At 46.1% G+C, this 230,686-nt stretch carries 186 protein-coding genes and 1 tRNA gene (2 of these 187 only partly in view); 97 read left to right on the top strand and 90 right to left on the bottom strand.

Translation table 11 applies throughout. The features are described from left to right. From ubiE to ACFFJH_RS07190, 4 genes are all read right to left on the bottom strand, one after another. Window positions 1–48 carry the 5' portion of a bifunctional demethylmenaquinone methyltransferase/2-methoxy-6-polyprenyl-1,4-benzoquinol methylase UbiE gene (gene ubiE, locus ACFFJH_RS07205; RefSeq protein ID WP_390211284.1) on the bottom strand. It extends 711 nt beyond the left edge of the window, so 48 of the gene's 759 nt are visible here — the first part of the coding sequence; the start codon lies at window positions 46–48; its stop codon lies off the left edge, out of view. Between the two features lie 171 nt (window positions 49–219). Then, window positions 220–651 carry a gamma-butyrobetaine hydroxylase family protein gene (locus tag ACFFJH_RS07200; protein WP_390211282.1) on the bottom strand — a complete coding sequence of 144 codons (432 nt, stop codon included), beginning with the start codon at window positions 649–651 and terminating at the stop codon, window positions 220–222. A gap of 260 nt (window positions 652–911) precedes the next feature. Further along, entirely contained in the window at window positions 912–1,325 is a 414-nt protein-coding gene (locus ACFFJH_RS07195) for an HIT family protein (RefSeq protein WP_390211281.1), read from the bottom strand. Window positions 1,326–1,335: 10 nt separating this feature from the next. After that, on the bottom strand, window positions 1,336–5,328 hold the full coding sequence (locus ACFFJH_RS07190) for a DUF3683 domain-containing protein (RefSeq protein WP_390211280.1): 3,993 nt from the start codon (window positions 5,326–5,328) through the stop codon (window positions 1,336–1,338). Between the two features lie 492 nt (window positions 5,329–5,820). Here ACFFJH_RS07190 and ACFFJH_RS07185 point away from each other — a divergent pair, with 492 nt between their 5' ends. Continuing rightward, window positions 5,821–7,719, top strand: coding sequence for a response regulator (locus tag ACFFJH_RS07185; RefSeq protein WP_390211279.1), 1,899 nt, complete (start codon window positions 5,821–5,823; stop codon window positions 7,717–7,719). Between the two features lie 107 nt (window positions 7,720–7,826). Here the strand turns inward: ACFFJH_RS07185 and ACFFJH_RS07180 are convergent, their stop codons facing one another. Continuing rightward, complete coding sequence (locus tag ACFFJH_RS07180; RefSeq protein ID WP_390211278.1) at window positions 7,827–9,287, bottom strand: aminopeptidase P N-terminal domain-containing protein; 1,461 nt, start codon at window positions 9,285–9,287, stop codon at window positions 7,827–7,829. A gap of 434 nt (window positions 9,288–9,721) precedes the next feature. Between ACFFJH_RS07180 and ACFFJH_RS07175 the strand changes: the two genes are divergently transcribed. The 4 genes from ACFFJH_RS07175 (at window position 9,722) to ACFFJH_RS07160 (ending at window position 13,447) form a co-directional block, all read left to right on the top strand. Beyond that, a complete protein-coding gene (locus tag ACFFJH_RS07175) occupies window positions 9,722–10,741 on the top strand; it encodes a tetratricopeptide repeat protein (protein ID WP_390211277.1) in 1,020 nt (339 codons plus the stop codon). Between the two features lie 44 nt (window positions 10,742–10,785). Further along, a complete protein-coding gene (locus ACFFJH_RS07170; protein ID WP_390211275.1) occupies window positions 10,786–11,202 on the top strand; it encodes a hypothetical protein in 417 nt (138 codons plus the stop codon). Window positions 11,203–11,262: 60 nt separating this feature from the next. After that, window positions 11,263–12,237: a CE1 family esterase gene (locus tag ACFFJH_RS07165; RefSeq protein WP_390211274.1), complete on the top strand. Its 975-nt coding sequence runs from the start codon at window positions 11,263–11,265 to the stop codon at window positions 12,235–12,237. Window positions 12,238–12,328: 91 nt separating this feature from the next. After that, window positions 12,329–13,447: an SEL1-like repeat protein gene (locus ACFFJH_RS07160; protein WP_390211273.1), complete on the top strand. Its 1,119-nt coding sequence runs from the start codon at window positions 12,329–12,331 to the stop codon at window positions 13,445–13,447. Between the two features lie 248 nt (window positions 13,448–13,695). Here the strand turns inward: ACFFJH_RS07160 and ACFFJH_RS07155 are convergent, their stop codons facing one another. After that, window positions 13,696–14,187 (bottom strand): YqaA family protein, encoded by a 492-nt coding sequence (locus ACFFJH_RS07155; RefSeq protein WP_390211270.1) that lies wholly within the window; start codon window positions 14,185–14,187, stop codon window positions 13,696–13,698. Between the two features lie 259 nt (window positions 14,188–14,446). On the opposite strand from ACFFJH_RS07155, the gene ilvA reads away from it, so the two are divergent. From ilvA to rapZ, 6 genes are all read left to right on the top strand, one after another. Continuing rightward, complete coding sequence (gene ilvA, locus ACFFJH_RS07150) at window positions 14,447–15,982, top strand: threonine ammonia-lyase, biosynthetic (protein WP_390211269.1); 1,536 nt, start codon at window positions 14,447–14,449, stop codon at window positions 15,980–15,982. A 223-nt stretch (window positions 15,983–16,205) separates the two neighbouring features. Continuing rightward, the gene (queF, locus tag ACFFJH_RS07145; RefSeq protein ID WP_390211268.1) at window positions 16,206–17,066 is read left to right on the top strand and encodes an NADPH-dependent 7-cyano-7-deazaguanine reductase QueF; all 861 of its coding nucleotides are present in this window, start codon (window positions 16,206–16,208) and stop codon (window positions 17,064–17,066) included. Between the two features lie 262 nt (window positions 17,067–17,328). Beyond that, the gene (locus tag ACFFJH_RS07140) at window positions 17,329–19,956 is read left to right on the top strand and encodes a sensor domain-containing phosphodiesterase (RefSeq protein ID WP_390211267.1); all 2,628 of its coding nucleotides are present in this window, start codon (window positions 17,329–17,331) and stop codon (window positions 19,954–19,956) included. 220 nt (window positions 19,957–20,176) lie between these two features. Beyond that, a complete protein-coding gene (locus ACFFJH_RS07135) occupies window positions 20,177–20,641 on the top strand; it encodes a PTS sugar transporter subunit IIA (protein WP_390211266.1) in 465 nt (154 codons plus the stop codon). A 184-nt stretch (window positions 20,642–20,825) separates the two neighbouring features. Beyond that, window positions 20,826–21,770 carry an HPr(Ser) kinase/phosphatase gene (gene hprK / locus ACFFJH_RS07130; protein WP_390211265.1) on the top strand — a complete coding sequence of 315 codons (945 nt, stop codon included), beginning with the start codon at window positions 20,826–20,828 and terminating at the stop codon, window positions 21,768–21,770. A gap of 6 nt (window positions 21,771–21,776) precedes the next feature. Further along, window positions 21,777–22,640, top strand: coding sequence for an RNase adapter RapZ (gene rapZ / locus ACFFJH_RS07125; protein WP_390211263.1), 864 nt, complete (start codon window positions 21,777–21,779; stop codon window positions 22,638–22,640). 86 nt (window positions 22,641–22,726) lie between these two features. Here the strand turns inward: rapZ and ACFFJH_RS07120 are convergent, their stop codons facing one another. From ACFFJH_RS07120 to mutM, 7 genes are all read right to left on the bottom strand, one after another. Beyond that, on the bottom strand, window positions 22,727–23,890 hold the full coding sequence (locus ACFFJH_RS07120) for an ABC transporter permease (protein WP_390211261.1): 1,164 nt from the start codon (window positions 23,888–23,890) through the stop codon (window positions 22,727–22,729). After that, the gene (locus ACFFJH_RS07115; RefSeq protein WP_390211259.1) at window positions 23,887–24,741 is read right to left on the bottom strand and encodes an ABC transporter ATP-binding protein; all 855 of its coding nucleotides are present in this window, start codon (window positions 24,739–24,741) and stop codon (window positions 23,887–23,889) included. The genes ACFFJH_RS07120 and ACFFJH_RS07115 overlap by 4 nt, the downstream gene beginning before the upstream one ends. A 1-nt stretch (window position 24,742) precedes the next feature. Beyond that, a complete protein-coding gene (locus tag ACFFJH_RS07110) occupies window positions 24,743–26,218 on the bottom strand; it encodes an alpha/beta hydrolase (protein WP_390211257.1) in 1,476 nt (491 codons plus the stop codon). A 315-nt stretch (window positions 26,219–26,533) separates the two neighbouring features. Next, the gene (gene mutY, locus ACFFJH_RS07105) at window positions 26,534–27,793 is read right to left on the bottom strand and encodes an A/G-specific adenine glycosylase (protein ID WP_390211256.1); all 1,260 of its coding nucleotides are present in this window, start codon (window positions 27,791–27,793) and stop codon (window positions 26,534–26,536) included. A 51-nt stretch (window positions 27,794–27,844) separates the two neighbouring features. Next, window positions 27,845–28,900: a WD40/YVTN/BNR-like repeat-containing protein gene (locus ACFFJH_RS07100; protein WP_390211254.1), complete on the bottom strand. Its 1,056-nt coding sequence runs from the start codon at window positions 28,898–28,900 to the stop codon at window positions 27,845–27,847. Window positions 28,901–29,020: 120 nt separating this feature from the next. After that, the gene (locus ACFFJH_RS07095) at window positions 29,021–30,946 is read right to left on the bottom strand and encodes a dynamin family protein (RefSeq protein ID WP_390211252.1); all 1,926 of its coding nucleotides are present in this window, start codon (window positions 30,944–30,946) and stop codon (window positions 29,021–29,023) included. A gap of 202 nt (window positions 30,947–31,148) precedes the next feature. Next, complete coding sequence (mutM, locus tag ACFFJH_RS07090) at window positions 31,149–31,970, bottom strand: bifunctional DNA-formamidopyrimidine glycosylase/DNA-(apurinic or apyrimidinic site) lyase (RefSeq protein WP_390211250.1); 822 nt, start codon at window positions 31,968–31,970, stop codon at window positions 31,149–31,151. Window positions 31,971–32,485: 515 nt separating this feature from the next. Here mutM and ACFFJH_RS07085 point away from each other — a divergent pair. The 8 genes from ACFFJH_RS07085 (at window position 32,486) to ACFFJH_RS07050 (ending at window position 41,033) form a co-directional block, all read left to right on the top strand. Beyond that, window positions 32,486–34,288: a tetratricopeptide repeat protein gene (locus ACFFJH_RS07085; protein ID WP_390211248.1), complete on the top strand. Its 1,803-nt coding sequence runs from the start codon at window positions 32,486–32,488 to the stop codon at window positions 34,286–34,288. A 60-nt stretch (window positions 34,289–34,348) separates the two neighbouring features. Further along, entirely contained in the window at window positions 34,349–34,972 is a 624-nt protein-coding gene (lolB, locus tag ACFFJH_RS07080) for a lipoprotein insertase outer membrane protein LolB (RefSeq protein ID WP_390211246.1), read from the top strand. 98 nt (window positions 34,973–35,070) lie between these two features. Continuing rightward, on the top strand, window positions 35,071–35,943 hold the full coding sequence (gene ispE, locus ACFFJH_RS07075) for a 4-(cytidine 5'-diphospho)-2-C-methyl-D-erythritol kinase (RefSeq protein ID WP_390211244.1): 873 nt from the start codon (window positions 35,071–35,073) through the stop codon (window positions 35,941–35,943). A gap of 98 nt (window positions 35,944–36,041) precedes the next feature. Continuing rightward, window positions 36,042–36,118 (top strand) — tRNA-Gln (locus tag ACFFJH_RS07070). A 148-nt stretch (window positions 36,119–36,266) separates the two neighbouring features. After that, window positions 36,267–37,223, top strand: a complete 957-nt coding sequence (locus tag ACFFJH_RS07065) for a ribose-phosphate pyrophosphokinase (RefSeq protein ID WP_390211241.1) — start codon at window positions 36,267–36,269, stop codon at window positions 37,221–37,223. A 117-nt stretch (window positions 37,224–37,340) separates the two neighbouring features. Further along, on the top strand, window positions 37,341–37,928 hold the full coding sequence (locus ACFFJH_RS07060) for a 50S ribosomal protein L25/general stress protein Ctc (RefSeq protein WP_390211239.1): 588 nt from the start codon (window positions 37,341–37,343) through the stop codon (window positions 37,926–37,928). A 414-nt stretch (window positions 37,929–38,342) separates the two neighbouring features. Further along, a complete protein-coding gene (gene ggt / locus ACFFJH_RS07055) occupies window positions 38,343–40,028 on the top strand; it encodes a gamma-glutamyltransferase (protein ID WP_390211328.1) in 1,686 nt (561 codons plus the stop codon). A 222-nt stretch (window positions 40,029–40,250) separates the two neighbouring features. Continuing rightward, window positions 40,251–41,033: an oxygen-binding di-iron domain-containing protein gene (locus ACFFJH_RS07050; RefSeq protein WP_390211236.1), complete on the top strand. Its 783-nt coding sequence runs from the start codon at window positions 40,251–40,253 to the stop codon at window positions 41,031–41,033. Window positions 41,034–41,096: 63 nt separating this feature from the next. Here the strand turns inward: ACFFJH_RS07050 and ACFFJH_RS07045 are convergent, their stop codons facing one another. After that, window positions 41,097–42,842, bottom strand: coding sequence for a cation:proton antiporter domain-containing protein (locus ACFFJH_RS07045; protein ID WP_390211234.1), 1,746 nt, complete (start codon window positions 42,840–42,842; stop codon window positions 41,097–41,099). Between the two features lie 357 nt (window positions 42,843–43,199). On the opposite strand from ACFFJH_RS07045, the gene ACFFJH_RS07040 reads away from it, so the two are divergent. The 5 genes from ACFFJH_RS07040 to ACFFJH_RS07020 all read left to right on the top strand — a co-directional run bounded on the left by ACFFJH_RS07040 (window position 43,200) and on the right by ACFFJH_RS07020 (window position 47,983). Further along, window positions 43,200–44,300 (top strand): metallophosphoesterase, encoded by a 1,101-nt coding sequence (locus ACFFJH_RS07040; RefSeq protein WP_390211231.1) that lies wholly within the window; start codon window positions 43,200–43,202, stop codon window positions 44,298–44,300. 190 nt (window positions 44,301–44,490) lie between these two features. Beyond that, window positions 44,491–46,320 carry an ATP-binding protein gene (locus tag ACFFJH_RS07035; protein WP_390211229.1) on the top strand — a complete coding sequence of 610 codons (1,830 nt, stop codon included), beginning with the start codon at window positions 44,491–44,493 and terminating at the stop codon, window positions 46,318–46,320. Between the two features lie 27 nt (window positions 46,321–46,347). Further along, window positions 46,348–47,043 carry a response regulator gene (locus ACFFJH_RS07030; protein WP_390211325.1) on the top strand — a complete coding sequence of 232 codons (696 nt, stop codon included), beginning with the start codon at window positions 46,348–46,350 and terminating at the stop codon, window positions 47,041–47,043. 91 nt (window positions 47,044–47,134) lie between these two features. Further along, window positions 47,135–47,407: a hypothetical protein gene (locus ACFFJH_RS07025; protein WP_390211227.1), complete on the top strand. Its 273-nt coding sequence runs from the start codon at window positions 47,135–47,137 to the stop codon at window positions 47,405–47,407. Window positions 47,408–47,542: 135 nt separating this feature from the next. Next, window positions 47,543–47,983 carry a hypothetical protein gene (locus ACFFJH_RS07020; protein WP_390211225.1) on the top strand — a complete coding sequence of 147 codons (441 nt, stop codon included), beginning with the start codon at window positions 47,543–47,545 and terminating at the stop codon, window positions 47,981–47,983. 131 nt (window positions 47,984–48,114) lie between these two features. Here ACFFJH_RS07020 and ACFFJH_RS07015 read toward each other — a convergent pair whose 3' ends face one another. Further along, entirely contained in the window at window positions 48,115–48,624 is a 510-nt protein-coding gene (locus ACFFJH_RS07015; RefSeq protein WP_390211223.1) for a hypothetical protein, read from the bottom strand. A 438-nt stretch (window positions 48,625–49,062) separates the two neighbouring features. Between ACFFJH_RS07015 and ACFFJH_RS07010 the strand changes: the two genes are divergently transcribed. Together ACFFJH_RS07010 and ACFFJH_RS07005 are read left to right on the top strand one after the other, a co-directional pair. Beyond that, window positions 49,063–50,130, top strand: a complete 1,068-nt coding sequence (locus tag ACFFJH_RS07010; RefSeq protein ID WP_390211221.1) for a 3-deoxy-7-phosphoheptulonate synthase — start codon at window positions 49,063–49,065, stop codon at window positions 50,128–50,130. An 83-nt stretch (window positions 50,131–50,213) separates the two neighbouring features. Beyond that, entirely contained in the window at window positions 50,214–50,855 is a 642-nt protein-coding gene (locus ACFFJH_RS07005) for a DUF2242 domain-containing protein (protein ID WP_390211219.1), read from the top strand. A gap of 260 nt (window positions 50,856–51,115) precedes the next feature. Here ACFFJH_RS07005 and ACFFJH_RS07000 read toward each other — a convergent pair whose 3' ends face one another. Next, window positions 51,116–53,356 carry a penicillin-binding protein 1A gene (locus ACFFJH_RS07000; RefSeq protein WP_390211217.1) on the bottom strand — a complete coding sequence of 747 codons (2,241 nt, stop codon included), beginning with the start codon at window positions 53,354–53,356 and terminating at the stop codon, window positions 51,116–51,118. Window positions 53,357–53,551: 195 nt separating this feature from the next. Here ACFFJH_RS07000 and ACFFJH_RS06995 point away from each other — a divergent pair, with 195 nt between their 5' ends. Next, window positions 53,552–54,235 carry a hypothetical protein gene (locus ACFFJH_RS06995; protein WP_390211215.1) on the top strand — a complete coding sequence of 228 codons (684 nt, stop codon included), beginning with the start codon at window positions 53,552–53,554 and terminating at the stop codon, window positions 54,233–54,235. 47 nt (window positions 54,236–54,282) lie between these two features. On the opposite strand, the gene ACFFJH_RS06990 is transcribed toward ACFFJH_RS06995, so the two are convergent. From ACFFJH_RS06990 to metK, 5 genes are all read right to left on the bottom strand, one after another. After that, window positions 54,283–56,028: an ABC transporter ATP-binding protein gene (locus ACFFJH_RS06990; RefSeq protein WP_390211214.1), complete on the bottom strand. Its 1,746-nt coding sequence runs from the start codon at window positions 56,026–56,028 to the stop codon at window positions 54,283–54,285. Window positions 56,029–56,070: 42 nt separating this feature from the next. Continuing rightward, a complete protein-coding gene (locus ACFFJH_RS06985; protein WP_390211213.1) occupies window positions 56,071–57,822 on the bottom strand; it encodes an ABC transporter ATP-binding protein in 1,752 nt (583 codons plus the stop codon). A 201-nt stretch (window positions 57,823–58,023) separates the two neighbouring features. Further along, window positions 58,024–60,096: a prolyl oligopeptidase family serine peptidase gene (locus tag ACFFJH_RS06980; RefSeq protein WP_390211211.1), complete on the bottom strand. Its 2,073-nt coding sequence runs from the start codon at window positions 60,094–60,096 to the stop codon at window positions 58,024–58,026. Between the two features lie 133 nt (window positions 60,097–60,229). Further along, window positions 60,230–61,132, bottom strand: coding sequence for a M14 family murein peptide amidase A (locus ACFFJH_RS06975; RefSeq protein WP_390211208.1), 903 nt, complete (start codon window positions 61,130–61,132; stop codon window positions 60,230–60,232). Between the two features lie 88 nt (window positions 61,133–61,220). Then, entirely contained in the window at window positions 61,221–62,399 is a 1,179-nt protein-coding gene (metK, locus tag ACFFJH_RS06970; protein WP_390211207.1) for a methionine adenosyltransferase, read from the bottom strand. A gap of 308 nt (window positions 62,400–62,707) precedes the next feature. On the opposite strand from metK, the gene ACFFJH_RS06965 reads away from it, so the two are divergent. Beyond that, entirely contained in the window at window positions 62,708–63,568 is an 861-nt protein-coding gene (locus tag ACFFJH_RS06965; protein ID WP_390211205.1) for a lysophospholipid acyltransferase family protein, read from the top strand. Further along, window positions 63,565–64,464: an LpxL/LpxP family acyltransferase gene (locus ACFFJH_RS06960; RefSeq protein WP_390211204.1), complete on the top strand. Its 900-nt coding sequence runs from the start codon at window positions 63,565–63,567 to the stop codon at window positions 64,462–64,464. Before ACFFJH_RS06965 ends, ACFFJH_RS06960 begins: the two co-directional genes overlap by 4 nt. A 48-nt stretch (window positions 64,465–64,512) precedes the next feature. Here the strand turns inward: ACFFJH_RS06960 and ACFFJH_RS06955 are convergent, their stop codons facing one another. The 3 genes from ACFFJH_RS06955 to hppD form a co-directional block, all read right to left on the bottom strand. Then, window positions 64,513–65,307 (bottom strand): type IV pili methyl-accepting chemotaxis transducer N-terminal domain-containing protein, encoded by a 795-nt coding sequence (locus ACFFJH_RS06955; RefSeq protein WP_390211202.1) that lies wholly within the window; start codon window positions 65,305–65,307, stop codon window positions 64,513–64,515. Between the two features lie 198 nt (window positions 65,308–65,505). After that, the gene (gene phhA / locus ACFFJH_RS06950; protein WP_390211201.1) at window positions 65,506–66,390 is read right to left on the bottom strand and encodes a phenylalanine 4-monooxygenase; all 885 of its coding nucleotides are present in this window, start codon (window positions 66,388–66,390) and stop codon (window positions 65,506–65,508) included. Window positions 66,391–66,521: 131 nt separating this feature from the next. Further along, the gene (gene hppD, locus ACFFJH_RS06945) at window positions 66,522–67,640 is read right to left on the bottom strand and encodes a 4-hydroxyphenylpyruvate dioxygenase (RefSeq protein WP_390211200.1); all 1,119 of its coding nucleotides are present in this window, start codon (window positions 67,638–67,640) and stop codon (window positions 66,522–66,524) included. 207 nt (window positions 67,641–67,847) lie between these two features. On the opposite strand from hppD, the gene ACFFJH_RS06940 reads away from it, so the two are divergent. Beyond that, window positions 67,848–68,348, top strand: a complete 501-nt coding sequence (locus ACFFJH_RS06940; protein ID WP_390211198.1) for an Lrp/AsnC family transcriptional regulator — start codon at window positions 67,848–67,850, stop codon at window positions 68,346–68,348. 107 nt (window positions 68,349–68,455) lie between these two features. Here ACFFJH_RS06940 and ACFFJH_RS06935 read toward each other — a convergent pair whose 3' ends face one another. Next, on the bottom strand, window positions 68,456–70,336 hold the full coding sequence (locus ACFFJH_RS06935) for a beta-N-acetylhexosaminidase (protein WP_390211197.1): 1,881 nt from the start codon (window positions 70,334–70,336) through the stop codon (window positions 68,456–68,458). Between the two features lie 394 nt (window positions 70,337–70,730). Between ACFFJH_RS06935 and ACFFJH_RS06930 the strand changes: the two genes are divergently transcribed. Further along, entirely contained in the window at window positions 70,731–71,990 is a 1,260-nt protein-coding gene (locus ACFFJH_RS06930) for a putative Na+/H+ antiporter (protein WP_390211196.1), read from the top strand. 158 nt (window positions 71,991–72,148) lie between these two features. On the opposite strand, the gene ACFFJH_RS06925 is transcribed toward ACFFJH_RS06930, so the two are convergent. The 5 genes from ACFFJH_RS06925 to ACFFJH_RS06905 all read right to left on the bottom strand — a co-directional run bounded on the left by ACFFJH_RS06925 (window position 72,149) and on the right by ACFFJH_RS06905 (window position 78,426). Continuing rightward, window positions 72,149–73,198: a PstS family phosphate ABC transporter substrate-binding protein gene (locus tag ACFFJH_RS06925; RefSeq protein ID WP_390211195.1), complete on the bottom strand. Its 1,050-nt coding sequence runs from the start codon at window positions 73,196–73,198 to the stop codon at window positions 72,149–72,151. A 63-nt stretch (window positions 73,199–73,261) separates the two neighbouring features. Next, complete coding sequence (locus ACFFJH_RS06920; protein ID WP_390211193.1) at window positions 73,262–74,119, bottom strand: hypothetical protein; 858 nt, start codon at window positions 74,117–74,119, stop codon at window positions 73,262–73,264. A gap of 205 nt (window positions 74,120–74,324) precedes the next feature. Continuing rightward, a complete protein-coding gene (locus ACFFJH_RS06915) occupies window positions 74,325–75,629 on the bottom strand; it encodes a multifunctional CCA addition/repair protein (protein WP_390211323.1) in 1,305 nt (434 codons plus the stop codon). A gap of 7 nt (window positions 75,630–75,636) precedes the next feature. Then, window positions 75,637–76,344: a glutathione S-transferase family protein gene (locus tag ACFFJH_RS06910; RefSeq protein WP_390211322.1), complete on the bottom strand. Its 708-nt coding sequence runs from the start codon at window positions 76,342–76,344 to the stop codon at window positions 75,637–75,639. A gap of 57 nt (window positions 76,345–76,401) precedes the next feature. Beyond that, window positions 76,402–78,426 (bottom strand): lytic transglycosylase domain-containing protein, encoded by a 2,025-nt coding sequence (locus ACFFJH_RS06905; RefSeq protein ID WP_390211192.1) that lies wholly within the window; start codon window positions 78,424–78,426, stop codon window positions 76,402–76,404. Window positions 78,427–78,460: 34 nt separating this feature from the next. On the opposite strand from ACFFJH_RS06905, the gene ACFFJH_RS06900 reads away from it, so the two are divergent. Then, the gene (locus ACFFJH_RS06900; RefSeq protein WP_390211190.1) at window positions 78,461–79,072 is read left to right on the top strand and encodes a 5-formyltetrahydrofolate cyclo-ligase; all 612 of its coding nucleotides are present in this window, start codon (window positions 78,461–78,463) and stop codon (window positions 79,070–79,072) included. A 414-nt stretch (window positions 79,073–79,486) separates the two neighbouring features. Next, a complete protein-coding gene (locus tag ACFFJH_RS06895) occupies window positions 79,487–80,098 on the top strand; it encodes an OmpW/AlkL family protein (RefSeq protein WP_390211188.1) in 612 nt (203 codons plus the stop codon). Between the two features lie 145 nt (window positions 80,099–80,243). Here the strand turns inward: ACFFJH_RS06895 and glcF are convergent, their stop codons facing one another. The 9 genes from glcF to rplM all read right to left on the bottom strand — a co-directional run bounded on the left by glcF (window position 80,244) and on the right by rplM (window position 88,400). Further along, window positions 80,244–81,788 (bottom strand): glycolate oxidase subunit GlcF, encoded by a 1,545-nt coding sequence (glcF, locus tag ACFFJH_RS06890; RefSeq protein WP_390211185.1) that lies wholly within the window; start codon window positions 81,786–81,788, stop codon window positions 80,244–80,246. Window positions 81,789–81,794: 6 nt separating this feature from the next. Continuing rightward, on the bottom strand, window positions 81,795–82,859 hold the full coding sequence (gene glcE, locus ACFFJH_RS06885) for a glycolate oxidase subunit GlcE (protein ID WP_390211183.1): 1,065 nt from the start codon (window positions 82,857–82,859) through the stop codon (window positions 81,795–81,797). A gap of 29 nt (window positions 82,860–82,888) precedes the next feature. Continuing rightward, the gene (locus tag ACFFJH_RS06880) at window positions 82,889–84,367 is read right to left on the bottom strand and encodes an FAD-linked oxidase C-terminal domain-containing protein (RefSeq protein ID WP_390211182.1); all 1,479 of its coding nucleotides are present in this window, start codon (window positions 84,365–84,367) and stop codon (window positions 82,889–82,891) included. A 177-nt stretch (window positions 84,368–84,544) separates the two neighbouring features. Further along, window positions 84,545–84,895: an iron-sulfur cluster insertion protein ErpA gene (gene erpA, locus ACFFJH_RS06875; protein ID WP_390211181.1), complete on the bottom strand. Its 351-nt coding sequence runs from the start codon at window positions 84,893–84,895 to the stop codon at window positions 84,545–84,547. 66 nt (window positions 84,896–84,961) lie between these two features. Then, complete coding sequence (locus tag ACFFJH_RS06870) at window positions 84,962–85,348, bottom strand: bactofilin family protein (RefSeq protein WP_390211180.1); 387 nt, start codon at window positions 85,346–85,348, stop codon at window positions 84,962–84,964. Between the two features lie 87 nt (window positions 85,349–85,435). Beyond that, window positions 85,436–86,125 (bottom strand): DUF6776 family protein, encoded by a 690-nt coding sequence (locus ACFFJH_RS06865; RefSeq protein WP_390211179.1) that lies wholly within the window; start codon window positions 86,123–86,125, stop codon window positions 85,436–85,438. A 60-nt stretch (window positions 86,126–86,185) separates the two neighbouring features. Beyond that, window positions 86,186–87,235 carry an N-acetyl-gamma-glutamyl-phosphate reductase gene (gene argC / locus ACFFJH_RS06860; protein ID WP_390211178.1) on the bottom strand — a complete coding sequence of 350 codons (1,050 nt, stop codon included), beginning with the start codon at window positions 87,233–87,235 and terminating at the stop codon, window positions 86,186–86,188. A gap of 334 nt (window positions 87,236–87,569) precedes the next feature. Continuing rightward, window positions 87,570–87,962 carry a 30S ribosomal protein S9 gene (gene rpsI / locus ACFFJH_RS06855; protein WP_189346785.1) on the bottom strand — a complete coding sequence of 131 codons (393 nt, stop codon included), beginning with the start codon at window positions 87,960–87,962 and terminating at the stop codon, window positions 87,570–87,572. 9 nt (window positions 87,963–87,971) lie between these two features. Further along, entirely contained in the window at window positions 87,972–88,400 is a 429-nt protein-coding gene (gene rplM / locus ACFFJH_RS06850; protein WP_189346784.1) for a 50S ribosomal protein L13, read from the bottom strand. Between the two features lie 619 nt (window positions 88,401–89,019). Between rplM and ACFFJH_RS06845 the strand changes: the two genes are divergently transcribed. Then, a complete protein-coding gene (locus tag ACFFJH_RS06845; protein ID WP_390211177.1) occupies window positions 89,020–89,484 on the top strand; it encodes an OsmC family protein in 465 nt (154 codons plus the stop codon). A gap of 140 nt (window positions 89,485–89,624) precedes the next feature. Here ACFFJH_RS06845 and ACFFJH_RS06840 read toward each other — a convergent pair whose 3' ends face one another. The 3 genes from ACFFJH_RS06840 to ACFFJH_RS06830 are packed head-to-tail and all read right to left on the bottom strand — an operon-like array spanning window position 89,625 to window position 91,888. After that, the gene (locus ACFFJH_RS06840) at window positions 89,625–90,368 is read right to left on the bottom strand and encodes a BPSS1780 family membrane protein (protein WP_390211176.1); all 744 of its coding nucleotides are present in this window, start codon (window positions 90,366–90,368) and stop codon (window positions 89,625–89,627) included. A 6-nt stretch (window positions 90,369–90,374) separates the two neighbouring features. Beyond that, window positions 90,375–91,355, bottom strand: a complete 981-nt coding sequence (locus ACFFJH_RS06835; RefSeq protein ID WP_390211175.1) for a homoserine kinase — start codon at window positions 91,353–91,355, stop codon at window positions 90,375–90,377. A gap of 32 nt (window positions 91,356–91,387) precedes the next feature. Then, the gene (locus tag ACFFJH_RS06830; RefSeq protein WP_390211173.1) at window positions 91,388–91,888 is read right to left on the bottom strand and encodes a hypothetical protein; all 501 of its coding nucleotides are present in this window, start codon (window positions 91,886–91,888) and stop codon (window positions 91,388–91,390) included. A 301-nt stretch (window positions 91,889–92,189) separates the two neighbouring features. Here ACFFJH_RS06830 and ACFFJH_RS06825 point away from each other — a divergent pair, with 301 nt between their 5' ends. After that, window positions 92,190–94,883: a polysaccharide deacetylase family protein gene (locus tag ACFFJH_RS06825; RefSeq protein ID WP_390211172.1), complete on the top strand. Its 2,694-nt coding sequence runs from the start codon at window positions 92,190–92,192 to the stop codon at window positions 94,881–94,883. 144 nt (window positions 94,884–95,027) lie between these two features. Here the strand turns inward: ACFFJH_RS06825 and ACFFJH_RS06820 are convergent, their stop codons facing one another. Then, the gene (locus ACFFJH_RS06820) at window positions 95,028–95,765 is read right to left on the bottom strand and encodes an LOG family protein (RefSeq protein ID WP_390211170.1); all 738 of its coding nucleotides are present in this window, start codon (window positions 95,763–95,765) and stop codon (window positions 95,028–95,030) included. 13 nt (window positions 95,766–95,778) lie between these two features. Between ACFFJH_RS06820 and polA the strand changes: the two genes are divergently transcribed. From polA to paeA, 9 genes are all read left to right on the top strand, one after another. Continuing rightward, complete coding sequence (gene polA, locus ACFFJH_RS06815; protein WP_390211168.1) at window positions 95,779–98,565, top strand: DNA polymerase I; 2,787 nt, start codon at window positions 95,779–95,781, stop codon at window positions 98,563–98,565. A gap of 73 nt (window positions 98,566–98,638) precedes the next feature. Next, a complete protein-coding gene (locus ACFFJH_RS06810) occupies window positions 98,639–99,049 on the top strand; it encodes a hypothetical protein (RefSeq protein WP_390211166.1) in 411 nt (136 codons plus the stop codon). Between the two features lie 124 nt (window positions 99,050–99,173). After that, window positions 99,174–100,100, top strand: coding sequence for a DUF6414 family protein (locus ACFFJH_RS06805; protein ID WP_390211164.1), 927 nt, complete (start codon window positions 99,174–99,176; stop codon window positions 100,098–100,100). A gap of 211 nt (window positions 100,101–100,311) precedes the next feature. Continuing rightward, the gene (gene bla / locus ACFFJH_RS06800) at window positions 100,312–101,226 is read left to right on the top strand and encodes a subclass B3 metallo-beta-lactamase (RefSeq protein ID WP_390211162.1); all 915 of its coding nucleotides are present in this window, start codon (window positions 100,312–100,314) and stop codon (window positions 101,224–101,226) included. Between the two features lie 167 nt (window positions 101,227–101,393). Beyond that, on the top strand, window positions 101,394–103,115 hold the full coding sequence (locus ACFFJH_RS06795) for a M28 family peptidase (protein WP_390211159.1): 1,722 nt from the start codon (window positions 101,394–101,396) through the stop codon (window positions 103,113–103,115). A gap of 175 nt (window positions 103,116–103,290) precedes the next feature. Beyond that, entirely contained in the window at window positions 103,291–103,851 is a 561-nt protein-coding gene (locus ACFFJH_RS06790; protein WP_390211158.1) for a hypothetical protein, read from the top strand. 227 nt (window positions 103,852–104,078) lie between these two features. Then, complete coding sequence (locus ACFFJH_RS06785; protein ID WP_390211156.1) at window positions 104,079–105,413, top strand: M28 family peptidase; 1,335 nt, start codon at window positions 104,079–104,081, stop codon at window positions 105,411–105,413. Between the two features lie 303 nt (window positions 105,414–105,716). After that, window positions 105,717–106,190, top strand: a complete 474-nt coding sequence (locus ACFFJH_RS06780; protein WP_390211155.1) for a hypothetical protein — start codon at window positions 105,717–105,719, stop codon at window positions 106,188–106,190. Window positions 106,191–106,385: 195 nt separating this feature from the next. After that, window positions 106,386–107,693 carry a polyamine export protein PaeA gene (gene paeA, locus ACFFJH_RS06775; RefSeq protein ID WP_390211153.1) on the top strand — a complete coding sequence of 436 codons (1,308 nt, stop codon included), beginning with the start codon at window positions 106,386–106,388 and terminating at the stop codon, window positions 107,691–107,693. 147 nt (window positions 107,694–107,840) lie between these two features. On the opposite strand, the gene ACFFJH_RS06770 is transcribed toward paeA, so the two are convergent. Next, window positions 107,841–109,559 (bottom strand): serine hydrolase, encoded by a 1,719-nt coding sequence (locus ACFFJH_RS06770; protein ID WP_390211152.1) that lies wholly within the window; start codon window positions 109,557–109,559, stop codon window positions 107,841–107,843. A gap of 401 nt (window positions 109,560–109,960) precedes the next feature. Here ACFFJH_RS06770 and ACFFJH_RS06765 point away from each other — a divergent pair, with 401 nt between their 5' ends. Both ACFFJH_RS06765 and ACFFJH_RS06760 read left to right on the top strand, forming a co-directional pair. Next, a complete protein-coding gene (locus ACFFJH_RS06765; protein WP_390211151.1) occupies window positions 109,961–110,491 on the top strand; it encodes a DUF3455 domain-containing protein in 531 nt (176 codons plus the stop codon). A 204-nt stretch (window positions 110,492–110,695) separates the two neighbouring features. After that, window positions 110,696–111,475, top strand: a complete 780-nt coding sequence (locus tag ACFFJH_RS06760) for a substrate-binding periplasmic protein (RefSeq protein WP_390211150.1) — start codon at window positions 110,696–110,698, stop codon at window positions 111,473–111,475. A gap of 190 nt (window positions 111,476–111,665) precedes the next feature. Here the strand turns inward: ACFFJH_RS06760 and ACFFJH_RS06755 are convergent, their stop codons facing one another. After that, on the bottom strand, window positions 111,666–113,972 hold the full coding sequence (locus ACFFJH_RS06755) for a TonB-dependent receptor plug domain-containing protein (protein ID WP_390211149.1): 2,307 nt from the start codon (window positions 113,970–113,972) through the stop codon (window positions 111,666–111,668). Between the two features lie 260 nt (window positions 113,973–114,232). On the opposite strand from ACFFJH_RS06755, the gene ACFFJH_RS06750 reads away from it, so the two are divergent. The 6 genes from ACFFJH_RS06750 (at window position 114,233) to ACFFJH_RS06725 (ending at window position 121,293) form a co-directional block, all read left to right on the top strand. Then, window positions 114,233–114,916 (top strand): glutathione S-transferase family protein, encoded by a 684-nt coding sequence (locus ACFFJH_RS06750; protein WP_390211147.1) that lies wholly within the window; start codon window positions 114,233–114,235, stop codon window positions 114,914–114,916. A gap of 13 nt (window positions 114,917–114,929) precedes the next feature. Next, window positions 114,930–115,661 carry an SOS response-associated peptidase family protein gene (locus tag ACFFJH_RS06745; RefSeq protein WP_390211146.1) on the top strand — a complete coding sequence of 244 codons (732 nt, stop codon included), beginning with the start codon at window positions 114,930–114,932 and terminating at the stop codon, window positions 115,659–115,661. Window positions 115,662–115,843: 182 nt separating this feature from the next. Further along, window positions 115,844–118,657 (top strand): M16 family metallopeptidase, encoded by a 2,814-nt coding sequence (locus tag ACFFJH_RS06740; protein WP_390211145.1) that lies wholly within the window; start codon window positions 115,844–115,846, stop codon window positions 118,655–118,657. 379 nt (window positions 118,658–119,036) lie between these two features. Continuing rightward, on the top strand, window positions 119,037–119,225 hold the full coding sequence (locus ACFFJH_RS06735) for a hypothetical protein (protein ID WP_390211143.1): 189 nt from the start codon (window positions 119,037–119,039) through the stop codon (window positions 119,223–119,225). Between the two features lie 75 nt (window positions 119,226–119,300). After that, complete coding sequence (locus ACFFJH_RS06730) at window positions 119,301–120,269, top strand: metallophosphoesterase family protein (protein ID WP_390211142.1); 969 nt, start codon at window positions 119,301–119,303, stop codon at window positions 120,267–120,269. A 118-nt stretch (window positions 120,270–120,387) separates the two neighbouring features. Next, a complete protein-coding gene (locus tag ACFFJH_RS06725) occupies window positions 120,388–121,293 on the top strand; it encodes a DMT family transporter (protein ID WP_390211141.1) in 906 nt (301 codons plus the stop codon). A gap of 23 nt (window positions 121,294–121,316) precedes the next feature. Here the strand turns inward: ACFFJH_RS06725 and tcdA are convergent, their stop codons facing one another. Continuing rightward, entirely contained in the window at window positions 121,317–122,189 is an 873-nt protein-coding gene (gene tcdA / locus ACFFJH_RS06720; RefSeq protein WP_390211139.1) for a tRNA cyclic N6-threonylcarbamoyladenosine(37) synthase TcdA, read from the bottom strand. A 222-nt stretch (window positions 122,190–122,411) separates the two neighbouring features. On the opposite strand from tcdA, the gene ACFFJH_RS06715 reads away from it, so the two are divergent. Next, window positions 122,412–122,948: a hemerythrin domain-containing protein gene (locus tag ACFFJH_RS06715; protein WP_390211138.1), complete on the top strand. Its 537-nt coding sequence runs from the start codon at window positions 122,412–122,414 to the stop codon at window positions 122,946–122,948. 83 nt (window positions 122,949–123,031) lie between these two features. Next, window positions 123,032–123,667 (top strand): pyridoxamine 5'-phosphate oxidase, encoded by a 636-nt coding sequence (gene pdxH / locus ACFFJH_RS06710; protein WP_390211137.1) that lies wholly within the window; start codon window positions 123,032–123,034, stop codon window positions 123,665–123,667. 107 nt (window positions 123,668–123,774) lie between these two features. Here pdxH and ACFFJH_RS06705 read toward each other — a convergent pair whose 3' ends face one another. From ACFFJH_RS06705 to ACFFJH_RS06695, 3 genes are all read right to left on the bottom strand, one after another. After that, window positions 123,775–126,453, bottom strand: a complete 2,679-nt coding sequence (locus tag ACFFJH_RS06705; protein WP_390211136.1) for a bifunctional acetate--CoA ligase family protein/GNAT family N-acetyltransferase — start codon at window positions 126,451–126,453, stop codon at window positions 123,775–123,777. Window positions 126,454–126,536: 83 nt separating this feature from the next. After that, the gene (locus tag ACFFJH_RS06700; protein WP_390211135.1) at window positions 126,537–127,472 is read right to left on the bottom strand and encodes a histone deacetylase family protein; all 936 of its coding nucleotides are present in this window, start codon (window positions 127,470–127,472) and stop codon (window positions 126,537–126,539) included. Between the two features lie 206 nt (window positions 127,473–127,678). Continuing rightward, entirely contained in the window at window positions 127,679–129,064 is a 1,386-nt protein-coding gene (locus tag ACFFJH_RS06695; protein WP_390211321.1) for a DUF3422 family protein, read from the bottom strand. A 464-nt stretch (window positions 129,065–129,528) separates the two neighbouring features. On the opposite strand from ACFFJH_RS06695, the gene ACFFJH_RS06690 reads away from it, so the two are divergent. After that, a complete protein-coding gene (locus tag ACFFJH_RS06690; RefSeq protein ID WP_390211133.1) occupies window positions 129,529–130,044 on the top strand; it encodes a peptidylprolyl isomerase in 516 nt (171 codons plus the stop codon). A gap of 138 nt (window positions 130,045–130,182) precedes the next feature. On the opposite strand, the gene ACFFJH_RS06685 is transcribed toward ACFFJH_RS06690, so the two are convergent. Then, window positions 130,183–131,571: a hypothetical protein gene (locus ACFFJH_RS06685; protein WP_390211131.1), complete on the bottom strand. Its 1,389-nt coding sequence runs from the start codon at window positions 131,569–131,571 to the stop codon at window positions 130,183–130,185. A 249-nt stretch (window positions 131,572–131,820) separates the two neighbouring features. On the opposite strand from ACFFJH_RS06685, the gene ACFFJH_RS06680 reads away from it, so the two are divergent. Beyond that, window positions 131,821–132,312 carry a GNAT family N-acetyltransferase gene (locus ACFFJH_RS06680; RefSeq protein ID WP_390211129.1) on the top strand — a complete coding sequence of 164 codons (492 nt, stop codon included), beginning with the start codon at window positions 131,821–131,823 and terminating at the stop codon, window positions 132,310–132,312. A gap of 29 nt (window positions 132,313–132,341) precedes the next feature. Here ACFFJH_RS06680 and msrA read toward each other — a convergent pair whose 3' ends face one another. Next, window positions 132,342–132,878 (bottom strand): peptide-methionine (S)-S-oxide reductase MsrA, encoded by a 537-nt coding sequence (gene msrA / locus ACFFJH_RS06675; RefSeq protein WP_390211127.1) that lies wholly within the window; start codon window positions 132,876–132,878, stop codon window positions 132,342–132,344. 25 nt (window positions 132,879–132,903) lie between these two features. Continuing rightward, window positions 132,904–133,602, bottom strand: a complete 699-nt coding sequence (locus tag ACFFJH_RS06670; RefSeq protein WP_390211126.1) for an ArsR/SmtB family transcription factor — start codon at window positions 133,600–133,602, stop codon at window positions 132,904–132,906. 74 nt (window positions 133,603–133,676) lie between these two features. On the opposite strand from ACFFJH_RS06670, the gene ACFFJH_RS06665 reads away from it, so the two are divergent. From ACFFJH_RS06665 to ACFFJH_RS06625, 9 genes are all read left to right on the top strand, one after another. Continuing rightward, entirely contained in the window at window positions 133,677–134,867 is a 1,191-nt protein-coding gene (locus tag ACFFJH_RS06665; RefSeq protein ID WP_390211125.1) for a cytochrome P450, read from the top strand. 10 nt (window positions 134,868–134,877) lie between these two features. Beyond that, window positions 134,878–135,225: an antibiotic biosynthesis monooxygenase family protein gene (locus ACFFJH_RS06660; RefSeq protein WP_390211123.1), complete on the top strand. Its 348-nt coding sequence runs from the start codon at window positions 134,878–134,880 to the stop codon at window positions 135,223–135,225. Next, window positions 135,218–135,925: a DUF6058 family natural product biosynthesis protein gene (locus ACFFJH_RS06655; protein WP_390211122.1), complete on the top strand. Its 708-nt coding sequence runs from the start codon at window positions 135,218–135,220 to the stop codon at window positions 135,923–135,925. The genes ACFFJH_RS06660 and ACFFJH_RS06655 overlap by 8 nt, the downstream gene beginning before the upstream one ends. Before the next feature lie 225 nt (window positions 135,926–136,150). Further along, the gene (locus tag ACFFJH_RS06650) at window positions 136,151–136,423 is read left to right on the top strand and encodes a hypothetical protein (protein WP_390211120.1); all 273 of its coding nucleotides are present in this window, start codon (window positions 136,151–136,153) and stop codon (window positions 136,421–136,423) included. A 386-nt stretch (window positions 136,424–136,809) separates the two neighbouring features. Then, complete coding sequence (locus ACFFJH_RS06645; RefSeq protein WP_390211117.1) at window positions 136,810–138,165, top strand: hypothetical protein; 1,356 nt, start codon at window positions 136,810–136,812, stop codon at window positions 138,163–138,165. A 62-nt stretch (window positions 138,166–138,227) separates the two neighbouring features. Beyond that, complete coding sequence (locus tag ACFFJH_RS06640; RefSeq protein WP_390211115.1) at window positions 138,228–138,950, top strand: hypothetical protein; 723 nt, start codon at window positions 138,228–138,230, stop codon at window positions 138,948–138,950. Window positions 138,951–139,174: 224 nt separating this feature from the next. Then, window positions 139,175–142,003 (top strand): ATP-binding protein, encoded by a 2,829-nt coding sequence (locus tag ACFFJH_RS06635; RefSeq protein ID WP_390211113.1) that lies wholly within the window; start codon window positions 139,175–139,177, stop codon window positions 142,001–142,003. A 179-nt stretch (window positions 142,004–142,182) separates the two neighbouring features. Next, window positions 142,183–143,775, top strand: a complete 1,593-nt coding sequence (locus tag ACFFJH_RS06630) for a DUF3667 domain-containing protein (protein WP_390211110.1) — start codon at window positions 142,183–142,185, stop codon at window positions 143,773–143,775. Window positions 143,776–143,801: 26 nt separating this feature from the next. Beyond that, window positions 143,802–144,341, top strand: a complete 540-nt coding sequence (locus ACFFJH_RS06625) for a DUF1697 domain-containing protein (protein ID WP_390211108.1) — start codon at window positions 143,802–143,804, stop codon at window positions 144,339–144,341. 12 nt (window positions 144,342–144,353) lie between these two features. On the opposite strand, the gene ACFFJH_RS06620 is transcribed toward ACFFJH_RS06625, so the two are convergent. Next, complete coding sequence (locus ACFFJH_RS06620; protein WP_390211105.1) at window positions 144,354–145,226, bottom strand: ATP-grasp domain-containing protein; 873 nt, start codon at window positions 145,224–145,226, stop codon at window positions 144,354–144,356. Between the two features lie 632 nt (window positions 145,227–145,858). Between ACFFJH_RS06620 and ACFFJH_RS06615 the strand changes: the two genes are divergently transcribed. Next, on the top strand, window positions 145,859–147,760 hold the full coding sequence (locus ACFFJH_RS06615) for a M20/M25/M40 family metallo-hydrolase (protein ID WP_390211102.1): 1,902 nt from the start codon (window positions 145,859–145,861) through the stop codon (window positions 147,758–147,760). A gap of 88 nt (window positions 147,761–147,848) precedes the next feature. Here ACFFJH_RS06615 and ACFFJH_RS06610 read toward each other — a convergent pair whose 3' ends face one another. After that, complete coding sequence (locus tag ACFFJH_RS06610) at window positions 147,849–148,703, bottom strand: SPFH domain-containing protein (RefSeq protein ID WP_390211100.1); 855 nt, start codon at window positions 148,701–148,703, stop codon at window positions 147,849–147,851. Window positions 148,704–149,156: 453 nt separating this feature from the next. On the opposite strand from ACFFJH_RS06610, the gene ACFFJH_RS06605 reads away from it, so the two are divergent. After that, window positions 149,157–150,077, top strand: coding sequence for a DMT family transporter (locus ACFFJH_RS06605; RefSeq protein WP_390211098.1), 921 nt, complete (start codon window positions 149,157–149,159; stop codon window positions 150,075–150,077). 110 nt (window positions 150,078–150,187) lie between these two features. Beyond that, the gene (locus tag ACFFJH_RS06600; RefSeq protein ID WP_465247583.1) at window positions 150,188–150,655 is read left to right on the top strand and encodes a cytidine deaminase; all 468 of its coding nucleotides are present in this window, start codon (window positions 150,188–150,190) and stop codon (window positions 150,653–150,655) included. 68 nt (window positions 150,656–150,723) lie between these two features. Here the strand turns inward: ACFFJH_RS06600 and ACFFJH_RS06595 are convergent, their stop codons facing one another. After that, a complete protein-coding gene (locus ACFFJH_RS06595) occupies window positions 150,724–153,543 on the bottom strand; it encodes a coiled-coil domain-containing protein (RefSeq protein WP_390211094.1) in 2,820 nt (939 codons plus the stop codon). Between the two features lie 410 nt (window positions 153,544–153,953). On the opposite strand from ACFFJH_RS06595, the gene ACFFJH_RS06590 reads away from it, so the two are divergent. Together ACFFJH_RS06590 and ACFFJH_RS06585 are read left to right on the top strand one after the other, a co-directional pair. Next, the gene (locus ACFFJH_RS06590) at window positions 153,954–156,434 is read left to right on the top strand and encodes a M1 family metallopeptidase (protein WP_390211091.1); all 2,481 of its coding nucleotides are present in this window, start codon (window positions 153,954–153,956) and stop codon (window positions 156,432–156,434) included. Window positions 156,435–156,444: 10 nt separating this feature from the next. Next, window positions 156,445–156,948, top strand: coding sequence for a DUF6702 family protein (locus ACFFJH_RS06585; RefSeq protein WP_390211089.1), 504 nt, complete (start codon window positions 156,445–156,447; stop codon window positions 156,946–156,948). Window positions 156,949–156,985: 37 nt separating this feature from the next. Here ACFFJH_RS06585 and ACFFJH_RS06580 read toward each other — a convergent pair whose 3' ends face one another. Beyond that, window positions 156,986–157,111: a hypothetical protein gene (locus ACFFJH_RS06580; protein WP_390211088.1), complete on the bottom strand. Its 126-nt coding sequence runs from the start codon at window positions 157,109–157,111 to the stop codon at window positions 156,986–156,988. 97 nt (window positions 157,112–157,208) lie between these two features. On the opposite strand from ACFFJH_RS06580, the gene ACFFJH_RS06575 reads away from it, so the two are divergent. Then, the gene (locus ACFFJH_RS06575) at window positions 157,209–159,272 is read left to right on the top strand and encodes a TonB-dependent receptor (protein WP_390211085.1); all 2,064 of its coding nucleotides are present in this window, start codon (window positions 157,209–157,211) and stop codon (window positions 159,270–159,272) included. 130 nt (window positions 159,273–159,402) lie between these two features. Beyond that, a complete protein-coding gene (locus tag ACFFJH_RS06570) occupies window positions 159,403–161,562 on the top strand; it encodes an AsmA family protein (RefSeq protein ID WP_390211084.1) in 2,160 nt (719 codons plus the stop codon). Between the two features lie 145 nt (window positions 161,563–161,707). On the opposite strand, the gene ACFFJH_RS06565 is transcribed toward ACFFJH_RS06570, so the two are convergent. From ACFFJH_RS06565 to argJ, 4 genes are all read right to left on the bottom strand, one after another. Continuing rightward, window positions 161,708–164,758 carry a TonB-dependent receptor gene (locus ACFFJH_RS06565; protein ID WP_390211082.1) on the bottom strand — a complete coding sequence of 1,017 codons (3,051 nt, stop codon included), beginning with the start codon at window positions 164,756–164,758 and terminating at the stop codon, window positions 161,708–161,710. Between the two features lie 493 nt (window positions 164,759–165,251). Continuing rightward, complete coding sequence (locus ACFFJH_RS06560) at window positions 165,252–165,644, bottom strand: NUDIX domain-containing protein (RefSeq protein WP_390211079.1); 393 nt, start codon at window positions 165,642–165,644, stop codon at window positions 165,252–165,254. A gap of 34 nt (window positions 165,645–165,678) precedes the next feature. Further along, window positions 165,679–166,542: an ATP-binding protein gene (locus ACFFJH_RS06555; RefSeq protein WP_390211078.1), complete on the bottom strand. Its 864-nt coding sequence runs from the start codon at window positions 166,540–166,542 to the stop codon at window positions 165,679–165,681. A gap of 122 nt (window positions 166,543–166,664) precedes the next feature. Next, entirely contained in the window at window positions 166,665–167,903 is a 1,239-nt protein-coding gene (gene argJ, locus ACFFJH_RS06550; RefSeq protein ID WP_390211076.1) for a bifunctional glutamate N-acetyltransferase/amino-acid acetyltransferase ArgJ, read from the bottom strand. Between the two features lie 275 nt (window positions 167,904–168,178). On the opposite strand from argJ, the gene ACFFJH_RS06545 reads away from it, so the two are divergent. Next, window positions 168,179–169,894, top strand: coding sequence for a cation:proton antiporter domain-containing protein (locus ACFFJH_RS06545; protein ID WP_390211075.1), 1,716 nt, complete (start codon window positions 168,179–168,181; stop codon window positions 169,892–169,894). 106 nt (window positions 169,895–170,000) lie between these two features. Beyond that, on the top strand, window positions 170,001–170,168 hold the full coding sequence (locus ACFFJH_RS06540) for an SDR family oxidoreductase (protein WP_390211074.1): 168 nt from the start codon (window positions 170,001–170,003) through the stop codon (window positions 170,166–170,168). A gap of 687 nt (window positions 170,169–170,855) precedes the next feature. Here ACFFJH_RS06540 and ACFFJH_RS06535 read toward each other — a convergent pair. The 11 genes from ACFFJH_RS06535 to queA form a co-directional block, all read right to left on the bottom strand. Then, window positions 170,856–171,596 carry a hypothetical protein gene (locus ACFFJH_RS06535; RefSeq protein ID WP_390211072.1) on the bottom strand — a complete coding sequence of 247 codons (741 nt, stop codon included), beginning with the start codon at window positions 171,594–171,596 and terminating at the stop codon, window positions 170,856–170,858. A gap of 111 nt (window positions 171,597–171,707) precedes the next feature. After that, a complete protein-coding gene (locus ACFFJH_RS06530) occupies window positions 171,708–172,037 on the bottom strand; it encodes a DUF6966 domain-containing protein (protein WP_390211070.1) in 330 nt (109 codons plus the stop codon). Window positions 172,038–172,373: 336 nt separating this feature from the next. After that, entirely contained in the window at window positions 172,374–175,460 is a 3,087-nt protein-coding gene (locus tag ACFFJH_RS06525; protein ID WP_390211068.1) for an efflux RND transporter permease subunit, read from the bottom strand. Then, complete coding sequence (locus tag ACFFJH_RS06520; RefSeq protein ID WP_390211067.1) at window positions 175,457–176,725, bottom strand: efflux RND transporter periplasmic adaptor subunit; 1,269 nt, start codon at window positions 176,723–176,725, stop codon at window positions 175,457–175,459. Before ACFFJH_RS06520 ends, ACFFJH_RS06525 begins: the two co-directional genes overlap by 4 nt. A 275-nt stretch (window positions 176,726–177,000) precedes the next feature. After that, on the bottom strand, window positions 177,001–177,978 hold the full coding sequence (secF, locus tag ACFFJH_RS06515) for a protein translocase subunit SecF (RefSeq protein ID WP_390211066.1): 978 nt from the start codon (window positions 177,976–177,978) through the stop codon (window positions 177,001–177,003). Between the two features lie 53 nt (window positions 177,979–178,031). Further along, window positions 178,032–179,900 (bottom strand): protein translocase subunit SecD, encoded by a 1,869-nt coding sequence (secD, locus tag ACFFJH_RS06510; protein WP_390211065.1) that lies wholly within the window; start codon window positions 179,898–179,900, stop codon window positions 178,032–178,034. A 104-nt stretch (window positions 179,901–180,004) separates the two neighbouring features. Further along, window positions 180,005–180,325 (bottom strand): preprotein translocase subunit YajC, encoded by a 321-nt coding sequence (gene yajC / locus ACFFJH_RS06505; protein ID WP_390211319.1) that lies wholly within the window; start codon window positions 180,323–180,325, stop codon window positions 180,005–180,007. Window positions 180,326–180,531: 206 nt separating this feature from the next. Then, window positions 180,532–183,174, bottom strand: coding sequence for a hypothetical protein (locus ACFFJH_RS06500; protein ID WP_390211064.1), 2,643 nt, complete (start codon window positions 183,172–183,174; stop codon window positions 180,532–180,534). A gap of 57 nt (window positions 183,175–183,231) precedes the next feature. Beyond that, window positions 183,232–184,332 (bottom strand): M48 family metallopeptidase, encoded by a 1,101-nt coding sequence (locus ACFFJH_RS06495; protein WP_390211063.1) that lies wholly within the window; start codon window positions 184,330–184,332, stop codon window positions 183,232–183,234. A gap of 343 nt (window positions 184,333–184,675) precedes the next feature. Continuing rightward, complete coding sequence (gene tgt, locus ACFFJH_RS06490) at window positions 184,676–185,809, bottom strand: tRNA guanosine(34) transglycosylase Tgt (protein ID WP_212676065.1); 1,134 nt, start codon at window positions 185,807–185,809, stop codon at window positions 184,676–184,678. A gap of 221 nt (window positions 185,810–186,030) precedes the next feature. Further along, complete coding sequence (gene queA, locus ACFFJH_RS06485; protein WP_390211062.1) at window positions 186,031–187,074, bottom strand: tRNA preQ1(34) S-adenosylmethionine ribosyltransferase-isomerase QueA; 1,044 nt, start codon at window positions 187,072–187,074, stop codon at window positions 186,031–186,033. A 372-nt stretch (window positions 187,075–187,446) separates the two neighbouring features. On the opposite strand from queA, the gene recG reads away from it, so the two are divergent. From recG to ACFFJH_RS06450, 7 genes are all read left to right on the top strand, one after another. Further along, a complete protein-coding gene (gene recG / locus ACFFJH_RS06480; protein ID WP_390211059.1) occupies window positions 187,447–189,525 on the top strand; it encodes an ATP-dependent DNA helicase RecG in 2,079 nt (692 codons plus the stop codon). 230 nt (window positions 189,526–189,755) lie between these two features. Further along, window positions 189,756–190,670 (top strand): SDR family NAD(P)-dependent oxidoreductase, encoded by a 915-nt coding sequence (locus ACFFJH_RS06475; protein WP_390211058.1) that lies wholly within the window; start codon window positions 189,756–189,758, stop codon window positions 190,668–190,670. A 251-nt stretch (window positions 190,671–190,921) separates the two neighbouring features. Then, window positions 190,922–191,866, top strand: coding sequence for a hydrogen peroxide-inducible genes activator (locus ACFFJH_RS06470; protein WP_390211057.1), 945 nt, complete (start codon window positions 190,922–190,924; stop codon window positions 191,864–191,866). Between the two features lie 100 nt (window positions 191,867–191,966). After that, window positions 191,967–192,842, top strand: a complete 876-nt coding sequence (gene ubiA, locus ACFFJH_RS06465) for a 4-hydroxybenzoate octaprenyltransferase (protein WP_390211055.1) — start codon at window positions 191,967–191,969, stop codon at window positions 192,840–192,842. Window positions 192,843–193,020: 178 nt separating this feature from the next. Then, on the top strand, window positions 193,021–193,335 hold the full coding sequence (locus tag ACFFJH_RS06460) for an ElaB/YgaM/YqjD family protein (RefSeq protein WP_390211054.1): 315 nt from the start codon (window positions 193,021–193,023) through the stop codon (window positions 193,333–193,335). 15 nt (window positions 193,336–193,350) lie between these two features. After that, entirely contained in the window at window positions 193,351–193,734 is a 384-nt protein-coding gene (locus ACFFJH_RS06455; protein WP_390211053.1) for a phage holin family protein, read from the top strand. After that, the gene (locus ACFFJH_RS06450) at window positions 193,731–194,084 is read left to right on the top strand and encodes a hypothetical protein (RefSeq protein ID WP_390211052.1); all 354 of its coding nucleotides are present in this window, start codon (window positions 193,731–193,733) and stop codon (window positions 194,082–194,084) included. The genes ACFFJH_RS06455 and ACFFJH_RS06450 overlap by 4 nt, the downstream gene beginning before the upstream one ends. Before the next feature lie 60 nt (window positions 194,085–194,144). Here ACFFJH_RS06450 and ACFFJH_RS06445 read toward each other — a convergent pair whose 3' ends face one another. From ACFFJH_RS06445 to ACFFJH_RS06435, 3 genes are all read right to left on the bottom strand, one after another. Next, on the bottom strand, window positions 194,145–195,002 hold the full coding sequence (locus tag ACFFJH_RS06445) for a PA4780 family RIO1-like protein kinase (protein ID WP_390211050.1): 858 nt from the start codon (window positions 195,000–195,002) through the stop codon (window positions 194,145–194,147). Between the two features lie 74 nt (window positions 195,003–195,076). Beyond that, window positions 195,077–195,901 (bottom strand): pyrroline-5-carboxylate reductase, encoded by an 825-nt coding sequence (gene proC / locus ACFFJH_RS06440; RefSeq protein ID WP_390211047.1) that lies wholly within the window; start codon window positions 195,899–195,901, stop codon window positions 195,077–195,079. Beyond that, complete coding sequence (locus tag ACFFJH_RS06435) at window positions 195,891–196,607, bottom strand: YggS family pyridoxal phosphate-dependent enzyme (RefSeq protein ID WP_390211045.1); 717 nt, start codon at window positions 196,605–196,607, stop codon at window positions 195,891–195,893. The genes proC and ACFFJH_RS06435 overlap by 11 nt, the downstream gene beginning before the upstream one ends. Window positions 196,608–196,678: 71 nt before the next feature. Here ACFFJH_RS06435 and ACFFJH_RS06430 point away from each other — a divergent pair, with 71 nt between their 5' ends. Then, window positions 196,679–197,722, top strand: a complete 1,044-nt coding sequence (locus ACFFJH_RS06430; RefSeq protein ID WP_390211043.1) for a type IV pilus twitching motility protein PilT — start codon at window positions 196,679–196,681, stop codon at window positions 197,720–197,722. Window positions 197,723–197,782: 60 nt separating this feature from the next. Next, window positions 197,783–198,919, top strand: coding sequence for a PilT/PilU family type 4a pilus ATPase (locus tag ACFFJH_RS06425; RefSeq protein ID WP_390211041.1), 1,137 nt, complete (start codon window positions 197,783–197,785; stop codon window positions 198,917–198,919). Window positions 198,920–198,985: 66 nt separating this feature from the next. Here ACFFJH_RS06425 and ACFFJH_RS06420 read toward each other — a convergent pair whose 3' ends face one another. Continuing rightward, a complete protein-coding gene (locus ACFFJH_RS06420; RefSeq protein ID WP_390211040.1) occupies window positions 198,986–199,492 on the bottom strand; it encodes a hypothetical protein in 507 nt (168 codons plus the stop codon). A 101-nt stretch (window positions 199,493–199,593) separates the two neighbouring features. On the opposite strand from ACFFJH_RS06420, the gene ACFFJH_RS06415 reads away from it, so the two are divergent. Both ACFFJH_RS06415 and ACFFJH_RS06410 read left to right on the top strand, forming a co-directional pair. Further along, window positions 199,594–200,157, top strand: a complete 564-nt coding sequence (locus ACFFJH_RS06415) for a hypothetical protein (protein ID WP_390211039.1) — start codon at window positions 199,594–199,596, stop codon at window positions 200,155–200,157. A gap of 223 nt (window positions 200,158–200,380) precedes the next feature. After that, complete coding sequence (locus ACFFJH_RS06410; protein WP_390211037.1) at window positions 200,381–201,106, top strand: ZIP family metal transporter; 726 nt, start codon at window positions 200,381–200,383, stop codon at window positions 201,104–201,106. Between the two features lie 9 nt (window positions 201,107–201,115). On the opposite strand, the gene ACFFJH_RS06405 is transcribed toward ACFFJH_RS06410, so the two are convergent. The 4 genes from ACFFJH_RS06405 to ACFFJH_RS06390 form a co-directional block, all read right to left on the bottom strand. Beyond that, complete coding sequence (locus ACFFJH_RS06405; RefSeq protein WP_390211318.1) at window positions 201,116–201,976, bottom strand: sulfurtransferase; 861 nt, start codon at window positions 201,974–201,976, stop codon at window positions 201,116–201,118. 25 nt (window positions 201,977–202,001) lie between these two features. Next, window positions 202,002–202,910 (bottom strand): DMT family transporter, encoded by a 909-nt coding sequence (locus ACFFJH_RS06400; protein WP_390211036.1) that lies wholly within the window; start codon window positions 202,908–202,910, stop codon window positions 202,002–202,004. A gap of 100 nt (window positions 202,911–203,010) precedes the next feature. Then, window positions 203,011–204,126, bottom strand: coding sequence for an aromatic ring-hydroxylating oxygenase subunit alpha (locus ACFFJH_RS06395; protein WP_390211035.1), 1,116 nt, complete (start codon window positions 204,124–204,126; stop codon window positions 203,011–203,013). 281 nt (window positions 204,127–204,407) lie between these two features. Next, window positions 204,408–207,002 carry a DUF1631 family protein gene (locus ACFFJH_RS06390; protein ID WP_390211034.1) on the bottom strand — a complete coding sequence of 865 codons (2,595 nt, stop codon included), beginning with the start codon at window positions 207,000–207,002 and terminating at the stop codon, window positions 204,408–204,410. Window positions 207,003–207,305: 303 nt separating this feature from the next. Here ACFFJH_RS06390 and ACFFJH_RS06385 point away from each other — a divergent pair, with 303 nt between their 5' ends. The 5 genes from ACFFJH_RS06385 (at window position 207,306) to ACFFJH_RS06365 (ending at window position 211,512) form a co-directional block, all read left to right on the top strand. Next, the gene (locus ACFFJH_RS06385; protein WP_390211033.1) at window positions 207,306–207,560 is read left to right on the top strand and encodes an exodeoxyribonuclease VII small subunit; all 255 of its coding nucleotides are present in this window, start codon (window positions 207,306–207,308) and stop codon (window positions 207,558–207,560) included. After that, on the top strand, window positions 207,557–208,444 hold the full coding sequence (locus tag ACFFJH_RS06380) for a polyprenyl synthetase family protein (RefSeq protein WP_390211032.1): 888 nt from the start codon (window positions 207,557–207,559) through the stop codon (window positions 208,442–208,444). Before ACFFJH_RS06385 ends, ACFFJH_RS06380 begins: the two co-directional genes overlap by 4 nt. 2 nt (window positions 208,445–208,446) lie before the next feature. Further along, window positions 208,447–210,285, top strand: coding sequence for a 1-deoxy-D-xylulose-5-phosphate synthase (gene dxs / locus ACFFJH_RS06375; RefSeq protein WP_390211031.1), 1,839 nt, complete (start codon window positions 208,447–208,449; stop codon window positions 210,283–210,285). 403 nt (window positions 210,286–210,688) lie between these two features. After that, window positions 210,689–211,165 (top strand): hypothetical protein, encoded by a 477-nt coding sequence (locus ACFFJH_RS06370; RefSeq protein ID WP_390211029.1) that lies wholly within the window; start codon window positions 210,689–210,691, stop codon window positions 211,163–211,165. Window positions 211,166–211,251: 86 nt separating this feature from the next. Continuing rightward, window positions 211,252–211,512 carry a hypothetical protein gene (locus tag ACFFJH_RS06365; protein WP_390211028.1) on the top strand — a complete coding sequence of 87 codons (261 nt, stop codon included), beginning with the start codon at window positions 211,252–211,254 and terminating at the stop codon, window positions 211,510–211,512. Window positions 211,513–211,645: 133 nt separating this feature from the next. On the opposite strand, the gene ACFFJH_RS06360 is transcribed toward ACFFJH_RS06365, so the two are convergent. From ACFFJH_RS06360 to ACFFJH_RS06345, 4 genes are all read right to left on the bottom strand, one after another. Then, the gene (locus ACFFJH_RS06360) at window positions 211,646–213,091 is read right to left on the bottom strand and encodes an NAD(P)(+) transhydrogenase (Re/Si-specific) subunit beta (RefSeq protein WP_390211026.1); all 1,446 of its coding nucleotides are present in this window, start codon (window positions 213,089–213,091) and stop codon (window positions 211,646–211,648) included. Further along, window positions 213,091–213,426, bottom strand: a complete 336-nt coding sequence (locus ACFFJH_RS06355) for an NAD(P) transhydrogenase subunit alpha part 2 (RefSeq protein ID WP_390211025.1) — start codon at window positions 213,424–213,426, stop codon at window positions 213,091–213,093. The genes ACFFJH_RS06360 and ACFFJH_RS06355 overlap by 1 nt, the downstream gene beginning before the upstream one ends. A 251-nt stretch (window positions 213,427–213,677) precedes the next feature. After that, complete coding sequence (panD, locus tag ACFFJH_RS06350) at window positions 213,678–214,040, bottom strand: aspartate 1-decarboxylase (protein WP_390211023.1); 363 nt, start codon at window positions 214,038–214,040, stop codon at window positions 213,678–213,680. A gap of 190 nt (window positions 214,041–214,230) precedes the next feature. After that, window positions 214,231–215,346 carry a Re/Si-specific NAD(P)(+) transhydrogenase subunit alpha gene (locus ACFFJH_RS06345; protein WP_390211021.1) on the bottom strand — a complete coding sequence of 372 codons (1,116 nt, stop codon included), beginning with the start codon at window positions 215,344–215,346 and terminating at the stop codon, window positions 214,231–214,233. A gap of 645 nt (window positions 215,347–215,991) precedes the next feature. On the opposite strand from ACFFJH_RS06345, the gene ACFFJH_RS06340 reads away from it, so the two are divergent. The 3 genes from ACFFJH_RS06340 to ACFFJH_RS06330 all read left to right on the top strand — a co-directional run bounded on the left by ACFFJH_RS06340 (window position 215,992) and on the right by ACFFJH_RS06330 (window position 218,967). Beyond that, on the top strand, window positions 215,992–216,486 hold the full coding sequence (locus ACFFJH_RS06340; RefSeq protein ID WP_390211020.1) for an NUDIX hydrolase: 495 nt from the start codon (window positions 215,992–215,994) through the stop codon (window positions 216,484–216,486). A gap of 157 nt (window positions 216,487–216,643) precedes the next feature. Then, entirely contained in the window at window positions 216,644–217,750 is a 1,107-nt protein-coding gene (gene mnmA, locus ACFFJH_RS06335; protein ID WP_390211019.1) for a tRNA 2-thiouridine(34) synthase MnmA, read from the top strand. Window positions 217,751–217,833: 83 nt separating this feature from the next. After that, window positions 217,834–218,967: a site-2 protease family protein gene (locus ACFFJH_RS06330; RefSeq protein WP_390211017.1), complete on the top strand. Its 1,134-nt coding sequence runs from the start codon at window positions 217,834–217,836 to the stop codon at window positions 218,965–218,967. A gap of 152 nt (window positions 218,968–219,119) precedes the next feature. Here ACFFJH_RS06330 and ACFFJH_RS06325 read toward each other — a convergent pair whose 3' ends face one another. The 7 genes from ACFFJH_RS06325 to ACFFJH_RS06295 form a co-directional block, all read right to left on the bottom strand. Next, a complete protein-coding gene (locus ACFFJH_RS06325) occupies window positions 219,120–222,314 on the bottom strand; it encodes a S9 family peptidase (RefSeq protein ID WP_390211015.1) in 3,195 nt (1,064 codons plus the stop codon). A gap of 32 nt (window positions 222,315–222,346) precedes the next feature. Further along, window positions 222,347–223,168: a hypothetical protein gene (locus tag ACFFJH_RS06320; protein WP_390211013.1), complete on the bottom strand. Its 822-nt coding sequence runs from the start codon at window positions 223,166–223,168 to the stop codon at window positions 222,347–222,349. 341 nt (window positions 223,169–223,509) lie between these two features. Beyond that, window positions 223,510–224,109 (bottom strand): 3'-5' exonuclease, encoded by a 600-nt coding sequence (locus ACFFJH_RS06315; protein ID WP_390211012.1) that lies wholly within the window; start codon window positions 224,107–224,109, stop codon window positions 223,510–223,512. Window positions 224,110–224,175: 66 nt separating this feature from the next. Beyond that, entirely contained in the window at window positions 224,176–224,331 is a 156-nt protein-coding gene (locus ACFFJH_RS06310; protein WP_390211011.1) for a hypothetical protein, read from the bottom strand. Between the two features lie 144 nt (window positions 224,332–224,475). Next, window positions 224,476–225,228: a head GIN domain-containing protein gene (locus ACFFJH_RS06305; protein WP_390211009.1), complete on the bottom strand. Its 753-nt coding sequence runs from the start codon at window positions 225,226–225,228 to the stop codon at window positions 224,476–224,478. Window positions 225,229–225,294: 66 nt separating this feature from the next. Continuing rightward, window positions 225,295–225,639 carry a hypothetical protein gene (locus ACFFJH_RS06300; protein WP_390211008.1) on the bottom strand — a complete coding sequence of 115 codons (345 nt, stop codon included), beginning with the start codon at window positions 225,637–225,639 and terminating at the stop codon, window positions 225,295–225,297. Window positions 225,640–225,839: 200 nt separating this feature from the next. Continuing rightward, window positions 225,840–226,715: a c-type cytochrome gene (locus ACFFJH_RS06295; RefSeq protein ID WP_390211006.1), complete on the bottom strand. Its 876-nt coding sequence runs from the start codon at window positions 226,713–226,715 to the stop codon at window positions 225,840–225,842. 350 nt (window positions 226,716–227,065) lie between these two features. Between ACFFJH_RS06295 and glyQ the strand changes: the two genes are divergently transcribed. The 4 genes from glyQ to gmhB all read left to right on the top strand — a co-directional run. After that, window positions 227,066–228,049 carry a glycine--tRNA ligase subunit alpha gene (glyQ, locus tag ACFFJH_RS06290; protein ID WP_390211004.1) on the top strand — a complete coding sequence of 328 codons (984 nt, stop codon included), beginning with the start codon at window positions 227,066–227,068 and terminating at the stop codon, window positions 228,047–228,049. Between the two features lie 43 nt (window positions 228,050–228,092). Beyond that, window positions 228,093–230,177, top strand: coding sequence for a glycine--tRNA ligase subunit beta (gene glyS / locus ACFFJH_RS06285; RefSeq protein WP_390211003.1), 2,085 nt, complete (start codon window positions 228,093–228,095; stop codon window positions 230,175–230,177). 128 nt (window positions 230,178–230,305) lie between these two features. After that, on the top strand, window positions 230,306–230,503 hold the full coding sequence (locus tag ACFFJH_RS06280; RefSeq protein WP_390211002.1) for a hypothetical protein: 198 nt from the start codon (window positions 230,306–230,308) through the stop codon (window positions 230,501–230,503). A gap of 3 nt (window positions 230,504–230,506) precedes the next feature. Next, on the top strand, window positions 230,507–230,686 hold the start of the coding sequence (gmhB, locus tag ACFFJH_RS06275; protein WP_212674810.1) for a D-glycero-beta-D-manno-heptose 1,7-bisphosphate 7-phosphatase. 381 nt of this gene lie beyond the right edge of the window; 180 of the gene's 561 nt are visible here — the first part of the coding sequence; it begins with the start codon at window positions 230,507–230,509; its stop codon lies off the right edge, out of view.

Here is a 230,686-nt window from a genome sequence, read left to right as displayed (position 1 = left end):
ACCGAAATGGGTAGTCGTCCCATCCATTTTATTTACTTGCTCGCTCATCTTGGTACTCTGCAGAGAATGAAAGATTAGGATTTCTACGCGGTGTTTCAGACTTGTCGACGAGACTGAAACTGCGTTACTAGAAATCGACAGGCGGGATTATAGAGCCGAATCTGGAATCCGACTCGGACTTAGGTCAATATTTCTGCGGTAGAAATTTCAAAAAATTACCTATGAACCGCATTTCGGTCCAGTTTTAGGTGCGGGAACCGCATCACGCCCTGCTTCACCGGCATAACCAGCCGCTTGCAAGCGTGCCAAATAGTCTTGCCACAATACTGATTGATGCGTGCCTAGCCAATACAAGTATTCCCAGGTAAAAATGCCGGTACTGTGATCATCAGTAAAAATCGGCTTGATCGCGTAATTGCCGACTGGCTCTATCCCCGTGATACTGACCAAGCGCTTACCGATTTGTAAGACTTCTTGGCCTTCACCATGACCACGTACTTCGGCTGATGGAGAATACACACGCATGAGTTCAAATGGCAGTTCAAAACGCTTGCCGTCATCGAATTCGATTTCTAACAAACGCGATACCGTTCTGGCATTGAGTGCGGTGGAATGGACTTTGTGGGTGATTGGTGGAGGTAGATGGTTCATGTTTTTTTATTCGATAGGGAATTGTTTTAGTCGACTGCAGACGAGATTTCCGTCATTCCTGCATGCTTTTAGCAGGAATCCAGTGTCTTGCGTTGATCAAGCTACGCCACTGGGCTCCTGCCTTCGCAGGAGCGACACTTAATATTTACGCAAATATTTTAAGACATGCTGATACTTAGGTCCGGTGCAAGCCGTGCCGCACAAAAATCGATCTCGCTTGCACGAAGTTTGGGTGGCGCGGGTTGCACCCGCCCTACATTTTAGATTGCAAATTCACGCCGAATAACTTCACGCAAAGCGGGCAACAAAGCGCGTTTAGCATCTACTTCGGCAGAAGTTCTATCCGTCGCCGCCCACACAGGATTCGGAAAATGCGCATCGTCTTGGTAGCGTGGAATCACATGCCAGTGCAGATGCGGCACCATATTGCCTAAGCTGGCCAAATTGATTTTATGTGGCTGCATCACATCGCGTATCGCCTGTTCGACTTTGCACAGCGCTTGCATCATGGCGGAACGATAAGGGATGGCTAAGTCCGTCATTTCTTTGACATGCGCATTCCAGATCACCCGACAAAATCCGGGGTAGTTCGCGTCGTCGATTAAGACGACGCGAAATTTTTCGGTCTTCACGATCAACTCGCCGCCATCCACTTCACATAATTCACATTGCATGGATCTCACCTTATACCAGGACGCGCTCAATACCGCCGTTGTTCGCTTTGGCAACATACTCTGGCATCCAGTCTTCACCAAGAATATGGCGCGCCATTTCAACTACGATGTAATCGGCTTGGGTGCCGCTATCGTCGTTGTAGCGTGAAAGACCTTGCAAACACGACGGACAAGAAGTCAAAATTTTCACGTCGCCCTTGAAACCATCGTTACGCAATTTATCTGCACCTTTGCTCATCTCTTCTTCTTTACGGAAGCGCACTTGCGTCGAGATATCAGGGCGACTTACCGCGAAAGTGCCAGACTCACCGCAGCAGCGTTCGTTCTTTTCTATCTTCACGTTATCGACCGTCGTAATCAGGCTATTAATGGTCTTGCCCGACTCTTGCAATTTCATAGGATTGTGGCAAGGCTCGTGATACATATAACGCGTGCCCGTGACACCTTCTAGTTTGACATTTTTCTCCATCAAGAATTCGTGAATATCGACGATGCGACAGCCGGGGAAAATCTTATCGAATTCATAGGTCGCGAGTTGATCGTAGCATGTGCCGCAAGACACGACGACCGTTTTAATATCGAGATAATTCAGCGTATTCGCCATGCGATGGAACAGCACGCGATTATCCGTCATCATTTTTTCTGCTTTATCAAACTGGCCAGAGCCACGTTGCGGATAACCACAGCACAGATAGCCCGGCGGTAACACGGTTTGTACGCCCACATTCCACAACATCGCTTGCGTCGCTAATCCCACTTGCGAGAACAAACGCTCCGAACCACAGCCAGGGAAATAAAATACTGCTTCCGTGTCCGCCGTGGTGGTTTGTGGATTACGGATAATCGGTACGATTTTATCGTCTTCAATATCGAGCAAAGCACGTGCCGTCTTCTTCGGCAAATTGCCCGGCATTTTTTTGTTGATAAAGTGAATCACCTGCTCTTTAATTGGCGCTTTACCGACCGTCGCCGGTGGCGTTTTGGTTTGTGACTTGGCGAACTTTTTAAAGAACTCGTGACCAAAGCGCTGGGCTTTATAACCCCAGCCTATCATCACTTGACGCGTCGCATTGATGGTTGCCGGATCAGTCGCATTCAAGAAGAACATTGATGCAGCTGTGCCGGGATTGAATTTCTTTTGTCCCATTTTACGCAAGAGATTGCGCATGTTCATCGACACATCGCCAAAATCAATATCGACTGGGCAAGGATTCACGCACTTATGACAAACCGTGCAGTGATCCGCCACGTCAGAAAATTCATCCCAATGTTTAATCGAAATACCGCGACGCGTTTGCTCTTCATACAGGAAGGCTTCGACCAACAGAGACGTCGCCAAAATCTTATTGCGTGGTGAATACAAAAGATTTGCACGTGGAACATGCGTAGAGCAAACTGGTTTGCATTTACCGCAACGCAAGCAATCTTTCACGCTATTCGCAATTGCGCCGATATCGCTTTGTTGCATGATTAAAGACTCGTGTCCCATCAGGCCAAACGAAGGCGTGTAGGCATTGCGTAAGTCGGCAGCGAAGTCAGGCAGATTCAACAATTTGCCTTTATTGAAGCGACCTTCTGGGTCGATGCGCAATTTGTACGCACGGAAATCTTTGATCTCGTCTTCGGTCAAAAACTCTAACTTCGTAATGCCGATACCGTGTTCACCTGAAATAACACCATTCAAAGAACGTGCTAACACCATGATGCGCGCAACCGCATAATGCGCCACTTGCAACATGTCGTAATCATCGGAATTGACTGGCAAATTAGTGTGGACGTTGCCATCACCGGCATGCATGTGCAAGGCAACGAAGACACGGCTACGCAAGACTTTTTTGTGGATCGCCGTGCATTCATCCAAGATCAATTTGAACGCAGCACCGTTGAATATTTGACGCAAAGGCGCACGCACTTCTGTCTTCCAAGAGATTCTTACCGTGCGGTCTTGCACCACATCAAACAAACGTGCATCTGGCTGCTTTTGCAAGCGTTGTTCAAATACGAAATCGAGTTTATCTAAACCTAATTTGTTCAACTCCACACGCGCATCGCGCAAGGGTTGATCGAGCTGCGTCAACAAATACGTCCAACGTGCTGCAATATCACTCAGCAATTGATCCGCTTGTGAAACGCGATCTTCGAGCAATTCTGCCGCTGGAATATCATCGCCATCGGCATCTTCGCTTTTACCCAAAGGAAGGTTGCCACGCAGGACAAACTCTTTTAATGCAGCGATACACGCCAACTTATTTTGTATCGAGAGTTCAATATTGATACGTTCGATGCCGTCGGTATATTCGCCCATGCGATCGAGCGGAATCACCACGTCTTCGTTGATTTTGAACGCATTGGTATGCTTAGAAATCGCGGCGGTTTTGGCACGATCTAACCAGAATTTTTTACGCGCTTCCGGGCTCACGGCGACAAAGCCTTCTCCGACACGAGCGTTCGCCATGCGGATGACTTCGGAAGCGGCTTGCGCGACGGCGTTTTCATCGTCACCGACGATGTCGCCGAACAATGCCATCTTAGGGATGACACCACGTTTGGATTTGGTGGTGTAGCCAACCGCTTTTAAATAGCGTTCATCCAAATGTTCCAAGCCCGCGAGAATCGCGCCGCCTTTTTTGGTTTCGCCATCGAGGTAATCTTTGATCTCAACGATGCTAGGAATGGCATCACGCGCTTGTCCAAAAAACTCCAAACAAACCGTGCGGGCAAATTTTGGCATGCGATGCAAAATCCAACGTGCCGAGGTGATCAAACCATCGCAGCCTTCTTTTTGTACACCCGGCAAACCCGCGAGGAATTTATCGGTCACGTCCTTGCCCAAACCTTCTTTGCGGAAAGTGCGTCCGGGGATATTCAACAACTCTGTTTTAAATGGTGTCTTTTCGCCTGGATGGGTCCATTCCAATTGAAATTTCGCCACTTCCGCATCATGGATCTTGCCGAAATTGTGCTCAAGGCGCGTGACTTCCAACCAATCGCCATTCGGATCGACCATGCGCCATGACGCCAAATTGTCGAGCGCAGTGCCCCACAACACTGCCTTCTTGCCACCGGCATTCATGGCAACATTGCCGCCTATGCAGGACGCTTCAGCCGAGGTCGGATCAACCGCGAACACAAAGCCCGCTTTGTCTGCCGCATCTGACACGCGCTTGGTAACCACACCAGCACCAGAATAAATGACAGCGTAATCACGATCCGTGCCCGGCAAGCGCAGCATTTCTACAGCGCCGAGTTGTTCAAGTTTTTCGGTGTTAATCACTGCTGACATCGGCGTTAAAGGAATCGCGCCACCGGTGTAGCCCGTGCCACCGCCGCGTGGAATGATCGTCAAACCTAGCGTGATACACGATTTGACTAAGCCCGCCATTTCATCTTCGGTATCTGGGGTCAAGACGACAAATGGATATTCCACCCGCCAGTCGGTCGCATCCGTCACGTGCGAAACGCGGCTCAAACCGTCAAATTTGATATTGTCTTTGGCCGTATGTTTGGCTAATAACTTACTCGCTTTTTTACGTAGGTCGTAAGTATCACGAAATTCTTTAGAAAAATCGGCCACCGCCTTGCGCGCTGCGTTCACCAAAATCTCCACCGAATTACTGCGATCCGCATCTTCGGCATTAATGGAGTCGGTGGCGACACGACGTTTTTCTACTTCGTGCAAACGATGATTCAAAGCGTCGATCAAAGCTTGACGACGCTTGGGATTTTCCAGCATATCGTCTTGCAAATAAGGATTGCGGCGCACGACCCAAATATCACCCAACACTTCGTACAACATACGCGCAGATCGCCCCGTCTGCCGTTTGCCGCGCAAACTATCGAGCAAACTCCATGCATCTTCGCCTAGCAAGCGAATCACGATTTCACGGTCTGAAAATGAAGTGTAGTTATAAGGAATTTCGCGCAAACGCACAGGCGCTGCGCTAGCTTGGGCATCGTTGTCGTGATGCGGTGGTAGTCCTAAATGGTGGGCTGGAGCATTCATCTGCAAATGGTTAGACGGATATTAAAAACTCATTCTAGCCTATTGCGCTGCACCATGCTGAATCAGCCTTTACTTTTTTGCGGGTATCTTTTGATATATTGTGAAAAAGCCTGAGGAAATTCTGTTGAATTTCAAAAACTTTGAATATTTGGCATGAAATATGTGTCTTTTGCCAGATTTCTATCGTCGAATTTCAAAGCGCCTAAATTGGGTCTGTTTTTATCACGCATCGAAATACCGATTTTTCTGCTTAGTTCTGCTTAATTGATGCTAATAATAGTTACGTTGAAATAGCGGCTTTGCGCTCAAGCTCAGGTAAGTAGCCGTCTTTGGTCAAGCTATAACGTCGTTCGACTACCGCCTACCGTCAACCATCTGGTAGAAATAGCCGTATCCAAACAAGGCGGGTAAACTCTGCTTAACCTTAGTATTCTTAGTTTGCGTTCCGAGGAATAGGAACTGCAACTACTCCACCTCGTACAGGCCTACATCATGGATAGCAAAGAAATCTCGAACGCGTTATTGACACCTCCAGCCATGTTTGGATGGGATCGCATCAAAGTCGTTCTGGTGGGCACCCTCATACTCAGTATTATGATGAAGTTCACCTGGGCATCTTGGTGGGTGACGATTTTTATCCGTCTATTTTTTATCGCGATGATGCAATTAGCTGTATATGGCATTGTCGAGCGTTGGCCGAAACGCTTGCCACGCTGGGTCGCACGTTGGGTGCTTCAAATCGCGGCAGTGGCAATCGTGGTGCCATTTGCGGCTGCACTGGCCTATACCTTAACGACTATAGGCGACCCAGTTCCTTGGTACCAAGTCCAGGCAAAATTAGATGGATGTGGTCAGATGATAGGTGCTGGATTACTATTCTCGCCGTGGATTGCGATGTCGGCACTGTATCGCCACATCAATGGACAAGCACAGAGGCAAGCACTCTCGTTTGAGTTAGAACGTAGTGAGTTAGCACGCGATGCACTCGATTCGCGCCTGCGTCTATTGCAGGCACAAGTCGAGCCCCATTTTTTGTTTAATACTCTCGCGAATATACGCGAGTTGGTCGACTCGGGTTCTCCTCAAGCATCAACGGTATTGGCTAGCCTAATCGCGTATTTACGCGCGGCAGTGCCAAATCTGAGCAATGCAAAAACTAGCCTAGGACAAGAGCTGGAATTAGTGCGCGCCTACCTAGAATTAATGCATATGCGTATGCCGGATCGATTACAGTATGCATTCCATGTCGATGAAACGGCGCTCAAAGTACCCTGTCCTCCCATGACTTTACTGACCTTGGTAGAAAACGCAGTGCGTCATGGCATAGATCCGAGTGAGGAAGGTGGACAAATCGAGGTGAGCGTGCAATTAAAAAATGATCGTTGCGTGGCACAAGTGCGCGATACTGGCATTGGCTTAAGTAGCGACCAACAAAGCAAAGGCCTAGGCACTGGCTTAGCCAATCTGCGTGAACGTCTCCATTTAGTATTTGCAGATCAAGCACAACTCAGCTTAACTGCCCTTGAACCGCATGGCTTTCTGGCAGAAATTAACTTTCCAGTCCAACAGACTACTTCAACAAGCTATTTGTCATGGGAAATCAATATGAGCTCATCCCGCCCTACCGCACTGATCGCCGATGACGAACCTCTCTTGCGGAGCTCACTCACTCGCATGTTGGCGCAGACTTGGCCCGAATTAAGCATCGTCGCAGAAGCGCGCAATGGACGCGAAGCGGTCGAACAATACCAAGCACATAAGCCGACAGTATGTTTTCTCGACGTGCATATGCCAGGCATGACCGGCATCGAAGCTGCTCGACAAATCGGACGTGGCGTCCATTTAGTCTTCGTCACGGCCTATAGTGAATATGCGGTGGAAGCCTTCACCCAGGGCGCCTTGGATTATCTCGTCAAACCAGTCGATCCCGCGCGTCTCGCCGATACCGTTGCACGTGTACGAGAGCGTATAGGAAGCGCACAAGAAGCGCCCGACATCGAGAATTTATTGGATAAATTAGAAGCGCGATTACAGAAGAAAGCGGCACCAGAACCCTTGCGCTGGATTAAAGCCATGGTCGGTCAATCATTGCGCATGATCCCAGTCGCGGATATCGACTTCTTACGTTCAGATGAAAAATACACCTTAATCGCTTGGCGCGGCGAAGACGGCAAACCCGCTGAAGCCTTAATTCGCAGCTCACTCAAAGAACTGCTAGACCAACTCGACGCCACCCACTTTGTTCAAGTACATCGTTCAGTGGTGGTGAATATGAATATGGTGAGTCACGTGATGCGCGGGGAAAACGAGACGGCTACCGTGTTTATGAAAGGACGCACTGATAAGCTACCGGTGAGTCGTAGTTATTTGCACCATTTTAAGCAGATGTAGATTCTCGGCCGCTGATTTATCAGGTAAGGCCAAGTCAACGATCCATTGCAGCATTTAACTTAGCTACCGCATCCTGCTATGAGGATGCGGTAGCTAACAAGCCAAATTCAATTCCGTTTCTTCAACACCGCTTCCAAATCTTTCACCGTGCGCGGCAACTTGCCACTCATGTTGCGATTGCCTTCTGGCGTCACTAAGAGTACGTCTTCGATCCGTACGCCTATGCCGCGCCATTTGGCGTCTACATCGTTTGCATCTTTGGGAATATAAATGCCAGGCTCGACTGTCAATGCCATGCCCGGTGCCAAGACGCGCTGGCCACCACGTTTGCCGGCTTCCATTTGATAGTCGCCAGTATCATGTACATCAAGGCCTATCCAATGGCTAATCCCATGCATGGTGAAACGGCTGTAGGCACCGCTTTTGAAAACACTGTCTTTATCGCCTTTGAGTAAGCCAAGATCGACTAGACCATCACTCAGAATGCGCATGGCGGCGTCGAAGCCTTCATGATGAAGGCGACCGGGTTTAACTAAATCGATGGCCGCATTTTGCGCTTTCAATACTAATTCGTAGATGGCTTTTTGTTCCTTAGAAAACTGCCCCGACACTGGCCAAGTGCGCGTGACATCGGCCGTGTAGTAGCCGACTTCAGCACCCGCATCAAGGAGCATAAGTGACCCCGCTTCGATATCGTGATCATTGGTCAAATAATGCAAAACACAGCTATTTCGTCCTGTGCCAGCAATCGTATCGTAGCCAGTAAATCGAGCGCCTAAACTGCGCACTGTACCTTGAAAACCACCCGCAACTTCGCCCTCGTTCGCAGCAGTGAGCGATGCTTGCATTGCGGCCAAGTGTCCGGCCACCGTGACGTCGACTGCGCGTTGTAGCATGTCGATTTCTGCTGGCTGCTTGATCACGCGCATTTCTGCGATAAGGTGTCGTCCATCGACCAAAATACGCTTATGGGAAGAATGATTATTGTCGCTGCCAAAGGGATAAATCCAATCGAGCATTTTTCTACGGAAATCTTCATCAAAATTGGATACCAGCACAACGCGCTGCGCCTTGCTCACGACATTTTTTAAACTCTCTTCCGCGGCGGGAAAGGACTCCGCTTTATTGGCACCGAGTTTTAATGCGCCCTCAACACCCAGTCGCGCACCATCATAAGCTTCACGACGCTGGTCGCGCTTGCGTACATACAAGGTGTAGGCTTGATTGCTATCCGCATCCAATACCGCGACCGCTTCCGCTTCTTCGACTCCCGTTAAATAGTAAAAATCCGAATCTTGCCGATACATGTGCGTGCTGTCGCCATTACGATTTTGTTCTGGCATCGATTTGATGACAGCAATGGTGCCGGGGCCCATTTTTTTGAGCTCAGCGAGCAAACGAGCGCGATTTTCAGAGAAAAAACTAGCGGGTAAACGCACCGCATGAAAGCCTTGTTTAGTGACGACTGTGGGCACTGCGGGAACTGCTGGTGCAGCAACACTGTTTAGACAAAATGGCGCAGTGAATACGCACAGCAAAGTAGACAGAGAAAAAAGACGGGAATACATCGTGAAGACTCCAATTTAGAATTGACCAGCAAAGTCATTTGCCAAGCGGCGAAAAACCACACTCTGCATCCTACGTCAAAAGTCGAATCCCAAACAATGCATTTACTTAAATAGTGTTGCCCTGAGCAAGTAATTTTCGTTTTAAGTAGCACATTTTTAACAACAAATACCATCCCAAATGGCTAACGCTAGTGATCTTCCACCCGTCTCATCATCCATCCCACTATTCGATTTTCACCTGTAACACCTGTAACTCATCGAACGCCAACCGCAACTCATGGTGAGCAAACCGTAACCCGTCCGATTTTGATAGTAAGCCTAGGGGCTAGCGGCGGATACTTCATTATCGATTGCAGCTTGAATTCACAGCTTAAATTCGCAGCTTGCAATCATTTCTAGCACTAGGCACCGATTCATCAATCAAGGAAATGACTATGACGACCTTCACTCCACCGCCATCTCGCATACGCCATGCCACCATGGTATCGCTGTTATTGGCGCCGTTACTAAGCTCCGTGCTAGTGACGAAATCAGCGCAAGCACACGAATACAGCGCCCTCATCAAAGCAAAAAAATATGCCGAAGTGGAACGTGCGATTAGTAGCAAATTGGCGACTGATGCCAACTATGCCGATGCTTTGGTCGCCAAAGTAGATTTGATTTTAATTACTGGCAAAGTCACACAACTCGATGAAGGCGTGAAGCTAGCCGAGCAATGCATTACCAACAATCCCAAAAATTCTGAATGCCATGAAGCACTGGGCAATGTGCTAGGCATCAAAGCAGAAAAAGGCGGCATGATGGCGGGTATTAGCTCGCTAGGCAAAATACGCGACGCTTTCAAAAAAGCCATAGCACTAGATCCCAAGAATTTCTCTGCGGCCAATTCCTTAATGACTTTTTATTTGGAAGTACCTAGTTTAATGGGTGGCAGTAATTCAAAAGCGAAAGATGTGATTGCAGAAACACAGAAAGTCAGTCCAGCGGCGGCGAGCCTACTGCAAGCAAAGTTTGATCTCAAAGATGAAGAACTGGAAAAAGCGAAAACTGGCGTTTTAGGGGTGAATAGTAGTGGCAACCCTGTCATCGCACAATTACAGAACGATATTGCCGTCGACATCGCTCAAACCTTCGTCAAAGAGAAAAAATTTCTGGATGCGGAAAAGATGTTTCGTGAAGTCATTCAACGCTTTCCTGATTCCGCAGTCGCGCACCTCGGACTTGGCAGATCATTACAAGAGCAAGGCAAAGCAAAAGAAGCGCTGCCTCATTTAGAGAAATCCTTAAGTATGGAGAACACTGGCGCCGTGCTTTATCGACTCGGTAAAACTTGGCAAGCCTTGGGCGATAAAACCAAAGCCATTTCTTTCTTTGAAAAAACTCTAGCCTACACCCCCGCCGTAAGCGCAAAAACTCGCGCAGACGCAGAAGAGCAGTTAAAGCTGCTGAAGTGAACTCCGTTCCAACAATCTACGAAAACAAAACACTAGGAAAAATCATGAATGAAGTCTCTCTCACTCGCCTTTATGTATTACGCGCGATGTACTTGTTGGTCGTTGTCGGGCTGGCGCTAAGCTTATGGCCAGGCGTATTCGCCTCTAAAAAACCGTTCTCAGCATGGGAATTTTTTCGCGGGGTAGAAACGACTATGATGGCGGCATTTTGGTTACTATGTGTGCTAGGTATTCGTTATCCTTTACAACTCTTACCTGTGCTGATGTGGGAATTATTGTGGAAGACAATTTGGTTAATTGCCGTACCATTACCACTCTGGTTGAATGGAACACTCGATGACAAATTACTGCCGAATGTGTTTGCAATTGGGGCAGTCATACTCGTGTATGCCGCGATTCCTTGGTCTTATGTTTATCGTCACTATCTAAAAAAACAAGGTGATCAATGGCGCAAAGCATAGCCATAAATCGGGACAGCCACTGAGTCATCACCAGCAGTCTACCTATACAAAAGCTAAATCATGAAAAAAATTCTACTAAAAAGTTCGTATGCGTTACTCGGTTTGGTCGCGCTTGCAGGTGGCTTGTTTGTTTGGTTTCTCTACACGCCCGATCCAGAAATACCGCCCTTGTCTGGCATCTTCACCAAGAGCACGATTGAAGTCGACGGCAAACAATACACTTACCGCACTTACCTGCCGAAGGGCATGCGCAAAGCTGCGCCCTTAGTCATCGTCATGCATGGTTCGGGGCAAAATGGATCGCAGATTCGCTTAGAGACGGGTTACGGCTTTGACCGTCTTGCGGATCAGTATGGTTTCGGCGTGGTTTACCCTAGCGCCAGTTCTTTTGATTGGAACGACTGTAGCAAAGTGGGCGATTTTAAAGTTGATGGACGCGAACTAGACCACGTTAAATTGTTGACCTTGCTCACCGATAAACTGATTGCAGAAAACGGCTTCGACCCCAAACGCGTTTTTGCAACGGGCGTGTCATCGGGTGGCTTTATGTCCTTGCGCTTAGCGGTAGAAGCCCCCACGCACTTTCGCGCGGTGGCGGCGGTCTCGGCGAATTTGCCCGTGGCGGATAATTTTAAATGCGCTACTACCGGATCAAGCACATCGGTCATGCTGATGAATGGTACTGAAGATCCTATCGTTCACTATGACGGAGGTGAAACCAGTCTGTTCGGTCTGTTCTACAAAGGCGGCATACTCAAATCGTCGCGAGAGTCTGCACGGTTTTTCGCCAATCTCCATCAAATTGGTGATGCGCCTTTAATTAGTAACGACGAAAAATCCAATGTCGAGCGCGCACTTTGGCGAAGTGACAGAACAAGCGAAGGCAAAAAAGAAGTGGAACTCGTGACCATCGCCGGTGGTGGCCACGGCATGCCGCAAGCCTACTGGAAACGCCCACGCTTACTTGGCCCTTCACCCATGACACCCAACGGACCAGCATTGATTTGGGATTTCTTTTCACGACAAAGCGAATAGACCAATTTGATGTAGGAATATGAATTATAGGTTGCGCTATTCAACATTCACAACACACACACAACATTCACAACATTCTTTGAGAACTTTCATGTTTAAAACTATTCTTATGATGACAGCACTTCACCTGAGCCTTGCCGAACCGATCCAAGCGCAAACCATTGGCGATGCCCAAATGGCGTTTAACAAAAAGGACTACGGCACTGCGCTCCAGCTTTATCAACCGTTCGCAGAAGCAGGAGATAGCATCGCGCAACATCGCATGGCGTTGATGTATTTCAATGGCTTAGGGCGGCCAAAAGACTTTCAGCAAAGTTTGTACTGGTTTACTAAAGCAGCAGACAATGGGCTATTAACTGCGAACTACAATATTGGTTTGCATTACGCCAATGGCTATGGCGTTGCTGTCGATCTTGCCAAGGCCCTAAGCTATTACCTCAAAGATGCCGAGAAAGGCTTGGCGTCAGCGCAATCGAACCTCGGACAAATGTATGAGAATGGACTAGGCACCGAAATTGATATCGCTAAAGCCTTGTATTGGACACGTAAAGCGGCGGAGCAAGGATTAGCGGCCGCGCAACACAATCTCAGTACTTTCTACATCAACGGCAAAGGTGTAGAAAAGAATTTAGAACAAGCGGCCATATGGGCATCCAAGGCGGCCCAGCAAGGTGAAGCCAAAGCACAAAATAATCTTGGCAACTTCTATGCTGATGGTATTGGCTTTGCCAAAGACGATACGCAAGCATTCAATTGGTTTAGCAAAAGCGCAGACCAAGGCTTCATTGACGCACAGAGCAATCTTGCTAGCTTCTATGAATTGGGACGAGGTGTGAATAAAAATATCTCGCAGGCCATCCTTTGGCATCGTAGAGCGCTTCAACAAGGCAGTGTGGTTTCCATGCACCGCCTAGCAGCAATCTACCTAGATGGTCGTGCTGGACAAAAAGATTTACCACAAGCGTTTGATCTATTTAGTCGCGCGGCCAACGCAGGCTACCCACCGTCACAAACGAATTTAGCAACTATGTATGCGCGTGGCGAAGGTGTCAAGTCGGATATCGTTAAAGCCTATTTTTGGTTTACTTTAGCTGCCGAAAAAAATGATGCCCAAGCGATAGAAAGCCTCGCCATCGCCGAGAAACTCATCACAAAAAAACAGCGCGCTGAAGCACAGGTTTTGCTGAGTAACTCGAAAAAGGTGAATTAAATCGGTGATGTTGATGTATCTTTTTCTTTATTTATGTTCGTAAAGATGCACCATAAATATTTAGAATCTTTTATGATTATTTCTCCACGCATCTATATTTGAGCTATCGAAATTTGGATCGGGAAGCGCACCTGTGCTAACACATAATGGGCATCATAGATTCAAATTTCGGTCACGGAGTCGGTTTTACGGAGGTCTCTATCAAAAAGTGCAGACGCAAAACCCCATAACCCAAGCCCACATGAAACCTAGCCCAACCAAGAAGCAATGCCATGCCAAAATCCTTCTGGAACACTCAGGAGCAAATAGGTCATAACGAGATAACGTAAAAATTTGCCGATTGCCATATACAACATACATGGCAAGGCGGGCAGTTTTAGCCAACCACCCACGGCGCAAATCGGATCGCCAATAATAGGCAGCCACGCGAGTAACATGGTCTTTGCACCGTAGCGCTCCAACCAGCCAAACCAGGGACTTTTTCGTTCTTTGGCGAAGGTCTGCTTTGCTTCATAGCCGATAAAATAATTCAGCATGCCGCCTAAAGTATTTCCTACGGTGGCGACGAAGATGGTCAACCAGAACAATTCTGGATTAGCTTTGATCATGGCGAATACCGCTGGCTCAGAGCCCATCGGCAATAAAGTTGCCGAAACAAAGCTAATCACAAAAACTGCCGTCAAACCGATTTTTGAAATAGCGAAAACACTAAACAACCAAGCAATAGCCGCTTCTATCATGGCTTTTTCATTAAGGATGAGGAGGGATACATTATAATGATTCGAACAGGACTTAAATAATTTGCGCTTATTTCAACGCCGGTGTCGGGCACTACCCTTGTCCGCAGGCAGAAATAAGTTGATAGCCGGTGCCATCGCGCTGGCGACAAGGTCGATACTGCGCTTATCAATACAGTATCGCTACACCCGCTAAAAAAGCGGTGTTGCATGATGTCCGAATTTGACATTTGACTCTCGTTTTTGAAAATAGAATTCATCCATGGCTACCGATTATCTGAAAAAAATCCTAACTGCCCGCGTCTATGACGTGGCATTTGAAACTCCGCTGGAATTGGCACCCACGCTTTCGAAGCGTATGGACAACCAAATTCACTTTAAACGCGAAGACATGCAAAGTGTCTTCAGTTTCAAACTACGTGGTGCTTACAATAAGATTGCGCACTTATCTTCAACACAACTCAAGCGTGGCGTGATTTGCGCTTCGGCTGGTAATCATGCACAAGGTGTGGCATTAAGCGCGAGGCGCGTTGGCTGTAAAGCAGTGATTGTGATGCCAACCACCACACCACCAGTCAAAATTGATGCGGTGCGCGCACATGGTGGCGATGCCGTCGAGATCGTGTTGCAAGGTGAATCGTATAGTGATGCCTACGATCATGCTTTGACCTTAGAAAAAAAACGCAAACTCACTTTCGTGCATCCGTTTGATGATCCGGACGTGATTGCGGGTCAAGGCACGGTCGGTATGGAAATTTTGCGTCAACATGCAGGCCCTATCCACGCGATTTTTGTCGCCATCGGTGGTGGTGGTTTAATTGCTGGTGTTTCTGCTTATATTAAAGCGGTGCGCCCTGACATCAAAATTATCGGTGTGCAAACCGTGGATTCCGATGGCATGTATCGCAGCCTGAAAGCTGGCAAACGAGTGACACTCAATGATGTTGGTTTATTCTCCGACGGTACTGCAGTCAAGTTAGTTGGAGAAGAAACATTCCGTCTCGCGAAGCAGTATGTGGATGAAGTGATCTTAGTCGACACGGACGAAGTTTGCGCTGCGATTAAAGATGTATTCCAAGACACACGATCGATTTTGGAACCCGCTGGTGCCTTGGCTGTCGCAGGCTGCAAAGCGTATATTGAACGCGCCAAAGCAAATAAAAAGCCGCTAAAAAATGAAACCATGGTGACCATCGCTTGCGGTGCGAATATGAATTTCGACCGCCTACGTTTTGTCGCGGAACGCGCTGAGGTCGGTGAAGCACGCGAAGCGGTGTTTGCCGTCACCATCCCAGAAATCCAAGGTAGCTTTAAACGCTTCTGCGAACTAGTTGGCCCACGCAACGTGACAGAGTTTAACTACCGTATCAGCGATAAAAAAGAAGCGCATATTTTCGTTGGTGTTCAAGTTACCAATCGCGAAGAATCCAGCAAAATCGCCAAGAATTTTATCAAGCACGGCTTCCCGACTTTGGATTTAACCGATGATGAATTGGCCAAACTTCACATCCGTCATTTGGTCGGTGGCAAGAGTGAATTAGCTGAAAACGAGCTGTTATATCGCTTTGAATTTCCAGAACGTCCTGGCGCCCTAATGCGCTTCTTAAACAGCATGGCACCGAATTGGAATATCAGCTTGTTCCACTACCGCAATCACGGCGCCGACTACGGTCGTACTTTAGTCGGTTTACAGGTACCGAAAAAAGAGATGAAAGCATTTAAAGAATTTTTGAATGGCCTAGGATATCGCTATTGGGATGAAAGCGAAAATCCTGTTTATAAACTTTTCCTAGGATAAAAACTATGACGCTGGGAATGTCTTTTCACTTATCACTTATCACTTATGACGTATCACTCACTAAGTTTAAAAATGTAGGGCGGGTGTAACCCGCGCCGCCAGACCATCAATCAACTGAATAGCGCGGGTTGCACCCGCCCTACATGAATACTTTGACTTAGTGATATTGAATTTGAGATTAATGTTAAGCATCCAGATCTAATTTTTGATAGAAATACGCACTATGAGCACTTCCAATAATTCACCAGAACAATCGCAACTCGGCAAAACATCGGCGTATCAAACGCACTATGATCCTAGCTTAATTTTTCCAATTCCTCGTGCCGAAAAGCGTGCTGAAATTGGTCTAAAAATTGTCGATGGCATGGCAGTCAATCTACCTTTTTTCGGGATGGATTTTTGGAATGCTTACGAAGTCTCTTGGTTGAATTTACGTGGCAAGCCGCAGGTGGCGATACTCAGCGTCTTTGCCCCTGCCGACTCGCCAAATATCATTGAATCAAAATCCTTCAAACTGTATTTGAACTCATTTAATCAAACCAAATTGGCGGGTACGGATGCACTACTGAGTTTGCTGCAAACAGATCTCTCGAATGGATTCGGCGCGCCCGTGCAAATTACTCTCACACCACAAGAGCAATTTGGAAAAGCCGAATTTCATGAATTAGATGGTTTGCTATTAGATCGTTTGGATATCGAAGTCGATCACTATTCGCCTATCCCTGAAATCTTAAGTGCGGATCACAGCCAAGCAGCGATTGAGGAAAGCTTAGTGTCGCATTTGCTGAAATCGAATTGTTTAGTCACCGGCCAACCTGACTGGGCTAGCGTACAAATTCAATACGTCGGTGCACCTATCGATCAAGAAGCCTTATTGCGTTACCTGATTGGCTTTAGAAATCACAATGAATTTCATGAGCAATGCGTAGAGCGTATTTTTTGCGACATCATGCAACACTGCAAACCGCAAAAACTTTCTGTATACGCTCGTTACACGCGTCGTGGAGGATTAGATATCAATCCTTGGCGTAGTAATTTTTCTACGGGGAAAATGCCTTCCAACTTGCGTAATGCCCGACAATAAGTGCGATAGAAAGTACAACGAAAAATCAGTATTTTTTTGTGTTTTATCTGATAAAAGTCAAGTTCAGCTTGTTTTGCTGTTTCGCATACGACACATTTTTTTGTAAATTTTCTTTCACTAAAAAAGATGTTTATACTTGCTGATCACTACTGCTTAGAGTACATTTACTTGTTTTTTTCATAAATTCGCTGCGGTCATAACTTGGTGAATTTGCTAAGCTTACCGACTATTTAATTAGGCACTTTGTACTGACCACGTATCTATGTATCTTCAGAATTGGCAATCGCTGCTGGAACAACATGCACAAGACGCTATCATCGTTTTAATCGAGGGAACGATAGTTCATGCCAACCCATTAGCAATTAAATTAATACGTGCAAAAAATCTCAATGAAATTGCAGGAATGCGTTGGAGTAGCTTTTTGCTATTCAAACAGGCAAATAAACTCAAAACACATTTGCAATCAGGGAGTAGCATATTACCCAACGCGATTGCCGAATTTTGTGAGCTACAAACTCGCGATGGTCAATCCCTAGAAGTCGAAGTCCGTCTGCATAGCTTTCCCCTACAACGCCAAACCGCCTATGTCTTACGTTTGCGTGACTTGCAAACCCAGCCAATTGCCAAAACCTTCCAACTACAAACCTTCAGTGCAGGCTTGGCGAGCAATGGTTTAAATCATGAAGCATTACATCACGAGAAAGAAATTCTCGAGATGATTGCATTAGACAATCCGCTGACACAAATCTTGCAAGATGTTTGCGATCGTATGGAGCGCTTGCTCGACAATGGCTCGATTTGCGCGATTATGCTGTATGACAGCGACACAGAAAAATTAAAGCTAGCGGCAGCCCCCTCAATGGAAGCCGAATTTCTGAATGAGATCGACCATTTGGAAATAGGTTTGGGCAGTTGGTCCTGTGGTGTTGCCATACAAACGGGCAATATCAAAATCGTGGAAGACATCGCTGCCAGCGAACTCTGGTTTCAGAATAAGCAAACACCAACCCGTTACGGTTTTCGCTCTTGCTGGTCGGTGCCGATCAAAACAGCATTCAATACCTTACTAGGCACGGTCGATATTTATCACCGAACCCATCGTCACCCGAGTGACGATGAACAAACCTTGATCATGGACGCTATGCATGTCATCGCGCTGGCCATCGACAAGAAAAATATGGAACAAAGTTTGGCCACCAGCGAGGATCGTTATCGCTCGGTGGTGAACAACTTGACCGAAGGCATTATGGTCATCGCGCCTGGCGGTAAGATCTTGACCTGCAATCCAAGCGCTCGACAAATTTTAAAAATAACAGACATTGAAAGCATGGGGCGGCGCCACCGCTACTTCAAACGAATTTTTCGAGAAGATAGCAGTGAGATAAAAATTGGGGAAGATCCCGCATCACTCGTACTGAAAAATGGTGAGCCCATCACTAGTTTGTCTCTTGGTTTAGAGCTAATTGATCAAACTATAGTATGGCTGTTAGTCAATGCACAACCGATCAATTCCTCACGCAATAACAAAACTGAAGCGGTGTTAATTTCCTTCACCGACACTACCGAAGTACGCGAAACAGAACGTCAATTGCAATATATCGCAACACACGACGCATTAACGGGATTGCCCAATCGCCATCAGTTACATCAACGACTGGAATATGCGCTGTCACATGCCGATGAACAAAAAGTCGCAGTGATATTTCTGGATCTCGACCACTTCAAAAACGTCAACGATACCGCAGGTCATGCCGCGGGTGATGGCTTGTTATGTGATGTGGCGAAACGACTCTCTTCATGCATACGCGCGACGGATATGCTGGCGCGCCTTGGTGGTGACGAGTTTGTGATTGTGGTCGAAGAATTTGCGACGGCCCAGCATCTAAAGGAATTAGCCGATCGCATCTTGATCAAGATGAGCGAACCCTTTGTGATCGAACAGCATCAGTATCACTTAGGGACCTCGATTGGTATCAGTGTATTTCCACACGATGGCACAGATGGACCTACCTTACTACGTTGTGCTGATTCTGCTATGTATCTAGCCAAGGAACTTGGGCGTAACAACTACCAATTTTTTACTTCCGACTTGATGATACGAGCTCAACACCGCTACACCTTAGAGCGCAATCTACGACGCGCCTTAGTGGATGATGAGTTCCTCTTATATTATCAACCTAAAGTCAGCTTGGTCGATGGCAGCATCATCGGTGCGGAAGCCTTAATACGTTGGCAAATGCCGGACATAGGTCTGGTCGCGCCGAATGAATTTATCCCCTTTGCCGAAGAAATTGGCCTGATTGTCCCGATTGGTCGTTGGGTACTTACCAAAGCCTGCGAGCAAGCACAACAATGGCGTCAAACATATAAGATAGATTTCAAAATCAGTGTCAATATCTCACCACGTCAATTTCAAGACCCCAAATTGCCACAGTTTATTTTGGAAGTTTTACTGCAAAGTGGCTTACCAGCTCATGCATTGCAATTAGAAATTACCGAAGGCTTGCTGATGGTCGAAGCTGAGCATCTGAGTTCGGTATTTGATGCCATCAAAACGCTAGGTATTAGCATATCGCTCGATGATTTCGGCACTGGATTTTCGTCTTTATCTTACCTACAACGTTTCCCTATCGATAATCTAAAAATCGATCGTTCATTTATCCGCGAAATTCCTGAAAATCAAGATTCTGTCGTACTCACTAAGGCGATTATTGCGATGTCTAGCGCCTTAGGTATGAGTGTTACAGCTGAAGGAGTTGAGAATCTGGAGCAGATGGAATTTTTAAAAGAAGCCGGTTGCGATGAGATACAGGGATTTTATTTCAGTCGCCCTGTTTCAGTTGATAGTTTTTCTGCACTATTGCGTCAGCATAGTATCACCCGACTTTAAGCTCATCTAGGCTGATTTAAAGTAAAAAGGACAACTAAAAGTACCGCTAACAAAATTCGGAAGGAAATTCGCTTCGCGCTTAAAAGAAGCCTATAATCGCGGTCTTATCTTACCGCCCAATTAGCCAAGCTTACACGGTAGCATCATCTAGGCAATTTCGCACAGTACATTGGCAAAATATAACAGGTGGTCAACTTGCAATAGGCTCACATTAAGTAACATGACGAATATCGCAAAAATTCTTCCCCTTGAGAATGTCTTATTGGACTTGGATGTCTCCAGCAAAAAACGCGCTTTTGAACAAGCTGGCCTGCTTTTCGAAAATAATTGCAGTATCGCCCGTTCTACCGTGTCCGATAATTTATTTGCCCGCGAACGCCTTGGTTCTACCGGTTTAGGGCATGGCGTGGCGGTGCCACATGGTCGTATCAAGGGCTTAAAAAATCCTATCGCAGCGTTTGTTCGCTTACAAGATGCTATTCCATTCGAATCGCCAGATGGATTGCCGGTCAAAGTCTTGATCTTTCTCTTAATGCCCGATAATGTGACACAACAGCATTTAGAAATTTTGTCAGAAATCGCCGAGATGCTCTCAGATGACGCCTTCCGCGATGCCCTGCAAACCGAACAAGATGCGAGTTTAGTCTACAAGCGCATTATTACTTGGGAACCAAAATCGCTATAACTAAGTAGCTATAATTTAATCATCTAATTAGATGAACTTAAGCGCGATGCACACTAGTTGCAGCTGAATTGAATCAATCCTCTGCGACACGCTCGGTAATTTTTCCTAGCGATTTTCTCAAGATCGATATTTGAAGTTTGACGTTTGACGTTTGACGTTTGTTTGATGAAGCCGAGTAAGCCTTATGCCACTAACGACAGAATTAACCATACAAAAAATCTTTGACGACAATCGCGATACACTACAACTGGGCTGGTTCGCTGGTTTTTCTGGCGGCGACAAACAGATTACCGATGATGCCACAGCGTCGTCTGATCAAGTCGGTCACTTGAACTTAATCCACCCTGGCCGTATACAAGTTCTCGGCCATCAAGAAATCGATTATTTCCACCGCTTGTCGCCTGGATCGCGCGCCAATCTGATTAAAGAATTAGTAGCTGGCCAACCGCCGGCGCTAATCGTAGCGCAAGGTTTAGAATCGCCACAGACATTTTTAAATGTCTGTGACGACAATAATATCCCCTTGTTTTCGACCCCCTTACCCGCAGCCCAGGTTATTGATTATTTGCGCGTCTATCTTTCTAAAAAGCTGGCGCCGCAAGTCACTATGCACGGCGTATTTATGGATGTATTAGGTGTCGGCGTTTTGATTACCGGTGAATCTGGTCTAGGCAAGAGTGAGTTAGGTTTGGAATTAATTTCACGCAGCCACGGCCTTGTGGCCGACGATGCCGTCGAGTTTTCGCGCATAGCTCCAAATATGATAGAAGGTCGCTGCCCTCCTATCCTGCAAAATTTATTAGAGGTGCGCGGTCTAGGTTTGCTAGATATCAAAGCCATTTTTGGTGAGACCTCGGTGCGTCGTAAGATGCGTTTAAAATTGATTGTTCATCTGGTTCGTCGTAGCACCTTGGAAGAAAACTATGAGCGTCTACCGATTGATTCTCAAACTGAAGATGTGCTTGGCTTACAAATCAAGAAAGTAGTTATTCCGGTTGCCGCAGGCCGCAATATCGCGGTGCTGTTAGAAGCTGCAGTGCGCAATACCATACTGCAATTGCGTGGCATTAATACTCTAGAAGAATTCATGGACAGGCAACGCCGTGCAATGGACGAAACGCTGGGATAAAGTATTATGCAGATCTTATTAATTTCAGGCATCTCCGGTTCGGGCAAATCGGTTGCATTGAATGTCATAGAGGATGCCGGCTTTTATTGCGTAGATAATTTACCACCCAGCCTGCTTATCGAATTACTCAGCACTTTGCAAGCAGAAGGTGTCAACAACGTCGCTATCGCGATTGATTCGCGCAGTATTCAACAACTGCAATCCATGCCTGCCAATATACAAAAGCTACGCGCAGCGGGACATGAATTAAAAGTGCTGTTTTTGACAGCGAGCTCAGAAACGCTGATCGCTCGTTTTTCAGAAACACGACGCAGCCATCCCCTATCTCATCATTTACAACAACAGCAATTCACCTGCCAGCCTTTAAGTCTGACTGAATGCATCGCGAAAGAACGTGAATTACTAGAACCTTTACAGTTTCTCGGTCACGTAATTGACACCTCTTACTTAAGCGCCAATACGCTACGTAATTGGATTAAGGATGAGATAGGTGTTGAACAAGCACCGCTGATATTAATGTTTGAATCCTTCGCCTTTAAAGTCGGCGTTCCACTCGATATCGATTTTGTGTTTGACGTCAGGATACTGCCCAATCCGCATTACGACCACGCCTTGCGACCGCTGACCGGTCGCGATCAAGCGGTCATTGATTTTCTCGAAGCGCAACCAATGGCACAGGATCTATATACGGACATTCGCCGCTTTATCGAAAAATGGTTACCTTCATTCAAACACGATAATCGCAGCTATTTAACGATAGGCATAGGTTGCACAGGTGGGCAACATCGTTCTGTGTACATGGTAGAGAAACTAGCGAAACATTTTCAACAAACCGAAAAGGTTTTAATACGACATCGCCAAACACACTAATGTCTAATCCTAAAATCAAAAAAGCCGTTCAGCATTTTTCAACATTTAGCTGAACGGCAGTTTTGCATCATGCTACATAACAGTATTTACTCCATCACGACCTGACGCATTTTCTTAGAAACGAACGACAGACTCGCAATCACTATCCCAGTGCATACTAGCAAAGCAATGGCAATCGAGTTCAGGCTGACCAATTCACCTTTCAACACTTGATTCATCATTTGTGTTTGCGCCATAACGGGCACCCAGCCCAACCACGCAGGTTCTTTACCCGGATTTAAAATAAAGAATAAGGGCAAGAACGACACTGTCAAACTCAATAACTGATTACGTACATTGGCTTCTTTAAAGGTTTTGCATGTCAGCGACAATGCCACCTGCAAAGACGATAGTGCTGCTGCTAAAGGCAGCAATACCACCAAAAATGCCAAGGCATCTTTTACACCAAACTGAAACTCGGCACGTAAGGCTTCATTCGCAATTACGGATTGCGCGGGGAAGAAACTAGACACGGTCAAAATTACAATCAAAACACTGACCGAAGCCACCGCCGCTGTTTTACCTACCGCTAATTGCAAGCCAGAGACAGGGTTCATCATCAAAGGCTCCAGTGAACCACGTTCACGTTCACCCGCCGTGCTGTCAATCGCGGCAAACATCCCACCCATCACAATCGCCATGATCAAGACCATAGGCAACATACCGGTAATCGTCACCTTGCGCTCATCAGGACGACTAATATGACGTTCCTTCACCGTGATCGTTTGTAGCAGATCAGGCGAAATACCGCGCATCATCAAATCCAAACCACTACGCTCTTGCACATAACCATTCAATAAGCGACGCAGCGGCCCCAAGCCCATCTCAGCCTGACGATTCGACGTGTCATAGGCGATTTCTAATTCAACGCGTTTAACTTGCGCCAAGCTGTTTTCAAAGTTCTCGGGGATCAGTAAAACGGGTTTAGTCAATTCCTTATTGCGCGACTTTTCTTCATAGTCGGCAGGCGCTTGTTTAATTTGATAGCCTTGGCGCAAGATGTAATTTTCTAGGCCTGGTGCATCTTTCATATTCACTGCCATCACGGTACGATCAACTGCCTGAGATTCAACCTGCGACATTACGGTAGAGAACACAAACAACAACACTGGCACCAAAAGCAATGAGCTCGCCAATACCATCATTAGAGTGCGACGATCACGCATCGCATCAGAAATTTCTTTCCAATAAATCGCTAATATTTCTCTCATGCCAAACTCCCTTGCTTCAATGTTGCTGCCGCGTTGCTGGTACTTGCTTTCGCAGAATCGGCAGTATTGGATTGCTGCTTGTCTAAGAACGCCAATTTGACGAAGGCGTCTTCAAAATCATTTTCCTGCGCCTGCAACATCAACTCAGAGACGGTGCCAGAAGCCACGGTTCTGCCTTGCGCCACGATCACGACTGTGTCACACAAACGCTCCACTTCTTGCATGATATGAGTGGAAAAGACGATGCATTTGCCGCCACCTTCAGGTGTTCTTAACCAGCGCAAAAATTCACGCAACGCACGAGTTGCAACCACGTCCAAGCCATTGGTTGGCTCATCCAAAATAATGTTTTTAGGATCGTGTATCAAAGCGCGCGCCAAGGCGATCTTCATTCTCTCTCCTTGACTAAAACCCTCAGTTCTACGCTCTAGCAACTTATGAATCTCCAACCAATGCGCTAACTGATCCGTACGTTTTTCTATCAAGGCTTTATCCATGCCGTGTAGCTTGCCGTAGTACTGTATATTTTCACGGGCAGTCAGGCGTGGATACAAACCACGAGCATCCGACAAAATACCGAGGCGCGCTTGTGACGCCATTTGCCCTTCTTTGACTTGCACCTCATCTATCTTGATAGAGCCGCTATCCATTTTTAACATCGATGCAACCATACGCAGGCTAGTCGTTTTACCTGCGCCATTGGCGCCAAGCAAACCTAAAATCGCGCCATCTTGTGCCGTAAAACTGACGCCATTCACTGCCTTCACTTTTTCGGAACTACGCACACCAATACCAAATTTAGGCTTACCTAATTTGACAAATTCTTTGTGTAAGTCTTCTACAATAATCATCTTATTCTCCTGCTTTCTTCGCTTCGGCCGTGGCCGCGCTATCGTTACTTGATACTGGTGGTAACCAAACCAATGGCCGTGGAATTTGACGGACACAACTCGCATCCACTTTTAACGCCTCATCATCGCTCTTCGCAGCGAGAAACTTATCGACAAGCTCGCGCACACAACCATACATGAGTACACCATGTCCCAAATTGTCCACGCTGATATGACGAGCTTTGCTACCGAGTGCTTTGGTCATTTGCTCGCCATTACGGGTAGGCGTCACTGGATCAATCCCGCCACTCAAGAGCAATACTGGTGACTTAGAAACGGGCGTTGTAAAGAATTCTTTGGGGATGTCTGCGCGCGGCCAATTGGCACAAACTTTGTCATACATCTCCCCCATTCTGGCGGTAAATTCATCATTGCTCGCGCTTGCTGCACGTGGCTTTGCATAGGCTTCGCTACACCAAACTGAATAATGCATGCCCATGGTTAAACCGCCAGGTCCAGCTTGATTAAAGCTACCACTCAAACTTAATAAAGGATCGAGCTTTCCTTTTTCTGCTTGCGTAATGGCATACGGCAAAGCGGCTGTCATGGTCGGTGAATACAAAGCTTTAAACACCATACCAATCAAATCATCGCTCAGTATTTTGGTACTGACAGTGCTGAGGGTACGTGAATTTGTAAAAGTAAATTGACGCGGCGTATTGCTCAACAGTCGTTTCCACGTGCCGGCCAAATCAGGATAAGCGGCATTACAACGCGTATTTTTCAAGCAATCTGCAAACACGCCGTCTAAGGCTGGCTTAGCATCAGATGCCAATAAATTCAGATCGGGTGGTACCACACCATCGATCACCAAACGGCGCACTGATTGAGGAAATTGACGTAAATATTCCAAGCCTACGCGCGTACCGTAAGATGCACCGACCAAATTAACCGCACTGTAATTTTGCGCAACACGAATGGCTTCTAAATCTTGAACGGCGATACTCGTGCTATAGAATCGCAAATCACCATGAGGCAATTTCTGCAAACTTTGCATACAAGCCTGCGTCAATTTCAAGGCCCCCTCTTTATCGAGAATCTTCTCGCTCGCTTCTAATTCAGTACAACGCAAAGGAGCGCTTTTCCCAGTGCCACGTTGATCAACAAATACTAGATCGCGACGACGATTGAGCTTACCCAAAACAGCATCACCAAAACCCGCTGCTTCGACCGCACTTTGGCCTGGACCACCGGCTAATAAAAATACGGCGTCGGGTAATTTATTTCTATCTTTGGATGGCAGCACGACATAATGCACGTCGATTTTTTTACCATCTGGTTTTGCTGGATCAAGTGCTCTCTGTATTTGTCCACATCGCACCTCCTGTGGAAAACTAGAAATACGGCAAGGCTTAGTGTCGGCCAGAGCGGACTGCCCATAGGCTGACAAACTCAAAGCGGAAAGACAAAGTACGCGTCTAAATGCTGGATTGATCAAGATACACTCCTTAGCTACAAATTCGGAAAAATGACTCTAACAACAGAGCGTCATTCTAGCGATAAGTATAAGAAAAATGTGCAAATGTGACCAAATCCGAACACGCGTGACGAAGTACGAAAAATCAGGAATGAATTCAGATTGAGCTTAAGTTCTCAATTAAGTCTTAGACTAAGTACGAGGCTAAGTTCGAGACGGAGTTTCAGATTGAATTAATGTCTCGCGCTTTTTGCCGATGCGTTAGAAAACACCACATGAACTAAAAGCGAGCCCCCAATTAAGCAAAAATTATCCAAAATTTGAGCAAAACTAATCTCACTTTAAGCTTAGCAAAAGTGCTTTCACAGGAGCCGGTAAAGCCGTCTGCTCCATTTGAGCTAAGGGATACCATGCGACATTTTGTTCACCAACAAAATGAAAGCGTTGCGATAAGCGAAAATGTAGGGGGCGTATATACAATTTAAAATGAGTAAAACCATGCGTCAGCTCGGGTAAATCCGTCGATGACGCAATATCACCAAAGCGTTGCACAGATTCCACCACGCGTTGTTCCAAACGTAGCAGAGAAGGATCTGCCAACAAGCGGGACTCGCCATTCGTGTCATTTATGTCATTCGTTTCGTTCATCTCATGCGCTTGAAACAAATCTGGCGCTAGCGCTTTACCATCACCCGCTTGCATACCATCAAGCTCAGGTAAAGACAACAAGCCACCCCAAATACCACTATCTGGCCTTTGTTCCAACAAAATTTCACCCTCGTGTTCTAAGACTAGAAGCACCGTATGTTTTTCTTTTTGTTCGCGCTTCGGTTTACGCACAGGCAATTCAGCCGTACGGTGCGTAGCATGCGCCACGCACACTGCTTGCAAGGGGCAACGCTGGCAAGCTGGGCTACTGCGAGTACATAAGGTAGCCCCCAAATCCATCAGGCCTTGCGTATAAGATTGAATATCCTGCTTAGGCAACAAAGCATTCGCCCGCAACCATAAATCATCTTCTACAGGTTTGGCGCCGGGAAAACCTTCTATGCCAAATACGCGAGCAAAGACACGCTTAACATTGCCATCAAGAATCGCAGCCAAAGTACCGTAAGAAAACGCAGCCACCGCCGCCGCCGTGGAACGACCGATACCAGGCAACTCTTGCAACAAGGCAGGATCATCAGGAAAATGGCCCTGATATTTTTCCACGACCTGTTTAGCGCATTGATGCAAATTACGCGCTCGCGTGTAATAGCCCAAACCAGCCCACAAGGCCATAACCTGTTCGCTTGGCGCCGCAGCTAAATCATGCACGGTGGGGAAATTTTCTAAAAATCGCTGGTAATAAGGAATGACCGTCGTAACCTGAGTTTGTTGCAGCATGATTTCAGACAACCAAACGCGGTAAGCGTCATTGGTCTGTTGCCACGGTAGGCTATGGCGCCCATGCTGCTTTTGCCAAGTGATCACCGCATTTGAAAAGCTGGGATCGTAATACGGTGATTCTTCTTGTACTGCCTGATTGATACGAATCACTTTTTTGACACGCTTCTCATCTTGCCTACCATCAGACTTCGTTAATGCTTTTTTCATGTAACCACAATTCGATTCGAATTCAATTTAGCTTTTTGGTTTTACATTAGCCTACTTCGCCAGACGCTTACCAGCGTACTTCATCACCAAGCCCTTAGGTCCGACCGCCCAACCATGTAAAGCATCAGCAAAACCAAGTGCGTTCAGCGGCGTGTCACCCAATACTTCCCAAGTTTTGCCCGCATCATTGGTGAAGCCAGAACCGGCCAATCCACCCACAACAAAGGTATCACTTTGTCCGGGTACGGCCATCACTACCGATAAAAATCCCATAGGCAATGCTGGATTTGCATTCCAAGTTTTACCGCCATCATGGCTGACTACCGCATTGAGGGTTTCACCTTTCGCCTTTTGATAATCGCCACCGACAGCAAAGCCAGTTTGTCCATTGGAAAACGCGACAGAAAATAAACCTTTCGGTGGCGCGGCGGCGGGTATTGCTGTCTCGGCTACGCTCCAAGTTTGACCGCGATCAGCGGAATGAAATACGCGAGTTTTTTCCGCCCCGCCAGTAGCGAACCAGACATCCTGTTTGCCATAAACCGCAATACAAGTGCCGCTCGCAGCAAAAGCACCTTCGTTCGCTAAAGCCTTTAATTGGTTCAAATCACGCGCCGCGTTTTGCCAAGTTTTGCCACCATCATGAGTGATCAATACTTGAAATTGACCATTGATAGGGTCACCGAAAATCACACCGTTTTGGGCATCCCAAAAATCAATCGCATCCCAAAATCCACTCGCATCGCCATTCACGGTCATCAGTTCCCAATTGGCACCACCATCAACCGTTTTGTAAATGGTCGAGGCTTTGCCTGGGCCTGCGCTCATCGCGATGGCGGTAAATTTATCAATACCTTGAATATCGCGGAAATCTAAAGCCGCCGCCTCTGGCATCTTGTTCGCTATAGACACATTTTCCCAGCTCTCACCATCCACCGTGCGCAATACGGTTCCTTTGGCACCACTGGCCCAGGCGACATGCCGATTCACCACGGAAAGCCCGCGCAGCTCTACGGTGACGCCACTGTCAATTTTTTTCCAAACCTCTTGCGCAAAAGCAGACCAACTAAGCGCCAGACATGTGATCGCAACCGCGATTTGCTGCATTTTTTTTCTTGAATTTGATGTCATTTTTCTTTTATTCCAAATAGAAAAGACGCTGGTCATGATGAACCAAGCGTCTGTCAAATTGAACTACAAATTTTCCGCAAATAATTGACGGTCAGCTTACACCGCACTCATCTCGGAAGCCAATGCCTTGTTGATGTTATTGCGCAATTCCTCTAAGGTCTTTTTCTGCACTTCGACTTCAGCATGCATGTTTTCAAAGCTGGCAATTTTCTCTTCCAAACTATCAGTAGCAACGTGAATACGCTGTATCGATTGCATACGGTTTTTTAATTGATTTTTGTGTTCGCGGATTTGTGCTTCTATCGGTGCCATCACCACTTTTTGCCAGGCTTCTACATCACGGTTTGCTTGCGAAAAACTTTGTTTAACCCGCGCAGAAATCGAATCAAAAAACTTTTGCATCAATACTTTTTGCGAAGTCGTCATCAAAGTGATGGTGCTAAATTGTCTTTGAAAAACCTGCTCAATCGCGCTGATTTCCTGTATGTATTTATCCAGAGAAAATGGCATAGGCGAAGTCAAGGCTAAACCATGTTCGGTAGAAAATTTGCGGTACATGATGGACATCATTTCTGATATCTCATCCGTCTTACGATTAGATGCCGTCAAATTCAATTTAACTTGTTCAAAAAAGTCTTTAATCGCTTCTTTTAAACCCAGAGAGAATTTACTCTTCTCCATCGCTTCACGCGCCGTCGAAATTTCAGCCTTCAACATATCCATGCCCAGGGTAGTGTAAACCTCGGTAGAGAGACGGGTAAATACGGCACGCGTACCTTGCATCTTAATTAAGCTGGCATCGAATTCCTGCTTTTCCATCGTGACACGCTTCATCATGTGTTCCACCACATTCTGATTTTTACCACGCAAGCTCTTGAGCTCATGCAATTGTTCATTAACGCCACGAGCGCGAGCCACGATGATGGCATGCTGGCCGTCTGCGATCTCTTGGATGTCGTTGCTGAGCTGAGTGCGAATAATATTTTTCTTAGACGGAATTAATTCTTTAGAGAGCGCGTATTCCAATTTTGGCAAACGACTTTTCGCTAATAATGGCGCGTCTTTATTGATTTTCGCGACCAAACCTTTTTGCGCAGAAATGGGGAAAACCTGATTCTCTTCTATCGATAAATTATGAGAAACTGTCTCAATTTGGTGCTGAATTTGAGACTCTACCTCCTCGACCGTGCGCAATTCATCCCACATACTGTCGATTTTATTCAAGACCACCATGCGTCCCGGGCCACCACCAATATGGTTGCGCCAGACATCAATATCGCTCTTGGTAACGCCAGTATCCGCCGCCAAAATAAATAAAACTGCATGCGCATTTGGGATCAAATTTAAGGTCAATTCTGGCTCAGTACCAATCGCATTTAAACCCGGCGTATCAACGATAATCAAACCTTGCTTTAACAATGGATGCGGAAAATTAACAATCGCATGACGCCATTGAGAAATTTCGACCAAGCCATCTTCGTCAACTTCTAATGCCGCATCGGGATCGGTTTCATCATACAAACCATAGGATTTGGCGACTTCTTTCGTCACTTTTTTAGTCAAACTGACTTGTTTAAAAGCTTCCAACATACCATCGCCCGACTTCGGATCAAGTGGCAAGACTGTCCAGATATGATGATGGCCTTTATATTCAGTGGTACTTAGCGTTTCACTGCGCGTTTCTATCGGCAGCAAACGTATGCAAGGTGGAATGGTTTCGTCATACATTAATTCGGTCGGACACATGGTGGTACGACCAGCAGAAGACGGCAATATCCTTTGCCCGTAGTCAGCAAAAAAGATTGCATTAATTAATTCTGATTTGCCGCGTGAAAATTCGGCCACAAAAGCGATAGTCAATTTATCATCGACTAAACGCTCTTTTAAACGCGCGATTTTTTGATCAAGGGCACTATCAGCAAAATCAGATCCAGCAATCCAAGCGCGGTACTGTTCTATGGCCTGTGCCACGTCTTTACGCCAGCCACTGTATTCCTGGAAGTTCTGAACCAAATTACTCATATCATCCTCAAAATTTTTCTTGTAACGCTTTATTAGCGCTCATCTCGCGACTACTTGTTCGCACATTTTCTATAGCAAAGGACATTATTCATTCATCTACTTATCCTATGGCTATTTCATATTTCATATTTCATCAGTCATAACAATACAGCGCATAATCATGACTTTTACCACAATGCCGCAAAGAAAGTCGTATTCTGGCTCATTTTTGACAATTTACACAATAAAAGCTGCTCCTTTGCCCTTGCTTTATGTGTCTAATTATTCCTTGACAAACACGGCAGGGCTCCCCAGCGCGATCATAAACGAAATAATTCTGTTGAAAATACCCAGTTTTGCCATCAGCACCAACAAAATCCTTCAGAGTGCTACCACCTTGCACAATAGCAGCCGCCAAAATTTGTCGTATCGCTATCACTAGTGACTGATATCGCTTAAGACTAATACGATTAGCCGCGGTCTTAGGATTAATTCCAGCTTGAAACAAGCTCTCCGATGCATAAATATTTCCCACACCGACCACAATATCGCCCGCTAACAAAACTTGTTTGATGGCTGCGCTGCGCTGACGTGTCTGTTTAAATAACAATTGAGCATCAAATCCGTCTTGTAGTGGCTCTACCCCCAAGTGACGCAATAGCAAATGGGATTCAATCGCTCCGTCGGCGGCATCATGCCACAACATCGCACCAAAACGACGCGGATCAGTCAAACGTATTAATTGAGTTCCCAATACGATATCCACATGATCATGTTTTTGTGCAGGGGTCCCCGTTGGCATCACTCGTAAATTGCCAGTCATCCCCAGATGAACCAATACCGTTCCAGTCGCGAAATGTAACAAAAGGTATTTACCTCGCCGCCCCGTCTTTTGCAAACGCTGTCCCACTATTTTTTCTTTCAATTGTGGTGGAAAAGGCCAACGGAGGCCTTCGCGCCGCAAGATAAGATCGGTGACGACTGTGCCTTCTATATGCGGAGCTAGTCCTAATCGTGTGACTTCAACTTCTGGTAATTCAGGCATGTAAAACTCGTTTAAATGTCATGTAAGCGTCAATTTGTAGGCAGTTTGTATACGCATCGCCAAACAAAAGGTCAAGTTAAATCCTAATCAGTGTCCTATCGATGTCCACTTAGTATCCAATCATTGTCCATTCAATAGCCGCGCGTACTTTAAAAAACATATTAAGTCCCAAGCTAAGTACTTAGCTTTCATTATTGCGCCTTGTTACAAAGTTCGGCGGACTCAGCTATGACTGATACAATTTGCCATAAGTTCGCTTAGAAACCAGCGTAAAATCAAACTGCAATATCCAAGACCTTGTCAGCTCAAAGTTGTACGCCCAATTTAGTAAGCCCGCTCAGACCAACTATCGTCAAACAATGATGATTGGTAGTTTCAACAAAGGAATAGCATTGAAGAATTTGTTTCTCACTCAAGCTCCCATTATGGCTATTGTACCTAGACTTATGCCAACAACACGCACCAGACAGACCAACTCCACACAATTCAAGATAAAAGGACAAATTATCAGGCCCTTGAGTACCACACACACCAAAAGTCTGCTACTACAATCCTTAATCGCGACACTGATCTGCGGTACATTAGCTAGCGTTCCCGCATTCGCGCGCCAAAGCGGTGCCACCATCATTAAGAACAAACCGGCATCTGCCAACACGCTGACTGAAGACAAACAAGCATTACCCAAAGTCGCGTTAAGCAAAGATATTCTCTATAAATTAACCACTTCAGAATTAGCGGTTCAACGAGGTGAGTGGCAAAGCGCTTTTGTCACGATACTGTCAGTCGCACAGCAAACACGCGACCCACGCTTAGCGAAACGCGCTATGGAAATAGCGATGGGTGCGCAGCAAATGGATGAATCCATGGCAGCCTTGCGTCTGTGGCGAGAACTAGCACCCGACTCGACTGAAGCGGAACAATATTATCTAAGCTTAATGGTCATACAAAATAATTTTGATGCCATCCAAAAGTTATTTTCACCAAAGCTAAAAACTAGTAATGGCGCCGATCAGATTGCGCTCATTTATCATGCACAAAGAGTGCTGGCGCGCATGCAAGACCAGCAGCAAGCATTCAAAACTTTAGAAACTATTTTGCAGCCCTACGCCGATTCATTCGATGCTCATATCGCCTTATCACGCGGCGCTTACCGCAATAAAGACCGGGCGCGTGCTTTAAGTGAAGCACAGGCGGCCAGCAAATTACGTGAAGATTCTGAATTAGCGATACTCACCTTAGCCCAAGCCTCGGAGCCACAAGAGGGTCTTCAGCTAGTCGCTGCGTATTTACAAAGGCTGCCGCAAGCCAAAGAAGTTCGCCTAGCGTATGCCACTATGCTCATTGAAAACAAACAATTGGCGACTGCCAAGGAAGAATTTCTTATCCTGTTAAGAGAGCAAGAAAGCAAGGGAGAATCCAGCACTCAGAGTTTGTATACACTGGGTGCGATCACGATGGAGCTAGGGCAAACCAATGAAGCAGAAAGCTACTTCGATACTTTCCTCAAACGCGCAACGGAAGATGATGACAGCAGTCCAGTCTATGTCAATTTAGCGCAAATTGCTTTGCAAAGAAAAGACAAAAAAACTGCCGACCAATGGCTAGCCAAAGTAGAACGTAAAGAAGGCAAAAATCCTGCTTGGTTTGCGATACAAATGCGACGTGCCTTATTGATTGCGAGCGATGGACACTACACCGACGCGCGAAAATTCTTACAAACGGTAACGCCAGAAAAAGACGCGGAAAAAATCCAGATATTGCAGACCGAAGCGCAAATCATGAAGGATGCAGGTCAAACTTTAGAAGCCTTTGTGCTCTTGCAATTAGCTTTAAGTGAATACCCAGGGAGTACCGAATTAATTTACGACTTCGCAATGCTGGCAGAAGCGCAAAAGCAATATCCAGAAATGGAAGCAGCGCTCAAACAACTCATCCAAATGGCACCGAATAATGCACTCGCCTACAATGCCTTGGGCTATTCTTATGCTGACAGAAATATCGAACTACAAAGTGCTCAGCAATTGATAGAGGCTGCCAATCAACTCAATCCGAATGATCCCTATATTTTAGATAGCTTGGGCTGGGTGAAATTTCGACTCAAAAAATTACCTGAAGCTGAGCAGTATTTACGCAGTTCTTTTGCCTTACGCCAGGATGTCGATGTCGCAGTGCATTTGGCGGAGGTGCTGTGGGTACAAGACAAAAAAACCGAAGCGATGCAGCTATTTAGTGATGCGCAAAAAAAAGACAGCAAAAATAGCCTACTCAAATCTACGCTGGAGCGACTCGGATTAAGACCAGAACTAAGCCTACCATAAGCTATTTTGACACTCATAAGCCCATCTAGAAAAACGCATGACAAGAAAGACTGGTCAGTAATGAATATCGCTCCTTTGCGCCCACAAAACAATTACCGCAGCCTCGTATACGGCCTGTGTCTGATGATTTACTGCGCGCTTTTGAGCGCCTGCAGCAGCACAAAGCCACTCACACCGCAACAAGCAGCAATGCCTCGCAACTTGCAAGAAAATGTGCAATGGAATGGACGTATATCGCTGCGCTATCAAGAAGATCAGAAAGAGCAAAGCGTCACCCTTAACTATGATTGGCAACAAACACCAAGCGAGTTACATATCAGTCTCAGCTCTGCACTGGGTCAAACGGTCGCCAAGCTCCATCAGACGCCAAGCAGCGCCAGTCTGGAGCAAGCCAAACAAGAAACACGCTATGCGAGCAATATTGAACAGTTACTCGTCGACCATTTAGGCTGGTCTATTCCTATTGATGATTTAAAAACCTGGCTACAAGGATTTGATTTGCAAGCCAATAAAAGCGCGGTAGCCATTCCGGCGCAAGATAATTTTCAATTCCAGTCTAAGGGCTGGCAACTACGTTTTGTTAATTGGCAGGAAGACGCTGGGCAAATTCGCCCTAAGCGAATAGATCTTGAAAAAATGACAGAACAATTTGGTCTGGTGAAAATCGCTATCATTATTATGTAAGCAGCCTCACCTCAAACTAAATTAAGTATTCATCGTAAGCACTAACTGCGCTCAAGCACCAACTGCTCTCTTTCAGCCCACCTCATTTGCAATCTAACATGAGCACTTCATCACTCACCAAGCGTCAATGGCTGGCCTGTCCAGCGCCGGCAAAACTAAACTTGTTTTTGCACATCACAGGCCGACGGGAGGACGGCTACCACCTATTACAAAGCGTATTTCAACTAATCGACCGGTGTGACACGCTTGATTTTCAGGTGCGGGACGATGGCCACATTCAAAGAATGAATCACATAGATGGTGTGCCCGAACCAACAGATTTAGTGATTCGCGCTGCCCGTTTGCTACAAAGTCATAGCAAGAGCACTTATGGTGCGGATATTTACCTCCATAAAAATTTACCCATGGGCGGTGGAGTCGGAGGCGGCTCATCTGATGCGGCGACTACCTTGATGGCATTAAATCACTTATGGCAATGTGGTTTAGATCAAGCACAACTCATGCAGCTAGGCTTACAACTAGGTGCGGATGTGCCATTTTTCATCTTTGGTCAAAATGCTTTTGTGGAAGGTATCGGTGAACAACTGCAAGCGATCACCACACCTGTAAAGTGGTTTGTCGTGATAGAACCAGGCGTACACGTACCTACACCGACTATTTTTTCTGCCAAGGAGTTGACAAGAGATACGAAGCCCGTCAGAATAACGGACTTTTCCAATGCAGCGAAAGTTGAATGGAAAAATGATCTGCAAGCTGTTGCTTGTGCTTTACATTCTGAAATTGCGAACGCTATTAATTGGCTCAAGCAGTATGAAATAAATCAGGGTGATGCCAAGATGACGGGATCAGGTTCTTGTGTTTTTTGCGCTTTTCCAAATGAAGATGCAGCAAAAAAAGTATTACAACAAGTTCCTCACCACTGGACATCTTGGATTGCTAAAGCATTGCAACAACATCCTATAATTTTATAGATTGCAGCATAAAAAATTTGGTCGATTACTGATTTCAAGATAAAATAGCGGCTTCGCTGATTATCAAGGCAAAATAAGTAATTGATAAACGGTTGTGTAGGGGAATCGCCAAGCTGGTTAAGGCACCGGATTTTGATTCCGGCATGCAAAGGTTCGAATCCTTTTTCCCCTGCCATTTAATTCCCAAGCCGCCGCATACAAATGATGCGGCGGCTTTTCGGTTTTTACGGCAGTATTTTCAGTAATCATTACAACAAGAATTCCAACCGTGATGCTGAGTATTGTTCTCTTGAAGTGGCTTTTTTATTCCCTTAGGTGATCTCATGGCACACGCTCTCGACAACATGATGGTCTTTACCGGTAATGCCAATCCTGCTTTAGCGGCAGGCGTTGCGAAGCAACTCGGCATTCGTCTCGGTAAGGCTGACGTTTCCAAGTTTTCTGATGGCGAGGTGATGGTCGAAATCAACGAAAACGTGCGTGGTAAAGACGTTTTCGTATTGCAATCAACTTGTGCTCCAACCAATGACAACTTGATGGAAATCATGTTGATGGTGGATGCATTAAAACGCGCTTCTGCTGGTCGTATCACTGCTGCTATTCCGTATTTTGGTTATGCACGTCAAGATCGCCGTCCACGCTCTGCTCGCGTCGCGATTTCTGCCAAAGTGGTAGCGAATATGTTGGAAGAAGCAGGTGTTGGTCGCGTGTTGATTATGGATTTGCATGCTGATCAAATCCAAGGCTTCTTTGATATTCCAGTCGATAATATTTATGCATCACCGATCCTGTTAGGTGATTTGGTTGCCAAGAATTACGATGATTTATTAGTCGTTTCTCCTGACGTTGGCGGCGTAGTTCGTGCGCGCGCTTTAGCAAAACGTTTAGGTTGTGATTTGGCAATTATTGATAAGCGTCGTCCAAAAGCCAATGTATCCGAAGTGATGAATATCATCGGTGAAGTTGAAGGTCGTAACTGCGTGATCATGGATGACATGGTTGATACTGCTGGCACTTTGACCAAAGCAGCTGAAGTATTAAAAGAACGTGGTGCGAAAAAAGTGTTGGCATATTGTACGCATCCTGTTTTATCTGGCCCAGCGATTGATCGCATCAATTGCTCACCATTGGATGAGTTAGTAGTGACAGATACTATTCCTCTGTCACCTGCTGCGCAGGCTTGTCCTAAGATTCGTCAATTGTCATGTGATAGTCTGTTAGCGGAAACTTTCCGCCGTATCACAAAAGGCGAATCTGTTATCTCTTTGTTCTCTGAATAAAGAAACCGTTTTCGGCTGAAAAGCATTTCGATGTTTTTCAGCTTTTTCACTTTCCTGGTCGCGGGAAAGTCAACGCAGTGTTAATTTGAAAAACATTGCTTATTTTGGAGCATTAAAATGAAAGTAGTCGCATTTGCACGTAAAGAACAGGGCACTGGAGCGAGCCGCCGCCTGCGTAATGCTGGTCAAACACCTGGCATCATCTACGGTGGTACAGAGCCAGCAGTGAATATCTCTTTGGATCACAATGCATTGTTCCATGCATTGAAAAAAGAAGTATTCCACTCTTCCATTCTCGACATGGATGTTGATGGTAAAGTAGAAAAAGTATTGTTGCGCGATTTCCAAATGCACGCGTTTAAACAATTGGTATTGCACGCTGATTTCCAACGCGTTGATCCAAACAAAAAGATCCACGTAAAAGTACCTCTGCACTTTGTTAACGCAGAAGTTTCTCCTGCGGTTAAATTGTCTGCAGCTGTTATCAGCCACGTAGCAGTTGAATTGGACGTAGAATGCTTGCCAGCAGACTTGCCAGAATTCATCGAAGTTGATCTGTCCAAATTGGAAGCCGGTCAATCCGTACACGTATCTGCATTGAAATTGCCAAAAGGCGTTACTGCTGTAGTACACGGTGATGATGCAACAGTTGCTATCGCTGTTAAACCAGCTGGCGCAGCTTCTGCAGAAGCTGAAGCAAAATAATTTAAAAGATTTATCTTTTAAATTGAAAAGCCACCCTCGCCGGTGGCTTTTTTTTCACCTATAAATCTCGTCACTAAGTTGCTAATTAGGTTGCTAATTAAGTTGCAAACTAAGTCGCCAACTAAGTCAGCACATCAACCACATCCAAAACCATCCGTAGTTAATTGACTTTCCTTATTTTTATGTGCCTCACAATTAGAAAATCAAGACTCGACTTATTGCTGATAGTTAGCGACAATTAAGTTTCTTCATAACAAAAGCTCAGCCAGTTTCATGATGGACCATCATCACCGAGCCCTGCATTATTAAAGGAAACGCACAGTGTCCTCGTTCAAAAAAATCCGTTTTTCGCTTATTAGTAAAACAGTTACTAAAACGATAGTTAGCACGATCCTAGTTTCTCAATTTGGATTAATCGCCCATAGCAGCTTTGCACAGGGAACTGGCGCACAAATTCAATACGACACCAGCTATGACATTCTTAGCCCGGTACGCGCCAAACACGGCATGGTATCGAGTGAACAAGTTCTGGCAAGTCAAGTCGGTTTAGATGTCTTGAAACGCGGCGGCAATGCCGTTGATGCGGCTGTCGCCGTTGGTTTTGCTTTAGCGGTTGTCCTGCCGCATGCGGGAAATATTGGTGGTGGTGGTTTCATGTTGATTCATGATGCAAAAAGTGGCAAAGACATTGCACTCGATTTTCGTGAGCTAGCCCCCGCCCTTGCTCATCGCGATATGTTTTTGGACGCGAATGGCAAAATTATTCCCGGTAGCTCGACATCCACTCACTTGGCGGTAGGTGTTCCGGGTACGGTCGCAGGACTGGATCTGGCCTTACGTAAATATGGCACCTTGCCTCTAAAAGATCTCATCGCACCATCAATTAAATTGGCCGAACAAGGATTCGAGGTCACGCCTTATCTGGCACAGCTATTAGAAGCAAGTCGTAATCAATTAGGTAAATGGCCGTCTAGTCGCGCTATCTTTTTCAACGGCGACAGGCCACTGCGCGCAGGCGAAAAGCTAGTACAAAAAGACCTCGCTAACTCATTGCGTCTCATTGCACAGCATGGTCCCAAAGTATTCTACGAAGGCATAATTGCACAGAAAATTGTGGCCGAGATGAAAAATCACGGCGGCATGATTAGTGCAGACGATATGAAGCATTACAAGGCGATAGAACGAGAAGCAGTAAAAGGTAACTATCGCGGCTATCAAGTAGTGTCTATGCCACCACCTAGTTCGGGCGGCGTCCATATCATTCAAATGTTGAATATGCTGGAACATTTCCCCATAGGACAACAAGGGTTAAATAGCGCACAAACTATTCACACCATGACCGAGGTGATGAAGCTAGCGTATGCAGATAGAGCCGAATATTTGGGCGATCCCGAATTTGTTAAGGTCCCGCTCCTTGGTTTAACGTCCAAGAAATATGCAGACGAATTAGTCAAAAAAATTGACCTGAGCCGCGCCACACCATCTGCACAAATCAAACCTGGCAAACCCTTACCTTACGAGAGCGATCAAACCACCCATTATTCGGTGGCCGATAAATTCGGCAATGTCGTCGCCACCACTTACACACTTAATCTTTTATTCGGCAGTGGCATCGTTGCGACGGGGACAGGGATTACCTTGAACAATGAAATGGATGATTTCTCGGTTAAAGCAGGTGTGCCGAATGCCTTTGGTCTGATTGGTGGAGAGGCCAATGCAGTTGCGGCCAAAAAACGTCCATTAAGTTCCATGACACCGACCATGGTACTCAAAGATGGCAAACCGTTCTTAGTCACAGGCAGCCCTGGAGGTAGCCGAATTATCACCACGACCTTGCAAATCATTTTAAATGTCATTGACCATCAACTTAACGCGGCGGAAGCCACTATCGCACCACGCATACATCATCAATGGGAACCAGATATCACTCGTTTGGAACGGGGCTTTAACGTTGATACACTAGAACTCCTGAAGCAAAAAGGACACAAATTTTCTGTAGGACGATCCATGGGTAGAACCCAGACCATCAAGATCGGCGAAGAGGGATTTGAAGCATTTGCCGATCCACGCAATCCTGATGGGCGTGCCTTAGGTTACTGATTTTTTAAACATGAGCTTCAAGCAACGACAAAAGCCCTGATATTTCAGGGCTTTTTTGTTATCGAGAGTGCAATCCATCTACATATTTCTTGTGTGGCCGCAGCAAAAACTTAATCCAAATCAACTTTTTAGTTTTTACTTCCATTAGAATGAATCCCTAATATCCAAAATTTAGCTATCAACTTTAGAAACTTACTCTAGTGATCAATAACAGGAGTCATCGTGGCAATTGAACTTTTTAATAATGGCAAGCATAGCTGCATCATGTTCAATGACCTAGTCACTGGCTCCACAGAAGATGCAGTACAAGCGAATCAATTTTTGATCGTCTCGGGTGGTCATGGTGCCTTGATTGACCCTTCCGGCAATATCACCTACAACGCGCTAACTTTAGCGATGCAAAAATACTTACCGAAGAAAAATTTAGAATTTCTCTTCGCCTCGCATCAAGACCCGGACATTATCGGCGCCCTCGACAAGTGGTTATACAGCACCGAATGCCATTTATACGTTTCACAATTATGGGCGCGCTTTGTTCCGCATTTTTGCAACTTAAATCGGGCGGATGGACGGATTATTGGTATTCCTGACGAGGGTATGCCGGTACGAATGTCTCATTCGACACTGTATGCGATACCTGCCCATTTCCTACATGCTGAAGGTAATTTTCAATTCTACGACAGCACCTCAAAAATTCTCTTTTCTGGCGACATGGGCGCGTCTCTGGTAGAAGCCAACAGTATCCATAAACCTATCGCCAGTAAAGATGAATTTTACGATCAGCTCCATACGATGAGCGGCTTTCATAAACGCTATATGGTGTCAAATAAAGTTTGTCGCTTTTGGGTGAATATGGTGCGCCAAATGGATCTCGCCATGCTAGTCCCACAGCATGGCCGCTACCTGACAGGTGAAGCTATTCCTGCCTTTCTCGATTGGATAGAAAGCCTGCAATGCGGGATTGATTTATTCACTCAAGAACACTATCGTTTTCGCCCTGTATAAACTAGAACAGAGCTAGTTATTCGAGCCATATCTTAAAAAAACAATCATCCAATATTAAGGCTGTCACTTGCTATGCGGGTGCTTGATGGAAACGCGCAACTCGCGCTCATGATCAATGATGTTATTAATCTCGCCTTCAGGTATGGAAAGCGCATTCAGCGCGAAAAAGGACAGTTGCAAGCCGGCCTCTAAAGTTTCAGACACAACGGCAGTCGCTCCGGCACTACGCAATTCCTGAGCATGAAATTCATCACGCGAACGAGCATAAATAGGTAGCTCAGGATATTCGCTGCGCGCAGCTCTAACCGCGTGCATAGCAGCCGCAGGTTGATCCATAGTGACCAACAATGCAGCCGCATGTTGCATATGCATTTTGCGCAGTAATTCTGGACGCGCCGCATTGCCATAAAATACCGAGCGTCCGCTTTTACGCAAACCCGCGACGACATGGGCATCGTGTTCAATCGCGACATAGGCCACAGCTTGTTTGTCCAAAATATCAGCGAGTAATTGCCCAACGCGACCAAATCCAGCAATCACGACATGCCCACTGAGTTCATCCGGCAAACTGGTTTGATGCGCCGAATCGACATGGATTTTTGCGTCTAGCATTCGCCCTAGCTGCTGACCGAGCTTGGCGAACATCGGCGTCAGAAGCAAACTAATACTCACCATTAACAAACTAAATTGAGACAGCGCCGGGCTTAAAATATTCGAGGAGGCCGCTACACCAATAATCACAAAAGCAAACTCGCCACCTTGACTCAATAAAAAACCGCCCTCAATCGCTTTACCCCAAGTCAGTTGTCCTCGGCGCATAATCAAAGCAATCACAGTCGCCTTGATCAACACTAAACCGCATACAGCAGCCAAAACCCAGTGATAATTTTGTGCAAAGGCCGCAACATTAATTTCCATCCCAACCGACATAAAAAACAATCCCATTAAGAGCCCTTTAAACGGCTCTATGGTGACTTCGACCTCATGTCGATATTCGGTCTCTGCCAATAATAAACCGGCGAGAAAAGCGCCCAAGGCCAACGATAAACCAGCCGCCGCCGTGGCACTAGAGATACCCAACGCAACCAGTAGCGTCAAAGCCATAAATACTTCGGGCTGACGCTGGCGCGCAAAGTAGCGGAAGATAGGGGCAACGACGCGGCGTCCTGCAAAGAAAATAAATAACACCGCACCTATCGATTTAAGCAAAGTCATACCTACTACCATACCCAAATTCTGAGTCGCCTTGCTTGCCAACAAATCCACCAAAATCAATAAAGGCACCACCGCAAAATCCTGCAACATCAACATAGAAAAACTGGCTTGTCCCATCATCGTTGGCATCTCCCGCTTCTGAGTCAAGAGCTGCATCACAATCGCGGTTGAGGAGAAAGAAAAGACTAAGCCAAGCAGTAGAGCAATTTCCAAACGATGCCCAGAGACATAGGTGATTCCACCTATAATTAAGGCACACAACAAAACTTGCGCGCTACCGCCTAAAAACACCCAGCGACGCAAACTCCACAAACGTCCCACCGATAATTCTAAACCGATCAAAAACATCAAGAACATCACACCGAGTTCTGCCAAAGATTGCACCTCTTCATCGCCTGAAAACGCGATGACTTTTAACCACGGAAACTGTTCAGAAAAATGTGCGACTCCATACGGCCCAAGCACCACGCCTATAGTTAAAAAACCTAATACTTGATTAATCTTATAACGCTGCAACAAGGGAATGAGAATGCCGGCAAGCGTCAAAAAGAGTATGGCTTCTCTTAAAAAAGGCAGGCCAGACTGATGTTCCATGCGTCACTCCAATTCAGTTAAAAAAATTTGCTACGAAAGAAGCTAGATGAGTAAGTAAATAAGTGAGTGAATGAGAAAAGATGATCAGAATCCTCGAACTTAGAATTTAGCAATGCGAGCATTTTTTCTGTCCCAAAAAACTCATCGGCAAAGCGTCGCGTTAGCTCGATTAAAGGAGGCTCATTATAAAACCAGATTAATTGCTTACATTGTCACAACGCAAAAATATAACGGTCATTAAGTTAAAAATATCCACCCATAAAATATCTAAAGAAAATTGAACTTCATTTCACTCGCAGGCATCCTAGCTTGGCGTACTATTGTGCTCGTCGAAAAATTTAAATACCTATCAAAAAAATGAAATTAATCCCAAGCCTACTCTATTCAGCCCTTTTGTCTTTTGCTACCGTCTGCGCATACGCGCAGGGGCAACAAGATGACGGACCGCATGCACGTTATCAAGGCAGCGGCATAGAAGCACGTTGGTTATGCGACGGTAAGCTGGTAGAGAAAACCTATACCACAGCCACAAAGGTCACCATAGATCCGGTTTGTGCATTTCCCAACAGCATAGTCCTGCAAGATGCTAATACGACCTACACCATCAGCGCCCAATATCAAGCAAAAAAAATTGCTGCGCTCAGCGACATTCACGGTCAGTACGGTAGTCTGAAAACCCTATTACAAGCACACGGCATCATAGGGCAAGATCTGAACTGGAGTTTTGGTGACGGTCACTTAGTGGTCGCAGGCGACATCCTTGATCGCGGAACGCAAGTCACGGAAGCACTTTGGTTATTGTATCGACTAGAGGCGCAAGCTCAGGCCGCTGGAGGGCGATTACACGTTTTGCTGGGCAATCACGAAACGATGGTGATGGCCAATGATCTACGTTACGTGAATCAGAAATATGTCAAAGTAGCGCGGGAATTCGGTGTTAGTTATCCAGATTTATTTGGCGCAGATACGGTACTGGGACGCTGGCTCAGAAATAAACCTGTCATCGTACAAATCAATGACAGTTTGTTTATGCATGCTGGTTTACACCCTGATTACTTGAAACTCAAACTCAGCATACCAGAGGTTAACCAACAGTTTGCCAACTCATTAGGCTTAGCCAAAAGTGAAATCAAAAAACAAGACACACTGAATTTCTTGTACGGCAGCTTAGGGCCGATCTGGTATCGAGGTTATTTCAAAGCACCACAATTACCCGCTCTTGAACTTGAACAATTATTGCAAACACTTAAAGTCAAACGCTTAGTCGTTGGGCACACTACGATGTCCGGCATTCTGTCGCACTACCAAGGAAAAATTATCTCAATAGATAGCGATATCAAAAGCGGTAAATCGGGAGAAATTCTATTGATAGAAAACGAGAGATGGCAACGCGGCAGCTTGCAAGGTGAAAAACTAGCGATACCGGAGAGCACAACGACTACAACGCTCGATAATTAAAATAAATTATCTCTAATTGTGGAGAAATAATGGAAATAAAGTGAAGCACATTAAAAAAAGAATTAGTTCACACAAAAATATCTTTTGCCTCAACAACGTCGCTTAAAGCTTGGCAATTTTATCGAGTCACACTACACTCAGCGCTCATGAATACCGACTATTACTGCGCTAGAACCTGGCTACATTGACCGTGAAATTCTCTATAGGCTTACGTCTTTTTTTTGCTGTGCTACTCTCAATCCTGAGCGTCGCATTAGTCAGTCTGCTCGTCATGAGTGAAAAAGTGATTTCTAACTTTTCTGACTACGCGGCCAATATTGATTTAGATCGCTTACATGAAGTCTCGAACGAATTAAGTGCGCAATACCGAGTCAACCACGATTGGTCTTTTTTACCCAAGACGCCCGAAGAACAACGACTGTGGTTCGGCAAAGAACTGACGCGTATACACCAAAAGCGCGAACGCAAGGCTCAGCTCAGGGCCTCTGCGACTGGATCAACATCGAATACAATGACAGCTGCAAACTTGGCAGAGACCAAGTCAGCCAAATTACCCAGTTTGCCACCGCCTCCGCCACACAGAATTGCGCCTTTACCAGATCTTACTTTCATGCCGGAATCAGCATCGGAGGCAAGCATAGAGTCAACATCAGAGTCAGTGCCCACCACACACAATACAAATATTTCTAACACAGTCAACAAAACAATAGCACCAGCTAGACCTCCTAAACCACCGGCGTCGCCTGCGCTGCCAAGCCCTCCGGAGCCACCTCCACCGCCACCACTACCGCCTTTACCCTCGCCTATGGGCGCTCAAGAAGCGGTTTCCACCACAACAACAGCAAATAGAGCAAAGGCAACAACACCCAAGGCTAGCAATGACCACAACACAAAGAAAAACGCAGGTATAGAAAAAGGTGACCTATATCTGCGTATCACTTTACTTGATCGAGATTCACGTTATTTAGCAGGTTTACCGGATAACCCTCTAGGAGAAAATTTTCGCTATCTGTATCTTGATGGCGAACAAATCGGCTATTTACTAGTCAAGAAAACGACGACCCAGCCAGATCAATTCGCAAGTGATTTTTTACAGAGTTATGGCCGTAGTATTGCCATGATAGGCGCACTCAGCGTGTTATTAAGCGCGATAGCGGCCAGCTTGTTGGCGATGCATTTTCGGCGTCCAATACAACATTTGGCCAATGGTGCAAAACTACTTTCCGAAGGCCACTATGACACCAGACTTCACATTTCTCGTAGCGACGAATTGGGTGAGTTATCGCGGAGTTTCAACGCCTTAGCCGAAAAACTAGAACAAGCAGAAATCAGCCGCAAACAATGGGTGGCCGATACTTCACATGAATTACGCACCCCAGTATCCGTGCTGCGCGCGCAGATTGAAGCGCTGCAAGATGGGGTTAGAACTGCGAATCCAGAAAATATCGCGCTCCTATTACGTCAAGTGATGTCACTCAACAAACTCATTGATGATTTGTACGCTTTAGCGCGAGCCGATATTGGTGAACAGGTATTTCAAATTCAAGAATATTGTTTGAATGATTTAATCGATGATGTACTCGCTAGTTTTTCAGAAAAATTAGTCAGCGCGCAGCTAACACTGACGACCACTTATCAAAACCAAGCCCACGACAAAATTTACCTCAAAGTAGATCCAGAACGTCTACGCCAAGTGTTCATTAATTTGCTCGAAAATAGTGTGCGCTATACCGCGGCAGGCGGCCATATTTCTCTCGACATTACACAAAAATCAGAAGGCGCAAGCTCACACATCGTCATCACGCTCAAGGATAGTGCGCCTGGCGTCCCCGAACAGGCCTTAAAAAGCTTAAGCGAGCGCTTCTTCCGCGCAGAGAGCTCGCGTAACCGCCAGCACGGTGGCTCTGGACTCGGGCTCGCACTATGTCGCCGCATCATTGAGGCACATGGCGGAAGCATCCATTTTTCGCATTCCGATTTGGATGGTCTGTGCGTGACTATTCACTTGGCCAAAACTTAGCTCAACATTAAAACTCGCTACAACATGATGCCCACTGCGACCAAACAACTACTAATCGTCGAGGACGAAAATGATTTATCTGCACTGATTGCGGATTACGCCCGCCACGCTGGCTATGGGGCGCATATTATCGCTGATGGTGAAGCGGCGTTACAGCGCATCAAAGCACAGATGCCCGATTTCATCGTACTCGATCTAATGTTGCCAGGACTAGACGGGCTCAGTGTTTGCCAAGCGGTTCGTCGTTTTTCTCAGGTACCGATTTTAATGCTGACCGCCAAAGTTGAAGAGGTTGATCGCCTGCTCGGCCTAGAAGCGGGTGCCGACGACTATTTATGCAAACCCTTTAGCCCGCGTGAATTGATGGCGCGTATCAAGGCAATACTGAGACGCACTGAACACAAAGATTCAGCTGTAAGCACACCCCAGGCAAACAGTTTTTACGTGGATGAATCAGCACAAGCCATCTCCTTAAAAGGGAAGATACTCGAACTCACGCGTAGCGAATATTTAATATTAAAAACTTTTATCACGCATCCGGGACAAGTCTTTTCTCGGCTACAACTATTAGACCATCTGAGTCAAGATAACTTCAACGTGACCGACCGTGCCATTGATAGTCACATCAAAAATTTGCGAAAAAAATTAGAGCTTGCTCTACCAGAAATTCAAGCAATACATTCTATTTATGGCCTAGGATATCGCTTCGATTATCACGATTAATATTACGTCTACATAATGTCTCCATAGTTGATACGCAAAATTCTAGCGTTGGATAGTCGCACCAACATTTTTTCAACTCTATGGAGCAAATATGAAAACCCTACTGTTTTCTTTAGCATTACTGACAAACTATCAAGCAAACGCTACAGATCTCGACATCAAATATCCCTGCCACTCACGGGAAAAAAATTGCCCGCCACCGCCGCCCATCTTAATCCCACAAAAGGTGTACGACACCTGCGCTAACCAAGCCATAGGTACTAAATTTACATGGGTATTAAACAAAGAACAGAAAGTGATTCGTGGAACGTGTCAGCTTGTCGGCAAGATCATCACGTTTGTTCCAGATAAAAACGAAGATTAGACTAAAACCAATCTCGCCTTTCTTCAAATTTCCCCATAATTTACTCACAATTTATTCACATCATATCGGAACTGAATAAATGCCTAAGAGTACGACAACTATGTGTTTGTCTATTTCAACCAACGAGGAGACATCATGAAACCTATCATCGCAGTTTTATTATTTGCCGCACTGGGCGCAACTGGCTTAACGATGGCGCAGAACAAAATCAATATTGAATTCAAAGACAAGTCAGGCAAAGTCGTCACTATAGTTTGTGACGAACAATCTACGCGCAAGGCCTGTATTAAGCCGCCACCACCGCCCGCCTTACCAGCGATGCCAAGCCCACCGTCACCACCGCCTCCACCACCATTACCCGCGTTAGCAGGATTAACAGAACCGCCAGCGCCACCCAGTCCGCCGGAACCACCAGAAATAGCGATACCCGACGAAGTACACGCCGCGTGCAAAAATAAAATGGAAGGAAGTCAAGCAAGCTGGATGCAAAAACCAAGCGCCTATTACAGCGGTACATGCATCAAAAAGAATGGTGAAATGCAGTTAGGCGTTACGCGAATTTCGATCACTCAATAGCACCGAAGTACAAACTATTTATCTGAGCTAAGTGTCGATCGGGCTACGACACTTTGTTGAATACTATATTTAAGACTTTGCCAAACCGAATCTCATCCAAGTTTGGCAAAGTAAAATCAAGACCATGCTGATTAATTTGACATCCAAGACAAGGCCTTTTTGAAAATACCTTCACGCACTACAGGTGCGCTTTCAACTTCGGGCTCTGCTTCTACTTTTTCCTTTTCCAAATACTCGCGCAACGCGGACTCATGACGGTAGCGGGTCTGAAATTTCAAATCGGCTTCACGTACGCATTGAGTAATGATGGCTTCAGCATGAAGTACGTCAATCTCAAAAAAATCTTGCTCACGGCGCCCACGACGCAAACTATGCATGGCTTGAAAAATGGCATCCAGAGCACCACCGCCATCTTGTGCTCGCAATTCAAATACGCATTCAAAGCTGCCAGGTATGGTGTTGGTCTTGTCACGATTTAACTCTAGTGCCTTAGCCCATCCCGAACGACGACTCAAACCTATCTGCAATAAACCTTCTTTCAAACCCGTATTCCTCAGCACGTAGACATTGCCCGGCACGCCGTGCAGGCGTTTTGGTTCGCTGTAGCGCCCACTTTGTGAGGATATTGATGATGACTGCATAGAAGCACCTTTAAGTTTTCAATTCTAGTTTTTTCAATTAGGACTTACGCAAAACCGCCAAGGCCAGAGGCCTTGGCCTTCACTAGGCATAAACAAGCCATTGGGTATGTTTATGTCCGAGTTCAGCCCCAGCGTTGTTGTTGCCGCCTCGCCGTGCAATTGCACTGCCTTCGTCGACACGCCTAGCTGGGACAATTTTGCGGAAGTCCTGTAAATAAAACTAATTGCAACTAGTGTAAGAAAAATGCTTGCTAACCGATCTAAGGAATAAGTGCTAAAAATGCCTTCAATTCCGATTCCAAATCGCGCACAGGCTTAGACTGTGGTGATTTCGGCATCATCAGTTTAGCTTGCGGCACAAACTTAATGGACTGCCTGCCCTATAATAGAGCGCAAATTCTGAACATCCTTTGCACTTACTCTTTACTCCAGCCATTTATGAATAGCCAAGACTTAGAAAATATTAATGTCACCTCGTTTGCCCCGATGCCGACGCCGGAAGAATTGCATGCAAAACTGCCCTTATCCGAACACGCCGCTGCGGTAGTCGATGCCGGACGTGAGGCACTGAAAAATATTTTGGATCGCAAAGACCATAGATTCATCGTCGTCGTAGGTCCCTGCTCTATTCACGATCCCGTCGCTGGACTCGATTACGCTCGTCGCTTGAAGGCCTTACAAGAAGAGGTCAAAGACAGCATGCTATTGGTCATGCGCGTGTATTTTGAAAAGCCACGCACCACCACAGGCTGGAAAGGCTATATCAATGATCCTTTGATGGATGACTCTTTCCAAGTCGATCTCGGAATGGAAAAAGCCCGCCAATTTTTGCTCGACATCTGCGAACTGGGCTTGCCGACCGCGACCGAAGCGCTTGATCCGATCTCACCGCAATACTTAGGTGATTTAATCGCATGGACTGCCATCGGTGCGCGTACCACGGAATCACAGACCCATAGAGAAATGTCGTCGGGCTTATCGACGCCAGTAGGTTTTAAAAACGGTACCGACGGTGACATTAGTATCGCCATCAATGCGATCTTATCGGCATCCCATCCACATTCTTTCCTAGGTCTGAATGGACAAGGCAAAGTGTCCGTCGTGCGCACACGCGGGAATCAATATGGACACGTCGTTTTGCGCGGAGGCGATGGTCGCCCTAATTACGATACGGTCTCAGTGGCAATGGCAGAACAAGCATTAAAAAAAGCCAAGCTGCCCACCAATATCATTGTCGATTGCTCACACGCCAATAGCTACAAAAAACCGGAATTACAGCCGCTAGTAATGGCCGATGTGATTAATCAAGTCGTCAATGGAAATCAGGCATTAGTTGGAGTTATGATCGAATCCAACTTGGTCGCGGGTAATCAAAAAATACCTGAAGATTTATCGCAATTGATCTATGGTTGCTCGGTCACCGATGCCTGCGTAGATTGGTCTAGCACCGAAGTGATGATACGAGATGCGGCTGCGCGCTTAACACAATATAATCAGCGCAGTTAAATCAACATAGTTAGATCTGTCCGAGTAAAATAGATGAAGAAAATTTCACTCAGTTTTTATAAAGTTGTTTAGAAATGTGCTTTATGGCTTCCTCAAGCAAATCAAAATCTTCCCTACTCACTGGCTGCCTGCTATTGAGTAGTTTTCTCAGTGCCTGCACCAGCACTGGAACTTCGGGTAAAACAGCCGTCATGCACAAAGATGAATTTGGCATGGCGGACATGTTCACCTATAGCTTTCCCAGCAGTGATAAGGAAGGCTGCGAAGCGTCCAGACGCGCTTTATTAAGCCAGGGCTACATCATCAGCGACGCCAATGACAATAATGTTAAAGGCCGGAGAAAATTTCAATCCGATGATGAAACTCATGTCGAGATAGAATTTAATGTCGTCTGCGCGCCAAATAGTAAAGGCAGCAACAGCACCACGATTTTTACCAATGCCGTACGTGATCGCTATGCATTAAAGAAAAACAGCTCTAGCGCCAGCTTGGGCGTCGGTGGCATAGGCTCGATTTCACTTCCCTTTGGTGCTAGCAATGACTCTATGGTAAAGGTCGCCAGCGAAACGATAGCTGACGCTAAATTGTATGGTCGTTTTTTTGATTTGGTAGAGCGCTATTTGGATGATGTTAAAAAAACGGATGAGGTTGAAACTGTGTCACCTACAACTGCCGCGCCCAGTCAATCTGCGCAAAAGAAACAGCAGGCGGAACAAGTACATTAAAGTTCGCTCAGCAAGCTTAGTTTTCGCCTTACTGTGAGCTATTTGCGTGTATGCAGCTAGTTCAACCGATTGTCGTGAAACTCAAATTAAATTCACGACACGATCATATATTTGCCTTGAGAAGTAATTCGTCATGATCTGGTCACAATGCACGGTTATTCTGTGAACTCATCTGACTACTCCTCCAAGGGTGTGGATTTGGCCCGCAATTGCTGCGGGCCTTTTTTTGCCTGAAACCTAGAGCTAAAAATTTGAAAAAATTATTGTTCTGGCTGCAAGGTAGTCAACGGTTCGGTGATGTCTAAGGTTTTCACACCGCCACCGTTTTCATATTCGGCATACATCCATTTACCGTTAACGTTGACTAAATTTTCGGGGACGGCACGGACAAACTCTGGTTTTCCATTTAAGGCATGGCGCATCGCGTCTATCCAGATAGGCAAGGCAACTGTGGAGCCGAATTCTCTGCCACCTAAAGATTTTGGTTCATCAAATCCCATCCAAGATACCGCTACAATATTTCCCGCGTAACCGGCGAACCAACCGTCTACTGCATCGCTAGTGGTTCCTGTTTTACCGGCCAGATCACGTCGCCCTAATTTTTGACTAGCGGAAGCGCCTGTTCCTGAACGCACGACTTCACGCATCATACTATCGACTACAAAGGCATTGCGGCTATCCAAAACGCGTGCATCTTCAGTAGGTAAAGCCGGCACATTCGCTTGAAATAAGACCGTGCCTTTGGCGTCAATCACCTTATGAATCAACCACGGTTTGACTTGATAACCGCCATTTGCAAAAACCGCGTAAGCACCCGCCATTTGCAGAGGCGTGACCGATCCTGTGCCCAGAGCTAAAGTTAAATTGATTGGGTGTTTGTTCTGATCGAACCCAAAACGCATCAAATAATCACGGCCATACCCAGCACCAACTGCTTTCAAGACACGCACGGCGACTACGTTTTTGGATTGCGCCAAAGCGCGTTGTAATTCCACTGGTCCATCATATTTGCCATCATCATTACGTGGGTCCCACTTCAGTTCTTCTTCCGTCGTTTGCGACAGCGGTACATCGTTAATCAAGGTATCAGGAGAAAAACCTTTTTCTATCGCCGCTGAATAAATAAAAGGTTTGATCGCAGAACCCGGCTGACGCCAGCCGCTCGTGACATGATTAAACTTCTTACGATTAAAATCAAAACCGCCCACCAAGGCACGGTAGGCACCGTCATTAGCGTTTAAGGAAACATAAGCAGCATCCACTTCAGGAGTTTGTGTAATCGACCAACGCCCTTTGCTATCTTGCATGACGCGTATCAAAGCACCTTCACGGATTTTCAAATCACGATTTGCTTTCGCCTGCAATGCAGCAGTAGCAAGACGCAATCCTTCACCTGTAATTTCTACCGATTCGCCGGTCGCCAAATCGGCTTTAATCAGTTTCGGTGAAACTGAAGTCACGACAGCGGAGACCAAACCTTCACTAGACGGATATTTTTGCAAAAATTCGTCTATCGCATCGTCGCGCAAGTCTTCACGTGATGGCAATTCAATGAAGGCCTCAGGGCCACGATAGCCATGACGCTGATCGTAGGTAAGGACATTGCGCCGCAAGGATTCATAGGCAGCGTCTTGTTCATCTCTATCAATGGTGGTGATGACCTTCAGACCCATGGTATAGGTCTCTTCTTTAAATTGTGCGTAAATACTTTGACGTACCATCTCAGCCACGTAAGCCGCGTGCGACTCAAACTGCGGCACTTTGGTCACTTGTATGCGTTCTTTCAGAGCCTGATCATACTGAGATTGAGAAATATCCCCGTGTCTCAGCATGCTCTGCAATACCAGCCCTTGTCTTTGCTTAGCGCGCTCAAAATTCACTGCAGGATTGTGGCGTGCAGGATTCTTAGGAATACCTGCCAACATCGCGGCTTCCGCAATCGAGATATCTTTTAAATTCTTATTGAAATAAGTGCGTGCTGCACTGGAAAAACCATGCGTACGTTGACCAAGGTAAATTTGATTCATATACAACTCAAGAATCTGATCCTTGGTCAAAGCATCTTCGATGCGTCGCGCCAACATGATCTCGCGTAATTTGCGGGTAATGGTTTTTTCCCGCGTCAAAAAGAAATTACGCGCGACCTGCATAGTAATAGTGCCGCCACCTTGTGGATCACCTGTTGCGGTTGACACCACTGCCCGCGTCATACCAATATAATCGACACCGTGATGTTCATAAAAACGTGCATCTTCAATCGATAACAAAGCACGCTTCATCACATCAGGCATCTGCGCAATCGGTACGAAATCGCGATGTTCCTCACCAAACTCACCGATCAAGGTGTTGTCAGCGGTATAAATTCGTAGGGGAATTTTAGGTTTGTAATCGGTCACCGCAGTCAACTCGGGCAGACCGGGCGCTAATACCAAAAAAACATAGGCCAGCATAGACAAAATAAACACCGTCAACGCGGCAGCAAAAGCAAGTAACCATTTCATAAGTGTCAACCAACCTGTAGGCGGGCATGATGAAAACGCACAGTGTAAACGGACTTGAGCACGCTGCAAGACTTTTCTTTAGTTAGTACTGCGATTTAATACCTCATAGCGCGTTGTTCAATCTGCCGGAATCAAGCTTAGGCAATACCCAAATGACAGCTTAGTCTGGCAGATTCATCTTTTACTCATTTATCCATGGTCAGCACAGAAAAACGGCGCAACCCCGCACTATTCATCGCTATCCTGCTACTGCATTTGTGCGTGCTGTTGATAATCGACTTACCAGTGCAAGACATCCCCAAAAACACACGTAGCGCTACCCATTTAGTTTTTTTAAGTACAACTACACCAGTGCCGCCACCTGCCCTACAACACAGCACAACACCAAAGCCAGATCAGAACCAAAAGCCCACCTCCGCCACACCAAAGCCCAAAGCCTCGGATCTCATAATCGAAAATAAAAACAATTCACCTGTAGCTAATTCTGCACCTGCACCTGCTCCTGTCGCAGCCGAACCTATCACACCAACAAGCACTACACCGAGCGCACTTCCGCTTGATCGCGACGTCAAACGCTTAACCCAGCAATTAGAAAGAGAACTACGTTTCGACAAACAAAAAGAAGAAGCCGCGAAACCGCCCAATCAAATCGCACGTGAATACTGGGAAAAACAAAACCATCCCTACAAGGATAAATGGGAAGAGCTCGCCCATAAGATCGAACAAGCAGGCGTACCTCGCGACCCCAAAGTAGAAACCTTCAAAGCACAGGATGGTACGCAAATTACCAAGGTAGGCAATCGCTGCTACAAATCACCCGATCCTGGACGCACTTATCTACATCAACCGGAAGTGCGTCAGGTGATTTGTACGCGCTAACCTTTAACATTACTTATTCTACTAATTTACAAATTCTTCTAAGTTGGCTACTCTTCCAAGGTCTGCAACAAATACAACTTCTGATACAGACCATTTTCTATCGCCATCAGGGCTGTATGATCTCCCTGTTCTACGAGTCTTCCATGATTCAGCACAATGATTTGATCGGCATCGCGTATCGTTGACAGTCGATGCGCGATGGCTACTACCGTGACGCTGCCGCGCAAATCATTTAACGCCAGTTGTACGATTTGCTCCGTCTCGCTATCGATATGGGATGTTGCTTCATCTAAAAATAGAATTTTCGGTTTCCCTGCCAAGGCACGTGCGATGGCCATCAGTTGTTTTTGACCGGTAGACAGTTTGGCGCCACCTTCGCCTAAAGGCGTCAGATAACCATGTTCTAATTGCAGAATAAAATCATGGGCCCGTGCCGCTTTGCCTGCGGCAATAATATCGGCCTCACTAATATCACGCCCCATCGCAATATTTTCGCGTGCATTTGCGGCAAGCAAAAAAGGTTCTTGCGGTACCAAGCCAACGCTGGCGCGGAAATGCTCATCACTGAGCTCGGCCAAATCCAAACCATCTACTAAGATCTTGCCACTCTGTGCCGTGTAAAAGCGCAACAACAAACTTAATAAAGTCGATTTACCGCTGCCAGTATGACCAACGATGCCATAGAAACCACCTGCGGGTATAGTCAAATCGATGTCGTGCAAAACAACTTGAGCTGGGTCGTAGCCAAAGCACACTTTTTCTAGATGTAATGCGCCCTGCGTAATTTCCGCTGCGTTGTCTTCAGTTGGTGCTGTCGCTTCCTGCAACAAGGTATTCACTCGCGCCGCCGATACAATCGCCTGCTGAATTTGACCAAACTGCAAAGTAATTTGTATCAATGGATCGACTACTCTAGCGATGTAACTGACAAAAGCGTACAAAATACCCACTTCTAAACCGGAGAAATTACGCTGCCCAAAAACGAAGATCACGACTACCAGCAATAAGGAATTCAACAAATCGAGTGCTGGGCGTAGCAACCAAGCATTCGCGCGTAATTCATCGATTCGCGCTGCATAATGTTTTTGATTCGTAGCTTCAAAACGCTCGCCAAAACCACGCTCCGCATTACAGGCTTGCAGGGCACTCATGCCATTAATACTCTCGGCAACTTGCGCATTGATTTCGCTACGCATTTGGCGAGCACGAGTGACCGCGGGTGCGCTCCAACGCTGATAAAACCAAACGATCACCACAACCGCGGGCACCAGCATCAAGACAATCAACATCAAACGCCAATCTAACCATGCCATCGCAATCAAAGCACCTAGCACGACGATAGAGCTGTCGAGCATGACGAATAGGACTTGCACATAAAGATTTTTAACTGCCTCGGTATCATTGGTGACGCGACTGACCAATTGCCCCGTGATGGCTTTATCGAAGAATGCCATAGGCAAACGCAACACGTGGGCATACACTTGTTCGCGCAGACGACGCACAGAACGCATCGCCACACCCGCCAGACGCGACAATTGTAAATAGCGCAGCCAAGTCGCTAACCAACCCGTCAGTACAAATAACAGCAGCAAACCCGCCATCATCCACATATCGTTATTACGTGGCAGTAGATAATGGTCGATGAAGGCTTTACCTAAAATCGGGCCGACCGCCTCTAAGCCTGATGCGAGAAATAAAAATACGATACCCAACACGACATGACGCTTTTCTGGCTGTGCAGCTTGCAGCAAGAGCTGTACCGCAAGTTTTTTTTCTGATGCTACTGGTTTCATTGTGCTGATCTTTACATTCTATTTCACAGGTGGCTTCAAAAATTAAGCGGCTTCAAGTGCAGCTTCTAATTGTTGGTATTTCCACTGACTCGCATACCAGCCATCAAGTTCCAATAACTGTTGGTGCGTACCTTGCTCAACCAAAGCACCTTCTCGCAACACAATAATATGGTCGGCTTCGGCAACCGCACTCAGGCGATGGCTGACGATAATCGCACTGCGCTCGGGTCGTAAAGCTCTGAGCTCGGCCAAATGGCGCAAGATGCGGGTTTCGGTATCGGTATCGACGGCTGACAAGGCATCGTCTAATAACAGCAAAGGACTTTCAGTCAACAAAGCACGAGCGATCGCAACCCGTTGTTTTTGACCACCCGATAAGGTCACGCCACGCTCTCCAACTGGAGTATCGTAGCCTTCGGGGAAACGTAAAATATCGTCATGAATCGCCGCCAGATCAGCGGCGTGCATAATTTGCTCACGGGTCGCTAGCGGGTTCGATAAAGCAATATTGTCGGCAATCGACGCGGAGAACAAAAATGGCTCCTGCGCCACCCAATTGATCGCATTACGTAAGCGTTCTAGTGGATAAGCTTTCAAATGATGCCCACCCCAAATCATTTGTCCTTGCGCCGTTTCAAACTGACGCAGTAAGAGTCTGATCACCGTCGATTTACCCGCACCAGTAGGTCCAACAATACCTAAGGTTTGCCCTGAAGCCAGAGAAAAACTCAGCTTTTTTAATGCCAAATTAGTTTGCGCCGGATAAGAAAAACTGACCTCGTCGAAACGCAACTCGCCAAGCGGATCTTGCTTCACTTGCCCTAAATCCTGTATCACCAAATCAGCTTCTAACACAGGGCGTAGTCGCCCCCACGCCGCTTTACCGCGCTCCAACAAAGACAACACCCAGCCCGCGGCGAACATAGGCCAGATTAATTGACCTAAATACATACTAAATGCGGTCAAGTTACCGATAGTCATTTCGTTCTGCCACACGAGATAAGCGCCGACACCTAAGGTCAATGCGCCTGCCGCCGTCAAAGTCACGCCCACCGCAGGCTCATACGCAGCTTCCCAGCGTTGTGAACTTAAACTGGCAGCCGCAGCGTCTTCCGCCAATTGGGCGAACTGGGCAGCGCTACGCTGTTCCAGTCCCAACACACGCAAAGTACGTACACCGGAGATGGTTTCTTGCACATGATCATTGAGCTTACTAAATCGCTCTAAAGAATCTTTGGACGCATCGTGTACATGATGGGTAATGTACTTAAATGCCCACGCCATAAATGGAAATGGCAATAAAGTGGCGATGGCTAAACGCCAATCCACGCCTAGCGTCATCATGCTGATCACAAGCACAAAAGTCATCAAACCATCAAAGCCCGCCAAAGCCGCTTCACCTGCTGCCAGCTCTATCGCATCAGCGTCATTCGTGCCGAGCGCCATCAAATCGCCAGTGCGTTGCTGTTGAAAAAAAGCGGGGCCTTGCAAACTCAGGCGTTGATACAAACGCAAACGCAATTGCGCACCCAATTTATAAGACGCTGCAAATAACTGTAAACGCCAACCCACTCGTAAAAAATAAATGGCGACGCCCATCATGACTACTGTCGCCAGTTCCCACACCAAAGCCTCACCCGCGACATTTTGCGCCACCATGGCATCAATGATGTGACCAATCTTGCGAGGAATCAAAACCGTGAATGTCGCGACTAGGAATAACATCACAGCAGCTGCGACATAGGCACGCCAGTGTTGGCGGATAAATTGGGCTAGGAGTTGGTACAGGGTCATGCTGCTACTTTCAAATTAAATCCAAGCAAAAATTTGTTCACTGTCATACCAGGCTTGATCCCAATGGTGTCCGGAGTAATTTTCTTGACTTTTCAGTTTGCACAGTTCTACTCCTTCCCCCTCAAGGGGAAGGAATTGATCGCTCAAATCACTCTCACGACAAACTGCGAAAGTTCAATTCAAATTCCGGCATAACAAGACTTACTTCAACATATTCCACAAAAACGAATAAGTGATAGCGCTCATATCCGCACGTTGCGCGTTGTTGGCTGCGCCACCGTGACCGCCTTCAATATTCTCGTAGTACCAGACATTTTGATGGCCTTGCTCCAGCATTTTCGCTGCCATCTTGCGGGCATGGCCTGGATGTACGCGATCATCACGAGTTGAGGTGATAAACAAGACATTCGGATATTTCACTTCCGCTTTGACGTTATGGTAAGGCGAATATTGTTTGATGTAATCCCATTCTGCAGGCACGTCAGGATTACCATACTCGCCCATCCACGAAGCTCCTGCCAGTAATTTGTTATAGCGCTGCATATCGAGCAAAGGCACTTGACTCACGACTGCATTAAACAAATCAGGGCGCTGCGTCAATGCGACGCCGGCTAACAAACCGCCATTACTACCGCCCATCGCCCCCAAATGTTTAGGTGTCGTGATTTTGCTGCTGATCAAATCTTCCGCAACTGCCGCGAAATCATCATAAGCACGTTGACGATTCTGTTTCAATGCCGCTTGATGCCAGCGCGGACCATATTCGCCACCACCACGGATATTTGCGACTACATACACACCGCCTTTTTCCAACCATGCTTTACCAATGCCACCTGAATAAGAAGGCGTTAAGGAAACCTGAAAACCGCCATAACCGTAGAGCAAAGTAGGATTATTTCCGTCGAGCTTAATATCTTTTCTATGCACCATGAAGTAAGGGATTTTGCTACCATCTTTCGAGGTCGCAAAGCGCTGTACGGTCTGATACGGACTCGCATCGAAGAAGCTAGGGGCTGACTTCAATAATTCACGTTGATCACTACCCGCTTTGGCTAATTGCAAAACGCTAGGGGTCAAATAATCAGAATAATTCAACAAATATTCATCGGATTTATCGGCGTCTAAGGGGCTGATACCAACCGCACCCATAGTCGGCAAATCGACATTACGCGCCTCCCATTTACCCTTGCTAAATTTCAATTCAACTAGCTTGCTCTTTACATCTTGCAGCAACTGCATCAACAAGAAATTCTTAGTTGAAGCTAAGCCGGTAAAGGACACATTTTCTGTCGGTTGAAACAAGACCGTGAAATTGCGATCGCCTTTTAAGAAACTTTCAAAATCTATCGTCAGCACACTGCCTTGCGGATAAGTTTTACCACCTGTTGTCCAAGTTTCGTTTGGAGTCACGATGAGTTGCTTACCAAAGAATTCGTAACCAGTCCGTGCAGGCAAATCAAGTTTTTGTAATTTACTACCGCGCATTAAAAATACTTCGGAGGTGTAAAAAGTCACCGCACGATTCACGATCTCGTGCGTGATGCCACGATGACTAGCACGCCCTGCGGACACGCTAATATCTTCTTTTTGACCTTCGAAAATCGTCTTCGCAGTAGTGATAGGCGTTCCGCGTGTCCATTCTTTGACTATGCGTGGATAACCAGAATCGGTCAACGATCCAGCGCCGAAATCAGTACCGATAAACAGGGTATTTTTATCGCGCCAAGACACATTCATTTTAGCTTCTGGCAAAGCAAAACCATCTTTTACAAACTGCTTAGTCTTCAAATCAAATTCGCGTATCGTCACTGCGTCTGCACCACCGCGTGAGAGATTGATAATGCAGCGATCATTTTCTGGCTCGCGACATTGGCTGCCTTTGAAAACCCAATTTTCATTTTCGGCTTTGGCGATAGCATCAATATCCAATACGGTTTCCCACTTTGGTTGCGGCTTGCGATATTCCGCCATGCTGGTTTTGCGCCAGACACCACGCGGATGTTCTGCATCCATCCAGAAGTTGTACACCGCATTACCGATTTTTTGTATACCGGGAATACGATCTTTGGAATCGAGGATCACTTGCAAGTCACTACGTAATTTTAAGAATCCCGCATCACTATCTAATTTTTGCCGCGACTCTTGATTACGTGCTTTGACCCAATCTAAGGCCTTGTCTCCGCCCACATCTTCTAACCATTGATGCTTATCATCGCTCTGCGCCATAGCGCTATTGGCACCGACCAGTAATAAGCTAGCGGCTAATAATCTCATTCTTGTTTTCATAAGTTTTTTTAAAAGGAAATTGATTAAATAAATTTCATTCCAGATAGGAATAAGAAAAGTATAAACGCAAGCGGACTGGTAGAAACAAAATGAAATCAGTAAATTTACTGGCTGCTATTTTCTACTTACTACGCACAGCGACATTATTACGAATCCAGCCCTGCATATCTTGCCAGATTCGGGCGATCTCAGTTGGATTTGGCATATTCAATGCGTGCGGCAATTCTATCGTTAGAACGGGGATTTCTTGATGCATACCACTATAGTTACCTAGCGAGCCGGGATAGACACCGACTCGATTAAAATGCAGCCGCCCGAAACGAGTTGGCGGCTCTGCCGGGCCATCCAAATCAAGTACCCCAAAAGGCGCATGTACAGAAATAATCACATCCGGTTTAAACGACTTAATGGTATTGAAGATCCATTTACTCTCAGGCTCGGATATGGGGGCTTTACCCGGATAGCGGCGCGGGTCGCTCTTGGTTTTAACTTGCCAGTATTGCAGCGCTTCTTTTTCCCAATTGGGCGTTGGAAAATTACGATTCAAATCTACTCCACGCGCATTCACCCGCGTCGCCTTATTAGATTGCGATCCTGCGAGCAATCCGTCTGGATTTACCAGCGGTACGACTTTCCAATGAAATTCTTGGACACCCGTCTTTTGCATAGTTTCTAGCCACTTAAAAACCACGGCAGTCGCAGTCTTTTCATCCCCGTGTATTCCCCCGATCAGCAGTACACGAGTGGCTCGCTTGGCACGTGGATCAGCCGCAAAGTCTCGACTCATTAAAGGCAGTCCTTTAAATGACTTACCGCCACTAGGATTTAATTTACTGAGACGACAATCGTTAAAAGATACTTTGGGTAATCGTGGCGTAATCAGCTTACACCAGTCATTGATCGCTTTGCTTGATGCAGTTGCATTTGCAGCTGGAGTTGCAGTCGGTGATGGAGTGACGTTCTCTGCCTGCACGCATTCAGAAAAAGAAAAGAGCGATGCGCTCGCTAGCAGCATCGCTCCCATCTTATTTCGTCTTTTTCTAGAAAACACAGCAATCCATAATGTGCGTTTTAGAATCAATGAAAATATCCAATCTTATAAATACGCTAGCTTACAAGCCTGCCGCTGCACGCAAGATTTGTGCCTTATCGGTACGCTCCCAAGTGAACTCAGGTTCTTCGCGACCAAAGTGACCGTAAGCCGCTGTCTTTTGATAGATAGGACGTAACAAATCCAACATTTGAATAATGCCACGTGGGCGCAAATCAAAATGCTCGTTGACCAAGGCGGCGAGTTGCTCGTCAGGGATTACGCCTGTGCCTTCGGTATACACCGTCACATTCATAGGACGCGCTACGCCAATCGCATACGCGACTTGAATCTGACACTGTTTTGCCAAACCAGCAGCCACAATATTCTTCGCCACATAACGCGCTGCATAAGCAGCGGAGCGATCCACTTTAGTTGGATCTTTACCAGAGAATGCACCGCCACCATGTGGGCAAGCGCCACCGTAAGTATCGACAATAATTTTACGGCCTGTTAAGCCACAATCGCCTTGCGGGCCACCCACCACAAAACGACCGGTAGGATTGATCAAGAATTTCGTGTCTTTCAACCACTCTGCTGGCAATACTGGACGGATAATTTCTTCAATGATCGCTTCAACAAAAGACGGCTTCATTTTGTTGCCGTCACTTTGATCGGGACTATGCTGCGTCGATAACACCACGGTATCAATGCTATGTGGCTTACCATCGACATAACGCATCGTGACCTGACCTTTGGCATCTGGACGCAAGAATGGCAAACGTCCGTCTTTACGCAATTGTGCTTGGCGCTCAACCAAACGATGCGCATAGTAGATAGGCGCAGGCATGAGTTCTGGGGTTTCATCACACGCATAACCAAACATCAAACCCTGATCGCCAGCGCCGATATTTAAGTGATCGTCAGATGCGTGATCCACACCTTGAGCGATATCATTGGATTGCTTGTCGTACGCAACTAAAACTGCGCAACCTTTGTAATCAATTCCGTATTCAGTATTGTCGTACCCGATACGTTTAATCGTATCGCGCGCGACCTGAATATAATCAACATGAGCATTGGTTGTAATTTCGCCAGCCAAAACGACTAAGCCAGTATTGACTAAAGTCTCAGCAGCAACGCGGGAACGTGGGTCTTGTTCAAAAATCGCATCCAAAATCGCATCAGAAATCTGATCCGCAACTTTGTCTGGGTGACCTTCAGAAACGGATTCTGAGGTAAAGAGAAAATCATTTGCCATCGCAGGCTCCTATAAAAATGTGACGTTAAGTCGCAGTAAGAAAGAGTTCCTGCGACGCTTTAGCGAAATTTATTACCCGCTTCGCAAGTTGTCTGTTTAACTCGGCGGGGGTATCGTTTATGCAACTAAACATAAGCTGAAAATGAGCTAAAAATGAACTCAGATTGCGCGGAGTCATTTCTCTCAGATACCAATATGTGCTATTTTACGCCTCTTACAGGATTCATGTCGAATTGCCTTAGATTTTTGAGGTGTATCAATATGAAAATCTCCATCATTCTTAGTATTTCACCATCATTCCCAGACTCATGCTAATTCGTCTGTTCCGTTTTTTATCGGTCTTCCCTCTTCCATTTTTACACTTTATCGGTGTTGCGCTCGGCTACCTGGTGTATGCCTTATCGCCCCAATATCGCAAGCGTATGCGTAGCAATATGGCGCTGGCTGGCTACGAAAACAAATTGGGTATCGCGTTGCGCGAAGCAGGCAAAAATATTATGGAATTGCCCTTAATCTGGCTAGGCAAGCCTGAGCGACTGGCCGCCAAAGTGACTTTAGAAAATTGGGCCATCGCGCAAGCAGCAATCGACGCAAAAAAAGGCGTGATCTTTTTGACGCCTCATTTAGGCTGCTTTGAATTGTCGGGTAAATCTATCGCCCTGCGCACCAAAATGACAGTGTTATATCGCCCACCTAAAAAAGAAGCTTTAAAACCTTTGCTGGAAGATGCGCGCGCATCGAGCGGTATGTTGTTAGCACCGGCCAATCTTTCTGGTGTTAGAGCTTTAGCCAAGGCCTTAAAAAAAGGCGAAGCAATCGGCTTATTGCCGGATCAGGTGCCGCAAGAAGGCGAAGGTGTGTGGGCTGATTTTTTTGGCAAACCCGCCTACACCATGACGTTATCTGCCAAGCTAGCTGCGATGACAGGCGCGCCTATCATTTTGACTTATGCTGAACGCCTACCTTTTGGACGTGGCTTTATACAACGCTTTGTCCCATTTGAAGAGTCTTTAGATGGGGATGCTGCACAACAGGCACGAGCGATTAATAGCGCCATGGAAAAACTGATTGCCAATGCACCGAGCCAATATTTCTGGAGCTATCATCGCTACAAAAAACCCGATGGCGTAGCCGGTCCTGATCTTACTCAAGCACAGGAAAACACATGAGATTTGCGCTAATCCTGATGTGGCTGCTGCACTGGTTGCCGCTGCCGATCTTGGCTCGTATTGGTGAAGGTCTAGGCAGCCTATTATTTTTAACATTACGCCGCCGCCGTCATATTTGCCTGACCAATTTACGTTTATGTTTTCCTGATATGCCTGAGGCTGAGCGAGTCAAAATCACGCGCCGTCATTTTCAGGTTTATGTGCGTAGCGTTTTAGAACGTGGCATTTTGTGGTGGTCTTCCGAACAACGTTTACGCAAACTCATTCATGTCAACTACAGCATGCCTATGACGGAGATGGTGAGTAGTCCGACCATCTTCATGTGCCCCCATTTTGTGAGTCTCGACGTAGCAGGCGTCGCGGTCATGCTGGAATCTTCTTTGTGTTCTATCTACACCACACAGCGCAACAAAACCTTTGATAAAGCATTACGTCAAGGTCGTTCGCGCTTCCGTCCCGTTAAATTATTTTCGCGCGCAGAAGGTGTGAAACCTATCATCCGCGCCATGCGCGACAATCTGCCATTTTTCATGCTGCCGGATATGGATTTTGGCCGTAAAGATGCCGAATTCGTCCCCTTCTTCGGCATACCTGCGGCAACCTTAACCGCGCTCCCAAGAATCGCAGCGGCTACCCATGCCAAGGTAATTCCAGTAATCGCCAGCATACGTCCGGGCTACGATGGTTGGGATGTGAAGTTTGACCAGCCGTGGACCGATTATCCGCATGAGGATATTGTTAGTTCCACCCGTCATATGAATGCGTATATCGAAACAGAAATTCTGAAGATGCCCGCAGAATATTTTTGGACACACCGTCGCTTTAAGACTCGCCCCGAAGGTGAAGCCAATGTATACAAAGAGTCAAAGAAAAATTTTCAGGATACTCATCAATAAAGAATATGGCACTCGCTAGCGCCATAAGCTAAGCTAAGTCTAACTACATTAAGACAGTTTTTCATACTGACTCGTCACAATATCCATTTGCTGCAAAATGCGCTCGCTGGTGGTCGCGACCGTGGTGGCGTATTGTTGGCGCATGCGAAGATCAGGCGCTTGCCGAATGGCGTGATCAAAAAATAACCACTGTTGTTGAGCGAATGTAAGCTCAGTTTGGATAGCTTTCGTATTATTTGGATTGGCCTCTAATGAGCGCATATTATAGTTAAATTCTTTACGTGCTGCTTCTAAGGCACTGGCGGTGTCAGCACCTGCCACTTCCCAATGTATAGCTTGGTACATTTTAGCCATGCGCTGCGATAACATGCGTTGGCGACCAGAGATATTCACTAGACTGCCTGTTTTGGAGTTCGCGTATTTTTCTAACTGTTGAGTGACATGGTCTGTCATTTCTAAAAGCACATCGCTAAACCGTAAAATCTGTTTGGCATCAGCCACATTTGGTGCTTTACCCAACAATAAGTCTTTATACGCAATCCAAGTTTTATCAATATTCAACACCGCCGCTTTGATGTCCGCACTGGTGGAAAAATTCTTCAACTCAATCAATTGACGGTCAAATAAAGATAGTGAAGTATCGAGTATTTTCTTGGACGATTCCAAATTAACGTTCATGCCAATTTGTAGATAAGCTTTCGCCATACGCTGCGATAACATGCGCTGCCGCCCTGCTTTGTTAATGGCGTCATTTACGTTAGTTATCTGCGCGTAAGATACTGATGCGTAGCTCCAGCCTACACTGGCAAGTAAGGCGGCTTTTAAGATGTCTCGGCGATTCATACCCACTCCCGGAAGATGAGAGTGCATAGTAAAACCAGCGTATGGCGCAAGCTATCCGTCGATAGAACTACGAGCGTAAGATTTTAGAGCTAGGGATTACAACAGATATCGAACAGAAAATTTGCTACTGCGTAGCGTTGGAGCTATCTACATCTACGCAGTATACAGAAACGAAACAGAGGAAAGGAGAAGCCTAACTTATACCGCTGGCAGTAATTCGACTTCGCCCTCTAACAAAGTATTCGCTGGTAGCACGTCCATGGTTTTCAACTTTTCATAAATCGGCGTGAAATCAGGTGCAGTGCCATCGAATAGTTGTTGATAACTATCAATAACGAAGTAAGTTTCTTGATACGAATCAATCTTGTATAAAGTCCGTAAACAACGCTCGATATCTAAACGGATATGGCGCGATTTTGTGCCCGGGGTCAGGCAATATTCAACTTCGCCACCCGAAGACAAAATGCCCGCGCCGTAAATACGAATACCTTCTGGCGTATTGATCAAACCAAATTCCACGGTGTACCAATACAAACGCGCCAACTCATCTAAACCGCCCAACTTCATCGCCTTCAAGCCACCCTGTCCATAGCGCTGCATATAATCGGCAAACACTGGATTAAACAGCAAAGGCACGTGACCGAAGAAGTCGTGAAACACATCAGGTTCAACGATGTAATTGAATTCTTCAGGCTTACGCAACCATACTGTGACTGGGAAACGGCGGTTCGCCAAGTGATCAAAGAACGTTAATTCTGGAATTAAACCGGGAACCGCAACTATGGTCCAACCGGTGGCGGCAAATAAGGCTTTTGAGGTTTTTTCGAATTGAGGAATGCCGGCACTGATATCCATCTTTGCTAAGGCTTCGATAAATTCGTCACAAGCCCGGCCAGGTAAAAGCGCCGCTTGTCGCTGATACAGTTTGCGCCACAACTCGTGTTCTTCTTCTGTATAAGCCGCCCAGTCTTGTTGCACGACGTAGTGCGCATCCATATGTTGATAGTCGCCGCGCAAAGCAGCGCCACTGGATTTTTCAGCAACGGTCGCTAAAAAATCTTCATTTGAAACTGAAGTATCCATGCTCACCTCCAAAATTCATCTCCAAAAAAAAGCTAACGAGTCGTTAGCTTTTTTTATTTTTTATGCAGCTATCATATGACTAATTGGTCGATTGATTAGTCGATTAATTAGTCAATTAATTGCACAGTCAATTACGCTGGTGTTTTGCTATCGTCTTTCAAAACGCCACGACGTATTTGATCTAATTCGATTGATTCAAACAGAGCGCGGAAATTACCTTCGCCAAAACCTTGGTCGCCTTTGCGTTGGATGATTTCAAAGAAGATAGGACCGATGACGGTGGTTGTGAAAATTTGCAATAGCAATTCACGTGTCGTCTCTGTGCTCTTACCATCGATCAATACACGCAATTTACGCAAGGCTTCCACATCTTCACCATGACCAGGCAAACGACGATCGACCAAGTCGTAATAAGTGTCTATCGTATCTTGGAAAGAAACGCCTGCTGCTTTCATATCCGCGACTGTTTGATACACATTGTCGGTACCCATTGCAATATGTTGTACGCCTTCGCCATGATACAGATCAAGGTATTCAGAGATTTGAGATTTATCGTCGGAAGACTCGTTGATAGGAATGCGAATTTTGCCGCAAGGAGACGTCATGGCTTTGGATTTCAAACCAGTCAATTTACCGGCGATATCGAAGTAACGAATTTCGCGGAAATTAAATAAGGTTTCATAGAAATCAGACCACTCAGCCATACGGCCACGATGTACGTTATGCGTGAGGTGATCGATGTAAGTCAGACCATGTCCCACAGGATTTGGATCAACGCCAGGGATCGCCACGAAATCGGCATCGTAAATACTGATATTGCCGATCGCGCCTTTCTCCGCGCCATCTTTACCTTGCCAACGGTCAACGAAATAAATCAAGGAATCGCCAATACCTTTGATCGCAGGAATATTCAATTCCATTGGGCCAGTTTGATTATCAAAACCCCATGCACCTAATTCCAAGGCGCGCTTATAGGCAAAATTGGCATCTTTAACGCGAATCGCGAATGCACAAACAGAGGGGCCATGCTTACGAGCGAAACGCTGTGCAAAAGAATTTGGCTCAGCGTTGATGATGAAGTTGACGTCGCCTTGGCGATATAAAGTGACATTCTTAGTGCGATGTTTTGCAATCGCGGTAAAACCCATTTCAATAAACAATTTTTCAAGTTCTTTTGGTTCTGGTGCTGCATATTCGATAAATTCGAAGCCATCAGTTCCCATCGGGTTTTCCCAAGTTTGGAATGTCATTTTTTATCTCCAGGTTAAAAGTTTGGTCAGACTTTGGATCGCGTCCGATGTCATTCCGGCTGTCTACGCAGATAGAAATGAGCAATCCTTGCGCCAAATCAATCAGCAAGTATAAAGCCTGTATTACGCCATAAAATTCCAAATTACTGCACAAATTCAAATATTTAAGCAATAATATTGCCAGTAAAAATAACTATAGAGCAGAATATGCCTCAAATTACACTAGACAAAATTGACCGTAAAATTCTGGCGATTTTACAAGTCGATGGCCGACTTACGAATCAGGAAGTCGCGGAAAGAGTCAATCTTTCGCCCTCACCTTGCTTACGTCGTATTAAAAGACTAGAAGACGCAGGGGTAATTCGCAAGTATGTAGCGCTAGTAGAAGCAGAAAAAATTGGTTTAGGTTTGCTGGCTTATATCAATGTACGCCTAGACAAACACACTGACACGCCAGCCAAAGGCAGCACTCGCTCACCACGTATAGATTTTGCTGCGGCGGTAGAGCAATGGCCAGAAGTCGTGGCTTGCTACGCGATGACGGGTGATATGGACTATTTATTGCGAGTCCGAGTCGAAGATATGAACCATTTTTCACGTTTTATGATGGACACTTTATTAAAGCATCCTGCAGTACTCGATGTGAAATCGAGCTTCGCTTTACAACAAATTAAAGATACGACGGCATTGCCTGTGGGTGGTGCTTAACTGGTTAAGCTAACTAGTTGAGCTAACTGGTTACCTCGGCTATCGTAACGAGATCCCTTAAAGGCGATCTCGTCTCAATTCTTCCAGCTTTCTTCCCGCTGAAGGAACTACTTTGCCGGCGATACATTTACCGCTGGAACCTGCACTTGCTGGATCGCACTACGACGACCATCAGCCAATACGGTCAACACTTTTACCACAACGGGCTGTGTTGGACTTGCTTTGAAGCTAACAGGCTTTCGATAGTGCAATACATTAGTGTCCGGTGCGCTGCCATCTAAGCTCAAATACATTTTGCTTCCAGCAACCGGTGCTTTGAGTGTCAATGTGGCTTGGTCGTTTTGCACAGTGATCTGGTCTAACCCTTGAGGACGTGGAATCCGATAAGCGATTTTTTGCGCGCTGAGACGAGGGTAATGAGTCACAATCCTTTGTTCAAAATCATCAAATCGACGCTGCTCCTGCGCCGACCAAGCCACTTCAGCCATCGCTAAAATACGCGGGAACACCATGTATTCAACTTTTTCCGAAGTACGTAAATATTCAGTCCACACATTAGCCTGCACTCCACGAATCCGGCTCTGCTCGGCAGCAGTGAGTATCTTAGGCACCGGATTATATGAATACACTTTTGCCATACTGATTTCACCGCCGAGTTGCCACAACTCTTGCTCTTTAGGCCCTTGCCCTGCATCAAAATAACACCATGAGGTCGGACTCATAATCACATCATGCCCCTCCTTGGCGGCAGCAATACCTCCCTCCTCGCCACGCCAAGACATGACAGTTGCGTTTGGTGCCAGACCACCTTCCAAGATTTCATCCCAGCCGATTAAACGTTTACCTTTGCTATTAATGAACTTCTCTACCCGACGAATAAAATAGCTTTGCAATTCCTCTTCATTTTTCAAACCTTCACGTCGCATCACTTCTTGCGCCAAAGGACTCGCTTTCCAACGAGTTTTCGGGGCTTCGTCGCCACCTATATGCAAATAAGGAGAAGGAAAAAGGGCTATCACTTCGGTAAGGACATTTTCTAAAAAAGTAAACGTCTGTTCGCTAGGACAATAAATGTCTTCAAAAATACCCCAATTAGTTCCCACCTCAAATGGCCCTGGTGTGCATGCCAATTCAGGATAAGCGGCCAGCGCGGCAAGCGAATGTCCGGGTAACTCTATCTCTGGTACGACATCAATATGTTTATTCCGGGCATAAGCCACTACTTCTTTAATTTGCTCTTGGGTGTAGTAACCACCATAGGGTTCACCATCGCCTATATACGGTTGGTAGTTTCTATCCTTGGTAGTTTGTTTGCGATAACCGCCGATCTCGGTTAATTTGGGATATCGCTTAATCTCTATGCGCCAGCCTTGATCTTCGGTCAGATGCCAATGAAAGGTATTGAGTTTGTAGACAGCCATCTGATCTAGCAATTTTTTAATGAATTCAACACTGAACATATGACGCCCAACATCCAGATGCATACCTCGCCAAGCAAAGCGTGGTTGATCTTGTATCTGAGCTAGAGGTAATTGCACTACAGGTTGTCGCTGTAAAGGCAGTAACTGCAATAGACTTTGCAAAGCATAAAACTGTCCGCGCTCGCTTCCAATTAATTCAACTGTATTGGCTTGAATATTGAGTTGATAAGATTCATCTGTAATCGCTGCATCTTTGGGAGTGCGAAATACGATGAGGTTTTTGTCCATCTTAGTTGGCAAACCTTGATGCAAGGTGAGCTGCCAAGCTTGCGTTGATGCTAGGGCGGCAATCAATAATTTTGCATTCGACTGTGAAGCCAGATCAGCCGCATAGATTTTTACTTTTGAATCTAATTTGAATACCCCTTGCTGGCTCACTATTTTCTGCGGTAAAGGAATAATAGGGAGAGCATTTGGCGTGGTCGCCGCATTTGCCTGAGGACTAAAAACCAACTGACATAAACCCAACCATAAAGCACTACCCAAAACGAAGACACTGCGTGACATAAACATGCTCCTTAGGTGATTCAAAATAGTGATGCAACAATAGTGAAAAACTAATAGTCATAAAGCGTCATGACGATACCACTAGCTCAATCTTGCTTTATACAATTAAGGAAAGAAAAATAGACCAAGAGACGATAACCAAGCACTGTATGTTTTTCAATCTTTTCATCAGAATTGCACAATGTTTAGTCTATGCACTAAACAAGATTCTCCAGCAACACATCTCGCCATTACACTTCAAACATGTTATAGCGCAGTTGTTAAATGACAATAAGTGAATTCATTACCTTGCTAATTCCTTTCTAGTAAAATTGAAAACACCAGCACATCATTTCCACTGTTGTCGATTTCGACTAAACCCAGAATACGCTGCGAATTATTTAGTATTGACCTTATGACTCATTCCTCACTTGAGCTGATAGCAGCCATTCTATTTGCCATCGCTTTACTTCATACCTTCGCGACCAAACAGTTCGAACGTCTGGCACATCGCTATCCGAAACATGCAGGTTTATTTCATCTGTTAGGTGAAGTTGAAGTGGTATTTGGCTTTTGGGCGCTCGTTTTAATTTTTTGTATGGCGGCACTAGTCGGTGGGGAAAATGCGCTGCACTATGCCGAATCGAGACAATATACCGAGCCTTTATTTGTCTTCGTAGTGATGGTCATTGCCGCCTCGCGTCCGATACTTCAACTTGTCATGAACTCGGTCGGATTTATTGCGCGCCTGATTCCTTTGCGCACCTCATTGGTGAGTGCTTGGCTAGGTTTAGCCGTGGTGCCCTTGCTGGGATCAATCATCACTGAGCCAGCCGCGATGACCATTGCCGCTTTGGTCTTAGCACCACAAGTGTTCCGAACTGACGTTCCTGAACGCGTCAAATATTTAGCGCTAGGGGCGCTCTTTGTGAATATTTCCATCGGTGGCACATTGACTGCATTTGCCGCACCACCGGTCTTAATGATAGCGTCGGCATGGCAATGGGATTCCCTCTATATGCTGACCACATTTGGTTGGAAAGCGGCCGTTGCAGTCTTGATCAATGCCACCATTGCGGTAGTCGTACTCAGCAAACATTTACAGCCACAAACGTCACGTGCCAATCCAGAGCAACAAAAAACTGTTCCTATTCTATTGAGCATAGTGCATATCGCATTTCTCGTAGGCGTAGTCAGCTTTGCCCATCATCCTGTCGCCTTCCTTGGCTTATTCTTGATGTTCTTAGGTGTCGCACAGGCTTACGAACGCCATCAAAATCCACTCATCATCAAAGAGGCATTATTAGTCGCTTTTTTTCTCGCTGGGCTGGTGGTACTAGGAGGCATGCAGCAATGGTGGTTACAGCCCTTAGTATCGACCATGTCACCCAAAATCTTGTATTTTGGTGCGACGGCTTTAACTGCCGTCACGGATAATGCGGCGCTTACTTATCTAGGTTCATTAATCGCGGGCATCTCCGACGAAGCCAAATACAGTCTGGTCGCGGGTGCAGTCACTGGTGGTGGTTTAACGATGATAGCGAATGCGCCCAATCCCGCTGGTGTCGCTTTATTAAAACGAGGCTTCGCCGATGCCTCGATAGGTGCAGGAAGTTTATTCCTTGGCGCTCTGATACCGACCTTGGTCGCCATACTCGCCTTCACTTGTTTGTGATGTCTAGTAAGCAAAATCCGCAGAATTCCTTGAATCATTGCTCACCAGCGGCACTAACGTTTGCCACAAAGGGAATTGCCTGAGCAGGCTATTAGCGGGCAGTTTTTTTGCCCGCTATGCTACGTTATATTACGCTATGTTATTAAGTTTAAAGCTACTTAATTCTTGGGCTCGCGCTTCAATAACTCTTCAATGGTAACGCCTACTTCCGCTTCACCGCCAAATGCGGTACCAGTCTTTTTCACTTTGTAGTTCACCATGGTGTGGCGGTAATCTTTCATTGACAAGGGAATGTACTTCACTTGTTTAGAGATCGCATCCGCATGATTCAAATAATAATCAACAAAAGCGCGCACTTCAGGACGCTCATCCGCTTTCACATTCACATAAATAAACAAGGGACGAGCCAAAGGTTTATAGCTGGCATCAATCACCGTTTTAACGGAAGGCAATACCGCAGTTTTGCCATCTTTTTGCACGATTGCAGCGGCTTTCAATTTCTTACTATTTTCTGAATAATAAGCAAAACCCAAATAGGCCAAGGCATTCACATCGCGTGACACTGCTTGCACGATCACGTTGTCATCTTCTGAAGTGGTAAAGTCTGTGCGACTCAATTTTGCTTTGCCATTAATCGCTTCGGTAAAATAATCAAAAGTACCTGAATCAGCACCCGGACCAATTAATTTAATGGGTGCTTTTGGCCACGCAGGATTGACTTGATCCCAAGTCGTAATCACACCTTGCGCTGCCGGCTCCCAGATTTTTTTCAGTTCATCCAGAGTGATTTTACTCAGAAATTTATTCTTAGGATTTATAACGACGGTGATCGCATCAAAGGCGACCGGTAGCTCCATGTAGTACACGCCGTTCTTGGCACACTCCGCCATCTCTTTTTTCAAGATAGGGCGAGATGCATCTGAGATATCAGTTTCACCCTTACAGAATTTTTTAAAGCCACCGCCTGTACCAGCGATACCAATAGTGAATTTCACCGCACTATTTTTTTCACGGAAGCTTTCAGCCACCGCTTCGGTGATCGGAAATACGGTGCTAGAGCCGTCAATTTTGATCGTTGCAGGTGCTAACACAACGGGAGCAGAAGCTGGTGTCTGCGCTTTGCTCATCGCTGGATACACCGTAACAAATCCCGCCAACATCAACATACTTAAAGTAGCGAATCGTTTTTTTTGCGCTAAAGATTTCATGTCATTTCCTAATATTTCAAATCATTGTTATGTCAACCACGATGGTGCTACCAATACCCTTGCTCAACGCTCTGCGATCACGCTAGGATCAGGCGTCAAGCCATAGCCCAAGCGCACTATCTCGACCATCATTTGCGCGATACGATCACTGGTGGAGGAAATATTGCGTAAATCTTCCGCTCGGAAATTGGGTGAACTTAAAGCCTTGTCATAAAAAATCCATTGTTGCTGTGCCAAATTTAAACGCTCTTTTAAGGCCTTATCTGAATTCGCTTCTTCCGCCAACAAATTCATACCATTTAAAAACTCAATCCGAGATTGCGCTAAATCGACTTGCAAGCCCTGCTTAGCTTGCATGTTTTTATCCATAGATCTCAATAAGACAATTTTTGCCATACGTTGCGCTAGCGACGCCTGACGTAACGCCAGACCGGTGATGCGAGAGGTGGTGTCGTTCGTTTCTGATTCGATGGCAAAAGACAAAAAATTCATCTTGATTAAAAGATCTTCATTCACGTCATACAACCCGGCCGCGGTCTTGGCGGTGAGGCGCGGCAATGATTCGACTTGATCATTTAAAGCACTGTTAACGCGATTAAATGCCTTGCCAGTTTTTTCAGTTTTCATTTGCTTAGAAAGATCTTTGCGAAAGCGCGCAATATTTTCTAATGACCGACTGCGTTCAACTTCGGTATGCCCATTCAAAATGCCCAAGGCCATCTGCAAACTCAGCTTATAACTGCGCTCAGATTCCAAGCGAAACATCCCCGCAGTCAACAATGCGGGTTGATTCAAATTTGATCCGGGTGCCTGCACAGGACGGTAGTCAGCGCTTGCCGCGGTACCGCACAAGAATAAAGAGGCGATTACTAATTTGAGTGATTTTGTGGACATCATTTTCTCTATCATCTGTAGGCTCATTCGATTTTTCATCAGACAAATAATTAAACTTGCCTTAAGTTTTTTTGTTATCGAATTGTAGTGAGCGCGTATGACGAGATGATTACAAGAGTAATGATTCCTGCATCGGTGTTGAATATCCGTTTTGTAAACCGCTTAGTAGGAAGGTGCCATACCAAGACGACAGCTCAGCGAACTGAGTGTCGCTTCACAAGCAGGTCTTGACTTAAGAACCAATGATTTCAATACTTTGACGGATCGCCGTGATACGAGCGATGCGGATGGCTTCTGCAATTTTCTGTGCAGGAAATTTATCCGAAGAGGAATGAGAAGAGTTTGAGTTCGGCGAAGTTTGCGTTGAGTCTGCTGATTTTTGCATCACTTGCTGTGCAATCAATCCAGCATCCACCGCCTGTGCCGCAGCCAGCACGCGCCCTAGGTAAGCCTTTTGTGGAAATTGTATATTCTCTAGTCCTGCACGCCCAAAACAATCGCATTCGGCCGCTTTGAGCATATCTAAAAAACGTTGTGGCTTACGAAATGCGTCATTACGCTCTAGCATGTCTTGCAAACTAGCCGGACGCATTTCTTGTGAACGTCCGACGTTGCCATGGTCACGCGCCGTCATAATGGCAAGATCACGACATTCTGTTGGCACTTTCAAGCGTGCGCACAGTGCTTTCACTAACTCAACACCGCGTTCTTCATGTCCATGATGACGTGGCCATTGTTCAGGATCGCTAGTACCTTTGCCTAGATCATGCAGTAAGGCAGCAAAACGAATCGGCAAAGAATATCCTTGTTGAGCGGCATAATCGACTACCAGCATAACGTGTGCACCAGTATCGATTTCAGGGTGATGCTTAGCTGGTTGTGGTACACCCCACAGCGCTGCTAGCTCTGGCATCAAGCGTTGCAAAGCGCCACACTCGCGCAAAACTTCAAACATACGTGAAGGCTTCGCTTCCATCAATCCACGCGACACCTCCTGCCAAACTCGTTCGGGCACCAAGGCATCAACCTCACCCGCTGCCACCATTTTCTGCATGAGCGTCATCGTTTCTGGCGCCACCGAAAATGCATTCGGCTCTTGCGAAAAACGCGCCGCAAACCGCGCTAATCTCAAAATACGAACCGGATCTTCTTCAAACGCAGACGATACATGACGAAATACTCTGGCCTGCAAATCTGCCTGCCCGTTAAATGGATCGATCAATTGACCTTGATCATCCTGTGCAATCGCATTAATCGTCAAATCACGACGAATTAAATCCTGCTCCAAAGTAACGTTAGCATCGGTATGAAACACAAAACCCTTATACCCAGCCGCCGTCTTACGCTCTGTGCGCGCTAAAGCGTATTCTTCATGCGTTTTAGGATGCAAAAAAACTGGGAAATCTTTGCCGACTGGAGTGTAACCCAAGTCCAGCATCTGCTGTGGCGTCGCCCCAACCACAACGTAATCACGATCTTGCACGGGGAAACCCAAGAGCTCATCGCGCACTGCCCCGCCAACCACATAAGTCTTCATATTCAAACTAAGGAAAATCGAATTTCGGAAGATCATCTTTTTCGTCTATCGCGCCATGTACCCATTGCGCGACTGCGGGATGACTTTCTATGCGTTCACAATAGGCTTGCAAAGCCGGCGCCAAGGAAACGCCATAGGTTTTAAAACGCATCACGACCGGTGCGAAAAACGCATCGGCAATCGAAAAATCACCAAATAAAAACCGATGTGCGCCGTAAGTGGATAAGCAATCTTCCCAAATCTCACTAATGCGGCCGATATCTGCCTGTGACCCAGCGGTACGTCCTTTCCCCGGAAAATTAGCCCGTATATTCATAGGCATGGCGCTACGCAATGCGCTAAACCCGGAATGCATTTCAGCGCAGACGCTACGTGCAGTAGCGCGCGCTGCAACACTCTCTGGCCATAGATTCAGCAAGGGATATTGTTCCGCCAAATACTCACAAATCGCTAACGAATCCCAAATCACTAAATCATCACCGAGGAAAACGGGCACTCTCCCCGATAGCGAATATTCAGAAATTTTTTGAGTCGTGTCTGGGCGATCCAACAATATTTTGATTTCTTCAAATGGGATGCCAAAAGTTTTTAATACCAACCAAGGTCGCATCGACCAGGACGAGTAGTTTTTATTTCCTATCACCAAGCGATAATTGCTTTTTCTGAGCAAGCCATGCAAAGGTGCCAGGGTGGTTTCTAAATCGGTATTGTCCATCATATCCTCCTACTGATGCGCTTATTGATGCGTTTATTGATACGCTTACTGACGCTGTTACTGGTACTCGGGATCATCGGCGCTCATACCCTTAGGTACCACAACACCCAGACGCGCTTTTAAAGACTGCGGCTTCTTTTCCAATAATGCAGCGTAATAGGTAGCATTCGACAAAACATTTTTTACATAATCACGCGTCTCAGAGAAGGGAATCGTCTCAGCGAAAATAGCACCTTCCACCGGACGCGACAAAGTCGCACGCCACGCGCGCGGGCGACCTGGACCGGCATTATAGGCAGCCGACGCCAAAGCTTGAGAACCGCCTAAATCGGTCAAGACCATATTCAAATAATTGGTACCGAGCGCGATATTCGTTTCGACATCATTCACTTGGCGCGGCACATAATTTGATAAACCAATTTTTTTAGCGACCCATTTTGCTGTGTTTGGCATCACTTGCATCAGGCCTGTCGCACCCACATGGGATTTTGCTGCGGTGGCAAAACGCGATTCTTGCCGTATCAAACCATAAACCCAAGCCATATCCACGCCTACAGACTGCGTCGCTTTATACATGGTGTCATTGAATGGAGTGGGGAATCGCTGGTTAAAATCAAGCTCGCCTTTGGTTCTGTCTGAGGTATTGACCATACGATCGAGTAAATCATTTTGACGCGCCAACTCAGCTGCCACGATTAGTTCGCGCTCATTCATGCCACGCAAAGCCCAATTCCATTCACGCGTTCCTTCAAAGCGCAAATTCATGGCATAGAATTTAAGCGCACGCTGTAAATTCGGATTCTGTGCAATCGGCGCCAATTCTTCTGGACTGACTGGTTTAGCAAAAACTGGTGCGCCTATCTTCTGACCGCGTTCCTCCAACGCAAGCTGACCGTAGAAATGCATCTGATCGGAAATGCCCGCGAAAATAGCTTGCGCCTCTTCTTTCTTCCCTTCTTGTTGCACCGCGCGCCCATACCAATATACCCAAACTGGCAAGGTCTTAAGATTACCGGGCATAGTAGCAATCGATGATTTAACAAATTTCCAATCGCCTTCGCGCAATGCCATTCTGGCTCGCCATTGATAAGCTTCTAAACTCAAATGCGCATTATCGGCACGTTTCCAATAATCTAAGGCTTCCGATTGCAATTTTTGGGATGCGGGCAAGGCAATGTTCGCCCACGCTTGCGCTTTCTCGGTTGCACTCAATTTGCTCGCATAACGTTGGATGGCGGCAGCTGCTTTTTCAGGATCATCTTTTGCAGCGCGTCCTAATGCTAACAAAAATAATTCACGACTGAGACGATCTGCTGCAGGCTCTTTTTTCAAAAGCGTATTAGGTTTTTCCATCGCTTCCTGCAAACGCTTGTCAGGAATGTTTAACATCTTACCCAAGCGTTTAGCCAAAGGCATGGCGGAGGATTCAGCCGCAATTCGCATCTGCGCCCACAAATCCGCATCCGTAAATTGCCCTTGTTCATACAAATAACTAATCAGCGAATAACAACCATCACCATATTGCTTAGGTGAGGTGATTAAAGTACGTGCATCGCTAGCCACACGTTGCTGCTTTTCAGCCTTGGACAATAAGGCGTAGCACTTCACTTGATGATCGTCATTGACTACATAAGAAGGTAATAATTGGTCAAAATTCGCCCAATCACGACGAAATCCCAATACCAGTAGCCAGTCATTACGCAAACGATCAGCAATCGCACTGCCTTCATATTTTTTCAAGAAACCATAAATCTCAGTGGCTGACGCCGAACGAATACGAGTGCGCAGCACGTAGTAATCGACATACGACGGTATGCCGTAATTAGCCAACTGAGAGGCGTGCATTTGCGCTGCTTTAGCATCATCATGGATTGCCGCATCACGCAAAGCCATGAAACGGTCATCGTCATTGATGGTTGTGCTAGCCGGTGCAGGTGCGGATTCAACTACCAACGCAGTTTCTGCACTGATAGCGCTGGCAATAGCGAACTCTGGCAAAATTGCTAGCAACATTGCGCCAGAAAGCAGTAAACTCGCGGGCATAGTTGGTTGTAACAGACTTGGTAATTTTCGTTCTAACATTTTCAAACAGATCCCTTCAAAACCTATTAACAGTATGACACAGCCGCTCCCTAGCGTAAAAGAAGAAATGCAGCTTAGCCCTGCGGACACGATACTTTCATCTGCGTCGCCGACCGTCTCTCGTCCAGATTTACGCAAAATTTTAATTGAAAGACGTAAAGCAGTCGCTTTAGCACAGCGACAAGCCTGGGATCAGCGTATTCATGAGAAATTACTTGACTTCCCTCAGCTCATGCAAGCCAGCATCATCGGCGTCTATTCACCGATCCGGTGCGAACCTAATTTGCGGGATTTATATTCGAATTTACATAGTGCTGGCAAACAACTGGCCTTACCGGTAGTCATAGCTAAGAATCGCGCTCTGGGATTTGTGTCCTGGGCACCAGGTGACTCTATGGAAAAAGATGACTTTGGGGTATTAATTCCGGCACGCCGTGACACATTTGTTCAACCAGACCTGCTATTAATTCCCTGTGTCGGCTATAACGCTGCGCATTTCCGCTTAGGCTACGGCGGCGGTTTTTATGACCGTACCTTAGCTGAATTACCGCAAGCGTATAGCATCGGGATTGCTTACCAATTGGCATCATGTGAATTTGCTGCAGAACCCTTCGATCTCGCCATGAATTGTATCGTGACAGAATAAATAGGCTGGCCTGATTTAGGTCAATCTTAATTCAGCCTAAGCTCAAGCTCAGATCAATCGCATTTGCAATCGATTCCTATTATCTTTTTTGCCCACAGCGCAAGCCCAAGCGCACGACTCACCCTGCTGTTGCCAGCGCTTTAGATACACTCATCATCACAAACTAGATTAAAAATCTGGCTTGAAATCGACAATGGCAGTCGCCATATCAGCCGATATTTAAATTTTTCCGATTGATGGATTATCAAACTAATTGATCTAGCTCAAAACTGATGTTGCGGTGCGCAACTACACTGTGTTCATTGAATAAGCGCTTGTTAGCAAATGTGTCGCCAGTAACTAATTAGCGACTTTGCAAGCACCTACATTGATTATTTATATTATTTACCCACACTTTTAACCAAGGAAATGAAAATGAAAAAAATCGTTCTCGCCCTCTCTTTAGCGGCAATGGGTGTCGTTAGTTCACAAGCAATGGCACAAGAAAGCCCATGGCTGGTACGTGGCCGTGTGGTCAATATCAGCCCAGCAAATGATTCCGATCCATTAGGCGGCACTGGTGCATCTGATCGTATTACGGTCAGTAAAAAAACTATCCCAGAATTCGACGTAACGTATTTCTTCACACCGAATATCGCGGCTGAATTGATTTTAACTTACCCACAAAAGCATGATGTTTATTTGGACGGCGCCAATATCGGTACCTTCAAACACTTGCCACCGACTTTGTCTGCACAGTACCACTTTGCACCGAACTCCAGCATCAACCCTTACCTTGGTGCAGGTGTCAACTACACCAATATCTCCCAAGTGAAATTATTGGGCGGCAAAGGTGGTTTGGAAAGTAATAGCTTCGGTTTGTCTTTACAAGCTGGCGTAGATTTCAAAATCGACAAAAACTGGTCTATCAATATTGATGTAAAAAAAGTTCAGATTCGCAGCGATGTCACCGTTTCAGGCGCCAAAGTCAGCGCAGTGAAAGTTGATCCAGTATTAGTCGGTTTGGGTCTCGGCTACCGCTTCTAATCGCAGGTAATCAATTGGATTAGCCCGTTGCCAAATCGGGCTGATCTTTCGCGCAACATGAGCGATCATGTTGCGTTTTTTTTGGCCTAGCTTAAGCGGACATCACCAGCACTTTGGGATTGACTGCTAATGAAGTAAGACCAACTTAGGTTTTCTTTTTGGAGCGCTTGTTAACAGTTTTTTGTGCGCTTAGGTCCGCATCTGCACCATCAAGTACATTAGATTTCCGGATGTTTTTATGGCTGGATGGCGACTTATTCTTTTTTTGAGCCGCTTTCTTTTGTACTGCTTTGCTCATTCCCTCATCCACTTGAGACAATGATTCCACCTCAATTGAGGTCAGCTCGTCGACACTGTCGCTCACTTTTATGCGAGGTGGTAAATCTGTAGTTAACGTTGGGGGCAGTGCTGATGGTAGCTCTGCTAAAATCTGATCCACTAATTCTATCCAATGTTTGACTGGAATCGTGGTTGCAGTTTGTAAATGCTGTTGACATGCCATATTCGCCGAGACGATCAACTCTGGTTCAGTTGCTTCCAACGCAGCGACTTTTTGCTGACGTAATTTTTGTGCCAAATCCGATTGCAAAATTGAATAAGTCCCTGCGGAACCGCAACATAAATGACTATCAACGCACAGCTGCACGTCCACGCCCAGATGACGCAGCAATTCTTCCACCTTACCGCGGATTTTCTGTCCGTGTTGTAAAGTGCAGGGTGGATGCCAAGTCACTCGTTGCTTGATACTAGTGCCAACATTAGCACTGACGTTATCGCCAACATAACCGTTGATTTTAGCAATCAGTTCATTTTCAAAATTCGGCAAGAATTCACTTAAATCACATGTTAACTTGCTGATCAAATGGGCTTTGTCTGCGTACTCAGCATCATGCTTTAACAATTGCCCGTAGTCCTTCACCATGACACCACAACCCGATGCGGTCATCACGATCGCTTCAACGCCGGATGCGCTCTCAGGTTTCAAGAGCGGCCACCAAGCATCAATATTCCGCTTCGCAGCGTTGATAGCGCCACTCTGATCATTCAGATGAAGACGCACCGCGCCACAACAACCTGCCTGCGGAGCCAACATGGCTTGAAAATTTAGACGATCAAGCACACGCGCCGTCGCTGCATTGATCTCTGGCGCTAAACCCGGTTGTACGCAGCCGTCGAGTAATAACACTTTGCGGGTATGTGCTGTCTGCGGCCAACCGCTGTGCTGAATAGTCGCTGGTATTTTTTCGCTCAAGTGCTTTGGTAATAGTCCTGATACCGCACGACCTATTTTTATAGCGTGTTGAAATAAGCGTGGATTACTCAAACCATTTTTTAAGCTGCTACGAATGATCTTTTGCGACCACGAGCGCCCGACCTTCTGTTCAACCAGCTCACGACCAATTTCCAATAAACGTCCATATTGCACACCCGATGGGCAGGTCGTTTCACAGCTCAAACAAGTCAAGCAACGATCAAGATGGGTCTGGGTTTTAATGGTCGGTGTCTTACCTTCTAACACTTGCTTAATCAGATAAATACGACCGCGTGGTCCATCTAATTCATCGCCGAGCAATTGATAGGTAGGACAAGTTGCATTACACATACCGCAATGCACGCAAGTACGCAGAATCGCTTCCGCCTCCTGCCCTTGCTCGGTCGCTTTTATCGTATCGAGTAATTGTGTTTGCATAAGTTTTTAGTCGAACAAACGCCCACGATTAAAAATCATCGCCGGATCAAAAGCGGCTTTTAATTGACGATGTATCTTCAAGAGTGGCGCGGATAATTCAGTCAATCCAGGCGTGCTCGCTGAGCCGTAGCGAAACCGTGTCACGTGTCCCCCCATCGCTTGTACGCTAGATCGCAGTGTCGCTTCATCTTCGTTAGTCCATAACCAGCGCTGAGCACCGCCCCATTCAATGAGGGTTTTACTACGCAATTTTAAAGCGGGCGCAGTAGAGGGAAGCGATACGCGCCACAAAGCATAATCCTCCTCTGGCGTAAAAAAATGATGACTTTGCTCACGCAAACTAGTCCAATAAGCAGTCGCGCTATCGATTTTTTGTCCACCTAGTTTTTGTTTCGCGACGCGTAGCGCTGCCTCAGAACCTGAAAGGCGCAACATCAAACGACCCGCATAATAGCTGCTAGCGGAAATTGGCAATGCCTGCCCCGCCCAGCGATTCAATTGAGTCAATGCATCAACTTCCGACATAGCAAACATCAAACTGGTTTCAGCCACAGGTTTAGGTAAAACTTTCAGTGATACATCAAGTATCAATCCCAAACTTCCTAGCGATCCCGCCATTAAACGCGAGACATCATAGCCTGCCACATTTTTCATGACCTGCCCGCCAAAGCGCAAGATTTCGCCTGCGCCATTCATCACAGTCACACCCAGCACAAAATCACGTGCCGCTCCCACTGAGGCGCGCCGTGGTCCCGACAAACCCGTAGCGAGCATGCCGCCGACGGTCGCCACTGCTCCAAAATGCGGTGGCTCGAACGCCAGCATTTGTCCATGTTGGTCTAGTAAAGTTTCTATCTCTTTCAGGCTGGTACCGCAGCGTGCACTGATCACTAATTCGGTCGGTTCGTAGCTGATGACGCCTTGGTAGCTTTGGGTGTTTAATACGGCACTGGTAGCAACCATTGGGTTGCCATACCATTGTTTAGTACCACCGCCTTCTATGCGCAAAACCTGCTGTTCTGCACTAGCCGTCAGAATTTGTTCACGAAATTGTTGAAGAATTTTATCCATTATTTTTCAAATATGATTATCAGTCTTCTTCAAAATCGGGGTAAATCAGGGAAACGCAATTGCCCTTGATGAACATGCATACGTCCCATTTCGGCACAACGATGCAAACTAGGAATTGCTTTACCAGGATTGAGTAAATTCCATGGATCAAACGCCTGTTTCACCGCATAAAAAGCGCGCAATTCGGTCTCTTGAAATTGCACACACATAGAATTTAATTTCTCTATCCCGACCCCGTGTTCACCCGTAATCGTGCCGCCCATCGCAACACACAAGGCGAGTATTTCAGCGCCAAAAGCTTCGGCTTTAGCAAATGCACTCTCCTGATTAGCATCAAATAAAATCAAAGGATGTAGATTACCGTCGCCAGCATGAAAAACGTTAGCACAGGCCAAACCATACTTCTCGCTCATGTCAGCAATTGCCTTCAACATGGCTGACAAATGTTTACGTGGAATGGTGCCATCAACGCAGTAATAATCCGGTGAAATACGACCTGCCGCAGGAAAAGCATTTTTTCGCCCCGACCATAGTTTTAAGCGCTGTGCTTCAGTGTTGGAAACGGTCAGTTCGCTGGCACCGGCGTCCATCAGTATTTGGCTCATACGGGCGATGTCATCCGCGACTTCTTCGGGATTGCCATCCGACTCGCACAAAAGAATGGCTGCTGCATTGATGTCATAACCCGCATTCACAAATGGCTCAACCATACGTATCGAGATTTGATCCATCATTTCTAATCCAGCAGGAATAATGCCGCGTGCAATAATCTGCGCCACGGCTTCACCGGCTTTTTCAATCTGCTTAAAAGAGGCCATGATTACTTGTGCGGTAGTCGGCTTAGGAATCAGTTTGACCGTGATTTCGGTGACGATGCCAAGCATGCCTTCGGAACCGATAAACACCGATAACAAATCTAAACCCGGCGCATCCAATGCTTCACTGCCTAATTCCAATACTTCGCCATCCATCGTCACCACACGTGCGCGCAGCACATTGTGAACCGTCAATCCATATTTCAGACAATGTACGCCACCTGCATTCTCGGCCAAATTACCACCTATGGTGCATGCCAGTTGGGACGAAGGATCGGGGGCATAATATAAGCCTGAGCTGGCAGCAGCGTCCGAAATAGCCAAATTACGCACCCCAGGTTGCACCACCGCGGTTCTGGCATAAGCATCGACGCGCAAGATTTTATTTAACTTCGCGGTCGATAAGACCAGACCAAATTCGACGGGCGTTGCTCCACCCGACAAACCAGTACCCGCACCACGCGGAACGATAGGAATGTTTAACTCGCGGCAAATCGACATCACCGCCAAAATTTGCGTTTCGTTTTCAGGTAAAACAACAATGAAAGCTAATTGCTTGTAAGTAGTGAGTGCATCGCACTCATAGGGGCGAGTATCTTCGGGATCAGCCAAGATACAGTGCATCGGCAATACCTTGCGTAAGGCCTTCAAGAGTTCCGGACCTGGTGTTGATTGTCGCGCTATTATTTCCATTTTTTACTCATCGCCATGCTCTTGGCAATGAGTGTAGCCTGTGCCGCTAGACTTGTGCGCGAGAAACAAATTTTCCATAAAAAAAAGACGCCGTAGCGTCTTTTTTTGTCCAAGCAATTTGTCTTCAACTACTTTTTCATGAACTATCGAGCATAGCTCAAACTGCATTAGGGAGGATTAAGCAGAGAAAGAAGAACCACAACCACAGGTTGATTGTGCATTCGGATTTTTAATCACGAATTGCGCACCTTCTAAATCATCTTTGTAATCAATTTCAGCACCAACCAAATATTGGTAGCTCATTGCGTCCACTAAAAGCTGTACACCATTTTTGTTCATAATGGTGTCGTCTTCATTGGTGATTTCATCGAAAGTAAAACCATATTGAAAACCTGAACAACCACCGCCTTGTACAAAGACGCGCAATTTCAAATCTGGATTGCCTTCTTCTTCGATCAATTGCGCAACCTTTTCAGCGGCACTGTCGGTGAAGATAATCGGGGATGGCATGTCAGTAACGGCGTTCATAGTAAGCTCCTACAAAAATTCAGATCAGGTCTCTATTATAGACCTTTCTTTAAATTAAAGTTTGCGCTAGTTGGAAGCCGCTAACTTTAGCACCGGCTCCGTCGCTTGATCATGGCCTAACTTACCGGAAACCAGTGCTCCATTCATCATTTCCAAGGCTTTATATTGGACATCGCCAGAAATGCGTGCCTTGCTTTGCAATTCAATCAACTCCGTCGACACCACAGGGCCATTAATGACACCGTTGACCACAATATGTCCGGCATGTACTTCACCATCGATAATCGCTTGTTCGGAAATAACCAATATGCTTGGGGAACCCGACTCGGCGATCACATTACCCGTCACGTGACCATCAATGCGCAATCCGCCTTTGAAATGCACATCACCATTGATACTGGTAGTGGCGCCTATCAAACTATCTATCGTGCTCTTATTCTTGCGATTAAACATGCAAACTCCTCATTGTTTTTAATGTTTCGACAATTAACAGTACTTCAGCATATTCCATCACAGGAACTGGCTCATCACGACACGACATCACAAGCTGGCAACTTGAACAGCTTGTTTCGCACGTAATTCGCCCTTTTCTAGCACTGTCATTTGCGCAGATTTGACAACCGCGCCTTCAGGTAAAGTAATTTGCCCTTCTATTCTTTGATAATGCTTAAAGGATAATTTTAACTTCGCTGCCTCACCTGATTTAGGATCAGGAAATTCCATCATAACAGGTTTACCTTCTTGAACTAGTGTCAGGCTGATATGCATTTCACCAGAAAAATCGCGTACGACCTTACCGCCCTGCATGACCAAAGCACGATAGCGTAACTGATTAGGCCCTGTTAATTCAATTTTTGTTTTTTGCAAGGTAATTCCCTGCGGACGATTTGCCGAAGGCATCAAGCTCTCAAAAAAAGCGAGATCGTCCTTAATTCTATTATTCTCGGCAGTCAGCGTATTGATTTGATCCGTCAATTGCTTTTGAATCGACTTCTCTATATTTTGCTGGCTATCAATGGTCGCTGCGGCCGCTTGCAACTTATCGCGCTCGGCGGTCAAGCTCGCGACTTTATCTTGCAACTCCGTCATTTGCTCAGGCGAAAACTTAGGACCAAAAGCAAAACTGCGCCCCAAATCGTAAGTCCACATGGCAATTGCTCCGCCGACACCAATCACCACGGCAAACAAAGCAAATTTGATAGGCCAAGGTAAATGCTGATTAATGGTCATCTTGGACGCAGTCAAGCGTCGGCGAAAGAGCTTAGAAATTGGCATAGTCGCAGGCTATGCTTAGGGATTCACAGGCACATGCAGCAAGCCCGTTGACTCATCCAGTCCAAACATAATGTTCATGCACTGCACTGCTTGACCAGAAGCACCTTTGACCAGATTATCTTGCACCACCAAGATCACGACGTGCTTACCATTACCCGGACGATGCAAAGCGATCCGCAACATATTTGAGGCACGAGTTGAGCGCGTCTCTGGGTGCGATCCGAACGGCATGACATCAACAAAAGCCTCGTCTTTATAGGCTTCTTCAAACATGGCTTGCAAAGCCTCATTGCTGATTTCCTGACTAATTTCTTGCTTTAATTGCGCATACAAAGTGGAATGCATGCCGCGTATCATAGGCACCAGATGCGGTGTGAATAGCAACTCAACTTTATCTTTAGTCAGGCGCTGTAATTGCTCAACCGTTTCAGGCGTATGACGATGTCCCGCTACACCATAAGCTTTGAAGCTATCGCTGGTTTCTGAGAACAAGATTCCAATTTCTGCCTTACGACCCGCACCAGACACGCCTGATTTACAATCCGCAATCAGATTTCCGGCATCAATCACACCAGCTTTTAACAACGGCGCAAAACCCAATTGCATGGTGGTTGGATAACAGCCTGGATTACCGATCAAACGTGCGTTCTTAATTTTATCGCGATTGAGTTCCGGCAAGCCATACACGGCTTCTGGCAATAAGTCTTTGCAACTATGTTCCATGCCATACCATTTCTCGAATTGAGCGACGTCTTGCATACGGAAGTCTGCTGCTAGATCAATTACCTTTACGCCATTGGCTAACAGTTCAGGTGCTTGCGCCATCGCCACACCGTGTGGGGTTGCGAAGAACACCACGTCACACTCATTCAAATTAGCTTTATCAGGCGAAGAAAATGCCAGATCAACTCGGCCACGCAAGGACGGATACATTTGTGCCACTGGCACGCCATCTTCTTTACGAGACGTAATGGCGGTCAATTGCGCTTGAGGATGGGTCGCCAAAATTCTCAGCAACTCCACACCCGTATAACCCGTTCCACCTACGATACCAATCTTGATCATTTTTGCAGTCCTAAACTAAAGCTGATGCCGTTAAGAAATTATGCGTGCATTCTAGCAGCCGTAGCTTGAATTCCCAATAGCAGAAGCGAAGTCGAATGAACAAAGCTAGTTGAGCTAAGGATTTCCGCCTTAATGCCGAGATGCCGAGAAGCGCAGAGATTTCGGTAGAATTGAAATTCACTATGCTTACTCGGCGCCCCTCTGCGTCTCTGCACCTCAGCGTTGCAGGGTTTTCTTGAAAAATTCCGTTTGCGCACAGAAATTGCAATATGCGAAAAAAAACCGCCAACATGTGGCGGTTTTTTGTTCCAGCAAAAAATCTGCGAAAAGCAAATTAACGCTTGGAGAATTGTTTTGCGCGACGTGCTTTGCGCAAACCAACTTTTTTACGTTCAACTTCACGAGCATCACGAGTAACGAAGCCAGCTTTGGACAATTCAGATTTCAAAGTTGCATCGTAGTCGATCAAAGCACGTGTGATACCGTGACGAACCGCGCCGTATTGGCCAGATTCACCACCACCGTGTACATTGATCATGATATCGAATGTTTCGAGGTGATTTGTTAACTCGAGTGGTTGACGGATAACCATCAAGCCAGTTTTACGAGAAAAATATTGGTCAGCTGGTTTACCATTGACCACAATTTTGCCGCTGCCTGTTTTCAGGAATACACGAGCGATTGCGCTCTTGCGACGGCCAGTTCCGTAGTTGTAATTACCGATCATGGCTATTCCTTAGATGTCGAGTACTTGTGGTTGCTGAGCTGCATGCGGATGCGTTGCATCTGCGTACACTTTCAACTTCTTGATCATTGCGTAACCGAGTGGGCCTTTTGGCAGCATGCCTTTAACAGCCTTTTCTAATGCGCGACCTGGGAAGCGAGCTTGCATTTTTTGGAAGTTCGTTTCATAGATACCACCTGGGTATCCAGTATGACGATAGTAAACTTTGTTCAGAGCTTTAGTACCAGTCACGCGCAGTTTAGCTGCATTCACTACGACGATGAAATCGCCTGTGTCTACGTGTGGAGTAAATTCTGGTTTATGCTTGCCGCGTAAACGGAGTGCCACTTCGCTGGCAACACGTCCGAGAACTTTATCTGTCGCGTCAATCACGAACCAGTCGCGCTGAACCTCATGGCCCTTAGCGGAAAAGGTTTTCATGTTGAATCCTAAATAAAAAATGAGTTTAATTTTTAAAACAAACACCCTAATTTCGGTGGTTCTGCTAATGAAACCTAGCAGACGCTCCCTTGTAAATTCTCTCTTGGGCGAACAGAGAGTCGGAAATTATAGTATTTTCAAAGACTTAGCGCAAGCACTCTTTCCGCATTGTTTAAATTTTAGGCAGTTTCTGGACTAACTTCGTTGTGGTTGTCGCATCATGTCTAGACTAAAGCGCAAAAAAAACCCGAAGTCTTGCTCCGGGACTAAGTCACTTGAAGTGACGGAGGAGATGTAGGATAAACAAAAATTATCACGCACACACAATAGGAAGTTTCATACTAGGTCAAGAAATCCTGTTGCGCCAGAAAAACTTGATGCAATCAGGAAAGTTGCAAAAATCAGCATTAACATTAGATTTAAGACTTACGTAAAATTGTCCCAGCTAGGCGTGTCGACGAAGACAGTGCTTGAGCACGGCGAGGAGATAACAACGACCCTGGGGCTGTTTTGCGTAAGTCCTACGATTTTGGCAAAGCCAAAAACAAGAAAAACAATAGCTCAGTTACAATAAGCCGCTTATCTAACCGCAATCGCAATTATCAAGGCAGGAGTAAAAATGGAAGCAAACGTACGTTGGACCGGCGTATCCGGCATGAGTTTTTTGGCTGAAACAGGCTCCGGCCATGCTGTCTTGATGGATGGCGCCCCCGAAGGTGGCGGACACAACTTAGCACCGCGCCCTATGGAAATGGTGTTGCTTGGAACTGGCGGCTGCTCAGCGTACGACGTCGTGCTGATTTTACGCAAAGGCAAACAGGACGTGCGTGGCTGCGAAGTCAAATTATCTGCCGAGCGTGCAGACACTGAACCCAAAGTATTTACCAAAATTCATTTTCATTTCTTAGTCACAGGTCGCAATCTAAAGGCCAATCTAGTCGAACGCGCCATTGCACTGTCGCATGAAAAATATTGCTCAGCATCGATTATGCTAGGCAAAACAGCGGAGATGACACATAGCTATGAGATCATCGACGACCTGAGCATGCCATCAGAACACGAACGCAATACTAAGGCGGAATAAGCAAATTAAGGAAAAAAGAAGCACAAAAAGAAAATGCCGGAAATAATCCGGCATTTTGCATTTGGCACTTCGTGGTTAGCCAAAGAAAAAATTCAATTCATCTTCAACTCGCATTTAGCTCATGCTCACTTAACTCATGCTCAAGCACTTTGCTCACGGCTAAACACTTCTTTATAGCTGAAGTAAAAGGTGCAATACATCACCAAAGAAACGCTCAGCATCAAAGGCAAGATCAAAACGCCCAACACACCGCCACTCAGCGCCATCAAAAACGCGACAAAACTAAGCAAGCCACACCACGCCAATAAATAGACCAAGAACGCTTTACGGGCTCGCCATACCGCAAAAAAGCTGTAGAAAATCGCTTTGGGCGCACTCATACCATGCCACATAATCAATGGCCCACCATACCAAAACGCCATCGCGGCTGGCGTGTACACGGCGAAAAAGACCAACATACCTAGGCCGATATTTGATTTCACCAAGGCTTTAGGATCTGCTTTGGATGGATCTGAAATGTAATCCCACAAGGCGCCGTCGTCGAAAGGAATAGAACAGGCCAAAGCAGCTAACAAGGCTAAGGTATATAGGACGCCCATCAACACTAAAGTACGAAAAGCAGGCGAACGAAAAGCGACGAACAAAACGCCGGTCGCCACAGGTTTTCCCTCATCGATATCACGGCAAGCATGCATAATCCCCATGCCTAGGCAGGGACCAAAAATGAAAGGAATAAGCGCACCAACAAACGGCACCAAACTTAAACCCAAGTTCACAAAAATCAAACCAAAAAATATGAACAAGAGTTCAAATGGTTTCTTTTTGAAAGTTGAAAAACCTTGCTGTATCCAACGCCAGCCTGCAATTGCCTGAGGAGTATTCATGCTAATTTATTGTGGTGCTGAAAGTAATGCCATGGGTAAAGCTAGCGTAGGCTGACTAATGCGCAAACGTAAAATACGTTCAAAATGCCCAGGGTCGTGTGGCGTCAACATTTCAGCATCACGCGGTTTATAAAAATCATAAACACGTGACAGCCAAAAACGGAAAGCGGCAGCACGCAACATCGCTTGCCAGGCATCGCCTTCCGCCGCAGTAAATGGACGTACCGCATGATAGGCATTGAGCATCGCGGTCACACGAGCCATGTCGAGTTCACCGCTTTCCACATCGATACACCAATCATTGATCGTCACGGCAACGTCAAACAACCAAGTATCGCAACCGGCAAAATAAAAATCAAAAAATCCGGTTAAGCGCTCGCCATCAAACATCACATTGTTGCGAAATAAATCGGCATGCACGGGACCACTTTGCAGCGCTTGATAAGTCGCCGTTTGAGCAAAGGCAGTTTGAAATGCAATTTCATCTTGCATCAAACTACGCTTAGCATCAGTTAAAAACTCCAGCACTTTCGGTACCGTCGATTGCCACCAAGCTAGTCCACGCAAGTTCGGCTGACGAATCGTAAAGTCCTGTGCAGCTAAATGCATGCGTGCCAACATCGTTCCGACTTCGGCACAATGCACAGGCAAGGGTGCCATTTGCGAGCTGCCTGCTAACTTACTGACGATAGCCGCAGGCTTACCATGCAAAGCAACACACAACTCACCGTCCAGATTCGCGATCGGCGCTGGTACTAACACACCGCGATCCGCTAAATGACGCATCAACTTTAAATAGAATGGTAATTGATCGAAATCCAGATTTTCAAAAATGGTGAGAACGTATTCTCCCTTTTCGGTATCAATAAAAAAATTACTATTCTCTATACCTGATGCAATACCGCGAATAGCCAATGCTTTTCCCAGAGGGAATTGAGACATCCAAGGTGCTAGGTCTTCCAATGTTACCGATGTAAATACAGCCATGTTTATTCTGTGTAAATTTTACGTAATGAGGGTTATTTTTTCACTGGAGTAGCGGTCTTAGCATCCATGCTAGCTGCACTAGCCGCACTTGCTGCGCTGGCATTTGCGCTAGCTGGCAAAGATTTAGTAGAGCCAATTTTTGAGGTCGAATTCGGTCCGACTGGCAGTACTGGTAAAGATTCAACTTCCTTACTTTGCTTATTACCACCAAATTCCAGCACCTTCCATTGCGCTGCACGATTGGCATCGCCTTCAGGCGTGCCCTTAGGCGCATTGTTCGCTTTCACCGTGTAGTTGCTTTTGCCTGTACGAACTTGCACTTCGCTGACTTTACCGTTTTCTTTGCGCTCCACGGTTTTCAGTTTATTACTCTCCTGCTTAATCAATTTCACGTCGGAATCTGGACCTTCTTCCAATTTTTCTAATTTGGGTGGTGGTGGCGCGGTTTTATCTTGTGCGGCGACCAAGGTCGATGCGGATATCGCAAAACAAGCTGCGACTAAACTGGCAATTAACTTCAATAAGTTTTTCATGATCTTCACTTTATATACTGAATAAATATAGATTTAAATAATTGAGTAACAGGGTATAGCGCTTACCGTGCAACTCTTGTCTCAAAAACTCTTGTCTCAAATCATATAGGACAAATTGCCATACATTGTAACAAAGCATGCAGGTGCGGCGTTGATCTCGACAAAACTAAATAGAACTAAAGGCAAGCAAAGCCAAATTGCGTGGTTCAGTGTCGTAAGTTTCACAAAACATTCTTTATTTGCAATATCATAAGCACTTTCGCAAGTTGCTAGCGTATTCACTCACACCATCCCTATTTGCATGAAATCTAAACCCCTACTCGCTGTCTCACTCGCCGCACTGATCGCGCTCGTTGCAGGCATCAGCTACAAAACAAACCAAAGCAATCGTCTGACGCCAACCGAAAATACCAGCAACAATCTAGCAGGACAAGCGTCACAATCCGTCAGTACCGATGTCAATCAACAACTACAAAGTGAATTAAACAGCCTACTCGGCAACTATAGAAAAATTATCGTGCTATTCGCCGATGAGAAAAAACTCAAAGAAAAAGAACGCAATGAAGCCAACCGCGTCGGTCAGGCCTTATTCCATGAAAATCTGACGCGCCTAAACAATCTCGATCTCATAATACAAAAAATCTCAAGCAGCAAAGCAGAAGCGCGCTTGGGAAGCTACGAGCAAGTGCTGACTTACATAGAATCGAATCCTGATCTCTATGATGCGGATCGTTTGGCATTTCGCGAAGTATTACTGCGCCTGCAAAAAGCCATCGCCAGTGAACAAACGCTACCCGCCATCAAATTACATAAACGCGTGAGCGAAGACATCGCGGCTTTGAACGACATCGAGAAAGAATACGATAAAGAATTGAAAGAAGTCTTTGCACGCTTTGAGACGCGCGCGATAGAACTCAAACGTGAGCGCTGGGATGACTATCTGGTCAAACTGAGCAAGCTATATAACCGCGAACAGATTTTAAAAGACTACGGCGTGATTTTGCCGTACCCAGAAAAACTCGACAAAGACGAAAAAGAAATCTTCGGTTACGAGCTGCCGAGCAAAACTATCGTACTAACTTTTGATGACGGTCCGCACGCCAGTTATACCGAAGAAATCGCCGCCATACTCAAGCAATACAATGTACCCGGCATCTTCTTCCAAGTTGGACAAAATGTTGGCAAAGTCGATGCGACTGGCAAACAAAGCTTAAATAAAAATGCCGACACCAGTAAAAAACTGATGGATGCGGGTCATGTACTCGCCAATCATAGTTTCAGTCACGCCTTACTTTCCAAAGAAAGTGGCGATGGCTTACATGCAGAGATAGAGCGCACCGACCAATTACTCAAAACCATTAACGCTAAACGTTCTCCTCTCTTCCGCTTTCCTTATGGCGCGAAGAACAAAGAAGGTATGCAGATACTACAAACTTTAGGTTTACGTTCTGTGATGTGGAATATTGATTCACTTGATTGGGCCGATCCCGTGCCTAGCTCAATTGTGAATCGAGTCATGAATAATTTAGAAAAAGAAAAACGCGGCATTGTGTTATTCCACGACATTCACGAACGCACGGTCAAAGCTTTGCCCATGATTTTGGATAAACTGATCGCCGAGGGTTATCGCTTCGCCACTTGGGATGGCAGCGAATTTAGTGTTAGTCAAAAAGCCAATGCGCAAGCTGAAAAGGCCGGCATCACCAACATCACCAGCGACTATCAAAACTCCTATGCCATCGTGATCGGCATCAATGATTATGTGAAATGGCCCAAGCTGCAATACGCGGTTCAAGACGCCAAAGCGATACGCGAAACCTTGGTCAATCGTCTCGGTTTTAGCAATGACAAAGTGCTGACATTAAGTAATGGCGAAGCGACCCGCAATAATATTCTTGCGCTGTTTCATGACAAATTAGCGCATGCTCAACTGAAGAAAGATGACCGTGTATTTATCTTTTTTGCAGGTCACGGTGCCACCCGCAAACTCAGCTCTGGACGCAATCTCGGCTATATCATTCCGGTCGATTCTGATCCTGAGCAAATTTCGGTAGACGCAATTCCTATGACCGATCTACAAAATATCGCAGAAAGTCTAAATGCCAAACACGTCTTTTTTGTGATGGACGCCTGCTATAGCGGACTGGGGCTAACGCGTGGCGGTGGTACTTCCGCCTTCTTGCGTGAGAATGCGAAGCGTATAGGTCGTCAAATGTTAACTGCTGGTGGCGCTGACCAATTAGTTGCGGATGGCGGGCCGAATGGTCATTCTGTGTTTACCTGGACTTTGTTACAGGCATTAAATGGCAAAGCAGATCTGAATGGTGACAATCTCATTACGGCCACCGAGCTCGCCGCTTACATCGCGCCTGCTGTGTCTGCGGTATCGCAACAGACACCGGCTTTCGGCAGTTTACCGGGATCAGAGGGCGGTGAATTTATTTTTGAATTGAAGAAAGAGGGTGAAGGCGAATTCTTAAACGCGAATACCAACCAACTCTCCAGCGAAGCGATTGCGCTCAATAATAAAATCACAGAAGCAACGGTGAAAGCAGGAAGCAAAGAACCTATCGTCATTAAAAACCTAAGTGGCGGCGAACAAAAAATCGCGGCACCCAAATTGGTAGAAGGCTCTTCCAAGCAAATGGCGCAAAGAGCCAATGATCTCGGACTAGTACATTACCGCGAAAAACGCTACGCCGAAGCCGAGGCTGCCTTCACCGAAGCACTCAAATATAGACCAGAATTTGCATTAGCCGCCAACAACTTAGGCTTTGTCTATTTGAAACAGCAAAAATACGCAGAAGCCGCGCGGTGGTTCGAAAACACCCTACAAATCGACCCATCACGCGCGATTGCCTATGTCAACTTAGGTGATGCACGCATGTTCTTAAATGAAAACGAGAAGGCAAAAAAGGCCTTTAACAGCTATCTGGAATTGGCGCCGAATGGGGCGAATGCAGCTTATGTGCGCGAAACCTTGAAAAAACTGTAGTTGCATCGTCGCACATTTTCCATGCGCTTGGAGAGGGGCAAAAAATGCCCCTCTCCATTTATGCTCTTAGACTATTCTCTTTGAATGCACTAATAATGCACTAATGAAAACCTAACAAGAACCTAAGTTTGCCGCCAATCCCTACTACAAATACAACATACGCTGACGCTCTTCATCCGAAGGCTCAATGTCATGCGCTTCATAGAAAGCAAAAATGGCGTCCACCACGTTGGCAGGTTCATCAATTAATTGCACCAAATTCATATCTTTATCTTCAATCAAACCCATGGTTGCCAATTGAGTTTGAATCCAAGTTAAAAATCCCTGCCAAAAATTAGTCCCGACCAAAATAACTGGAATACGCTTGGTTTTGCCGGTTTGCATCAGCGTTAACACTTCCATCAACTCATCCAAAGTACCAAAACCACCGGGATAAATAATGTAGGCATCCGCGTATTTCACAAAGGACACTTTACGGGCAAAAAAATGACGGAAATTCAAAGAAATATTCTGCCAAGGATTAGTTTTTTGCTCATGTGGCAATTCAATATTTAACCCCACCGATGCCGAAGCACCATCAAACGCACCACGATTGGCGGCCTCCATAATCCCTGGCCCACCACCCGAAATCACCGCAAAGCCCTCGTCCGACAAACGTCTTGAGACATCCACGCAGTTTTGATAGTAGGGATTTTCTGGTTTAATCCTAGCAGAACCGAAGATCGTCACGGCCGGCCCCAGCGCCGACAGACGTTCGGTAGATTCGATAAACTCTGCCATAATCGTGAACATATGCCATGACTCACGGGCTTTCAAGGCAGTTGCCTTATCTTTATCCGTGATCTGGCGCAGTTTTAAAATTCTTTTTCCGCTGTCATTCATACTTAAAATCCTTATGCAAAAAACTCTGTTATTAGTCGACGGCTCCAGCTATTTATACCGCGCTTTCCACGCCCTACCTGATTTGCGCAATATGCGCGGCGAACCGACTGGCGCGATACATGGCATGGTCAATATGATGCGCAAGCTGCGCCAAGATTATCCCGCAGCTTACATGGCTTGTGTGTTTGATGCCAAGGGCAAGACTTTCCGCGACGATCTGTATCCTGAATATAAAGCACAGCGCGCACCAATGCCAGACGATTTGCGCTTACAAATCGAACCAATTCATCAAGCCGTGGCAGCCATGGGTTGGCCTATTTTGATGGTAGAAGGCGTCGAAGCCGATGACGTGATCGGTACCCTCGCGGTCGAAGCCACTGCACGCGGCATGAACACCATCATCTCCACCGGCGATAAAGATTTGGCGCAATTGGTGAATGCCAACGTCACCTTGATCAACACCATGAGTAATGAAAAACTCGATGAAGCGGGCGTGCTCGCCAAATTCGGCGTACCACCGAATCGCATCATCGACTATTTAACCCTGATCGGCGACACCGTTGATAACGTCCCTGGCGTGACCAAGTGCGGCCCCAAAACAGCGGTGAAATGGCTGACCGAATACGATAGCTTAGATGGCGTGATCGCCAATGCCGACAAGATCAAAGGCGTGGTCGGCGACAATCTGCGTGCTGCCTTAGATTGGTTGCCACAAGGCCGTGTCTTAATTACGGTCAAAACCGATTGCGACTTGGCTGGGCATCATATTTCCATCGATGAATCACTGAAAGCCAAAGAAGAAAATCGCGAAGAAATGATCGCATTCTTGCAGCATCAAGGCTTCAAGAGTTTATTACGCGAATTTGGCGTTGATCCAGTAGCTGGCGCTACACCAGCCAAAGCTGCACCAGCGCAGGGTGGATTATTTAGCGAAGATGCTGCTAGCGATTCTGCGGCAAGCAACGCACCTGTCACGATTCCTGCCGCGCCTGCGCTCACCCAATACGAAACGATATTGACCGAAGCTCAGCTTGATATATGGTTAGACAAAATCAATCAAGCCACCCTCACCTCTGTCGATACCGAAACCACCTCATTAGAACCGATGAACGCACAAATGGTCGGGATTTCTTTGTGCTGCGAAGCAGGCATCGCTGCATATATTCCACTCGCACACAATTATCCGGGCGCACCAGAGCAATTAAGTCGTGAATTCGTTTTAGGCAAAATGAAGGCTTGGTTAGAAGATGCCAGCAAAGCCAAAGTCGGACAAAACCTCAAATACGACACGCACATTTTCGCTAATCACGGCGTGCATTTACGCGGCATTCTGCACGACACTTTGCTGCAATCTTATGTATTTGAATCCCACAAATCGCACGACATGGACAGCCTCGCGCTACGCCACTTAGAACGCAAAACAATTAGCTTTGAAGAAGTCTGCGGCAAAGGCGCATCGCAAATTGGTTTTGATCAAGTGGACATTGAACGCGCCACCGCCTACGCTGCGGAAGATGCCGACATCACTTTACAATTGCATCAAGCGATGTGGCCACAAGTCGAACCTTACGACAAGCTACGTTTTATCTACGATAAAATCGAATTACCGACATCGGTCGTTTTACAAAAAATAGAACGCAATGGCGTCTTGATCAATCGCGATTTACTCGCCACACAATCACATGAAATCGGCAATCGCTTATTAGAGCTGGAACAAAAAGCCTACGAGTTAGCAGAGCAACCATTTAACTTAAATTCACCCAAACAACTCGGTGAAATTTTCTTTGGCAAACTCGGCCTGCCTGTCGTCAAAAAAACGCCGTCAGGCGCCCCATCCACCGATGAAGAAGTTTTGCAAAAACTTGCGGAAGATTATCCCTTGCCCAAAGTACTATTGGAATACCGTGGCCTCGCCAAACTCAAATCGACCTACACCGACAAGCTACCGAAAATGGTCAACAGCGATACCGGTCGCGTCCACACCAACTACGCGCAAGCAGTGGCAGTCACCGGTCGCTTGGCATCGAACGATCCTAACTTACAAAACATTCCCGTACGCACCGCCGAAGGCCGCCGCATCCGCGAAGCCTTTGTCGCCGCACCGGGCAATAGCATCGTCTCTGCCGACTATTCCCAAATCGAATTACGCATCATGGCGCACATCTCGGGCGACGCGAGTTTGCTCAAAGCCTTTGCTGATGGCGAAGACGTGCACAGAGCCACGGCATCAGAAATTTTTGGTGTGCCATTAGCCGAAGTCACGAGCGAACAACGACGCTACGCCAAAGTAATTAACTTCGGCCTGATCTACGGCATGAGCGCCTTTGGCTTAGCCGGCAACTTAGGCATAGAACGCAGCGCCGCGCAAAGCTACATTGATAAGTATTTCCAACGCTACCCAGGCGTCGCCCAATACATGGCCGACACCCGACTCCAAGCCAAAGCCCACGGCTACGTCGAAACCGTGTTCGGCCGCCGCCTCTGGCTACCAGAAATCAACAGCCCCAACGGCCCCCGCCGCCAAGGCGCAGAACGTGCCGCGATCAACGCACCGATGCAAGGCACGGCAGCAGACTTAATTAAGCTGGCGATGATTGCTGTACAAGGTTGGTTGGAAGCTGATGGCTTGCAATCGAAAATGATTATGCAGGTGCATGATGAATTGGTGTTGGAAGTGGTGGTAGAGGAATTGGAATTGGTGAAGCGGAAATTGCCTGAATTGATGGCTGGGGTGGCTGAGTTGAAGGTGCCGTTACTTGCTGAAGTGGGGGTTGGGGTTAATTGGGAAGAGGCGCATTAAGATCTATATTGTCCGACGAATATAGTCAAAAATATTTATATGCAAAATATCACGTATTAAGGAATTGAAGCATATGGGAAACAAAAAAGCAAAATGGCTGATGTACACCGTATTAATTGGATTAATACCTGTTCTTTCTAGGCTATTAGTTTGGTTAGTGACGAAGGGCGGATCTATTACCCCATTTGTTGCGTCCGACTTTATAGCTTATGGATTAGTCCTTCACGTTTCCAACATAAATGAAATTGAACATATCAATGAGGAATCACCTTCATGGAAAACCATACAAAATGGAATTTCAATAATTTTCATAGTTACCTATGGCGTCCTTTCTACTTTAGGAATGCTTAACGAGAAGGCATCTGCGTTCATTGATGTAGAAGCTCTAAAATTCTGTACTATAGGCTTGGCAGTTGCCTCGACAGTATTAAGTTATTCTGTATTTGATCGCCTATCGGCTATAGCACGAGAGGAGAAGGTATGAGCTCGGTAATCATCGGAATAGTTTCGATAATAGTTTTGATTGGAATCGCTGTTAGTATTTGGTCATATATTGATACGAGAAAAAGATATTTTATCGACTTCACGGAAAGAAAAAGGAAAAAGAAATGATTAAGAGTTTTATATATTTAGATGAACAAAAAATGTATTCTTTATCCTCTCAAATTTTTGAGGGAATTACTGATTATATTTTGAACGAACAGTCATCAATTACTGAAGAAACAGAAACTCAAAAGGGGCCTGTTGCGAGTGGGAAAATACTGGCAGATGTAATTAAGTCGAGCTTAAAATCAACTGAGAAAAAATTCCTACATGATTACTCGTACTCGATTTTCGAAAAACATCTGACAGATGAACAAAAGGTCTTAGTTGTCGATGAAAAAAATGGATTCGATTCAAAGATCAAATCTGAAATGAATAAGTTTTCTTTTATCAAAGTAAAATCGAAAGCAGTCTTTAACGATATCAATGAAATCACTGACTTATTTGGAAATTTCAATCAACGGGGTGAGGCAATCGCACACGTCACTGCGTTCAGCCGTATAAATGAAATTAACACCGAATTAGCTTCAATACAAAGTAAAGAACAACGAACTCAACTGCAGTCTGAATTAAAAATGCTGACTAATACGCCGGAGTTAGCAAAGAAAAGCAATCTTTATCAAGATAAAAAATTCCTTGATAATCTTACACTACTAACCAAATATGGTTTTTCAGATCAATTTGAAGTCCAGCAATCTCTAGATGAAATTCTATTTTCGTCGAGTCTTCGTCGCGAATTATTGCGAGAAAAAGAAGATATTCTAATTAAAAAATATTCACGACGTACCGAACGTGAAATAGTAGTTTTTGGGATCATTTCGCAAGGCATAACCAATGTCACAAATACACCACGAAATATTGAGACTCCGAAAAATATGAAAGAAGGGCTCATTAACATGATTGAACATTTAGCGAATGTCGAAATTTCAATTTCGGGCAAACAAGAAAACGAAATCGTCATTGACCCAATCGCTGTATATATCGAAATCTAACTCAACTCGGTAAGGCGCAATCTTTTCGTAAGGCGCGAGCAGCCATGTAAGGTGGGCACACTTTTTGTGCCCACGCGGATCGTTTGGTTTATCAACAAGATGTTCGTTGTACCCTATTCTTTTCTCCTTTTTCGACCGTAACGCGTGTGCACGATGAAGCCGTGCCCACGCTACGAATTTAATCAACCCAAAACGGTCTAACAAAAACCCAATGAACTTTCAAATCCGCCCTCTCTTACTTATCACCAGCATCGTCATTCTCAGCCTAACCCAAACCGCAAACGCCAGCAGAATCGGCATCAAGATGCCAAGCGAGCCAAAGCCAGCATCTGCACCTACAGCTTGCAAATCGCTCGATGATTGGAACGAGCCTACCCATCCGCGTCGGATTTATGGGAATACTTGGTATGTCGGTACTTGCGGGATCAGCGTCGTGTTAATCGCGACACCGAACGGTCATGTCTTGATTGATAGCGCACCAGAAAAAGCGTCGGTAGCGGTGCGTCAAAATATTTTGTCTTTGGGCGTCAAGCTAAGTGACATTAAAACGATTTTACTGACGCATGAACATCATGATCACATTGGTGGTTTGGCAAGTATGCAAAAGGCGACAGGCGCGAAAGTTTTGGGACGCAACAATATTCTTGAGGTGCTTACATCAGGTAAGAATGACCGACGCGACCCGCAGTTTGATGAGTTAAGCGGCTTTTCCCCTATTGCGAATGTTCATGGATTCGACGACGGCAGCACCATCAGTATCGGCACGACACAAATCCAGCAGATTCCAATGGCAGGCCATGCGCCTGGCGGTTCGGGCTGGACTTGGCAAGAATGCGAAAAGAAGGTCTGCAAAAATATTGTATTTGCCGATAGTTTAGGTTCGATCTCGGACAACACTTACCTTTACTCCGCGCCCGATTCATTAGCCAACGCGCTCAAAGAAAGTAGTGAACGCTTAGCGAAAACACCGTGCGATATCCTCATCACTGGTCACGGAACCGCCAGCGACCTCTTATCGCGTTTAGATGGAGAAAAGCCATTAAGCGACGAACATGCTTGCGCAAACTACGCAAAAGCTGGAGCGCTTCGTTTAGAAGATCGATTGAAAAAAGAAGTAAAAAAATAAGTTTGTGTCAAAAGATAAGCTGCAAAATATTTGTAGCTATCATTGCATCAATGCGTATCTCGAATCCACCAACCCTTCGCCTATTCATTGCTATGATCTCACCTGTAAAAAATACCGTTCGCACAGCGCTGATTACTTGCGCGGCATTCCTTTTTGCGTCACCTATCATGGCGCAAGCGCCCCAAGAAAACCCCGGCATCAGTCAATACTATCAATTACTACGTGCCAATTTTATTCCCGACAATCCCTACCAAACCGTCGCCTTTGTCGAGCAACGCTGGCGCATTGCTGGTAATACGGGCTTCAATGAAAGTATCTGGCATGTAGAAAAAATCTTGCAGCAAGCTGGCTACAAAAAAGAAATTTCTGGTGAAGCAGATGCTCCTTTGACCTACCGCATTGAATCGAGAAAAATGAAGCAAGCGACTTGGGAGCCGATTGATGGCAGTCTAAGTTTAGCGGGTGACACAGAACCCTTATTGCGATTTAGTAGTAATCGAAATATGTTGGCGATTAATTCTGCTAGCACTGTCGCTGGCGGTGTAACTGCCGAAGTCGTTGATGTGGGTTTGGGGCGAGCGCAAGATTTTTCAGAAAAAGATGTCAAAGGAAAAATCGTGTTTGGTGAGGGCAGCATTGCAGGTCTCTACTCCAAGGCGATGAAAGCGGGAGCGCTTGGCGTCTTGTCGTATGCGATGCCTACCTACACGCAACCCGAAAAATATTTTAATTCAATACAGTTTCAAGGCATTCCTTTTCTAAATCCAGACCAGCCAGAAACACAAAAATGGGGCGTGGTTTTATCTTATCGCGCAAAAGAGAAGTTGAAGGCGCGCCTTGCACAAGGGAAGACCTTGGCGATCGTCAATGTCAAAACCTCAATCTACCAAGCGGAAGAATTGACCTTGATTGCGAATGCGCGCGGTGTTTCAAAGCCAGATGAGCGCTTCGTGTTTAGTGCGCATGTGCAGGAGCCGGGCGCGAATGATAATGCGAGCGGCGTTGGTACCTTGGCCGAGATGGCGCGGGTGACAGCACGTTTAATGCAAGAGAAGAAATTTGCGCCAGAGCGCACTATTACTTTTTTGTGGGGCGACGAAATCCGTTCAACCGATCGCTACATTCGTGAAAACCCTCAACGTGCTACAGGCATTAAGTGGGGGCTCAGTCTCGATATGGTGGGTGAAGATACTGCCAAAACAGGCGGTAGTTTTTTGATCGAAAAAATGCCCGACCCTTCCGCCATCTGGACACGCGGCGATGACAAACACACTGAATGGGGCGGCGCAGTGCTCAAGGAATCGGACATGGTGCCGAATTATTTCACTGACTTCTTAATCAATCGCTGCCGTCAACAAGGCAAGGATAATGGCTGGGTAGTCAATGTCAATCCGTATGAAGGTGGTAGTGACCACACGCCATTTTTAAAGGCCAACATCCCGGGATTATTGATGTGGCATTTCACCGATGCGTTTTATCACACCGATGCTGATAGATTAGATATGGTGTCAAAAACAGAGATGCAAAATGTCGGCATCTGCGCGTTGGCTGCGGCTTACACCTTAAGCAGTGCCGACGAATCCAAGAGCCTATTTTTGGTGCAAGAGCTTTTAGACAATGCGAGCGCACGTCTGGCAACAGAATTTTCCTTGAGCAAACAAGCGATTGCCGCCGGAGCCAAGCAAAAAGACGAACAACATATTATTGAGGTTTGGGCTGATTGGTATCAAAAGGCGCTAGACAAAATGCAGGATATTCCGGTTCAAGGTATGAGCGATAAATTCAAAGCTGAGATCGACACCGCCAAAGCGAAGATTCAGCAACAAAATGTGATGATACAGGCGAGCTTGAACGCTGCTAAGAATGACGTTAAGAATGACACCAAATAAGGTGCCGCAGCTTCGTCCATTCAAAGACTGAAGAATATGTTGCGTAGCTTAGACGTCGGGAGAGTGTCAAACTGAATTTCACTAGGCTTTGGCGTATATTGCACAGATGCTGGCATCCAGCTAAAAAACACATCAAGTTGCACTATACATCTACACAAAACTTGGAGGAAACATCATGACAGTGCTCGCACTTTGGCTTCCGATATTACTCACCGCTATCGGCGTATTCTTCGCTAGTAGTTTAATTCACATGGTTTTTAAATGGCATAACTCAGATTATCGCGCCCTAACAAATGAAGATGAAGTACGTAATGCGCTAGGCAGCGTAAAGCTCAATCTTGGCGTGTATTCAACACCGCATTGCACCGATATGAAGGACATGCAATCCGACGCGATGCAGCAAAAATTTATCAATGGTCCGGTCGCCTTAATCACCATACGCGCACCCGGCGCGCCGGCAGTGGGTAAATATCTGCTGCAATGGTTTATCCTCACTATCGTAGTCGCTGCGCTCGGCGCTTTGCTCGCATTACAGACCATGGGACTACAAACGAATCCACATTATGCGGGGCATTTCATTGGCTTATTTACGCTGATTGTCTATGCCTGCGGGAGTGTGCAAGAGTCAATCTGGATGGGCAGACCTTGGTCCACTACCTTTAAATATATTCTGGATTCTTTGATTTATGGTGTGATCAGTGCGGTGATTTTCTGGCAGCTCTGGCCTACGCATTAGTTTCTGACGATCACATTCAAACAATGCGATTCGAGTTAAAAGCAAGAGCATTAAATCCAGAGCACGGAGAAAGACGAAAACTCATTTTTCTCCGCGCCTCCGAGCCTCTGCGGCAATTTGAGGAGCAAACATACAGCTTTATCTACAGTTAATTCCATTGATCTTATTCAGCTTTCGCCGCTACACTGCTAGCTCCTGTTTTTCTAAAAATAATAACGGAGACACTCATGACTTTTCCTCTACAATTCAAACGATCTTTACTTATCACTAGCTTATGTGCAGCGAGTTTTACGTCACTAAGTCAAGCACAGTCACTAGATGTCTTGCAGGGCAGCGCGCTTAAGCAAGACGATGTTGTGGTCAACATGGTGCGCCAGCTTGATCTAGAAAAATACAAAGCCACCATTAAGTCTTTGACCGAATTTGGCGACCGTCGTCAAGGTACTGAGCGCAATCGACGTGCGCTAGATTGGATAGAAGCGCAATTAAAATCCTATGGCTGTACCAATACTGAACGTATGCAATTTGACTTTACTCAGGCACCGCCTGCTACGCCAGTTGCTGCGCCAGCGCCGCGTCGCAATGTGATTCCCAGTGGCGGCTTAGGAGGACCTCCGGGTCAAGGTGGCAGCACCTTATTCGGCAAACGCGCCAAAACCGGCGTGAATACCGATCCCATGCGACAAGCTGATGAAAAATTACGTGCTTTAAATGCCGAGCAAACTCCGGTCGGCACATCGAAACGTGAGAATGTGTATTGCACCAAGATCGGCAAAAAGAACCCCGATGAAATGTACATCGTCGGCGCCCACTTTGATGGCATAGGATTTGGCGAAGCCGCCAATGATAACGGCTCTGGGACCGCCTTAGTGATGGAATTAGCGCGCATCTTTAGCTCACCAGAAATTGAAACGGACAAATCAATTCGTTTCGTTTTATGGAATAACGAAGAAACCGGATTAAACGGCGCTTATGCCTACGTCGCACAACGCAAAGATTTGCAAGGCATAGAATCACCCAAAGGTTCAGGCAATTATCCTGAACCAAAATGGCTGGGCATGATACAACACGATATGATGCTGTGGGATCATGGCATGCCAATACCTCAATTAGATGCGCAAGGTAAGCAAGTGCTCGATGCGGAAGGTAAACCCGTCTATGTGTCACCTAAAGAACAGCGTGCCGAAGCGGATGTGAATATTGAATTTCAATCGACATCCAAATTCGCTGAAGGAGCCGCTAAGTTGGCATGGTTTTTCCGGGCGGCGAACGACAAGTATGCGACCAACTACCCTGCAGCGGTGGGCTTTCACATGACAAATACCGATTCTGTCCCGTTTATGGATGTGGTACCCGCAATTTCTTTGCGCGAAAACGAGCGTGGCATGCACATAGGCGCGGGTTGGAATCCAAACTGGCATCAGCCTAGCGATGTATATACCACTTATTCCGATAAAGATTTTCTGTTGGGTTTAAATGCGGCGCAGACGACTTTATCTGCGGTGGCGATTTTATCGGGTACAAAACAAGTACCAGTAAATACAGCGTCAAGTAAAAAATAATACATTTATAGCAAAGCTGCTCTGTCTAGCTACGGAGCAGTTTTTGTCCCACATCATACGAAGTCAAGTCAAATATTTGACCTCAAACAAGCAAACAGAATTTAACGATATTTTGCTTTTCCCCAATACCCAGCCTATGCCTTCCACCTATAATTACATTGTATGTGTAACAATTTAGTCTGAAAATTGAGTTTAGATGCTTAGCTTAGTAGTTGAGTTCTGTTACGGAACAAAGTTATTGATCTCAGTTTTTGAGCAAATTCACGAAGTTCCGATTGCCCTGCCCCCACCAACTAACCTCGCATGAATTCTATCTTTCGCCCACATGGCAGATTTCATATCTGGACTGAAGGGCAGCTCTTGTTAACTGAAGTCACTGGCCCATGGAATCGCGAATTGATTAACTATTGGGCGGCGCAAGCATTAAAACTAACTCGTCAGTTTTCCGTCGAGAGACCCTATATCGCGATCACCACGGTGTACGATTCAATCTTATGCCCCAGTGATGCAATAGACAGGATTGCACAAGCTATTGAATTTAGTCATACCAAATTACCCTGCTTAGAAAATCTGATAGTTGCAGCTGATGATGTAGAAGGTCGTGAATTGGTACAATCCACTTATCGCCGCATCGGAATACGACGGTTTTATACTAAGTTTGAAGATGCCAAAGCATGGGCTGAACAAGCTTTGCGCGAACATCAACTTCATTCCACTAGTTCAAACCTCACTGATTCCAAACTCACTGACACTAGTCCCACAGAGCTAACATCTTAAGCTCTACTGTCTAAATCAATTGCATTGACTCGTTCGCATCCATAATTGGGACAGCAATTTTCTTGCTGCTGCTCATCACATCATGCAGGAAGTATTTCCAGATTTGGCCTTAGCTCAGCTATGATATCTCCAATATGCTCAGATTCAGGCTCAGATTCAGCACTATATTCATAAGCAAACCATGCCGGAGATATCATGGCACTCTTTGATCATCTTATCGTTATCTTGATGTTAGTCGCGATTAGCGGCTTTTTTTCCATGTCAGAAATAGCCTTAGCTGCCGCGCGTAAGGTTAAATTGCAGATTCTTGAAGCCGATGGTGACGGACGCGCCAGCAGAGTGCTAGCTCTGCAACAAGAACCAGGGCATTTCTTCACCGTGGTACAAATCGCTTTAAATGCAATTGCCATTCTAGGTGGTATCTTGGGTGAACAATCACTAACGCCCTACTTCGCCAAAGTATTTCATTCGCTGCTTGGCGATGCAAGCTGGATCGACAGCTTGAGTTTTATGAGTTCATTTATTTTTGTTACATCGATCTTTATTCTATTTGCCGATCTGATGCCGAAAAAACTCGCTATGGTGGCACCGGAAAGCGTGGCCATGTTTGTGGTCGCTCCCGTACAACTTTGCGTCAAATTGTTTAAACCTTTGGTCTGGCTTTTTAATGGTTTATCGAATTTACTTTTCACGACTTTCAATCTGCCGACCGAGCGCGATGACCAAATCACTTCAGACGAAATTCATGCTGTCGTTAATGCGGGTGCCGAAGCCGGCATTTTGCAAACCCGCGAACACGACATGATAGGCAATGTATTTGAACTAGAAAGTCGCACCGTTCCCTCTGCCATGTCACAACGCGACAGCATTGTGTATTTGAGTTTACAAGACAACGAGGAAAGCATACGGCAAAAAATCGCCGAGCATCCACATACCAAATTCTTAGTCTGCGATGGTCAGATTGATAAAGTCGTTGGTTATGTAGAATCCAAAGACATACTCAAGCGCATCTTAACCAATCAAGCTTTTTCTAAAGTTCAAGAGTTGTCGCTGCGCACCGCCTTAGTGGTACCCGATTCCCTCACTTTATCGGAAATGCTAGAACAATTTAAGGCAACCCGTGAAGACTTTGCAGTGATCTTGAATGAATATGCCTTAGTCGTCGGCATCATCACCTTAAACGATGTTTTGAGTACCTTAATGGATGGCATGGTGCATCCTTACCTTGAAGATCAAATCGTCAGACGTGATGATAATTCCTGGCTTATCGACGGAGCAACCACGATAGAAGATGTGTGCCGCGCTCTGGATATCGACGATTTACCAGAAAGTGGCAACTACGAAACCATCGCAGGCTTCATGATGACCATGTTAAGAAAAATCCCTAAGCGTACCGATTTTGTGATGGTCGGTGATTACAAATTTGAGGTCGTGGATATTGATCAATTCCGTATTGATCAGTTACTAGTCGTAAAAAAGAGCAGTCTAGAGGCCAAGAATTAGCGCCTATTGGGAGCACGATGAGCACGGTGAACGATGCTATTGCCAAGCGAGGTCAACTGCCTTGATTATCACAATCTACTGTAAACAGAAAACGCGTCAGGCATAATTCTCTGACGCGTTGTTGCTTCACCTCTGCAATTTAGTTTCTTACTTCACTTTTTTCGCTGGCATATTTTGCCCGCCTTGAGTCAAAATCAATTGCGTGATTTTGCCATCGGCAGCTTTTTCAAATTTCAATTGCGCACCGACATCCGGCGCACTAAATGTGTCAGCACTGACCGGCACAATATTGACAATACCTTGACCGGTCGCTTGAGTAATAAATTGGTTTCCTTCGCGACGCACATTCAATATGAAATTAGGATTGAGTGCGTAGTCACCCACAAACACATCAAACTGTTCTGCACTCATCACAAACGCTTTAGGCGCTTCTGGTACAGCTTCACTGAGCTTAGGATGCGCAACCGAAGTACCCTGTTGATACACGACGAGATCGCTCACTTCGCCTTTAGCATTCTTATTAAATTCAACCCGCAACAAAGAATTATTGTCTTTGAAAAAACCATTTTGTGAATAGGCTTGCAAAACGGTTTTTGGACCATTGGTGCGCGTCATAACTAATTTGTCCCCTTCGCGCACTACGATACGGCGATTATTATCATCGATACGATATACGCCGACATATTGATCCAGCGTTTTCTCGTCAATCGCTACCGCTTTAAATTCGGGAATCGGTTTGCCAATGGCGCTGGCGGCTAATCGCGTTGCCACCATCTCGGGTTGCGCTAAACCGCCATCCGCATTCGTCAACACAGCGACGTAAACTTTGTCTTTAGGCAGGCTCAAAGCAAACGTAGAGAAACCCGGGATGCCGCCACCGTGAGAGCGCATTACTTGCGACTCAAATTGACCTATACCCCAACCATAACCGTAATTGGTGTCCTGCCCGTTTTTTAATTTGTAAGACGTGAACGCCCGTTTCCAATTCGCCGCGCTCAATAATTTGCCTGCGCTCACAGCAGCATCCCATTTCGCCAAATCATCAACGTTAGAAGTCAAAGATCCTGCCGCATAAGGTTGGGTCATACTAATTTTCATACTAGGCTCAAATTCACCAGTACGCTGCGAATAACCAGCAGCACGCGCTTGTTGGCTACGTTCATAGCCCTCGTAGGCGGTGTTTTTCATCCCTAGCGGTGTGAACAAATGCTTTTCCACATACTTGGCATAAGGCTCACCGCTTACTTTTTCTATGATGGCACCCAGCAAAAAATAGCCCGAATTATTGTATTTGTACGCAGTGCCTGGCTCGAACTCTACAGCATCATTTCTAAAGCTATCGACCATTTCCTGCACGCTGATATCTTTACCTGCACCCGCCACAAAATTCGGTTTACCGGTATAACTTGGGATACCCGAAGTGTGCGTCAACAAATGTTCCACCGTAATCGCTTTGCCGCTGGCCGGATAATCTGGAAAGAATTTGGTGATAGGATCATTCAGCGCAATTTTGCCTTGATCAACCAATTGCAAAATTGCGACCGATGTGAATTGTTTCGTGATCGATCCCAAGCGCATAACATGATCGGGCTGCAGAAGTTCTTTGCTACTGAGATTGGCCAAACCATAGGCCTTACGCAACAAAATTTTACCGTCCTTCACCACAATGATGGTGGCACCTGGTTGGTTCATCTTGTAATAATTTGCCGCGATTTGATCTAATTGCTGAGTCATATTGACCGCGGAGACTGGCGCAGTCGCGCTTGGTTTATGGCTGTCTTGCGCCAAGCTCACTAGAGACTGCAAAGATAAGAGCGTAGCGAGGGCGATCGGTGTTAAAGCTAGGGCGCTGAAGATGGGTTTCATATTTGTCCTTAATTGTCCATGTGTTAAAGCTGCTAATACATTTTTACTGATCCGCTTACAGAGAAGTGATCCATTTGGAACGCACGCGCACAATATCGCAACTGCGCGCGTCGCCTTTAGCATTTGCGATCAAACGTAAAATTTGCAGGTTAAAAGGGGCTTATGTAGGTATTAAGATTGAGTTCTCTTTATAACTCACCTGCTACACCGCTTTTAAACCATACATCAAGAAAGCCAGCGATCGACCTATTTTCACTGCGGATTCCCTTTCTTTTGCTCAACTAAAAATAATTGCATCCGATTCTTCTCTCCCTTCGTATATGGATTAGCAAAGCAGTTTTTGCGCTGTTATTACTTGCTACTCGATACTTGCTACTTACCATTTACTTTTGGGACTTAATATGAAAAACACAATTCGCTTACTGACTTCTAGTTCTTTACTCATTTCATTAATTGCCTGCGGAACCGCCATGAAGGCACCGATGGTCGATCCCGCAATTACCGTGCCCAACGGCCATCAATTAGTCATGTCGGCACTTGGGAGTGGCGAATTAACTTATGAGTGTAAAGCAAAAGCTGCAATGCCTAATACGTTTGAATGGAGCTTTGTCGGCCCTGTCGCAAACTTAACGGATAAGAATGGCATCGTGGTTGGAAAATATTATGGCGGTCCGACGTGGGAATCGAATGACGGCAGTAAGGTCACGGGAAAACAGTTAGCAGTCGTACCGGGTAATCCAGGCTCAATTCCATTGCAATTAGTGAAAACGAACGGCGGCACAGGAACGGGGGCTATGAGCGATATCAGCTACATCCAGCGTCTCAACACTGTAGGCGGAATTGCCCCAACAGACAGCTGCTCCAGCGACAATTTGGGCGCTAAGAAAATGGTCAAATACCAAGCTGATTATTTATTCTACAAGCCTAATTAAGTCAACTCGTCGCAAATTCAGACCGTAATACCAGTCTCAAAATTGGTATTACGGGCAAAAATTAGGCATACCAAAAAAACAAATAATGTGCCATGACGATACAAGCTTGCCACAAAATATTGCAAGTTTATTGCATGTTTTTACGTTCACAGAGATACTCGCAGATGGCATTTTTTAACTCTTTTTTTACCCTCTTTTGCAGGCATGCACAAAACTCTAGTTGTTTTATCTGGCTTACTGTTAGCTTTTGGCCTATCCGCTGTTATGCCGGAGGCACAAGCACAGACGCAAGTAAAATTGTTTTTGCCTGAAAATCTTGATAGTAAGGGCAACCAAATCCCGCCTGATAATAATCTATTAGAAATCCTCGCCTACTTTGAACGTAAAGCCAATGTGCGTTTCGAGAAATTAATCTTGCCTTGGAAACGAGCACAAGTGGAAGCCCTGCAAGGGAATGGCATCGTTTTTGGCTTATCACCCACACCAGAACGCTTGAAACTCTACCAATACTCACAGGCAGTGACGAAACAAACCGTCTGGGGTATTACCTATGGCAAACCGAAACCGAGTATTAAATCGCTGGAAGATCTGCGCGGAAAAATAGTCAACATCGGACGTGGCTATAGCTATGGAAGCACATTCGAAGAAGCGCGAAATGTGGTGTTCAAGGTGCAAGAAGATGGTTTGTTTAATAGCACACGTCTCAATAAGCTCATCAGCAAAAGTAACGATCTGATTTTATGGCCAGTTCGCCAGTTTAAAGAAGCGCGTGAAGTTGAAAAGTACGTGAACCGACTTTTCAATGAACACTCTGGCGCGCAAGGTGTGCACTTTGAGGTATCAGACCAACCGATTTTCTATGATACCGAGCACTTTGCGACAAAAAAAGGGCAGTATGACGACATCATTGCCAAACTCGACCGTGCCCTAAAAGAAGGCAACAAGAATGGCACACTTGCTAAATTAATCAAAGCCTACCACTAATACGCTCTCCTCTACCATCTTCCCTTCTATTACTATCAAGTCAGGGCATTAGATTCAGTGTTAAACATAATGATTTTTTGTCCGTTTGCATCATGAGGCCCAAGGAGGACTAGCTCCTCACCAACGATACGAAAATTCACAAAAAATTACTGATTACAGATTAGCTTAAGCTGCTCTATATTTTATTGTTTCAGAACCGCATTTCATAATTCAAACGCACATTTAATTTCGATGGATTGTAATTCTGACGTAGTGTACTGCCCTGTTCATCCGTGTACTCGCTCTCTGAATAGGCGGTCTGACGAATCACATTATTCATCGACAAGCGCAGGTTCGACATGGTGTCAAATTTCCACAGCGCATAAGTTTCTAAACTACGATTAACCCGTCCATAATTGACTTGATTCGCCGAAATACGCACCAGACCCGCATTTTGAAATGCAAAGCCCGCCCCCACCGTCAAAGGCAAAGCGTCCGGTTTGTAATCTAGTCCAACATTGGCACGCACTGGGACTTGCGAATCCAAACGATTATTCGGTCCAGGCACAGTATCAATCGTTGAATGATTCATGGCCGCATTCATACGGAAATCGAGCGCTGGCGCATGCTCCATCCATAAACGCATAGGAAATTTAGCTTCTAACTCCAGCCCCTTGGTCTGCGCATGCCCGCCATTAACAGGCATACTCACCCACAAATTATCCTGCTGAAACAAACGATTTAAAGTGATACCACTGATACGACGTAAGAAAAAATTAGCACTAAAAACACCACCACCATCAACAAAATGCTCATACCCTAAATCAAAACCCGTCGCTAGTTCAGGCTGCAAATTAGGATTAGCGAGACCATCGGGGCTGGTGGCTGAATTATTCGTCGAATAATAACGGCGATGCACCAGATCCCAAGAATTCACGCCTTTGTAGGTACGAGATAAAGCAAAACGAATTTGTTGATTCGGATGATCGGGGATTTTGTATAAGGTTTGAAAAATCGGACTTAACACGGCAGAACGATTATGCACATTGTCTAGGCTGTTACCGCGACCATCCATCGTGATCGACTCCCAACGCAAACCCAGATACACCGACAATTGTTTGTCCAAGGTCCATTCATCTTGCGCGTATAAAGAGGTGCGGGCGATTTTGAACTCGACGTCTTCTTGTAAATTAATTGGACTAATCACCTCATTCATCGCGGTCGTTCCACGCGTCAAATTATTACTACTCTGCCAGCGCGATGCCAACTCCCATCCGGCCGAAATGGTATGATCCTCAATAAACGGAGCATTGTATTTTCCGCTGTGGGTCCAGCCACGATTAAACGATTCGGTATCCACATGACGATCAAACAAAGCCGTTTCATTGACATCACGTCCAACACTACGTCCCGTCGATTTTGAATGCCAATAATGTGTGCCTGCACGTAGTTCTAATTTGGCACTATCGCCCAGTTTATGGGTCCAACTGAAGTTGTTATTCCAACTTTGCGACTCGTTAGTCGTGTCGTAATCTTCCGTAGGAAAACGGTAAGCGACACCGGCCAAGCTGTTGGTCTTGCCACGATTACTGCCCTCGTTTTCATTAAAATTAATGAAGGCATTAAAACTGAGAATATCTTCATTATCCAAAGTCCAATTCAAACGCGGTGCTGAAGAGACTGAGCGATTGCGATTATCATTAGCTGAAGAATTAGTGCGCAACTGGGTCAGCTCACCTTGACTATCCGTTTTGCGGGTCAAACTTTGATTATCAGGATTATTAAAACGTCCCACATTCAAATTCAAGGGAACGCTATACGAAAACTGCTCGACTTTATCCGACAATTGAAAACTGCTATACAAACCGCTAGGTAAATCACCTCTTTGAAAATAGCCTAATTTAAACTGACGCTGGGTCATCGAGATCGAGCGTTTCAAAATGATATTGATGGTACCGGCAACCGCTTGCGCACTAAATTCAGCGCTGGCAGAACGCACTATTTCTATGCGCTCTATCAAATCGGGTGCCAGACTTTCGATGGAAAAACCTGGGGGACTAGGCTCACCATTTAACAAAACTTGCGTATAGCCTGCACCCAAGCCGCGCATACGAATTGCACCACCAACGACACTGACGCTGGGTAAGCGTTTTAAAACGTCAGTAATCTCAGTATCACCAAAACGAGCGATCTCCTCCTGTGTCACCACGATCTTGCTGGCGGTATCAAAACGACGTGCGTCGTATTCTCGATTCCCTTTTACCTGGACTTTTTGGGTTTGGTTATCGGTGGCTTTAGTCTGAGCTGTAGTCTGAGCTGGAGTCACTACGGCAGTCGCTTTAGGCAGCTCTTTCTTTTGCGTATCAAGTGATTTTTGCGTACTTTGCGCGGTATTCTCAAGTGTATTTGCCGCAAAATTTGCTGCAAGATCGGCGCTGCCCTGCGCTGAACTCACACTAGGAAACGCGAGCGCCAGGGCACTAACCATCAAAGAAACAGGAAAAGAAATTTTTAACATAATAGATAAAACTTAAACAATTGACTAACTAGCTGAATGCCTGGTGCGGCTTGTTAGCGTGAACAGGAACTTGTATTGCGGGTTCTGACTGCTGCTCTGCACAAAAGTTCATCGCAATTGATAAATATTGTTCTGCAATCCTTACTCCCCCAATGCAAAAGCGAACAACCACAAGCATAGACAAGCAAGGGCGAGATTTTTCCTCTACACTTATTGGCTTTCCTTGTGCTTACCACTCGTCTTCTTGGAGCCCTACTCTCATGACGCAACTTTTCTACTCTCCCGGTACCGCCTGCCTCGCGCCACATTTTTTATTGGAAGAACTGGGTCTGCCTTATGAACTGGTCTTGGTCGACACCAGTAAACAAGAGCATCAGCAAGAAGCCTATTTACGGCTCAATCCCAAAGGAAAAATCCCACTCTTAATTGATACGACTGAGGGAGCTGAGGAAGTAGACAAAGGCATGTTCTATTTAACAGAAAGCGCTGCGATCTGCTTATATCTGGCGGACAAATACGCTACGCAACAAAATGCCTCACACTTTTGCCCACCGTTGGCTAGCCTAGAACGCGCGCGGCTATACCAATGGATGATGTATTTCTCGAATACTTTACAAGCTGAATTACTCAGCTATTTTTATCCTGAACGATTGGCAGATAATGCACAGACAGCCGAACAAATTAAGCAGCATGCCGAACAAAGAGTGGCCGAGATGTTGAGTTATATTGATGCCGAGTTAGCGCAATCGGAAGGAGATTTTTTTCTGGGAAAATCTTTATCGATCGCAGATTTATTTCTCTTCATGCTCTGCCGCTGGACTCGTAATATGCACAAGCCCGCGCGCACCTATAAGCACTTAGCTCCGTACTTGGCACGCTTAGTTGAACGTCCAGCGATTAAAAATAGTTTTGCGCAAGAAGGCCTTGTCCATCCACTTTATTGAATGTTGAATTTTTATGTGCGTCAACTACACGCCTAGTCGCAAAGATCAGATGGTAAAAAAATTCTTTGCTATAGATAAAACTGGTAGCGACAGAGCTAACAACGAATGGGAGCCAGAAGCATGGCAAGACTATGCCGCCCCATTCATTACCCATGATGGCTTACGGCGACGCCAAGCATTGCGCGGCAACTATGGTTTTATCCCAAAGTCTAAGCTCCCTAAGGGAAAACGCTTCAGCACCATGAATGCGCGGGCCGAAACCATAGGCGAATTAACTAGCTACGCACGCGCTTGGCGCGCCGGTCAACGTTGTCTTATTCCATTGCAAAATTTCTTTGAACCCAATTACGAAAGTGGCGCGTCCGTACGCTGGCAAATCGGCGTCAACACTAGCACTGATTTTGCCGTCGCGGGTTTGTATAGAATTTGGGATGAGGAAGACGGTCAACAAAGTTTTTCCTTCACCCAAATTACGATTAATGCCGACGAACATCCTCTCATATCGCGTTTTCAGCAACCGGGGGACGAGAAACGTGGATTGGTGATTATTCCAGAGCAGGACTATGACGATTGGCTAGATTGCAGCAATCCTGAGATGGCCAGAGCGTTTCTGCAACTCTATCCGGCTGACGCCATGTGGGCCAAAGCAGCGCCGCTGCCAAAACGCATTAGCAAGAAATCTTCAAATGCAGAGCCTTCACTACCATTACTACCATCACTACCAATACAAACTAGTTTGTTTTAGCACGGAGGCTACTTCCTGATTTTTGAAGATTTTCACCGCATCGCTAACTTGGCGAATTATTGACTTATCGAAAATACAGCTTTATTTTCCAAATATTGCCAAAAATTACTTTTAGCTAATTGCAAATAATTAGCAAATCGTCTAACTTGTCTCCCCTCGATGTCTTTTAAAGGAATTACACTGTGAAACTTATTACGCTCCTCATGTTAAGTGCTGGCATTTTGACGCCTGGCCTCGCTTTTTCTGCTGATCCTGCTGGCGAAGTAAAAAATGAAGCGAAATCCGCAATGACGAAATCGGCGCAAGCTGCGCCTGTCAAAGTCACTTCCGTAGAAGGCATCACCGAATACAAATTAGCCAACGGTATGCGCGTAGTGTTATTCCCAGATGCGAGCAAACCGACTATCACCACCAATATCATTTACATGGTCGGTTCCCGCCATGAAAACTACGGTGAAACCGGTATGGCGCATTTATTGGAACATTTATTGTTCAAACCTAGCGCTAACTTCGGTATCAAAAAAGGCACAAAATCGCCAGTGGAAGTGTTGAACTCCACCGGTGCTGATTTTAACGGTACCACTTGGTATGACCGAACTAATTACTATGCGACTTTCCCAGCGAATCAAGACAATTTACGTCAGATGTTGGCGATGGAAGCAGACCGCATGTTAAATGCCGCGATCGATCAAAACGATTTGTGGAATCCAAAAACGCAAAAAGGTGAAATGACCGTCGTTCGCAATGAATTTGAAATCGGCGAAAGTGATCCTATTGGCGTGACAACAGAACGCATCCAAGCGGTTGCTTACGACTGGCACAACTACGGCAAATCAACTATCGGCGCACGCTCTGATATCGAACAAGTTAACATTCCACGTCTGCGCGCTTTCTACAAAAAATACTATCAGCCAGACAATGCGATTTTGATGGTCGCTGGTAAATTTGATGAAGCTGCAATCCTGAAACAAGTTAACGAATTATTTGGTCGCATTCCAAAACCAAGTCGCGTAATCGAGCCTACCTACACTGCTGAACCGACACAAGATGGCGAACGCTCGGTAACAGTACGTCGTACGGGAGGAACACAATTCGTCGGTGCTGGCTATCATATGGCACCATCGGCGCATGCTGATTCTAATGTCCTCGGATTATTGTCTGACATCTTGACTAGCGCACCTAGCGGTCGTTTGCATAAAGCCTTGGTTGAAACCAAATTGGCCACCGCGGTCAACTACAACACCGTCAGCAATTTAGAACCAAGCTACGGCATCTTTGGTGCCATCGTGCCAAAAGAAAGCAATCTGGACGCAGCACAAGACGCTTTGTTGAAAGTTTTAGAAAACGTAAAAGCACAACCGATCACGCAAGAAGAATTAGATCGCGCCAAACAGAACGCGAGAAAACACATACAACTTGCCTTGAATGACACGGCTAAACTCACGATTGCTTTGACCGAGTCCATGGCAGCAGGCGACTGGCGTTTATTTTTCTTAGAGCGTGATCAATTAGAAAAAGTCACCTTAAAAGACGTACAAGCAGCCGCTGAGAAATACTTAAAAACCACCAACCGCACGCTGGGTCGTTTCATCCCCACCGAAACCGCTGACCGTACCGAAGTACCAAGTACACCTAACGTGGCGTCTTTGGTAAAAGATTACAAAGGTCAGGCAGTTGTCGCCCAAGGTGAAGCGTTTGATCCTAGTCCAGACAACATCGAAGCACGCACCCAACGTTCCGCTTTGCCTAACGGCATGAAGTTAGCTTTGTTAGCGAAGAAAACCAAAGGCGCGACCGTCAGTGTCAATCTGCGTCTGCGTTTGGGCACAGAAGCGAGCTTGCAAGGTAAGGCGGAAGTCGGTCAATTTACCGCAGGTTTGTTAAACAGAGGTACAGAACGTCTGAAGCGCCAAGAGATCAAAGACAGTTTTGATAAATTGAACGCACAAGTGGCGATCAGCGGCGGCGCAGAAGGTGTGACGGCCAGCATCACCACCACCCGTGACAACTTGGCTGCGGCTTTAGATTTATTAGCGGAAGTATTGAAAAAACCAAGCTTCCCAACTAGTGAATTTGAAGAATTCAAATTAGCCCTTGCTGGTCGTATTGAACAATCCATGCCTGAGCCTCAAGCGCAAGCTAGTAACGCAATGGGACGCTTAACCGATGAAACGCCAGCAGGTCATGTACGTCATGTCAATACCTTGCCTGACCAAGTAGCAGCGATTAAAGCAGTCAAATTGGAAGACGTCAAAGCCTTCCACCAAAACTACTATGGCACTGAAAGTGCAACCTTCTCAGCCGTTGGTGATTTCGATACCAATGCTTTGAAAACGCAACTGAATAATTTGTTCGGCAACTGGAAAGCAAAACAAAGCTATACACGCATTCCACGTAATATGAAGGCAATTGCAGGTCAAAAAATCACCTTGGACACACCAGATAAAGCCAGCAGTTTCTTGTTAGCGGTGCATCCAATTGCGATCAAAGATGATGCAGAAGCTTATCCAGCATTGTTAATGGCAAATCATATGTTGGGCGGTGGTGCTTTACGCAGTCGCTTGGCTGATCGTATTCGTCAAAAAGAAGGTCTGTCCTATGGCGTTGGTTCTTTCCTCAACGTGCCTAGCCAAGATCCAGTCGCATTGTGGGCAGCATATGCTTTAAGTGCGCCGCAAAATACAGCCAAAGTAGAAGCTGCTTTGCGTGAAGAAGTACAAAAAGCACTGAGCGAAGGCTTTACTGATGCAGAATTGATCGAAGCGAAAAAAGGTTGGAAACAATCGGAAGAAGTCGGTCGTACTCAAGATGCAGGATTAGCTGGACAATTAGCAGGCTACCTCGCAATCAACCGTACTATGAGCTACGACAAAGCTTTTGAAGCAAAAGTGGCAGCGCTCACTGTAGCGCAAGTCAACGACGCCTTACGAAAATTGTTAAAAGCCGATGCGATCTCCGTCATTATCGCTGGGGATCAATCTAAAGTTGGTAAGTGATCTTATAGTCAAAAAAACTGCTGACTCTCAGGCTTAGTGTTTGCTTTAGAGCCAGCCTGAGTGCTCGTTTTAGTAGCACAAATATAAAGGTGAAATTCAGCAATGAATTTCACCTTTTTTCATTTAATTTTCGTCCGTATTTTTTTGTCTCAGATCAAGCAAATCCAAAGCAGTCCTCGTAGCGTGATTAAGAATCTTTTAAACTCATCCTACGGAGACCTATGCACAAGCTACTGCGCAACCGAATTTTGAATCTGCGATGCTCGCTGTGCTCTAGCACAGGTGCGCTTCTTGATCCAAACTTCGGCCGCTCGTAACGTTTGTGCAGAGGTCTCCTACCTACATTTTCACAAGCAATCAGAGGACGAGAGAGGACGATATGACATCAACATTCACCAACAATAGCACTTCATTTGCAAATACAGCAGCAGCGACAACCGCAAGGACAGAGCAAAAAGAGATCGAAAAAAACCAAGCGACAAAAGAATCTGAATCCAACACTCCATCAGTTAAAACAGAAAAAACCGGTTCTACTTGCTGCGGCTTCTGTGACAGCAAAGCGTCTTAGTAAGAATCAAGGCGCGGATGCAAAATAGGCATAAAGGCGTAAAATGTCGCTTTATCTCATTCGTCTATGCAATCCATGTTTCCAGTTATTCCCGCTATTCCCGCTATTCCATCCATATCGCGCCTTAGCTTCATTCTTATTTCTCTATTTTTACTCAGCACTAGTCAAGCACAAGCACAAAAAGAAAATAAGGATAACAAAGCTGGTAACAAATCAGCGCCAGTCACCTTCACCCTTTTTGCCGCTGGTGATATCGCGGATTGCCGGAAAAAACCTGCCGAACAAACTATGGCAGCACAAACCGCTCAGTTAATAGAGCAGGGTTTAGTACAAGATAAAAATGCCTATGCAGTTAGCTTAGGGGATAATACCTATCCTATCGGCAAACCAAGTGAATTCAGCGATTGTTACGAAAAGACTTGGGGTAAATTCAAAACGCGCACTCTGCCCTCGCCGGGCAACCACGACTATGGCGTACCACTGGCGCAAGGCTACTACAATTATTTTGACGAATTGGCAGGTAGCGAGCGACGCGGCTATTACAAAAAAGTGCTGGGTAACTGGCTGCTACTTTCCCTAAATAGCAATATCAAACAACAAGCCATGCGCGATCAAATCACCTGGCTAAAAAACGAGCTCAAAGAAAAACAAAATAGTTGCGTACTGGCGTTTTGGCATCATCCGGTTTTCTCATCAGGTGGTCATGGCGATACAGCGATCATGCAAGAAGCTTGGCAACTGTTGGCAGATGCGGGTGCAGATATTGTTTTGGCCAGCCACGATCATAACTACGAACGCTTCACACCGCTCGATAAAAATGGACGACGTCACGACAAAGGGATACGCAGTTTTGTGGTCGGTACTGGCGGTGCCAAACTGACTCCCATGTTTTTCCCAAAGAGTATCAGCGACATTCGTCAAAACGAAGTTCACGGCGTTTTAAAGCTGCAATTGCACGCCAATAGCTACGATTGGGAATTCCTCGCAACTCCCGGCACCATTGCTTCAGGTTTTAGTGATAAAGGACATAGCACCTGCCATTGATTTCGCAAGACCACTTACACCTGAAGCTACACCAAAAACCATAGATTAATTGCTGGGGCGGTTTGTCGCTAAAGTCTTAAAAAGCGAGAACTGTGGAAAGCAGGTAAACTAACGCGCTATGCCATCTTCACTTCTCTTCATTATCGCCTCATTAATTTGGGGCTCGACCTTTTGGGCCATCACACAACAACTAGGAGAAGTCGCGCCTGCGGTCTCGGTTGCTTACCGATTTGGGCTCGCATCTCTCACACTTTTTGCTTGGTGCTTGCTACGTAAAGATCGCTTGTTACTTCCGTGGAAAACGCAAGCTTGGTTAGCGTTACAAGGCTTCTTTACATTTTCGCTCAGCTATTTATGTACCTACTCTTCTGAGCAATATTTAGTGTCCGCTTTAGTTGCGGTGTTATTTGCCTTAATGGTGATCTGGTCGCCGATTACAGAAAGAATTTTCTTTCAAAAGCCCTTAAGCTGGCGCATTTGGCTTGCGGCTTTTGTTTCGATCACAGGCGTCATTTTATTATTTTTCCCTGCACTAAAAAGTAATTGGGAAGAAACGCATGCTGGTCACGACACCCATTTTATGCTCGGCTTAGGGCTGGCATTGACGGCAACTCTGGCCAGTACCTTTGGCAATCTGGTAGTGGTTAAAGTGCGTCAGCAAAGTCAAAATGTCTTACTCACCATGGCATGGGCGATGGCTTGGGGAACCTTGTGGGTGAGTTTGTTTGTGATCGTTACTGGGCAAGCATGGACACTACCGACCACACTGAATTATTGGCTGTCTTTGATGTATCTATCCCTATTCGGTTCCGTGATCGCCTTCGCTTGTTACTTCACCTTGATCCACAGAATAGGCGCACAGAAAACCGTTTTTATCGGCGTGATCACCCCTATTATTTCTGTACTCTTATCGATCAAATTAGAAAACTACCATCCCGGATGGATAGAATGGTGCGGCATGATTTTGTGTTTAGCCGGTGTGGTGTGGGCTTTACGCGGCGAGCCTAAAACGAAAGCCGCATAATTCCTGCAATAGTTTTAATTTGCTTACTCAGATTGAGCAGATTGAACAGGCTGAAAAGCGAGTTTGCGTAAAACATGCGCCGCCGCTGCGAGTCCGAACGAGGCTGTCACCACGATAGACGAACCAAAACCTGCGCAATTTAGTCCTGAAATACCGCCAGAACTACCGTTTGCATTAGCTACCGCTGTGTCGCCCTCACTTGCAACTACACAAACCTCGGCCGTTTCTGGTGTGGTCAACGCTTCCATAGAAAATACCGCGTCGATCCCAAATTTAGTTTTCATACCACGTGGAAAACCAAAATTCTGACGTAGTCGTTTACGCACCAAGGCTAATAAAGGTTCTTGCTCAGTGCGCGATAGATCACGAATTTCTATCTTACCTGGATCAGTCTGACCGCCAGCCGCACCTATCGTGATGAGTGGAATATGATGTTCGCGGCAATAAGCAATCAGCGCTGTTTTCGCTTTCACGCTGTCAATGGCATCAATTACATAATCAAATTGCTGACTACCTATCATAAGATCCAAATTATCTGGCTCTACAAATTCTTCAACTTCACGCACTTTGCAATATGGATTAATAGTAGCGATACGTTCCGCTAATGCCGTCACCTTGGCCTTGCCCAACGTTTCGCTGGTGGCTTGAATCTGGCGATTAATATTGGACTCAGCGACATTATCGAGATCAATCATCGTGATCGCCCCAATCGCACTGCGCGCCAACGCTTCCACCACCCAAGAACCGACACCGCCCACGCCTATCACACAGATATGCGCTTGCTTAAAGCGTTCTAATCCCTGTGCGCCATACAAACGCGCAATGCCACCAAAACGGCGGTCAAAATCAATATCGTCAATGGGAGAAGTTTGAGATGAAGGAGTAGCGTGTTGCATAGAAAATAATTTCACAAGTACAAGAAGCATCATTTTACAAGCTTCGGGTCAAATAGACATTTCTGACTTGATTTCGCGCAAGTGACTTGGTCGCGATATCGGCGTAAAAGATGAGAATAGAGGATAATTTTAATTATATTGTTGTAGCTTAGCCTTACTTATTTTCGTACTTTCCTATTTTTACATTTTGCTTTTTAATCACTAAGGGCTGAAAAAACCATTATGGATATCCTATTTGCAAGCGCCCCCAGCTTCGATCAGCCACTGGCCGTTCTCAAGCATTGCCATGATCGCATTCGTAAGCAACTATCCACTTTAGAAAAATTATTGCCACATCTGGAGCAACATGGCGCCGATGCCGAAGCGCAAAAAGCCGTACTGGCGGTATTGAAATATTTTCAAAATGCCGCACCGCTACATCATGAAGATGAAGAAATTGATTTACTTCCGACCTTGGTGCAAACCGCACAAGCGGCCGACGCAGAATTACTGGCGACGCTATTACCCAAAATCTTGCAGCAGCATGAACAAATGGCAGCACAATGGCATAGCTTAGAAGCGCAATTAAGCCTGATTGCAACCGGTAACGCGGCAGCATTAAGCCACTCTGAGGTCGCTGCATTTCAAGCCCTTTATCAAGAACATATGCAAATCGAAGAAACTCAAATCGCACCGATGGCGATGCGATTATTTAGTGCGGAGCAAATGCAAAAGCTAGGTCAAGCTATGCAAACTCGACGCGGTGTGAATGTGCAGTAAAACTCAATACAAAAACGCTGACTATAAAACTATTTTCGTTATTGATTCTCAAATGTAAACCAAAATATAAGCAAGGAAAACCTATGTCTATTGCCAATCTCAGAAAAGATTACCAACTTGCCAGCCTCGCCGAGAGTGATGTGGCACATGATCCGATTAAACAATTTGCCCACTGGTTCGATCAAGCGTTAAAAGCCGAAGTCTCAGAACCAAACGCGATGAGTTTATCCACCGTCAATGCGGACGGCAAACCATCTTCGCGCATCGTACTCATCAAAGAATTTGATGAACGAGGTTTCACCTGGTTTACTAATTACGATAGCCGCAAAGGTTTGGAGCTTGCAGATAACCCGCATGCTGCTTTGCTATTTTTTTGGATACCGCTGGAACGTCAAGTACGCATTGAAGGCCGCATAGAAAAAATTTCTGATGCAGACAACGACAAATATTTCCATAGTCGTCCCTTAGGTAGTCGCCAAAGTGCGCTGGCCTCAGCCCAAAGTCAAACCATCGCCAATCGTCAACAACTCGAAGACAAATTAGCACAAGTGGTGGCAGACTACGGTGATCATCCACCGCGCCCCGAACATTGGGGTGGCTACCGCTTAGTGCCGGAGTTTATAGAATTTTGGCAAGGTCGTAGTTCACGCTTACATGATCGCATTGCCTATACGCGCCAAGCAGACGGCACTTGGGCTATCAGTCGTCTGCAACCATAACTCTAGATCTAAAAATAAAGCTGGTAGGCCTATTCGCGCTACCAGCTTGATTTACAAAGCTGAATTTATAAAGCTGATTTTATAACGCTGAATTTATAAGGCTGAATTTATAAGGCTTTAACACACAAACGAAAATCGGGATCTTCCTCGTACTTTTTGACTTCAAAATCAAGACTGCGCATCAACTTAATCATATTGTGATTATTGCTTAATACCAGCCCCTCAATATAGGCAAGTCCACGGCTACGCGCAACTTCAATAATCGACAACATCATGCGCGAGCCCAAGCCCTGTCCGGCAAAAGTATCTGCAATCAATAAAGAAAATTCGCAAGTGCTTTTATCAGGATTAGTCACGTAACGTGATACGCCTATGATCTTTTCGCTTTCGCTAAAACTACCGTCACCAAGTGGTACTCGCTCGCGATAAATCGCTACCAAGGCCATCTCTCGGTCGTAATCGATTAAAGTGAATTTGGCCAACATACGATCTGATAATTCACGCATGGAAGACACGAAACGGAAGTAACGGCTTTCAGGTGAGAGATTACGCACCAACTCTTGCAGCATCTCAGCATCATGCGGATGCAGCGGCCTGACTGTATATTTACGTCCATCGCGCAAAGGCCATTCCATCTCTTTATCCGAAGGATAAGGTGAAATCGCCAGATGTTCATAATTACCAGGTTCAGCCGGAGAGTGTTCAATTACGATGCGTGCATCCACCACTAAAGCGCCCTCTTCATCCACAATCACCGGATTAATATCCATTTCTCGCAATTGCGGTAAGGCGCAAACCATCTCAGAGATTCGTAATAATATTTGCTCCAAGGCTTCACGATTTACCGGTGCAGCACCGCGCCAAGCACCGAGTAAATCGGCACTTCTGACGCGGTCGATCAAACGATGCGCCAAAAATTGATTTAACGGGGGCAATTCAATCGCGCGATCAGCGATCACTTCTATCATCACGCCGCCCACACCAAAAGAAATCACAGGGCCAAATAATTCATCGGTAGTGATACCAATAAACAATTCACGGCCCAAAGGCTTGCCCGACATATTTTGTACGGTAACGCCATTAATCTTGGCGTCAGGGCGCAATTGCGCAACCCGTGCCATCATGTCTTGCCAGCCGTCACGCACACCCGCTGCATTCGCAATATTTAAAACCACACCCTGCACATTGGATTTATGAGGGATATCGACTGATTCAATTTTCAAAGCGACTGGATACGTCAATTGATTTGCGACCAGCATCGCTTCTGTCGCGCTGCGTGCCAAAATAGTTTTGGTGACAGGAATATGGAAAGCCGAGAGCAAGGCTTTTGATTCCATTTCCGTCAAGACTTTACGCCGCTCTGCCAGCACGCTTTCGATCAATATCCGCGCGCCTTCTAGATCAGGTTTGGCTAATTGAGATAAAGGCGGTGGCACCTGACGTAGCAATTGCTGGTTGCGATGAAATAGCGAGACATGATTAAAGGCATCAACCGCGGCCTCAGGGGTACGAAAGCTCGGAATCCCCGCTTTGAACAAAATCGTTCTCGCGGCAGTAACTTTTTCATCGCCCATCCAACAACTGATTAAAGGCTTACCCACCGTGACTTGCAAGTCAGCCAAAGTTTGCGCAATCGCGCCGGTATCAACACCCGCAATCGGCGACAGAATGACCAAAATTCCGTCCACCTCCAAGCTATGCGCACAGGCCGTCACCGCAGCCCGATAGTGTGCCGCATCAGCATCTTGGGATAAATCAATCAGTTCATCGATCACCGAGAATGCAGAGATTTTTTTACTCAATTCCTTCACCACATCAGCCGGTAATTTAGCCAATGCCAAACCCACTTCGTTGACATGATCGGCGGCTAACACGGCTGGCCCACCACCATTAGAAATCACTGCCAATCGGCGTCCCATAGGCAAATAACGAGCCGATAGACATTTTGCGGCAGCGAATAACTGCACCATAGAATGCACACGTACCGCACCAGCGCGTTGTAGGGCGGCGTCAAAAATCGCATCGCTACCGACGATATTGCCGGAATGGGTTAATGCCGCTTTTGAGCCTTCAGGTTTACGGCCCGCTTTCAAAACAATCACGGGTTTTGAATTAGCGGCAGCGCGTAAGGAGCTCATGAAACGCCGTGCATTACTAATACCTTCCATGTACACGACGATGGTTTGGGTATTCGCATCATCTGCTAAATAATCCAATACTTGCGACAGATCGACAGCAGTATTCAAGCCTAAGGACACCACCGCAGAAAAACCGACACCATTCTTTCCAGCCCAATCTAAGATGGAAGTGGTCAAGGCACCGGATTGTGACACCACAGCCAAGCCACCTGGCTGAGCCAATTTACCGAGTGCACTGGCATTTAAAAACGATTTAGGACATTGAAAACCTAAGCTATTAGGGCCAAGTAAATAGATGCCATGCTCTTTCGCAATACTATGTAGTTTATTGGCCAACGCCGCATCCACCCCTATCGACAAAATCAGAGCGGAGCGACATTGAATGCGTCCTGCGACTTCTAAAGCGGCAGTCAATTGCTCGATAGGCAAAGCGATAATCGCCAGATCAGCCCGCGAGGCGGCCAAGTCACCCAAGGTGCCTTTCATCGCAATGTCCAGATAGGTAATATTGCCTTTGTATTCTTTGCTTTCTAGATGCTGCAATAGCACGCGCGACATAGGGGTAAGCTTTTCGGGACGTTCACGATTGCCACCAAACACCACAATAGATCGTGGCGCAAACAAGGACGAAAGATAATGTTTATTCATAGAACTTCCCGTCTTGAATGACGAAATAAAGAAATAAATAAGTAAAGAAACAAATAATTAATGTAGGGCGTATCGAGATGTCCCTAGTCAACCCCAAGCAGCACACGCACATGCGCTGCCACACTGCGCCCTAAAGCAGACAAATCGTATCCACCTTCCAAACACGACACCACACGCCCTTGCGCATGTCGTTGCGCTACTTGCATAATCTGCTTAGTGACCCATTCATAATCGGCTTCTACCAAGGCCAGATTGCCCATATCATCCTCGCGGTGTCCATCAAAACCAGCGGAAATAAAAATCATCTCGGGTTGAAATTTTTCCAAAACAGGTAACCAGATTTCTGTCACCGCTTGACGAAAAACATCACCGCCAGAACGTGTAGGCAAACCCACATTCACCATATTTGATCCCATCGGCACATCGCCACAAAATGGGTATAAGTTTTTCTCAAAAATAGAGCACATCAACACGCGTGGGTCGTCAAATAAAATATCTTCACTACCATTGCCGTGGTGCACGTCAAAATCAATCAAAGCCACGCGCTCAATACCGTGCTGTGCGAGCGCATGGCGGATGCCGACCACCACATTATTAAAAAAACAGAAGCCTCCCGCATTGCTGCGTTCTGCGTGATGTCCGGGTGGTCGGATGTTACAGAAGGCGACAGGTGCCTGACCGGAAGCCACCAAATCCGCTGCCAGTACGGCAGCACCCGCGGCGCGCAAAGCGGCTTGATAAGAGAATTCATTGATACTGGTATCGGGATCAATTTGTACGTGGGCACCTTCGGGTACACGTTGAGCGATCTCGGCAAATTCTTCCAGATAGCTAGGACTATGCGCACGCGCCAACTGTGCTCCCGTCGCCAACGGCGCATCATGCTGCGTCATGTAATCCAATAAGCCCTTTATCAAGAGCTGATCGTTCACCGCCCCCAGTCGTTCTGGGCATTCAGGATGATGATTGCCCATCTCATGTTTTTGACAATCAGTGTGAGTAATGTAAGCAGCTAACAAAACGGGGACTCCTGAATGAAAGCGAAAGAAGCGAAAAAAGCGCGACATAGTCAATTGATTCTAGACCCATGCATGCACTCAGTAAAGCTAGATTCTCGCGGATTTGTGTTTGATCAAACGATTGCTGTTTTTATGTCAAAATGAAACCAGATTGACGTCAGTTTTAAGCAAACAACAGCAATGTCGCGAGCTTATTTTTTGCGAGCTTATTTTTTACTTGTATGTAGCGTCTGATGCATACGGCGCAAACCCAGCCAGACAACACCCAAAACTACAGGTACCGCAACGCCAACCGCGCTCTCAGTATGCGCAATCCAACCAAACTCTTTCGCCGCTTTCGCTACATAACCAAACAAACCTATCACGTAGTAAGAAATCGCCGCCACTGACAAGCCTTCGACGGCCTGCTGCAAATGTAATTGTTGTGCGGCCCGGGCATTGAGAGACTGAAGAATTTTTCGATTCTGCATTTCTTGCACGATGCCCACCCGAGTACGTAGCAAGTCGTTGGTATTGGCAATACGCCGCGCCAAGGCCTCTTGACGATTCGCGACCGCATCGCAGGTATTCATGGCGGGCGTTAACCGCCTGTCCATAAATTCCGCCACCATGGGCAAGCCTTCTATCCTTTGTTCACGCAACTCTTCGATGCGCGCATGGACTAAACCGAAATAAGCTTTCGAGGCGGAAAAACGATAATTATTTTCCAGCGAAAGTTTCTCTATGCGCGCGGCTAGATGCGTGATTTTTTCTAGCAAATGTCGTTCCGAGTCACTTTCCATATCGAGATCCTGCTCGCTCAAAGCGTGATCGGCTTCCACCATGGTACTAGCCAAATCGACCAAGGCACTTTCTATCGCATTTAATTGAGGCGTTGTCCGTTGCGCCAGAGGCAAGCCCAACAAGGCCATCATGCGGTAAGTTTCTATCTCTAAAATACGCTGCGCCAGACGGCCAGCTTGTTGCGCCCGCATGTCCACATCGCGAATCACAAAACGACTAAAACCATCGGCATGCACCACAAAGTCAGACCAAAACTCACCCCCTTGCATAACCCGACTAGCCGCCAAAGCATGTCCTTGGAACAGCTGCCCGACCTCTTTAGAAAATGCGTCCACTGAATCCACTGGATCTTGTAATAGTGGCCGATTATCTAAAATCAAATGCGCAGCCACCAATACTTTGCCCTGCAAACCATGCAACCAAGCTTCGGGAATTCGGGTAATCGGCATCTGCGTCATGCAGGCTTCTAAGCTGCGAACGTCGCCCTGCTCAACAGTCTGATGTTGTGCGAAGGTATAGGTAGCGAATTCGGTATGACATTCCCATTTCAAACGAAATGGGCCAAAGTCAACATAAAAATATTTGGCATCTAAGGCTGGCGGACTTGCGCCAAAGTGGGCGCACAGCGCCTGCAACAAAGTGTGCTGCTGCTCATGTGCCGAGACACGGGTATCCGACTGCGGCTCAAAATACACGGCCAAATGCGATAGCAACTCTGGCGCATGCAATTTCAAAAAAGGACGGGAATGGATTTCGGCTGCTAAAGGCACACGCAACGGATGATTTAATTCAAAAAAATGCATAGAAATAAAGCGCTTAAAAAGAGACTTAAGAAATTAGGACAATTTTGCTGAGACAAAACGCACACACATCAAAACTTATGTGCGTCTTATAAACAATTCATTTCAATCCATAACTTAAGGTGTCTGCGCAGGTCTTACGCCATCGCTGTCTTTTTGAGAACTTGAAAATCACCCACTGGGCTATGATGAGCCGGATTCGAAAAACGATTGTAACAAAGATGTGTGAAACTGGTATGACCAGTCCTTAAGCAAGGAATAATTGAACGAATGTAGGGTGAATGTAGGATAAATAAAAAACAAAAAGACGCTCACCTATTAACATTTTTCCAGCTATTTTACTCATCCCATTCTCATATCAGGACTCCAATACCAGTTCCACCTAAAAAATCATCCGCAGGTACTGGTAAAATGATGGGTAGTACAGCCAATTGCGCTCAGCAAGTGCTGCTTTTTATCTGAAAGAGAACAAAATGACTCAACTTAAAGCCATCATGCAAACCAGCAAAGGCACGATCAACCTGAATTTATTTGCCGACCAAACACCAGTAACCTGCGCCAACTTTGTTAACTTGGCACAACGCGGTTACTACGATGGTTTGAATTTTCATCGCGTCATCAATGACTTCATGATCCAAGGTGGTTGCCCTGACGGCACAGGCATGGGCGGTCCAGGCTATCGTTTCAAAGACGAATGCACAAGCGAATTACGTCATGACAAAGCAGGTATTTTGTCGATGGCCAACGCAGGCCCAGGCACGAATGGCAGCCAATTTTTCATCACCCACGGTCCTACACCGCATTTGAATGGCAAACACACGGTCTTCGGCGTAGTAGTGAGCGCCGACGATCAAAAAGTCGTTAACAGCATCGTTAAAGGTGATGTAATCGAGAAGTTGACTATCGAAGGCGATGCGACTGAATTATTGGCATCACAAGCTGAAAATTTAGCGAAATGGAATGAAGTTTTAGATTCCCGCGCTGCGTAATTAAGAAATGTAGGAAGTGTAATTTGGGCGACTAAGCTGTACTAGCCCAAACGCACTCTCAGCTCAAAAAAATATCCCGGCAATTTTTGCCGGGATATTTTTTTTACGCTACTAACTAGCGCATCGAGTCAAATTCTATCATGCGCGTGGTAAAACGTTTAATCGCATCATTTTACTTTTTTGATAGACCTGATTCGACGCTTGTCGTAACTCCACAAATAACTGCTGATGCTCAGCATCCCATCCCAAGACTTTTCCATCAAAGGGATTCGAATATTGAGCTGCATGCTTCTGTATATACGCAGGTATTTCGTTCCGCGGAATGCCCTGTTTTAGCAAATCCAACTTAAGCGCCAACAAATGAATTTGCGCAAAAGTATCGTAATGTTTTTCAATGTACACATCATAGTCTGGTGCAGAGATACTCAATAAATTTTTGGTAAATGGATCACGCAGATAGAAAGAGTCCGTTCCTATTCCCAGTAATTCCTTTTGTTTCTTCTCAACTTCCGTTCTCGACGCAAAGTATTCTTGACCAGATTTTTCTAATAAGTTTAGTCTGACGTTATACCAGTCATAACTCATATTCATTGCGGCATTAGGACGATTAAACCATTTAATGAGGCGCTGCTGTAACTTAGCGTCTTGCACTTCTTCCGGTAGCGCAAGCGTACTTTGCATAATATTCATGCCGACCTGCCGCTCGAAAGCAAACGCCTTAGCGATATGCATACGCTGCATAGAAAATTGATTCATCCAATCTTGCATTGGGTCGATCTCCCTTTGCAGATTGGGAAAGCGCTGCAATAACTCGTCACAGATGCGCAAGTCTCTCTGCACGCTAGCTAAGGCAACCATGTGCGAAACTAAACTACTACTATTTTCTAACCAGCGTTGAGAAAAGCTTGCTAGCAGCAGTAACTGCTCCAAACCTTGCGCCACTTTCCCATTAGCGATCAAACGGATTGCACGCATACGCTCTAACTCGGCGGCGTGCATGACCGAAGCATAAGAAGGAATACTCGCAGCGATATGTGGCGGAGCAATTTCTTGATAGGTTTTACTTACTGTCAAACGGTCAAAATTAGCTAATAGGATGTGCTGCGATTTAAGAATTTCTTGCTCTTGCTCCGCGCTACGCGCTAGGTAAAACGCGACGCAATTGGCCGTTTCTGCGTACTCGCAGACCTGAGATTTTGGCTTAACGAAAGTTAGCTCATCGGGATCATTAACGCTCTCTGCAAAATCAACCGTTAGATAACGATTTTTTTCGTAACGGGCTAATTCCGCGTTGAGCTTACGCGCACCTAAAGTAACTGGATCAATGCCCTCTTTTGCATTTAAACCTAGTACCAATAGATAAGCATTGGCTTCATCTAACACTTTAGGTGCTTGCCAGTTCAATGCCGATTTAACTTCTGGCCGCAAATCTTGATCGCGCCAATTTGCAATCAAAAATGTGAGCAAGCCGCCCACGATTAAAATGAATAAGAACAACAATGTGCGCAGCAGGATTTTTTTAAGCATAAGTGTCCCAAACAACTGTTAATATTTCCAATTAATCTATAGGCTGGGACAATATCGTAAGCACCCGACTCATACAAGTATAATCAACTCGATTGTCCGGTAAAATCTCTTGGCATCCACCGTTGCGCTGAATACTGTTCACTATAAATCACAAGAAAACAGTGTTCATCACTAAATGGTCAATTGCTATAAGCTGCAACTAGATATCTCCATTCGCTTAAACAAGCAACACATATTCGGAACAAAAAAATGCTCGAAATTCGCTTGGCAAGGTCTGCCGACTTCGAAAAAATCTGGCCCATATTTCACGAGATCGTGAGCGCTGGCGAGACTTACGCTTACGCACGCGACACCAACCAAGATCAAGGATTCCAATTGTGGATGACACTTCCTAGACAGACCTTCGTCATCGAAGAAAATGGTGAGATTCTGGGCAGCTACTTTATCAAAACTAACCAGAGCGGCGGCGGTGATCACGTTTGCAATTGCGGCTATATGGTGTCATCACAAGCACGTGGACGTGGTGTGGCTAGTATGATGTTTGCGCACTCACAAAACATCGCCAAAGACTTGGGCTATCTGGCGATGCAATTTAATTTTGTGGTATCAACGAATGAAAGCGCGGTGCGCTTATGGACACAATGTGGTTTCGATACGGTTGGACGCTTACCCAAGGCATTTCACCATCCTGCTCATGGTCTGGTGGATGCCTTGATTATGTATAAGTGGCTCGCTAATTAAAGCTAAGAGTTTGAATTGTCGTTTTCAAACTATACCAATTTATCCGCAAACACTTTACGCGCCTTCGCTACTTTGGGCGCGACCACAAACGAGCAATAGCCTTGTTCTGGATGTTGGCGGAAATAATTCTGGTGATAAGCTTCAGCCAAATAAAACTGCGGTGCCATGCTTAATTCAGTGACGATGGGATCGTCCCAAACGCTAGTCATTTTCTGCATGATTTCTTGCCCGATTTTTTTCTGATCGTCGTCATGAAAATAGATCACTGAGCGATATTGCGTGCCTCTGTCAGCACCTTGACGATTCAGCGTGGTCGGGTCATGAATCGTGAAAAAGATTTCGAGAATTTCTGCATACGTGATCACCGCTGGATCGAAGCGCAGGCGAACCACTTCGGCATGGCCAGTCGTACCAGTGCAAATTTGTTCGTAACTCGGATTATGTACCTGTCCACCGCAATAACCCGATTCCACAGTTTGGATCCCACGAATCTGTTGGAAAACGGCCTCGGTACACCAAAAACAACCGCCGCCAAGAGTTGCTGTTTGTTGAGTTTGATTTGTCATGATGATGCTCCTTAGAATAGGTTTTTCATTGAGGTTGACGCAACAATTTCTCGAATTGACGTTCACCTTTTTTACTCAAACTTAGTGCACGGCTGTCCAAGTCAGGAACTACCCACGCATGTTGTACAAAAAAATCCAAAAATGCGGCTCCCAACGCGCCGCCAAGATGCGGACGGCGTTCGCTCCAGTCGAGACAGGCGCAGGCATAACGGCGGCGGCTTTTGCTAGGCATGGTTAGCTGTACACCTAACTGAGATAAGGCCTGTTGCCCAGATTCGCTCAGCACATACAAACTGCTGTCGTCTAGCGTCGGCAAAAGATATTCTTGCGCCATCAAATAGTCATGCAGTTGCACCGCGATTTCACCTGCCATGTGATCATAACAAGTGCGGGCATGACGCAAGCGCGCTGGTGTGCTCGGGGTAAACGCCCTGATCGACACATTCGCGATATTCATTAAGGCTTCTAAAGCCACCGCCACTTCCGGGCTCGCCAATTGATAATAGCGATGCTTGCCTTGCGCGACAACGCTGAGTAAATGCTGCTCTTTTAGTTTATTCAGGTGTGCGCTCGCAGTAGAAGTGGAGACTTCAGCGATGATCGCCAATTCGGTACTGGTGCGCGCCCGCTTATCCATTAACGCACACAGCATGCGCGAGCGCGCTGGTTCTGCAATCGCGGCTGCGATAGTGGCAAGTTGCTGATCGGCAAAGATGGAAGGCATACTTCGATGGCAAACGAATTATGAGAGACAAACAAAGCATACACTAGATTTTTTTTGATCTAAAAAGTTTTGTCATGTCTATTCCTATCACCCATCTATCGTATCAAATTGATCCTTACACGAGGTACGCGCAATTGTCCCAACATGCTGACTTTGCATGGGATGACGCAGCCCAAGCATGGATAGTGAGTCGCGCGGTGCTGATCAGCGCAGTGTTAGCAGACGCTCGCTGTGCTGTGCGCCCTGCCCATGAAGCGGTACCGAAAGCTTTGCAAGGCAGCGCAGCAGGCGAAATTTTCTCCCATTTGATACGCATGAATGAAGCTGAAGCGCATCGTGTTGGCAAAGCTAGTCTCATGCGCTGCCTAGGCACACTTGATTTATCACAGGTTCAGAAAGTCGTGATTGCAATATCGAATGAGATCGGCTTGCCTGATAGTACTGGAGCGGCGCTGAATCAGTGGGTTTATCAATTACCGTTGCGCTGCGTAGCATTGCTCATGGGTTTCGATCTAATAACTAGTACCCTCATCGCACAAGAGATTGCTGAATTTGTCGCCTGCCTATCCATACTCAGCAGCGAGGAAGAATTGCAGCAAGCTAGCCGCGCAGCCGAAGTCCTGCGAGCCCGCATGCAAAATCACCTGCGCGCCAGTATCGTGAACGATGTAACTCCAACACACAGCTTTATACATTCATTGCAAGTCGCCGCAAAAGCCGAAGGCTGGACTGACAACGATGCCATCGTTGCCAACCTCGTTGGCTTACTCTCACAAAGCTATGAAGGAACGGCAGGTTTGCTCGCCAATACCGTGATTCAACTACATCAACAAACAACTTGGCGGGATCAACTACAGCGCGAGATAGGATCGAGCAACAACAGCAGTCCACTGCTACAACAATTTGTACTAGAGGTAGCGCGCTTTGATCCGGCAATTCACAGCACCCGCCGCTTTGTGACGCAAGATTGCAGCATTGGTGGGCAGGAACTACGCAGCGGACAAACCATTATTTTATTATTGGCAGCCGCCAATCGCGACAATACACAGGTCGCTGATGCCGATTGCTTTAATCCGCAGCGTCATGCATTACCGCAATGGGGATTTAGCGCAGGTCGCCATGCTTGCCTTGGACAGCAATTAGCTATCGCTATCGTAGAACAAGCCGTATTGCGACTGCTGCCTATTTGGAGTGAGGCGCAATGGCAAAATTTATCGTGGGAATATCAAACATCGCTCAACGCACGTTTAGCGAAATTTAAATAGGAAAATTAAAATGATCGCTGTCATTTTTGAAGTCTTACCGCACAGTAACCAACGCGAAACTTACTTGGACATCGCTGCACAACTCAAACCCATGCTAAGCGAGGTCGATGGTTTTATTTCGATAGAACGATTTCAAAGCTTGGCCGATGAAAATAAAATTCTGTCGCTCTCGTTTTGGCGGGATGAAGCAGCCGTATGCGCATGGCGCAATCTCGAACAACATCGCGCCGCACAAGCGTCTGGCCGAGAAGCTATTTTTTCGAATTACCGTATCCGGATTGCGCAGGTCATGCGTGATTATGGTTTACATGAGAGAGAGCAAAGTCCGCAAGATAGTCAGGATTACCACCATGGATAATTTAACCCGCTTACAGACCTATCTATCGCAACACTTTCTCAATACCACACAACTAGCACATAACTTAGCGATCTCGGTAGCGCAATGTGAACAGGCGATGGCTGCTGGCCTATTTCCTGCTCCCAGTTATGTGGCGACCGATGGGTGTTTGCATTCAGTCGTATTTGGGCAATTTGAAGTTCCAGGGCTAACACCAAATATCTACGTGCATCGTGACTTGCAGCCTTGGATGCAAAGTGCGTTAAACCTGCTCCTCAAATATGAAATTCCAGTGGCGAAAGCGCTACTTGAACAAGAATTTAAACGCGATTTTGGGCAAGCACTGCAACACTTGCATACACATTGTTGGCCTATGCCAGATGCATTTCAAGAAGATGGCAGTGTTCATCAATCTGGGCTAGAAGTACGCTGCCAACGTGCCTGGGAGTATTTTTGTAACGGTACATTTGGCGTGTGCGTGACACACCCTACTAGCGCACAAGCAATCGCCGAAAAAGAAATCTTGCAGGAAAAATTAATGTATCTCATTGAGCAGCACAATGAGCAGCACGACCCATCGACTTGCTCACCCGAAGCGGTGCAGTCAATCTTGAGCTTAATACCTCATTACGAAGAGATTTGTATGCCATTTAGCCACTTAGAATATCCACTCAGTAGCCGCAAAAAATTGGACGATTTTGCGGAACAATTCGACCGCTAGACTTAATCGAGGGTTTAAATCAGCAAGCGAAAAAGTATGGGAATGCTAAGTTTGCGTCTCTCTTAAACTAGCGCAACTATATTTATAAATGCACTCAATCTTCATTTGACTTGATATTTCTTCGAAGATCAATCGTTCCGATTTATTTTTATTTCTACTTTTATAAATTAGCCAGATCTGATAGATTGATATAGATTATTGTCAAACGCACTGTGAGCACCTGCTATGAAATCCAAGATCGATTTTCGCCAAGCCAGCATATACGTATTATCTGGTCTCTTATCCTCTTTTTTATTAGGCGAGGCTGGATTTTACCGAGGTTCGTTAGACTGGACTTTCTTCCCCGTTTGCTTTTTCGTCGGACTTGGCATGTTGAAGTTTGTTACGGAAGTGTTCAACCTTATTTCGCCAGTTCAAGCCAAACAGATCAACCTAAAAGAACTAGAAAACAAAGCGATTGTTGCCGAAGCCTTCAATCAATCCAAAAGTCAGCACTAACTTTAAACAAGCTGGTACTCAAAAAAGGATGAAATCACTATGTTTAGCCTCAAAAAATGGTCATGGACTATCTTTTTTAATGGTTTTTTATCGTATTTCATTTCCAAATTTTTAATTAAATTAGCGGACATCCCTACTTCCTCGCTGAATTTTTATCATTTTGTGCTGTGGTTTCTGGTGATTTGGGGAATCAAATGCCTGTTAGATAGCTTATTTTTATTGATCGGCTCGCATTTTTCGTTGAAAAATAGGCATTTAAAAACGGATGAAGCCGTCTCAAGCTCGGAGTTGTCTCATTAAGTATTGCAAGTCGTCGCAAAACAACAATCATTTTTTAGTATTTTTCTGCCAATACTCAAGCCGCCCTCAAGAAGGTAAAATGCGGCATGCAAAATTTTGACGACGAATCCATAGTAAGAATAGAAGACGATTTATCCGATCAGAACGATTTAAGTCTCAAGTCTTACTTCAAATCCAGTTTAACTCCCGATGATGTTGTGGCTCTCGCCCCTTTGCGGCGCGCGCAGCCTATGTTGCAGGCGTTTACCGCCTTATTCCACGGTGGTATCAATAGCGTTCTAATGCGCTTGCTGGTTTTGCGCGAATTGACCGCGGATGTCGATTCGCCTTCCCTCACCCGTGCTGACATCAATGCGAAGTTAGGTTATCTAGAGCCGGAAGCACTAGAAACCGTGTTAACCCGTTTGCGCAGTACAGGGCTATTAGTGTGGGATGCAAGCCAATCGGTGTATCGGATTGCGCCTATGGCACGCAATGTATTGGCGGCGATTGAATCCTTGATTCAGGTAGAACAGCAAGAAGACCCTTCCGAAGTCAGCTATATGTTGACCCAAGTCGCTGGTGCACAAGCCGTTGGCGGAGTTTCAGTTGAGCAGTTGCACCATCTACTCGGCCGTCTGATTGAGCTGACCGAAGAATTTTCCGATGCGATTGCCTCGGGTTCAGAATTCCAACTGCGTACCGCACAGCAAAAATGGCATACCGCCTGTGATTGGGTGGAAAAAGGTTCGCAAATTATCCACGCGATTACCAACGATAGCCGAGCGGATTCCGCGACGCACCGCGCAGCGCAAGCGATTGGTCGCGCTCAGAGTGCGCTTTTGAATATGCAAGGTATGTTCTCACGCGCCTTGAATCAAATTGAACGCCAACGTGTCCATTTGGGTCAGTCCGGTTTATCGACCACCGATATCAAGATGTGGTTGCTGCAACGAGATGATTTGGCCTCGCTTGCCGATGGCGCGCTATCGCATCCAGTGGCACCTCATTTCATCACGCCATCTGAAATGATAGACGTGGCCGAGAGTGAATTGCTAAGCCATCGTAACTCAGCGGTCTTGGGCGTTTTACCGACAGGTGAAAATGCGCCGTCGATTGCGAACGATAATAGCGAAGCCTTATTAGAACTCGATCATTGGCTAGATCTACTCAGCAAAATTGACGGTAAGTCAGTGGACCCAGCGACGAATAAACCCAAACCGCTGCACGACTATTTACTACCAGCGAGTTTTGCCATTGCCTCGTACCGCGCTTCGCTTTTACCTCTGATTGGCGACGCCAATGAAGCCTCGTTGCAAGGCGCGACCGCGACACTAGCACGCTTGCCTTTGAGCTTTGACTCCAAAGACAAAATGCGCAAACTATCAGACCCGCACATCGCAGCGATTTCTGTGGCTAGCTTATTGCCATTGGATGTTACGACGGATGATGCGCATGAATAAATATCAAACCTCTACGTATCTGTGCTTATTGGTTTTTAATGGCTTAAAAAAAGAGATTTTCCATGACTGAAGATGCACAAATCCTTATCGCCCGTTTGTTGGCGCATCAGACTTTACGTCGTGAAGACAAGTTAGTAAAACGTGCTTTGTCCGACGAAAATTTTCGTAGCGATGTTGACGCGCGCTTGAAAGCCTGCGGTATGAAGTTTGTCGATAATGTGTATGCCGACCACGTCACTTTGGCGCTGACACGTGACAGCGAATCTAAGGTATTCGGGACGAAAGACACCTGGCAGAACAATAATTTTGGCCTCGCTCGCGATGGTGTGGCCTTGTTAGTCGTATTGTGGTCGCTAATTATTTTACCGAAACGCGAACGCCAAGAAGCGCATCAAATGGCGCAAGAAGATCAGAACGATATGTTTGGCAAAGAAAAACCTTTGCCGCGCGCAGAGGACACTTCTATCGGTATTTCCTATCGTACTTTGCTCGCCGATTTCGGCGAAAAACTCGGTAAGAAAACGCGTATGGATATGAACCTCGGCCAACTCGCACGTCTGGGTTTTATAGAACGTAAAACCGATCTGATCATGGAAGGCCCGTTGCTCGATTTGCTAATGGATACCGATGCCTTAAAAGACCGCATCATCAACGGCGCGCTGTCGGATATTTTCCATATTCCTATGCCACGTACGCCAGCGGTGATTGAGGCGGAACGGGTTGCAGCGGAGGCAACGGAAGAAACGCCGCTGGTTGTGGAATCCAATAGTCCGGAGAATGAGTAGCAAAGCCTCTCCACACAGAGACGAAGGGAAACAAAGTAAACGCGGATAATTATCCCTCCCCTTCAAGGGGAGGGATAGGGTGGGGATGGGTTTCGCTGACGCAAGATGACAAGATTCAATCGCAACCCATCCCCATCCCAACCTTCCCCTTGAAGGGGAAGGAGTTAACAAAGTAATTTAAAAATATCAAAGCAATACCCATTTTCCAAAGAAAAACAAAAACTATGTTTCATATCAAATCACTAGAACTGGTTCATTGGGATTACTGGCAGCGTATTAAGAACATCCCGCTCGATGCCAAGATCATTACCATTGCTGGACAAAATGGTTCAGGCAAAACCACGCTGCTTGATGCTTTGCGCACGCTGTTTGGTTTGGAATGTTCTATGGGACGTTCGTACAAACATTACGCCCGCCACTCCGGCCAACAGACCGCTTGGATACGTGCGGTGGTCGATAATAGTGCGGTCGGTCCGCAGATTTCGAATCGCCCTTTCCGCATGTCCGGTTTGTATGAAGATGAAGTCACGCTGTTTTGTAAAATCGAAAAAAATGGCGGTGACTGGAAACGCCAATATCTATTACGCAGTGGCAAAGTCGAGATTGAAGAAATTCAAGAAGCCAATGATTGGTTAGGCGTTGAAACCTATCGCAAACGTTTATCACATGCAGGCTTGTCATCAGCCATGGGCAAAGTGCTGGCACTGGAACAAGGTGAAACCGATAAGCTATGCGAATACGCGCCGCGCCAATTACTCGATCTGGTATTCCAAGTATTCGGAGACAAAGAAGTCTTAGACGCCTACGACGATGCAAAACGTCATCAGCGCGATACCGAATCTGAACTGCAACGCTTTGAAACCGAACTCGAAGGCGCAAAAACCAATCTCGAAGGTTTGCGCTTAAAAGTGGCCAACTTCCATCAATGGGAAAGTTTAAACAAAGAGAAGCGTGACCTGCAGGAAGAGATTTTACCGACCCTGCAATACCACGAAGATCTGGAACGCGCATCAGCCACCAGTCAAGCTTTACGCGCCAGCAAACGTTATTTAAAAACGCAAGACGAGGCACTATCGGAGCGTCGTCAAGCACTGGCACAACAAGCACAAAATCATAGCGAAGCGCAGCAAAGCGAAGCAGCATTAGAAGCGGAAGAATCCAGCTTGCGTGAAAAACTCGCACAAGTGAATGCCAAGCTTAAGCCGCAAGAAAGCTTACTCGAACAAAAAGCGCGTTTGCAAAAACTGGCCGCCGAAGCGGACGCCGACATCGCGAATATCGCCGACGAATTAGAAAAGAAAGAAGAAGAACTCGCTCAGCAAAAACAAGAACGCGATGCATTAGCACAACGCATCGCCGCCGATATGGATACCATTTCGGCCTTGCAAGGCAAAGCCAGCCTGCCTGATCCAGAAAACGTGCGCCAAATGCGCCGTGCTTTGAATGAAGCGAATATTCCGCACAGCATGTTGCCTGAGATCGTTGAAGTCACCGACGCAAAATGGCAAGGCGCGGTGGAAGGTGTATTGCGTGGCTATACCTCGGTCATTTTGCTCGACAATCCTAGTGATGCCAGCGCTGCCTATCGCATCGGTGAGAAACAACGCTATAGTCACTTCATCGTGCCGGATCGCGTTAATGCGCCAGTGGTAAAAGACGATAGTTTGTTATCCGTGGTCAGTTTTAACGCTAAGGCGCCAGCTTGGCTGATCGAACAATTAGAACGCATAGAAACTGTCGATAGCATCGATATCGGCATGAAACTGCACAAGTCGCAAGAATGGATTACGCCGGATGCGTATCACTTCGAACGTCGCGGTGGTCGATCTTTATTTGTTGAAGTATCACGCTACCGTTTTGGTAATGCGGGTCGTACCCAGCGTCTAGAAGCTTTGCAAAAAGCCCTACCACGTTTGCAATCACAAGAAGATCAACTCACGATCAAAATCAGCAAATTGGCTGGTGAAATTTCTTCTTACAAAGCACGTTTAGCGGGTGTCGATGCAGCCAAGGAATTAAGTGCGCGCCATGCCGAGTTTGAAGAAGCGTCGCGCAATACACAACCTTTAAAACAACAACGTATCGAAGTTGGTACGCGCCTCGGTGAGATTGCGCCTTTACTTAAAGCCGCCACCGAGCAACGTACCGTCGCGCATCTCAAATGGGAGCAAGCTAAGGCTGCCATTGCCGACGCTGAATCACAACAACGAGTCTCCGAAAAACGCCACGCCGAAGAACGCAAAGCGCAATTTGAAACTTTACGTAGCATGCGCGAGACATGGCATACACTACCGCTCAATTGGAAGCGCACTTCGCATCGTAAAGAGTTGGTGGCGGAACATGAAAACGTCCATCAAGTTGAATTGCGTCTGCGCAGTTTGAGCAATAATTTAGCACGCGATGATTGGGAAACTGACGCTACCGTAGTTGATCAGTACACGCGTTTAAACAATTTACTGCAAAATCGTCAGGCCGAAACCGACGAACGTCGCTACCAAAATAATCGAGCGATGGAAGCGACCGTCAATGCGCGCGCCGCTTACATGGATAGATTACGCTACACGATCAAGACTTACAGCAAGAACATCAAACAACTGGGTGAGCTGGCAGGTATCGAAGTTCATACTGATCCAGTCAAACTAGAAAACGACGATGTGATGTTGGCGCAAGCTGGCTTACACGTGCGCTTTAAGTTCGACGGCAAAGGCCCTATCGGCATGAATGATGGCGAGGCGTCCGGCGGTCAGCAGGTCATGAAATCACTGATCTTATTAATCGGCTTATTGAAATCAGAAGACGGCTCAGGCGGCTTTGTGTTCATCGATGAACCTTTCGCCCATTTGGATATTCGCAATATTCAATTGGTCGGTGAGTTCTTGAAAAACACCGATGCACAGTACTTGATGACGACACCGTTGACGCATAACACCGATGTGTACGATCCTTCTGAACTCACCTTAATTACGAGTAAGAAGAAAAAAGATACGGAATGGGCGCAACCCATCTTTGTCTTACAACGCCGGGTAGAAAAAGTGAAAGATGCACGTGCTTAAATAACATACGCATTTTGCCGACTATCTGCTAGATGATTATGCAGAGTCGCAAATACAAGCCAAGATTAGCGAATCGGCACAGGGTGCAGGTTCGCTTTTTTTGCATTTTCACCTAGGCTTTTCTTGAGACTACGAGCTGAATCGGGCACAATCTGTACATCAACTAAACGAGGTAAGACATGGGAATAGAACTCAGTGGTGCGGGTGAGGCGTTAACAGCAATTGTGGTCAGCGATGAATTAAGTAAACAACATACCCAACATAGCGATGATCAAGATGCCAATGCGCATAAGAATTGTGCAAACTGTGGAGCACAGTTGACCGGTGCGTTTTGTCATGCCTGCGGGCAATCAGCCCACATTCATCGCTCATTACTTCATATGGTAGAAGAGGCATTGCATGGCATCTTTCATTTTGACACGAAAGCATGGCGCACTATTCCTGCTTTAATATTTAAGCCTGGTCATTTAACCAAACAATATATAGAGGGCAAGCGCACATCGTTCGTTTCACCGCTTGCTTTATTTTTGTTTTTGATCTTTTTGATGTTTTTCATTTTTTCTTACACCATGACCGGCCCCAGCAATGACATGCTGCATATTCCGAGTTCACGTGAAGATATCGTGAAAGAATTAAGTAAAGCAGAAGCTAAGCTGAAGCAACAACTCGCTGAGCAAGCTAAGCAAGGCTCATTGAGTTCGGGTGCATTCGAACTACAGGACGAGATTAACGATCTTCAGTTCGAGATCAGAAAATTTAAAGACACACTAAGTAAATTAGATGGCAAAGAAAAGGATTTGCCAGCGTTAAGAAAAGAACTCGAGCTCGCTGAGACAAATCTACAAGCGCTAAAGGCAGCCAAAATGAAGTTTAAATTGGCGGCAAAAAAAGGAGCCTCTGGGGATATAGCATCAAACGAGAACGGAAACGCAGAGTCTAATGTCATTACAAGTTCAGAATCTGGTTCCGAAACAAGTTCGACCAAAGACAATTCGAAAAAACAGCTCAAACAATTAGGAGACGCTACTACACTACGCTCAACTAGTGAAGCCAGCCCAAGCACGTCGATACCAATCGCAAAATTGCAGCCGTGGGAAGTAAATCAGAGCATTACTGCTGCAGAACGCCAAGTCAAATACTTAAAGAAACAAATTGCTGCGGGCGAGAGAGCGCAAGCCAGTGAACAAGAGAAAGCACAACAAAAAACTGCCGTAAAAAAAATTGAGATTGGCGCCAGTAGTTCAGCAGATGCAAGCGCCAATACAACTCTTGGTGCAGATAATAGCACCGATGAACAGGCTAATGACGAGGTCGATATTCCAAATATCAACATCAAAAATTCATCTTCCATTCCATATTTCAAGGATCTAGCCGATCATGCAATGAAAAATCCCGAATTGACACTGTTTAAAATGAAGAAGAACGCTTCAGGACTGGCTTTTCTATTGATGCCCTTAACGCTACCTTTCATATGGCTACTGTTTGCATTCAAACGAAAATTTGTGATGTTCGACCATGCCGTATTTTCGCTTTACTCCTTGTCGTTCATGTGTTTGTTGCTCAGTACTATCGCGATCTTGACCAAATTTGAATTCAACACCATTGCTGCATTGCTATTCGCCTTCGTTCCGCCCATTCATATGTTTGCGCAGCTACGCCATGCCTATAGCCTGGGCATATTCGCGACGTTCTGGCGCACTATTGCGTTACTCTTTATCGCCATACTCTCTTTGTCACTATTTGCAACTATCGTGACCATTGCGAGCGCATAAATTAGTAAGATATAAAACCTAACGATATGTCTAACTCAAATCAAACCAGCACCTACATAGCCTTATTACGTGCAGTCAATGTCGGTGGTACGGGAAAACTTTCGATGAAAACATTGGTAGAAATGTGTGAGTTGTTAGGTTTTACAGGAGTGCAAACTTATATCGCCAGCGGCAATGTTTTATTTGATAGTGAGCAATCGGCTGTCACCTGCCGTGCTTTGCTAGAAGCAGCATTGCAGCGCTATGCCGGTAAGCCTGTTGGCGTCTTCATACGCACACCCGCTGAGCTTGCCGCGATACTCAATGCCAATCCTTATGCAGATAAGGCTCCCAATCGAACGGTCACGATCTTCCTTGATGACGCACCAGATACTGGCGCCATCACGTCCGCGAAAGGAAGAAAAGAAGAAGAGATCGCATTTGGCAGCCAACACATATATGTGCATTACGGCGACGGTATGGCGGATTCCAAATTGGTGATTCCAGCCGCCAGCAACGGTACTGCACGTAACATGAATACCGTCGCTAAACTTTTAGCGCTGGCTGAAAAGCGCTGCTCAAAGTAATGCGCCAATCAGCTAAACTGAAATTCGCCTTATGATCGCCTGTGCCAATTGGCTAGCCGCATGAGGTGCCAATTCTAAGAACAATTCTGGCTCCAATAGCTCTAATTCCATTAGCAAAAATTGCCCATCGCTTATGATGCCGTCAACTCTGGCGTAGCAAGGCATGTTTGGTAAAGCTTGCAAGATGTTGGCTGCCTGTGCAATCAACTCTGACGATGCATGAATCGCTTCCACACTGCCGCCATGATCTGACTGCACTCGAAAATCACCTGCCTTAGCCCGTTTAATTAGAGCATGACTGTATTCACCGTCGAAGAAAATCAAAGAATATTCACCCTGTGCTACGATTTCTGGCATGAAGGGTTGCACTAGAAAATCCTGCTCCAAGCGCCATTGCTCAAACTGATTTTCATACAAGCGACTTTGTGTCTTTTGTACCCGCAAAGTACGCCAAGCACCAGCTGATTGCACAGGCTTTACCACGACTTCATCTGATTTCATTGCGTCTAACAGCTCATCAAATGAACGCCTATCATCAGGCTTTAAACAAATACTGGGAATCAATGGCAATCCTGCGCGCTGCAACTCAAATAAATAATTTTTGTTCAAATTCCAGCGCAAGGTCTCTACATCATTCACGACTTTGAGCTGCAATTGCTGCAATTGCTGTAACCAAGCGAGGAAAGCCGGCAGTTTCTCGTGATAGTCCCAAGGACAACGAATCACGATGGCATCAAATGTAGTCCAATCCAAATCAGCCGCATCCCAGACACAGATACTCACTCGCATGCCTAATTTTTCTAGCGCAGGTGGCAACAACTGCTCTCCACCGAATAGATCAGGTAACTCAGCGCTAGTCACTAAAGCAATGTGATAACTTTGCATACAATTTATTTCCTATCGTCAGACTATGATTTATGAGGTATCGCTGCCATTGAGCCAAACGTCGCTCAAACTTCGCTCAAACGTCACTCAAACTGCGCATCATACAGAATAAGATTTTGCGTGATAAGCCGTATTGAAATTCTCAAAGCATTAAATACCACTTTGCAAAAAGCATACAAAACTCATTTAAAAACAATGCAATATAGAAATATGATCTCCAAATATATTAATACCAGATAAAATTTACCACAATTTAAAACATAACTAAATCGACAAACTGTTTTTACTTTTACCTACGCAATATCATACAAATCTGTTTATTTTTATACTGATTAGAAAAATCGAAGGCAAATTTATGATCAGCAAAAGATTCTTCGGTTTGCAACTAAAAGTTCATTTATCTTGCCTAAAAAAACACAAGCGTTAACTTTCCGTCAATCTCAATCTCTGTTCTACTCATTACAGATTACCTTCAACTGTTTAGCCCCTTTTATTCGCTTATCGGGCAAAAAAAACACGCAGGCAATCAGGCTCAACTAAGTTCAACGTAGCGCTATCCATTGAGCACTCTACATCAAAGCAAACTCGCTAAAGTTAGCATCAAGCGAGCCATCAAAAACAGGGAGAGAGACATGCAAAAGAAAATATTATCGGGTTTAGTATTAGGTTTAGTCCTAACGGTCACTAGCAGCGTCACGCTACAAGCGGGCGAGAAAAAAGTCTGGATCACCATCGGTGATAAAGCTTACCAAGAATTAAAACAAATCGCGCCTAACACTATCCTAAGTGAAAGCCGCTTAGTTAATTCAGGTTCAAATGGTTTTAGCAGCCAAGAAACCGTACGTTTGGTCGAAGTGGAACAATCTGCGATTCAAGCTTTATCAGGTGCGATCCACGAGAAGCTAAAACGTTGCGGCGGATTTATCGAGCATAGTAGCGAAGCGCTAGGACGTCTGGCACTAGGCAATACCGCCGCAGGTTTTGCGCCAGCGCCTGCGATTGCCAGCCTAGCACCGTCTTACGCCATCGATAACCAAAGCACGGTCACACCTTTATTAAGTCAAATGCAAGCGAGCAACATAGGACAAACCATTGTCGATTTGTCTGCATTCGTTAATCGTTATTACACCACCACGGGTGGCGTTAATGGTTCCAATTGGATCAGAGATAAATGGCTAGCCTTGGCCAATGGTCGCAGCAATGTCACAGTAGAACAATTTACCCATGCGGGCTTTCCACAAAAGTCCGTGATCATGACCATGCAGGGCAGTGACAACGCATCTGAAGTTGTGGTGCTAGGCGGCCATTTGGATTCCATCAACACAGCGGGGACAAGCGAGACCACCAAAGCACCGGGTGCGGACGATGATGCATCAGGTATCGCCAGTCTGACCGAAGCCATCCGCGTTATGCTAGCGAGCAATTATCAACCGCGCCGCACCATCAAATTTATTGCCTATGCGGCAGAAGAAGTCGGTCTAAAAGGCTCAGCAGAAATCGCGAAAAAGTTCAAAACAGACGGTGTCAAAGTGATAGGCGTCATGCAGCTCGACATGACCAACTACAAGGGTTCTGCTAAAGACATCTATTTGTATACCGATTACACCAACGCGGCACAAAATAGCTTTGTCAGCAATCTCATCACCACCTATCAACCGACTCTGACGATAGGCAGTGATACTTGTGGCTACGGTTGCTCTGACCATGCTTCATGGCACGCCCAGGGCTTCCCAACTTCAATGCCATTTGAAACCGCGATGCGCGAGAGCAATCCTAAGATTCATGGTACGGGCGATACTTATGCGAATATGGGAAGCCAAGCCAATCACGCGCTGAAATTTGGTCGTCTCGCAACCTCGTTCGCGGTAGAACTGGGTAGTGATGGCCCTGCTTTACCGCCTAGCACTATTGCATTAACAAAAGATGTCTCAGTAGCGGTATCGGGTACCGCCAATGCTCAAGCGAATTACAGCTTCGTCGTACCAAGTGGTGCCAGCAATTTGACGTTCAAAACTTCAGGCGGCACGGGCGACTTGGATATCTATGCGCAACTGGGCAACTTAGCCACCACGACTAGCTATTTACAAAAATCAGACGGTGCAAACAACACCGAAACTATTACCATCGCATCACCCACAGCAGGTACTTACTATGTGCTGACCAACGCCGCTAGTGCAGTCAGCGGCGCGTCATTGATCGCCAGCTATCAAACTACAACAGGCGGCAATGTATTAACCAGTGGCGTCCCTGTAAGTCTCGGTAGCTTGGCACTGAATGCGACGAAAACTTATACCATCGTGGTACCAAGTGGAAAAACTTCTCTGACCTTTAAACTATCAGGTGGAACTGGCGATGGTGATATCTATGCCAAAATGGGCGCGGCACCAACAACCACGACATACGATAAAAAATCTGATGGTGCTACCAACGCAGAAACCATCACCTTCAGCGCGCCGCCGGCAGGCACCTACTATGTATTAATAAAGGCTTATGCGGCGATGAATGGAGCAAGCATACTGGCTACCGTGCAATAAAACCGAAGTAAACTAAAAACGCTGGTTTAGCATAGCTGCTAAACCAGCGTTTTTGAACATTTTTTATTACGAGAACTCTAGAAAAAGATCATTTATTCACATTCACCAAAGGTGTCGAGTTCCCCAACAACACCGTGTTTCCCGCTTTACTCGCCACAGCAATGGCCGCATCACGGTGAATTTCTGCCAGACGCAATTCTTTCAAAGCAGGCGTCAATGATTCGCTAATAATTTTATTCGCTTTCGCCTCGCCCTCTGCTTGCACGATCAAACGCTCGGCTTCAGCTCTTGCGAGATCGACTTCTTTCAATTTCTTTTGTATGGCCTGATCGGTTTCCGCACGTTGTCGTATCGCCGCTTCGATTGCGGGATCGGTCAATAAATTACGCACGTTCACCGCTGTGATCAAAAATGCGCCTTTATCATTCGTATCCAATTCTGCCTGTAAACTGGCACGCACCATTTCTGCTAATTCTGTGCGTTTAGTATGCATCGTGGTAGCGTCAAGTTGTGCGATGGATTTGTACACTGCCTCACGCGCTTCGCGCGACACACGGCTGTACGCCATCACCAAATCGCTGGTGCCATCCTTGACCACCTGCTTATGTTGCACGACGTCGCCCTGATACTTGGTATACAAAGCCGGAATCGCAGCTGGCATAGTCTTGAAGTAGATATCGATATCAACATCCTTCATCGTCAAATTGTCGCGACTCTTAGGTGTCATATCCTGCAATTGAAAATTCACTTCTTTGGCAGTAAATTCATCGACTGTTTTAAACGCGGTAAAGTAAATACCAGGCGGTAAAGCGTCTTTACCAACTTTGCCTAAAGTCCGTTCTACACCGACATTTCCAGTGTCAATTTGGGTGCAACCAGTTAATAAAGTCGTCAATAAAATGACACTGAGTGGTAAGTATTTAGAGAGTAATCGATTCATCATTTTTCCAAATTAAAGTAAGTGTATCGGTGGGAAGTAATAGGCCAAGAGCAGTAAGCTAAATAGCACCAAAATAAATATAAGAAGACGTAGCAAGTGCCGAGTCATGGCTGGCCCCGCGTGCCGCCGAAGCAAGGGACCTGTCACTTGCCACAATCCATACGAAGCTAAACCAGCGATCAATAACAAAACAAAATGCTTCATTGCGCCCCTTTCATTCAAACCTCAAAACAAAGCTGAAGTGTAATTTCTCAAACTCCGACAGGCTACAAAAAACTACTGGTAATCGCGAATTAGAAAAACCATAGACAAGCATGAACAGACCTATTCGCGCTATCTCTGCGACTAAAACCACGCATAAAACCACGAGTAAAACTACGAGCAAAAACGAAACAATTTCCCCGCCACAAGTCGTATTTGTTACACTGTGGTTTGCCTCACTATGTCAAATCTCCAGTGCCACTCTCCGCTTTTTTCCTCGTCATACTCGCTGGTCTTATTCATGCCTTATGGAATATCGCGGCAAAAAAAGCCGGTGGCGACGTGCGCTTCGCGGGACTCACCGCCATCATCATGGCAGTGGTATGGGCACCCGTAGGGATTTATGCAGGTTGGGATGTGGTGCCCAGTTGGGGATGGCAAGAATGGTGTTTTATCGCGCTAAGCGGACTGCTGCACGTGCTCTACTTCATTACCTTATTGAGAGGCTATCGCAAAGCAGACCTCACGGTCGTGTATCCGCTGGCACGCGGCGCTGGTCCTTTACTTTCTTCAGCCATCGCCTTGATGTTCCTAGGTGAACATTTATCTCTGTTCGGTGGCTTGGGAATCTTGGCAGTAGTTGGCGGTGTTTTCTTAATTGCTGGAGGCCCTAGGCTGTTACGCAGTTTGAAATCAAGTCACGGCGACAGTGATGCCGTCCCAGCTTTGCAGTTAAGAACGCAGCAATTACGAACCCGCAAAGGCATTTTCTACGGCTTGTTGACCGGTGTATTTATCGCTAGCTACACGGTACTCGATGGCTATGCGGTAAAAATTCTTTTACTCTCGCCAATTTTGATTGACTACTTCGGCAACTTCGCTCGTATCGCTTTATTGCTTCCCAGCTTGTTACGAGATATCCCAGCAACCCGCGTCTCTTGGCACAAAGAATGGAAATACGCATTGATCGTCGGTGCAATCAGCCCCATTTCTTATGTCTTGGTTCTGTACGCAATGCAAAGCGCACCGCTCAGTCACGTTGCGCCAGCGCGTGAAGTCTCCATGCTATTTGCAGCGCTGATAGGCGGTCATTTACTAGACGAAGGCGATCGCCTGCAACGTCTGATCGGCGCTTTATGCATCGCAGTGGGTGTAATCGCTTTAGGTAACTTTTAAATCGACTTAATAGCAAAACTCAATTATAAAAATCAACAACAAAGCGCTAGCTAACAGAATCAATCACGCCTCATTCAGCGCGATCAAGCTATTATGTGATTAATACTTGGATTCGCAATCAATGTACACTAGCACTCCAACACACACCAATACGTACAATCTCCCTTATGCAAAATATAAACTTGCCAGAGCAAGCACTGATCGCCAGAGAACAGGCTTATGCGCCATATTCACAATTTAAAGTGGGGGCCGCCTTACTCACGAAAGATGGCAAGATTTTTCACGGCTGCAATGTAGAAAATGCTTCTTACGGCCTATGTAATTGCGCAGAACGCACCGCTTTTTTTAGCGCAATTGCTGCGGGTTATCGTGCTCATGATTTTAAAGAATTAGCAGTGGTAGCAGATACCGCAGATCCCATATCACCTTGTGGTGCTTGCCGTCAGGTCATGCTGGAATTGGGCGGGAGCGAGCTGCTTGTTATCTTGAGCAATGTAGAAGGAAAAACACTAGTAACGAATGCGGCAAGCTTGTTACCTGGCGCATTTCAGGCACAAGACCTGAACCATAAAACCTAATTTATCTATCAACATTATCTTTCAACAAATAGCAAATCTATTTGCGATTAGCGCCCTCATTACATCTGCTATTTTTTGGAAGAAAATTGTTCAAAATTCTTATCTAACTTAGGCTCAAATATCTCTGAGTTCTTGGCAGGAAGATTGGTATTGCTTAAGCTAGGAATGGCCTTCGTTTTAAAAGAATCCGTCCCAGAATTAATGCCAGAAAGGGCGGCACTATTTTCCGTACTACTAGCGCTGGCATTCGTTTTAGTTTGCGTCACTTTTTTCAGATTACTAGGTTTGACAGGCTGCGGTGCAGGTTGGCTTGGCCACCACCAGTACGTAGCGCCTGCAATCAAGGCCGTAAGTATCAATGCAATACGCGTGGACGTTAACCAAGACGACTTGGCGTTGTACTGGAAATAAAACTCAGACTCGTCCTTAGACTCACCTTTACGCTCGTCCTCACTCTCATGTCCATCAGCGCTATAGTCTGTTGAAGCCCTCAACTCATATTGAGCGACTAATTGTCTTTCCTGCGCTTTAAATGCGGCAATCGGATCTATCTCTGCTTGAGCCTTGTTTTGATGATCCGAAGATGACGAGAGCTCATTTAGATTATTTACCGCATCTTGTTCGTTCTCAGCAGATTGCTCTAGCGCCAAAGCTTGTAATTCCAATTGTTGTCGTTCTTGCGCCAATTGTTGCGCTTCCTGTTCTCTGAGCTGGCGTTGGCGTGCAATTAAGCTAGCCTGTTTTTCGGCTTGAATTTTAGCTTTTGCTCGATTACTCAATTCAATTTCTTTTGCAATCGTTTGATGCGCTTGCGCCAACAATTCTCGCTCACGCTCGGCTTGCGCTAATAGATCCTCGGTATCCACCATCAACTCAGTTACTTGTTGTTCTAGCGCTTGCCTTTGCTGAGACAATTCTTCTGCTTGCTGCGACACCTGCTGACGACCTTCTATCAAATCACGCAACGCATGCTGCGCGTCTAGATGTCGTGCCTGATGTTGTGCCTGAGTTTGTTGCAAAAGTGTTGCCAATTCCTGTTGTTGATGAAATTGCGCATGCAGTGTCTCTGCATCTTCATGCTCATATTCATGTTCATCAGCACTGTCTTGCTTTGCCCTCGCCGCGCTACTGTCGTCAGCCACCTCAGCGATGGCTTCGAGCTCTAATTGGGCGTTACTGCTGCTTAATAATTCTGCCTCAGTCAACACTCTTTGTTCGACCAGACGCTTGGCATCTTGCTGTGCCTGTATTCGTTCTTGAATCAATTTCTGCGTCAAAATAGAGGCATCAACTCGCTCACGTGCCGTTTTCTCGGCCTCGATTTCCATTACCGCAAGTTGTTTTGCAGCTTCCAGTAAAGCCGATTCATGTTGTTGAGTAAGCTGTTCAGTTCTGATGACTTCGGCGTCGTGCTCTTGTCGTTTTACAACTGCCGCCTGCGCATCAAGCTCGACTTGCAAACGCTGTTGCATCTGTGCTTCTGCCGCTTGCGCCTGCATCAACTTCGCTTGTGCTGCCTGCTCTGCTCTTTGCTCAACGGCGGCACGTTGTTCCACTTGATGCAATAAACTCGCCTCAGCAGCATGCCGACGATTTGCCTGTTGTGCTGCTTCATTCTCTGCCACGACGCGCTTCTCGGCAGCCAACATGAGTAACTGTTCTTGCGCTAATTTTTCTTTCGCAATCTGCTCAGCTTCTTGTTCGGCCATCGCCAAGGCTAAGGCCACTTCCATTAAATCAGCTTCTTGCTGTAATTTATCCTGCACCAGCTGTGCCAATTCAGTTTCTAAAGCGATGCGCTCTTGCGCTTTTTGCTCTGCCAAACGGCTGACAAACAAGCGCTCGGTATTTTTCACCTTGTTATCGCGCTCCACCGAAACGCGCAATTTCGTGGCTTTTATCAGCTCGTTTTCTGCCTCAATTTTTGCGTTGCTCGTGTTGATTGCTTCTTCATCCGCTGCTTCATTTTGAATTTGCAATTCTTGCGCCTGTTGTTCTTGCAACAGGCGTTCTTGCGCGAGTCGTTGCGCCTCTTGATTCGCTTGAATTTTTTGTTGTACGGCTGCTTGGTGGGCTTGTTCCGCCGCGTTTTTTTGCTGAACTAGATCGAACAATTGACGCTCTTCTTGCACTCTTTGTTCTGCTTGCTGTTGTGCGCGCAATTCTGCTTCTGCTTGTGAATGTAAAGCCGCCAGCAATTCGACTTCAAGCGCTTGGCGTTGTTGCGCCACCGCGATGGCTTGTTGTTCCGCCACATTTTTTTCTTCACTTGCTACCTGCGCCTGTTGCGCCGCGATCAATTTTGCTCGCGCTATCTCTAAGGCGCTTCGCTCGGCGTTAGCGCGTTCTTGCGCGGTATGGATTAGCGCAGCTTCTTTTTCTGCTTTGCTACGCTCTAGATTCAGAACGATTTGCTCCGCGCTATTTTTCTCTTCCAATGCTTTCAGCGCCTGAGTTTCACTTTCCAAACGTTGTTGCAATAATTTGTCCGCCTGCTTTTCAGACAATAGACGGGTACGGATTCTTTGCAATAATTCTTGTTCAAAATTAATGCGACTATTCGCATCAATCAATAGATCACGTTCAACTTTAGCTCTGGCGTAGGCCGCTTGCTGCAATTCCCATTCTTTATCAATTTGATCCAAAATACTCTGTGCCGCTGGCTCTACGCTTGTGGGATTTTGATGGTTGGCTTCTTGTGCTGGATCATCAGTGAGATTTTTAGGCACGGCATTAAGGTCCACAACAGAGGTTTCGAAGGCACTATGTTGTGTGATGCTGGCGGGATTGGTGTTTCCAGTATTGGCGGGATTTTTGGTATCAACAGCTAATTTATCGTCTGATTGTCCAGAGCGACCTAGCAGGGATTGTGTAAATTGCTTAAACATGAACGAAAACCCAATATGATTTCTTAAAACAAATTACCCGCAAAAAAGATCACGCACCTATCACTTGTGCATCACTTGTACATCATTTGTGCTCTAGTTAGCCCAAAAATCCAGTTGCACGAGGTCTGTCATTTTACCTAAGTAAAGTCCTTGTCCATCTGCTTCGCCAAGGAAAACCACAGTTTGCCGCTAAAACCTTGTGCGCTACTTGGGATCTCACAAGCTAAGGCCGCTATCTCACAACTATTTCACACCTAACTCACATCTATTTCTATAGAAAGACGAGTGACTCAAGGAACTTTTATCCCAGAAAGCATTCTAAGCTGCGGGATAATTTTATTACAACAGTATCACAATAGCATAACAACAACTCATCCCTACAATTTCTTCCACTTCATGGAGTAAAGATAATGCGCTTACGTGCTTCACTAGTGCTCTTATGCTTGAGCGTACCCGCTCTGGCTAGTGCACAATCCGACGATAAATTTCGCCAAATAGAAGATCTATTACCTACGCCAACTTCAGTACGTGCAGCTTCCGGTGCGCCGGGACATGCCTATTGGCAGCAACGTGCCGATTACGTGATTCGCGCCAAGTTAGATGAATCCAAACGCGCCATTACGGGCGCCGAGACCATCACTTACCACAATAATTCGCCAGATAGCTTGAATTACTTATGGGTGCAGTTAGATCAAAACATTTTCCGTTCTGACTCTGATGCCAACACAACCCGCACTTTGCCATCACGTGACGCATGGAAAAATCCCAATGCGGTCAGTTTCCAAGCCATGGCGGTGATGAACGAGCGCGACAATTTTGATGGCGGCTTCAAAATCACCAGCGTTAAAGGCGCTGACGGTCAAGCTTTAAAACACGTGATCAATCGCACGATGATGCGAATTGACTTGCCGCAAAGTTTGAAACCGGGTGCAAAATTTGTGTTCAGCATCGATTGGAACTACAACATCGGCAACGGCAAATTACTCGGTGGTCGTGACGGTTTTGAGCATTTCAAAGAAGACAAAAACGATATCTTCGAAATCGCTCAATGGTTCCCACGTATGGCAGCCTACTACGATGTCTATGGCTGGCAACATAAACAGTTCTTAGGTTCCGGTGAATTCACTTTGGAGTTCGGTGACTACGATGTGCAGTTGACCGTACCTAGTGATCACGTGGTGTCCGCAACGGGCGAACTGAGCAATGCTGACAAAATTTTGACAGCAACTCAACTAGATCGTTTGAAGCAGGCACGTACAGCCAAAACACCGGTCGTGATCGTGACGCAAAAAGAAGCGGAAGAAGCTGAAAAGAAACGTGCGACAGACAGCAAAACTTGGCATTTCAAAGCGAAAAACGTACGTGATTTCGCGTGGGCATCTTCTCGCAAATACATTTGGGATGCACAAGGCTATAAGACTGGCACCAGCTCAGGCTTAGCGATGTCTTTCTATCCAAAAGAAGCGAATCCTTTGTGGGGTCAATATTCCACGCAAGCGATTATTCACACGATAGAACAGTACAACAAATTCTCACTCGACTATCCTTACCCAATCGCTCAATCGGTGAACGGTCCACAAGGCGGTATGGAATACCCTATGCTGTCTTTCAACGGCGGTCGCCCGACGAAGGATAAGAAAACTGGAGAGTCCACGTATTCCAAACGTACCAAATACGGTTTGATCAGCGTCATTATTCATGAAGTCGGTCATAACTATTTCCCTATGATTGTCAACTCTGACGAACGTCAATGGACTTGGATGGATGAAGGCTTGAACTCCTTCGTACAAAGTTTGGCCGAGCAAGCCTGGGAAGAAAACTATCCAGGCACACGCGGCGAACCACGCGGCATCGTTGACTACATGAAGAGCCAAAATCAAGTGCCTATCATGACCAACTCAGAATCCATTTTGCAATTTGGTCCGAATGCTTATGCCAAACCAGCCGCTGGCTTGCACATTTTGCGTGAAACGATTTTAGGTCGTGAATTGTTTGATTTCGCGTTCAAAGAATATGCACAACGTTGGAAATTTAAGCGCCCAACACCAGCCGATTTCTTCCGCACTATGGAAGATGCTTCTGGTACCGATCTCGATTGGTTCTGGCGCGGTTGGTTCTACACGACCGATCCAGTTGATATCAGTATCGACGGTATCGTTGAATACACGATGTCAACCAAAGATCCAGAAGTAGAAAAAGCGTGGCGTCGTGCGCAGTTTGCATCTCAACCTACCTCGACCGCCAATCAAGCAGACAAAGGTAAATTGGAACGTCGTTTAGATTCCCATCCAGAACTCAAAGATTTTTACAATCAATATGATGACTTCACTGTCACCAATAAAGATCGTAATACCTACAACGAAATGATGAAGGGTCTGGACGAAGACGAAAAAGCGATGCTGAAATCCGGCAAGCATTTCTACTTAGTTGACTTCTCTAATGTCGGTGGTTTAGTCATGCCTTTGATTTTGGAAATCCAATTGCAAAGCGGTAAAAAAATGATTCAACGCATCCCAGCAGAAATCTGGCGTTATAACTCCAAGAAATTTACTAAGCTAATCGTTACTGATGAGCCTATGGTGAGCTTGACGCAAGATCCTTTCTTGGAAACCGCAGACATCGACACCAACAACAATTCTTGGCCACGTAAGATCACACAATCTCGTTTGGAATTGTTCAAAATGAACTTCCCTCCTAACGATATGATGGCTGATTTCAAAACACCGTTAAAAACGGATGCGAAACCAGAAGCTAAAGAAGAAGTGAAAGATGCTGCAAAACCAGCAGCGGATGCAGCTAAAGAAGTAAAAACAGCAGAAGCAAAGCCAGTTGAAAAAGCGGCTAAGCCTACAACCAAGCCAGCCGCTAAAGCTGCAAAAGAAGTAAAGTAATCGAGTCCCGATGAGCACATTTAACTTGATCAAGTTGTTCAAAGTTAGCTTGGCTAGCGCACTGATTTGTATCGGTGCGCTAGCGCATGCTCATCGGTTTCATGCTGGTATCACCGATATCAGCATGAACCCGAATACAGGCAGCACCGAAATTATCCATACTTTTATGGCGCATGACATTGAGGCTTTGTTGGAGAATTTATACCAGCGGCAATTTGATTTAAGCGATCCCGAAGATGCGCAGGTTCTGCAACGTTACATAGAACAACAATTTATCCTCAGTAGCAAAGAACAACGACTACCACTGAAATGGGTAGGTCTTAAAGTAGATCCGAATTCAGTCATCATTTTTCAAGAAATCGAACAACAATTTTTACCAGACCAAATTGCGATACGCCAAGCGGTACTTACCGATTTTTTGGTCGATCAGGTCAACACCGTGAATATTACAAAAAATGGCAGCACACAAAGCCTGACATTTACGCGCAGCAAACGCGAACATCAAATTCCTTAACGCACCAGCGCAGGACTACTCTCAACAACCAAAATATTTATAGCAGTAGATGGCCTACGTACACATAGTAGGGTGCGCCTTGCGCACCGTCCACATACCGAATAGTAGAGATAGCTTGCTCAATAGTGGTGCGCACGGCGCATCCTACGGTTATCGCTTGCATAGCCACTCAAGCGCCCACATTATTAACAATCATTAGCATCGACATTTTAAGCAAAATTAATTTCCTGCATTAACCTCACAAGCAAGCTTAGCAAATTATGAAACAAAAAAAACTAGCCCACCTGATCGCCACCATCTTAGCAACACCATTCGTCTCGTTACTCCCCAATCTGGCACTGGCGGATGACTCAGTATTGCACCGAGTAGTGCTTGATGGCAGTCGCGCCAGTCTGCTCGGCTTAACTGATGCGGCCAATGCAGGTATGGTAGGACAAAAAAAATTAGAGGCGATGACGACTTATCGACCAGGCGAGTTACTGGAAGCGATTCCGGGCGTGATCGTCAGTCAACACAGTGGTGAAGGCAAAGCCAATCAATTCTATTTGCGTGGCTTTAATCTCGATCACGGCACCGACTTACGCACGACGATAGACGACATGCCCGTCAATCAACGCAGTCATGCGCACGGTCAAGGTTGGACCGATTTAAATTTTCTCATCCCAGAATTAGCCGCTCGCATGGATTACAAAAAAGGTCCTTATTCTTCGACCACGGGCGACTTTTCTTCCGCGGGCAGTGCCGCGATTACTTATGCCAGTCGTCTGTCGCGCAATATCGCGAGTGTCACGGTTGGTGAAAATAATTTCGCCCGCACGCTTCTTGCTGGTTCGCCTGATTTTGCTAGCGGTAGTTTTTTGTATGCCTTGGAATTGATGCGTAATGACGGACCATTTACAAGACCCGATGATTTTAAAAAAGTGAATGCTGTCATGCGCTATAGCGAAGGTTTCGCTAACAATGGCTTTAATCTGACGGCAATGTTATATCGAGGCAGTTGGAATTCTACCGATCAAATTCCGCAGCGCGCATTGCAAGACGGCACTCTGAGTAATCGTCTCGACACCATAGACACAACCGATGGCGGTGCAGCCCATCGTTATAGCTTATCAGGCGTATGGCGACGCACTGATACTGACGACGCAAGCAAAGTCAGTGCCTATCTGATACGCAATCAATTAGACCTGTTTTCTAATTTCACCTACTTCATGGACGACCCCATCAATGGCGATCAATTCAGCCAACCGGATCGTCGAGTCACAGGCGGCATCAATGCTAGCCACACTTGGCATACCCATTTCCAGGGCAGAAATACGGATATCACGTTAGGTAGCCAACTACAGAATGACAATATCTCTAATGGCCTCTACAAAACCCGCGCACGCCAAACTCTTTCCACCGTGCGACAAGATCACATCACAGAAACTAGTCTGGGCGTGTACCTCGATGCCAGCACACGCTGGAATGAATTCTTCCGCACAAATTTCGGTCTGCGTCATGATGCCTACCAATTCAAAGTGGATGGTGATCGTCAAGAAAATTCTGGAAAAGCCAGCGATCAAATCTGGAGTCCCAGTGCCAGTTTAGTATTCGGACCATGGCAAAAAACCGAGTTTTACCTCAACCTCGGCAATGGCTTTCACAGCAATGATGCACGCGCGACTTTAACAACCGTCGATCCACAAAGCTTAGAAGCCACGGCAAAGTCGCCCGGTCTAGTGCGCTCGCATGGTTTGGAACTCGGCATGCGCAGCGAATTCATTTCAAATCTACAATCTTCATTTGCAGTTTATCGTCTGGACTTTGATTCTGAACTCAGCTTTGTCGGCGATGCAGGTACCACTGAAGCAGGACGACCAAGCCGTCGCTATGGCATAGAGATGTCACACAATTATCAAGCAACTGACTGGCTCTCTATTGATTTTGATGCGGCTTACGCTAAAGCACGTTCACGCGATTTCGATCCAGCCGGTTCCTACGTAGTCGGTGCGGTAGAAGGCGTAGCGCAACTGTCGGCCAATTTTGAAAAACTCGGCAACTGGTCTGGCGCACTACGCTTACGCTATTTCGGACCACGTGCATTGATAGAAGATAACTCAGTGCGTTCACGCCCCAGTGCCACATTGAACGGCCGCATCAGCTACAAATTCAGTCCTACCTTAAAGCTGGAATTAGAAGGTTTTAATCTGAGCAATCGTAAAGATTCTGCCATTGATTATTACTATGCATCACAACTTAAAGGTGAGACTACGGCGAAAGAAGATATCCATTTTCATCCATTGGAACCACGCTCTTTCCGCGTGATGATGGTGAAGTCGTTTTAGTCAGCAACATGGATGACTGAAACATGAACGCCGGATCAAGTCCGGCGTGACAATGTTTTAACAATTGGTTTTTCCGATAGTGTTATGATCACCTCACTGTGATCAATTCAGTCTTTATCAGGAAAACGCCATGAATAAGCCACTCAAAATTCTCGTTATCGCTGTCTCAGCCATCGTACTGATTATCGGCCTAGGGATTGCCTATCTAAGCTTTGTTTTCGACCCAAATCAGTTCAAATCGCAGTTAATAGAATTAGTCAAAGAGAAGAAACATCGCACACTCGCCATCGATGGCAATATTCAACTCAATTTCTTCCCCAAGCTAGGCGTTAGCTTGGAAAAAGTTCGACTCTCCGAATTTGAATCACCGACTCAATTTGCCAATCTAGATAAAGCGCAAGTTTCCTTGGCACTTATGCCCTTGCTGCAAAAGCAAATCGTAGTCGATAAAGTTTCATTATATGGTTTACAGCTACGCTATCAACGCGACGCACAAGGCAAATCAAACATTGATGATTTATTAGCGAAAGACGCTGCTGACAATACGGTAAAAACGGACTCAACAAACTCGAAACAAATGCGCTTCGACATCGAGGGCGTCGATATCGCCAACTCACAATTTGAGGTTGACGATCAAAAAGCCGCTTTGAAAGGCAGCATCAAAGATTTATATCTAAGCACTGGCAAAATCGGCGACAAAAACAAAACACCGGTCAAGTTCAACGCAGCGTTCAACTTTCAACAACCCAAAGCAGAAGCAAAAATTGATCTGAACACACAGCTCAGTTTTGATATGACACAAAAGAGCCTAGCTCTGCAAGATTTTAAAACTCTGATCGCTGGCAAGCTAGGCAACGATACGGTAGAAGTACTACTGGAAACCGCCGCCCTCAACTTAAATACTGAGCATAGCAATAGTGAGCAAATCAAGCTCAAAGCAAAGCTCAAAGGCGCGCAGGAATTAGGTGCCAATATCATGCTGAATAAATTTGCACTCCAGGACAAACAACTAAGTATCGCTGAGGTACAAATGCAAGCCGAGAGCAAACAAGGTGGCGCATCGAAACAATTAGAATTGAAATCGCCCATCGCAATGGATATGAACACGCAGTTATTAAAACTGTCGCAATTAGCCATACAACTCAAAATCAACGATCCGAAACTGGCGCAAACTGCGATAGCCATCCCCGTCACAGGTCATGTCTCTGTCAATCTAAAAGAGAAAAATATAGACAGCGTATTGGCTGCGAAATTTGACGAAACTCAATTGCATGCATCGGTGCAGGTACAAAACTTCTCCGCGCCCGCCATCAATTTCAAAGTCGATGTCGACAAGCTCAATCTAGATCGTTATATAAAAGCCTCGACCGAGCCCGCTAAAGCAACTGAAAGCAAAGAAGAAGACTTGAATCTTGCCGGACTCAAAGCCCTCAATCTGAATGGTGTCGTGCGCATAGGCACTTTACAAGTCAAAAATCTACACATCAATCAGGTCAATTTACCCATCAAAGCGGCGCAAGGCGAGATCAGCATGAGCGGTTTGCAAGCCCAACTTTATCAAGGCGAAGTTGCGGGCAATATTCGTTTTGACGTAGATGGTAATCGCTTACAAATGCAGCAAAAATTAAGCAATATTCAGATCAACCCACTGCTGGTCGATTTCATGAATAAGGATATCGTAGAAGGTCGCGGCACTTTGAATTTACAAATCAATACGCACGGCAAGCGCGTATCGCAATTCAAAGAAAATCTGAATGGGAGCATCAGTACGCAACTATTGGACGGTGCCGTCAAAGGCATTAACCTGGCTAAATCTTTACGCGATTTCAAAGCCAAGATACTAAACAAAACCGACCAACAACAAGGCGCGAATAAGAATGAAAAAACCGACTTCTCCGCCCTATCCGCCTCAATTAATTTTGTCGATGGTGTAGGTAATAGCGATGACCTCGACATGAAGTCTCCCTTCTTACGCGTCGGTGGCAAAGGCAAAGTTGACCTACGAGCCAACAATCTCGATTACACCGCCAAAGTCACCGTCGTCAACACCGCAACGGGACAAGATGGCACCGATTTATCGCAACTCAAAGACATCAGCATCCCAGTCCGCATCAGCGGTCCTTTCGATAAATTATCCTATCAATTACAGTTCGCCCAAATCGGCAGCGAAGCCTTAAAGTCAGCCTTTAAAGCCAAAGCCGCGCCTGTATTGGAAGAGAAAAAAAAAGAGTTGAAGGAGAAGGTGAATGATCAGCTTAAAGATAAGTTTAAGGGTTTGTTTGAGCGTTGAAATTTCTTAATAGAATGAGACCTGATAACGAACCTTGCATTAACTCAGATTTCGATCTTACAATTTTCAGCCAATAAAAAAGCGCGGCAAAATTGATTTGCTGCGCTTTTCCCCTGTAATTTCACAGAGCTAGTGTTACCCCTCCTTAAAAATCATATCTCGCCGCTATACGTGCTGAACGTGGCGCTTGATAACTTGTCGGCAAACCATAGTTTTTATTGACACGACCTTCTCGCTGAGTCGCTCTACTATAGTCCTTAAACTCATTAATTGTTTGCTCAGTCTGGAAGTTAAACACGTTAAAGATATCTAAAGTAAAACTCAGCATTCCTTTTTCAAGTTTCATTTTGTAGGTACCACTGACATTAAATGATTTTGTCCAAGGTAAATTACCTAATGAGCCACGCTGAACCAGTGAACTTTGCGCAATGGTGTTTTTAGGGTTCAAAAGATCAGGCGCAAACTGTCCATTCAGACAATAATAGCTATAGCCATAACTACCAGATCCCCCTTTAGTAGTCTTTCCATCTGCACCATAATAATCAAACACTGCATTGGCTGAGCCAGGAATTGGTACATTACCCAAGCATGATTTGGGTCGCCCAGAAACTAAACTACCGTTAAAGCCAACTGAAAATGCGTCATTTACTGCATAAGACCCAAACAACTTAAATGAATGTTTACGTTCGTTTGGTGATGGTCCATATATGCCGTCTGTTCCTGATGCAAAATCAAATTCAGAAGTGCCACCTGCATCGATTTGATCGTTATTCGATGAGAGATAGCCCTCAGATGTTCCTCGATTACGGGAATGCGTATAAGAACCAGATAAACCCCATTTCCCATCAAAAGGACGATCTAACGTGAACTGAAGATCACTATAAATGCGCTCGTATTTTGCTAGCTTGACATAGCTACTAGGAATCGTCACCGCTTGCAATACACCATTATTTGCCACATCAATGTTCAAATTCAAATCACGACCTGGATTCATCAATACACAGGTTGCCAATGTATTCGGATTAAATTTGGTATAACCCTTATCTTTCATGAATTGACCGATACCTGTCGTGCCGCAGAAATCGTCCATCCCATCAGTGACTTTACGATAATTAAATTTCATCCCAAAAGCGAGATTTTTAGAAATTGCCTGCTGAAAACCAAGTATATATTCGAACTGAGACATAGGACGCAGCTTAGTATCTGCAACAGTGCCTGGATTTGGCTCACGATCACTACCGACTAACTCTGCAGCACCAACTTCTGGCCCCAAGGTAATTGGTGCGGCAGTCCGCGGATCTTTACCTGTAAAAGTGTAGAAACGATGATGAGTATATTCATAACGAGTCGCTCTCACATTAGTATTCGATGCAACTGGGATGTAGTATCGTCCGAGATTACCAAAGACTTTGGTTTCTCCATCACCAAACACATTCCATGCCGCCCCTATACGTGGAGCCAACAAATTGTCAGCCTTAACAAAACTCTTACCACTATTGGTTTGATTATCAAAAGATTCCCATCGCAAGCCAGTATTAATCAATACGTCTTTACTCACCTTCCAGCTATCTTCGACAAATTTAGCGACATTTATTACATCATATACACCTGAACCGCTTGCTCCCAAACGAACTCGTACAAACTCCTCACCTGGTTTTATAACGTTAGGAACATTATTTACAGAACCGTCCGCACTTCTATAGTAGCGATAATAGATGCCACCACTAGATTGCACACTGCCAGCTTGGGAAGTTGTAAATTTTTGCCCATCATAACCTGCACGAAGTGTATGCGAACCTAAAGTATATTCAATATCAAGACGCCCCGATTTGCGCAAGTCGCCATCTGGAGGTGCCTTGGAATCTCTCTCTGATCCATTATTGTTTGGGTCATAGCATCCCATAGGATTCAATTGCCAGTCCAAGACCCAAGGGCAGTCACGCCCCTTTTGATTTTTATTTGTACGAATTTCACTCAGACTTTTTACTTGCCCCACTTGCGCAGAAATATTCAAATTATCACTGAGATAACCTGTGTACTTCCCCATAACAGCATTTGAGCTAGCGTCAAATTCTTGATGATCAGGAGCGCCCTCACGTGTCAAAGAATAATCGGTTTTATTCGTATATATATCGGAGTAGCGCGAAGGTTTATTTGAAAGAGCCGTTAACTCAAAACGATGATCTGGGCTCAGTAAATAATCAATTTTTAAAATACCACTTGGTCTTTGACTATGACCTTTTGTATTGGTTGTACGGCCATATGAGTCAGAATTATTGACCGATGTGTTGAGTAAACCGAATACGAATAATTTATCACGTATGATTGGGCCACCCAAATACACATTACCGGTCAAAGTCTCGCTTCTATCGTTGCTTGCAAATGAGATATAACGTGTGGGCGTCTTATTTGTCCCATACAATTCCTGATCAACGATATTTTTTGACTTGGCGCGCAGAAATGTCGCCGGGGTAAAGTAAACTGAGGCGCCGCCCTTCCATGTATTTGTACCACTTTTCGTGGTCAAAGCAATTACGCCACCTAATGATCGACCATATTGAGCACCATATCCACCAGACTTTACTTGTTGCTCTGCAATCGCTTCGAATGGCAAATTAATATAAGAAACGAAATTTCGAATATTTGTGACATCAAAGCCATTGATATAGTAAGCATTTTCGGCCACAGATGCCCCGCCAATGGACGCCAGATTACCAAGCCCTGCTGAGCCTTGTACTGTTCCTGGCGTTAACATTGCGACAGCCGTTGTATCACGACTAACTGGAAGAGCTCGAATATCTGCAGCCGTAAACACTGAATTGGATTCAGTGCTACTCATATCTATAGCAGCACGGGTTCTTGATCCTGTTACAACAACGGTAGCTTTATTATCTAAAGCAACCTCAATACCAGTTCCGGTACTTACATTAACCTCTCTAGAGATATTACCTGCGCTAATAGAATAACGTCCTGGCTGCAACTTAGAGAATGTATAACTACCATCCGCTTCGGCTTCGATGTGCCGCTTATTTCCTGTATCGAGGTTAACGATAAATATTTGTGCTTTCGGTGTTGCACGACCGTAAATCGAACCTTCTGAGCTTTGCGCTAATGCAGCCGTTGCAAAACACATACTGATTGCCAATGCGATCCCCGAACGTCGAGCAAAGCTGGCTTTTTGTTTATTGTATTTCATTGCTACCCTTTCTTGTGTTTATTATAAAATTCATACATGAAAAAATACTTACATATATGTACTGAATATATTAATCAGCAAGATTTAAGCAAACAAGAAAAATACTATTTTTTATGGCTATATTCTAAATATAGAAAATAAGTGTCGTTTTCCAACAACAAGTAAATTTTAATGGCATTGAATTATTTTTAATGAAGCCCTTTTAGCTACTTTTAGATGAAACTTTTTCTCCAGAAAATGGTCGCGCAAATTACACGATCATGTTAGAAATTTTATAGCAACAATGAAAACTATATTTCAAATAATATTTCCAGAAAAATAATTTCAAGTACCACCTGCTGTGGAATATTTGAATTGGGGAGCACATCTTTACAAGAGGGGTTACTACCATCGCAAACTCAAGATTGTCTGAAGCAACAATGATCAGGAGATCTCTTAGGAGGGAAAATATCCAGATTTGATTAGATTCGCGACTTCTATAGCGTCACTACGTTTATCGCAATTGAGCAATGAAATTCAGAAGAGGAATCGTCGCAGGCAATAAAGGTTCAACCGCTACCGTCCCCTGCCAAGCGAAGGCTTGTCCTTCTAGGCTTTGCGGTTCGCCTGACCAGTCGCGTGAGATATAAAAATGCAAGCGGACATGGGCATGTGGGTAGATGTGTTCGACGCCACACCAAGCTTCGGCATTGATGATTTGCACACCGAGCTCTTCCATGAATTCACGCTTTAGGGCATCAAGAATGGCTTCCCCAGCTTCGACTTTCCCACCGGGGAATTCCCAATAGCCTGCATACGGTTTTCCCTCTGGGCGCTGTGCTAAGAGCACGTCGCCATTGGGTTTCATTAAAATACCTACTGCAACATTGACTGGGCTTGCGCTCATTATTTTTACTTTATATTTTATGGAGTGAGAAAACTTATTGCGTGCGACCTGCGTAATCGCGGGCGAATTGCCAAGCGACCCGACCAGAACGCGAACCACGTTGCAAAGCCCAACGCAAAGCATCGGCGCGAGCCGCGCTAATTTGCTCTGGCGAACAGTTGTAAGTCGCTAACCAATGGGCAACGATATCAAGATAATCGTCTTGTTTGAACGGATAAAACGAAACCCACAAACCGAAGCGCTCGGATAAAGAGATTTTTTCTTCTACCGTTTCACCGGGATGCAAGTCGCCATCTTCGTCATGGGTATAACTTGCGTTATCTGACATACGCTCTGGCATTAAGTGGCGACGGTTGGAGGTAGCATAGATCAGGACATTGTCGGACTGCGCAGCGATGCTGCCATCCAAGGCAACTTTCAATGCTTTGTATCCCGCTTCACCTTCTTCGAAGGAAAGGTCATCGCAGAATAAAATAAATTTTTCGGGACGATCAGCGATCAAATCGATGATGTCTGGTAGGTCGGTCATATCAGCTTTATCAACTTCAATTAAACGCAAACCCTGATCAACAAATTGATTTAAACAAGCTTTAATTAAAGACGATTTGCCAGTGCCTCGCGCACCCGTCAACAGCACATTATTGGCTGGCTTGCCTTGTACAAATTGCTGTGTATTTTGACTGATTAAAGTCTTTTGCATGCCGATATGATGCAAGTCCTCAAATTGCAATTTCGTCGTATGTTTAACAATCTGCAAAAACCCCTGCCCACCTTGCTTACGCCAGCGAAACGCTTTTGCCAAACGCCAATCGGGCGCTGGAACTGGCGGTGGTAAATACGCTTCCAAACGATTTAACAACTGCTCGGCACGGCTTAAGAATTGATCTAATTGGGACATAGGTGTTTAGAGTTCAATGATGGTGCTACAAAGGTCGTAGGGCGGGCGTACCCCGCGCCGCCGGCTCAAGGAGCACCAGAGCGGCGCGGGGTGCACCCGCCCTACAAAATTAGGCAGCAAGTTTACGAGCGATAATCCGCATTAATCGATACATACTCATGCGATAAATCACAAGTCCACACGGTAGTACTAGCCATGCCGCGCGCTAGTTTTACGCGTATCGTAATTTCACTTTGCTTCATGACGCGTTGACCATCGGCTTCTTGGTAATCAGGATTACGTCCGCCATTTTTGGCAACCCAAACGTCATCGAGGTAGAGATTTAATTTACCGACTTCAAGATCGTTGACGCCGGCATAACCGATCGCGGCCAAGATGCGTCCCAGATTAGGATCGGATGCGAAGAAGGCTGTTTTAACTAAAGGAGAATGCGCAATCGAATACGCAATCTTGCGGCACTCTTCGACATCACGGCCTTCTTCCACTACCACGCTAATAAACTTGGTCGCACCCTCGCCGTCGCGAATAATCATGTGCGCCAGTTTCTGCGACAAGGCAATCACCGCTTCCGCTAATGCTTTGTATTCGGGGGTATCCAACTCGTTGATCTCTAATGCTGAGGTGCCGGTCGCTATCAACATGAAGGAATCATTGGTGGAGGTATCGCCATCTATCGTAATGCTATTAAACGATTGATCTGCCGCTTGTTTAACCAAGTGATCGAGTACCGTTTGCGACACTTTGGCATCCATTGCTAAGTAACCTAGCATGGTCGCCATATTAGGCTTGATCATACCGGCGCCCTTACTAATACCCGTCATCGTGACAGGTATGCCATTAATGACCACCACGCTGGAAGCGGCTTTTGGTTGAGTGTCGGTGGTCATGATGGCTTCTGCCGCCGCCAACCAATTATCCTCTTTCAAACTCGCAATCGCGGCGGGCATACCTGCGATCAAACGATCAACAGGCAGCTGTTCCAAAATCACACCCGTAGAAAATGGCAAGATTTGTGCGGCCTCGCAGCCCAAATAGTCGGCCAACGCGGCACAAGTTGCATTGGCTGCCGCTAAACCAGCATCACCCGTACCAGCATTAGCGTTACCTGTATTCACGACCAAGGCGCGAATCGGACCTAATGCCATGTGTGGACTTTCCAAATGCGCTTTGCAGACTTGCACAGGTGCTGCGCAAAAACGATTGGTTGTAAACACGCCCGCCACGGTCGCGCTTGGTGCTAATTTCATCACCAGCAAATCTTTACGATTGGCTTTGCGTATGCCTGCTTGAGCGTAGCCCAGTTCTATACCTTTGACAGGTTTCAGATCAGCGGCGAGTGGAATAGGTGAATTAACGGCCATGGTTGAGATCCTAGATTGAAAATTAAGCCGTTATTGTAGGATATTTCCTGCAAATGATTTTGTTTAGGAAACATATTTTCAGAGTAATTTTCTGTCTAATACATCAATTATGCTTGATGTTTGTAAAAAACATATCAGTAGTTAGCGGTAGCAATAAGGGGAGCTGTTCATACCTTGAAATAAGATGGAACTAGATGCAATGTTAAAATGTCTCTCCAGCAATACATCGCTAGTCATACATCACTCGCCACACCTGCCCTTTAAGGAAACCACTGATGACCCATAACATTTCTTTAATCACGACACTTGCTGCGGGCTTCGGCGTTGCATTGATCTTTGGCTTCATTGCCGAAAAAGTCAAACTGCCAGCCTTGGTCGGCTATCTAGTCGCAGGTATTTTAATAGGCCCTGCCACACCCGGCTTTGTCGCTGACGCCAATATCGCATCCCAACTCTCCGAAATCGGCGTCATGTTATTGATGTTCGGCGTTGGTTTGCATTTTTCTCTGCAAGATTTACTCGCTGTCAAACGTATCGCCCTGCCCGGTGCGATTTTGCAAATGAGTCTCGCGACTGGATTAGGCATGGCGATGGCATGGTGGCTGGGCTGGAGCGTGGGTAGCGGCTTAGTTTTTGGCTTATCTCTCTCTTGTGCCAGTACCGTGGTTCTCCTCAAAGCATTGGAAGCACGCGGCATACTGGACTCAATGAATGGCCGTATTGCCGTGGGCTGGTTGGTGGTCGAAGATCTCGCCACCGTTTTATTTTTAGTCTTGTTACCGGCACTGGCAGGCGTCTTAGGCGGCACGCCAATTCCGGGAACTGCCGACACACCACTTTGGATTGCACTGGGAAAAACCCTGCTGCAAGTAGTCGCTTTTATCGCGCTGATGCTGTTGGTAGGGCGCCGCGTTTTACCTTGGCTGCTTTGGCAAGTATCACGCACTGGTTCACGCGAGCTATTCACGTTGGCGGTCATCGCGTGCGCTATCAGTATTGCTTATGGCGCGTCTGCTTTATTTAATGTTTCATTTGCCTTGGGCGCTTTTTTTGCCGGTACGGTGATGCGCGAATCAGAGTTTAGCCATAGAGCAGCCGAAGAATCATTACCACTACGCGATGCGTTTTCTGTCTTATTCTTCGTCTCAGTCGGGATGCTGTTTGATCCTGCCATCGTGATGCAGCAACCACTGCGCGTTTTGGGTGTCGTCGCGATTATTATTTTTGGTAAATCGATTGCCGCAGTCGTGTTGGTGATCGCTTTCCGCTACCCCTTAAACACGGCGCTGACCGTCGCGGCCAGCTTGGCGCAGATTGGTGAATTCTCATTTATCTTGGCGGGCTTAGGTGTCTCGCTAGGCTTGATGCCAGCCGAAGGCATGAGTTTGATTTTAGCCAGTGCCTTGATCTCAATTGCGCTCAATCCTGTCCTTTTTGCCGCGGTTGAGCCGATAAGACGTTGGGCTTTAGCCCACTCACAATTAGCGCGCACGCTAGAACAAAGACAAGATCCTTACGCCGAATTGCCAACGACTACAGACAACAAATACTTGCATGGACAAATCGTTCTGGTCGGCTACGGTCGCGTGGGCAAACGCATAGGCGCGGCACTCGATGCGCGCCACATCCCCTACGTCGTGGCAGAACAAAATCGTGAGCTAGTCGAAAAAATCCGCGCACAAGGCATCGTCGCCGTATCCGGCAATGCAGCGGAACCAGTGGTCTTAGTGCAGGCACACATAAGCAACGCCGCCATGTTGGTGATCGCCATACCCGACACCCTAAACGCACGCCAAATGATCAAAACCGCCCGCACGCTTAACCCTACGATAGAAATTATTTTACGAGCTGACAGCGAAGATGAAATGACCTTACTAAAGCAAGAGACTTCTGATCTCGTGTTCTTAGGTGAAGAGGAATTGGCGAAAGGAATGACTGGTCATGTATTGGCGCGTTTTGCGGTGGATGTTGAACCGATTAAAGCGCACTAAAAACTAAGTACAAAAGGGCATCGTAGGTTGGCGCTGAGCCTGCAATGCCCAACATGTATCTGCAAGCATAGCGTGTTGGGCTTTGCAGCCCAAGCTACTTGCGGAAATGAGCCCAGCCAATAGTGATTTTGCAGCAAACTTGATTGGACTGATGGTGGTAAGGCGTTACGGCAATGTGGATGAAATTGCTGGCTTCGCTTCCTATCTAGCCGGATCAGAAGCAGCCTATATCACTGGCGCGAGTTTCTTGATTGATGGTGGTTTTGCGGCTTAATCATCGTCACAAAAACCCGGTATCGAATTGCGGTCAAACGATGCCGGGTCTTTGCTTAGTGTTCAATTCAATAAGAACATTTTATTGGGTACAATCGAGCCTTTGGCAACTATTTAAAGCCTGTTGGCGCGGGTTTCACCTGCCCTACTTGGCTGCTTTGTATGTGGGATTTGCAGAAGCAGACATACGGCGCATCACGATGCGTCCTGCTTTTTTAACCTTACTGCGTTGCTTGCATAAAAAGCGCTCAGTTGTGATCAGGAAGAACTAACCGCTGGAATGATCGGTTGGGTCTATCGAACCGGGCCATCGCTGTAATAAACAAAGCTGCCGTGAATGGAAACGTTCTTTACTTTTCCATTTTCTGTGTACTCAAACCATTGTGGGCACGAATTGGACAGTCCAAGCCATGTCATCTCGTCGAAGTCGTCATCGTCAAGCGTGTGAATGCTCTTGAGTGAAAGCGCATCTGAGTGGGACAGTCGATCTAGAATTGATTTACGCACGTAGTAGGAATTCGCGCACTGATTTAGCGGAGCGAAAAATAGCCATGCAAAAAGAATGCTTGCCGAAATCGTACCTAGGGCTATTTTGCATTTTATGCCGCACATTTTCGTATCCAACGTTTGACATGAGAGGCCCGACCCGACTTGCTCGGGCGGAGCCTCTCGATGAAAGGATTGGGCGTCATTGACTCACCTGGCGCAACTTTTCGGAGAGCTTTGCTTCGAGTACTGCAAGGCCTTCACCGTTGGGCAGGTATTTGAGAACTCGGTGGTGCCTCATGTCGAACGGTATGTCGTCAAGCGATTGAGAAACTGGAACGACATGCTTGCCTAGGGTGTGAGCGACTCCCGTTTCGTACATGACGTTTGGATTTCTTCCAGTGAAATCGACAACGACGATATGCGCTCGAAAGATCAAACTGAAGATGTCTTGAATGACAGTGCTGTCTTCCCATATGTCATCAACTCGAAGGCAGCGAAAGCCCGCAGCTAGACCGGCCCGCTTGATAGCCTCGTGGACCGAATTGAATCCGGCGTCGAATGGCATCATCAGCGCAACAAGATCGCGTTCTACAGCTTGGCTTTCCGGGACTTGGAAGACATTGGGCGCGAAGGTAATCTTTCGTTCCGCTGGTTTTGCCGAGATGTAGTGGGTTTCTCCCGGGTACTTTGTATAAGCGTGTCGCTCGAAAATTTCGAACGCCTTTAGATCATGCTCTGCAATTTGGCGAATCATGGCCAAGGCATCTCCGTCATAGTCTTCGTCGCCCCACGAAAGGCTCCGGATGAGGCGAGGATGCTTGCGGATTGCGTCCGAAAAACCAGTGAGGAGACCCACTTCGTCCCAGTCGCTGGCATCGAAATGAGCGACGACTGTTTGACGAAGCCCTAGGATACGCTGACCGACTTCGTACGTGATCATGAGACTCGATTGGTTGTGAATGGCACCCAACGCAGAGGTGCCGGGATCGCCGCCACCGGAAAATTAATAAAGTGAGAAATCGTCATTGGCGACTCCCCGCCGACCGTCTTGTTAAGTGCCTTTTTTTGCATTTTCTTCCTCTTTGGCGAGCCTCTTCGCAATTTCATAAATACGTCCAAGAAGGTTCTGAAATTTCTCATTAGCATTAGCGACATCCTTCTCTTCAATATTATGACCATTCATCGAGCTAAGTACTAAATCATTGATACTACCCATCCCGCCAAATGCAGAAAGCATGTGCTCAACGCCATAAAAATCTAAACTGCGTACTCTTTGCGCATCAATACGCAGCCAATCCCCCCATAGCTTTTCACCATGTGTCAGCAATAAAGTAGACGCCTCTTGAATTAGATTCGCTAATTTTTCTACTTCTGAATGCATAGGAACTTAACTAGATATAGGCGACACAATGTCGCCTAATAAGTTAACGTGACGCATAACACTTTTCATAAAATCTCTCCACAGCCTGATGAATACTTACTTCACACGAAACATCAACAATTTTAACTATACTAAAATTCTACAAAAAGCGTCACGAACAAAGCAAGGATTTTATCAAGCTAACTCAGCGAGTCAAGAAAACAATTTACTGGAGAATTTGCGGGAGCGATGACAATCTGAACAAGTGTCATGTACGAAGAAGCGTTTGAAACCGGAGAAAAAATCAACACACAGCAATTCAAAATCCACCATGTGTTGATCCGAAAAATCTAAGGCCTAAATCGTGTTTCCAGTGATAGGGCCTTTGCCGCTGTATTTATCGAGTGCCAGATAAATGACAGGGGTAATGAACAGAGTAATCGCTTGCGAGAAGATCAAACCACCGACGACCGCTAAACCCAGAGGTTGGCGTAATTCAGCACCAGCGCCTAAACCTAAGGCAATCGGCAAGGCACCAACCAAGGCCGCCAACGTCGTCATCATAATCGGACGGAAACGTTCGATACACGCTTCGCGGATTGCTTCTGGTGGTGTCATGCCGCGATGACGTTGTGCGTCGAGTGCAAAGTCGATCATCATGATCGCATTCTTTTTCACAATACCGATCAGCAGCAAAATACCGATGGTGGCGATCAGGGTTAAGTCTTTGCCGAATAGCTCCAACATCAACAATGCACCGACTGCTGCCGATGGCAGGCCTGCCAAGATGGTAATCGGGTGTATAAAGCTCTCGTACAAAACACCGAGCAACACATAGATCACTAACAATGCCGAGATAATCAAAATCATTTGACCAGATTGAGAATCTTTAAACACCGCTGCATCACCACCGTAGGAAGTAATAACAGAAGACGGCAATTTAATCTCGTCTTTGAATTTATCTATCTTGTTAGTGGCATCGCCTAAAGGCATATCCGGTGCCAAATTGAAAGAGACCGTGACCGCTTGCAATTGACCTACGTGATTAATCGCAGTCGGGCCGACGGTACGCTTGACAGTCGCAAAACTGGACATCGGTACCAAGCTGCCGGTATTGCTACGCACATAGATGGCACCAATCGCTGCTTCATCTTTCTTGTCTTCGGGACCGACTTCTAACACCACCGCATAACTATCGACGCTGGTGAATAAAGTGGCGATCTGACGTTCACCGAAGGCGCTATACAAAGCAGCACGTATCGCATCGATGCCCACGCCCAAAGAATTCGCTCTATCTCTATCGATCTCGATTGAGGCTTGCAAACCTTTGAGTTGCGAATCGGTCGTCACATCTTTAAAGCCAGGATCAGAGCGCATCTTATCTTGCATCTTGAACGCCCAACTACTGAGTTCGCTGGCATCCACACTTTGCATAATGAATTGATACTGACTCTTACTTGGGCGTCCGCCTAATTGCAAGTTTTGCGTAGGGCGTAAAAACACGGTAATGCCCGGCACCGCTTTCAATTTATTACGCAGACCTTCGACCACTTCTTTCATGGGCTTACGTTGATTGCGAGGTTTTAAATTGATGAAGCCGCGACCGGTATTTTGTGAGCCACCACCACCGTGGAAAGAGGACACGGTTAACACATTCGGATCTTCGCGTAAAATTTTGGCGACCTTTTCTTGCAAGATGACCATTGCTGGGAACGAGGTATCTTCGGCCGCTTCGGTGGAAACATTCAATTGACCGATATCTTCTTCAGGGAAAAATCCTTTAGGAATCGCATTGAACATATACGCCGTCGCGATAAACGTCAGCAAAGCTACGAACAAAACGAACTTACGATGCGTCAATGCCATATCCAAACCACGCGTGTAAGCATGCAAAGAGGCGTTAAAGCCACGTTCAAAACTATTGGTTAATGCGCCCACCCATTTTGATGGGGGTAAATGTTCGCTCTCTGCTTTCAAGAAACGACTGGCCAACATCGGTACTAAAGTCAAGGACACGAAGGCCGACACAATAATCGACAAACTCACTACCACCGCGAATTCATGGAATAACTGACCGATCACGCCCGGCATAAAGAAGATAGGGATGAACACCGCGATCAGAGAAGTCGAGATAGAAATAATCGTGAAGCCCACTTCGCGCGAACCTTTGAGTGCTGCTTCAAATGGCGTCTCGCCCATCTCAACGTGACGAATAATATTTTCCAACATCACAATCGCATCATCGACCACCAGCCCGACTGCCAAAGTGATGCCCAATAGAGAGATATTATCTAAGGTATAGCCAAAGCCCCACAACAAGAACACCGCGCCCACCAACGATACCGGCAGCGACAAGGCAGGGATAATGGTTGCGACCATGTGGCGCAAGAATAAGAAGATCACCACGATAACGAGGAAAATCGTCAACAGCAAAGTCAGATTCACGTCATGCAAAGCATCGCGCACTGAGACCGATCTATCATTGGCTAATGTGATGTTTACTGAGCTAGGTAATTGCGCTTTAAAGCCAGGGATTGCCGCTTTGATCGCATCTACCACTTTCACGGTATTGGCATCAGTTTGGCGTTGTATCGCCAACATAATCGCTGGCTCACCGTTGAAATTACCAACCGATTTCACGCTCTCATAACTGTCTTCAACGCTGGCGACATCACGCAAACGCACGACTTGACCGCCTTTATTACTGACAATAATGCTGGCGAACTCGGCCGCGTTTTGCAATTGCTTATTGGCGACGATGGTTAATGTTTGTTTATCACCATCGAGCGTACCGACTGGTGCAATGGAATTGGCTGCGCGGATGCTGGTCGTGATTTCATCGAAGCCAATATTGCGACTCGCCAGAGCACCCGGATCAACACGAATCCGCACCGCATAACGACGAATACCAAAAATATTCACCTGCGCCACACCGGCTAAGGTTGAAAGATTCGGTGAGATCAAATGTTCCGCATAATTGGTGAGCTCCGCCAGACTTAAAGACGGCGAAGTCAATGCCAATACCAAGACCGCAGAATCGGCAGGATTCACTTTGCGATACGACGGTAATGAGGTCATCTCAATCGGCAAAGCACGTTGGGCACGCAACAAGGCGGCTTGGACATCTACCGCCGCTTCATCGACATTACGGCTGGCATCAAATTCCAAGGTCAAAGAAGTCGAGCCTAAAGTGCTGCTGGAACTGATAGTCGCTAAACCCGGGATAGTCGAAAACTGTTTCTCTAAAGGTAAAGCAACCGAAGTCGCCATCGTCTCAGGACTAGCGCCGGGCAGACCCGCACCGACACTAATTACTGGCGTGTTATAGCTTGGCAGAGCGGCAATCGGAATAATGCGATACGCCAAGATACCTGCGATAACCACAGAAATATTCAGCAGTATCGTCATCACCGGACGACGAATAAATAACTCCGATAAATTCATGATGCACTCGCAGCAGAAGCGGTTGCAGTTGCGGAGGCAGCCGGGGCAGAACTCGCGGTCGATGCGGCGGAAGCGGCGGATTTTTTCTCACCGCCTTCGCCTTTACCATTCGCTTTATTTTCGCCTTCAGTTCTTTCCTTCACTGGCACGCCCGGACGCAAATTCTGTTTGCCTTCAAGGATGACCTTCATACCTGGCTCTAAGCCAGTCACAATCGCATCATTTTCAAAACTGTATTGAACTTGCACTTTCTTTTGTTCGGCTTTACCCTCGGCATCCACCACAAATACGGTGACCGCATTGACGCCCATCACCAAGGCATCACGTGGGATCACGATGGCGTCTTTCAGAGTGAGTACGCTCAACTCTAAATTGGCATAAGCGCCCGGCCATAATTTCATTTCTTTATTATCAAAGACTGCTTTCACTTTGACTGTACCAGAGACAGCGTCAACGACGTTATCAACGAATTGCAACTTCCCTTTAAATTTTGCTTTGTTATCGGGAAGGCTGGCATATGCCAAGCTATCGCCGCGCTTCATACTGTCCAAAGCATCTGACAAATTACGTTGCGGCAGTGGGAAAGTAATGGCAATTGGATCCATTTGAGTAATGGTTACCAAGGCTGCGCCTGAAGTGCTTGGCTGTACCAAAGAACCTGGGAAGACATTGATCAATCCGGTGCGACCACTTACCGGTGCGGTAATTTTGCTATACGCCAAATTAACCTTCACGGATGCCACCGCGGCTTTAGCAGCATCCACCACAGATTGCTGCGCTTGCACCGAGGTCTGAGCCGCATCTACCACGCTTTGCGACTGAAATTTCTTTTCAAATAATTCTTTACTACGCATCAATTGACGCTGGTTCTCGGCCAAGGTCGCCAGCTCCTTATCCAGTTGCGCTTGGGCTTTGGCTAAATTGGCGATGTCCGCACGATTATCTAAGGTGAACAATAAGTCCCCAGCGCGTACAAACTGGCCTTCTTTAATATGAACTTTTTCTATCACACTGCTGACTTGGGGACGCACATCAACAATATTCAGTGAGGAAACCACGCCATTCGCACTCAATTTCACGTCATAGTTACGCTTCTGGGCGACCACTGTATTGACGGTCACGGGGCGATTCTTGTCACCTTTTGCCCCGATCGTTTGCCCAGCAACCAGTTCGGTGCTCTCAGTGCCATTCTTTTTCCACAACCAATAGCCACCGCCGGCGGCAATAGCCAATGAGAGTGCGAGTATAGTTTTAGTATTTTTCATATTGATTGGAGTTTAAATCGAAGCTGTTTAGACATTTCCATTGGAGAAAGTTCTATAGCCTAAGGTAAAAAGAGGCAGATTAACGAATTTATTCCAGGACACGATGGCAAATAGGTATCAACTAAGTATCAACTCGGCATCAACTAAGCATCAGTCCCCAAACTTATCACACTGTTTGTAATAGCTTGCATCTTAACAAAGAAAAAGCCAGCGCTCAGGCTGGCTTGGTTCTTTTATACGTTTTGTTACGAATATCAGGCAACAACTTAGAAGTCTTACACCACCGCTCCATCAGTCTCGTCTTTTTCTTTCACTGGCTTGAGCAAGTCTTCGCGTTTCACACCCAACCACATCGCGATGGCCGCCGCCACGAACACAGAAGAATATATACCAAAGCAAATGCCAATCGTCAGAGCTTTAGCAAAACCTGCCAAAGTTGGACCACCAAACACCAACATTGACAACACCATCATCTGAGTAGAACCGTGAGTAATGACGGTACGAGAGATCGTGCTGGTAATCGCATTATCAATAACTTCAGTCACGGTCGCCTTACGCATTTTCAAAAAGTTTTCGCGAATACGATCAAAAATAACCACCGATTCATTGACCGAGTAGCCCAAGACCGCCAACACCGCGGCCAATACCGCCAAATCAAATTCCCATTGGAAGAAAGCGAAGAAACCTAGAATGATCACCACGTCATGCAAGTTAGCGATAATTGCCGACACCGCGTATTTCCATTCAAAGCGTATCGCCAAGTAAGCCATCACACCAACCACGACGAACAACAAAGCCATCAAACCGTCATGTGCTAATTCATCGCCCACTTGCGCACCAACCAAGGCTGTTCTTTGCAAAACAACGTCTGGATGGTCGGCTTTTAAAGCATTCATTACGCGTTCATTTTGCGCTGTAATCATAGCGTTCAATTCTTTTTCGCTAGGCTTAGCAGCACCTTCAGCCACTTTTGGCAAAGGCATACGAATCACTACGTCTTGTGCTTTACCGAAGGTTTGAGGGACAGCTTCACTGATACCGATTGATTGAAGTTTTTCCCGAATCTTGGTGGTATCGGCAGCCTGACTATAGCTGACTTCCATCGAAGTCCCGCCAGTGAACTCTACCGATAAATGCAAAGGCTTCGTTATAAGAAAGTAGACGGCCGCAACGAAAGTTAAGGCAGAGATGACATTAAAAATCAGCGCATTGCGCATGAAAGGTATGTCACGTTTAATACGGAATAATTCCATGATGAAATCCTAAATCTGTTCTGTAATTGACTAAATGCTGATTTGCACGTGGCTTATTCAGCAGGTTTCCAAATTTGACCAATCGAAATGGAAGCCAATTTTTTCTTGCGTCCGTACCAAAGATTGACCACACCACGTGAAACAAACACCGCAGAGAAGATAGACGTCAAAATACCTAAACAATGCACAATCGCGAACGCTTTAACTGGACCAGAGCCGAATACCAACAAGGCCAAGCCAACGATAAATGTGGTGACGTTAGAATCCAAAATGGTAGCCCAAGCGCGATCGAAACCTTGCAAAATCGCATGCTGCGGACTATTTCCAGCTCGTAGCTCTTCACGTATCCGTTCATTAATCAAGACGTTGGCGTCAATCGCCATACCCAGTGCCAAGGCAATCGCTGCCATACCAGGCAAGGTCAATGTCGCTTGCATCAAGGACAAAATACCGACCAACAATAACAAATTAACCGCTAAAGCAAACACACTAAAGAAACCAAACATCATGTAGTAGACAATCATGAAGATGGCAATAGCAACAAAACCATACATCGTGGAGTGAATTCCTTTGGTGATATTGTCGGCCCCCAACTGGGCACCAATAGTTCGTTCTTCGATGACTTCCATCGGTGCGGCCAAAGCACCAGCGCGCAATAACAAAGCCAATTCATTCGCATCATTGGTAGAACGCATGCCTGTGGTTTGGAAAGTTTTACCCAATACATCTTGTATCGTTGCCACTTGCAGCAACTCACCTTTGCCTTTTTCAAACAAGACAAAAGCCATACGCTTACCTACATTAGGACGAGTCGCTTCAGTCATTCGACGACCACCCTCGCTATTTAAATCAATACTTACGGCAGGTTGTTGGTTTTTATCGAAACTCGCCTGTGCGCCGGTAATCGCATCACCGGTCACGATAGGCTCTTTATACAAAATCGCCGGACCGCCACGACCTACTTTAAACATTTCAGAACCAAACGGTACTGCGGTGTTTTCATCTACGGGACCAATCACGCTTTCATCCACCAAACGCACTTCCAAAGTGGCAGTACGACCAATAATTGATTTAGCACGAGCAACATCTTGTACGCCTGGCAATTGCACGACAATACGGTCAGCACCTTGTTGCTGAATAATCGGCTCCGCTACACCGATTTCATTCACCCGTTTAGACAAGGCAGCGATATTTTGTTTAACGCCTTCATTCATCAAGGTCGTCAAGGCTTCTGGCTTGATCGTGACTTTGATGGAAAGATCAGTGTTTTCCGCAGTCGCTACACTATCGAGCAAACTGACATCTGTCATTTGACGCACTAAAACTTCACGTGCTTTAGCGCGAGTTTCTACATCGCGGAATTTAATTGTGACTGAAGACGCGTCACGAGAAATGCCTGCATGGCGAACTTCTTTGTCTTTTAGTGCACTGCGAATACTTGCTTGCAATCCGTTGAGACGATTGTTTAATACTGCCGAGGTATCCACTTTCATCAAGAAATGCACACCACCGCGCAAGTCCAAACCTAAGTACATAGGGAAAGCGTGCAACTTCTGCATCCATACTGGCGTATTCGGCAAAAGATTCAGGGCTACGGTGTATACAGGATCGCTAGGATCTGCATTCAAACCTTTTTCCAATGCCGCTTTTGCTTTGAACTGCGCATCAGTCGTCGCAAAACGGGCTCGAATTGACCCTTGAATTCCGTTGTAATCAAACGAATAGCCAGTTGAACTGATACCCGCTTCTTTCAATACTTGTTCGACACGGCTAATCATGCTTTCGTCCACTTTGATAGTGGCCTTGGCACTATTAACCTGCACAGCATATGAATCACCGAATAAATTCGGTGCAGCATACAAAGCACCAAAGACCAGCGAAATCAAGATGATGATGTACTTCCAGAGGGGATAACGATTCATAGCGGATTCAGAAAAAAGAACTACACGAACGACATAAAACTCAGAAACTAAAATAAATCAGGGGCAAAGCGTTACGTTTTGCCCCTGTTGCGAAGGTCGCACAATTATTTCAGAGTGCCTTTTGGTAACAAGGTTGTCACAGCGCTTTTTTGGATTTGAATGTCCACGCCATTGCTCACTTCAACTGACACAAATGCATCCGTCACTTTAGTTACTTTACCGGCGATGCCGCCCGCAGTGATGACTTCATCGCCTTTTGCCAATGCATCCAACATGGCTTTTTGTTCTTTTTGACGTTTCATTTGTGGACGTATCATCACAAAGTACAAAACAACAAACATCAAAATGATAGGCAAAAAGCTCATCAAAGAGGATTCCGGCGCCGCACCAGCAGCTTGAGCATAAGCATTAGAAATAAACACGATAGAACTCCATAGAATAATTTTTTAAAACAAATCAGTGACTTGCACGCATCTTGGGGCAACATTAAGGATTTAAAGCCCTACAACATTTTTGCCAAAATAACCAGTTTCTCAGTGCCAGACAACAAAGCGCAACATTCTAGCATCAGGCAGATAATCCAACGAAAAAATCGAACATAAGTCGCTGAACCATTACCAAAAGATTACTTTCATCCCAAATAGGGACGTTCAGAAGAAAATAGTAAGCGTTTTGCGCCATCGCGCCAGGTCGTCGGTGCCTGCCTACCTAAAACAATCACGCCCATGGTGTAGGCTTGCGCTCTATACTCAGGTGGTAATCCGTTCAAAGCTTGTTCAGCACCAGCAAGATCATTTACCTTGAGCTTAAGGATAAATTCGCGATAACTAGCGGTCATCGCGGCTGGCATTTGTTCGATAACTTTCAAATAAGCTTCGTAATCGCGTTGTGTGCGCAAAGCCAAACCTACCGCAGCCCAAACCGTCTTATGATCAATCCCTGCATCAACTGGCAGAGCCAACGCCTTTTGCTGCAAACTAGTACTGGCGCCAGTTGATGCCGCGGCCAATCGCAATATTCGCGCCTTACTTTCTTTTTCATTACTCACCAAACTCACCGCTTTTTCTAGCTCACCACGATAGAGCGCTTGATAAGCTTTTAGCTCTGGCGACTCTACCGGCTTGTTAGTTTCAATTAACAACAAAGTTTGCAAGCTGGGCTCACCCTCGGCCAATTTGGCCATATTGGCGGTGCTGTCACGTTGTAGCAAACGACTAATGCGCATTTGTTCAAGCGCGATTTGACTGCGCATGGCTGGCAAACCTTGCAGTGCTGCGTCGAAATCTTTTAGAGCTAATTCCCACTGCATGTTTTCCGCTTCGATGTAAGCAGCCGCATACCCATACCAAGGATGTTTAGGCCATTGCTGATGACCGCGTAAAAAAGCCGCCTGCTTTTGGCTTTCATCATCAATACAACGATCACTCAAATAATGCAGGTCAGCATTTTCAGCTTGTGCCTCGGCGCGTTGTCGCAAACTCATACAAAGCGCCTGCCTTTGCTCTGTCGTTGCGATATTTTGCTGAGTACGCAGCAGAACCACATCATTCGGTGCTTCTTTTAAACGCGCTGCCAAAATACGCTCAAAACCCGCATCATTTTGAGCAGCGTCTAGCCAATCTTGAACACGACGCGAATTAGTCGCATCCCAACGTGCATGCATAGCGATTACATGTTGTCGCTGCCGACTATCGTCGATTAAGCTCATTTGCATTGCAACTGATTCCAGACCGAAACCAGTCAGTACTTCCCTCGTTCCGCCGCCGCTCTTAGTCGAAATAGATTTAGGAGGATCACCAAACAAAACGTCGGCCGTCGTGCTTACCCATCTTGGCGCGCCCAGGTTTCTATCGGGGCGTTGCGTAGCGTTTCCATACACATTCGTCCACTCTATTAAAGGACTTGCGGCCGCTACGTTGTACACGAAATGAGCAAAACTTCCCTTCACTTCGGCCTCAAAACTTTCTATGACTGCACCTTCACTGGTGCGCGCTTGTATTTGTATTTTTTTATTTGGTTCTACTTGTACGCTAGTACTGGCGTACGGTGTCAGGCTAAGCGACTGCTCATCGACTTGAACCACGATGCTACGTCCCAAACCGTTGTAGACCGTCATATCGGATTTACCCACAACACCGCCAAAGCCTAATACCACAGCGACAATACCGCTCGCCACACCGAAGCGTGCCACCGCTGGGATCATTCCATCTGCGGTTTGAAACCGCGCCCACCATCCAAGTTTAGTTTGGCGTTTGCGTTCTTTACCGGGTAACAAAACGCCATACTGATTTGGTACTGTGGGTGGCGTTGGCGCAGGAATGATCGCTTTGGCTTGTCGTACATTCCGCGCAACAACTGATTCTGAAATCAATAATTGTTCCAGTGCATGCATGCGCAGTGCATTAAAAGTATTTGCGACATGCTCAACCCAACCACTAATCACATCTAACCATTGATTAATATTGTCACGATTGGCCGTGCCAAGCTTGAATTCACCCAGCGCTTCGGTCCAAGTTGTTACTTCCAAACGTTGACGAACGATATTATCTAGAACGACTTGATCAGCCTCCTGATAAGCTTGCTCTAATAGGTGATACAAGCTATTAACGGCATCGATAATCCTTTGCACGCCAGACTCATCCACTTTGCGAGTTGCCGTCGCAACGCCAATCGTATTATTCAAGAATCCGTAAGCATCACGTATATTGCTCGCGCTATGATCGGCATAATGAATCACCGCAAGCAGGGCTTGCAAATATTCTGGCCAGCCATTTTGCAGTTGCTTTGCTGCCGCCAAATGGACACTACGGCAAAGTTTGTCATGCGCATTCAATGCGCTCTCAACGCCTTTTAATTTCTTTTCCAAACTCCTGATCACAAGAGGTAGCTCAGTGCGTTTAATTTCACGTCCGCGCAAATTAATGCGACCGCCACTCGCCTGCAAATGTCCAGCTTGTATCGCTCGCAATTGCTCCAGCTCTTTTTCCAATTGACCTAATTGTTCAAGATCTTGACTCAGCGATTCAGGGTAAAGCGCGTCGAGATCGCTTAATTGGAACACCCTATTGTTATCGTACAAATCAGCGATGTTACCGACCGCACGTACAGGTGAGCGTCCGTAGTAAACACCGCGATAATGGCTCTTCAAATGCTCACGATTAAATTGCTTATCCAAGGATTTCAACAAGATCTGATTGTCGACTACTTTACTGGCGTCCGCTTCCATGAATTTTGCTGTGACTTGTGCACGCAAGCTCGTTGCGTCATCGAACATGTCCCACGCCTTACTTTGATCGATCACGGCCGCGACATAACGACGCTTCGCATTTTCTTAGCGCTCATGATTCAGAGGATGGGTTAACCACATCTTTGGGGGACGCGCTAATTCTGCTTTAAAAACACGATGCTGTTCTGGATTGAGCGTCGGTAATGGTGGAACTTTGGCGTAGCTTTGATCATTGAGCAAAGTCGCCATTTTCTCCATCAAATACGTTTGCAAAGTAAACAAATCAGGTGTCACTCGTCCAGCCGCTTTCTCGTCCATGGCGAAGCTAGCTGCTCGCCCCCATGAATCATCTGCCGCTTGTAACAAATGTAGCGCATGCACCAAGGCATCACTTCCGGTCAACGACACCGCGACCAAATCGGCTTGCATTTCCATCTCACGCGATAAGGCGCGCTGTATCATGATGACTAGTCCAAAAGCAGAATCCACCAACGAGCGGATCGACCACACCACTATTCTCAACAGCCATGCAACCCAAGCCACGCGTATATCCAATTGCGACCATGAGTTCAGAAAATTATCCCAAGCATCACGTCGCGCTACCAGATTGCCGGCAATTTGCTGGGCAATATAAACCCAGCGTCCCACCGCCATTGCACGCTGAGCAAAATGACCAAATTCATGTGCCAACACCGCCTTCAACTCACCCTGATTCAGCACATTGACCAAGCCGAGACCAATTTCTAAATTCTTTTTCGATGGGAAAAATAAATTAAGAATAGATAAATCGTAGAACACGGCTGCATTCACGTGGGCTGACAAAAAAACGCGATGTGGCCGTGGTGCACCCGCCTCGTCTGCCAATCCATACAAAAATTCAAACAGCCGTGGTTGCTGCGCTGGTGTAATTTCTAAAGCACCACTATCACCACCTCGCTTAACAAAGAAAAACCCCTTCAACATAAATATGGCAAGCAAGGCGGAACACAGGGCGATAATCCATCCCCAAAATGCGCCATTATTAGAATTACTTGATCCGAAACTGAGTCGATATGCAGTTAACAAAAACCATCCTGCCAATGCCAAATACAGCAAGATAAAAACAGCCAGCGCTCCCATCGCCATCCAAGCACGGCGGGTATAAGTGACGGTAGGCTTGGCGAGTTCAGATAATAAGGCTTGCGATGGGCTCAGTAGTTTAGACATAGCAACTCAAAATGTATTGATAAAAATGGATACCCTTTCGCGCATAGAAATCGCTTACGATCACCATGAAAGCTCTAGTCATCACTGAACATTCAGGCAACAAGAATCCAGGAGAGAAAAAGAGAATGCGGGCGCAAAATACTAGCACATCAAGCTATTAAGATAACTATAAAAATAATTATTAGTGACTAATTTAAATCACTTGCTCACTTGATTGAATAGACCGCAATGTGAATAAATAATGTCAGCCGAGATGCGTCTATTGATGGAAAATGAAGGCAGGCTTGGCGATCCAAGGATCACCAAGCTCAAGGGAACAAAAGAAAAGAATTAAAAACCGATTTCAAACACCACGAGCTCGATCGGCCTTAAATTGCACTACAAACTCAGGGAAGCGATCTTCATCTAAAGACAAACGAATCTGACGCATCAGTTCTAGGTAATAGTGCAAATTGTGAATGGTATTTAACCGTGCGCCGAGGATCTCGCCGGTGCGGTGTAAATGGTGCAAATAAGCGCGGGAGAAGTTTTTGCAGGCGTAGCAGGTGCAAGTTTCATCTAATGGTGCTTTGTCTTCTTTGTAACGTGCGTTCTTGATTTTGACATCACCAAAACGGGTGAAGATCCAACCATTACGTGCATTACGAGTCGGCATCACGCAGTCGAACATGTCGATACCGTTTGCCACACCCGCAACTAAGTCTTCTGGTGTGCCGACGCCCATTAAATAGTGCGGTTTGTTTTCTGGTAGTTTAGGGCCGACGTGCGAGAGGATGCGCAGCATGTCTTCTTTTGGTTCACCGACGGACAAGCCGCCGATTGCCATGCCATCGAAACCCATTTCATTCAAAGCCGCCAACGACTCGTCGCGCAAGTTCTCGAACATGCCGCCTTGCACAATGCCGAACAAGGCATTCGGATTTTCGCCACCTTTAAATTCATTCATCGAGCGTTGGGCCCAGCGCAAAGACATACGCATGGATTTGCCCGCTTCTTCACTCGTCGCTGGACGTCCATCGATTTCATACGGAGTGCATTCATCGAATTGCATCACGATGTCGGAATTCAATGCACGCTGAATTTGCATGGAAATTTCCGGTGACAAAAACAAACGTTCGCCACTAATCGGTGAAGCGAACTTCACACCTTCTTCGGTAATCTTACGCATGGCGCCGAGCGAGAATACTTGGAAGCCACCAGAATCAGTCAAGATAGGTTTATCCCAGCCCATGAAGTCATGCAGGCCACCAAATTTATTCACGACATCTAAGCCTGGACGCAACCACAAATGGAAGGTATTGCCCAAAATAATGTGAGCGTCGATTTCTTTGAGTTCCAGCGGCGACATCGCCTTCACTGAACCATACGTTCCCACTGGCATAAAAATAGGCGTTTCGATCACACCATGATTCACGGTAACGCGACCACGACGCGCGGCAGTGGTTTTGTCTTTTTTGATTAATTGAAATTCGAGCATAGGGTTTACCGACCTAGATAAAAAGTTGGGACTAAAAAATTAAAAGCATAACCGCAGAGGCGCAGAGATCGCAGAGTTTCTTAATTATTTTCTCTCCTCCGCTTTGTTACACCGTGCACGCCTAGAAATTCAATGTCAGGAATGCAGTACAAGGCGCCAAGCACAGCAATACGTCGGTATTGCGCGCATTGGCAACGCCGTAATGCGCCCTGAGATTGGATTTATTGGTGTGCACCTGAGCGATTCGTTAATAACATCGCATCACCATAACTAAAGAAACGATACTTCTGTGCGATCGCATGCGCGTAGGCTTCACGTATCGCATCGTAACCTGCAAATGCTGAGACTAGCATCATTAATGTTGATTTTGGTAAGTGGAAATTGGTAATCAAGCGATCTACTGTTTTGAAGACATATCCCGGTGTAATGAAGAGACGCGTATCACCACTGCCTGCCACCAATTCACCAGTTTGTGAAGCTGATTCTATCGCTCGCATACTCGTAGTACCAACGCAGATCACGTTTTTACCCGCTGCTTTAGTCGCACGCACTGCCGCGACTGTCTCTTCAGGTACCGTGTACCACTCGCTATGCATGTCGTGCTTACTGAGATCTTCAGTACGCACTGGCTGAAACGTGCCAGCACCTACATGCAAAGTGACGAAAGCGAGTTGTATGCCTTTGGCTTTACATTTTTCCAAAAGCGCTTCATCAAAATGCAAACCCGCAGTCGGTGCCGCAACTGCACCTGGTACCCGCGAGTACACAGTTTGATAGCGATGTTCATCGAAATCATCTGCTTCGTGATTGATATACGGCGGCAATGGCAAACGACCGTATTTTTCTATGAGTTCAAACACATCACCTGGAAAATGCAAGGTAAAAAATTCTCCCGCACGTTCGCCGACTGTCACGTCGAAGGCATCCGCCAAACGAATCTTGCTGCCAGCTAGTGGCGATTTTGAGGCGCGTAATTGAACGTGCACGATATGTTCATCTGCGGTGTTCTTAATCACGCGCTCGACCAACATTTCGACCTTACCGCCGGTTTCTTTGGCACCAAAAAAACGCGCTTTCAAGACGCGGGTATCGTTGAAGACCAATAAATCGCCCGCATCGAGTTGTTCTACGATGTCGGCAAATTGACGGTCCACAATGCCTGTATCGCTCACGTGCAACAGGCGCGATGCGGTACGATCCGGCAAAGCCGTTTGCGCGATCAGCTCGGGAGGAAGTTCAAAATCAAAATCACTGAGTGAGTACATAATTACACCAAAATAAAAACTACTTCTTGTCCGCAGCGTATGCCGCATGAGTTCATCCACAGCGCGCCTACACTTCGACCAAATACAAATTGTCGCAAATCGTCGTTTAAACTCCCTTCTCCCGCAAGCGGGAGAAGGGTCGGGGATGAGGGCAATTGAGAACGCGTCACGCCAAATTGGAAGAATGCACTCTCAGAATCTCTACATTATGCGCAACTAGACGCCATGCAGTTTCTGAACCACCCTCACCCTAGCCCTCTCCCGCTTGCGGGAGAGGGAACGGCATCTGCTCTACGAAAAATTCCCATTACTGTATAAAAAACCAGTAGAATCAACACCATTTCGTTTCAGACCAACCCGCCATTTTACCCTATGTCAGCAAGCGCACCTATTCAGCCTGCCAGCAAGAAAAAAACTGCACCAGCCAAACCTGTGCGCTTGGAAGAGAAATTTGCCAAGCTAGGTCTGCGTTCTGACATGGATTTCGTCTTGCACTTGCCCATGCGTTACGAAGATGAGACGGAAATTGTCTCTATGCGCGATGCCGGTTTTCGAGGTGGTAGTTCGGTCCAAGTCGAAGGCGAAGTGACGGAATGTGATATTCAATATCGCCCGCGCCGTCAATTAGTCGTCACGATTAGCGACAATACTGGGCAAGTGGTGTTACGTTTTTTGAATTTTTACGGCAGTCAAATCAAGCAAATGGCAGTCGGGATGCGGGTGCGGGCGCGCGGCGAATTACGACATGGCTTCTTTGGCGCGGAGATGGTGCATCCGACTTATAAGATGGTAAATGAAGGTGCTGCTCTACCCACTGCGCTGACCCCTGTTTATCACGCTGGCGATGGTGTTTCGCAAACCATGCTGCGCAAAGCCATCACCAGTGCGCTCAACAAAGTGCAATGGCACGACACGCTCTCCCCTGCATTACTGCAACAACTCGGATTGCAAGATTTTGAATCGGCAGTAAAGTTACTGCACAACCCGCCAGCCGATGTCGATCAATATGCGCTACAGGAACACGAACATCCGGCTTGGGAGCGTATGAAATTTGACGAGCTGTTAGCACAACAACTTTCACTCAAACGCGCACAAGCCTCACGCAGATCGCAAGGAGCGACGGCGCTGCCCATCGTCGGCGCGTTGACCCAGGCTTTTTTAGCGACCTTACCTTTCAAACTTACTGGCGCGCAAGAACGCGTGCTGGAGGATATTCGCGCTGATCTGAAACAAGCTTTTCCTATGCAACGCTTATTGCAAGGTGATGTAGGCAGCGGCAAAACCATCGTGGCTGCACTCGCCGCCACACAAGCGATTGATAGTGGCTATCAAGCCGCTTTAATGGCACCGACCGAGATCTTAGCGGAACAACATTTCCGCAAAGTGGCGGGTTGGTTAGAACCCTTGGGGGTCAAAACTGCATGGTTGACGGGTAGTTTAAAAAAGAAAGAAAAAGAGCAAGCAAGCGCGCTGATAGCGTCTGGCGAAGCACAATTAGTGATCGGTACCCATGCGCTGATTCAAGACACCGTGCAATTTGCCAAACTCGGTTTAGTCATCGTCGATGAGCAACATCGCTTCGGCGTAGCGCAAAGGCTGACGCTACGCAACAAAGCCGAAGCAGGTAAGACACCGCATCAATTAATGATGTCGGCCACGCCCATTCCGCGCACGCTGGCGATGACCTACTACGCCGATCTCGAAGTGTCGGTGATTGATGAATTACCGCCTGGACGCACGCCTATCGTCACGCGCGTGGTCGATCAAAATCGTCGTGAGGAGGTGATAGAGCGCGTTCATGCCGCCGCGCAGGAAGGCAAACAAGTGTATTGGGTTTGTCCACTCATTGAAGAATCCGAAGCGCTACAACTCCAAACGGCGACGGATACCCATGCAATGCTGAGCGCTGCCTTACCCGACTGTCGTGTCGGTTTAGTGCACGGCAAGCTCAAGCCTGCTGAAAAGCAAAGCGTGATGGATGCCTTCACCCGCAATGAAGTGCAAGTGTTGGTCGCGACCACCGTGATCGAAGTCGGCGTCGATGTGCCGAATGCCAGCTTGATGGTGATCGAACATGCAGAGCGTTTCGGGCTATCGCAATTGCATCAATTGCGTGGACGCGTAGGTCGTGGCGCTGCTGCCAGTGTTTGTCTTTTGCTATATCAAGGCCCACTTGGTCACACCGCCAAACAAAGATTGCTGACCATGCGCGAAAGTACGGATGGCTTTGAAATTGCGCGTAAGGATTTAGAATTGCGCGGTCCGGGTGAATTTCTCGGCGCACGACAATCGGGCGAAGCATTACTGCGTTTTGCGAATTTAGAAAAAGATCAATATCTGGTCGAAAAAGCCCGCAACCTCGCGGTGCAATTACTGGCCAATGATGTGCCAACTGTCGAAGCACATTTGCAACGCTGGATGGGACATCGAGAAGAGTTTTTGCGGGTTTAAGGATTGATGCACATCAGCTAGACGAAGTCCTCAGGAAATTTGTGATCTCTAGCAGAGTAATTTCAGTTATCGTATTGCTTCTGTCGTCTGCAAACTAAGCAACTTGAACAAAGTTTCCCAACAATTCACACGCCTTCTACCGTGACAAAACAAAGGAAAGAATTGCGCGCAACGACATTGCAAAAATTTATTTAACCTAACAAGCCGCATTTAATCAAATAGGAGTCCGCATGAGCTTAGATTTTTCAGGTCGCGTTGCGATAGTCACAGGTGCTGGTGGTGGCCTTGGTCGTGAACATGCTTTGGCACTCGCCAAGCGCGGTGCGAAAGTGGTCGTGAATGATCTTGGCGGTGCGCGTGATGGATCTGGCGGTTCAGCAACTGCAGCGCAAGCGGTAGTTGCTGAAATTATTGCAGCAGGCGGTGAAGCGATGGCTAATAGCGCTTCTGTAACTGACTTCGCGGCAGTACAAGCGATGGTGCAAGAGACTATGGATAAATGGGGACGCATCGACATCTTGATCAATAACGCCGGCATCTTGCGCGACAAATCGTTCGGCAAAATGGAACTTGATGATTTCCGCCTTGTGATCGAAGTCCATCTGATGGGCAGCGTGAATTGCTGTAAAGCGGTCTGGCCTATCATGACGGCGCAAAATTACGGTCGGATTATGATGACGACCTCATCCTCCGGCTTGTACGGTAATTTCGGTCAATCGAACTACAGCGCGGCCAAATTAGGCTTGGTCGGCCTGATGCAAACCCTGTCGATTGAAGGTGCTAAACATGATATCCGCGTCAATGCCTTAGCACCGACGGCGGCAACGCGTATGACCAATGGCTTGTATCCTGAAGCTATGCTGAATGCAATTCAAGCTAGCGATGTGGTGCCAGCGATGTTGGTATTGACAGCACAAGACGCGCCTAATCGCACTATTTTATGCGCCGGCGGCGGCAGCTTTGAAGCCGCTCACATTAGTCTGACTCAAGGTCTATACCTTGGTCGTGGTGAGGATGTCGATAGTCAACTATTAGCGCAGTTACAGGATGTCAAAAATAGCGAGGGGCAAATCATTCCTGAAAATGGCATGGCGCAAGGTCATCACGAAATCATGGCTGCTATGGCGAATGTGTCGAATCAATAAGCAATATGTATGACTAACAGTGATTTCATCTGATCAGCATCACAGATCACCATGTCGGCGTGGAAAATGGGCTAGCAATGGGCTGACAGTGGATTGACCAATGGCAGAAATGAAATCAAGTTTCATTCCATGCAATACAAAAAAGCTGGGTAGCTTGTCATACAATAAATTTCACTGAAAAAAACCGCGCAATTTCTGTTTTTTTTCGGTGAAATGCTGACGTGTTCTGCGGTCTGTGCCACACTCACATCATGACACTCACTGAATTAAAATACATTGTTGCCGTCGCCCGTGAAAAGCATTTTGGACACGCGGCCGAGGCTTGTTTTGTCGCGCAACCCACCTTGTCGGTTGCTATTAAGAAGTTAGAAGATGAATTAGGCGTCACCATTTTTGAACGTGGCGGCACCGAAGTTTCTACCACTCCCTTAGGCGCACAAATCGTGGCGCAAGCGGAACGTGTACTGGAACAAACCGCAGTCATCAAAGAAATCGCTAAGCAAAACAAAGATCCTTTAAATGGTCCTTTCCGCCTCGGCATCATCTATACCATAGGCCCATACCTACTGCCGCAGCTGGTAAAAACCATGATCCATAAAGTACCGCAAATGCCACTGGTACTACAGGAAAATTTCACGGTTAAGTTAATGGAGCTATTGCGTCAAGGCGAGCTGGATGCTGCGATCATGGCCTTACCCTTGCCGGATCAAGGAATGATGGTACAAGCCCTATACGATGAACCATTTGTGGTTGCCATGCCCAAAGATCATCCTTGGGCCGAACGCAGCTCCGTATCTGCGGAAGAACTTAAATCAGAAACCATGCTATTACTGGGCAACGGTCACTGTTTCCGAGATCAGGTACTAGAAGTTTGTCCTGAAATGGCGCGTTTCTCTACCGCGAGTGATGGCATCGCACGCACTTTTGAAGGTTCTTCTCTCGAAACCATACGCCACATGGTCGCATCTGGCATAGGCATCACTGTGCTACCTATGGCGTCCATACAAGACTCACAAAACAAAGACAGCATGCTGCGCTATGTGCCATTCAGCAATCGTGCGCCAGATCGTCGTGTGGTCATCGCTTGGCGCAAAAGTTTTACGCGCCATGCGGCCATAGACGCGATACGACAAGCGGTATTGGAATGTGATTTAAGTGGGGTCACCATGCTGGACGAGGCAGCGCAAGCGCAATAAGCCAATTACCGCCCTTACACCTATTGCCGAGATAAGACGAATTGTTTGCTCGTATAATGCGACTTTGAATTTATTAGCGCAGTGTGCCTCAATATAACTCATGTCAACTCAACTTTTTACTGGATTCACAACTCGGCTTTCACTGTATTTCAAGCTGATACGTTTGGACAAACCTATCGGGATTCTGCTACTGCTGTGGCCGACGCTTGCGGCATTGTGGATCGCCAGTAAAGGCCGACCAAACTGGCATTATCTGTTTATTTTTACCTTGGGCACGATCTTGATGCGCTCAGCCGGTTGTGCGATCAACGATTTTGCCGATCGCGATTTTGATAAACACGTCAAGCGCACTGCGGAACGTCCACTGACTAGCGGCAAAATCAAATCCTGGGAAGCGGTCGCGGTTGCAGCGGTATTAGCCGTAATATCGTTTTTATTGATACTTCCCTTAAATACGCTGACTAAGCAGTTATCCGTTGTTGCATTGGTCGTGGCCGGCTCCTATCCCTACTTCAAACGTTTTTTTGCCATTCCACAAGCCTATCTCGGCATCGCGTTTGGCTTTGGCATTCCGATGGCATTTGCCGCAGTGAATAACAGTATTCCGAACGAAGCATGGCTGATGTTATTGGCCAATGTTTTTTGGGCGGTCGCTTATGATACGGAATACGCGATGGTGGATCGCGATGACGACCTAAAAATCGGCATCAAGACTTCTGCGATCACGTTTGGTCATTGGGATGTGAAGGCGGTGATGATCTGCTATGCGCTGGCTTTACTCTTAAACACTTATTGCGGCTGGCAGCTGGGCATGACTTGGCCGGCCTTAACCGGAGTTATGGTCGCAGCGGCAATCGCGCTTTATCATTATCGTTTGATCAAAGGGCGCGATCGCATGCAATGTTTTGCGGCATTCCGTCACAATAATTGGTTAGGTGCGGCTTTGTTTGCTGGTGTTTTTTTGAGTTATCTTTAATTAATGCCGCAATTGCTAATCAATATGACTTAGAATCAGGTGAGATTTGCACATTGTTTTGAGCTAGAACAAGAAACGTTGACGCATCACGACTACACTGAGTCTCGAATGAGCCATCTGGCACCATTAGTTTGATCCCCAAAATCTGATCTAGTTAACCACTTGTAAAGGAAATGTGATGAATACGATAGAACAACACAAAGATAGCCTGTTACGTGAGCTCAACCAGGTTTTAAAAGATGCAGAAGAGTTGCTTAAAAATTCTGAGCAACAAGCTGGTGAAGGATTTCATAGCGCCAAAGACCGTTTAGAAGCAAGCTTAAAAACGGCCAAACATGAAATTCACAAAATCGAAGACAAGGTCGTCAAAACAGTCAGAGAGTCAGCCAAAGCGACTGACGCTTATGTGCATGAAAACCCTTGGAAAACAGCCGGTATTGCCGCTGGTGTTGGCGTACTCGTCGGTTTGTTAATCGCACGTAGCGGCAAATAACGCAGCAATCCAACCATGGCCATCGCAGACTCATTGGCACGCTTTTCAGCGACACTTATCGCCACGTTACAAACACGTTTAACGCTTTTAAGTGTCGAGGCAGAACAGAGTTTGGCCCGTTACACTCGCCATCTGCTGCTATCGCTGATAGTTCTATTTTTTGCGGGTATCGCCATCCTACTCGGCGTACTACTGGTGCTCGCGGCATTTTGGGATAGCCATCGCTACAGTGCGATTGCGGGCATGATGGTTGGCTTTTTTTTACTCGCTGGTGGTTTATTCTGGCATCTGAAAACCAGTATTGCGCAACAACCTGAATTCCTTGCCCTTACCATCGCCGAATTAGAAAATGATTTACAGGCCTTACGCGGGCGTGACACTAAGCAGCATCAAGAATGAGAACGAATACTAGCATCTCAGCTCAACAACGAATTCAGTTGCTACAACTGCGTTGTGAATTGGAACGCAAGCAATTGCAACTACATGTTTTAGAAATACGTCAGGCTTGCGGTATTGTCGATACATTGAGCGCAGCGAGTAATAAGCTCAAACACTCACCACGCTTAGCGCTATTAGTCGGATTAGTCAGTAGTGCTGGTCTTGGTATTTTTTTGTCTCGCCGCGAATCGAGTGTGGCTTTCTTAAAGACCGGTATCACGTTATGGCGCACCTGGCAACGCTACGCGCCATTAGTTGCTCAAGTACGCGAGCATTTCAAAGAAAGTGCTAGTAACGATAACGAGCAATAGTCAATGATTGGGGAGTGAATATTGTTTAGTCGTATTTAAATTTATGGCGACGACAACGTTCTAATATTCTGGCTGGCGACTTTCTAAATAGCGCTGACGTTCTTCTGCTTCTTGTCTGGCTAATTCAATTTCTTCTACAACCGCACGCACATTCACCGGACGTTTGTCTTGAGCGACTTTGCCGGTCAAGACCGTCTCAGGTGTTAGCAGCCCAGCAGCAAATAATTTCCAGATTTCTTTGCCATACTGGGTGTGAGCCAGCTCTGGTGCAAATTGCGAAAAGTAGCTGCGCAAATTATTCACGTCCCGCTCTAACATACTGGCTGCACCAATATTTCCGGCAGCGTTAATCGCCTGAGGCAGGTCGATAATCACAGGCCCTTGTTCGTTGAGCAGAATATTAAATTCCGACAAATCGCCATGCACAATCCCAGCACATAACATCAGCACGACTTGATAGATTAATTCCTCATGATAGACCAAGGCTTGCGCGTGACTAAGTGCAACATCGTTCAAACGCGGTGCGACCGCACCATCTTCTGTGCTGACTAAATCCATCAACAACACGCCTTCAAAACAAATATGCGGTATTGGTACTCGTACCCCAGCGGCTGCACACTTGTATAGCGCATCAACTTCGGCGTTGTGCCAAACTTCTTCCTGCATTTTGCGTCCATACTTAGTGCCTTTTTGCATGGCGCGTGCTTGGCGACTATTCTTGACTGTACGCCCTTCCTGATAAGCCGCAGCTTGCTTAAAACTACGTTGGCTTGCATCTTTATACACCTTGGCACAACGAATTTGATCACCGCATCGCACCACATAAACGATAGCTTCTTTGCCGCTCATGAGCTGAGACAGCACTTCGTCTATCATGCCTTCTTCTTGCAATGGCAGTAATCGTTTCGGTGTTTTCAAATGTATCTTTTCTTAGTTGGTTCGAACAATAAGACTAGGCAAATCTAATTAAATCTAATTAAATTTAACAGAAATCAGCTCTGACCAAATTCCTCGCCTAGCGCTTTACCGCGCAAAGCTGCGGCCTGTGCCGCCTGCATAATTATTTTCTTCAATTCACACTGTTCCATACTACTCAATGCAGCGTGCGTGGTACCGCCTTTCGAGGTGACTTTTTCTCGCAAGACTTGCACCGTATCGTCGGATTGCTGTGCCAATTGCACCGCGCCGCTAAAGGTAGTCATCGCCAGTTGTTGCGCCTGTTTAGCATCGAAACCTAAAGCCACAGCAGCTTCTTGTAATGCTTCAATAAAATAAAATACATAGGCGGGACCACTACCAGAAATCGCCGTCACAGCATCAATCATACTTTCTTGCTCTACCCATAAAGTCTCACCTACGGCCTGCATAATCCTTTGTACATTTGCACGCTGCTCTGGACTCACCGCTGCCATGGCAAATAATCCACTCATGCCCTTACCTATCATTGCGGGCGTATTTGGCATCGTTCTGACAATTTTTTGGTAGCCACCCAACCAACGCGACATATCATCAGCGCGAATCCCTGCCGCAACGGACAGTAATAATTGCGATTCTAAAAATGGAGCGAAGTTAGCAATAACCTGCTGCATTTGTTGTGGCTTTACCGCAAAAATCACGACATCAAGCTTACGTAATTTTTCATCCATTGTGCTTGTCGCACTCACGCCATATTGGTGACAAAGCCGCTCCACATTCTCTAGATTCAAATCGACGACATGGATGCAACTCGCCTGCGTCAATTTATCAGCCAAACCGGCAATCAATGCGGTCGCCATATTGCCGCCGCCAATAAATCCTATCGTTAAACTAGACTGCATATTGTCGCTTTCCAAAAATGGCACTACCTATGCGCAACATAGTACTGCCCTCCGCTATTGCCGCTTCCATATCGCCACTCATCCCCATGGACAAAGTGTCGATCGCTATCCCATGCTGAATTAATCTTTGCGCTAATTGCGCGAGGCGTTGAAATGCGGCGCGTTGCACTTGCGTATCGTCGCTAGCTTCTGGCACCGCCATCAAACCGCGCAGTTTCATTCGCGGCAAAGCTTGCACTTGTTGCGCCAACGCCAGCAATTGGTCTGGGTGTACGCCACTCTTACTCGCTTCACCACTGATGTTCACTTGTAAACAAATCTGTAAATCCCCCAAGGCGTCTGGTCTTTGTTCAGACAAACGGTGGGCAATTTTTTCTCTATCTACTGAATGTACCCATGAAAAATGTTCGGCAATCGGACGCGTCTTATTACTCTGTATGGGCCCGATAAAATGCCATTCTGGAATGGTCGCGCACAGGGATTCCACGCGCAAGGTTTCCACTTGCAGCATCTTATCGAGTGCCTCTTGCAGATAATTTTCACCAAAGCTTTTTTGACCCGATTGTAAAGCTTGTAGTACATCATTAGCCGAAAAAGTCTTGGATACTGCCAATAAAGCAATTTCAGTTGGATTCCTGCCATAGCGATGCGCAGCGAGCGCAATTGCATCATGTACGACTTGCAAGTTGTGAGCGATTGAGGACATAATCAGGGAACCTTCGCAGCGCAATACGCTGGGCTGCAGCATTAATTTAATTATTTTTTATCGGATTATAAATGGATATCTCAGAACTTCTCGCATTCTCGGTTAAGAATAACGCATCCGATCTTCATTTGTCGTCTGGATTGCCACCTATGATCCGCGTACACGGCGATGTGCGTCGCATCAATTTGCCGCCATTAGAACACAAAGATGTGCATTCCTTAATTTATGACATCATGAATGACGGACAGCGCAAACATTATGAAGAAAATTTGGAATGCGATTTTTCTTTTGCGATTCCGGGTTTGGCGCGTTTCCGTGTCAATGCTTTTAATCAGGAACGTGGCGCGGCGGCGGTTATGCGTACCATTCCTTCCAAAATTTTGAGCTTAGAACAATTGAATGCGCCCAAGTGCTTTGCCGAATTCGCATTAAAAGCCCGCGGTTTGGTACTGGTAACCGGACCGACCGGTTCAGGTAAATCGACTACCTTGGCTGGCATGGTCAATCACGTTAATGAAACTGAATATGGCCACATCCTGACCGTTGAAGATCCTATCGAATTTGTACACGACTCTAAAAAATGTCTGATCAACCAACGTGAAGTTGGCCCTCATACGCATTCTTTCTCCAATGCTTTGCGTTCCGCATTACGTGAAGATCCTGACGTAATTCTGGTCGGTGAGTTACGTGATTTGGAAACCATACGATTGGCATTAACTGCTGCTGAGACCGGTCACTTAGTGTTCGGTACTCTGCATACATCCTCTGCTGCAAAAACCATCGATCGTATTATCGACGTCTTCCCTGCCGAAGAAAAAGAGATGGTACGTTCCATGTTATCGGAATCACTGCAAGCGGTTATCTCGCAAACTCTGCTTAAAACCAAAGACGGTTCTGGTCGTGTTGCCGCGCATGAAATCATGGTCGGCACACCAGCGATACGTAACTTAATCCGCGAAGCGAAAGTCGCTCAAATGTATTCTGCAATTCAAACCGGAAGTAATGTAGGTATGCAAACCTTAGATCAAAATCTATCTGATCTGGTCCGCCGCAATGTGATTTCAACGAGTACGGCACGCGCAGCGGCTAAGATCCCAGATAATTTCCCTGGCTAAAAAAGCACAACTAACAACTGCAACTACTACGACAACATTACAGAATAAGAAGGAAGTTTCATGGAACGCGATCAGGCCACCAAATTTATGAACGACTTGCTCAGACTGATGCTGAGCAAAAATGGCTCCGATCTTTTTATTACGGCAGAATTCCCACCCGCATTTAAGATAGATGGCAAGGTGACGCCAGTCTCAAATCAGGTGCTGACACCAGCACATACAGTCGATCTAGCTCGTGCAATTATGAACGACAGACAGGCCTCTGAATTTGAATCGACCAAAGAATGTAATTTTGCGATTAATCCACCGGGCTTAGGTCGTTTCCGGGTATCCGCTTTTCTACAGCAAGGTAAAGTCGGCATGGTATTACGTACCATCACCTCGACTATTCCTACTTTTGAAGATTTGCGCTTACCAAGTCAGATTAAAGAAATCGCGATGACCAAACGTGGTCTGGTCATCATGGTGGGTGCGACTGGTTCTGGTAAATCGACCACTTTGGCTGCGATGGTAGGTCATCGTAATGCAAATAGTTACGGTCATATCATTACGATTGAAGATCCAATTGAGTATGTGCATCCGCATGGTAATTGCATCATCACTCAACGTGAAATTGGTATTGATACCGACGATTGGGAAATCGCCTTGAAAAATACACTGCGTCAAGCACCCGATGTCATACAGATCGGCGAGATACGTTCGCGTGAAACTATGGATCTGGCGATTGCGTTCGCTGAAACGGGTCACTTATGCTTGGCAACCTTGCATGCGAATAGTGCTAACCAAGCCCTTGATCGCATGATTAACTTTTTTCCAGAAGAGCGCCGTGCGCAATTATTAATGGATTTGTCGCTCAACCTGAAGGCGGTTATTTCTCAACGCCTTGTACCACTGCGCGGGCAAAAAGGGCGCGTGGCGGCGATAGAAATTATGCTGAATACGCCCTTGATTTCTGATTTGATTTTCAAAGGCGATGTACATGAGATCAAAGAGATCATGAAAAAATCAGAAGAGCTGGGAATGTTGACCTTTGACAAAGCCTTATTCGATTTGCATGAAGCAGACTTGATTACTTACGAAGATGCACTGCGTAATGCGGACTCGGTCAATGAGTTGCGCCTTGCCATCAAATTGCGCGGGAAGGATGCCAGCAATCGTGATTTATCAGCTGGCACTCAACATCTCGGAATTTTATAAGCGCACTACCAAACAGGATTCGCTCAGTTAATTTACTTAGTTAATTTGCTCGTTTAATTTTATTAATTATTCACGCATCCAACGTCGCATAGCGGGAAAAGCCGGACTCTGGTGTCGGCTTGCCTGCTGCGAGTCGTAGCACAGCCCCGCCCACTGCAAAAACGGTAGTCCTATGTAATTCCCAGCAGAAAAGTTCTCTATCAACCAATTTGAGTCATTCTTGTAGCCTCCTGCGTGAAACACGATATCGAGAGGAATGTTCAAATGGATTGCCGCCGCATACGACCATAATACTGCTGCGATTTCTTCGCCATCAGTAGGCCATGGTTGTTCCGACGCTGCACTTCCTATCGCAGCTCTTTGCTGCGCCGTGGTAACCGCCAAATGCCCTGCTTCATGCAGAAGATCGCCGGGATATAATAATTTCTCTTGATCGATATAAATACAATTGGGTCCCAAATCAAGCCCAGGTAAAAAAGTTGGCTGATCCAAGGATTTGTATTCAAGCTTTATTCCTATACTGAGAATAAAATCCTGCATACATAGCAAGTAGTTTTGTTCGGTACTAGTCATAACGCCAGCAAAAAAAAATAAAAAAACGAACTTTCAATTATTTCATTTCATTATACTTTCTTATGTTGGATGATGATTCATTTACCTTGTGCTGAAACGCCATGTTGACATTTAAATCTTTAGTAATCTTTCTCCAGCTTAGTGCCTTGAGTTATTTTCTCACGTTGAGTACAGCGCATGCGCAGGTTGTCGAATGCCGTGACGCACAAGGTAAAAAGATTTTTGCAAATAGCTGCCCTGCAGGGACCACGAAGACCAAAGAAATTAGCCCTCCCGCTAATGTCGTAGCGAGTCCCGCATCAGCGGCAGCGCCTGCAACCACATCGACAGCCGCCCCCACTTCACCCGCGAACATTGTGCCCAACAACGCCATACCTAATAACTCAGCCCCCACAAAATCCGCCAAAACCGCGGCAGAATCAAGCAGAGAATTTGCAGAGTGGAAACGACGCCAAGAAGAAGAGGAAGGTTTAGCACGTGATCAAAAGCGCGCAGAGGAAAATCAATGCTACCAAGATCAAAAACGCCTACGAGAGTTACTCAATGGCTTACCTATACAAACCGGAGTTGATGCTAATGGTGAGCCTATTTTCATGGAAGATGAAAAACGTTCAGAAGAAATCAAAACTATCACTGAGCGCAGCAAGAAATGCAAACCCGCTTAAAGTAAGGCCATGCGTCACAGCAGTACAATTGCCGACGACCCAACTGGTACAACTAAAATCATAAGGATCCCCAAGGCGAAACGAAGTGTATATTCAGACCAAATTGCTTTAATAGCGAGTTTATGGTCTAATTGCAACATAGTTGCAATAATCCATCCATCCGAGGTTCAAAATTCCTTCCCTGCTGTCATCCATTCTCATTACGACTACGGTTGCTGGTGTATTGAGTATCAGCTTTGCTGCTGTATTTTCTTTTTCGCTGCTGTCGAAATTAGTTGAGCGCATGGTCAGTTTGTCGGTCGGCATTATGCTCTCGACCTCGTTCCTGCACGCCCTACCTACCGCCTTTGAATCCGGTGCCGATCCACGCTCATTGTTTGCCTGCCTGCTAGGCGGATTACTCGCCTTTTTTCTGTTAGAAAAATTCGCAATCTTACGCCACTCGCATCACCATGAAGGCGATGGTCATCATCATGAACACGGCCATGATGCGCATGAAGCGGGCAAAGCGGGCTGGATGATTCTGATCGGTGACGGTATGCATAACTTCACTGATGGTATTTTGATTGCAGCAGCATTTTTAGCCGACCCCGGCTTAGGCATGGTCACGGCGCTGGCCATTATTGCGCATGAAATCCCGCAAGAAATTGGTGATTTTATCGTCTTATTAAATGCTGGCTTTTCCCGCAAGCGTGCTTACTTCTACAATTTGCTATGCAGCTTAATGGCAGTCTTCGGCGGCGTACTTGGTTACTTCACTTTAGACAAAGCCAGTTCTTTAATTCCTTACGTCTTAGTCTTGGCTTCATCCGGATTTATTTATATTGCCGTGAGCGACTTAATGCCACAAATGCAGCGCCGGGCCACATTAAAAGAAACCGTGCCGCAGGTTTTCTTGATCACATGTGGCGTTGCGCTGGTCTTATTTGTGACGCGGCACCAACATTAAACCCAGAATCTATACACCTGTCGCCACCGGACGTGTGGCGTCTGAACACCACTCACTCCACGAACCAGGATACAAAGCAGCACCGCTTAATCCTGCAATCTCCAGCGCCAACAAATTATGGCAAGCCGTGACGCCTGATCCGCACTGCATGACCGTTTTTTGAGGTTCGGTCAATAGACTTTGCCATTCTTTACGCAATTGCCCAGCCGATTTAAAACGACCATCCGCTTGCAAATTATCTTTAAAAAAACGATTCTTCGCGCCAGGAATATGGCCACCGGTAGGGTCTATCGTTTCGTTCTCGCCACGGAATCTATCAGCAGCACGAGCGTCAACTACTTGCAATTTCTGACCAGCATCAGCATTTAAATTACGCACAATAGCAGCGACATCAACTTGCGATGTCAGTGCTGTTTGGGCCACGATGTTGCCAATCGGATTTTGTACAGGCTCGGTTTGCAAACTATGACCTGCTGCTATCCAAGCCGTCAAGCCGCCATCCAGCACCGCCACACTCGCGTGACCAATAGAACGTAGCAACCACCATAAACGTGCAGCAAACATACCGCCGTGCGCATCGTAAGCAACAACTTGGGTCGCATTACCAATCCCAAAGCGACGTAAAGCTATCAGTAAATCATCAGTTTTTGGTAAGGGATGGCGCCCACGAAAAACACCCGTATCGTCATATTTAGCGCCCGATAAATCTTGATCCAAATTCGCAAAAACTGCACCCGCAATATGTCCGGTATCATAAGCATTACGTCCTGCTTTTGCGTCCATTAAATCGTGACGACAATCAACGATAACGACATCGGGTTGCAAGGCAAGCAGTGCCAATTGTTCGACGGAGATCAGCGTGGTGTACATAGTCATATCCTTTTCTTTTTATTTCTTAGTTACTGTCGGCAGCGTTGCTTGGCTTACTATTAAACGAAGAAGCTATCATACCGCTAGCGAGTATAACTGCAATCCCCAACCAACTAACCCAACTCAAATTCACCTTCCATATCCACAAATCTAAAGTGCTAGTAAATACAATACCGATATACTGCAAATTGGCCGCCACTAGAGGATTGCCGAGGCGATAGGAACGCGTCATCGCCAGTTGCGCGATCATCGCCAAGATACCGACGCCGAGCAAAAGTGCAATACCTTTAGGATCTAGCAAATGATGATTCATGTGCGCCGCTAACTGAGTTTCTGATAGGGCATTAAAATGCAAAAACTGGCCCAAAACTCCCATCGCGGTACACACTAATGAAAAATAAAATACCACGCGATACTCCGGCTCGCCGGCCACACCCATTTGTCGCACTTGAATATACGCAAGAGCAGCGACGAAACCAGAACAGAGTGCAATCAAGCTATCCGGTAATTGTTCGACGCGAATGGTAGGCCGTAATAACATCACCACACCAATAAAACCCAACAAGATGGACATGACTAAATGGGGAGGAAGATGCACCACATCTTTGCCGCGATTTTTCCACCATGAGGTAACAAACAAAATCACCGCAACCCAAATCGAGGACATATAACTCAAAGTTACCGACAAAGATAAAGGCAACTTGGAAATCGAGTAAAACCACAACCACAAAGACAACACACCAAAAACTCCGCGCCAAATATGGCCGGTCACCATGCTGCTGCGCAAAGTACCGTTCTGCCAACGCATAATGAAATAAATACCGATCACGCCTATCGCACCACGATAAGTCACGATCTCTGCTGTGCTATAGGTTTCTGAAGCGAGCTTGACGCAAACCCCCATTAGAGAAAATAAAAAGGTAGCAACTAACATCCAAAGAGCTTGCATAATTTTTTTGAAATTTCACTACAAAAGTTAAAGCGGAAAAAAGTATGGGGAAGCAACGCTTCCCCATGTGTAAATGATGTATGACTCAGAACTGCATTTTACGTCGATACCATTCGTGGAAATGCTGCATGCCATCTTCCATTGGTGATTGATAGGGACCGACTTCGTTCTGACCGCGGTCGTGCAAAATCTTACGTCCCGCATCCATACGCATGCCTATCTCATCATCTTCGATACAGGTTTCCATATAGGCAGCACGTTCGGCTTCTATGAATTCACGTTCGAATAAAACGATTTCTTCAGGATAGTAAAATTCCACTACGTTTTTCGTTTTGCCTGTCGCAGTCGGCCAGAGCGTCGATACCACCAACACATGCGGATACCATTCGACCATAATATTCGGATACAAAGTAAGCCAAATCGCGCCGTATTTCGGCGGCTCACCACGACGGAATTTTAAAACTTGTTCTTGCCAAGCTTGGTATTTTGGCGAACCAGATTTCAATAAACCTTTGTGCACGCCAACGGTTTGTACGCTGTAATCTTCGCCGAATTCCCATTTAAGGTCATCACAGGTAACAAAGCTACCCAAGCCAGGATGAAAGGGTTCAACGTGATAATCTTCGAGATAAACTTCGATAAAAGTTTTCCAGTTGTAATCACATTCATGCACTTCGACGTGATCGAGCATGTAATCGGTGAAATCCAAATCCTTGGTGACAGACAAAGTCGCCATCTTTTCCATCACGTTGTAACCGTTTTGTTCAAACAGTAATCCATTCCAATTTTGGATAGGCGTACGTGAGAGATTCAGACAAGGTGTATCTTTGAAATGGGGCGCGCCAATCAACTCACCTTTGAGGTTGTAAGTCCAACGATGTAAAGGGCAAACAATGTGATTCGTGTTACCACGCCCAGTCGTGCCTGGACCACCAAACATTAAAGCTTGACGGTGACGGCAAACATTGGACAGCAATTCAATACCGTCTTTACCGCGCACCAACATACGCCCTTCGTTTTCAGAAGCGAGGGTCGCATAATCACCGACGTTAGGAACCATCAATTCATGGCCAACGTAACGCGGGCCAGATTGAAATAATTGCTTGATCTCGCGCTCTAATAAGCCTTGATCAAAATAGACATGCACCGGAAGTTGCGCGTCAGAACGCGCTAATGTAGACAAAGAAGCCAGATCGGACATCCCCACCCCCCAAATTAATTTGCACCAACCTAAGAGAGAAAGAATCCATAAATACCTATTTCGACACCTCTTTTTTTAATACGAAGAGATCGAAAATTCAAACAAACTACACTTGAAGAGGAAATTTTGGACAGAACGAGAGATTATACCCGAAACATGGGATAAGGTCTTGTTTTACTTGAGAATTCAGTGCCGTGCCAATAGATGTGGAGCTTCATTCGCATGAGTTACAGAGATTCAATGACCGACATAAATTTCAGTCAAACTCACTTAAAACTCACTTAATTATGCAATGTCATCACCGTTGAAGAAGGCTTGGTTTGATCTTGACTACTTTGATCTTGCTGATTTAAAGCATCTAGCAAAGCGCGATCTACCACTTTGTCCATAGAGATGATTTGCGCACGTCGCTCTCTAAAATTTTTCTCCAACTCCTCTATGGAGACAGAGAATGACTTTTCTTTTTGACTGGAAGTAAAAATAAATAAGCTTCGCATAGGACTAATCCATGCCAAACGAACTTTTTGAAACGAATTATCACGTTTTCTGAACTGCACCCAAACACCTCGTTCCAAACTGGCGACTGCATTTTCAGCTTCTGCGATGTCATGTGCAATAATTTCTGCGATTGACGCTTCATTAATCAGCGGTCGATTTAATGCTGGCAATGCATTTTGCATACCGATTGCCGGGAATGCAGACGAATCGGCACTGCCACCACTTCCATCGGTTGCGCCAACATCTTGCTGACCGGCTTCTACTTGCTGTGCTGCTTGCGCTGATTTGGATTGTTGTACCTGCTGAGCTTGGATAGCGTCCGCTTTTGCTTTTTCAATCGCCTCGGCAATGAGACGGGCTTTCTCGGCTTCCTCAGCATCTGCCTTGGCTTTCGCCTCTGCAACAGCTTTCGCTTCGGCTTCAGCACGTTTTTGTAGGCGACGCTCCGTTGCCAATTTAGCCGCTTCGACCGCAATCTCCACCTGACGCTCAGGGGACAATTCCAAAGGCGCTCGCACGATAGACGCATGGCATTCGGCCAGATCCGCAAAAAACTGGACGCGATCAGCATCTTCCCACTTGATCAGACTCAACCATTTATTGAGACGAGCCAAGATACCAGGGAGACGATTAATCATTTCCTGACGCTGCGCCAAAGTAATTTTAGGTTTAATACTCCAGATCAAATCATCCATGGTCTTGATAGCATCCTCAACCGCATGAGGTTTTTCATCTTTGACGCTATAAGCCAAGGTGAGGACTTTAATCCAACGTTTCTCTAAAAATGTCTCCACAAACGCGACAACTTCACCGCTACCAATACGCATAGAGACATCATTGCTGGCAGCAATACCAGCTTGTTTGAATTTTTCTTTTTGCAGCGCGCGGTTAATTGGCGCTTGTAAAGCTTCAATCGTGGCTGCTTCATCCTTTTGGATAAAGGCTTCCAGATCCGTTACCACTTCATCAAATAAACCTAATTCTTGATCAAACTCCTTTTGCACCCGCATCACATTGCGTTGCATCGCTTGGAATAACGGATCCTCCTCTCCTTTTTGAGGATCAAGCGAGGCACTGTACTTAGACAGTAGATCAATCAGGCGACGTGCGGGATGCGCGTCTTGAAAAAAGAAATTCTTATCGATCAAGGCCGCTTTTAAGACGGGCACTTGCAAAGCGCTGATCAGGTTTTTGATAGGATCAGCGATTTCTTGATTGCCGAGCACGCCATCAAACACGTGGGACAACAAATCAAAGGTATGTTTCTCAACGCCGGAATGAAATACATTCGGCATTTCCTGGCGCATGTGCGACAAGCGCATTGCGTTTTGCGCTCCAGATACCAATTGATGTATCGCCATGTTTTTTTGAACATCAGCGAGGTATTGAAACAATTCTGAGGAGGCTGGATTAAAACTAGCACCATCGCCGGCATAAGAAGCACTCGGCATGCCATTCATCGGCATTGCGCCCATCATAGCGCCCATATTAGGAGCCGACATATGTCCAGCAAGAGCATTCCCCGCGCCAGGAGAATAAGCTGATCCACCTTGCATTTGCGCACCAGGTTCAGCTGGAGTCTTCATCTCATTGCCAGCAAAATACTGTTCGAGCTTCTTGGCAACCTCATTCTTGACTGCTTCACCTAAACGCTCCGCTTCAGCGTTAGCCTGTTTGCGTTTGAGGCGATAACTTTCCTGCAAATCAGGCAAAATCCCGCGTGCAATCATCAAATCGTTTAAGGCTTGATAAATGGGACCCAAATCAAAAATAAACTCACTTAGCATTGGTAACATCAATGCATGAGCATCTACCTCGGTATTGAAATCAATCCAAACAGTATTAAATGCACGCAAAAATACTTCAGGTCGGAAAGGATTTTGTGAGCCGCTAATACTCTCCTGACCTAACAAACTAGCAAGCCGCATATTCAAAGCGGCAAGCGCTTCAGCGTAGGTTAACTCCAATGAGCGACTGGCGCGACTGAGACTGAGCTTGAGCTCCATTTCCTCATAGGAAACTAGACTCATTCCTTCGTCTTGTATCGTGATCTGTGGCTTAGCAACCGAACGCAAGATATCGATTTCTGCTTTAAACGCTTTTTCCAGTTCCGATGAACTCAAATAATAAAACGTATAAGCACTATTTTTAAGTAGCTGGGCACCATGGAAACACAGGTTCGCCAGTTTCGGATCAGATGCATTCTCAGATTGAGTAAATAAATCATGCGATAAACGCGCGGAGAAAGCATCTATTTGTGGCGTGCATAGCTGGCACGCCTGCTGTACCAAGGCTTGCCAAGTGTCGAGCTTATCCAAAGGCAGTCTGTGCTCTGCCTTGGCTCGAAGTGGTTGCTGCGCTGCTTGGTTTACTGACATATCATTAATTAACAATGCTGAAGGTACTTAAAGTGCTCAAAAATACACACAAGCTCATCATCGCGGTCTGTTTTACAGTTAAGACTATAAACGCATTATTTCCGCGTGGAAATGGCCGAAACGCAACTTCGCTCATTTTTTAAGCAAATTTTTTCTTTAAAACAAAGAATTCGCAAAAATAGTGTCCTTTGATCAATCTTCTTGATCAAGGTTCACAACGAGAAACCGCACAGAATACAGCCCTTTGATCTAAAATACGAGGTTTCGCTTGCCACTCCTGCAATCTACCTTGCAAACTAATCTATGTCAAAGAAATTACCATCGAATGTAACGCCTACGTCGTTTGAAAACGCTATGGCAGAACTGGCAGAACTGGTGACACAAATGGAAACAGGCCAGCTACCGTTAGAAGCCTCGGTCAGCGCCTACCAACGTGGCTCGGAGCTCATTAAATATTGTGCAGCCCAATTAGAAAAAGTCGAACAACAAGTCAAAATTTTGGATGCAGGTATGCTAAAACCATTCAACACAGAAGCAAACGCTGAGGATCAGGCATGACTAACTCTTTTCAAAGTTGGATGAAAGAGACTCAAGCAAATGTCGAAGTAGCACTACATCAATATTTGCCTAGCACCAGCACTGCTCCACAAAAATTACATGAAGCGATGGCTTACGCGGTATTGGACGGCGGTAAGCGGGTACGTCCATTATTAGTGTTTGCAGCAGGCAAACTTTTTGACGCACCACAAGAATTATTATCACGTGCAGCCTGCGCGGTAGAAATGATTCACGCCTATTCTCTGGTACACGACGATATGCCTTGCATGGATGACGATGCGCTACGTCGTGGTAAACCGACTGTTCATAAACAATACGATGAAGCCACTGCTCTATTGGTCGGCGATGCCTTGCAAGCGCAGGCCTTTTTAGTCTTGAGTGAAGCGCAAGCCTGTGCCGATCATAAATTACCTATGTTGCAATTATTAGGAAAGGCCTCCGGATCGATTGGCATGTGCGGCGGTCAAGCGATTGATCTCGCTAGTGTTGGCGTCGCATTGAATTTACCAGAACTTGAACAAATGCATCGCTTGAAGACTGGCGCATTATTGCGTGCTTCAGTGTTACTGGGAGCCATGAGCGGCAAACCATTATCCGCTGACGAAGTTCAGGCACTAGATCAATATTCGGCTGCCATTGGACTCGCCTTTCAAGTAGTCGATGACGTACTCGATGCGACTGCGGACTCAGCAACTTTAGGTAAAACTGCTGGTAAAGATGCCGCTGACAATAAACCGACTTATGTTTCACTATTAGGTTTAGAAGCCTCTCGCCAATTAGCAGATCAACTCTGCCATGATGCCCATCAAGCTTTATCCGCATTTGGCGCATCCGCACAATATCTGCACGACTTAGCAGATCTTATCGTTCAGCGAAAAGCATAATAATGTCCCTACTTACTACCATCAACTCGCCAGCCGATTTACGCCAGCTCAATCGCCATCAGTTAGTGTCTTTAGCCGATGAGTTACGTCAATATGTGATCGATTCCGTCTCAAAAACTGGCGGCCACCTCTCCTCTAATTTAGGTACCGTCGAGCTGACGATCGCTTTACATTATGTCTTCAATACACCTGAAGACCGACTAGTGTGGGATGTCGGCCACCAAACCTATCCGCATAAAATCTTAACTGGTCGTCGCGACCAAATGCATAGCCTGCGCCAGCTTGATGGTATCTCTGGCTTTCCACGAAGAATTGAGAGTGAATACGATACTTTCGGTACCGCACATTCATCGACCTCTATTTCTGCAGCGCTAGGCATGGCATTGGCAGCACGCACCAAAGGCGAATCACGCCATTCAGTTGCTATCATCGGTGATGGCTCTATGACTGCTGGTATGGCGTTTGAAGCATTAAACAATGCTGGTGTCTACGACGACATCAACATGCTAGTGGTATTGAACGACAACGATATGTCGATCTCACCACCAGTTGGCGCTTTAAATCGTTATTTGGCGCGACTGATGTCTGGTAAATTTTATGCAGCGGCTCGCAATGTAGGTAAGTCAGTTTTGCCACCGCCTATGCTAGAACTAGCGCGCCGTTTTGAAGAACATGCCAAAGGTATGATCGTACCAGCCACCATGTTCGAAGAATTTGGCTTCAACTACATCGGTCCAATTGATGGTCACGATTTAGAATCGCTCATCCCGACGCTGCAAAATATTAAAAACCTCAAAGGTCCACAGTTTTTACACGTCGTCACCAAAAAAGGTCAAGGCTACAAACTCGCTGAAGCCGACCCGATTTTGTATCACGGTCCTGGTAAATTCAATCCTGCGGAGGGGATCAAACCCGCAGCGGCGCCTGCCAAGAAAACCTATACTCAAGTTTTCGGCGATTGGTTGTGTGACATGGCCGCGGCCGATGACAAACTGATAGGCATCACACCCGCGATGCGCGAAGGTTCTGGCATGGTGGAATTTGAACAGCGTTTTCCAAACCGTTATTACGACGTTGGTATTGCCGAACAGCATTCCGTTACCTTTGCAGGCGGGATAGCCACCGAAGGCTTAAAACCGGTCGTCGCGATTTACTCCACTTTTTTGCAACGTGCCTACGACCAATTAATACATGACGTCGCACTGCAAAATCTCGACGTCACGTTCGCGTTAGACCGCGCTGGTTTAGTCGGTGCCGACGGTGCAACCCATGCTGGCAATTATGATCTAGCTTACTTACGCTGCATTCCCAATATGGTGGTCATGGCAGCTAGCGATGAAAATGAATGTCGCCAGATGCTAACGACAGGCTACCGATATCAAGGACCAGCAGCAATACGCTATCCACGTGGCGCGGGCATAGGCGCGACAATTCAAAGCGAACTCAGCGAACTAACGATAGGCAAAGCAGAACTAAAACGTCAGGGTAAAAAAATCGCAATTTTGGCATTTGGTTCTATGGTGCATCCTTCGATCAAAGCTGCAGAAGCACTGGATGCAACGGCAGTCAATATGCGTTTTGTTAAACCCATTGATATAGCGATGATTAAAGACATGGCAGCAGATCATGATGCCTTAGTCACAGTCGAAGAAGGCTGCACCATGGGCGGTGCTGGTTCAGCAGTAGCAGAAGCGCTAGCCGAAGCGGGAATTGCAAAACCCTTGTTGATCTTAGGCTTACCGGATAAATTTGTAGATCACGGCGATCCGGCTTTATTGTTGGCGCAATGTGGTTTGAATGCGGAGGGAATTGAGGCGTCGATACGGCAGCGGTTTTTATGAGTTAGCAAGTCGCGTGTTTAAATTACGTTTTAAAATTGAATGCCGCCTATCCTTAGTTTTTACGTAGGCGGCATTTTTATTTCATTGCTCGATATTTTTATCGTTCGCAGATCGAGTGTGGCTCGACAGCCTATTAACTTTTAGTCGTTTTGAATTCTTGCACTGAAATTATAGGTACACATTCTTTACGTTCACAGGTCGGGTGTGGCCCGACAGCCAATTACCTTTTTTGCTTCGCCAAAAAAGGTAATCCAAAAAAGGCGACCGTAGAGTCTCCACTGCGCTGCTTGCAAGCAGCTTAGAGATCGATGGCGCAAAGCATGCTTTGCGAAACCCCATCAATCTCCCTGCGGGTGCTTACGCTACGCTTCAGCATAATTTGTGCATCCCAAAAAATGGGAAAGTGTTGAAACTCGCCTGCGGCTCAAACAACAACACTTTCTTATCCATTTTCTGTGAGGCACAAATTACTTCGTCTCGAACGGGGCGAAGTCAAAGTCAAAAACAACAGCAACACCAAAACAATCAATCTCAACGAGCACATATTTTCTACTGGCTGCTCGGTATCGTTGCTTTTGACCTTGCTTTTGGCCTTGCTTTTGGCCTTCACCCACTTCTGACACTGCCAATTGTGCAGGACAGAAAATGGATAAAGAAAGCTTCGTTGTTTGAGCCGCAGGCGAGTTTCGAAGCTTTCCCATTTTTTGTCTTGCACAATTGGGAACCCGAAGGGCAGTGGCAGCGTGGTCGCCTTTCTTTGCTTACTTTCTTTGGCGAAGCAAAGAAAGTGAGTAGCTGTCGGTCTACCACCGACCTGCGAACTATGAGATTGTTTGCTATTAAATATAAAGGTGAAAATATAAGGCCTATTCACAATTAATCGACTATCGCAGCGTGAGCAAAAAGACTTGCCCACCCTACTAGACTCCCGTTTGAATGAGAGCTTGAGCTAAATTTGAGAAGACCATGATCCAACTAACCTATACATGTGTTGCACTTCTTATCATCTATCAGATCTTTGTCTCTTTTCTTGTTTATCGAGCAGAAGAATATGAGAAAGCTCAACGTTTGATTCAAATCCTGCTGATCTGGTGTATCCCGCTTGTAGCAGCCCTCATATTTCATTCTTTTCTACGAAATCAACGCAAATCCTTTCACGGAAAGGTCAACCATGTCGTAGCTCAAGATCAAAACATTGTTTTAGGCTATGGAGACCTAAAAGATTAATAACGCAAATCGAATTTGAATTTATACGCGCGATTACACCGCGCTAATCGCAGAATACGAAACAACAAAAAGCCCGCAAAATCCAAAAATTTTGCGGGCTTTTTCACAAGCAATTAAAACATAGAAAAGCTAATTATTCGACAGCCTTCACCATATCCTCAATCACCTTCTTAGCATCCCCAAACACCATCATCGTCTTATCCATATAGAACAACTCATTATCCAAACCAGCATAACCAGATGCCATAGAACGTTTGTTGACGATAATCGTTTTCGCTTTATACGCCTCAAGAATTGGCATACCTGCGATAGGTGATTTGGGATCTTTTGCGGCTGGATTCACCACGTCATTCGCACCGAGAACCAAGACCACGTCAGCTTGACCAAATTCGCTATTGATGTCTTCCATCTCAAACACTTGGTCATATGGCACTTCGGCCTCAGCCAACAAGACGTTCATGTGACCCGGCATACGACCTGCCACTGGGTGAATCGCGTACTTCACCGTGATGCCTTTGTGCGTGAGTTTTTCCGTTAACTCTTTCAATGCGTGTTGCGCACGTGCTACCGCTAAGCCATAGCCTGGAACGATGATGACGGTTTCTGCGTTACCCAACAAGAAAGCGACGTCATCAGGCGAACCAGACTTGACCGTGCGTTGTGCGCCGCCACCCGCTGCTGCTTCTGCTGGAGCGCCGCCGAAACCACCCAAGATCACGTTGAAGAAAGAACGGTTCATGGCTTTACACATGATGTAAGAAAGAATCGCGCCAGAAGAACCGACTAAGGAACCAGCGATAATCAACATCGAGTTATTCAATGAAAAACCAATCCCTGCTGCGGCCCAACCTGAGTAGCTGTTCAGCATCGACACCACGACCGGCATATCTGCGCCGCCAATCGGAATGATGATGAGCACACCCAACACAAATGCGATTGCCGTCATCAAGATAAACGGCGTCCAAGCTGGTGCAACACCACCATCAAAACAGAATACCAAACCAAGACCAACCATCGCGATGGCCAACACCAAATTCAACATGTGTTGTCCAGCAAAACTGACTGGTGCGCCTTGGAATAAACGGAATTTATATTTACCAGACAATTTACCGAAAGCGATCACCGAACCAGAGAAAGTAATCGCACCGACGAAAGTACCGATAAATAATTCGATGCGGTTACCAAATGGAATCGCTGCATCACGCGTCGTGATATTGAAAATCCATGGTTCTGCCACGACAGCAACCGCGATACAAACAGCGGCTAAACCGATCAAGGAGTGCATCGCTGCCACCAACTCTGGCATCTTGGTCATCTCTACACGTTTCGCTAATGTCGCACCAATGCCACCGCCAACCACGATACCGAGTATGACCAAGCCATAGCCCAAACCAGCACCACCTGCTTCATTTTTCAACTTAACGATTAGAGCAACAGTGGTAAACGCTGCGATTGCCATCCCTATCATGCCAAAGGTATTACCCTTACGTGCGGTGGAAGGATGAGACAATCCTTTAAGCGCTTGAATGAAGCAAACCGATGCAATCAGGTACAGCATCGTCACGAGATTCATACTCATTATTGCGCCTCCTGAGTTGCAGATTTAGATTCAACTTTAGCTTTAGGCTCTTTTTTCTTAAACATTTCCAACATCCTTTGCGTGACCAAAAAGCCACCAAAGACATTGACCGCCGCCAACGCGACTGCCAGCGTACCCATCACTTGCGCGAGGACACCTTCGGTCAAACCTGCCGCCAACATCGCACCCACGATGATGATGGCAGAGATCGCATTGGTCACCGCCATCAAAGGCGTGTGCAGTGCAGGTGTTACAGTCCAGATCACGTGATAACCGACATAAATTGCCAGTACAAAAATGATCAAGTTAGTGAGTGTATGACTTACTACATCCATGACGTTCTCTCTTTATTCACATTAAAAGGGACTTCAGTAGTAATGCTGTTCAGATTAATTTTTCTGTCGCCGTTATCCCTAGGTAGGCTGGGATCCAGTGTCTTTGAGCCTTTACGCCACTGGATGCTCCCCCGACTAAAGCATTCGAGAGCAGGCTCTTCGCGGGAACGACACCTCGATGTACGGAGCTTAGCTGAACTGCATTAGACTTCAGTAATTCTTATTTCATCGCATCTGAAAATCTCAGCAAATCAATATTCTTTCAGACTAGTGATTTTGTTCTTAGCATCGACGAACACGACTTTAGGTTTGAAGTTTTCTGCGACTTCATCATCCATCGGTGCGTAAGTGCAAATAATCATTAAATCACCCAGCTGTACGCGACGCGCTGCAGCACCGTTTAATGAGATTTCGCCACTACCGCGTTTACCTCTGATCGCGTAAGTCGCAAAACGCTCACCATTATTGATGTTGTAAAGTTCAATGCGCTCATGTTCCTTGATGTCGGCAGCATCGAGTAAATCCTCGTCGATACCGCATGAACCTTCATAGTTCAAATCACATTGGGTCACAGAAACGCGATGAATTTTCGCGCGTAACATATTTCTTTGCATAATATTTCCATCTAACTGATATTTTCAAACCTCTCAACACAGAGGTACGGAGAAGTGCAAGAGAAAATCAAAACTAAATTCAAAGAAATAAGTTTTGCATTTCTCCATTTTTTCCTCTGTGCCGCGGTGTTGAAAGATTTTATTTTAAAGCGACTAATTAAAGACCAAAATTAAGGACTGCAATTTAAATCTATTTCTTCAACACTTCACCACCTGAGCACATCATGGTAGCAACCACAATTTCATCTTCTTTATTGATCGCCAGATTAGCCTCTTTGTCGATGATCAATTTTAAGAAGTCAAGAATATTGCGGGCATACAATGCCGATGCATCGGCGGCCACTAGCGTTGCTAAATTCGGTTCGCCAATAATATGAACGCCATATTTGGTGACGGTTTTATTCAACTCAGACAATGGACAATTACCACCTTGTTCAACTGCCATATCGACAATGACCGAACCCGGTTTCATTGCTTTCACCGTTTCTTCTGAAATCAAAACAGGGGCTTTACGACCTGGTATTAATGCGGTGGTAATGATGATGTCGGCTTGCTTGGCGCGTTCATGTACTAAAGCCGCCTGACGTGCCATCCACGCGGCAGGCATGGGACGCGCATATCCGCCCACACCTTTTGCGATTTCACGCTCTTCATCGGTTTCATAAGGCACATCGATGAATTTCGCTCCCAGCGACTCGACCTGTTCTTTGACAGGTGGCCGAACATCTGAAGCCTCAATGACTGCCCCCAAACGTTTCGCTGTTGCGATCGCTTGTAAGCCAGCCACACCAACACCCATAATCAAGACGCGAGCCGCTTTTACCGTACCTGCGGCCGTCATAAGCATAGGCATAAAGCGCTGATAAGTATTAGCGGCCAACATCACCGCTTTATAACCGGCAATATTCGCTTGCGAAGACAAGACGTCTAAAGATTGAGCGCGTGTGATTCGAGGCGCCGCTTCAAGTGAAAACGCCGTAATGCCATGAGCCGCCATTGCTGCGATATTTTCTGCATCAAAAGGATTGAGCATGCCAACCACCACAGCACCCGATTTGATCAAAGCGCGCTCTTCTGCCGAAGGGGCACGCACCTTTAAAATCAAATCGGCAGCGAAAGCATCAGCTGCCGTACCTATCGTCGCACCCGCTGCCTGATAGGCTTCATCGGTAATTGATGAGGCAATACCAGCACCTGATTGCACAACAACTTCATGCTTAGCACTGACGTATTTCTTAATTGTTTCTGGGGTCGCCGCAACGCGCGTCTCGCCCGACCGTGTTTCGGCGGGAATGCCGATTTTCATAAAGTTACTCCTTTTTATTTTTGATACCCTTAGGTTCAATTTCTAAAGCGATTACTTCAGGTATTTCATGCTGCGCGAATTGCTTGCCTTTGGATAAAAAGCAAGCGAGATGATTGGCATTTCGACTTATCTCACCACGGCGTTCAAAATACTTCAATTGAACTGGAGCTGAGAAGCCAACCCGAATTTCATTTTTGGTATGAAGTGCATGCACAACCTAACAAAATAAGAAATTTAAGGCAGTTCTCATATTACATTTGATATTCGACAACGATATTACACGAAAAACGCACCATACTGGCACAGGATAAGCACTCTAAAGTGTCGCTTACCTAATACCACTGCACCAGCATAAGGCAAGAAAATTCCGGCCTTGGGCTCAACACTTAGGCCTCAAACCCTGATCTGATAAGGCTTAAACCGACATTGGACAGTTCGCAACAAGTGCCGAGCCACTTTCAATTTTCATTCCAAAATACCAACAGGAATGATATTTTTCCTTATAGATAGAATCTTTATTAGCAAATTCGAATCCTGCTTAAGACCTAATGGCGGTGTAATTTGAGCTTAAGAGGTAAAATGACGCCCTGTCTCGTCCATAGGCTTAACTTCTGAGCTTAGCATCTACTTTAACCACCACAAACTATGTCTGATATTTGGAAACCCTCAGTCACCGTCGCTGCCATCGTTCCACGTCGCAATGGTGAACGTTTGGAATTTTTGATGATAGAAGAAATAACGCCAGAAGGTGTGCGTTTAAATCAGGCTGCGGGACATCTTGATCCGAATGAAAGTCTGGAACAAGCGGTCATTCGCGAAACCATGGAAGAAACGGCGCATGAATTTGTGCCTGAAGCCTTGGTCGGCACCTATATGTCGAAATTTATTTCACCGAATTCAGGCAAAGAGGTGACGTATTTGCGTTTTGCATTTTGTGGCAAAGTCATCGCCCAGCATGATCGCCCCTTAGACAAAGGTATTGTGCGCGCATTGTGGATGACCTATGAAGAAATCGTGGCATGTCAGGCGATGCACCGGAGTCCATTGATTTTGAAATGTTTGCAGGATTATTTGGCGGGACAAAGAGCGCCTTTGAATTTGATGTACACGCATCCTAGTGTGGTGGATACAGGAAACTAAGAGACATCAGGCTAAGCAAGAAGAAACAAATAATTCGTAGGGCGGGTAAAACCCGCGCTGCTCAGGTGGTCTAAGCACTGGCGGCGCGGGTCGCACCCGCCCTACTTTAGCCAACTAAATAACGACATTAAAGTAACAAAGATCAGTAGGAATAGTCATGAGTAAAAAACGCGTAGTCATCGGTATGTCCGGGGGTGTCGATTCTTCAGTCTCAGCTTGGCTTCTCAAGGAGCAAGGCTACGAGGTCATTGGCTTGTTTATGAAAAACTGGGAGGACGATGACAATTCTGAATATTGCTCAACGCGCGAAGATTTAATCGACGCGGTCAGCGTCGCGGACGTGGTTGGTGTCGATATCGAAACTGTCAATTTTGCCAGTGAGTACAAAGACCGCGTGTTCGCCGAATTTTTGCGCGAATACCAAGCAGGTCGCACTCCCAATCCCGATGTATTGTGTAACGCAGAAATCAAATTTAAAGCTTTCCTAGATCACGCGATGAAACTCGGTGCCGACTACATAGCAACCGGTCACTATGCACGCGTGCGCGAAGTCAATGGTGAATTTCAATTGTTAAAAGCACTTGATGCCAGCAAAGATCAAAGTTATTTTCTCCATCGTTTGAATCAAGCGCAGCTCAAAAATACCCTATTCCCGCTCGGTGAAATCAATAAAACCGAAGTCCGTAAAATCGCGGAACAAATCAATTTGCCGAATGCGAAAAAGAAAGACTCAACGGGTATTTGCTTTATCGGTGAACGCCCTTTCCGCGAATTTTTAAATCGCTATTTGTCCTATGCACCGGGCGAAATCCGCACCCCAGAAGAAGAAATCATAGGAAAACATGTTGGCTTGAGTTTTTACACTTTAGGACAACGCAAAGGCATAGGCATAGGTGGTATCAAATCACATCAAAATGCTGACGGCAGTAGTGATGCTTGGTATGTAGCGCGCAAAGACGTAGAGAACAATCGTGTCTACGCGGTACAAGGTCATGATCACCCTTGGTTATTATCAAATTCACTGGAAGCGGCGCAAGTGAGTTGGGTCGCAGGTCATGCACCAGACTTAGAAAAACTATCCGCCAAAACCCGCTACCGTCAACCCGACATGGCCTGCCGATTCAGCGGCAATAATGAGCAATTCCAATTGCATTTTGATGAAGCGCAATGGGCAGTCACACCGGGTCAATCAGCCGTTTTATACGACGGTGACGTGTGCTTAGGCGGAGGCATTATTAACGCAGCATCATCCGAGCAAATTTAAAATGAGAGCTGATACGACAGAGCGACAAACGTCGCCAAGCACCTCTTACTTTTAACCATTCTTCAATATAAACTGGAACGACATTGGAACTACTTAATATCGATTGCTTAGGTAAATCGCTACGTTTGGAAGGCTCACTCGCGGGCTGGCAACAGCTATTCTGGGACAATAATCTGGTGTCACAAAAAAATGCCGGTGCGGACAATGAAGGCGCATTTGTACATGAATTCGAACTCAATATTAATCCCACATCGGACGACAGTTCTAGCGCCTCACCTACGGTAGCAATGGCAGCGCCACAGCAATTGCGCATCAAACTCGCAACCCACTTGCAATGGCAGCCGTTTCTAATTCAGTATCGTTTGCTCATCAATGATAATGAAATTACGCAAGGACAACGTAATACCAAAGATATAGAGCGTCAGGTACCTGAAGTAGCGGTGAGCAACAAAGAAAAACCTAGCCTACTCGGCTTGGCCTCGCTCGCATTTAAATTATTAAAGAGCGCAAAAGTCATCAAGGTTCTTCTCGCAACCGCAACGTTGGCGACCTATTCGTGGCTAGTTTCTTTTAAGTTTGCGATTGCATTGATCGCCTGTCTGGTGATCCACGAATATGGTCATATCCGTGCCATGAAATACTTTGGTTTGAAAACCAAGGGGATTTATCTGATTCCCTTTATGGGCGGTTTGGCATTGAGCGAAGACAAAATTAATACCCGCTGGCAGGATGTCGTGATTTCGATTATGGGGCCGACTTTTGGACTCATCCTATCCTTCATTTTATTGCTACTGTACTGGGTCACCGACAATATTTTCTTCGCTGGCTTGGCGAATTTTAATGCGCTACTTAATCTGATTAATCTATTGCCTATTTTGCCGCTCGATGGTGGTCATATTCTGAAAAGTATAGGCTTTTCGGTCAATGGCAAATTTGGTTTACTCGCCATGATCGCAGGTTCGGTGCTCGGCATCCTTGGCTGCTACGCCATGGGCTTAAGTTTTATGGCGTTTTTCTTACTGATAGGCAGTATGGAAATTGTGTTCGAATGGCGCATGCGACATCAAAGTCATTTACTGCCACTCGATCGTTATGGACAGATTTTTTCCAGCGTTTGGTACCTAGCAACCGCTGCCGCACTCATCGCGATCATGTGGTATTTCGCTCATAGCGGTGATGAATTACTGGCTGCGCCACTAAAAATCTTGCAAAGTTAAATCTACATAGAACCCAAGAAAGCACTAACAAGTAGAATAAGTGCAACGTATCCTACATGGCTCTGGAAATCACATTCGTATAGGTGAAAAAAAGCGCTTACAAGTTGATTCTTGTAAGCACTTCTTTATGAGACCGAATAAATCAAAAAACTTTATTTCTTCTCTTCAGTTTGTTTAGCAGGTACAAACTGTCCCATCACATCTCGTTGACCGCGCTCCAAATAAGGAATTGGTTTCTCCATCCATTCTGGACGCGGTTTGTTCAACAAATAGTGATCAAAAAACTCGCTCATATGCACGGTGAAATGCTTGATATTATCGCGATCACGCAGGCCGTGTTTTTCGCCATTATAGTTAAACCAGTAGGCTTCTTTATTCAAGCGACGTAAGGCTGAGAAAAATTCTATCGCTTGATACCAAGGCACTGCATCATCATCATCGTTATGTACTGTTAAGAACGGTGTCTGCACTTTGTCGATGGCAAATATCGGTGAGTTTTCTACATATTTAGCAGTACTATCCCATGGCGTTCCGCCCATACGACTTTGTCCATGCTCATACTGGAATGCGCGACTAACACCAGCGCCCCAACGGATGCCGCCATAACCACTGACCATATTCGCCATCGATGCGCCCGCTTCGGCAGCGCGGAACATATTCGTACGAGTGATGATGTAATTGATTTGGTAAGCGCCCCAGCTATGTCCTTGAATACCGACCCGTTTCGCATCGACATAGCCTTTTGAAATCACCTGCTGTACAGCTGGCACAACGGCATTTAAAGCACTCTTACCTGGATAGCCGGTTTTGTACACGATATCTGGGCGCAACACGATGTAGCCATTGCTCACATAGCGCGTCACATTGATATTTTGCGCTGGCGATGGTGACACAAAGCGATGCATATTGTCTGTCATCTTTTCATAGATGTAGACCATCATCGGGTATTTTTTCTTAGGATCAAAATTCTCTGGTTTCGCGACCAGCGCCTTCATTTTTTTACCGTCGCCGTTAGTATATTCAATCATCTCTTGCGTACCCCAGTTGTATTGCGCTTGCTGAGGATTGGCATAACTAATTTTCTTGGCGTTCGCCATGCTCAAATCGGCGCTCCACAGATCAGGGAACTCTGTAAACGTCTGCTGAGTAAATAGGGTCGTGTCGCTGTCCTTTGCCTTAATCAAACCGCTAATGAGTTTATCCGCATGGATCAAACGCTTTGGTTCTACTGGCGTTCTCGCTTGGGCATCTAAACTGTAATAGCCAGTCGATTGATTCACGTCATGCGTCGCTGATAGTATCCATGGTTTATCGCTAGGCAGCGCTTTAGTTTGTGGTGAGTAGCGATTCTCCCCTAAATGTACGTAGCGTAATTCCAATTGGTTTTTACGACCAAAACCAGCGGTTAAATTGCGGGTTGCTTTGCTTTGCAAATTGACTTCCCACAAATCAAATTGATCATACAAAACCACGCTCGCATCGTCGGCAGACCAGCCCGCTACACCGAACGCATTCTTCGGTTCTGGCGTATCACGTTGTTGATCTTCAAAATGGGTTTTGATGTGGCCAGTCAAATTAGTTTTCTTGCCATCGGCTGTGGCATAAGACCACCATACACTTTTATCTGCATCAAAGTTAATGATGTATTTACCAGCAGGTGAAAATTGCGGCATAAAGCGTGTTTTTTCGATCAACATTTTTGCCTGACCATTTTGCAAATCTACGGCATAGGCGTCGTAGTACAAACTATCCCAAGACATCAAATGACGATATGGCAAAGTGCTGATACCCATCGCAAACTGCGCATTCTCATTCAAGATGACTTGCGGGATCAGTTTATTGGCTAACTGAACAAATTTACCGTCGGCCAAATGTACAACCGCACGATAGGATTTTTGCTTATCACGCTCTTGATTTACTTTCTGCACAGATTGCAGCTCTGGATCTTTCCAATGCCAGAGATCGACCTTCATTGGCTCTGCCGCGTTTTTGACAACTGGCTTAGGCAACTCTGCGGTACTCAAGAACAAGCGTTGGCCGTCTTTGCTAAAACTCAAATCGGCGTGCTCGCTTGGCGTCCAGCCTTTTGTCATGCCATTTGAATCTGCATTGACTAAGAGGCGAGCATCAGCGTCACCTGCGCGCCAGAAGAACAAACTATAGACATTGGTATCGTTGTTGGCGTCTTTGGCTGTGTCCTTAGTGCCGTCTTTAGCTGAGTCTTTCTTTTTTGCGACTTCATCACGATTACTAAGCACGGCTAATTGCTTACCGTCTTCATCAAATCGTAAATGCTTATAGCTACCAGCACCTTGCAGAATCGCTTTTGATTCGCCGGTATCAGCCGACCACAGATACACGCCTTCACTCGCACTAGCGAGGTTAGCGGCAACAGGTTTGGCGTTTGTTTTTGTTTCTTTAGATTCTTGTAGCGCGTCTTTTTGGTCGGCCTTAGCGGGCTCTTTGACTGCATCTTTGGCAGCTTCTTTCACGGATACGACATAGGCCAATAAATTACCTGACTTATTCCAACTTAAATCGGCGACTTCTTTGATCGAAGTCTTTTTATTTTTTGCCAAATCCCAAACCATCAATTCCGTGCCGGCTTCTTTCTTTTTTGCAGCTGCGGCTGCCGCACCAGGCATGGCTTGCTGATCTTCTTCGCCGCTATCCAATTGCGCAGTTAATTCCTCTTGCGGTGCTAAATCAGAAATATCAGTTTTAGCTGCGTCCTCTTTCTTTGCGTCTTTTTTTACTTCCTTAGGCGGCTCTAACAACACGGCTAATAGACTTGATCCTTCTTCGGCGAAGCTAAAGCGTTTGACACGCTCTATGTTCTCTACTTTACCGCTCGCCAAATCAATCACACCAACACCTGCTTTGGGTGCGTCTTCAGGCTTGGTTTTCGCTTTCTTTGCTTTGTCCAAATCGGCACGAGTCGGCGCCACCGCAAAAGCTAGGTACTTACCATCAAAACTAAACACGGGAGAATTACCTCGTGGTGCACGCCATTCGCGCCCATCGCGTAGATTTTTGACGACGATTTCACCATCTGACTCCTGTCCTACCAACGCATAAGCAGCCCACTGTCCATCGCGACTAAGAATGCTGTTTTGTATGCTGCGCCAATTAGCATAGACATCGTGGGTGATTAATTTTTTTGCAGTTTGTTCCGCACTCACACTCGCTACCGCTTTATCATTCGCGTTCTGTGCTAAGGCACTTTGCGGCACACTAGCTGCGTGCAAACCCAACACCAAGACTAAAGCTGACAGCGGGCGTAACACCCAACCTGAATTTACAAAACTTCCCACTATCGCTACTGAACTGGGCATATCGTGCTTCATTTTGTTTCCTTTATTTTTAATTCAATTTCATCTTATAGGGCTTGCAGTTGTAAGGTCTTAGTCACCTTACCTTCACCTTTTTCACCCATACCGGAACCACTATTTTTACTTTCTTTTTTCAATGCAATCAAACGATCACCTAAGGTGCTGTAGATCCATTCTTCTTCATTTTTCATTTCAAAACTAATGACGATAAAAGCGCGCCCTGATATCGCTTGAGTCTGACGACTCGCCAATGGTGTACCGTCGGCGGCAATCCAAATATCTAAATTGCCATCAAACTTCTTCATGTACTTACGATCTTTTTCCGACAACTTATCGATCGATAATTCAAAGCTCAACAAACGCGCTGGTTTGCCATTGAAGCTGTCCAACTTTTCACTTTTATACGTGGCCTTCTCCATACTGCGGGCTAGACCACCAGCGGCAGAAATCATAGGTCGCAGAGCCGACGAATTGACTTCATTTAAGGCGGACAAAGTTGGCGTTTTGGCCTTGTTATCTTTTTCCTTTAAGCGTTCTTCAGCCTCCAACTTCACCAACATCTCTTTGCTATACAAGACGTGCAAACCACGCCCCGTTTCTTCCACTAAAACACTGGCAACACCGTGCGTTTCTTCTAATTCCTTACCTTCACCCTGCCGATTCCAAGTCTTCGCCTCGACCACCGCCTTTAATGGCGTCTGTCCTTGCAAACGCGCCAAGGCCGCTTTTAAATCACTTAAACCATCGGCATGCGCTGTACTACTTACCACCGTCAATGCAAGCGCCAATGAGGAAGTCAATCCAAAACCAAAAACTGGAGCGAGCACCGTACTCACAGGACGCAAGATAAATTGTTTAGCATATTGCATAGATTTCCTTTTATTTACAGGCGATACAGCCGAAAGCGAATCTGATGCTATAAGTTGCTCAGACCCAATTTTTTAATTCTAGTTCCACGATTCATCAAAATCAGTGAATCGAGGAGGATAGTCATCTGCAGATTAACTGAGCTTCGACCTTACTATTCGGCCTCTACAAAAAGATGGAAACCTCTCAACACAGAGGCACGGAGGCAAGGAGGTAAAACAGAAAAAGACTATAGATTAATTCAATCTCGATCTTCTCCTTGATTTTCTCTGTGCCTCATTGTCTATGTGTTGGGAGGTTTATTCTGTTAGGCATTTGTTAGCCATTCATTAGTAATAAGTAGTCAGGTTCTAACCACCAAAGGCGATGCCAAATACACCAGCAAGGCTGATTGCGCATCGTCTGCTGCATATTTGAGCTGGCGTTCATGTAAAGTCTCTGCTGCCCAATTTGAAGTCGATACCCGTTTGGATTTTTGTAAGACTTGTCCGAAGTATTTTTCTACCGCGCGCTTAGCGCCCATTTGCTTTTTCCGGTTGTCACTCAGTGCGCGCGACAAGTCAAGGACATGGACAATCTTGACACCTAGTTTATGCAGCAATCTTTGATTATCATCACCTAATCCAAAACCGACTTTCAAAATAGTCTTCGACTCTAAAACTGCTTTCAAGACTGGTATAGCAAACGCCACTTGCGCGTCATTTAAAACCGGAAACAAGAACGCATAGTCACTGGTTGCCAATTGAATTAAATGCGGCCCGTCCGATCGTTGTCCTATCTTAAAAATAGGCTTCGATTCCGTATCAAAACCCAGCACACTCGCTTGCAGTAATTTTTCTTCTGCAAATGCCAACTGCTGTGCCGTTTGTACCAGACATATTTTCTCCATATCGATTCCCGGATAGGCGGGCAGATCCGGCATTACTTCCAACTCATCGCTCATGTTTTCTCATTTCATATCGGCAAAAAATAGCTACTTCATCTCAGATTTATATGGAGAAGTATTTGCTCAAAAGTCAGCGATTATCTTCTTACCTAGTTCTGAGGTAATCCATTCACTTAATCTCATCACCGCTTTAACCCGTATCTCAGGAAACTGGGTCGCCTTCATCGCGATAAGGCTGTGAAATAGAGTGACTCGCAAGTTGGGGCTAAATAAAGTCATAGCCGCCATCATAGTGAGGCATTACCGAAAGCGCAACGAGCTGAATGTATCAGCCATTTCTTCGGAATATTTAATGCAGGATGGGTATAAAAAAAGGCGACCACCTGGCCGCCTTCATGATTGATACATCGTAAATATTCTAACTTATGGCGCACTACCTTTGCGATTAACGCTACCAGAACCGCCAATTGATTTAGTGACACGCGGATCACCATAGTAATTTACGTTGCCAGAGCCACCGATACTCACATTTAAATTATCGCTCGCCCAGGTACTTGCTTTGCCCGAGCCGCCGATACTAATACGCACATCTTTTGCAGCCAATTTAGCCATATCAAGTTCGCCGGAGCCACCGATAGAGCCCGATACTTGTGGCACATTACCGCTGGCGCTGAAACTACCGCTGCCGCCAATTGATACTCTCAAACTATCGGCTTTTAAGTCAGCGATATCTAAATCACCTGAGCCACCGACGCGCAATTTCAAATCAGTACTTTGTAATTTATCACTTTTAATACTGCCAGAACCTTCCAAAGCAATATCATCCATATTCTTAAAATTAACCACAATATTTAAAGTACGGGTTTTGGGATAAACATTTTTATCTTTAGAGCGTATTTTTAAAGTATTACCTTCAACCACCACTTCCAGCATGGCTTGGATATTATCGTCGGTTTCTATCCAAACACCTTCTTGTGTGCCTTGTTTCAATTCGACTTTACCTGAGACCGCAATCTGCAAAGCGCGAAAATCTTTGGCGACACGATCTTGCTTCACAATTTTGCCCGAGCCTTCTACGCTTTTTCCAAACCAATTGCCCCAATCAGCACATGCTGGCAACGCAGTAAGAACTAAGGCAGAAGCGAGCAGGCTGCGACGAATTGTTTGCTTATTCATGATGTTCTCCGATTTGATACTGTGATGATAAATTTTCTAAACTCTTAACAACTGACTCATGTCTGATTAGGCCGTTTTTTTGCGTGAAAACAAAGAGAACAAAGCGTACAGTATTAAGAAAGGAATCATGAGTGGTAACAAGGCAATCGCGAATGAACCTAAGACCGCACCCAAAACAACGACCAACACCACTGCCACCATCGCCAACACCAAACCAGTCACACTCAAGGCGAAGAACAAAGCCACAAAGCCTATCAAACATGCCATCACAAAACCGGTAAAGCCACCAATATCGCCAATTTCTTCTCCATCAATCACGATGTGGGCAGGATCCATAGAAAAAAAGCTGATCAATAACAAGCTGAAGATAATGGCGATCGCGATAAAGATATTACGTGTATTCGTTTTCATTTTTGTTCCCCTTAGTATTTGAGATAGATTTAAATTTGCTTTAATAAATTTGCTTCAACAAGATTTGCTTCTGCTTTGTTTCTGTTTTGCTTCCGCTTTGCTTCTTTGATGACTGCAGTGTAAGCAAGTCGATTTCAGCTCACCAGCAGATTGCGACAGAATGCAAAAAAAGGGGATTAGAGCGTCAGTTCCTACCAAAATCAGGGTTTATTCGCGGGCGAGCTTGCTGTAGACGGTATTTTTTGCCGTATTTGTCGCATTCTTTTGAAATAGCTGATGAGATCATCTAAGTCCGCAGCGGAGATAGTCTTTTCATCAAAACTTGGCATCAATGATTGCTTCCAACTGCGCACGGATGCCGGTTGCCGTATTAATTGACGTAAAAACTTCTCTTGAAAATACTCGGTAGGATTGAATGGCAAATTCAAATCAGGCCCTATCGTCGCATCACCGCCACCATTCATGGTGTGACAAACGGCGCAGTTCTTAATATAAATATGCATGCCGCGTATCGCCTGTTGATGGCTAGCGCCAATGCCGGCAAGGGGAATAATTTGCGGATAGCGTTCTGGCAACGGTGCTTCAACACTGATTTTCGCTACTTGATAAGGCCATTGTTCGCCACTAATCTTGCCCGCTTCTGGTGTTAACCAAACCAGATAAAATGGTCCCGCACTGACTGTTTTGGCGGGATTGTCGGGATTAATCGCTGGCCAGCGTTGATCCTCAGGCTCAATAGCCAAATAAGCTTGACCTTTACCCGCAAGATCACTCCCCGAAATATTGGCAACAAAACCATCAGAGGCGACAAATTGCACGGACGAATATTTCTCCGCTTGTGGCAATAGCTGCGCGATAGACACTGCACGGTAGCGCATGCTACGTTGATACGCGGAGTCCTTTGCAATATCAATTTCCTTAGCACGTGCCAAAAGCTCGGAACGAGTCCAATGCTGAGTTTTATCACCCGTCTTTAACTCCAACACAGGTTCCTGTGCCATAGCAGCACAAAGAAAAAGAATATTCATCAACCCCAACAAGCTGGTTTGCCTCATAAAAGTGAGTGGCGATAGCATAGGTAGCCTCAATAAAATAGCTTCAATAAAAACATCAGAAAAATTGCAAATGAAGAGGGAAATTAAAAAAGGAATTCATCCGGACAAAACCAAGGATAGCCTTGCGCGTTAGCGAAAAAGTATAAAGGATGTCATTGAAAGTTTATGGGCATCCGTAGGAAATCCGCTCAAACCCACAAAAACCATGCATTTAGAGTGAAAAGCAAGGCCAAAGCAATCGAAGCATACCAAAAAAAGGTTAAAATCTAAGGTTTATAAAATCCTTAGTTCTGCATAGCAATATTCTCTAATATTCAAGCAGACTCAAGTAAAAATCTAACGTAAAACCCAGAAAAAAAGGCAGAAGAGCTATGCTCACTTTTCAACAAATTATTTTGACATTGCAAGACTATTGGGACAAACAAGGTTGCGCCCTGTTACAACCGATTGATATGGAAGTGGGTGCAGGTACTTCACACACTGGCACATTTTTACGCGCGATTGGTCCTGAACCTTGGCGTGCAGCATATGTACAGCCTTCACGCCGCCCTAAGGACGGTCGTTATGGCGAGAATCCGAATCGCTTACAACACTACTACCAATACCAAGTTGTGTTGAAGCCAGCACCTGAAAATATTCTGGATTTGTATCTTGGCTCTTTGAAAGCCTTGGGTCTAGATCTGCAACAAAACGATATTCGCTTCGTCGAAGACGATTGGGAAAATCCAACCTTAGGCGCATGGGGTTTGGGTTGGGAAGTCTGGTTGAACGGTATGGAAGTGACGCAGTTCACTTACTTCCAACAGGTTGGCGGTTTAGATTGCAAACCGATTCTCGGTGAAATCACTTACGGTATCGAACGCTTGGCGATGTATTTGCAAGGCGTAGAAAACGTCTATGACTTGGTGTGGACTGAACGCGAAGAAAACGGCAAGACTGTACGCCTCTCTTACGGCGACGTGTTCCATCAAAACGAAGTCGAGCAATCGACTTTCAACTTTGAATATTCCAATACCGATTTCTTATTCTCTCTGTTCACCAATTACGAAGCAGAAGCGAAACGATTGCTTGAAGTCACAGAAAAATCTTTAGCTTTGCCTGCCTACGAAATGATTTTGAAAGCAGCCCATACCTTCAACTTGCTGGATGCACGCGGTGCAATCTCAGTCACCGAGCGTGCGGCTTACATCGGTCGTATTCGTAACTTATCACGCGCTGTCGCGGCAGCGTATTTGTCGGCGCGCTATCAATTGGGCTTCCCTATGTGCGCAGAAGACGACCAACATAAACGTGAAGTTGTCGCTGCGATCGAAGCACAGCTCGCGAAAGCTACAGCACAAGCAACGGCAGCTTAAGCACTTTGCGCAGCCATAGACAAGTACAGAATTGAGATTGAACATGAACCAAACACTTTTAGTTGAATTGTTTACCGAAGAATTGCCACCCAAAGCCCTCGCCAAATTAGGCGAAGCGTTTGCTGCAGGCATCGTCAATGGTTTGAAATCACGTGATTTCTTAGAAGCGGATTCCGTTGTTACTAGCTTTGCTTCACCACGCCGTTTGGCCGTGAGTATCAGCAAAGTGCGCGATACTTCTCCTGACAAACAAATGCGTGAAAAAATATTGCCGGTATCCGTGGCAATCGACGCGAATGGCAATGCAACCGCGCCTTTGGCCAAAAAACTCGCGGCACTGGGTTTCCCGAATTTGCAAGTATCCGACTTAGAACGCGCCGTCGACGGTAAAGCCGAAAGCTTCTTCTATAGCTACACCGCACCTGGCAGCGCATTGGCTAGCAGCTTGCAGTCTGCACTCGAAGAATCGATCAGCAAATTGCCAATTCCTAAGGTCATGAGCTATCAACGTCCTGATGGCTCAACCGTGCATTTTGTACGCCCGGTGCACAGCATCATCGCCTTGCATGGCAAAGACATTGTCCCTCTCAGCGCACTCGGCTTAACCGCTGGACGTATCACGCAAGGTCACCGTTTCTTATCCGCTGGCCAAGTGAATATCGCTGATGCCGAAGACTACAACCGCGCCTTGAAAGAAGAAGGCAAAGTCACGGCTAACGTCGCCGAACGCAAAGAACAAATTCGTCAAGCTTTGCTGTCAAAAGCGAATGGCGATCAAGTGTTGATGCCAGAATCTTTACTCGACGAAGTGGCGGCCTTGGTCGAATGGCCTGTGGTTTACGAATGCCATTTCGAAGAGGAGTTCTTGGCCGTGCCGCAAGAATGCTTGATTTTGACCATGCAAACCAATCAGAAATATTTCGCTGTAACGGATGCGGCTGGCAAATTGCGTTCACGCTTTTTGATCGTCTCAAACTTAGCGACCGACACGCCAGAACACATCATTCAAGGGAATGAACGTGTAGTCCGCCCACGTTTGTCCGATGCGAAATTCTTCTTCGAACAAGATAAGAAAAAATCTTTAGCCGACCGTTTGCCTTTGTTGGCTAACGTCGTGTATCACAATAAATTGGGTAGCCAAGCCGAACGTACACAACGCGTTCAATCTCTGGCTGGCGCGATTGCTAAATTAATCGGTGCCGATGTTGCCCTCGCAGAACGCGGTGCTTTATTGGCAAAGGCTGACTTGTTGACCGACATGGTCGGCGAATTCCCTGAGCTGCAAGGCATTATGGGCACCTACTATGCCAAGCATGACGGCGAACACGATGACGTCGCCGCGGCTGCTTCCGAACACTATCAACCACGTTTCGCGGGTGACGCTTTGCCGGCCACGGCAACGGGTACTGCCGTCGCACTTGCCGACAAGCTCGAAACTCTGGTCGGTATCTGGGGCATCGGTTTGCAGCCAACAGGCGATAAAGATCCATTCGCCTTGCGTCGTCATGCTTTGGGTATTTTGCGTATGTTGGTTGAAAAACGTTTGGCGATTTCACTGCAATCCTTGATTGCTGAGGCCGCCACACTATTTGCTGGCAACGCCAAGTTCAAAGATCCGAGCGCTGATGTACTGACGTTCTTGTATGACCGCTTACGCGGTCAATTACGTGAACGCGGTTTCTCACAAAGTGAAGTGGAAGCGGTGGTTGCACAAAACCCAGATAGCTTGGACAACATTGTGGAACGCCTACAAGCAGTGCAAAGCTTCGCAGCCTTGCCAGAGTCTGCTTCTTTAGCGGCAGCGAACAAACGTATCACCAACATCTTGAAAAAAGCGGAAGGCAAGCCAGGCGAGATTAACGCTAGCTTGTTGCAAGAAGCAGCAGAACAAGCATTGTACAAAGCGATGGTCGATGTTAAACCTAACGTTGATGCCGCGTATGCAGCGGGTGACTTCACAGGCGCTTTAAAAACCTTGGCAGCCTTGCGCGAAGGTGTCGATGCGTTCTTTAATGATGTGATGGTCAACGCCGAAGACTTGGCATTGCGTAATAACCGTTTAGCTTTATTGGCTTCTTTGCATGGCATGTTGAACCAAGTGGCGGATATTTCTAAGTTGGCGGCGTAAGAAAAAATAAAATGTAGGGCGGGTGCAACCCACGCGGCTTCGCTCTCAAAGCAATGTCGAGCAATGTAATGGCGACACGGGTTGCACCCGCCCTACGAAGAAAGCGCTTAGTCTTGGAAGTCGATTCAATGCAAACAGACAGTAAAGCAAGAAAAGTAATGTATGTGCTTTCTACCCTATTCGCCATTGCCGCCGTGGTCAGTCTCCTATCAGGGGGAATATCGGTGACGAGCTTGCTACTTGTCGCATTCACGTTTCTAGTTCTGTTTCTTGCTGTCACCACACCAAAACAGCTTCAAGATTTTATGGATATTTTGTCGGATTGAAAAATGACACCACCAAAACTCATCATCCTCGACCGCGATGGCGTCATCAATCATGACTCCGACGCCTTCATCAAATCAGCTGATGAATGGCAAGTCATTGCTGGTTCGGCACAAGCGATCGCGCGTTTGAATCAAGCAGGCTATACCGTGGTAGTGGCGACTAACCAATCAGGTGTAGCACGT

It is taken from the genome of Affinundibacterium danionis (genome assembly GCF_042432465.1).
Taxonomy (GTDB): domain Bacteria; phylum Pseudomonadota; class Gammaproteobacteria; order Burkholderiales; family Burkholderiaceae_D; genus Undibacterium; species Undibacterium danionis.
Note: the sequence above shows the minus strand (reverse complement) of the source record. Positions and strands in the feature narration are given on the sequence as shown.

What these genes read in the sequence shown, in the direction of transcription:
- ACFFJH_RS06650 (WP_390211120.1), top strand. Translation starts at nt 136,151, where the DNA reads ATGAAATCCAAGATCGATTTTCGCCAAGCCAGCATATACGTATTATCT.
- ACFFJH_RS06595 (WP_390211094.1), bottom strand. Translation starts at nt 153,543, where the DNA reads ATGTTTAAGCAATTTACACAATCCCTGCTAGGTCGCTCTGGACAATCA.
- ACFFJH_RS06460 (WP_390211054.1), top strand. Translation starts at nt 193,021, where the DNA reads ATGAATACGATAGAACAACACAAAGATAGCCTGTTACGTGAGCTCAAC.
- ACFFJH_RS06990 (WP_390211214.1), bottom strand. Translation starts at nt 56,028, where the DNA reads ATGAAACCAGTAGCATCAGAAAAAAAACTTGCGGTACAGCTCTTGCTG.
- ACFFJH_RS06590 (WP_390211091.1), top strand. Translation starts at nt 153,954, where the DNA reads ATGCGCTTACGTGCTTCACTAGTGCTCTTATGCTTGAGCGTACCCGCT.
- ACFFJH_RS06915 (WP_390211323.1), bottom strand. Translation starts at nt 75,629, where the DNA reads ATGAAGACTTATGTGGTTGGCGGGGCAGTGCGCGATGAGCTCTTGGGT.
- phhA (WP_390211201.1), bottom strand. Translation starts at nt 66,390, where the DNA reads ATGGATACTTCAGTTTCAAATGAAGATTTTTTAGCGACCGTTGCTGAA.
- ACFFJH_RS06765 (WP_390211151.1), top strand. Translation starts at nt 109,961, where the DNA reads ATGAAAAACACAATTCGCTTACTGACTTCTAGTTCTTTACTCATTTCA.
- ACFFJH_RS06295 (WP_390211006.1), bottom strand. Translation starts at nt 226,715, where the DNA reads ATGCTATCGCCACTCACTTTTATGAGGCAAACCAGCTTGTTGGGGTTG.
- ACFFJH_RS06705 (WP_390211136.1), bottom strand. Translation starts at nt 126,453, where the DNA reads ATGAATAAACATTATCTTTCGTCCTTGTTTGCGCCACGATCTATTGTG.
- lolB (WP_390211246.1), top strand. Translation starts at nt 34,349, where the DNA reads ATGAATATCGCTCCTTTGCGCCCACAAAACAATTACCGCAGCCTCGTA.
- ACFFJH_RS06955 (WP_390211202.1), bottom strand. Translation starts at nt 65,307, where the DNA reads ATGAATCGCCGAGACATCTTAAAAGCCGCCTTACTTGCCAGTGTAGGC.
- ACFFJH_RS06760 (WP_390211150.1), top strand. Translation starts at nt 110,696, where the DNA reads ATGCACAAAACTCTAGTTGTTTTATCTGGCTTACTGTTAGCTTTTGGC.
- ACFFJH_RS06365 (WP_390211028.1), top strand. Translation starts at nt 211,252, where the DNA reads ATGATCCAACTAACCTATACATGTGTTGCACTTCTTATCATCTATCAG.
- ACFFJH_RS06940 (WP_390211198.1), top strand. Translation starts at nt 67,848, where the DNA reads ATGCCTCAAATTACACTAGACAAAATTGACCGTAAAATTCTGGCGATT.
- ACFFJH_RS07065 (WP_390211241.1), top strand. Translation starts at nt 36,267, where the DNA reads ATGGCACACGCTCTCGACAACATGATGGTCTTTACCGGTAATGCCAAT.
- ACFFJH_RS06310 (WP_390211011.1), bottom strand. Translation starts at nt 224,331, where the DNA reads ATGACTTTATTTAGCCCCAACTTGCGAGTCACTCTATTTCACAGCCTT.
- ACFFJH_RS06420 (WP_390211040.1), bottom strand. Translation starts at nt 199,492, where the DNA reads ATGACTAGTACCGAACAAAACTACTTGCTATGTATGCAGGATTTTATT.
- ACFFJH_RS06455 (WP_390211053.1), top strand. Translation starts at nt 193,351, where the DNA reads ATGGCCATCGCAGACTCATTGGCACGCTTTTCAGCGACACTTATCGCC.
- ACFFJH_RS07000 (WP_390211217.1), bottom strand. Translation starts at nt 53,356, where the DNA reads ATGAAATGGTTACTTGCTTTTGCTGCCGCGTTGACGGTGTTTATTTTG.
- ACFFJH_RS06730 (WP_390211142.1), top strand. Translation starts at nt 119,301, where the DNA reads ATGTTTCCAGTTATTCCCGCTATTCCCGCTATTCCATCCATATCGCGC.
- ACFFJH_RS06580 (WP_390211088.1), bottom strand. Translation starts at nt 157,111, where the DNA reads ATGCAAGCGATAACCGTAGGATGCGCCGTGCGCACCACTATTGAGCAA.
- ACFFJH_RS07200 (WP_390211282.1), bottom strand. Translation starts at nt 651, where the DNA reads ATGAACCATCTACCTCCACCAATCACCCACAAAGTCCATTCCACCGCA.
- ispE (WP_390211244.1), top strand. Translation starts at nt 35,071, where the DNA reads ATGAGCACTTCATCACTCACCAAGCGTCAATGGCTGGCCTGTCCAGCG.
- ACFFJH_RS06660 (WP_390211123.1), top strand. Translation starts at nt 134,878, where the DNA reads ATGATCGCTGTCATTTTTGAAGTCTTACCGCACAGTAACCAACGCGAA.
- ACFFJH_RS06645 (WP_390211117.1), top strand. Translation starts at nt 136,810, where the DNA reads ATGCAAAATTTTGACGACGAATCCATAGTAAGAATAGAAGACGATTTA.
- ACFFJH_RS06770 (WP_390211152.1), bottom strand. Translation starts at nt 109,559, where the DNA reads ATGAAACCCATCTTCAGCGCCCTAGCTTTAACACCGATCGCCCTCGCT.
- ACFFJH_RS06570 (WP_390211084.1), top strand. Translation starts at nt 159,403, where the DNA reads ATGAATAAGCCACTCAAAATTCTCGTTATCGCTGTCTCAGCCATCGTA.
- ACFFJH_RS07030 (WP_390211325.1), top strand. Translation starts at nt 46,348, where the DNA reads ATGCCCACTGCGACCAAACAACTACTAATCGTCGAGGACGAAAATGAT.
- bla (WP_390211162.1), top strand. Translation starts at nt 100,312, where the DNA reads ATGAACTTTCAAATCCGCCCTCTCTTACTTATCACCAGCATCGTCATT.
- ACFFJH_RS06985 (WP_390211213.1), bottom strand. Translation starts at nt 57,822, where the DNA reads ATGACCCTGTACCAACTCCTAGCCCAATTTATCCGCCAACACTGGCGT.
- ACFFJH_RS06870 (WP_390211180.1), bottom strand. Translation starts at nt 85,348, where the DNA reads ATGTTTAATCGCAAGAATAAGAGCACGATAGATAGTTTGATAGGCGCC.
- ACFFJH_RS07155 (WP_390211270.1), bottom strand. Translation starts at nt 14,187, where the DNA reads ATGATAGAAGCGGCTATTGCTTGGTTGTTTAGTGTTTTCGCTATTTCA.
- glcE (WP_390211183.1), bottom strand. Translation starts at nt 82,859, where the DNA reads ATGGATAAAATTCTTCAACAATTTCGTGAACAAATTCTGACGGCTAGT.
- ACFFJH_RS07140 (WP_390211267.1), top strand. Translation starts at nt 17,329, where the DNA reads ATGTATCTTCAGAATTGGCAATCGCTGCTGGAACAACATGCACAAGAC.
- ACFFJH_RS06320 (WP_390211013.1), bottom strand. Translation starts at nt 223,168, where the DNA reads ATGCAATATGCTAAACAATTTATCTTGCGTCCTGTGAGTACGGTGCTC.
- argJ (WP_390211076.1), bottom strand. Translation starts at nt 167,903, where the DNA reads ATGGCCGTTAATTCACCTATTCCACTCGCCGCTGATCTGAAACCTGTC.
- hprK (WP_390211265.1), top strand. Translation starts at nt 20,826, where the DNA reads ATGCCACTAACGACAGAATTAACCATACAAAAAATCTTTGACGACAAT.
- ACFFJH_RS06475 (WP_390211058.1), top strand. Translation starts at nt 189,756, where the DNA reads ATGAGCTTAGATTTTTCAGGTCGCGTTGCGATAGTCACAGGTGCTGGT.
- ACFFJH_RS07170 (WP_390211275.1), top strand. Translation starts at nt 10,786, where the DNA reads ATGAATGAAGTCTCTCTCACTCGCCTTTATGTATTACGCGCGATGTAC.
- glyS (WP_390211003.1), top strand. Translation starts at nt 228,093, where the DNA reads ATGAACCAAACACTTTTAGTTGAATTGTTTACCGAAGAATTGCCACCC.
- ACFFJH_RS07120 (WP_390211261.1), bottom strand. Translation starts at nt 23,890, where the DNA reads ATGAGAGAAATATTAGCGATTTATTGGAAAGAAATTTCTGATGCGATG.
- ACFFJH_RS06390 (WP_390211034.1), bottom strand. Translation starts at nt 207,002, where the DNA reads ATGTCAGTAAACCAAGCAGCGCAGCAACCACTTCGAGCCAAGGCAGAG.
- secD (WP_390211065.1), bottom strand. Translation starts at nt 179,900, where the DNA reads ATGAATCGTTATCCCCTCTGGAAGTACATCATCATCTTGATTTCGCTG.
- queF (WP_390211268.1), top strand. Translation starts at nt 16,206, where the DNA reads ATGAGCACTTCCAATAATTCACCAGAACAATCGCAACTCGGCAAAACA.
- ilvA (WP_390211269.1), top strand. Translation starts at nt 14,447, where the DNA reads ATGGCTACCGATTATCTGAAAAAAATCCTAACTGCCCGCGTCTATGAC.
- ACFFJH_RS06745 (WP_390211146.1), top strand. Translation starts at nt 114,930, where the DNA reads ATGTGCGTCAACTACACGCCTAGTCGCAAAGATCAGATGGTAAAAAAA.
- ACFFJH_RS06325 (WP_390211015.1), bottom strand. Translation starts at nt 222,314, where the DNA reads ATGAAGCACGATATGCCCAGTTCAGTAGCGATAGTGGGAAGTTTTGTA.
- tgt (WP_212676065.1), bottom strand. Translation starts at nt 185,809, where the DNA reads ATGCTCGAATTTCAATTAATCAAAAAAGACAAAACCACTGCCGCGCGT.
- ACFFJH_RS06725 (WP_390211141.1), top strand. Translation starts at nt 120,388, where the DNA reads ATGCCATCTTCACTTCTCTTCATTATCGCCTCATTAATTTGGGGCTCG.
- ACFFJH_RS06280 (WP_390211002.1), top strand. Translation starts at nt 230,306, where the DNA reads ATGCAAACAGACAGTAAAGCAAGAAAAGTAATGTATGTGCTTTCTACC.
- ACFFJH_RS07020 (WP_390211225.1), top strand. Translation starts at nt 47,543, where the DNA reads ATGAAACCTATCATCGCAGTTTTATTATTTGCCGCACTGGGCGCAACT.
- ACFFJH_RS06545 (WP_390211075.1), top strand. Translation starts at nt 168,179, where the DNA reads ATGACCCATAACATTTCTTTAATCACGACACTTGCTGCGGGCTTCGGC.
- ACFFJH_RS06960 (WP_390211204.1), top strand. Translation starts at nt 63,565, where the DNA reads ATGAGATTTGCGCTAATCCTGATGTGGCTGCTGCACTGGTTGCCGCTG.
- tcdA (WP_390211139.1), bottom strand. Translation starts at nt 122,189, where the DNA reads ATGCAACACGCTACTCCTTCATCTCAAACTTCTCCCATTGACGATATT.
- ACFFJH_RS06340 (WP_390211020.1), top strand. Translation starts at nt 215,992, where the DNA reads ATGTCTGATATTTGGAAACCCTCAGTCACCGTCGCTGCCATCGTTCCA.
- ACFFJH_RS06830 (WP_390211173.1), bottom strand. Translation starts at nt 91,888, where the DNA reads ATGAAAAACTTATTGAAGTTAATTGCCAGTTTAGTCGCAGCTTGTTTT.
- ACFFJH_RS06735 (WP_390211143.1), top strand. Translation starts at nt 119,037, where the DNA reads ATGACATCAACATTCACCAACAATAGCACTTCATTTGCAAATACAGCA.
- ACFFJH_RS06470 (WP_390211057.1), top strand. Translation starts at nt 190,922, where the DNA reads ATGACACTCACTGAATTAAAATACATTGTTGCCGTCGCCCGTGAAAAG.
- ACFFJH_RS06425 (WP_390211041.1), top strand. Translation starts at nt 197,783, where the DNA reads ATGGAACGCGATCAGGCCACCAAATTTATGAACGACTTGCTCAGACTG.
- ACFFJH_RS06345 (WP_390211021.1), bottom strand. Translation starts at nt 215,346, where the DNA reads ATGAAAATCGGCATTCCCGCCGAAACACGGTCGGGCGAGACGCGCGTT.
- queA (WP_390211062.1), bottom strand. Translation starts at nt 187,074, where the DNA reads ATGTACTCACTCAGTGATTTTGATTTTGAACTTCCTCCCGAGCTGATC.
- ACFFJH_RS06615 (WP_390211102.1), top strand. Translation starts at nt 145,859, where the DNA reads ATGCAAAAGAAAATATTATCGGGTTTAGTATTAGGTTTAGTCCTAACG.
- ACFFJH_RS06640 (WP_390211115.1), top strand. Translation starts at nt 138,228, where the DNA reads ATGACTGAAGATGCACAAATCCTTATCGCCCGTTTGTTGGCGCATCAG.
- ACFFJH_RS06840 (WP_390211176.1), bottom strand. Translation starts at nt 90,368, where the DNA reads ATGAATACTCCTCAGGCAATTGCAGGCTGGCGTTGGATACAGCAAGGT.
- panD (WP_390211023.1), bottom strand. Translation starts at nt 214,040, where the DNA reads ATGCAAAGAAATATGTTACGCGCGAAAATTCATCGCGTTTCTGTGACC.
- ACFFJH_RS06810 (WP_390211166.1), top strand. Translation starts at nt 98,639, where the DNA reads ATGGGAAACAAAAAAGCAAAATGGCTGATGTACACCGTATTAATTGGA.
- ACFFJH_RS06575 (WP_390211085.1), top strand. Translation starts at nt 157,209, where the DNA reads ATGAAACAAAAAAAACTAGCCCACCTGATCGCCACCATCTTAGCAACA.
- ACFFJH_RS06975 (WP_390211208.1), bottom strand. Translation starts at nt 61,132, where the DNA reads ATGGGAGCGATGCTGCTAGCGAGCGCATCGCTCTTTTCTTTTTCTGAA.
- ACFFJH_RS06385 (WP_390211033.1), top strand. Translation starts at nt 207,306, where the DNA reads ATGTCAAAGAAATTACCATCGAATGTAACGCCTACGTCGTTTGAAAAC.
- ACFFJH_RS06620 (WP_390211105.1), bottom strand. Translation starts at nt 145,226, where the DNA reads ATGCAAAGTTATCACATTGCTTTAGTGACTAGCGCTGAGTTACCTGAT.
- paeA (WP_390211153.1), top strand. Translation starts at nt 106,386, where the DNA reads ATGGCACTCTTTGATCATCTTATCGTTATCTTGATGTTAGTCGCGATT.
- ACFFJH_RS07015 (WP_390211223.1), bottom strand. Translation starts at nt 48,624, where the DNA reads ATGCAGTCATCATCAATATCCTCACAAAGTGGGCGCTACAGCGAACCA.
- ACFFJH_RS07160 (WP_390211273.1), top strand. Translation starts at nt 12,329, where the DNA reads ATGTTTAAAACTATTCTTATGATGACAGCACTTCACCTGAGCCTTGCC.
- ACFFJH_RS06500 (WP_390211064.1), bottom strand. Translation starts at nt 183,174, where the DNA reads ATGTTCGATGACGCAACGAGCTTGCGTGCACAAGTCACAGCAAAATTC.
- ACFFJH_RS06665 (WP_390211125.1), top strand. Translation starts at nt 133,677, where the DNA reads ATGTCTATTCCTATCACCCATCTATCGTATCAAATTGATCCTTACACG.
- ACFFJH_RS06825 (WP_390211172.1), top strand. Translation starts at nt 92,190, where the DNA reads ATGAAATCTAAACCCCTACTCGCTGTCTCACTCGCCGCACTGATCGCG.
- ACFFJH_RS07185 (WP_390211279.1), top strand. Translation starts at nt 5,821, where the DNA reads ATGGATAGCAAAGAAATCTCGAACGCGTTATTGACACCTCCAGCCATG.
- ACFFJH_RS06355 (WP_390211025.1), bottom strand. Translation starts at nt 213,426, where the DNA reads ATGGATGTAGTAAGTCATACACTCACTAACTTGATCATTTTTGTACTG.
- ACFFJH_RS06395 (WP_390211035.1), bottom strand. Translation starts at nt 204,126, where the DNA reads ATGTCCGATCTGGCTTCTTTGTCTACATTAGCGCGTTCTGACGCGCAA.
- ACFFJH_RS06900 (WP_390211190.1), top strand. Translation starts at nt 78,461, where the DNA reads ATGACACAGCCGCTCCCTAGCGTAAAAGAAGAAATGCAGCTTAGCCCT.
- ACFFJH_RS06895 (WP_390211188.1), top strand. Translation starts at nt 79,487, where the DNA reads ATGAAAAAAATCGTTCTCGCCCTCTCTTTAGCGGCAATGGGTGTCGTT.
- ACFFJH_RS06360 (WP_390211026.1), bottom strand. Translation starts at nt 213,091, where the DNA reads ATGAGTATGAATCTCGTGACGATGCTGTACCTGATTGCATCGGTTTGC.
- ACFFJH_RS07025 (WP_390211227.1), top strand. Translation starts at nt 47,135, where the DNA reads ATGAAAACCCTACTGTTTTCTTTAGCATTACTGACAAACTATCAAGCA.
- ACFFJH_RS07135 (WP_390211266.1), top strand. Translation starts at nt 20,177, where the DNA reads ATGACGAATATCGCAAAAATTCTTCCCCTTGAGAATGTCTTATTGGAC.
- proC (WP_390211047.1), bottom strand. Translation starts at nt 195,901, where the DNA reads ATGCAGTCTAGTTTAACGATAGGATTTATTGGCGGCGGCAATATGGCG.
- ACFFJH_RS06300 (WP_390211008.1), bottom strand. Translation starts at nt 225,639, where the DNA reads ATGAAAACGAATACACGTAATATCTTTATCGCGATCGCCATTATCTTC.
- ACFFJH_RS06865 (WP_390211179.1), bottom strand. Translation starts at nt 86,125, where the DNA reads ATGACCATTAATCAGCATTTACCTTGGCCTATCAAATTTGCTTTGTTT.
- ACFFJH_RS07045 (WP_390211234.1), bottom strand. Translation starts at nt 42,842, where the DNA reads ATGGAACATCAGTCTGGCCTGCCTTTTTTAAGAGAAGCCATACTCTTT.
- glcF (WP_390211185.1), bottom strand. Translation starts at nt 81,788, where the DNA reads ATGCAAACACAATTACTCGATACGATAAAAGCGACCGAGCAAGGGCAG.
- ACFFJH_RS06555 (WP_390211078.1), bottom strand. Translation starts at nt 166,542, where the DNA reads ATGTCCCAATTAGATCAATTCTTAAGCCGTGCCGAGCAGTTGTTAAAT.
- metK (WP_390211207.1), bottom strand. Translation starts at nt 62,399, where the DNA reads ATGGCAAATGATTTTCTCTTTACCTCAGAATCCGTTTCTGAAGGTCAC.
- ACFFJH_RS06415 (WP_390211039.1), top strand. Translation starts at nt 199,594, where the DNA reads ATGTTGACATTTAAATCTTTAGTAATCTTTCTCCAGCTTAGTGCCTTG.
- mnmA (WP_390211019.1), top strand. Translation starts at nt 216,644, where the DNA reads ATGAGTAAAAAACGCGTAGTCATCGGTATGTCCGGGGGTGTCGATTCT.
- ACFFJH_RS07010 (WP_390211221.1), top strand. Translation starts at nt 49,063, where the DNA reads ATGAATAGCCAAGACTTAGAAAATATTAATGTCACCTCGTTTGCCCCG.
- ACFFJH_RS06560 (WP_390211079.1), bottom strand. Translation starts at nt 165,644, where the DNA reads ATGAGCGCAAGCCCAGTCAATGTTGCAGTAGGTATTTTAATGAAACCC.
- ACFFJH_RS06400 (WP_390211036.1), bottom strand. Translation starts at nt 202,910, where the DNA reads ATGTTAGTTGCTACCTTTTTATTTTCTCTAATGGGGGTTTGCGTCAAG.
- ACFFJH_RS06805 (WP_390211164.1), top strand. Translation starts at nt 99,174, where the DNA reads ATGATTAAGAGTTTTATATATTTAGATGAACAAAAAATGTATTCTTTA.
- ACFFJH_RS06305 (WP_390211009.1), bottom strand. Translation starts at nt 225,228, where the DNA reads ATGAATAAGCAAACAATTCGTCGCAGCCTGCTCGCTTCTGCCTTAGTT.
- recG (WP_390211059.1), top strand. Translation starts at nt 187,447, where the DNA reads ATGTCAGCAAGCGCACCTATTCAGCCTGCCAGCAAGAAAAAAACTGCA.
- ACFFJH_RS06715 (WP_390211138.1), top strand. Translation starts at nt 122,412, where the DNA reads ATGGATATCCTATTTGCAAGCGCCCCCAGCTTCGATCAGCCACTGGCC.
- ACFFJH_RS07165 (WP_390211274.1), top strand. Translation starts at nt 11,263, where the DNA reads ATGAAAAAAATTCTACTAAAAAGTTCGTATGCGTTACTCGGTTTGGTC.
- ACFFJH_RS06380 (WP_390211032.1), top strand. Translation starts at nt 207,557, where the DNA reads ATGACTAACTCTTTTCAAAGTTGGATGAAAGAGACTCAAGCAAATGTC.
- ACFFJH_RS06795 (WP_390211159.1), top strand. Translation starts at nt 101,394, where the DNA reads ATGGCGCAAGCGCCCCAAGAAAACCCCGGCATCAGTCAATACTATCAA.
- ACFFJH_RS06530 (WP_390211070.1), bottom strand. Translation starts at nt 172,037, where the DNA reads ATGCATTCAGAAGTAGAAAAATTAGCGAATCTAATTCAAGAGGCGTCT.
- ACFFJH_RS06995 (WP_390211215.1), top strand. Translation starts at nt 53,552, where the DNA reads ATGGTCAGCACAGAAAAACGGCGCAACCCCGCACTATTCATCGCTATC.
- pdxH (WP_390211137.1), top strand. Translation starts at nt 123,032, where the DNA reads ATGTCTATTGCCAATCTCAGAAAAGATTACCAACTTGCCAGCCTCGCC.
- ACFFJH_RS06540 (WP_390211074.1), top strand. Translation starts at nt 170,001, where the DNA reads ATGAGCCCAGCCAATAGTGATTTTGCAGCAAACTTGATTGGACTGATG.
- ACFFJH_RS06755 (WP_390211149.1), bottom strand. Translation starts at nt 113,972, where the DNA reads ATGTTAAAAATTTCTTTTCCTGTTTCTTTGATGGTTAGTGCCCTGGCG.
- ACFFJH_RS06535 (WP_390211072.1), bottom strand. Translation starts at nt 171,596, where the DNA reads ATGATCACGTACGAAGTCGGTCAGCGTATCCTAGGGCTTCGTCAAACA.
- ACFFJH_RS06405 (WP_390211318.1), bottom strand. Translation starts at nt 201,976, where the DNA reads ATGTACACCACGCTGATCTCCGTCGAACAATTGGCACTGCTTGCCTTG.
- ACFFJH_RS06880 (WP_390211182.1), bottom strand. Translation starts at nt 84,367, where the DNA reads ATGGAAATAATAGCGCGACAATCAACACCAGGTCCGGAACTCTTGAAG.
- ACFFJH_RS06935 (WP_390211197.1), bottom strand. Translation starts at nt 70,336, where the DNA reads ATGTCACGCAGTGTCTTCGTTTTGGGTAGTGCTTTATGGTTGGGTTTA.
- glyQ (WP_390211004.1), top strand. Translation starts at nt 227,066, where the DNA reads ATGCTCACTTTTCAACAAATTATTTTGACATTGCAAGACTATTGGGAC.
- dxs (WP_390211031.1), top strand. Translation starts at nt 208,447, where the DNA reads ATGTCCCTACTTACTACCATCAACTCGCCAGCCGATTTACGCCAGCTC.
- ACFFJH_RS06785 (WP_390211156.1), top strand. Translation starts at nt 104,079, where the DNA reads ATGACTTTTCCTCTACAATTCAAACGATCTTTACTTATCACTAGCTTA.
- ACFFJH_RS06820 (WP_390211170.1), bottom strand. Translation starts at nt 95,765, where the DNA reads ATGAATGACAGCGGAAAAAGAATTTTAAAACTGCGCCAGATCACGGAT.
- ACFFJH_RS06925 (WP_390211195.1), bottom strand. Translation starts at nt 73,198, where the DNA reads ATGAAATCTTTAGCGCAAAAAAAACGATTCGCTACTTTAAGTATGTTG.
- ACFFJH_RS06965 (WP_390211205.1), top strand. Translation starts at nt 62,708, where the DNA reads ATGCTAATTCGTCTGTTCCGTTTTTTATCGGTCTTCCCTCTTCCATTT.
- ACFFJH_RS07095 (WP_390211252.1), bottom strand. Translation starts at nt 30,946, where the DNA reads ATGAGTAATTTGGTTCAGAACTTCCAGGAATACAGTGGCTGGCGTAAA.
- ACFFJH_RS07040 (WP_390211231.1), top strand. Translation starts at nt 43,200, where the DNA reads ATGAAATTAATCCCAAGCCTACTCTATTCAGCCCTTTTGTCTTTTGCT.
- ACFFJH_RS06655 (WP_390211122.1), top strand. Translation starts at nt 135,218, where the DNA reads ATGGATAATTTAACCCGCTTACAGACCTATCTATCGCAACACTTTCTC.
- ACFFJH_RS06525 (WP_390211068.1), bottom strand. Translation starts at nt 175,460, where the DNA reads ATGAATTTATCGGAGTTATTTATTCGTCGTCCGGTGATGACGATACTG.
- rplM (WP_189346784.1), bottom strand. Translation starts at nt 88,400, where the DNA reads ATGAAAACCTTTTCCGCTAAGGGCCATGAGGTTCAGCGCGACTGGTTC.
- ACFFJH_RS06430 (WP_390211043.1), top strand. Translation starts at nt 196,679, where the DNA reads ATGGATATCTCAGAACTTCTCGCATTCTCGGTTAAGAATAACGCATCC.
- ACFFJH_RS06780 (WP_390211155.1), top strand. Translation starts at nt 105,717, where the DNA reads ATGAATTCTATCTTTCGCCCACATGGCAGATTTCATATCTGGACTGAA.
- ACFFJH_RS07180 (WP_390211278.1), bottom strand. Translation starts at nt 9,287, where the DNA reads ATGTATTCCCGTCTTTTTTCTCTGTCTACTTTGCTGTGCGTATTCACT.
- rapZ (WP_390211263.1), top strand. Translation starts at nt 21,777, where the DNA reads ATGCAGATCTTATTAATTTCAGGCATCTCCGGTTCGGGCAAATCGGTT.
- ACFFJH_RS06920 (WP_390211193.1), bottom strand. Translation starts at nt 74,119, where the DNA reads ATGAGCCTACAGATGATAGAGAAAATGATGTCCACAAAATCACTCAAA.
- ACFFJH_RS06315 (WP_390211012.1), bottom strand. Translation starts at nt 224,109, where the DNA reads ATGAGCGATGAGTTGGAAGTAATGCCGGATCTGCCCGCCTATCCGGGA.
- ACFFJH_RS06670 (WP_390211126.1), bottom strand. Translation starts at nt 133,602, where the DNA reads ATGCCTTCCATCTTTGCCGATCAGCAACTTGCCACTATCGCAGCCGCG.
- ACFFJH_RS07100 (WP_390211254.1), bottom strand. Translation starts at nt 28,900, where the DNA reads ATGCAGCAAATCGCGGTTGCGATCACATGTCTGGCGCTTAGTTGGTCT.
- ACFFJH_RS06450 (WP_390211052.1), top strand. Translation starts at nt 193,731, where the DNA reads ATGAGAACGAATACTAGCATCTCAGCTCAACAACGAATTCAGTTGCTA.
- argC (WP_390211178.1), bottom strand. Translation starts at nt 87,235, where the DNA reads ATGATCAAGATTGGTATCGTAGGTGGAACGGGTTATACGGGTGTGGAG.
- ACFFJH_RS06750 (WP_390211147.1), top strand. Translation starts at nt 114,233, where the DNA reads ATGACGCAACTTTTCTACTCTCCCGGTACCGCCTGCCTCGCGCCACAT.
- ACFFJH_RS06680 (WP_390211129.1), top strand. Translation starts at nt 131,821, where the DNA reads ATGCTCGAAATTCGCTTGGCAAGGTCTGCCGACTTCGAAAAAATCTGG.
- ACFFJH_RS06690 (WP_390211133.1), top strand. Translation starts at nt 129,529, where the DNA reads ATGACTCAACTTAAAGCCATCATGCAAACCAGCAAAGGCACGATCAAC.
- ubiA (WP_390211055.1), top strand. Translation starts at nt 191,967, where the DNA reads ATGTCAACTCAACTTTTTACTGGATTCACAACTCGGCTTTCACTGTAT.
- rpsI (WP_189346785.1), bottom strand. Translation starts at nt 87,962, where the DNA reads ATGATCGGTAATTACAACTACGGAACTGGCCGTCGCAAGAGCGCAATC.
- ACFFJH_RS07005 (WP_390211219.1), top strand. Translation starts at nt 50,214, where the DNA reads ATGGCTTCCTCAAGCAAATCAAAATCTTCCCTACTCACTGGCTGCCTG.
- mutM (WP_390211250.1), bottom strand. Translation starts at nt 31,970, where the DNA reads ATGCCTGAATTACCAGAAGTTGAAGTCACACGATTAGGACTAGCTCCG.
- ACFFJH_RS06435 (WP_390211045.1), bottom strand. Translation starts at nt 196,607, where the DNA reads ATGTCCTCAATCGCTCACAACTTGCAAGTCGTACATGATGCAATTGCG.
- ACFFJH_RS06625 (WP_390211108.1), top strand. Translation starts at nt 143,802, where the DNA reads ATGTCTAACTCAAATCAAACCAGCACCTACATAGCCTTATTACGTGCA.
- ACFFJH_RS06905 (WP_390211192.1), bottom strand. Translation starts at nt 78,426, where the DNA reads ATGTTAGAACGAAAATTACCAAGTCTGTTACAACCAACTATGCCCGCG.
- ACFFJH_RS06585 (WP_390211089.1), top strand. Translation starts at nt 156,445, where the DNA reads ATGAGCACATTTAACTTGATCAAGTTGTTCAAAGTTAGCTTGGCTAGC.
- ACFFJH_RS07115 (WP_390211259.1), bottom strand. Translation starts at nt 24,741, where the DNA reads ATGATTATTGTAGAAGACTTACACAAAGAATTTGTCAAATTAGGTAAG.
- ACFFJH_RS07190 (WP_390211280.1), bottom strand. Translation starts at nt 5,328, where the DNA reads ATGAATGCTCCAGCCCACCATTTAGGACTACCACCGCATCACGACAAC.
- ACFFJH_RS06685 (WP_390211131.1), bottom strand. Translation starts at nt 131,571, where the DNA reads ATGCTTAAAAAAATCCTGCTGCGCACATTGTTGTTCTTATTCATTTTA.
- ACFFJH_RS07195 (WP_390211281.1), bottom strand. Translation starts at nt 1,325, where the DNA reads ATGCAATGTGAATTATGTGAAGTGGATGGCGGCGAGTTGATCGTGAAG.
- ACFFJH_RS06565 (WP_390211082.1), bottom strand. Translation starts at nt 164,758, where the DNA reads ATGAAATACAATAAACAAAAAGCCAGCTTTGCTCGACGTTCGGGGATC.
- ACFFJH_RS07060 (WP_390211239.1), top strand. Translation starts at nt 37,341, where the DNA reads ATGAAAGTAGTCGCATTTGCACGTAAAGAACAGGGCACTGGAGCGAGC.
- polA (WP_390211168.1), top strand. Translation starts at nt 95,779, where the DNA reads ATGCAAAAAACTCTGTTATTAGTCGACGGCTCCAGCTATTTATACCGC.
- erpA (WP_390211181.1), bottom strand. Translation starts at nt 84,895, where the DNA reads ATGAACGCCGTTACTGACATGCCATCCCCGATTATCTTCACCGACAGT.
- ACFFJH_RS06495 (WP_390211063.1), bottom strand. Translation starts at nt 184,332, where the DNA reads ATGTCTAAACTACTGAGCCCATCGCAAGCCTTATTATCTGAACTCGCC.
- ACFFJH_RS06845 (WP_390211177.1), top strand. Translation starts at nt 89,020, where the DNA reads ATGGAAGCAAACGTACGTTGGACCGGCGTATCCGGCATGAGTTTTTTG.
- ACFFJH_RS06980 (WP_390211211.1), bottom strand. Translation starts at nt 60,096, where the DNA reads ATGAGATTATTAGCCGCTAGCTTATTACTGGTCGGTGCCAATAGCGCT.
- ACFFJH_RS06910 (WP_390211322.1), bottom strand. Translation starts at nt 76,344, where the DNA reads ATGGACAATACCGATTTAGAAACCACCCTGGCACCTTTGCATGGCTTG.
- ACFFJH_RS06635 (WP_390211113.1), top strand. Translation starts at nt 139,175, where the DNA reads ATGTTTCATATCAAATCACTAGAACTGGTTCATTGGGATTACTGGCAG.
- msrA (WP_390211127.1), bottom strand. Translation starts at nt 132,878, where the DNA reads ATGACAAATCAAACTCAACAAACAGCAACTCTTGGCGGCGGTTGTTTT.
- hppD (WP_390211200.1), bottom strand. Translation starts at nt 67,640, where the DNA reads ATGACATTCCAAACTTGGGAAAACCCGATGGGAACTGATGGCTTCGAA.
- ACFFJH_RS06520 (WP_390211067.1), bottom strand. Translation starts at nt 176,725, where the DNA reads ATGAAAAATACTAAAACTATACTCGCACTCTCATTGGCTATTGCCGCC.
- ACFFJH_RS06610 (WP_390211100.1), bottom strand. Translation starts at nt 148,703, where the DNA reads ATGATGAATCGATTACTCTCTAAATACTTACCACTCAGTGTCATTTTA.
- secF (WP_390211066.1), bottom strand. Translation starts at nt 177,978, where the DNA reads ATGGAATTATTCCGTATTAAACGTGACATACCTTTCATGCGCAATGCG.
- mutY (WP_390211256.1), bottom strand. Translation starts at nt 27,793, where the DNA reads ATGAAAAAAGCATTAACGAAGTCTGATGGTAGGCAAGATGAGAAGCGT.
- ACFFJH_RS06630 (WP_390211110.1), top strand. Translation starts at nt 142,183, where the DNA reads ATGGGAATAGAACTCAGTGGTGCGGGTGAGGCGTTAACAGCAATTGTG.
- ACFFJH_RS06835 (WP_390211175.1), bottom strand. Translation starts at nt 91,355, where the DNA reads ATGGCTGTATTTACATCGGTAACATTGGAAGACCTAGCACCTTGGATG.
- ACFFJH_RS06790 (WP_390211158.1), top strand. Translation starts at nt 103,291, where the DNA reads ATGACAGTGCTCGCACTTTGGCTTCCGATATTACTCACCGCTATCGGC.
- ACFFJH_RS07175 (WP_390211277.1), top strand. Translation starts at nt 9,722, where the DNA reads ATGACGACCTTCACTCCACCGCCATCTCGCATACGCCATGCCACCATG.
- ACFFJH_RS06930 (WP_390211196.1), top strand. Translation starts at nt 70,731, where the DNA reads ATGACTCATTCCTCACTTGAGCTGATAGCAGCCATTCTATTTGCCATC.